Origin of the sequence: Flavobacterium sp. LC2016-13 (assembly GCF_009707955.1) — a bacterium.
Lineage (GTDB): Bacteria > Bacteroidota > Bacteroidia > Flavobacteriales > Flavobacteriaceae > Flavobacterium.
Genome location: NZ_WMDQ01000004.1, coordinates 230687 through 461372, shown reverse-complemented (window position 1 = coordinate 461372; position 230686 = coordinate 230687). Strand labels below are relative to the sequence as shown.

The 230686-nt window shown below is 32.1% G+C and carries 215 protein-coding genes and 1 pseudogene (2 of these 216 cut by a window edge); 81 read left to right on the top strand and 135 right to left on the bottom strand.

Translation table 11 applies throughout. From position 1 onward, the window contains the following. From uvrB to GKZ86_RS11295, 12 genes are all read right to left on the bottom strand, one after another. On the bottom strand, nucleotides 1-397 hold the 5' end (the start) of the coding sequence (gene uvrB / locus GKZ86_RS11350; protein WP_154783225.1) for an excinuclease ABC subunit UvrB. Its footprint begins 1595 nt before the window's first position; only the first 397 of its 1992 coding nucleotides appear in the window; it begins with the start codon at nucleotides 395-397; the stop codon falls past the left edge of the window. A 108-nt stretch (nucleotides 398-505) separates the two neighbouring features. Then, on the bottom strand, nucleotides 506-1444 hold the full coding sequence (locus GKZ86_RS11345; RefSeq protein WP_154783224.1) for an alpha/beta fold hydrolase: 939 nt from the start codon (nucleotides 1442-1444) through the stop codon (nucleotides 506-508). An 80-nt stretch (nucleotides 1445-1524) separates the two neighbouring features. Further along, the gene (locus tag GKZ86_RS11340) at nucleotides 1525-1827 is read right to left on the bottom strand and encodes a type II toxin-antitoxin system RelE/ParE family toxin (RefSeq protein ID WP_154783223.1); all 303 of its coding nucleotides are present in this window, start codon (nucleotides 1825-1827) and stop codon (nucleotides 1525-1527) included. Next, nucleotides 1812-2045, bottom strand: a complete 234-nt coding sequence (locus tag GKZ86_RS11335; protein WP_154783222.1) for a hypothetical protein — start codon at nucleotides 2043-2045, stop codon at nucleotides 1812-1814. Before GKZ86_RS11335 ends, GKZ86_RS11340 begins: the two co-directional genes overlap by 16 nt. 57 nt (nucleotides 2046-2102) lie before the next feature. Next, nucleotides 2103-3053: a 23S rRNA (adenine(1618)-N(6))-methyltransferase RlmF gene (rlmF, locus tag GKZ86_RS11330; RefSeq protein WP_154783221.1), complete on the bottom strand. Its 951-nt coding sequence runs from the start codon at nucleotides 3051-3053 to the stop codon at nucleotides 2103-2105. A gap of 111 nt (nucleotides 3054-3164) precedes the next feature. Then, nucleotides 3165-3527, bottom strand: a complete 363-nt coding sequence (locus GKZ86_RS11325) for a hypothetical protein (RefSeq protein ID WP_154783220.1) — start codon at nucleotides 3525-3527, stop codon at nucleotides 3165-3167. Between the two features lie 80 nt (nucleotides 3528-3607). Next, complete coding sequence (locus tag GKZ86_RS11320; RefSeq protein ID WP_154783219.1) at nucleotides 3608-4270, bottom strand: thiamine diphosphokinase; 663 nt, start codon at nucleotides 4268-4270, stop codon at nucleotides 3608-3610. A gap of 119 nt (nucleotides 4271-4389) precedes the next feature. Continuing rightward, on the bottom strand, nucleotides 4390-4830 hold the full coding sequence (locus GKZ86_RS11315; RefSeq protein ID WP_154783218.1) for a DinB family protein: 441 nt from the start codon (nucleotides 4828-4830) through the stop codon (nucleotides 4390-4392). A gap of 4 nt (nucleotides 4831-4834) precedes the next feature. Further along, nucleotides 4835-5317, bottom strand: coding sequence for a GyrI-like domain-containing protein (locus GKZ86_RS11310; protein WP_154783217.1), 483 nt, complete (start codon nucleotides 5315-5317; stop codon nucleotides 4835-4837). A gap of 3 nt (nucleotides 5318-5320) precedes the next feature. Continuing rightward, the gene (locus tag GKZ86_RS11305; RefSeq protein ID WP_154783216.1) at nucleotides 5321-6148 is read right to left on the bottom strand and encodes a DUF4249 domain-containing protein; all 828 of its coding nucleotides are present in this window, start codon (nucleotides 6146-6148) and stop codon (nucleotides 5321-5323) included. A 36-nt stretch (nucleotides 6149-6184) separates the two neighbouring features. Continuing rightward, entirely contained in the window at nucleotides 6185-8566 is a 2382-nt protein-coding gene (locus tag GKZ86_RS11300; protein ID WP_154783215.1) for a TonB-dependent receptor, read from the bottom strand. Between the two features lie 236 nt (nucleotides 8567-8802). After that, complete coding sequence (locus GKZ86_RS11295) at nucleotides 8803-11025, bottom strand: NADP-dependent isocitrate dehydrogenase (protein ID WP_154783214.1); 2223 nt, start codon at nucleotides 11023-11025, stop codon at nucleotides 8803-8805. A 401-nt stretch (nucleotides 11026-11426) separates the two neighbouring features. On the opposite strand from GKZ86_RS11295, the gene GKZ86_RS11290 reads away from it, so the two are divergent. Next, a complete protein-coding gene (locus tag GKZ86_RS11290) occupies nucleotides 11427-11840 on the top strand; it encodes a helix-turn-helix domain-containing protein (protein ID WP_154783213.1) in 414 nt (137 codons plus the stop codon). 512 nt (nucleotides 11841-12352) lie between these two features. Here GKZ86_RS11290 and rplS read toward each other — a convergent pair. After that, a complete protein-coding gene (gene rplS / locus GKZ86_RS11285) occupies nucleotides 12353-12703 on the bottom strand; it encodes a 50S ribosomal protein L19 (protein ID WP_059116142.1) in 351 nt (116 codons plus the stop codon). A gap of 233 nt (nucleotides 12704-12936) precedes the next feature. Next, complete coding sequence (gene trmD, locus GKZ86_RS11280) at nucleotides 12937-13620, bottom strand: tRNA (guanosine(37)-N1)-methyltransferase TrmD (protein WP_154783212.1); 684 nt, start codon at nucleotides 13618-13620, stop codon at nucleotides 12937-12939. A 284-nt stretch (nucleotides 13621-13904) separates the two neighbouring features. Between trmD and GKZ86_RS11275 the strand changes: the two genes are divergently transcribed. The 7 genes from GKZ86_RS11275 to GKZ86_RS11245 all read left to right on the top strand — a co-directional run bounded on the left by GKZ86_RS11275 (nucleotide 13905) and on the right by GKZ86_RS11245 (nucleotide 19304). Then, nucleotides 13905-14273: a hypothetical protein gene (locus GKZ86_RS11275; RefSeq protein WP_154783211.1), complete on the top strand. Its 369-nt coding sequence runs from the start codon at nucleotides 13905-13907 to the stop codon at nucleotides 14271-14273. A gap of 179 nt (nucleotides 14274-14452) precedes the next feature. After that, the gene (locus tag GKZ86_RS11270) at nucleotides 14453-15295 is read left to right on the top strand and encodes a sugar phosphate isomerase/epimerase (protein ID WP_228526551.1); all 843 of its coding nucleotides are present in this window, start codon (nucleotides 14453-14455) and stop codon (nucleotides 15293-15295) included. A 7-nt stretch (nucleotides 15296-15302) separates the two neighbouring features. After that, nucleotides 15303-16172: an archaemetzincin family Zn-dependent metalloprotease gene (locus GKZ86_RS11265; protein ID WP_154783209.1), complete on the top strand. Its 870-nt coding sequence runs from the start codon at nucleotides 15303-15305 to the stop codon at nucleotides 16170-16172. Between the two features lie 23 nt (nucleotides 16173-16195). Continuing rightward, on the top strand, nucleotides 16196-16552 hold the full coding sequence (locus GKZ86_RS11260) for a cupin domain-containing protein (RefSeq protein ID WP_154783208.1): 357 nt from the start codon (nucleotides 16196-16198) through the stop codon (nucleotides 16550-16552). Between the two features lie 205 nt (nucleotides 16553-16757). Beyond that, nucleotides 16758-17894 carry an MFS transporter gene (locus GKZ86_RS11255; protein WP_228526552.1) on the top strand — a complete coding sequence of 379 codons (1137 nt, stop codon included), beginning with the start codon at nucleotides 16758-16760 and terminating at the stop codon, nucleotides 17892-17894. A 60-nt stretch (nucleotides 17895-17954) separates the two neighbouring features. Beyond that, nucleotides 17955-18887, top strand: coding sequence for a peptidylprolyl isomerase (locus GKZ86_RS11250; protein ID WP_154783206.1), 933 nt, complete (start codon nucleotides 17955-17957; stop codon nucleotides 18885-18887). A gap of 96 nt (nucleotides 18888-18983) precedes the next feature. Further along, a complete protein-coding gene (locus tag GKZ86_RS11245) occupies nucleotides 18984-19304 on the top strand; it encodes a cytochrome c (RefSeq protein ID WP_154783205.1) in 321 nt (106 codons plus the stop codon). A gap of 95 nt (nucleotides 19305-19399) precedes the next feature. On the opposite strand, the gene GKZ86_RS11240 is transcribed toward GKZ86_RS11245, so the two are convergent. The 3 genes from GKZ86_RS11240 to GKZ86_RS11230 form a co-directional block, all read right to left on the bottom strand. Then, the gene (locus GKZ86_RS11240) at nucleotides 19400-19786 is read right to left on the bottom strand and encodes a GreA/GreB family elongation factor (RefSeq protein ID WP_154783204.1); all 387 of its coding nucleotides are present in this window, start codon (nucleotides 19784-19786) and stop codon (nucleotides 19400-19402) included. 394 nt (nucleotides 19787-20180) lie between these two features. Further along, nucleotides 20181-20735, bottom strand: coding sequence for a thioredoxin family protein (locus GKZ86_RS11235; RefSeq protein ID WP_154783203.1), 555 nt, complete (start codon nucleotides 20733-20735; stop codon nucleotides 20181-20183). Between the two features lie 134 nt (nucleotides 20736-20869). Continuing rightward, entirely contained in the window at nucleotides 20870-21763 is an 894-nt protein-coding gene (locus GKZ86_RS11230) for an alpha/beta fold hydrolase (RefSeq protein ID WP_154783202.1), read from the bottom strand. A gap of 122 nt (nucleotides 21764-21885) precedes the next feature. On the opposite strand from GKZ86_RS11230, the gene GKZ86_RS11225 reads away from it, so the two are divergent. Continuing rightward, nucleotides 21886-22221: a tRNA-binding protein gene (locus GKZ86_RS11225; protein WP_154783201.1), complete on the top strand. Its 336-nt coding sequence runs from the start codon at nucleotides 21886-21888 to the stop codon at nucleotides 22219-22221. A gap of 187 nt (nucleotides 22222-22408) precedes the next feature. On the opposite strand, the gene GKZ86_RS11220 is transcribed toward GKZ86_RS11225, so the two are convergent. From GKZ86_RS11220 to GKZ86_RS11205, 4 genes are all read right to left on the bottom strand, one after another. Continuing rightward, the gene (locus GKZ86_RS11220; RefSeq protein ID WP_154783200.1) at nucleotides 22409-22963 is read right to left on the bottom strand and encodes an alpha/beta hydrolase; all 555 of its coding nucleotides are present in this window, start codon (nucleotides 22961-22963) and stop codon (nucleotides 22409-22411) included. Between the two features lie 26 nt (nucleotides 22964-22989). Further along, nucleotides 22990-23814, bottom strand: a complete 825-nt coding sequence (locus GKZ86_RS11215; protein ID WP_154783199.1) for an alpha/beta hydrolase — start codon at nucleotides 23812-23814, stop codon at nucleotides 22990-22992. A gap of 178 nt (nucleotides 23815-23992) precedes the next feature. Next, a complete protein-coding gene (locus GKZ86_RS11210) occupies nucleotides 23993-24361 on the bottom strand; it encodes a PUR family DNA/RNA-binding protein (protein WP_029268690.1) in 369 nt (122 codons plus the stop codon). A gap of 68 nt (nucleotides 24362-24429) precedes the next feature. Next, the gene (locus GKZ86_RS11205) at nucleotides 24430-26208 is read right to left on the bottom strand and encodes an ABC transporter ATP-binding protein (RefSeq protein WP_154783198.1); all 1779 of its coding nucleotides are present in this window, start codon (nucleotides 26206-26208) and stop codon (nucleotides 24430-24432) included. Between the two features lie 204 nt (nucleotides 26209-26412). On the opposite strand from GKZ86_RS11205, the gene GKZ86_RS11200 reads away from it, so the two are divergent. The 3 genes from GKZ86_RS11200 to yajC all read left to right on the top strand — a co-directional run bounded on the left by GKZ86_RS11200 (nucleotide 26413) and on the right by yajC (nucleotide 29043). Continuing rightward, entirely contained in the window at nucleotides 26413-27522 is a 1110-nt protein-coding gene (locus GKZ86_RS11200) for a Glu/Leu/Phe/Val dehydrogenase (RefSeq protein ID WP_154783197.1), read from the top strand. A gap of 253 nt (nucleotides 27523-27775) precedes the next feature. After that, complete coding sequence (gene nusB, locus GKZ86_RS11195; RefSeq protein ID WP_154783196.1) at nucleotides 27776-28687, top strand: transcription antitermination factor NusB; 912 nt, start codon at nucleotides 27776-27778, stop codon at nucleotides 28685-28687. Between the two features lie 80 nt (nucleotides 28688-28767). Beyond that, nucleotides 28768-29043, top strand: a complete 276-nt coding sequence (gene yajC, locus GKZ86_RS11190; RefSeq protein WP_042566415.1) for a preprotein translocase subunit YajC — start codon at nucleotides 28768-28770, stop codon at nucleotides 29041-29043. A 228-nt stretch (nucleotides 29044-29271) separates the two neighbouring features. Here yajC and GKZ86_RS11185 read toward each other — a convergent pair whose 3' ends face one another. From GKZ86_RS11185 to GKZ86_RS11160, 6 genes are all read right to left on the bottom strand, one after another. After that, nucleotides 29272-29859: a YdeI family protein gene (locus tag GKZ86_RS11185; protein WP_154783195.1), complete on the bottom strand. Its 588-nt coding sequence runs from the start codon at nucleotides 29857-29859 to the stop codon at nucleotides 29272-29274. Continuing rightward, nucleotides 29860-31137 carry a peptidase T gene (gene pepT, locus GKZ86_RS11180; RefSeq protein ID WP_154783194.1) on the bottom strand — a complete coding sequence of 426 codons (1278 nt, stop codon included), beginning with the start codon at nucleotides 31135-31137 and terminating at the stop codon, nucleotides 29860-29862. It lies immediately after the preceding gene. Nucleotides 31138-31253: 116 nt separating this feature from the next. After that, nucleotides 31254-32396 (bottom strand): formylglycine-generating enzyme family protein, encoded by a 1143-nt coding sequence (locus GKZ86_RS11175; protein WP_154783193.1) that lies wholly within the window; start codon nucleotides 32394-32396, stop codon nucleotides 31254-31256. A gap of 114 nt (nucleotides 32397-32510) precedes the next feature. Continuing rightward, nucleotides 32511-33452 carry a DUF6515 family protein gene (locus GKZ86_RS11170; protein WP_154783192.1) on the bottom strand — a complete coding sequence of 314 codons (942 nt, stop codon included), beginning with the start codon at nucleotides 33450-33452 and terminating at the stop codon, nucleotides 32511-32513. Between the two features lie 124 nt (nucleotides 33453-33576). Beyond that, nucleotides 33577-34782 (bottom strand): OprO/OprP family phosphate-selective porin, encoded by a 1206-nt coding sequence (locus tag GKZ86_RS11165; RefSeq protein ID WP_154783191.1) that lies wholly within the window; start codon nucleotides 34780-34782, stop codon nucleotides 33577-33579. Nucleotides 34783-34835: 53 nt separating this feature from the next. Next, entirely contained in the window at nucleotides 34836-35408 is a 573-nt protein-coding gene (locus GKZ86_RS11160; RefSeq protein WP_154783190.1) for a hypothetical protein, read from the bottom strand. A 383-nt stretch (nucleotides 35409-35791) separates the two neighbouring features. Between GKZ86_RS11160 and GKZ86_RS11155 the strand changes: the two genes are divergently transcribed. After that, on the top strand, nucleotides 35792-36826 hold the full coding sequence (locus tag GKZ86_RS11155; protein WP_154783189.1) for a quinone-dependent dihydroorotate dehydrogenase: 1035 nt from the start codon (nucleotides 35792-35794) through the stop codon (nucleotides 36824-36826). On the opposite strand, the gene GKZ86_RS11150 is transcribed toward GKZ86_RS11155, so the two are convergent. Together GKZ86_RS11150 and GKZ86_RS11145 are read right to left on the bottom strand one after the other, a co-directional pair. Continuing rightward, on the bottom strand, nucleotides 36812-37525 hold the full coding sequence (locus GKZ86_RS11150; RefSeq protein ID WP_154783188.1) for a DUF3307 domain-containing protein: 714 nt from the start codon (nucleotides 37523-37525) through the stop codon (nucleotides 36812-36814). The genes GKZ86_RS11155 and GKZ86_RS11150 overlap by 15 nt on opposite strands. Further along, a complete protein-coding gene (locus GKZ86_RS11145) occupies nucleotides 37522-38136 on the bottom strand; it encodes a hypothetical protein (protein WP_154783187.1) in 615 nt (204 codons plus the stop codon). Before GKZ86_RS11145 ends, GKZ86_RS11150 begins: the two co-directional genes overlap by 4 nt. 184 nt (nucleotides 38137-38320) lie before the next feature. Here GKZ86_RS11145 and GKZ86_RS11140 point away from each other — a divergent pair, with 184 nt between their 5' ends. The 5 genes from GKZ86_RS11140 to GKZ86_RS11120 all read left to right on the top strand — a co-directional run bounded on the left by GKZ86_RS11140 (nucleotide 38321) and on the right by GKZ86_RS11120 (nucleotide 43313). After that, a complete protein-coding gene (locus GKZ86_RS11140) occupies nucleotides 38321-39187 on the top strand; it encodes a hydroxymethylglutaryl-CoA lyase (RefSeq protein ID WP_154783186.1) in 867 nt (288 codons plus the stop codon). Nucleotides 39188-39269: 82 nt separating this feature from the next. Continuing rightward, nucleotides 39270-39830, top strand: a complete 561-nt coding sequence (locus GKZ86_RS11135; RefSeq protein ID WP_154783185.1) for a hypothetical protein — start codon at nucleotides 39270-39272, stop codon at nucleotides 39828-39830. After that, nucleotides 39827-41224 carry a DUF5723 family protein gene (locus tag GKZ86_RS11130; protein ID WP_154783184.1) on the top strand — a complete coding sequence of 466 codons (1398 nt, stop codon included), beginning with the start codon at nucleotides 39827-39829 and terminating at the stop codon, nucleotides 41222-41224. Before GKZ86_RS11135 ends, GKZ86_RS11130 begins: the two co-directional genes overlap by 4 nt. A gap of 232 nt (nucleotides 41225-41456) precedes the next feature. After that, nucleotides 41457-42929, top strand: a complete 1473-nt coding sequence (gene guaB / locus GKZ86_RS11125; RefSeq protein ID WP_154783183.1) for an IMP dehydrogenase — start codon at nucleotides 41457-41459, stop codon at nucleotides 42927-42929. Nucleotides 42930-42932: 3 nt separating this feature from the next. Next, complete coding sequence (locus tag GKZ86_RS11120; protein WP_154783182.1) at nucleotides 42933-43313, top strand: hypothetical protein; 381 nt, start codon at nucleotides 42933-42935, stop codon at nucleotides 43311-43313. A gap of 61 nt (nucleotides 43314-43374) precedes the next feature. On the opposite strand, the gene GKZ86_RS11115 is transcribed toward GKZ86_RS11120, so the two are convergent. The 19 genes from GKZ86_RS11115 to GKZ86_RS11025 form a co-directional block, all read right to left on the bottom strand. Continuing rightward, nucleotides 43375-43878, bottom strand: a complete 504-nt coding sequence (locus tag GKZ86_RS11115) for a hypothetical protein (RefSeq protein ID WP_154783181.1) — start codon at nucleotides 43876-43878, stop codon at nucleotides 43375-43377. 124 nt (nucleotides 43879-44002) lie between these two features. Continuing rightward, nucleotides 44003-44884 (bottom strand): L,D-transpeptidase, encoded by an 882-nt coding sequence (locus GKZ86_RS11110; RefSeq protein WP_154783180.1) that lies wholly within the window; start codon nucleotides 44882-44884, stop codon nucleotides 44003-44005. An 87-nt stretch (nucleotides 44885-44971) separates the two neighbouring features. Then, nucleotides 44972-45547: a hypothetical protein gene (locus GKZ86_RS11105; protein WP_154783179.1), complete on the bottom strand. Its 576-nt coding sequence runs from the start codon at nucleotides 45545-45547 to the stop codon at nucleotides 44972-44974. 26 nt (nucleotides 45548-45573) lie between these two features. Beyond that, nucleotides 45574-46521 carry an alpha/beta hydrolase gene (locus tag GKZ86_RS11100; RefSeq protein WP_154783178.1) on the bottom strand — a complete coding sequence of 316 codons (948 nt, stop codon included), beginning with the start codon at nucleotides 46519-46521 and terminating at the stop codon, nucleotides 45574-45576. Nucleotides 46522-46579: 58 nt separating this feature from the next. Further along, entirely contained in the window at nucleotides 46580-47164 is a 585-nt protein-coding gene (locus GKZ86_RS11095) for an NUDIX domain-containing protein (protein WP_154783177.1), read from the bottom strand. 54 nt (nucleotides 47165-47218) lie between these two features. Beyond that, on the bottom strand, nucleotides 47219-48490 hold the full coding sequence (locus GKZ86_RS11090; RefSeq protein ID WP_154783176.1) for an adenylosuccinate synthase: 1272 nt from the start codon (nucleotides 48488-48490) through the stop codon (nucleotides 47219-47221). A 96-nt stretch (nucleotides 48491-48586) separates the two neighbouring features. Next, a complete protein-coding gene (locus GKZ86_RS11085) occupies nucleotides 48587-49045 on the bottom strand; it encodes a Fur family transcriptional regulator (RefSeq protein WP_154783175.1) in 459 nt (152 codons plus the stop codon). 184 nt (nucleotides 49046-49229) lie between these two features. Next, the gene (locus GKZ86_RS11080) at nucleotides 49230-49772 is read right to left on the bottom strand and encodes a hypothetical protein (protein WP_154783174.1); all 543 of its coding nucleotides are present in this window, start codon (nucleotides 49770-49772) and stop codon (nucleotides 49230-49232) included. Nucleotides 49773-49848: 76 nt separating this feature from the next. After that, nucleotides 49849-52071: a bifunctional (p)ppGpp synthetase/guanosine-3',5'-bis(diphosphate) 3'-pyrophosphohydrolase gene (locus tag GKZ86_RS11075; protein ID WP_154783173.1), complete on the bottom strand. Its 2223-nt coding sequence runs from the start codon at nucleotides 52069-52071 to the stop codon at nucleotides 49849-49851. Between the two features lie 155 nt (nucleotides 52072-52226). Further along, nucleotides 52227-53762 (bottom strand): serine hydrolase, encoded by a 1536-nt coding sequence (locus GKZ86_RS11070; protein WP_154783172.1) that lies wholly within the window; start codon nucleotides 53760-53762, stop codon nucleotides 52227-52229. Nucleotides 53763-53779: 17 nt separating this feature from the next. After that, nucleotides 53780-54571 (bottom strand): RNA methyltransferase, encoded by a 792-nt coding sequence (locus GKZ86_RS11065; RefSeq protein WP_154783171.1) that lies wholly within the window; start codon nucleotides 54569-54571, stop codon nucleotides 53780-53782. A gap of 200 nt (nucleotides 54572-54771) precedes the next feature. Beyond that, nucleotides 54772-55692, bottom strand: coding sequence for a DUF2167 domain-containing protein (locus tag GKZ86_RS11060; RefSeq protein WP_154783170.1), 921 nt, complete (start codon nucleotides 55690-55692; stop codon nucleotides 54772-54774). A gap of 40 nt (nucleotides 55693-55732) precedes the next feature. After that, nucleotides 55733-56818, bottom strand: a complete 1086-nt coding sequence (locus GKZ86_RS11055; RefSeq protein ID WP_154783169.1) for a phosphoglyceromutase — start codon at nucleotides 56816-56818, stop codon at nucleotides 55733-55735. 204 nt (nucleotides 56819-57022) lie between these two features. Beyond that, complete coding sequence (locus GKZ86_RS11050; protein ID WP_154783292.1) at nucleotides 57023-58303, bottom strand: DUF58 domain-containing protein; 1281 nt, start codon at nucleotides 58301-58303, stop codon at nucleotides 57023-57025. A 77-nt stretch (nucleotides 58304-58380) separates the two neighbouring features. Continuing rightward, nucleotides 58381-58980, bottom strand: a complete 600-nt coding sequence (locus tag GKZ86_RS11045; RefSeq protein WP_154783168.1) for a DUF3828 domain-containing protein — start codon at nucleotides 58978-58980, stop codon at nucleotides 58381-58383. Nucleotides 58981-59094: 114 nt separating this feature from the next. After that, nucleotides 59095-60108 (bottom strand): MoxR family ATPase, encoded by a 1014-nt coding sequence (locus GKZ86_RS11040; RefSeq protein ID WP_154783167.1) that lies wholly within the window; start codon nucleotides 60106-60108, stop codon nucleotides 59095-59097. A gap of 107 nt (nucleotides 60109-60215) precedes the next feature. Next, on the bottom strand, nucleotides 60216-61436 hold the full coding sequence (locus GKZ86_RS11035; protein ID WP_154783166.1) for a DUF4350 domain-containing protein: 1221 nt from the start codon (nucleotides 61434-61436) through the stop codon (nucleotides 60216-60218). Continuing rightward, on the bottom strand, nucleotides 61429-62202 hold the full coding sequence (locus tag GKZ86_RS11030; RefSeq protein WP_154783165.1) for a DUF4129 domain-containing protein: 774 nt from the start codon (nucleotides 62200-62202) through the stop codon (nucleotides 61429-61431). The genes GKZ86_RS11035 and GKZ86_RS11030 overlap by 8 nt, the downstream gene beginning before the upstream one ends. Nucleotides 62203-62208: 6 nt before the next feature. Continuing rightward, complete coding sequence (locus tag GKZ86_RS11025) at nucleotides 62209-63189, bottom strand: stage II sporulation protein M (protein WP_154783164.1); 981 nt, start codon at nucleotides 63187-63189, stop codon at nucleotides 62209-62211. Between the two features lie 20 nt (nucleotides 63190-63209). Here GKZ86_RS11025 and GKZ86_RS11020 point away from each other — a divergent pair, with 20 nt between their 5' ends. The 6 genes from GKZ86_RS11020 (at nucleotide 63210) to GKZ86_RS10995 (ending at nucleotide 69266) form a co-directional block, all read left to right on the top strand. Further along, entirely contained in the window at nucleotides 63210-63953 is a 744-nt protein-coding gene (locus GKZ86_RS11020; RefSeq protein ID WP_154783163.1) for an RDD family protein, read from the top strand. Between the two features lie 106 nt (nucleotides 63954-64059). Continuing rightward, nucleotides 64060-64662: a trimeric intracellular cation channel family protein gene (locus tag GKZ86_RS11015; protein ID WP_154783162.1), complete on the top strand. Its 603-nt coding sequence runs from the start codon at nucleotides 64060-64062 to the stop codon at nucleotides 64660-64662. A 120-nt stretch (nucleotides 64663-64782) separates the two neighbouring features. Then, complete coding sequence (locus GKZ86_RS11010) at nucleotides 64783-65760, top strand: GNAT family N-acetyltransferase (RefSeq protein WP_154783161.1); 978 nt, start codon at nucleotides 64783-64785, stop codon at nucleotides 65758-65760. Between the two features lie 15 nt (nucleotides 65761-65775). Continuing rightward, complete coding sequence (locus GKZ86_RS11005; protein WP_154783160.1) at nucleotides 65776-66876, top strand: DegT/DnrJ/EryC1/StrS aminotransferase family protein; 1101 nt, start codon at nucleotides 65776-65778, stop codon at nucleotides 66874-66876. Between the two features lie 59 nt (nucleotides 66877-66935). After that, on the top strand, nucleotides 66936-68150 hold the full coding sequence (locus GKZ86_RS11000) for an O-antigen translocase (RefSeq protein ID WP_230328245.1): 1215 nt from the start codon (nucleotides 66936-66938) through the stop codon (nucleotides 68148-68150). A gap of 27 nt (nucleotides 68151-68177) precedes the next feature. After that, nucleotides 68178-69266: an acyltransferase gene (locus GKZ86_RS10995; protein WP_154783158.1), complete on the top strand. Its 1089-nt coding sequence runs from the start codon at nucleotides 68178-68180 to the stop codon at nucleotides 69264-69266. Here the strand turns inward: GKZ86_RS10995 and GKZ86_RS10990 are convergent. From GKZ86_RS10990 to GKZ86_RS10975, 4 genes are read right to left on the bottom strand one after another with little or no spacing between them, the layout of a single operon-like run. Further along, on the bottom strand, nucleotides 69231-69806 hold the full coding sequence (locus GKZ86_RS10990) for an HAD family hydrolase (protein WP_154783157.1): 576 nt from the start codon (nucleotides 69804-69806) through the stop codon (nucleotides 69231-69233). The genes GKZ86_RS10995 and GKZ86_RS10990 overlap by 36 nt on opposite strands. Continuing rightward, a complete protein-coding gene (locus GKZ86_RS10985; RefSeq protein ID WP_154783156.1) occupies nucleotides 69803-70672 on the bottom strand; it encodes a decaprenyl-phosphate phosphoribosyltransferase in 870 nt (289 codons plus the stop codon). Before GKZ86_RS10985 ends, GKZ86_RS10990 begins: the two co-directional genes overlap by 4 nt. Continuing rightward, complete coding sequence (locus GKZ86_RS10980; RefSeq protein WP_154783155.1) at nucleotides 70669-72291, bottom strand: hypothetical protein; 1623 nt, start codon at nucleotides 72289-72291, stop codon at nucleotides 70669-70671. The genes GKZ86_RS10985 and GKZ86_RS10980 overlap by 4 nt, the downstream gene beginning before the upstream one ends. 15 nt (nucleotides 72292-72306) lie before the next feature. Continuing rightward, the gene (locus tag GKZ86_RS10975) at nucleotides 72307-73194 is read right to left on the bottom strand and encodes a glycosyltransferase family A protein (protein WP_154783154.1); all 888 of its coding nucleotides are present in this window, start codon (nucleotides 73192-73194) and stop codon (nucleotides 72307-72309) included. 167 nt (nucleotides 73195-73361) lie between these two features. Here GKZ86_RS10975 and GKZ86_RS10970 point away from each other — a divergent pair, with 167 nt between their 5' ends. Both GKZ86_RS10970 and GKZ86_RS10965 read left to right on the top strand, forming a co-directional pair. Further along, the gene (locus GKZ86_RS10970) at nucleotides 73362-74198 is read left to right on the top strand and encodes a glycosyltransferase family A protein (RefSeq protein ID WP_194632478.1); all 837 of its coding nucleotides are present in this window, start codon (nucleotides 73362-73364) and stop codon (nucleotides 74196-74198) included. Continuing rightward, nucleotides 74195-74608 carry an FdtA/QdtA family cupin domain-containing protein gene (locus tag GKZ86_RS10965; protein ID WP_154783152.1) on the top strand — a complete coding sequence of 138 codons (414 nt, stop codon included), beginning with the start codon at nucleotides 74195-74197 and terminating at the stop codon, nucleotides 74606-74608. The genes GKZ86_RS10970 and GKZ86_RS10965 overlap by 4 nt, the downstream gene beginning before the upstream one ends. Here GKZ86_RS10965 and GKZ86_RS10960 read toward each other — a convergent pair. From GKZ86_RS10960 to GKZ86_RS10950, 3 genes are read right to left on the bottom strand one after another with little or no spacing between them, the layout of a single operon-like run. Next, nucleotides 74595-75530 carry a glycosyltransferase family A protein gene (locus GKZ86_RS10960; RefSeq protein ID WP_154783151.1) on the bottom strand — a complete coding sequence of 312 codons (936 nt, stop codon included), beginning with the start codon at nucleotides 75528-75530 and terminating at the stop codon, nucleotides 74595-74597. The genes GKZ86_RS10965 and GKZ86_RS10960 overlap by 14 nt on opposite strands. A gap of 6 nt (nucleotides 75531-75536) precedes the next feature. Further along, the gene (locus GKZ86_RS10955) at nucleotides 75537-76394 is read right to left on the bottom strand and encodes a glycosyltransferase family 2 protein (protein WP_154783150.1); all 858 of its coding nucleotides are present in this window, start codon (nucleotides 76392-76394) and stop codon (nucleotides 75537-75539) included. Beyond that, nucleotides 76394-77077 (bottom strand): cell division ATP-binding protein FtsE, encoded by a 684-nt coding sequence (locus tag GKZ86_RS10950; protein WP_154783149.1) that lies wholly within the window; start codon nucleotides 77075-77077, stop codon nucleotides 76394-76396. Before GKZ86_RS10950 ends, GKZ86_RS10955 begins: the two co-directional genes overlap by 1 nt. A 344-nt stretch (nucleotides 77078-77421) precedes the next feature. Here GKZ86_RS10950 and GKZ86_RS10945 point away from each other — a divergent pair, with 344 nt between their 5' ends. From GKZ86_RS10945 to GKZ86_RS10900, 10 genes are all read left to right on the top strand, one after another. Continuing rightward, the gene (locus tag GKZ86_RS10945; RefSeq protein WP_154783148.1) at nucleotides 77422-80436 is read left to right on the top strand and encodes a tetratricopeptide repeat protein; all 3015 of its coding nucleotides are present in this window, start codon (nucleotides 77422-77424) and stop codon (nucleotides 80434-80436) included. 89 nt (nucleotides 80437-80525) lie between these two features. Beyond that, a complete protein-coding gene (locus GKZ86_RS10940; protein ID WP_154783147.1) occupies nucleotides 80526-81389 on the top strand; it encodes a PhzF family phenazine biosynthesis protein in 864 nt (287 codons plus the stop codon). A gap of 178 nt (nucleotides 81390-81567) precedes the next feature. Further along, a complete protein-coding gene (locus GKZ86_RS10935) occupies nucleotides 81568-83322 on the top strand; it encodes a TonB-dependent receptor (protein WP_154783146.1) in 1755 nt (584 codons plus the stop codon). A gap of 178 nt (nucleotides 83323-83500) precedes the next feature. Then, nucleotides 83501-83950: a hypothetical protein gene (locus GKZ86_RS10930; RefSeq protein WP_154783145.1), complete on the top strand. Its 450-nt coding sequence runs from the start codon at nucleotides 83501-83503 to the stop codon at nucleotides 83948-83950. Between the two features lie 375 nt (nucleotides 83951-84325). After that, a complete protein-coding gene (asnB, locus tag GKZ86_RS10925; protein ID WP_154783144.1) occupies nucleotides 84326-86002 on the top strand; it encodes an asparagine synthase B in 1677 nt (558 codons plus the stop codon). A 261-nt stretch (nucleotides 86003-86263) separates the two neighbouring features. After that, nucleotides 86264-87877: an asparagine synthase B gene (gene asnB, locus GKZ86_RS10920; RefSeq protein WP_154783143.1), complete on the top strand. Its 1614-nt coding sequence runs from the start codon at nucleotides 86264-86266 to the stop codon at nucleotides 87875-87877. A 290-nt stretch (nucleotides 87878-88167) separates the two neighbouring features. Continuing rightward, nucleotides 88168-90108, top strand: coding sequence for a DNA topoisomerase (ATP-hydrolyzing) subunit B (gyrB, locus tag GKZ86_RS10915; protein WP_154783142.1), 1941 nt, complete (start codon nucleotides 88168-88170; stop codon nucleotides 90106-90108). Between the two features lie 110 nt (nucleotides 90109-90218). Beyond that, entirely contained in the window at nucleotides 90219-91154 is a 936-nt protein-coding gene (mdh, locus tag GKZ86_RS10910; RefSeq protein WP_154783141.1) for a malate dehydrogenase, read from the top strand. Nucleotides 91155-91381: 227 nt separating this feature from the next. Then, the gene (gene secDF, locus GKZ86_RS10905; protein WP_154783140.1) at nucleotides 91382-94360 is read left to right on the top strand and encodes a protein translocase subunit SecDF; all 2979 of its coding nucleotides are present in this window, start codon (nucleotides 91382-91384) and stop codon (nucleotides 94358-94360) included. Between the two features lie 85 nt (nucleotides 94361-94445). Next, nucleotides 94446-95060 (top strand): acyloxyacyl hydrolase, encoded by a 615-nt coding sequence (locus GKZ86_RS10900; RefSeq protein WP_154783139.1) that lies wholly within the window; start codon nucleotides 94446-94448, stop codon nucleotides 95058-95060. A gap of 61 nt (nucleotides 95061-95121) precedes the next feature. Here GKZ86_RS10900 and lgt read toward each other — a convergent pair whose 3' ends face one another. The 6 genes from lgt to GKZ86_RS10870 form a co-directional block, all read right to left on the bottom strand. After that, the gene (gene lgt, locus GKZ86_RS10895) at nucleotides 95122-96054 is read right to left on the bottom strand and encodes a prolipoprotein diacylglyceryl transferase (protein WP_154783138.1); all 933 of its coding nucleotides are present in this window, start codon (nucleotides 96052-96054) and stop codon (nucleotides 95122-95124) included. Nucleotides 96055-96114: 60 nt separating this feature from the next. After that, entirely contained in the window at nucleotides 96115-96354 is a 240-nt protein-coding gene (gene yidD, locus GKZ86_RS10890) for a membrane protein insertion efficiency factor YidD (RefSeq protein ID WP_154783137.1), read from the bottom strand. Nucleotides 96355-96376: 22 nt separating this feature from the next. Next, the gene (gene cysS, locus GKZ86_RS10885; RefSeq protein ID WP_154783136.1) at nucleotides 96377-97855 is read right to left on the bottom strand and encodes a cysteine--tRNA ligase; all 1479 of its coding nucleotides are present in this window, start codon (nucleotides 97853-97855) and stop codon (nucleotides 96377-96379) included. A gap of 89 nt (nucleotides 97856-97944) precedes the next feature. Continuing rightward, nucleotides 97945-98310, bottom strand: a complete 366-nt coding sequence (locus GKZ86_RS10880) for a four helix bundle protein (RefSeq protein ID WP_154783135.1) — start codon at nucleotides 98308-98310, stop codon at nucleotides 97945-97947. Between the two features lie 84 nt (nucleotides 98311-98394). Continuing rightward, a complete protein-coding gene (folE, locus tag GKZ86_RS10875; RefSeq protein WP_154783134.1) occupies nucleotides 98395-99066 on the bottom strand; it encodes a GTP cyclohydrolase I FolE in 672 nt (223 codons plus the stop codon). Between the two features lie 203 nt (nucleotides 99067-99269). Next, on the bottom strand, nucleotides 99270-100466 hold the full coding sequence (locus tag GKZ86_RS10870) for a pyridoxal phosphate-dependent aminotransferase (RefSeq protein ID WP_154783133.1): 1197 nt from the start codon (nucleotides 100464-100466) through the stop codon (nucleotides 99270-99272). Nucleotides 100467-100588: 122 nt separating this feature from the next. Here GKZ86_RS10870 and GKZ86_RS10865 point away from each other — a divergent pair, with 122 nt between their 5' ends. The 5 genes from GKZ86_RS10865 (at nucleotide 100589) to GKZ86_RS10845 (ending at nucleotide 108353) form a co-directional block, all read left to right on the top strand. Then, entirely contained in the window at nucleotides 100589-101911 is a 1323-nt protein-coding gene (locus GKZ86_RS10865) for a PDZ domain-containing protein (RefSeq protein ID WP_154783132.1), read from the top strand. Nucleotides 101912-102040: 129 nt separating this feature from the next. Further along, complete coding sequence (locus GKZ86_RS10860) at nucleotides 102041-104668, top strand: gliding motility-associated C-terminal domain-containing protein (RefSeq protein ID WP_154783131.1); 2628 nt, start codon at nucleotides 102041-102043, stop codon at nucleotides 104666-104668. 31 nt (nucleotides 104669-104699) lie between these two features. After that, nucleotides 104700-105635, top strand: a complete 936-nt coding sequence (locus tag GKZ86_RS10855; RefSeq protein WP_154783130.1) for a type IX secretion system membrane protein PorP/SprF — start codon at nucleotides 104700-104702, stop codon at nucleotides 105633-105635. A 10-nt stretch (nucleotides 105636-105645) separates the two neighbouring features. After that, the gene (locus GKZ86_RS10850; RefSeq protein ID WP_154783129.1) at nucleotides 105646-107775 is read left to right on the top strand and encodes an OmpA family protein; all 2130 of its coding nucleotides are present in this window, start codon (nucleotides 105646-105648) and stop codon (nucleotides 107773-107775) included. A 98-nt stretch (nucleotides 107776-107873) separates the two neighbouring features. Next, nucleotides 107874-108353, top strand: a complete 480-nt coding sequence (locus tag GKZ86_RS10845; RefSeq protein ID WP_154783128.1) for a hypothetical protein — start codon at nucleotides 107874-107876, stop codon at nucleotides 108351-108353. Between the two features lie 66 nt (nucleotides 108354-108419). On the opposite strand, the gene GKZ86_RS10840 is transcribed toward GKZ86_RS10845, so the two are convergent. After that, a complete protein-coding gene (locus tag GKZ86_RS10840) occupies nucleotides 108420-108800 on the bottom strand; it encodes a DUF1573 domain-containing protein (RefSeq protein WP_154783127.1) in 381 nt (126 codons plus the stop codon). Between the two features lie 309 nt (nucleotides 108801-109109). Here GKZ86_RS10840 and GKZ86_RS10835 point away from each other — a divergent pair, with 309 nt between their 5' ends. From GKZ86_RS10835 to GKZ86_RS10825, 3 genes are all read left to right on the top strand, one after another. Next, nucleotides 109110-111746, top strand: coding sequence for a valine--tRNA ligase (locus GKZ86_RS10835; protein ID WP_154783126.1), 2637 nt, complete (start codon nucleotides 109110-109112; stop codon nucleotides 111744-111746). 174 nt (nucleotides 111747-111920) lie between these two features. Continuing rightward, a complete protein-coding gene (locus tag GKZ86_RS10830) occupies nucleotides 111921-112946 on the top strand; it encodes a hypothetical protein (RefSeq protein ID WP_154783125.1) in 1026 nt (341 codons plus the stop codon). Next, a complete protein-coding gene (locus GKZ86_RS10825) occupies nucleotides 112906-115236 on the top strand; it encodes a hypothetical protein (RefSeq protein WP_154783124.1) in 2331 nt (776 codons plus the stop codon). Before GKZ86_RS10830 ends, GKZ86_RS10825 begins: the two co-directional genes overlap by 41 nt. Nucleotides 115237-115333: 97 nt before the next feature. Here GKZ86_RS10825 and GKZ86_RS10820 read toward each other — a convergent pair whose 3' ends face one another. The 3 genes from GKZ86_RS10820 to GKZ86_RS10810 all read right to left on the bottom strand — a co-directional run bounded on the left by GKZ86_RS10820 (nucleotide 115334) and on the right by GKZ86_RS10810 (nucleotide 120063). After that, nucleotides 115334-116647, bottom strand: a complete 1314-nt coding sequence (locus tag GKZ86_RS10820; protein ID WP_154783123.1) for an APC family permease — start codon at nucleotides 116645-116647, stop codon at nucleotides 115334-115336. Between the two features lie 147 nt (nucleotides 116648-116794). Further along, nucleotides 116795-119101, bottom strand: a complete 2307-nt coding sequence (locus GKZ86_RS10815; protein ID WP_154783122.1) for a TonB-dependent siderophore receptor — start codon at nucleotides 119099-119101, stop codon at nucleotides 116795-116797. Between the two features lie 236 nt (nucleotides 119102-119337). Beyond that, the gene (locus GKZ86_RS10810) at nucleotides 119338-120063 is read right to left on the bottom strand and encodes a hypothetical protein (protein WP_154783121.1); all 726 of its coding nucleotides are present in this window, start codon (nucleotides 120061-120063) and stop codon (nucleotides 119338-119340) included. Between the two features lie 171 nt (nucleotides 120064-120234). Between GKZ86_RS10810 and GKZ86_RS10805 the strand changes: the two genes are divergently transcribed. Next, entirely contained in the window at nucleotides 120235-121395 is a 1161-nt protein-coding gene (locus GKZ86_RS10805; RefSeq protein ID WP_154783120.1) for an MFS transporter, read from the top strand. Between the two features lie 46 nt (nucleotides 121396-121441). On the opposite strand, the gene GKZ86_RS10800 is transcribed toward GKZ86_RS10805, so the two are convergent. The 8 genes and pseudogenes from GKZ86_RS10800 to GKZ86_RS10770 form a co-directional block, all read right to left on the bottom strand. Beyond that, nucleotides 121442-121951 carry a hypothetical protein gene (locus GKZ86_RS10800; protein WP_154783119.1) on the bottom strand — a complete coding sequence of 170 codons (510 nt, stop codon included), beginning with the start codon at nucleotides 121949-121951 and terminating at the stop codon, nucleotides 121442-121444. 149 nt (nucleotides 121952-122100) lie between these two features. Continuing rightward, nucleotides 122101-122577: a DUF6265 family protein gene (locus tag GKZ86_RS10795; RefSeq protein WP_154783118.1), complete on the bottom strand. Its 477-nt coding sequence runs from the start codon at nucleotides 122575-122577 to the stop codon at nucleotides 122101-122103. A gap of 248 nt (nucleotides 122578-122825) precedes the next feature. Beyond that, on the bottom strand, nucleotides 122826-125129 hold the full coding sequence (locus GKZ86_RS10790) for a type IA DNA topoisomerase (protein ID WP_154783117.1): 2304 nt from the start codon (nucleotides 125127-125129) through the stop codon (nucleotides 122826-122828). Nucleotides 125130-125341: 212 nt separating this feature from the next. Beyond that, on the bottom strand, nucleotides 125342-126421 hold the full coding sequence (locus GKZ86_RS10785; protein WP_154783116.1) for an acyltransferase: 1080 nt from the start codon (nucleotides 126419-126421) through the stop codon (nucleotides 125342-125344). A gap of 61 nt (nucleotides 126422-126482) precedes the next feature. Next, nucleotides 126483-127043: a YdcF family protein gene (locus GKZ86_RS10780; protein WP_154783115.1), complete on the bottom strand. Its 561-nt coding sequence runs from the start codon at nucleotides 127041-127043 to the stop codon at nucleotides 126483-126485. Between the two features lie 74 nt (nucleotides 127044-127117). Further along, nucleotides 127118-127420, bottom strand: a complete 303-nt coding sequence (locus GKZ86_RS25450) for a hypothetical protein (RefSeq protein ID WP_228526554.1) — start codon at nucleotides 127418-127420, stop codon at nucleotides 127118-127120. 78 nt (nucleotides 127421-127498) lie between these two features. Then, nucleotides 127499-127654 (bottom strand): annotated as a pseudogene (locus GKZ86_RS25615) (PLDc N-terminal domain-containing protein); the annotation flags it as partial. A gap of 148 nt (nucleotides 127655-127802) precedes the next feature. Continuing rightward, complete coding sequence (locus tag GKZ86_RS10770) at nucleotides 127803-128231, bottom strand: copper resistance protein NlpE N-terminal domain-containing protein (protein WP_154783113.1); 429 nt, start codon at nucleotides 128229-128231, stop codon at nucleotides 127803-127805. Nucleotides 128232-128507: 276 nt separating this feature from the next. Between GKZ86_RS10770 and GKZ86_RS10765 the strand changes: the two genes are divergently transcribed. Then, nucleotides 128508-129299 carry a DUF5995 family protein gene (locus GKZ86_RS10765; RefSeq protein WP_154783112.1) on the top strand — a complete coding sequence of 264 codons (792 nt, stop codon included), beginning with the start codon at nucleotides 128508-128510 and terminating at the stop codon, nucleotides 129297-129299. Nucleotides 129300-129373: 74 nt separating this feature from the next. On the opposite strand, the gene GKZ86_RS10760 is transcribed toward GKZ86_RS10765, so the two are convergent. Beyond that, nucleotides 129374-130171, bottom strand: coding sequence for a PhzF family phenazine biosynthesis protein (locus tag GKZ86_RS10760; protein ID WP_154783111.1), 798 nt, complete (start codon nucleotides 130169-130171; stop codon nucleotides 129374-129376). Between the two features lie 224 nt (nucleotides 130172-130395). On the opposite strand from GKZ86_RS10760, the gene GKZ86_RS10755 reads away from it, so the two are divergent. Further along, a complete protein-coding gene (locus GKZ86_RS10755) occupies nucleotides 130396-130734 on the top strand; it encodes a hypothetical protein (RefSeq protein ID WP_154783110.1) in 339 nt (112 codons plus the stop codon). A 76-nt stretch (nucleotides 130735-130810) separates the two neighbouring features. On the opposite strand, the gene GKZ86_RS10750 is transcribed toward GKZ86_RS10755, so the two are convergent. The 10 genes from GKZ86_RS10750 to GKZ86_RS10705 all read right to left on the bottom strand — a co-directional run bounded on the left by GKZ86_RS10750 (nucleotide 130811) and on the right by GKZ86_RS10705 (nucleotide 137922). Then, a complete protein-coding gene (locus tag GKZ86_RS10750; protein WP_154783109.1) occupies nucleotides 130811-131257 on the bottom strand; it encodes a hypothetical protein in 447 nt (148 codons plus the stop codon). Between the two features lie 85 nt (nucleotides 131258-131342). Beyond that, nucleotides 131343-131843: a DUF3859 domain-containing protein gene (locus GKZ86_RS10745; RefSeq protein ID WP_154783108.1), complete on the bottom strand. Its 501-nt coding sequence runs from the start codon at nucleotides 131841-131843 to the stop codon at nucleotides 131343-131345. 265 nt (nucleotides 131844-132108) lie between these two features. After that, nucleotides 132109-132477, bottom strand: coding sequence for a hypothetical protein (locus tag GKZ86_RS10740; protein ID WP_154783107.1), 369 nt, complete (start codon nucleotides 132475-132477; stop codon nucleotides 132109-132111). Between the two features lie 93 nt (nucleotides 132478-132570). Beyond that, nucleotides 132571-133011, bottom strand: coding sequence for a hypothetical protein (locus GKZ86_RS10735; RefSeq protein WP_154783106.1), 441 nt, complete (start codon nucleotides 133009-133011; stop codon nucleotides 132571-132573). A gap of 112 nt (nucleotides 133012-133123) precedes the next feature. Then, nucleotides 133124-133630, bottom strand: coding sequence for a hypothetical protein (locus tag GKZ86_RS10730; protein WP_154783105.1), 507 nt, complete (start codon nucleotides 133628-133630; stop codon nucleotides 133124-133126). 31 nt (nucleotides 133631-133661) lie between these two features. After that, the gene (locus GKZ86_RS10725; protein WP_154783104.1) at nucleotides 133662-134717 is read right to left on the bottom strand and encodes a nucleoid-associated protein; all 1056 of its coding nucleotides are present in this window, start codon (nucleotides 134715-134717) and stop codon (nucleotides 133662-133664) included. Further along, nucleotides 134714-135598 (bottom strand): DUF6602 domain-containing protein, encoded by an 885-nt coding sequence (locus tag GKZ86_RS10720; protein WP_154783103.1) that lies wholly within the window; start codon nucleotides 135596-135598, stop codon nucleotides 134714-134716. Before GKZ86_RS10720 ends, GKZ86_RS10725 begins: the two co-directional genes overlap by 4 nt. Nucleotides 135599-135677: 79 nt before the next feature. Continuing rightward, a complete protein-coding gene (locus GKZ86_RS10715; protein ID WP_154783102.1) occupies nucleotides 135678-136679 on the bottom strand; it encodes a DNA-processing protein DprA in 1002 nt (333 codons plus the stop codon). Between the two features lie 29 nt (nucleotides 136680-136708). Next, on the bottom strand, nucleotides 136709-137314 hold the full coding sequence (locus tag GKZ86_RS10710) for an amidophosphoribosyltransferase (protein ID WP_154783101.1): 606 nt from the start codon (nucleotides 137312-137314) through the stop codon (nucleotides 136709-136711). A gap of 14 nt (nucleotides 137315-137328) precedes the next feature. Then, nucleotides 137329-137922, bottom strand: coding sequence for an HAD family hydrolase (locus GKZ86_RS10705; protein WP_154783100.1), 594 nt, complete (start codon nucleotides 137920-137922; stop codon nucleotides 137329-137331). A 274-nt stretch (nucleotides 137923-138196) separates the two neighbouring features. On the opposite strand from GKZ86_RS10705, the gene GKZ86_RS10700 reads away from it, so the two are divergent. Together GKZ86_RS10700 and prfA are read left to right on the top strand one after the other, a co-directional pair. Next, nucleotides 138197-138607 (top strand): type II toxin-antitoxin system HicB family antitoxin, encoded by a 411-nt coding sequence (locus GKZ86_RS10700; RefSeq protein WP_154783099.1) that lies wholly within the window; start codon nucleotides 138197-138199, stop codon nucleotides 138605-138607. A gap of 272 nt (nucleotides 138608-138879) precedes the next feature. Next, nucleotides 138880-139956, top strand: coding sequence for a peptide chain release factor 1 (prfA, locus tag GKZ86_RS10695; protein ID WP_026981929.1), 1077 nt, complete (start codon nucleotides 138880-138882; stop codon nucleotides 139954-139956). 128 nt (nucleotides 139957-140084) lie between these two features. On the opposite strand, the gene GKZ86_RS10690 is transcribed toward prfA, so the two are convergent. The 12 genes from GKZ86_RS10690 to GKZ86_RS10635 all read right to left on the bottom strand — a co-directional run bounded on the left by GKZ86_RS10690 (nucleotide 140085) and on the right by GKZ86_RS10635 (nucleotide 147321). Then, nucleotides 140085-140282, bottom strand: a complete 198-nt coding sequence (locus GKZ86_RS10690; protein ID WP_154783098.1) for a hypothetical protein — start codon at nucleotides 140280-140282, stop codon at nucleotides 140085-140087. 565 nt (nucleotides 140283-140847) lie between these two features. Further along, nucleotides 140848-141231, bottom strand: coding sequence for a hypothetical protein (locus GKZ86_RS10685; RefSeq protein WP_154783097.1), 384 nt, complete (start codon nucleotides 141229-141231; stop codon nucleotides 140848-140850). 6 nt (nucleotides 141232-141237) lie between these two features. Then, nucleotides 141238-141624: a hypothetical protein gene (locus tag GKZ86_RS10680; RefSeq protein WP_154783096.1), complete on the bottom strand. Its 387-nt coding sequence runs from the start codon at nucleotides 141622-141624 to the stop codon at nucleotides 141238-141240. A gap of 34 nt (nucleotides 141625-141658) precedes the next feature. Then, nucleotides 141659-141943 carry a YtxH domain-containing protein gene (locus tag GKZ86_RS10675; protein WP_154783095.1) on the bottom strand — a complete coding sequence of 95 codons (285 nt, stop codon included), beginning with the start codon at nucleotides 141941-141943 and terminating at the stop codon, nucleotides 141659-141661. Between the two features lie 49 nt (nucleotides 141944-141992). Further along, nucleotides 141993-142145 (bottom strand): lmo0937 family membrane protein, encoded by a 153-nt coding sequence (locus GKZ86_RS10670; protein WP_117590293.1) that lies wholly within the window; start codon nucleotides 142143-142145, stop codon nucleotides 141993-141995. A 35-nt stretch (nucleotides 142146-142180) separates the two neighbouring features. Then, nucleotides 142181-142828: a porin family protein gene (locus tag GKZ86_RS10665; RefSeq protein ID WP_154783094.1), complete on the bottom strand. Its 648-nt coding sequence runs from the start codon at nucleotides 142826-142828 to the stop codon at nucleotides 142181-142183. 41 nt (nucleotides 142829-142869) lie between these two features. Then, entirely contained in the window at nucleotides 142870-143313 is a 444-nt protein-coding gene (locus tag GKZ86_RS10660) for a DUF4142 domain-containing protein (RefSeq protein ID WP_370456755.1), read from the bottom strand. 260 nt (nucleotides 143314-143573) lie between these two features. Continuing rightward, a complete protein-coding gene (locus tag GKZ86_RS10655; protein ID WP_154783092.1) occupies nucleotides 143574-145358 on the bottom strand; it encodes a CHASE3 domain-containing protein in 1785 nt (594 codons plus the stop codon). 9 nt (nucleotides 145359-145367) lie between these two features. Further along, entirely contained in the window at nucleotides 145368-145817 is a 450-nt protein-coding gene (locus tag GKZ86_RS10650) for a response regulator (protein ID WP_059118491.1), read from the bottom strand. A 27-nt stretch (nucleotides 145818-145844) separates the two neighbouring features. Then, complete coding sequence (locus GKZ86_RS10645; RefSeq protein WP_154783091.1) at nucleotides 145845-146396, bottom strand: AraC family transcriptional regulator; 552 nt, start codon at nucleotides 146394-146396, stop codon at nucleotides 145845-145847. Between the two features lie 160 nt (nucleotides 146397-146556). Then, nucleotides 146557-146742, bottom strand: coding sequence for a CsbD family protein (locus GKZ86_RS10640; RefSeq protein ID WP_154783090.1), 186 nt, complete (start codon nucleotides 146740-146742; stop codon nucleotides 146557-146559). A 105-nt stretch (nucleotides 146743-146847) separates the two neighbouring features. Continuing rightward, nucleotides 146848-147321, bottom strand: a complete 474-nt coding sequence (locus GKZ86_RS10635) for a Dps family protein (protein ID WP_154783089.1) — start codon at nucleotides 147319-147321, stop codon at nucleotides 146848-146850. 155 nt (nucleotides 147322-147476) lie between these two features. Here GKZ86_RS10635 and pyrF point away from each other — a divergent pair, with 155 nt between their 5' ends. Continuing rightward, on the top strand, nucleotides 147477-148304 hold the full coding sequence (pyrF, locus tag GKZ86_RS10630) for an orotidine-5'-phosphate decarboxylase (RefSeq protein ID WP_154783088.1): 828 nt from the start codon (nucleotides 147477-147479) through the stop codon (nucleotides 148302-148304). A gap of 171 nt (nucleotides 148305-148475) precedes the next feature. Continuing rightward, nucleotides 148476-149276 carry an ABC transporter substrate-binding protein gene (locus GKZ86_RS10625; RefSeq protein ID WP_154783087.1) on the top strand — a complete coding sequence of 267 codons (801 nt, stop codon included), beginning with the start codon at nucleotides 148476-148478 and terminating at the stop codon, nucleotides 149274-149276. Here GKZ86_RS10625 and GKZ86_RS10620 read toward each other — a convergent pair. After that, entirely contained in the window at nucleotides 149273-150193 is a 921-nt protein-coding gene (locus GKZ86_RS10620; protein WP_154783086.1) for an AraC family transcriptional regulator, read from the bottom strand. The genes GKZ86_RS10625 and GKZ86_RS10620 overlap by 4 nt on opposite strands. 139 nt (nucleotides 150194-150332) lie before the next feature. After that, nucleotides 150333-151343, bottom strand: coding sequence for an aldo/keto reductase (locus GKZ86_RS10615; RefSeq protein ID WP_154783085.1), 1011 nt, complete (start codon nucleotides 151341-151343; stop codon nucleotides 150333-150335). A gap of 629 nt (nucleotides 151344-151972) precedes the next feature. Between GKZ86_RS10615 and GKZ86_RS10610 the strand changes: the two genes are divergently transcribed. Beyond that, entirely contained in the window at nucleotides 151973-153466 is a 1494-nt protein-coding gene (locus GKZ86_RS10610) for a catalase (RefSeq protein WP_154783084.1), read from the top strand. Between the two features lie 159 nt (nucleotides 153467-153625). Here GKZ86_RS10610 and purU read toward each other — a convergent pair whose 3' ends face one another. From purU to GKZ86_RS10570, 8 genes are all read right to left on the bottom strand, one after another. Beyond that, nucleotides 153626-154480, bottom strand: coding sequence for a formyltetrahydrofolate deformylase (gene purU, locus GKZ86_RS10605; protein ID WP_154783083.1), 855 nt, complete (start codon nucleotides 154478-154480; stop codon nucleotides 153626-153628). A gap of 111 nt (nucleotides 154481-154591) precedes the next feature. Beyond that, the gene (locus GKZ86_RS10600) at nucleotides 154592-155314 is read right to left on the bottom strand and encodes a DUF4197 domain-containing protein (RefSeq protein ID WP_154783082.1); all 723 of its coding nucleotides are present in this window, start codon (nucleotides 155312-155314) and stop codon (nucleotides 154592-154594) included. 244 nt (nucleotides 155315-155558) lie between these two features. Further along, nucleotides 155559-156128, bottom strand: coding sequence for a hypothetical protein (locus tag GKZ86_RS10595; protein WP_154783081.1), 570 nt, complete (start codon nucleotides 156126-156128; stop codon nucleotides 155559-155561). Nucleotides 156129-156184: 56 nt separating this feature from the next. Beyond that, on the bottom strand, nucleotides 156185-156748 hold the full coding sequence (locus GKZ86_RS10590; RefSeq protein ID WP_154783080.1) for a hypothetical protein: 564 nt from the start codon (nucleotides 156746-156748) through the stop codon (nucleotides 156185-156187). Then, nucleotides 156745-157161 carry a cytochrome c oxidase assembly factor Coa1 family protein gene (locus tag GKZ86_RS10585; RefSeq protein ID WP_154783079.1) on the bottom strand — a complete coding sequence of 139 codons (417 nt, stop codon included), beginning with the start codon at nucleotides 157159-157161 and terminating at the stop codon, nucleotides 156745-156747. The genes GKZ86_RS10590 and GKZ86_RS10585 overlap by 4 nt, the downstream gene beginning before the upstream one ends. A 154-nt stretch (nucleotides 157162-157315) precedes the next feature. Next, complete coding sequence (locus GKZ86_RS10580) at nucleotides 157316-158191, bottom strand: SGNH/GDSL hydrolase family protein (protein ID WP_154783078.1); 876 nt, start codon at nucleotides 158189-158191, stop codon at nucleotides 157316-157318. A 121-nt stretch (nucleotides 158192-158312) separates the two neighbouring features. After that, nucleotides 158313-158654, bottom strand: a complete 342-nt coding sequence (locus GKZ86_RS10575; RefSeq protein WP_154783077.1) for a hypothetical protein — start codon at nucleotides 158652-158654, stop codon at nucleotides 158313-158315. 264 nt (nucleotides 158655-158918) lie between these two features. Continuing rightward, a complete protein-coding gene (locus GKZ86_RS10570; protein ID WP_154783076.1) occupies nucleotides 158919-160484 on the bottom strand; it encodes a murein L,D-transpeptidase in 1566 nt (521 codons plus the stop codon). Between the two features lie 308 nt (nucleotides 160485-160792). Here GKZ86_RS10570 and GKZ86_RS10565 point away from each other — a divergent pair, with 308 nt between their 5' ends. From GKZ86_RS10565 to GKZ86_RS10555, 3 genes are all read left to right on the top strand, one after another. Further along, nucleotides 160793-164233: a methylmalonyl-CoA mutase family protein gene (locus GKZ86_RS10565; protein ID WP_154783075.1), complete on the top strand. Its 3441-nt coding sequence runs from the start codon at nucleotides 160793-160795 to the stop codon at nucleotides 164231-164233. Nucleotides 164234-164455: 222 nt separating this feature from the next. After that, nucleotides 164456-167191, top strand: a complete 2736-nt coding sequence (locus tag GKZ86_RS10560; protein WP_154783074.1) for an N-6 DNA methylase — start codon at nucleotides 164456-164458, stop codon at nucleotides 167189-167191. Beyond that, nucleotides 167184-168116, top strand: a complete 933-nt coding sequence (locus GKZ86_RS10555) for an ATP-binding protein (protein ID WP_154783073.1) — start codon at nucleotides 167184-167186, stop codon at nucleotides 168114-168116. The genes GKZ86_RS10560 and GKZ86_RS10555 overlap by 8 nt, the downstream gene beginning before the upstream one ends. A 180-nt stretch (nucleotides 168117-168296) precedes the next feature. On the opposite strand, the gene GKZ86_RS10550 is transcribed toward GKZ86_RS10555, so the two are convergent. Beyond that, entirely contained in the window at nucleotides 168297-168617 is a 321-nt protein-coding gene (locus GKZ86_RS10550; RefSeq protein WP_154783072.1) for a hypothetical protein, read from the bottom strand. Between the two features lie 207 nt (nucleotides 168618-168824). Here GKZ86_RS10550 and GKZ86_RS10545 point away from each other — a divergent pair, with 207 nt between their 5' ends. Together GKZ86_RS10545 and GKZ86_RS10540 are read left to right on the top strand one after the other, a co-directional pair. After that, nucleotides 168825-169232 (top strand): helix-turn-helix domain-containing protein, encoded by a 408-nt coding sequence (locus GKZ86_RS10545; protein ID WP_154783071.1) that lies wholly within the window; start codon nucleotides 168825-168827, stop codon nucleotides 169230-169232. Nucleotides 169233-169308: 76 nt separating this feature from the next. Then, a complete protein-coding gene (locus GKZ86_RS10540) occupies nucleotides 169309-170514 on the top strand; it encodes a hypothetical protein (protein WP_154783070.1) in 1206 nt (401 codons plus the stop codon). A gap of 61 nt (nucleotides 170515-170575) precedes the next feature. On the opposite strand, the gene GKZ86_RS10535 is transcribed toward GKZ86_RS10540, so the two are convergent. The 4 genes from GKZ86_RS10535 to GKZ86_RS10520 form a co-directional block, all read right to left on the bottom strand. Beyond that, nucleotides 170576-170968, bottom strand: a complete 393-nt coding sequence (locus GKZ86_RS10535) for a secretion protein (protein WP_154783069.1) — start codon at nucleotides 170966-170968, stop codon at nucleotides 170576-170578. A 362-nt stretch (nucleotides 170969-171330) separates the two neighbouring features. Continuing rightward, entirely contained in the window at nucleotides 171331-171735 is a 405-nt protein-coding gene (locus GKZ86_RS10530; RefSeq protein ID WP_154783068.1) for a T9SS type A sorting domain-containing protein, read from the bottom strand. 463 nt (nucleotides 171736-172198) lie between these two features. Next, nucleotides 172199-172600 carry a T9SS type A sorting domain-containing protein gene (locus tag GKZ86_RS10525; RefSeq protein ID WP_154783067.1) on the bottom strand — a complete coding sequence of 134 codons (402 nt, stop codon included), beginning with the start codon at nucleotides 172598-172600 and terminating at the stop codon, nucleotides 172199-172201. Between the two features lie 550 nt (nucleotides 172601-173150). Continuing rightward, a complete protein-coding gene (locus GKZ86_RS10520; RefSeq protein WP_154783066.1) occupies nucleotides 173151-173549 on the bottom strand; it encodes a T9SS type A sorting domain-containing protein in 399 nt (132 codons plus the stop codon). Between the two features lie 450 nt (nucleotides 173550-173999). On the opposite strand from GKZ86_RS10520, the gene GKZ86_RS10515 reads away from it, so the two are divergent. From GKZ86_RS10515 to GKZ86_RS10505, 3 genes are all read left to right on the top strand, one after another. Beyond that, complete coding sequence (locus GKZ86_RS10515; protein ID WP_154783065.1) at nucleotides 174000-174872, top strand: AraC family transcriptional regulator; 873 nt, start codon at nucleotides 174000-174002, stop codon at nucleotides 174870-174872. 221 nt (nucleotides 174873-175093) lie between these two features. After that, on the top strand, nucleotides 175094-175963 hold the full coding sequence (locus GKZ86_RS10510; protein ID WP_154783064.1) for an alpha/beta hydrolase family protein: 870 nt from the start codon (nucleotides 175094-175096) through the stop codon (nucleotides 175961-175963). Between the two features lie 87 nt (nucleotides 175964-176050). After that, entirely contained in the window at nucleotides 176051-176590 is a 540-nt protein-coding gene (locus GKZ86_RS10505) for a hypothetical protein (RefSeq protein WP_154783063.1), read from the top strand. A gap of 71 nt (nucleotides 176591-176661) precedes the next feature. Here GKZ86_RS10505 and GKZ86_RS10500 read toward each other — a convergent pair whose 3' ends face one another. Together GKZ86_RS10500 and GKZ86_RS10495 are read right to left on the bottom strand one after the other, a co-directional pair. After that, entirely contained in the window at nucleotides 176662-177630 is a 969-nt protein-coding gene (locus tag GKZ86_RS10500; RefSeq protein WP_154783062.1) for a TerC/Alx family metal homeostasis membrane protein, read from the bottom strand. A gap of 370 nt (nucleotides 177631-178000) precedes the next feature. Then, nucleotides 178001-179014, bottom strand: coding sequence for a glutamine synthetase beta-grasp domain-containing protein (locus GKZ86_RS10495; RefSeq protein ID WP_154783061.1), 1014 nt, complete (start codon nucleotides 179012-179014; stop codon nucleotides 178001-178003). Between the two features lie 428 nt (nucleotides 179015-179442). Here GKZ86_RS10495 and GKZ86_RS10490 point away from each other — a divergent pair, with 428 nt between their 5' ends. The 4 genes from GKZ86_RS10490 to GKZ86_RS10475 all read left to right on the top strand — a co-directional run bounded on the left by GKZ86_RS10490 (nucleotide 179443) and on the right by GKZ86_RS10475 (nucleotide 184620). Then, on the top strand, nucleotides 179443-181632 hold the full coding sequence (locus GKZ86_RS10490; RefSeq protein WP_154783060.1) for a glutamine synthetase III: 2190 nt from the start codon (nucleotides 179443-179445) through the stop codon (nucleotides 181630-181632). 626 nt (nucleotides 181633-182258) lie between these two features. Next, complete coding sequence (locus GKZ86_RS10485; protein WP_154783059.1) at nucleotides 182259-183437, top strand: AIR synthase related protein; 1179 nt, start codon at nucleotides 182259-182261, stop codon at nucleotides 183435-183437. A gap of 113 nt (nucleotides 183438-183550) precedes the next feature. Beyond that, the gene (locus GKZ86_RS10480) at nucleotides 183551-183907 is read left to right on the top strand and encodes a hypothetical protein (protein WP_154783058.1); all 357 of its coding nucleotides are present in this window, start codon (nucleotides 183551-183553) and stop codon (nucleotides 183905-183907) included. Nucleotides 183908-184017: 110 nt separating this feature from the next. Next, nucleotides 184018-184620 carry a GNAT family N-acetyltransferase gene (locus GKZ86_RS10475; RefSeq protein WP_154783057.1) on the top strand — a complete coding sequence of 201 codons (603 nt, stop codon included), beginning with the start codon at nucleotides 184018-184020 and terminating at the stop codon, nucleotides 184618-184620. Between the two features lie 86 nt (nucleotides 184621-184706). Here the strand turns inward: GKZ86_RS10475 and GKZ86_RS10470 are convergent, their stop codons facing one another. After that, nucleotides 184707-185330, bottom strand: coding sequence for a M949_RS01915 family surface polysaccharide biosynthesis protein (locus GKZ86_RS10470; protein WP_154783056.1), 624 nt, complete (start codon nucleotides 185328-185330; stop codon nucleotides 184707-184709). A gap of 188 nt (nucleotides 185331-185518) precedes the next feature. Between GKZ86_RS10470 and GKZ86_RS10465 the strand changes: the two genes are divergently transcribed. Together GKZ86_RS10465 and GKZ86_RS10460 are read left to right on the top strand one after the other, a co-directional pair. Next, nucleotides 185519-187804: a GH92 family glycosyl hydrolase gene (locus GKZ86_RS10465; protein ID WP_370456756.1), complete on the top strand. Its 2286-nt coding sequence runs from the start codon at nucleotides 185519-185521 to the stop codon at nucleotides 187802-187804. Nucleotides 187805-187965: 161 nt separating this feature from the next. Continuing rightward, nucleotides 187966-188409, top strand: a complete 444-nt coding sequence (locus tag GKZ86_RS10460) for a hypothetical protein (RefSeq protein ID WP_154783054.1) — start codon at nucleotides 187966-187968, stop codon at nucleotides 188407-188409. A 158-nt stretch (nucleotides 188410-188567) separates the two neighbouring features. Here the strand turns inward: GKZ86_RS10460 and GKZ86_RS10455 are convergent, their stop codons facing one another. From GKZ86_RS10455 to GKZ86_RS10385, 15 genes are all read right to left on the bottom strand, one after another. Beyond that, a complete protein-coding gene (locus GKZ86_RS10455) occupies nucleotides 188568-190421 on the bottom strand; it encodes a peptidase M61 (protein WP_154783053.1) in 1854 nt (617 codons plus the stop codon). 100 nt (nucleotides 190422-190521) lie between these two features. Then, on the bottom strand, nucleotides 190522-190800 hold the full coding sequence (locus GKZ86_RS10450) for a DUF2805 domain-containing protein (RefSeq protein ID WP_154783052.1): 279 nt from the start codon (nucleotides 190798-190800) through the stop codon (nucleotides 190522-190524). Between the two features lie 110 nt (nucleotides 190801-190910). Next, a complete protein-coding gene (locus tag GKZ86_RS10445; protein ID WP_154783051.1) occupies nucleotides 190911-191747 on the bottom strand; it encodes a sterol desaturase family protein in 837 nt (278 codons plus the stop codon). 115 nt (nucleotides 191748-191862) lie between these two features. Next, on the bottom strand, nucleotides 191863-192102 hold the full coding sequence (locus GKZ86_RS10440; RefSeq protein ID WP_154783050.1) for a GlsB/YeaQ/YmgE family stress response membrane protein: 240 nt from the start codon (nucleotides 192100-192102) through the stop codon (nucleotides 191863-191865). Nucleotides 192103-192135: 33 nt separating this feature from the next. Further along, a complete protein-coding gene (gene aqpZ / locus GKZ86_RS10435) occupies nucleotides 192136-192843 on the bottom strand; it encodes an aquaporin Z (RefSeq protein ID WP_154783049.1) in 708 nt (235 codons plus the stop codon). A 31-nt stretch (nucleotides 192844-192874) separates the two neighbouring features. After that, complete coding sequence (locus tag GKZ86_RS10430) at nucleotides 192875-193231, bottom strand: MauE/DoxX family redox-associated membrane protein (protein WP_154783048.1); 357 nt, start codon at nucleotides 193229-193231, stop codon at nucleotides 192875-192877. An 86-nt stretch (nucleotides 193232-193317) separates the two neighbouring features. Further along, nucleotides 193318-194214 carry a DMT family transporter gene (locus GKZ86_RS10425; protein ID WP_154783047.1) on the bottom strand — a complete coding sequence of 299 codons (897 nt, stop codon included), beginning with the start codon at nucleotides 194212-194214 and terminating at the stop codon, nucleotides 193318-193320. 208 nt (nucleotides 194215-194422) lie between these two features. Beyond that, on the bottom strand, nucleotides 194423-195562 hold the full coding sequence (locus tag GKZ86_RS10420; protein WP_154783046.1) for a peptidylprolyl isomerase: 1140 nt from the start codon (nucleotides 195560-195562) through the stop codon (nucleotides 194423-194425). 27 nt (nucleotides 195563-195589) lie between these two features. Then, on the bottom strand, nucleotides 195590-196666 hold the full coding sequence (locus GKZ86_RS10415) for a peptidylprolyl isomerase (protein WP_154783045.1): 1077 nt from the start codon (nucleotides 196664-196666) through the stop codon (nucleotides 195590-195592). Between the two features lie 15 nt (nucleotides 196667-196681). Then, nucleotides 196682-197368, bottom strand: coding sequence for a gliding motility-associated peptidyl-prolyl isomerase GldI (gene gldI / locus GKZ86_RS10410; RefSeq protein WP_154783044.1), 687 nt, complete (start codon nucleotides 197366-197368; stop codon nucleotides 196682-196684). A gap of 5 nt (nucleotides 197369-197373) precedes the next feature. Further along, complete coding sequence (locus GKZ86_RS10405; RefSeq protein ID WP_154783043.1) at nucleotides 197374-198378, bottom strand: bifunctional oligoribonuclease/PAP phosphatase NrnA; 1005 nt, start codon at nucleotides 198376-198378, stop codon at nucleotides 197374-197376. Between the two features lie 120 nt (nucleotides 198379-198498). Next, the gene (locus GKZ86_RS10400) at nucleotides 198499-199755 is read right to left on the bottom strand and encodes a voltage-gated chloride channel family protein (RefSeq protein WP_154783042.1); all 1257 of its coding nucleotides are present in this window, start codon (nucleotides 199753-199755) and stop codon (nucleotides 198499-198501) included. 149 nt (nucleotides 199756-199904) lie between these two features. Further along, entirely contained in the window at nucleotides 199905-200288 is a 384-nt protein-coding gene (locus tag GKZ86_RS10395) for a RidA family protein (RefSeq protein ID WP_042563203.1), read from the bottom strand. 165 nt (nucleotides 200289-200453) lie between these two features. Next, a complete protein-coding gene (locus GKZ86_RS10390; RefSeq protein WP_154783041.1) occupies nucleotides 200454-200759 on the bottom strand; it encodes a chaperone modulator CbpM in 306 nt (101 codons plus the stop codon). Then, complete coding sequence (locus GKZ86_RS10385; RefSeq protein WP_154783040.1) at nucleotides 200752-201678, bottom strand: DnaJ C-terminal domain-containing protein; 927 nt, start codon at nucleotides 201676-201678, stop codon at nucleotides 200752-200754. The genes GKZ86_RS10390 and GKZ86_RS10385 overlap by 8 nt, the downstream gene beginning before the upstream one ends. A 328-nt stretch (nucleotides 201679-202006) precedes the next feature. Here GKZ86_RS10385 and GKZ86_RS10380 point away from each other — a divergent pair, with 328 nt between their 5' ends. Further along, a complete protein-coding gene (locus GKZ86_RS10380; protein ID WP_154783039.1) occupies nucleotides 202007-202720 on the top strand; it encodes a hypothetical protein in 714 nt (237 codons plus the stop codon). A gap of 118 nt (nucleotides 202721-202838) precedes the next feature. Here the strand turns inward: GKZ86_RS10380 and GKZ86_RS10375 are convergent, their stop codons facing one another. From GKZ86_RS10375 to GKZ86_RS10365, 3 genes are all read right to left on the bottom strand, one after another. Next, nucleotides 202839-204575 carry a thiamine pyrophosphate-dependent enzyme gene (locus tag GKZ86_RS10375; RefSeq protein ID WP_154783038.1) on the bottom strand — a complete coding sequence of 579 codons (1737 nt, stop codon included), beginning with the start codon at nucleotides 204573-204575 and terminating at the stop codon, nucleotides 202839-202841. Between the two features lie 97 nt (nucleotides 204576-204672). Continuing rightward, a complete protein-coding gene (locus GKZ86_RS10370) occupies nucleotides 204673-205125 on the bottom strand; it encodes a hypothetical protein (protein WP_154783037.1) in 453 nt (150 codons plus the stop codon). A gap of 168 nt (nucleotides 205126-205293) precedes the next feature. After that, on the bottom strand, nucleotides 205294-205821 hold the full coding sequence (locus GKZ86_RS10365) for a hypothetical protein (protein ID WP_154783036.1): 528 nt from the start codon (nucleotides 205819-205821) through the stop codon (nucleotides 205294-205296). Nucleotides 205822-206056: 235 nt separating this feature from the next. Between GKZ86_RS10365 and guaA the strand changes: the two genes are divergently transcribed. From guaA to GKZ86_RS10315, 10 genes are all read left to right on the top strand, one after another. Next, the gene (gene guaA / locus GKZ86_RS10360; RefSeq protein ID WP_154783035.1) at nucleotides 206057-207586 is read left to right on the top strand and encodes a glutamine-hydrolyzing GMP synthase; all 1530 of its coding nucleotides are present in this window, start codon (nucleotides 206057-206059) and stop codon (nucleotides 207584-207586) included. 61 nt (nucleotides 207587-207647) lie between these two features. After that, on the top strand, nucleotides 207648-209564 hold the full coding sequence (locus tag GKZ86_RS10355) for a LysM peptidoglycan-binding domain-containing protein (protein ID WP_154783034.1): 1917 nt from the start codon (nucleotides 207648-207650) through the stop codon (nucleotides 209562-209564). 95 nt (nucleotides 209565-209659) lie between these two features. Beyond that, nucleotides 209660-211762, top strand: a complete 2103-nt coding sequence (locus GKZ86_RS10350; protein WP_154783033.1) for a LysM peptidoglycan-binding domain-containing protein — start codon at nucleotides 209660-209662, stop codon at nucleotides 211760-211762. Beyond that, nucleotides 211762-212163 (top strand): OsmC family protein, encoded by a 402-nt coding sequence (locus tag GKZ86_RS10345; RefSeq protein WP_154783032.1) that lies wholly within the window; start codon nucleotides 211762-211764, stop codon nucleotides 212161-212163. Before GKZ86_RS10350 ends, GKZ86_RS10345 begins: the two co-directional genes overlap by 1 nt. 417 nt (nucleotides 212164-212580) lie before the next feature. Further along, nucleotides 212581-214509, top strand: coding sequence for a glucosamine-6-phosphate deaminase (nagB, locus tag GKZ86_RS10340; RefSeq protein WP_154783031.1), 1929 nt, complete (start codon nucleotides 212581-212583; stop codon nucleotides 214507-214509). A gap of 212 nt (nucleotides 214510-214721) precedes the next feature. Next, entirely contained in the window at nucleotides 214722-214958 is a 237-nt protein-coding gene (locus GKZ86_RS10335) for a DUF3820 family protein (protein ID WP_154783030.1), read from the top strand. 558 nt (nucleotides 214959-215516) lie between these two features. Beyond that, nucleotides 215517-217130: a CTP synthase gene (locus GKZ86_RS10330; RefSeq protein WP_154783029.1), complete on the top strand. Its 1614-nt coding sequence runs from the start codon at nucleotides 215517-215519 to the stop codon at nucleotides 217128-217130. 82 nt (nucleotides 217131-217212) lie between these two features. After that, nucleotides 217213-219126, top strand: coding sequence for a membrane protein insertase YidC (gene yidC / locus GKZ86_RS10325; protein WP_154783028.1), 1914 nt, complete (start codon nucleotides 217213-217215; stop codon nucleotides 219124-219126). A 97-nt stretch (nucleotides 219127-219223) separates the two neighbouring features. Beyond that, the gene (locus tag GKZ86_RS10320; RefSeq protein WP_154783027.1) at nucleotides 219224-219943 is read left to right on the top strand and encodes a toxin-antitoxin system YwqK family antitoxin; all 720 of its coding nucleotides are present in this window, start codon (nucleotides 219224-219226) and stop codon (nucleotides 219941-219943) included. A 183-nt stretch (nucleotides 219944-220126) separates the two neighbouring features. Further along, a complete protein-coding gene (locus GKZ86_RS10315; RefSeq protein WP_154783026.1) occupies nucleotides 220127-220684 on the top strand; it encodes a DUF4956 domain-containing protein in 558 nt (185 codons plus the stop codon). Here GKZ86_RS10315 and GKZ86_RS10310 read toward each other — a convergent pair whose 3' ends face one another. Then, nucleotides 220685-222562 (bottom strand): PEP/pyruvate-binding domain-containing protein, encoded by a 1878-nt coding sequence (locus GKZ86_RS10310; protein WP_154783025.1) that lies wholly within the window; start codon nucleotides 222560-222562, stop codon nucleotides 220685-220687. It abuts the gene before it with no gap. Nucleotides 222563-222706: 144 nt separating this feature from the next. Here GKZ86_RS10310 and mnmA point away from each other — a divergent pair, with 144 nt between their 5' ends. Genes mnmA through GKZ86_RS10290 form a run of 4 tightly spaced genes read left to right on the top strand, consistent with a single transcriptional unit; the run spans nucleotide 222707 to nucleotide 226940 of the window. Continuing rightward, complete coding sequence (gene mnmA, locus GKZ86_RS10305; protein WP_154783024.1) at nucleotides 222707-223894, top strand: tRNA 2-thiouridine(34) synthase MnmA; 1188 nt, start codon at nucleotides 222707-222709, stop codon at nucleotides 223892-223894. Nucleotides 223895-223938: 44 nt separating this feature from the next. Continuing rightward, nucleotides 223939-225549: a S8 family serine peptidase gene (locus GKZ86_RS10300; RefSeq protein ID WP_154783023.1), complete on the top strand. Its 1611-nt coding sequence runs from the start codon at nucleotides 223939-223941 to the stop codon at nucleotides 225547-225549. A gap of 10 nt (nucleotides 225550-225559) precedes the next feature. Next, complete coding sequence (locus GKZ86_RS10295; RefSeq protein WP_194632479.1) at nucleotides 225560-226504, top strand: nitronate monooxygenase family protein; 945 nt, start codon at nucleotides 225560-225562, stop codon at nucleotides 226502-226504. A gap of 19 nt (nucleotides 226505-226523) precedes the next feature. Continuing rightward, the gene (locus GKZ86_RS10290) at nucleotides 226524-226940 is read left to right on the top strand and encodes a hypothetical protein (protein WP_154783021.1); all 417 of its coding nucleotides are present in this window, start codon (nucleotides 226524-226526) and stop codon (nucleotides 226938-226940) included. A gap of 75 nt (nucleotides 226941-227015) precedes the next feature. Here the strand turns inward: GKZ86_RS10290 and GKZ86_RS10285 are convergent, their stop codons facing one another. Beyond that, complete coding sequence (locus GKZ86_RS10285) at nucleotides 227016-228986, bottom strand: DUF3857 domain-containing protein (RefSeq protein ID WP_154783020.1); 1971 nt, start codon at nucleotides 228984-228986, stop codon at nucleotides 227016-227018. Continuing rightward, nucleotides 228986-230686, bottom strand: partial view of a transglutaminase domain-containing protein gene (locus GKZ86_RS10280; RefSeq protein WP_194632480.1) — the 3' portion only. The gene runs 234 nt beyond the window's last position; the window shows 1701 of its 1935 coding nt (coding positions 235-1935); its start codon lies off the right edge, out of view; the stop codon is at nucleotides 228986-228988. The genes GKZ86_RS10285 and GKZ86_RS10280 overlap by 1 nt, the downstream gene beginning before the upstream one ends.

The following is a 230686-nucleotide window of genomic DNA, read 5'->3' as shown; positions in this document are numbered from 1 at the left end:
GACGTCCCGAAAGTAGGGAAGAAGTGGTACTCAAACGCATTTTTTCAAGCTCTTCATTGATAGATAAATCTTTTTCGATGAATACGCCTGTTACGGGCATAAAAGCTTCGGGCTGATAATAATCGTAGTAAGAAACGAAGTATTCAACAGCATTATTTGGGAAAAACTGCTTGAATTCTGAATATAACTGGGCGGCCAAAGTTTTGTTATGTGCTAAAACCAAAGTCGGTCTTTGCACTTCCTGAATAACATTAGCTACTGTAAATGTTTTACCTGAACCTGTAACTCCTAATAATGTTTGAAATTTTTCGCCATCGATAATACCTTGTGCAAGTTTTTGAATGGCTTGTGGCTGATCTCCTTTTGGACTATATTCTGATGATACTTGGAAATTCATTTGTGACTGATGAAAAATTGGTTTTGTAAAGATACAAAGTTTGAATCCTATAAAAAAGATAAAAAATCCGTGGTGAATTTATCAATTCGTTACGGATTTTTTAAATGCTTATTTTAAAAAATCAACAATAGCGTCATTTGTTATTTTAGATTGGTCGATAGTTAAAAAGTGACCGGCATCTTTTACAATTTTAGTTTTGCTGCGGGATAAATATTCTTTTGCCCGCTCTAAACTGTCTTCTGCATTTATAACATCATGATCACCAATTAAAACCAGAACCGGATTCGAAATTGATTTTAATTCATCATCTGAAAAAGGCTGCATTTTAAGCATGCTTGAATTCGATTTGGCGTATTTATTAGCTAAATAAAATTGTCTTTTGTAAACAGGACTAATTTTTTCCGGATGTGTAGAAAATGCCGTCAATGTTTTTGTGAATTTCTTTTCACTCGGAAAAAGTTTTAGCATTAATGCTGATGTTGTTTTTCCGGGTTTATCAATATATTTAAAGGTTTGTGCGGGACTCAATAAAACGATTTTATCAATCGAATTCATTTTTTGAGTAGCCAATAAAGTAGCAATCCAGCCACCACGGGAAGCGGCAACAATATCAAAATTCTTTAGTCTGTAATAGTTGAAAATTTCGTTGTAACAAAGTACTATTTCTTCTTTAGATAATGGACTTGCGGTTAAGGTTGATTTTCCTGGTTCCATTATAAAATCTATAGCATAAACACGATGTTCTTTTGCCAAGGCTTTTATGTTTGGATACCACATGGTAGAACTGGCGTCCATTCCGTGGAGTAAAACTAAATCTTTTCCGTTTTTTGGCCCTGCTAATATAACGTGAACTTTTCCGTAACTGGTTTTAATATTTTCTTCTGTGTAAGGAACATCCCAAAGTTTAAGTGCTTTGTCGTAAGCTTTTATATAAGCATTTTGTTCGCTTTTAGTATGAAAAACATAGTCATCGTATTTTATTTTTTTTGTAGAAGCGCAACTTGTTAATAAAAGTAGTAACGCTATTCTAAAGTATAATTTTGGCATGATAATCAAATTAGGTAACATTAAAGGTACTATTTGAGTAGGTTTTTAATGTATCAGAATTTTAATTTAAAGTATCATAATTATAATGTTTTGGGATTACGACTCGTATGTCTAATCCTTAAAATTTGAATTTCCTTTGGGGTTATTTTATAAGATATTCTATAGCTATAAATTTCAAAAGCACGGTAATTACCATCATTAGATTTTTTCATTTCATCTAATTCATAGATTTCCCAATTCGTTGCTAATATCGTTACTGAATTATAAATAGCATCAACTACTTTGTTTGGAGTCTGATTGTTTTTTGTTTGTTTAAACAAATAAAAGTAAATTTTTTCAAGCTGATTTTGAGCAGTATTAGACCAAATTATTTCTTTTTCCATTGCTCAATTTTATCTTTAACCTCACTATGAGAGTAAAAATTTCCACTTTGAATATCTTCTTCTGCGACTTTAAGCTCCTCATTATACTGTTCCAAATAGTCTTTAGGTGAAGTACTTTTTCTACTGTCTAAAATTGTTTTTAAAGCGGACAAAAATGATTCATCATCAATTTTGGTGATTTCAGATATCAAAAGATTTTTGAGTTCTAGAGTGTTCATAATAGAATAATTTAATCGAAGTTACAAAACAAAATTAGAAAATAAGATTTCGAAATCTTAAATTTTAAATGATTTTTGCTGAGCTTCACTTAAAAAAGTCCAGGCAACAATGCGGCTTGTTTTTTGACCTTGCGCCATATCAATTGTTTTTATCGAAGCAGCATTTACTTTGTTTAAAGTTTTATAAATGCTTGATAAATTTTCTCTTTTAGAAACCAAAGTTGTAAACCATAAACATTGCATGGCGTATTTTGCACTTTCGTAAATCATTTGGGTTACAAAACCAATTTCTCCACCTTCACACCATAATTCTGCATTATGTCCTCCGAAATTTAAAACAGGATTTGTTTTTTTCTTTTCCTTTGGATTTAAATTAGATACTTTTCTTACCGTGCTTTGGTTCGCATCTTCGGCTGAAGAATGAAATGGCGGATTACAAATCGTAAATGTGAAACGATCTTCTGGAGTAATAATATTTTTGAAAATAAAACGCGATTCAGTTTGTTGTTGAAGACTTATCGCATCAATCAATCTTGGATTTGCTTCAATAATTTTACTGCAATTGTGAATCGCATTTAGATCTATATCAGTACCAACAAAACTCCAGTCGTAAATGGCATTTCCTAAAACAGGATAAATACAATTCGCTCCGGTTCCTATGTCTAAACCTAATACAGATGAACCTTGAGGAATAATTCCGTTATTGGTTTCTGCTAATAAATCAGCTAAATAATGAATATAATCTGCTCTTCCGGGAATTGGCGGGCAAAGATAATTTTTAGGAATGCTCCAGTTTTGAATATCGTAATACGTTTGTAATAATGCTTTATTAAGCAATTTTACTGAAACAGGATTACTGAAATCTATAGTTTCAATTCCGTGTATGTTGATGGCAACATGATTTTTTAGTTCAGGACAATTCGCGATAAGAAGCTCGAAATCATAACGGGAACGATGAAGATTTCGAGGATGTAAAATATTTTTTTCAGAATTGTCTGTTGCTTTCATTTTGTGAATTTGGGTGCAAAGATAGTCATTCCTTTTTAAGAAAGGTTCTTATCAAATCTTCGCGTAGCGTATTGCTCAAATTCATTGTATAAGATGTTACCAGAAGTTACGCTAAGGTTTATAATTCCACGAATATAATCCCGTTGGCTCTATACTATCAATTAAAATAAAATTTTTAGTTTCGTCTCTTCGAAAAATATATAAATATTTTTCTTCTGCTCCTTTATGAATTGAATCTCCGACCTTGATAATGCGATTCGGAAAAAAAATATATTGCTGCATATCCATTTTAATATCGTTTTGGAACGGAATAGCGGTACCAGTCGGCGTGTCAGTAACCTTGGTTATCACAAAATCGTATTTCTCAAAATGCACAGTTCTTGATTTAAAATAGGAATTTACAAATGAAAAAATTACTGCGCCTATAAATAGTACAATAGGAATATATCTGATTTTGCTGAATTTTTTGCTCATTTTTGTTTAGGTTTTAGGCAATTTCTCATGACGTTATTATATTAATTAAACTATGCCTATTATTCAGATTATCAAATAATTTAATCCATACATTCCATCAATAATAAATCGCCGTCAGTATACGTAATGCTAACCAATCCGTCCTGAGCGACGGCATTGCTGCTTCCGGTTCTGTAACCAATTGTTAAGGTGTCGTTTTGCAACGGATATTCTAAATTGGTAGCATTAATACCGTTTACAACTCCAATTGGAATCAATGAAATTGGTGTTTTGGCGGTGTACCACTTTTCGAATTTATTAGGCAGTAAAAATATTTTAGAATGATCGTCGAGAATTACAATTTTAAGTAAATCTCTGTAACGAACAATATTGGTAAGATTAGTTATAGTATGATCGGCGCGTTTTCCGGTTGCCCAAACAACGTTTACGGCAGGAATTTTTCTTTCAATTAAATAATCAAAAGCTTTCTCTAAATCAGTTTTGTTTTGATCCGGCGCGTAAACAATTTCAATAGGATATTGTGATGTTTTATAAATTTCAGGGTCAAAACCACGGTCGAAATCGCCTAAAAGTACATCAACTTTAATATCTAATTTAATAACTCTTTCTATCGCAGAATCAAGCACAACAACAAGTGGCGACCATTCTAGCAATTGTCCTAATAACTCAGGATTGCAAGCAGCTCCGTTGGCAATAATTAAAGCAGGTTCCTGATCGTCGCGAACAATATGGTGTGATGACATGTGATTTTTTTTGAATGTGCTGCAAATGTACGAAACGAGAGGATTTTAGATTGTTGATTTTAGATTTTTTGGTATTGCTTAAATTTTGCAATCTAAAATCTAAAATCAACAATCTAAAATTACATTAATCTTCTGTGATAATTAATTTGCCCTAAATGATATCCTAAATGTGTTGAAAGGTGAACCAAAAAGAATCCTGTTGTCATTTCTTTTTCGAAAACGATTTGGGGATAAATTTTCTCCAAATCAGCTTCCGTTAAAGTATCTAGAGCATTATTTACGACTACGATAGTGTTTTCAATTTTGCTTATTAATTCTGATTTTGGAATATCTTTTAGTGAAAATTCTAAAGGACGATCACGAACATAGGCTGTTTTTCCAAGTTCTGCGCCAATATAAGTATTGATGTTTCCAATTAAATGCAAGCAAAGATTCCCGCCTGAATTGGAAATGTTTTTATCGATGGCCCAAATTTTACTTTCGTCCTGATACGATTCGATTTCGATTTTCAGTTTGTTCAAATCTCGGTTATATAGCGATTTTAGCGTTTCTATTAACATGTTTCTAAATTTTATTTTTTATTGGAATCCAGATATCTTCTTCAGATTCAGGATCTTCTTTTTTATATTTTTCTGCCATTACAGCAAAATGAGGTCTTTCATCAACAGTATATGGAGAATTTGGCAGCCATTCTACAAAAATAGAATGATAGGTTTTATGTCCTTCACTTGCCGGGCCTTTGTGTGTAAAAACGGCATATAAACCGTCAGGAATAACCAAAGTTTTCATCTCTGACGGAACTTCATTAAAATCAGAAACTTCTATTGCAGCCCATTTTTGAAAAGAATTACCGGGATCAAAATTATCAAAATGGCCAACAGGAAAAACTTCAAGCGAGTATAAATATGAGTTTACTGAATTCTTGATTTCATTTCTTCTCGGCATAAAACCACTCCAAAGCTGAAAGGTTTTATTTTCGATAAAATTCGTTGTAATATAATCTCCAATTAATTTTTTTTGAACTAAGTTTTCAATTCTGGCTTCCATTCTTTATTGTGCTATTATAGTGTATGTTCGTGAATCTGTTTCGCTAAGCGAAAAATAACCTAAAGGATAATTATTTTTATCGGTTGTATTGATGATATTTCCTTTTACGGTTGCGGGAGGAGACTGAAAAGGACCGCCGGAATTATTGCCAGCAATACTAACCAAAATACTCATATAATTATAATACTGTTTAGAAATACCATAATGAGTCAATGAAATTTTGTCTCCAATTTTTAGTTCATCATCATCTGAAAGACTGAAAAATTCATTGCCTTGAAAAAACTTATCTTCATCAACATAATAAGTAGATGTTACTTTATTAGAATACTCGTATTTGTATAGATAATAGTTGTTTACATCTGCTGGATCGTTATAAAAAGCTCTTATTTCAATATCTTTTCCTGTAAAACCTCCTTCATCGTTTTGTTCTATTCGGGTTATTGGCGCTACAGATTTCATGGTTTCATTTGCGGTATAAGTATTTCCGTTGCTGATAACCGTCAAAGTATATTGCTCATCTATAACGGGCTTAAAATTAGTGCAGACATAACGGCCGGATTTAGGAACTTCAATAAAGTTAAATTGTTGTCCGGCACTATTTTTTATAAAAACGGTAGCTCCTGAAACGGTTGGAATTACATTTTCAAAATAGCCCGTTGTAGTTGTCAGTTTTATGGCTTGTTGTGCACCGTTTGTTCCTTTATGCCAGTTTATTGCGGCTTCGATAACTAATTTTGGTGCAGCGGTATCTAAATCAACATCAACAACTTCTTCACAACTGGTGAAGAAAATCGATATAAATAATACGATTAATAAGGTTGCTTTTTTCATGATTTGTATTTTTATTTCTTTTGAAGAAAATGTTTTTTAAAATTTAAAATTATAACTAACAGCCGGCACAACTCCGAAGATAGATGTTTTTACAGCTTCATTATTACCGGTATCTACATTTTGACGGAAGTTTATAGAAGCTGCATTTTGACGATTGTACAAATTATAAATACTAAAAACCCATTCGCCTTTCCAGTTTCTGTTTTTATTTTTTGAAGGTGTTAAAGTTGCCGAAACATCAAGGTGATGATATGCCGGTAAACGATGTTCGTTTCTTAAGCCATAACTGGGAACTGTAATGCCTAAATATTCATACTGAGCGTTCGGATACGTAACGGGTTGTCCTGATTGCAAGGCGAAATTAGCACCAAACGACCATTTTTCGTTTAATGTATAAGCAGATGTAACAGCTAGATTATGTGTTTTATCGTAAGCAGAATTATACCATTGACCATTGTTTATACCTGTTTCTTCGGGTGTTCTTCCTGGTGTTTGCTGTTCTGATTTTGATAAAGTATAAGAAATCCATCCGTTGAATTTGCCTTCGTTTTTCTTGAACATAATTTCTAAACCGTAAGAGCGCATTTGTCCGTTTAGAATTACTTGTTCGATAGCATTATTGGCAATTAAATCAGCACCATCAATGTAATCCAGTCGGTTTTGAATTTCCTTATAATAACTTTCCACCTCAAGAGAATATGCACCGTTATTGATATTTCTAAAGTATCCTAAAGCTACCTGATCTGCAATTTGCGGTTTGATATAATTGTCGCTCGGCATCCAGACATCGAGTGGAGTAGGAGATGAAGTATTCGAAATTAACTGAAGGTATTGCGCCATTCTGTTATAACTCGCTTTTATGGCCTGATCATCATTTAGCTGATAAGAAATTGAAAATCGAGGTTCTAAATTGTTATAATTTTTAATCGATTTATTTTTGCTGTAATATTCAGTACTAATTGGAGTTCCTTTTTCGTAAATCTGCAAATCTGAGTTAAAAATTACGGGATTATTATTTTCGTATAAATTAATTGTTGATGAACCTAAACGATAAAATAAGCTGTAACGCAATCCGTATGAAACGGTAATTTTTTTCGAAAGCTGATTTTCTGCATCAATATAAACAGAAGGCTCAAAAGCATATTTTTTATCTAATTGATCTGGATTTATACCTGATTTATCATCAGTTGGTTTAATAGTTCCCGGATTGAATTCATAATAAATTCCGTTTAAACCATAATTCAATTTGAATTTATCCGAAATATAGTTTTTGAAATCGTATTTGATGTTGTAATTCTTAATTCCCGAATCCCATTTAAATCCAACAAAATCTAAATCTAGCCCGTAATAATAATCACTGTAAATCAAGGATAAATTCGAAAATAATTTATCAGAATACAAATGATTCCAACGAAGATTTAAAGTTGAATTTCCGTAAATATTAGTAAAACTTTTATTTAAGCTAAATACGTCACGACCAAAATAACCCGATAAATATAAACTGTTATTATCGTTTAATTTATAACTCAATTTGGTATTTAAATCATAAAAGTAAGCAGAGTTATCTTTATTTTCTTCGGATAATTTTAAAAATAAGTGAGCATAAGAAGCTCTTCCGCCAATTAAAAAAGAACCTTTATCTTTTACCAGCGGGCCTTCAGCAAGAATTCGGCTTGAAATTAGTCCGATTCCTCCATTTACATGAAATTCTTTACTGTTTCCGTCTTTCTGATAAATATCCAAAACAGAAGAAGCTCTTCCGCCATAACGCGCCGGAATTCCTCCTTTATATAATTTTAAATCTTTTATAGCATCGGGATTAAAAACAGAGAAAAATCCAAATACATGCGATGAATTAAAAATTGTAGCTTCATCTAATAAAATTAAATTCTGATCAGCGCCACCGCCACGTACGTTAAATCCGGAAGCGCCTTCGCCGGCATTGGTAACTCCGGGAAGTAATAAAATCGATTTTAAAACATCGACTTCTCCCATAACTACAGGCATTTTTTTGATGGTTGCAATAGAGAGTTTATTGGCACTCATTTCTGGCGATTTGATATTGATTTTACCTTTATTATCAGTAATAACAACTTCCTGAAGTTCTTCGCCGCCTTCGCTTAAAGCAAAATTGTTTTTTGTGTTTTGATTTAAACTGACCGTTTTTTGAATGGTTTGAAATCCAACATAACTAACTTCGATCTCATGTTCTCCACTAGGAATTGTAAGTGAGTAAAAGCCATATTCGTTTGTTGTGGTTCCTATTTTTAATTCCGGAACATAAACATTTACGCCAATTAAGGTTTCGTTGCTTTTAGAGTCGGTTATAGTACCGCTTATCGTAAATTTTTCCTGAGAAAAGGATGTTAAAGTAATTAAAAGAAAGGTAAAAAGCAGGCCAATTTTTTTTGTAATCATTGTCTAGATTTTGAGTCACATAGTTAATAATTCTTACTAAATATTAACGCCGAACGTGTGTTAAACATTAGTTAAGAATATTTTTTATTGTTACAGATTTGCAATTGTTTTTTCGACTTTTAACCTTAAAATCAATTTAATACCTTGTTTGTGTTTTAACTTTATTTCAAATTAAAAAAAAAAGACAACCGTTTAAAGTTGTCTTTGATTTTAAGTATATAAAAAGTAATGTTTTACTATTTTATTTCAGCAAGAATTGCATTGAATGTTGCACTTGGGCGCATTGCTTTGCTCACTAACTCAGGAGTTGGCTGGTAATAGCCGCCAAGAGTTTGAGGTTTTCCTTGAGCACCAATTAATTCAGCATCGATTTTAGCTTCGTTAGCTTCAAACTGAGCCGCAATTGGAGTGAATATCGCTTTTAATTCTGCATCTTTATTTTGAGCAGCTAAAGCTTCAGCCCAATAGAATGCAAGGTAAAAATGAGAACCACGGTTATCAATTTGTCCTACTTTACGAGCCGGAGATTTATCGTTTGCAAGGAATTTGTCGTTTGCCTGATCTAAAGTTTCAGATAAAACAATTGCTTTAGAGTTGTCTAAAGTTTGTCCTAAATGTTCTAAAGAAGCACCAAGAGCTAAAAATTCTCCTAATGAATCCCAACGTAAATATCCTTCTTCTGTAAATTGCTCAACGTGTTTAGGAGCAGAACCTCCGGCACCAGTTTCGAACAATCCACCACCATTCATTAACGGAACGATAGATAACATTTTAGCAGAAGTTCCTAATTCTAAAATTGGGAATAAATCAGTTAAATAATCACGTAAAACGTTTCCAGTTACAGAGATAGTGTCTAAACCTTTGATAATTCTGTCTAAAGTAAATTCAGTAGCAGCAATTGGGTTTAAGATACGAATGTCTAAGTTTGTTGTATTGTAATCTTTAAGATATTTTTGAACTTTTACGATCAATTCTCTGTCATGCGCTCTGTTTTCGTCTAACCAGAAAACAGCAGGAGTATCAGATAAACGAGCTCTGTTTACAGCAAGCTTAACCCAGTCCTGAATTGGAGCGTCTTTCGCCTGACACATTCTGAAAATGTCATTTGTTTCAACGTTTTGTTCCATTAAAACTGTCCCTTTATTGTCTACAACGCGAACAACACCGTCAGATTTTATTTGAAAAGTTTTATCGTGAGATCCGTATTCTTCAGCTTTTTGAGCCATCAAACCTACGTTAGGAACGCTTCCCATTGTTTTAGGATCAAAAGCACCGTGTTTTTTACAGAAATCGATAGTTGCAGTATAAATTCCAGCGTAAGAACGGTCTGGAATAACTGCAAGAGTATCTTGTTGTTTTCCTTCTTTATTGTACATCTGTCCAGAAGTACGAATCATTGCAGGCATAGAAGCATCTACAATAACATCAGATGGAACGTGTAAGTTTGTAATTCCTTTATCAGAATTCACCATTGCAAGAGCTGGTCCGTTTTCGATAGCTTTAGTAATGTCAGCTTCAACTTCAGCCTGTTCAGGTCTTCCTGCAATTTTTGCATAGATATCACCTAAACCGTTTCTTGTATCAATATTTAATTCATTAAATAAAGTTTCGTATTTTTTGAAAAGATCAGCAAAATATACTTCAACGATAGCGCCAAAGATAATTGGATCTGAAACTTTCATCATAGTAGCTTTTAAATGCACAGAAAGTAAAACACCTTCTTTTTTTGCTTCAGCAATTGCTTCAGCAGCAAAAGCTTTTAATTTTTTTACACTTAAAACAGAGCTGTCAATGATTTCTCCTGCTTTTAATGGCGTACTTGCTTTTAAAACAGTTGTTGAACCATCTTTACCAACAAATTCGATTTTTACATCATTTGCATCTGCAACAGTAAGCGATTTTTCACTTCCGTAAAAATCACCATTTGGCATTGAAGCTACTTTTGTTTTTGAGTCAGCAGACCATGCACCCATTGAGTGTGGATTTGCTTTTGCAAAGTTTTTAACTGCTCTTGGCGCTCTACGGTCAGAGTTTCCTTCACGTAAAACAGGATTTACAGCAGAACCTAAAACTTTAGCATATTTTGCCTTAATTTCTTTCTCAGCATCATTTTGAGGCTCTTCAGGAAAATCAGGAATTTTGTAACCATGAGATTGTAATTCAGCAATTGCCGCTTTTAATTGCGGTACAGATGCAGAAATGTTTGGTAATTTGATGATGTTAGCTTCAGGTTGTGTTGCTAATTGCCCCAATTCTGCCAATGCATCTCCGGTTTTTTGAGCATCTGTCAGAACTTCAGGAAAATTTGATAAAATTCTACCTGCCAACGAAATGTCTCTTGTTTCAATTGCAATACCTGCAGTAGCAGTAAATGCCTGAACAATTGGTAAAAAAGAATAAGTCGCTAATAATGGCGCCTCATCAGTTAAGGTGTAATAAATTTTTGAATTCTGTGTCATTTTTTTTTTTTTTTATAATCGTATCGCCAAAGGTGAGCGATGTAAATGGTATAGTCGGCTCAAAATGAGCGGAGCAAATATAATAAAATCAGTCCGAAAACGGTTGCGTTTTTGGGAGAAATACTGAAATTGTCAGATTGTTATTTCAGTGCCTTTAAATTGTCAAATCGATGATTTTGATATTAAAAAATTACAGTTTTGATGAATCATAAGTAAAAGCGTAACATTTCGAAAAACGAAAAGAGTTCAGTTGCATAAAATCATTTTGGTTTCGTTTGTTTTTGTATGAAAAGTTGTATTTTTGACTAAAATGCAAAAGACATATAACAAATGTGAGATACATTGTTTAATATGTTTTTTACTTGTTGTTTATTATTACGCTTAATCATTATCTTTGAATTATGAGCACACTTACAAAACCAAATCACATAGGGCGAAAAATTAGCCGTATTCGTGAACTTCGTGATATGAAGCAAGAAGCTTTGGCGCAGGCTTTAGGAACAAACCAACAAGCTATATCGGCTATTGAAAACAGTGAAACTGTAGAGGAAGAAAAATTGGTAGAAATTGCAAAAGCTTTGGGAGTAAGTGTAGAAGCAATTAAAAATTTTTCAGAAGAAAATATGATTAGCTATTTTAATACTTTCCACGATAATAGTATCAATAACGGTCATTTAGGACATAATAATAATTGTACTTTCAATCCATTAGATAAATTAATTGAAACTTTTCAGGAAAAAGAAAAGCTTTACGAACGTTTGCTACAAGCTGAAAAAGACAAAATCGAATATTTGGAAAAACTATTGAAAAAATAGAATGCCAATTTTTAATTTAATACAAACCGATGCTTATGAGTGTCGGTTTTTTTATTTTGGGCGTGTTCGCCGAAAAAGGCGAACCGGGCTATCCGTTTCAAGTCCTCGCACTTCCTTCGTCAGGCTGTGGGCTTTCCACTTCTATCCCTCACGCAAACCGTAAAATAAGAACATTTTGTTTATTAAGCAGATAAAATCCGTTTTAATCTGTGTTTTCGCAAGGCGAATCGGCGTCATCCGTGTTCAATATTGTCGCCAATTTTTGTCGAGTTTCTTGCGAAGATTTCTCCTTCGTCGAAATGACAAACTCAACGAAAATATTGTTATGAAAATGATTTCCCTAGCCCCGATAGAAGTGGAAATCCTTTTGTGTAATGAAATGGAGCAAAAGATTGAAACGTCCCGAGGCTTCGGGAGCGGGATTAGCTCCAGAAAATTTTAAAAATAAGGCATAAAAAAAACTCGTTTCAAATAAATGAAAACGAGCTTTTTTATAACAAAGAGATAAATGATTATCTTCTTTTATCTTTAATCTTAGCTTTTTTACCAGTAAGTTCTCTGAAGTAGAAAATTCTAGCTCTACGGACAGCTCCTTTTTTGTTGATTTCAATTTTTTGTAAAGCTGGTAAGTTTACCGGGAAGATACGCTCAACTCCAATAGCTCCAGACATTTTACGAATAGTGAAAGTTTCTGTGTTACCAGAACCTCTTCTTTGAATAACAACTCCTTTAAAAAACTGAGTTCTTGTTTTTTCACCCTCTTTAATTTCGTAGAAAACTGTGATAGTATCTCCAGCTCCAAAAACAGGGAAATCTTTTTTCTCAACTAATTCGGTTTGAACGAATTTCATTAAATCTGCCATGATATCTTTAATTATGGTTTTTTATATAGAGCAACATTCACGGATCTCGCCAGAGGTTAGTCTAATTCGGGTGCAAATGTAGAAAATAATTATGAATTATAAATTGTAAATTGTAAATTATTTTAAGTTGTTGATAAATTGCTAGTTATAGTTTATTTTGTTTCATGTTTCAAGTTTCAGGTTGTTGTGATCGATAGGTTTAACTTGAAACAAAAATAACATGAAACATGAAACTAATCTTGACCTTCAAGAAGGTCCGGACGTCTGTTTTTCGTGTGTTCATACGCCATATCCTCACGCCATTTATCAATTTTAGCAAAATGACCGCTGGTTAAAACCTCGGGAACTTTCCATCCTTTATAATCTGCAGGTCTTGTATATATAGGTCCGGAAAGTAAATTATCCTGAAAACTATCGGTCAAAGCTGAAGTTTCATCGCTCAAAACGCCAGGAATCAATCGGATTAAAGCATCAGATAAAACTAAAGCTCCTAATTCTCCGCCGGATAAAACGTAATCTCCAATCGAAATTTCTTTAGTAATAAAATGATCACGAACTCGCTGGTCTACCCCTTTATAATGTCCGCATAAAATGATAATATTTTCATACATCGACATTGTATTGGCCATTTTCTGGTTCAGTGTTTCTCCGTCAGGCGACATATAAATAATTTCGTCGTATTCACGTTCGCTTTTCAAATGTGTAATACAAGCGTCAATTGGCTGAACTGTCATGACCATTCCTGCGCCTCCGCCAAAAGGATAATCATCGACACTTTTTTGTTTGTTAGTAGTATAATCACGAAGATTATGAAAATGAACTTCAACCAAACCTTTGTCTATGGCACGTTTCATAATCGAAGCCTCAAAAGGGCTTTTTAATAATTCCGGCAAAATCGTTATAATGTCAATTCGCATTGTTTTCTCAAAAATTTTAAGCCACAAAGATACAAAGTAAATATTTGGGAAATTTAAAAACAAAATCAAATAATAAGGTGTTTTTTATTGATGAAAAATAATTAAATGTAGAAAATTATATGAGATTAAATTTATGTTATAATTAATTGAAATTTAATTGGATACATAATAATTATGTAAATTTTGATTATTTTTATGTAAGTTTTTTATATTGAATACAGGCTATCATTATAGTATTATTTATTGATTAAAAGTTCACCAAAAACAACCAAAAATATAATTCTATGAAAAAAATCATTTTACTAGCTGCTGCCATAATTATATCTGCCTGTTCGAGTACTAAGACTGACGGCGATAAATGGATTGGACAAACAAAAAGAAGTATTATGAAGAGCTTAGGGGCTCCTGTTCGTACTTTGAATAATGATACTAACGGCGAAATACTTATTTATGCTGATCAGGTTTATACAAATTCAGAAAACCAAAATGGCTCTACAATGGTAGGTTCGAATTATTGGAAATATACGTTTGTATATATTAATAATGAAGGAAAAGTTTCTTCATGGAGAAATGAAAAACAAGAATATCCACCACAACAAATTGATGCTAAAAAACTAATTGGTGTTGATGATAATATGGTTAGTGTGAAATGATATTTGAAATTTTACAAAACATAAAAACTTGTCTTTATAAGATGAGTTTTTTTATGTTTATTTTGAACTGAATTAATGGAACTGAAATTTCAGATGATAAGAAATAAATAGTAGTTTTACTTGGCAATTTTCAACAAATAAAGATGATTTCGAGACGAAACTTTCTAATCAACACCGGTATGGCCGCGACAGCAGTTTTGGCTTTTCCTTCATTTGCTTTTAATATGAATAAAAAAGAAATAGGTTTACAGCTGTATACATTACGTGATGAACTTTCTAAAGATGTAAAATCGACTTTAGAAAAAGTAGCTCTGGCAGGATTTACAACTGTTGAAACGTATGGTTTTTCTATAAAAGATCAGTTTTGGGGATTGTCTCCAATTGAACTAAAGGAAATATTAGACGCAAACGGACTAAAAGCGGTTAGCGGACATTATAATTTGGGAAGTTTTTTATATGATGGAAATACAATAGAGATTCCTGCCGCGATTGAAGCTGCTAAAATTTTAAAAAGTGAATATCTTACTATTCCGTGGATTGATGAACCTTTTAGAAGAAATATCGACGATTATAAAAAAATTGCCCAACGTTTAAATGAAGTTGCTAAAATGTGCCAAAAGGCAGGTTTAAAATTAGCATACCATAATCATGATTTTGAATTTCAAAAACATAACGGAATTACAGGTTATGAAATTTTATTAAAAGAAACAGATAAGGATTTGGTTTCTTTTGAGTTAGATTTATATTGGGTTGTTCGTTCCGGTAATGATCCGTTGCAATTGTTTGCAGTAAATCCAGGGCGTTTTACAATGTGGCATGTTAAAGATATGGATAAGATTGATAAGGCACTGAATATAGAAGTAGGTTCAGGATTGATTGATTTTAAACCTATATTTAAAGCATCTAAACAATCAGGAATGAAACATTTTTTTGTAGAACAGGAAAATAATTATAATGGTAATTTTTTTGAATCTATAAAAACTAGCTGTAGCTTTATTTCGAATAATCTTATCAAATATTAATTTGAATATGCGAAAACTTTCTCTTTTATTAATTGTGCTCTTGTTTTATTCCTGTCAAAAAAATAAAGAAGATCAATATTTTGATGCTATAGAAAATAATGATGTAAAGCTTATGCCACCGGCAGAAGGTGAGTGGTTGTATTCACATAAAGAAAAAGGACAGAGTTTTGAAAGTTTTTTAAAATCAAAACATGTCATTCCAAAAAAGGATTCGAATATTATTTACATAAAGCCCATTGGAAATTTTACAGCACTACAAACCAAACAAATTGAATTAACTAAACAATATTTAGAAATATATTTTCAATTAAAGACTGAAGTTTTACCACGTTCTTCTAATGATATTATTCCTGAGGAATTTAGAAGAATTGGTAATGAAAATCAAGAGCAATTTTTAGCAGGTTATATTTTGGATAGTGTAATGAAAAAAGAAAGAACATTAAACAAAATTGCTTTAATGGGATTAACAGAAATCGATTTATATCCAAAACCCGAATGGAATTTCGTTTTCGGATTGGCTTCCTATACCCAAAAAGTAGGTGTAAGTTCTATTTATAGATTGAATGATGAAAAATTAACCGATGCTAATTTTAATTTAGGTCTGTCAAGATTATTAAAAATATGCTCGCACGAAATTGGTCACATGTTTGGTTTACATCATTGTATTGAAGTAAATTGTGTAATGAATGGAACCAATAGTTTGTCAGAAACAGATACAAAACAAATTAGATTATGTTCTGTCTGCCAGAGAAAACTGAATTCAAGTATAAAATACGATAATAAAAAAAGACTAATAGCATTAGAAAAGTATTTTCAGAGTAATAATTTGACTGAGGAATTGAAACTAATGAAAAATGATCTTGAAAGGGTTCAATAAAAAGTTAATTAAATAAATGTAGTATGCAAAGTTTCGGAACAAGTAAGGAATTTATAAAAGGAGATGATTTAGAATGGGAAGTGGTTGGTGAAGGAATTAAACGCAAAATCATGGCTTATGATGATAAGATAATGTTAGTAAATGTTCATTTTGAAAAAGGAGGAATTGGCGTTTTACACGAACATTATCATTCACAAGTTACTTACGTTTCAAGCGGTAAATTTGATGTAACTATTAGTGGAGTTACCCAAACGTTAAAAGAAGGAGACAGTTTTTATATTCCGCCTCATGCGATTCACGGCGTAGTTTGTTTAGAAAGCGGACTTCTGACAGATGTTTTTAGCCCGGTGAGAGAAGACTTTTTGAAAAACATTAAATAAATAAAATCAGTAAGCATCCGTGTTTTCGCAATAGCGAATCTGTATAATCAGCGTCAATTTTTAGAACACTGATGACGCAGATTCGCTATTGCGAAGACGCAGATTTACACAGATATTTAAAAAAAAATAACTTTAATTATAAGGTTAGATTAAATATTGATGGTATTTTTGTGTTATGAATTTATCCAAAACGAATGTCTTATTTATGGCAGCTTGCACTGGACTTATAGTTGCAAATCTGTATTACTGCCAACCTTTAATTGTTTTAATCGCCAACGAATTTAAAATTCCGGAAGCTAATGCGGGAACAATAACCTATCTTACACAAGCAGGATATGCTATAGGGTTATTTTTCATGGTTCCGTTGGGCGACAAAATCGAACGTAAAAAACAAATCATGATGACGACTTTTGCATCTGTAATTGCATTACTTATTGCAGCTACGGCAAAAAGTTTTTTCATATTGCAATGCGCTTCATTGCTTTTGGGAATCACATCAATTGTTCCTCAGCTTATTTTGCCTTTGGCTGCCTCTTTAACAGCACCGGAACAACGAGGTAAAGTTGTTGGTACTATTATGAGTGGTTTATTGGTCGGAATTTTACTTTCAAGAACCTTAAGCGGATTTATTGGTCAGGTTTTAGGCTGGAGATCGATGTTTTATATTGCAGCCGGAATTTGTCTTTTGATCTTTTTTGTGATTCAGAAACAATTCCCCGTTAATAAACCTCAGTTTCAGGGATCTTACGGTCAATTAATCAAATCGCTTTTTACCCTGATAAAAACACAACCTGTTTTACGAGAAGCAACTTTAATCAATATATGTAGTTTTGCTCAATTTGGTGCTTTCTGGACGACAATGGTTTTATTGCTTTCAGGCGAACCTTTTCACTTTAATAGTGCAACAATTGGTTTGTTTGGAATTGTTGGTGCCTCAGGAGCTTTAGCTGCGCCTTTAGTTGGAAAAATGGGCGATAAAAAAGATCCTAGAATTGCGGTAGGTTATGGCTGCTTATTGATGTGTATTAGTTTCTTTATCTTTTATTTCTCTATAGAAAGCGTTATCGGAATTGCGATTGGGATTGTATTTCTTGATATAGGAATTCAGGGTGTTCACATTTCTAACCAAACGCGTGTATATTCATTGCTTCCCGAAGCCAGAAACAGATTAAATACCGTATTTATGTCGTTTAGCTTTTTAGGAACTGCAGCGGGATCAGCTTACGGACTTTTATTATGGAAATTAGAAGGATGGCACGCATTAACTATTGGTTGTACTGTTTTGTCGCTATTCGCATTTATAGTTTACGGACTTACTTATAAATCAAAATCTAAAAAATAGAATGCACAAATTGATACAGAATTAATTTGTAAATTTGCAATTAAATTAAAAATAACAACAATGGAAAACGGAATATACGCTAAATTCAACACTAGCAAAGGTTCGATTTTAGTAAAACTAACACACGACTTAACACCAGGAACCGTAGGGAATTTTGTAGCTCTTGCAGAAGGAAATATGGAAAATAAAGTAAAACCACAAGGACAAAAATTCTATGACGGATTAACATTTCACAGAGTTATTCCTGATTTTATGATTCAGGGTGGTTGCCCAAAAGGAACTGGAACTGGAGATCCTGGATATAAATTTGATGATGAATTTCACCCAAGTTTAAAACACGATCGTCCGGGAGTTTTAGCAATGGCAAATTCAGGACCTGCAAGTAACGGTTCTCAATTTTACATTACACACGTTCCAACTTCTTGGTTAGACGGAAAACATACTGTTTTTGGTCACGTAATCGAAGGTCAGGATGTTGTTGATGCTGTTGCTCAAGGAGATAATCTTGATGCAGTAGAAATTATTAGAGTTGGAGAAGAAGCTGAAAAATGGAATGCTATTGAAGCTTTTGTTGGTTTAAAAGGTGCTCGTCTAAAAAGAGATGCAGCTTTAAAAGCTGAATCTGAAGCAAAAATGGAGCAATTGGCTGCTGGTTTTGATAAAACAGAAAGCGGTTTACGTTACAAAATGATTCAAAAAGGAGACGGTAAAAAAGCTGAAGCAGGTAAAACAGTTGCAGTTCACTACGAAGGATCTTTAGAAAGCGGAAAAGTTTTTGATTCATCTTACCCAAGAAAAAAACCAATCGAATTTAGATTAGGTCAAGGTCAGGTTATTGAAGGTTGGGACGAAGGTATTGCTTTGTTACAAGTTGGAGATAAAGCTCGTTTTGTAATTCCATCTGATTTAGCTTATGGAGCTGCAGGTGCAGGAGGAGTTATTCCACCAAACGCAACTTTGATTTTTGATGTTGAATTAATGGAAGTAAAATAAGTATATTAAGCTTAATTTAATTTTGTTTTAAATAAGAATCCCACTCGCTCGTCGATTGGGATTTTTTTTATATTTACTCAAAAATGTAGAAAAACAATGAAAGTAAAAATCTTAATCCTTGCCGCTGCAGCATTAGTTGTAGTTTCGTGTGGTACTCAAAAATCAGTTTCAGCAACTCCGGCAACTCCAGCAGTAACAGAAACTGTGAAAACTGTAAAAACTGTAGAATTAACACCTGAATTGGCAGAAGGCAAAAACTTATATGATAACAGTTGTGCAAGATGTCATAAATTATACGATCCGAAAAAATTCAGTCAGGAAGACTGGAAACCAATCTTGACAAGGATGCAGAAAAAAGCGAAGTTAGATGATACTCAAATAGCTTCAATATCAAATTATATTACTTCTCAATTATAAAATATTTCAGAAAAAGCATTCTTAACGGGATGCTTTTTTTATTTGAAATCAGATATAAAAAAACACCTTCACAAGAGCGCGAGGTGTTCAAAAAATTATTCATTGCTAACGGCAACTATTTTTAAAGTTTTTATTCCGGCAGGCAATTCCCAATCGACCTGGTCATTTTCTTTAAATCCTATAATAGCAACACTTAAAGGTGCAAGAATTGAAATTTTAGATTGCTTTATGTCTGCAAATGAAGGTAAAACAATTTTAATTTTCATTTGTTTCTTCGCCTTTACATCTTCAATAGTGACATGCGAATTGATTCTTACAATAGAATTGTCTAATTCGTTTTCAGGACTTATAATAGCACGATCCAGTTCTTGTGCAAGTTGTCCGACTTCTTTAGAATTTGTAGAATTTTTACTTTTTGATATCAGGTCTCTTAAAAACTGATAATCTGTTTTACAGAAAGTGGGTGTTGGTTTCTTTTTCATAACGATATATTTATTTGTATTGAATATTACTATTTAGTATTGTTGCTTTATGGGCATATAAGTTTTTAATATCCCGTTTAAAAGATATTTGAATGTAAATGTGTTTTGGAAAATTTTGAATGACAAAAACAGAAATTCATTTGAGAGAGAATAATCTCTTTCAAATAAAATGAATGTTTAAAATGTGGTATAAATCCTCCGCCTGAAAGAAGAAATTGAAGTAGACGGAGGCCTAATTAATAAAGGCCTTACTATGTGAAATAAATGTAGCAGTAAGTGGTTTTCTCGTTAAAGAAAACGACATAAAAGCTGTAAATGTATTTATAGTAGTCAAAATTATAAATGCTTATTGGTTTTGCAAATGTAAGAAAATTATTTTAAAAAAGCTAAAATGCTATTTCCATTTAATACCGCAGCCAATACTTGGTTTTTGGATTTCATTCAAGCTTCTGTTATAAATCAAGGCATCAATAGCACTTCTTAAATCACTTCCGCTTAACGGAATTCCGTTATTAGGTCTTGAATCATCTAACTGTCCATGATAAAATAATTGGTTCTGATTATCAAATAAATAAAAATCAGGAGTAGTAGCTGCATCAAAAGCTTTGGCAACTTCCTGGCTTTCATCGAATAAATAAGGAAAATCTATTTTATTTTGAAAAGCAAATTCAGTCATCAATTCTGGAGAATCCTCAGGAGATTTTTCTATATCATTACTGGAAATAGCAATTACACCAAGTCCTTGTACACGATAATCATTAGCAATCATTACGACTTCTCTTATGGCATGAAGCACAAAAGGACAGTGATTGCACATAAAAATTACAAGAGTTCCTTTCGAGCCTTTTAAATCTTCAAATGAATAATCATAACTAGAATTCGTATCTTTTAATTTAAAAGAAGGAGCAAGGGTACCAAGAGGAAATAGAGTTGAAGAAGTTAGTGTCATTTTCGAAAGTTCTTTAATTCAAATTTAAATTTAAATTCGGAATAAAGATAAGCACATCTAATAAAAAAATATCCAAAGAAACTTTTAAAATTAAGCCTCTCCGGATATTTATATAATTTATTTTAAAGAACGATTTAAGAATTTAGAAAATTCAGTAAATCAGTATTTAATTTATCTTTATGTGTATAGAACAATCCATGCGGTGCACCTTCGTAAACAATAAAAGTATTGTTGCGAATAGCTTCAGCAGCTTTTTTCGAAGTAAGATCAATTGGGACAATTTTATCGTCGTCGCCATGAATAATTAACGTAGGAACTTTTATAAAATCAAGTTCATCCCTAAAATCAGTAAACGAAAAAGATTCTGCACATTTTAGCGTAGCTCTTGGAGATGCAAACGAACACAACATTCTATAGTATTCTAGCAAAGGCGTACTCAACGGTTTGTTGATAATGTTTATTCCGAAGAAAGTTTTGCCAAAATTATCTACAAAACCTATTCTGTCTTCTTGAATAGCATGCGCTGTAGTTTCGCTTTTTTCTTTTGGATGTCCATCAGGATTATCGTTGGTTTTTAATAAAAAAGGAACTACAGAAGAAACCAAAACGGCTTTTGTAACTCCTTTTCCGCCATGACGGCTAAAATAACGAACCACTTCGCCACCGCCCATAGAAAAACCTACAAGAGTTACATCTTCTAAATGAAGTTGCTCAATAATATCTTTTAAATCTTCAGCCAATGTATCATAATCATATCCATCCCAGGGCTGAGATGATTTACCAAATCCGCGACGATCGTACGCAATTACTCGATAGTTATTTTGAACTAAAAAGTCTATTTGATATTCCCACATTTCATTAGAAAGAGGCCAGCCATGAATCAAAATTACAGGCTTTCCTTTTCCATAATCTTTTACATATAATTTTACATTTCGATCTGTTTCTATATATTTATCTGTATTTTGGTGCTGAATATCAAAATAAGAATCTCTTAGAGATTCGCTGGTGTTACTTAAACAATTTTCCATTTGTATGATTTTTAAATGTTAGCTTATTCTTTTGAAATTATAAAATTAGGAACGAAACATCAGAAAAAAATTATAGAATTAGTGCTAATACTTATAATATTAATAGATTAAAAATAGAAAATATGGATTTATCGTGGAGTGAATTTGAAAGAACTGATATGCGTGTTGGAACTATTATTGAAGTAAATGATTTTCCTGAAGCCAGAAAACCTGCCTATCAACTTACGATTGATTTTGGTGCCGAAATTGGCATCAGAAAATCATCGGCGCAAATAACAACACATTACAAAAAAGAAGATTTATTGAACCGACAAATTATATCTGTTGTAAATTTTCCAAAAAAACAAATTGGAAAATTTATGAGTGAATGTCTGGTTCTTGGCGCAATAGGCAAGGAAGGAGACGTTATTTTATTAGCTCCCGATTTTAAAATAGAAAATGGATTGCGAATTGGTTGATTTAGTTTTCAATCGCAGTCGCAGTTCTCAGTTTGCCACGAATTGCACGAATTTACACGAATTATTTTTTAAACTCTAGCTTTGTGATCTTTAATAAATCAAAGATTTCGCAAACTTTTAATATAAACTTTGTGAACTTTGCGTAACTACTTCGCGGCCTTTGCGGTTAAATTCTCTTGCAAAAAAATTAGTTTTTAGTATCTATTTTCGTAATTAATTGCGCTAGTATTTCTTGCCCTTCTTCCCAATATTTTAAATCAGAATCAGAGTTGATATGTCCTTGTTTTCCAACATTTACAAAATCGCTTCCCCATTTTTCTGCAAAGTATTTTTTTCTTTCGAATAAAGCGTAAGGATCATTTTCACTTGCTACAAGAACTGAAGGAAATGGTAATTTTTGAATTGGTATAGGAGAAAAATTGCGAACAATTTCAGGCGTATGTTGAGGTGAATCAACGTCTGCCGGAGCAACCAAAAATGCACCCACAATATTTTTATTAGTATTTGTAGCTGCCCAATGCAATACAAGTGAAACGGCTAAACTGTGTGCCACTAAAATAGTTGGACGATCAAGTTTTGCGATTTCTTCATTTAATCTTTCCAGCCATTCTTCTAGAATTGGTTCATCCCAATTATCCTGAACTAAGCGTATAGAGTTTTCAAATTTTTGATGCCAAAAGGTCTGCCAGTGTTTTTCGCCAGAATCTCCAAGTCCGGGTAATATTAAGATTTGTGTTTCCATTGCCGTGGATTTAATTTTATTAAATATTATTTTTTAGATTCTTTTATAATTCGGTTTACTTCATTGACTAGTAACGGAAAAGCAGGTTCTGTCATTCCGTGACCATAACCGTCTAATTCAAAAAGTTTAGTTTGTTTGTGGCCGGCCAGTTTCATCATTCGTGCCATATAAGCGTTTTCTTCATAACGCCCCAGCATTTCTAATTCACGATCTCCGGTAATTAATAAAAGTGGAGGAGCATCAGCACGAACATAAAAAAGTGGTGCAAAAGCATCAATTGTAGGTTGGATTTCCGGAATTCCGTTTTCACGTCTAATTTCAAAATGAGTAATGCATTGTCCGCTAAACGGAATAAGGCCTGCGATTTTATTAGCATCAATTCCTTCTTTTTGAAGCCATTTTTTGTCTAAGCCAATCATCATTCCTAAATATCCTCCGGCAGAATGTCCTGAAACAAAAATTAAAGAATTGTCTCCTCCATAACCGGCAATATTATTAAAAACCCAGGCTACTGCCGCTGCTGCATCTTCGATAGCCTTTGCTGCTTTTGCCTTTGGAGATAATCTGTAATTTACGCCAATAATGGCAAACCCCTTGTTTTTTAAAGCTTCCGGGATTTCTTTATTTCCACCTGTTAAACCACCGCCATGAAACCAAACTATAGTAGCAAAGCCTTTTGTGTTTTTTGGATAATAAATATCTAAAACACAACGTTCATTAATATAACTGTCTGATTTATTTGTTGAGGTATTGTAGTATTGAATATTGGATTTGGTTTCATAATCTATTTTTTGAGCAAATGATAAATTGCCAATAAAGAGGAAACTAAGTAGAAGAATTAATTTATTCATTTTTACAATTAGATTATTAGACTGTTAGATTTTAAGATTTATAAAGATTAATAAAAACTCACATAATATAAGTTTTAGTATGGTAATCCAATAATCTAAAAATCGAAACTTAAATATATAAAAAAAGTCCAAAATGCTGGACATGTTGGACTCATACTTTTCAAAAAGTTATATAGGACTAAATATCGTCAAAATCGATATCTGTAAAGCTTGATCTTTGCCCTTCAGGTTTGTCAGAGCCATATTCTTTTTTAAAATCTTTTTGATGTCTTTCAGATATTACTTCTTCGCCTTTGTGGTTCAAGACATACGAAGTCATTTCTTCCAGTATTTCGGCAAAAGCACTAAAATCTTCTTTGTATAAATAAATTTTGTGTTTTTTAAAATGAAAAGAACCATCTTCTTCGGTAAATTTTTTGCTTTCTGTAATAGTGATATAATAATCGTCTGCTTTAGTAGCTCTTACATCAAAGAAATACGTTCTTCTTCCTGCTCGTAATACTTTAGAAAAAATCTCTTCTTTTTCTAACATGTCATTTTCTCTCATAATACGTTCTATCATTTTTGGAATTAATAGTACTCAAAAATCATAAAAATTTATCGATTACACAACAATTAAAGTAATTCTTTTTCTGAAAGTTGTTTTAAATATAACGATGCGTAATAACCTTCCTGATTTATTAATTGATTATGAGAGCCTTGTTGAATGATTTTGCCATCTTCTAAAATGATTATTTTGTCGGCGTTTTTAGCCGAAGAAACCCGATGACTGACAATGATTGTAGTTTTATTTTTACAAATTTCGAATAAATTGTTTAAAATTGTTTCTTCAGTTTCAGTATCAACAGCAGACAGACAATCATCAAAAAGCAAAATAGCAGGATTTTTAATAATTGCTCTCGCAATAGATACGCGCTGCTTTTGACCTCCTGATAATGTTATACCTCTTTCACCTAGAATAGTATCGTATTGTTTGTTGAATGCGATTATATTATCGTGAACTACAGCGTTTTTCGCAGCTTCAGTTACTTCTTCATCTGTAGCATTTTGATTTCCAAATTTGATATTATTTTTAATAGTATCCGAAAATAGAAAAGCATCCTGAGGCACAATTCCAATATTATTTCTCAAATCATTTAAATTCAAAGTGCTTATTTCGCTTTGATCAATGTTGATTCTTCCTTCGGTAACATCATATAAACGAGAAATCAATGATAATATTGTTGATTTACCAGAACCTGTTTTTCCTAAGATGGCCAGGGTTTCGCCTTTTTTTACGGTAAAAGATACATTTTTTAAAGCTTCAATATTGGTATCTTCATAAGTATAACTCACATTTTCGAATGCAATACTACCTTGAATATCTGAAGAACCGTGATTTTTATTTTTAATTTCAGGTTCTATTTTCAAAAATTCATTCAAACGTTTTTGAGATGCCTCAGCTTCCTGAACCATTGATGAAACCCAGCCTAATGAAGCAACCGGCCAGGTTAACATGTTTACATATAAAATGAATTCGGCAATTGTACCAATGTTTGCAATCGTTCCGTTGATGTACATAACACCGCCAAAATAAATCACCACCAAATTACTAATTCCGATTAAAGCAATCATTAAAGGACCAAATAGCGATTGTACTTTGGCTAAATCCAGACTTTTCTTTTTGCTTTCATCGGCAAGTGCCACCATATTGTTCTGATGCTGATTCTCTAACGAATAGGCTTTTATAACTCGAATTCCGGAAAAAATTTCCTGAGAAAAACTTGAAACCTTCGATAAATATTGTTGAAATGTAGTACTTCGTTTATTGATTTCAGAACTCAGTTTAAAAATACAATACGAAAGAATAGGCAACGGTAAAATCGTGTATAAAGTCAGTAAAGGCGAAACATGATACATATATATGATTACAATCGCAAAACGTATAAAAGTATTTATGGTGTACATAACCGCCGGGCCCACATACATACGAACTTTAGAAACGTCTTCGCTAATACGGTTCATTAAATCTCCGGTACGATTTTGCTTGTAGAAATTTTGAGAAAGATTTTCATATTGCTTAAAAACCTCGTTTTTTAAATCAAACTCAATATGACGCGACATTACGATTAATGTCTGGCGCATTAAAAAGGTCAAAAAACCAGCGACAATAGTTGTTGCAATGATTAAGAGCACGTTATGAATTAAATCCTGACGATAAGAATTGATAATAACTTGAGAAGCTTGTTGAGCTTCAGGCAGTTTATCAAACTTTTCGATAGCATTTAATGACTTACTGATAAGCTTTGGAGTAAATAAAGAGAATATTTGTGCGATAATGGTTATTAAAATTCCTAACGAAAAACTGTATTTATATTTGATGAAATATTTGTTTAAATAGCTTAATTCTTTCATTTTTTTAAGAGATTCAATGTTGAAATGAAATGGATTTGTAAATTATCTTAAATTAAAAGTAATGAAAGATAAGATTTATTCAAAACAAATCGATTGTAAAATTGTTATTTTAAAGATAAAAAATTAGCACATGTGTATTTTTTGTTTATGTTTGAGATGTCTTTTTGACAAATTCATAATTTATAACTAATAAATACTATCACTATGGATGCAACTTTCGCAACTGGAAAGGAACTTCAAAAAATGGATCCCGTTTTTGGTCAATTATCTTTTGACGATCACGAACAAATTGTTTTTTGCAATGACAAAGATACAGGTTTAAAAGCAATTATTGGTATTCATAATTCAGTTATGGGGCCAGCTTTAGGAGGTACTAGAATGTGGAATTATAATACTGAATGGGAAGCATTAAACGATGTTTTGCGTCTTTCAAGAGGTATGACTTATAAATCTGCTATTACAGGACTTAATATTGGTGGAGGTAAAGCAGTAATTATTGGTGATGCTAAAACGCAAAAAACGCCAGAATTGATGCGTAAGTTTGGTGAGTTTGTTCACTCTTTAAGCGGTAGATATATTACAGCTGAAGATGTTGGAATGGAAACAAAAGACATGGACACTGTTAGAGATGTAACACCTTATGTTACTGGTATTTCTGAAGAAAGAGGTGGTTCTGGAAATCCTTCTCCTATAACGGCTTACGGTGTTTATTTAGGAATGAAAGCGGCTGCAAAAAGCCAGTTTGGTTCTGATGTTTTAGACGGTAAAAAAGTTTTGGTTCAGGGAATTGGTCACGTTGGTGAAGCTTTGGTTGAATATTTAACTAAAGAAGGCGCAATCGTAACTATTGCTGATATTAACGAAGAAAAATTATATGAAGTAGCTCAAAAATACAACGCAACAATTTTTACAGGTGAAGATTTGTACAGTGCTGATGTTGATATTTATGCACCGTGTGCGATGGGAGCCACTATTAATAATGACACAGTAAACAAAATCAAAGCTAAAGTTATTGCTGGTGCTGCCAACAATCAGTTAGCTGATGAAAATGTTCACGGTTTAAGATTACAGGAAAGAGGTATTTTATATGCTCCGGATTTCTTGATCAATGCTGGTGGAATTATCAATGTTTATGCTGAATTAGAGCATTATGGTAAAGCTGAAATCATGAGCAAAACCGAAAATATCTACAATACTACTTTAGAAATTATCGATTATGCCGTGAAAAACGGAATGACAACTCATAAAGCTGCTCTTACAATTGCTCAAAATCGTATTGATGCAAGAAGAATAGAAAACGCTGCTAAGAAGTAATTTTTAATAGTTTATAATCTGAGTCTCAGTTTACAGTTTGATCTGGAAACTGAGACTTTTATTTTTATAATAAATACTCTAGTAACAACTGTAACTGTATACTGCGACTGAATAATGTGACTAAAAAATATCTCTAAAAAGCGTTTTTTTGTTGTTTAAATTTTAAAATACGCCTTAAAAGTTATACTTTTGCAGACTAATTTTTAAATGTTCTTACAAGGTGGTAAATAGAAGACACATACGCGTTAAAGTAATGCAATCCATTTATGCAATGCATCAAAGCGGTTCTGATAATATGGAAAAAGAAGAAAAATTTCTTTTTTACAGCATTGATAATATTCAGGATTTATATCTTATAATGCTTTCTTCATTGATTGAAATTTGCAAAAAAGAATCCGTTTTTTTACATCTTTCAAGCAAAAAACATCTTGCAACTGCTGCAGAACGTAATCCGAATGAAAAATTTATCAAAAACAAAATTTTTCAACTTCTTGCCGAAAGTAATTCACTTAGTATTGCTTTAGAAAATCGTAAAATCAACAACTGGTCATTAAACGACGATTATATCATTTTACTTTTAAATGATATTAAAGCGAGCGATTTGTATGCAAAATACATGAGCAATTCTACCAATACTTTTGATGAAGACAGACAATTTATAATTGATTTATTTGCTGATGTAATTGTTCCTAATGAAAAATTATATGAGTATTTAGAAGATGATAAATTAACGTGGGTTGATGATATTCCGGTTGTAAATACACATATTATCAAACAATTAAAAGCAATTAAAACAGAAGATCCGGACGATTTTAGAGTTCCAAAATTGTATAAAGACGTTGAAGATAAAGATTTTGCAAAAGATTTGTTCAGAAGAACAGTTTTAAACGAATCTATTTTGGCAAAAGAATACGATGATAAAACACCAAATTGGGATAGCGAAAGAATTGCTGAAATTGATACTATTATTTTAAAAATGGCCATTTGCGAATTTTTAAAATTCCCTTCAATTCCAGTAAAAGTAACGCTTAATGAATATTTAGAAATTGCAAAAGAATATTCTACACCAAAAAGTAGTATTTTTATCAACGGAATTTTAGATAATCTTGTAAAAGAACTGGAAGCCAACAAAAAGATGATTAAAGTTGGAAGAGGTTTAATGTAAAAGAGAATAAATTCCAATTTAGAAATTCCAAATTCCAAAAAGGAAATATTAATAATAAATCAAAAAACAGAATTTAAATTATGGGACAATTAACTCAATTTGCGCCATTTCTATTAATGTTCGTGGTAATCTATTTCTTCATGATCAGACCACAACAAAAAAGAGCAAAAAACGAAAAAGAATTTGAAAGTAGCCTAAAAGTAGGTGATAAAATCATTACAAAAAGTGGTTTCCACGGTAAAGTTGTAGAACTTGCTGAAACTACAGTTGTAATCGAAACAATGTCTGGAAAATTAAAACTAGAGCGTTCAGCTATTTCTTTAGAATTAAGCTCAGCTTTGAATAAAAAAGCATAATTTTTTAAGAAATTTCAAGAAAAATATAAATCCCAAATTCTAATTTTAGAGTTTGGGATTTTTTTTTGTTTTTTGCTTCAATTTTGTCATCCTGACGGAGGAAGGATCACGCAAGAATTCCGCAAAGAATGGTAGACAATCGTTATCGATCAACTAGTGTGATCCTTCCTCCGTCAGGATGACAAAAATGCGAGAAATTTGATAAAGATTTGATCGTTTATTTAAATTCTATCGATATTTATCATTCAACCCAACATTCGCTAAAATCATCGGAATCACTTTTTCAATCCTCGTTAATTTTGTTTTCTCTTGTTTTGCACTTTCAATATATTCCAAAAACTCATATTGTTTATAAGCCGTAAATTTTTGAAAAGCTTCTTTTAAAGCTGAGTCTTGAATCATTTCTTTTTCAAAAAGTTCAGAAACAATCGCTTCTTTTTTAGATGGTTTTATAACTTTTCCCTGCTTTTCGTTTTCGATAGCTTCAAGGATATATTCTAAAACTTCTTTTTCGTTTACTTCTTCTTTGGATGTAAACCGCCATTGGCGCAATGATTTTGTTTTGTCTTCCTGAGCATTAACTAATCTCTTTTTGACATCTTTCAGGAAAACCCCGTTAAAAAACCAAATAGTAAAATAATCTTTAAAACCGCCAATTCCGATAACATTTTTCTTGTTGAAAACATAAACCGGACCACCCCATTTTATAGTTTCAACTAATTCGGTTTTATCAATAATTGATTTCAGGAAAAGTAATTCTTCCTGCCAATTGTTGACTTTGTCCCAAACATATTTTTTATCAGAAGCCGGTTCCAATTATTTTCTGGTTTTAGTTTTTTCTGTTACATTAAAAATGCCTTGAATTGCAGTTAATTCAGCAATTTTTACAATAACATCAGTTGCTTTCTGAATACTTTCTGCAGGAACATATTCGTATTTTCCATGAAAGTTATGTCCACCCGCAAATATGTTCGGGCAAGGTAATCCCATGTACGATAATTGCGATCCGTCAGTTCCGCCACGAATCGGTTTAATAATTGGTTTAATCCCTAATTCTCTCATTGCTTTTTCGGCAATATCAACAATATGTTTTACCGGCAACACTTTTTCTTTCATATTATAATACTGATCTTTTACTTCAGCAGTTACAATATCTTCACCAAATTGTTTGGCAAATTTTTTATTGATTTTTTTTGCAATTTTTCCAATCAAATCTTTTCTTTTTTCAAATTTGATCTTATTGTGATCGCGAATAATCAATTCTAAAACCGTTTCTTCAATACTTCCTGTTAAATGATGAACGTGAAAAAAACCTTCGTAACCTTTCGTTTCCTGTGGTATTTCTCCTTTTGGAAGTTCGTTAATGAAATCATTGGCAATCAACATCGAATTAATCATTTTTCCTTTTGCATAACCAGGATGAACGCTTTTTCCTTTAAAAGTAATTTTCGCTCCGGCTGCATTGAAATTTTCATATTCAAGTTCTCCAATCTGGCTTCCGTCCATCGTGTAAGCCCATTGAGCGCCAAATTTCTCAACATCAAAATGATGCGCACCACGACCAATTTCTTCATCAGGAGTAAAACCGATTCTAATTTTTCCGTGTTTAATTTCAGGATGCTGAATTAAATATTCCATTGCCGAAACAATTTCTGTAATTCCGGCTTTATCATCGGCACCCAACAAAGTTGTTCCGTCAGTTGTAATGATCGTTTGACCCTTATATTGTAATAAATCTTTGAAGTAATTTGGAGATAAAACAATATTTTTTTCAGCATTTAAAACAATGTCTTTTCCGTCGTAATTCTCAATAATTTGAGGTTTTACATTAGCTCCGCTAAAATCGGGAGAAGTATCAAAATGCGAAACAAAACCAATAGTTGGCACTTCATGATCTACATTGCTTGGTAAAGTGGCCATAATATAAGCCTTATCATCAATTGTTACATCAGATAAACCAATAGTTTTTAATTCTTCAACTAATTTATTGGCAAGATTCCATTGTTTTTCTGTACTCGGAGTTGTTTTTGAATTTGGATCTGATTCAGTGTCAATAGTTACATAACTGATAAAACGATCTATAATATGTTGCATGTTTTTTTATTTTTAGCAAATATAGGTATTCAGGAGATATATTTTGAGATTTAACGGGAGTGCAAATAAAAAAAGGATTCTGTTTTCAGAATCCTTTTTACATATTATATTTTCGTTTAAATACTTTTTACACATCTAAAACCGAGATGGTTTGCTGCAGATCTAATTTCACCTTTTCCTCGCGTTCCCACCATATATCTTGTACAATACTGATCAGTGCATAAAAATGAACCACCGCGATGTACTCGTTTTATTTGAGACGGGTCATTAGGATCATTATAAGCTTCGGGTCCTTGCGGATTTTTGGCAACTTTACCGCTTTCACTTAATGATTTATAATAATCTACACTATACCAGTCATTTGTCCATTCCCAAACATTTCCTGCTACGTCATACAAGCCATAATGGTTTGGAGCATATTGTTTTACAGGAGCAATACCTTTAAAACCATCTTCTCCGGTGTCGCCGTCTTTAATCGGGAAATGTCCCTGATAAATATTGGCCTGAAATTTTCCTTTTGGTTTTAGCGTATTTCCCCAGGCATAAATTTCTCCTGTTTTTCCTCCTCGTGCAGCAAATTCCCATTCTGCTTCAGTAGGAAGTCTTTTGCCTGCCCATTTTGCGTATGCAGCAGCATCTTCATAAGTGACATGCACCACAGGATAGTTGTCTTTTCCTTTAATAGAACTTTGCGGACCAAGCGGATGTTTCCAGTCAGTACCTCCAACATACGACCACCATTGTAAAAAATTATTCAAATTTACAGATGAAGGAGTAGGGGTAAATATTACAGAACCTGTAATTAAGTCTTCATCGGCAGCAGTAGGAAATTCTTCTTTTGTTGGTTTTTGTTCCGCAACCGTAATGTATCCCGTTGCTTTTACAAATTTTTCAAATTCCTCATTTGTTACCTCAGTTTCGTCCATATAATATCCGTCAACATAAACGCGATGAATAGGAGCAGCATCTTTTGTAACACCGGATAAACTGCATAAACTTTCATCTTCTACATTACTTCCCATTGAGAATTCTCCACCAGGAATCCATACCATTCCTTTTGGAGCTTTTACAGATGGTTTATTTTTATTTTCAATTGTTGGTTTAAATGCAGAAGGTTCTGATAAATTTGGCGTTTCATGACATTCTGCTACTTTTTCGATCGTTTTTTCTTTCGGCTTAATTAATTTTGTAACACCGTAAGTGATTGAAATTATTGAAATTGTCAGGAATGCGAAAATCCAAAAGGTTTTATTTTTCATTATAATAATTTTTAAACTGGTACTGGTTGTCAATAAAAAATGCAGGTTAAAAGTATGAAAATAACTTTTAATGTTATATTACTTTTATAGAATTAATAAAATAACAGTATTTTGTTATTTATCTTCTTCAACAAGAACAACTTCGTATTTGTCTTTACCATCAACCTGAACGGGTTGATAATACGTTTCTCCAAATTTTACATATTTTACATCGCCGATAGTTACTTCTTTTCCGCCTTCAGGTAAATTATCTACTATAGTTCCGGCAGTTGGCGCAACTACTTTATACGAACTTCCGTCTTTTTCATAATAAGTTCCTCCGTAGTAATAATTGTTTACAGTTCCTGTATTGACGGTTTCAGCTCCACTTGGAATATTATTAACTGTTCCTCCAACCGGCGCGGGAACAGCCGTGTAACCTCCATTTGAAGGTGCATACCAAACTCCCTGATCATAATGATATTGATTACTTTCTACGCTAACCACAATTGCTGTAACTGCCAGAGTAGTAACAAAAAATCCCCAAGGATGCCAAACAGGTCCCCAGTAAAAAGGTCTGTACGGATGAAAATAATAAGGATGAAAAGTGTTGTATCTATAACCGCCGTATCTGTATGGTGGACGATTATAAACCACTACATTATTTCTTCTCACCACAGTATTTCTATTGTTGTTAATATTGATATCCCTGCTTCGGTCAATATTGATGTTGTTTCTGTTTCTGTTTACAGTATTACCGCTAACATTGGTATTTCTATTGCCAATATTATTGTTATTACGGTTTCTGTTGTTTGCTTTATTGTTTAAGTTTGAAGTTGAAGGCCTGTTGACTTTGTTTGCCGGTTTTTTGATTCCCGAATTTCCGGAACCTGGCCTTGTCTGAGTTGCAGGTCTTGTTGTTGCAGGTCTTGTATGAGTCGCTCCGCCGGCTTTATGTAAACCGCCGCCACCGCCTCCGCCACGACGTTGTGCAATTCCATCAAAAGAAATCAGGAAAAAAGATCCAGCCAGACATATTATTACTGCTTTTCTAATTTTTACGTATATGCTTTTCATAATCAATGTTTTACGGGTATTAAAATTAATAAAAAAATAAGAATATTAGTAGAAACTAAATGATTTTAACTACAAAATTTTAGACTTGCACCAATCCTGATTATATTTAATTGAAGTGTAAATATTATAAAGAGATATCCCATTGAATTCTAAAACGCCAACCTTGTGCAAGAGGCAATGTTTTATCCTGATAATCAAAATAAGTAACTTCAGAGGTAAGTTTGTTTTTATGCCCTTTAAAAAACCAGTTAAAAGCAATCGTAGATTCGTTTTGTAAATTATCCCTAAAGTCATTATTAGGTCTGTAAGTTGCAAATCGTCCCGCCATTTCTAATTTTTTTGGCCACCAATTAAATGCATTATGAAAAAAATAACCGGCTTGTGCATAGTATCCTTTTAAGGTTGTGGTTTTATCATTATCTAATTTATCAATGATATATTTCGTATGCCATTCGCTTTGCCATGAAAAGCCACGATACATAAAAGCAGTTTCAAAATTCCATTGGTTTACTCTGTATTGACCCGGCGCACCATTTTCATAACCGTCTAATGAACCACCGCCAGATTGTGAAAACCGTGTATATGGACTTCGATTTGTAAGTGCAGAAAATGCAATAATTGGAGTAGGTTTTTCATGAAATTCTAAATCACTTCCTTCAAAATCCAGAAATCTTCCTAAAAAATTCCATTGCGCCCTTCCAAAATACATCAAATTATTATCATCATTTTCTGCATTTCCTCTTCCGGTTCCAGTTAAAGCTGCTGCCCAGTAATTAAAGTCAGCAATACCTTTTCCTTTGAGATGACCATACAATTCAACTCCCATTTGTCTGTCTACCGTAAATGGGCGATTAATTAAAGAGCGATCTACCATTTGTTGTTCGCCGCTGCTAATAAACCTTTCTCTTGTAAATTCAACCTTCCATTGACCAACTTTCAGGCTCAGCCATTTCCATTTTTCTACCATGATTCTAAAATCAAGTAAATTAGATTGGCTTAACTCATATTCCCAATAATAATTCAACCAAGGCTCAAAAGCATGTCCGCCAACTTTTAATCTGGCGCGATTAATTTTAAAAGTAGTTTGTTTATCCTGACTGTAATCATCATAAGTAAGCGGATCCTGGTCATTTGGAGTAGAAAATCGAAATTGTAACCGACTTTGTAATTGAAAAAGAAATTTATTGTCTCTGGTTCGAAGTTCAATGCCTTTATCACCATAACGAACATTAATTAATTTTGTAGTATCTTTTTCCTGTTGCGCATTAGAAGAAAAACAGATTATAAACAATAACAATAAAACCGGGTATTTTTTGATATCGTTATACATATATTTAATTTGGTTATGTATTTACTAAATTGATTTCTAACTGTTTTTCAGCGTTATTTCCCGAAATTTTTCGCAATTCCTAAACCAATTCCCCAGCTGTCATAAGCATTCCATTTTATGTCATAACTAAAGGTTCCAAAAATTTCCCATTCTTTGGGTAATTCATAACCATATTCAACTCCGGCGCGTGTCAGGAGATAATTTTCTTCTTTGGCAAATTCACCGCCCATTCCAAGCAGAAAACTCCAATGTTCTTTTAGTTTATAAATGCCAACCAGAGCAGGAGCGATAGGGTAACTTCTTTCAACGGTTTCTTTATCTTCACCGCCCTCCAGGCTTTTTTCGACCTTGAATTTTTCGATTATAAAATCGGTATGCAAACCAATCGCCCATTTTTGACTCAGATGATAAGTATAATCGATTGCCCAGGCCGGAAGAGCTAAAACTTCTCTGTTTCCTTCATCGTCTCTTCCTTCAAAAACATGTACGTGATTAATAGAAATTCCAATTTGATGATGTGGATTAAAAGCGCCTTTTTCCTCACTTTCCTGAGCGAAAATCATTGTAGAATTATATAGTATGGTCAATAATATTAAAACTGGCTTAATGTATTTTTGATAATTCATGTTTTTTATTTTTAGAATTAAAATAACTTAAGTGTAGAATTCGAATTTTAAATATTTTTGAAATTCAAGAGGTAAAAAAAAATCTTTAAAATATGAAACCCTCTTTAGAAAAGGGTATTTGTTTTATTTTGAATGATATAATATTCTGAATAAGGGTTGTAAGAAAACAAGTTGTATTTGTGTAACTATTTGTATAATAAGGTATTTAAAAGCGAAGTTACAGAAATTTTGCTAATCCTTGTTTGTTTTTGTAGGAATTTTTAATTGCCTTTTATTCGAATTTACCAATCGTTAAATTTCACAAAAAACTGTTTTTTGTAAAAAGAGCCTATTTTAAACTATAATATTTAAATTTGCACCCAAAAACACACAACACAACCTTTATGTATAAATTGATAATTCGTCCGATACTTTTTTGGTTTGATCCAGAAGAAGTGCATTACTTTACTTTTTCATTTGTAAAATTCATTTCAAAAATACCTGGAGTTTCATCAATTATAAGAGCGATTTATGAAGTAAAAGATACACGTTTAGAACGTGAGGTTTTCGGAATTAAATTTAAAAACCCGGTTGGTCTTGCAGCAGGATTTGATAAAGATGCCAAGTTATACAAAGAGCTTTCTGATTTTGGTTTTGGTTTTATTGAAATTGGAACCGTAACGCCGGTTGGTCAGGAAGGAAATCCAAAAAAACGTTTATTCAGATTGAAAGAAGATCAGGCAATTATTAACCGAATGGGTTTTAATAATGGTGGAGTTCTTGAAGCTGTAGAACGTTTAAAAAAGAATTCAGGCGTTTTAATTGGCGGAAATATTGGAAAAAATAAAGTTACGCCAAACGAAAATGCGGTAGATGATTATATTATTTGTTTTGATGCCTTATTTGATCATGTAGATTATTTTGTTGTGAATGTAAGTTCGCCAAATACACCAAATTTAAGAGCATTACAAGATAAAGAACCATTGACAGCTTTGTTGCAAACATTGCAGGACAGAAATGTTGAGAAGCAAAAAACAAGCAACCAGAAGGTAAAACCAATTCTTTTAAAAATTGCTCCGGATCTTACAGACGAACAATTATTGGATATTATTGATATTGTAAAAACAACTCAAATTGCGGGTGTAATTGCTACAAATACAACGATTTCAAGAGACGGATTACAATCTCAAAATCAATCAGAAATGGGCGGATTATCAGGAAAACCATTAACAAAACGTTCTACAGAAGTAATTCGTTTTCTTTCTGAAAAAAGCAATAAAGCATTTCCGATTATTGGAGTAGGAGGAATTCATTCTGCAGATGATGCGATCGAAAAACTAAACGCAGGCGCAAGTCTGGTACAATTATATACAGGCTTTATTTACGAAGGTCCGGCTTTGATAAAAGCAATTAACAAAAAGGTTTTAAAGCAATTGTAAAAGCAGCGTCTGAACAACAAGTCCGATAACGATAGCAACGCCAAAACTGATTAAAGTACCAATTAAAACATATTCGGTAAGTTTTCTGTCTTTGGCTTCTTTTAAATCTCCAAACCTAAAAATAGATTTAGCAGCCAATAAAAAGCCAATCGCTTCAAAGTGTCCTGTTAAAATAAAACAAAACACAAATAAACGTTCTAATATGCCAATGTAGTTTCCTGCACTGGCAAGCGAATTAGTGCGATCATCCTGACTTTCAGGACTCCAGATCGAGATAATTGTTTTAATAAAAATTGAAGTAGGTTTTGTGATGAATAAAAATCCCGTGATCAAAATCCAGAATTGATTATCGAACCAAAGTAAGTCGATCGCTTTGTTTTGATAAAGCAGCACAATGCCAATTAAAATTAAAATATGTGCAATTTGATCCAGAATAAACCAGGTTCGTTTTGTCTTGTCTTTTTGAAAATTTAATTTGATTAAATCGATAATGCCATGCGTAACAGCAATTAAAACGGCATAAGGTATAAACTGAAGTTCTCCAATCAAAATTGCAGCTAGAACACCATGCAAAAGAATATGAAAATATAAATAAATACTTTTATGTTTTTTAGCTTCCTTATCAATAACCCATGAGTTGGGCTGCCAGATAAAATCGCCTAATAAATGTGCTAAAAGTAGTTTTATAAATAAAATCATCGCGTTGTAAGTTGTTTTATTTGTGTTCTAAAATAACGATCTAAATTCATTACTAAATCAAACTGAGCGCGTTTTTGTCGTCGGCTAACCGCAGCTTGATTAATGCCCAATTTTTGCCCAAGCTCTTCTTGTGATAAAGTTGGGTTTTCTATAGCAATGGCAACAGATTCTGCCGATTGTACGAGCCAGCTGTCCATAAAAGTTAAAGCCAGACGAAGCATCAAATTCATTTTTTCATCAAAACTAACATGTCCGGTTCTAAGAGCTAAAGTCACTTTTTGTTTCTTCAAAGTTTCAAAAAGTTCTCCTGAATTTATAAATGCAGAACCATTACTTTCTGATATTCTTTCTGCATTATGCGTTTTATCACCAAAACCAATACTCATTCTGGCGTCTGATTTTATGCTTCTTAAATGCGCTTTTATTAAAATTGCGGCAAGTAAAGCATCTTCCGGATTTTTGATTTCGACCTGAAATTCATCTCCTCTGTAAACTTCCCATTGACCTGGCGTTTTTCCAAACGGCTTTAAGATTTTTTTCAAATCTTCTACCCAGTGTTTAGACTCTTGTTGTCTTGAACCGATAATATCGCCTGTGATTACACTTGTCATAATTCAAATATAATTAAAAATAAATAAACTTTTGTATTACAAATATATAGAATATTTTTTATTATTACGTTTTTAGGTAATTTATGGATATATTACAATATTATGTAATAGTAAATTTAAAGAAAATTATAACTTTTATTTCTTTAAAAAAGAAACTAACTTAGCATTCACAAAAGAATAAACTTTGAATAAAGAAATCAAAATTATCGAATGTCCACGTGATGCTATGCAAGGTATCAAAACTTTTATTCCCACAAAAAACAAGGTTTCATACATACAGGCTTTGCTTAGAGTAGGTTTTGATACGATTGATTTTGGAAGTTTTGTATCTCCAAAAGCGATTCCGCAAATGCAGGATACAGCCGAAGTTTTGGCACAGCTTGATCTATCGCAAACCACAAGTAAATTGCTGGCAATAATTGCGAATACACAAGGTGCACAGTTAGCCTCTGAACATGAAGCTATTCGATATTTAGGATTTCCTTTTTCGATATCAGAGAATTTCCAGATGCGTAATACGCACAAAACCATTGCTGAATCTTTGGTTACCCTTGAAGAAATTCTCGAAATTGCTGATAAAAAAAATAAAGAAGTCGTAACCTATCTTTCAATGGGTTTTGGAAATCCGTACGGAGATCCGTGGGATGTTGAAATTGTTGGTGAATGGACAGAAAAATTGTCTAAAATGGGCGTAAAAATCCTGTCACTTTCTGATACAGTAGGAAGTTCTACACCTGAAGTAATTACATATCTTTTTTCTAATTTAATTCCGAAATATCCTCAAATAGAATTCGGAGCACATTTGCATACAACTCCCAATAGTTGGTTCGAAAAAATTGACGCTGCTCACAAAGCCGGCTGCACAAGATTTGACGGTGCTATTCAGGGTTTTGGAGGCTGCCCGATGGCAACAGATAAATTGACCGGAAACATGCCTACCGAAAAACTTATTTCTTATTTTACTTCTAATAAAAAAGTAACAGGATTAAATTCTTTAAGTTTTGAAAGCGCTTATAATGAAGCTTCAAAATTGTTTGGTAAATTTCATTAAAAAAGTAGTATATTTACTACTCACTTTATAATAAGTAGCAATAAATCAACGTTGTAGCTTATTATTAGTAAGCTACTTTGTTATGAAATTATACTTAATCAACAGAATTTCAAAAGTTATAGGCGCAGCATTTTTATTTTGCTCATGCTCAAGTGATTTAGATTTTGATCAGGTTAATGATCTGGTATTAACCCCAGTTTTTGTAGCTAATCTGGCTTATTTTGATGTTCCTGCAAATCAATTTACTGATAACGGAAGTGCACAACAAATAGCTTCTGATATCCAACCTTTTAAAGCTTTTAAAGAAAAATTTTTCAAAGACAATCTTGTTAAAGCAGAATGTGATTTCGAATTAGAAAATACAATAAACAGATCTTTTAGTCTCGATGTTTTATTTCTGAACCAAAATGATCAAGTTCTTGAAACTTTGACTTTTGACATTCCGGCCTATTCAGGAGGTTCAAATATTATAAAATACCCAACAGAAGTTTTCGAAAATCAAAGATTGGTACTTTTAAAACAAACAGTTAAAATTGGTTTTACGGTAAGAATAGGAGCCGGGCCGCCATTAAATTCTGGTAGTTCAGGTAATTTGAAATTACGTTCGAGTGCAACTGCTTACATGGAAATCGAAGCAGAATGAGAAAGATATACCTGATAATACTAGTCGCTTTTCAGCTTTCTTGTTTTGCTCAAAATAAAGAAATCCTGTATAATTTTACCCCGATTCCGCAATCGTTACTTGTAAATCCGGGTGCCGATGTTTCGTATAAATACTATTTTGGGATTCCGTTATTATCCGGAATTTCAGCCAATCTGGGTTCCAGTAGTTTTACTGCGTATGATTTATTTGCCAATAATGGAGTTGATTTTAATGATAAAGTCAGAAACATTATAAACAAATCATCTGCAAATGATAAAACCCATATTAATCAACAACTCGAATTATTTTCCGGAGGATTTAGAATTGGCGGTGAAAAAAGTCAGTCTTATATTTCATTTGGACTCTATCAGGAATTTGATTTTTTGATGTATGTACCAAAAGATTTAGCCATATTAGCATTAGATGGAAATAGGGATCATATAGGTAAAACCTTTGATTTATCTGATTTTAATCTGAGAGCCGAAGTACTTTCTGTATTTCATGTCGGATTTCATAAAAAATTAAATGAAAAGTTGGTTTTAGGCGGCCGCGTCAAAATTTATTCTAGTGGTGCCAACGCAACATCTACAAAAAATTCAGGATTTATTTATACAGGTCAAAGTGACGGGACACCAAATTTTTACACTCAGGTAATCGCATCAAATTTAGAAATTAAAAGTTCGGGGATTGCCACTTTTACAAAAGATGAATATAAAGGAAGCGAGGCAGAAGATATCGTTCACAACACTTTTTTTAACGGAAGTTTAGGTTTAGGTTTTGATGCCGGAATAACATATAATTTTAAAGAAAATCTTCAATTTACGGCAAGTATCATAGATCTGGGTTTTATCAGGCAATCGAAAGATATTGAAACATTAACGTATAAAGGCACTTATAATTATGAAGGAGTAAATCCGGATTTTGATGATATAAATGCGCCTGGAAATGTTTTGGATGAATTCGAAAAAGCGATTCCAAGAGATACACTTTACAATAAATATACCACCTGGAGACCTGTAAAATTCTATTCGTCAATTCAATATTCATTTGGAGAATCAAGATCAAATGAAGAATGCAATTGCAGAGTAAAAACTACTAGGAAATATGCGAATTCAGTTGGAGGTCAGTTGTTTATAATGAGCATGCCGAAAAAACCTTTTGCAGCAATAACGGCATTTTACCAACGAAGTATTTTTGAAAAATTAGGCTTGAAGGCGACTTATACTTTTGATGCTTTTTCTAATAAAAATATTGGTTTGGGACTTTCGGGAAACATAGGCAAGTTTAATATTTATGCTCTCGTCGATAATGTTTTAGAATATAAAGATGTTTCTAAAGCCAATAGTATAGCGTTTCAATTCGGTTTAAATTATATTTTTCCTGAATCAGATTGATTTTTTTAAACCATATAAGTGATATAAGAGCATTTAAAGTAACTGTCAGTTCTAGCGAAGTCGAGAACAAGCCTTCTAAATAAAATATTTGATGATACAAAAATTGGAATTTAAATATTGGAAGCTATAAAATATAGTCTCTTTCTTACGGTAATAATTTTAAGAAAAAGTTAGTATTCAAGTTTCCAATTTATTCACTATATTTGCACGCAATTCAACTACAAATTGCACCATGATAGCACACAACTCCAAGATTATCGGCGAAGGTTTAACTTACGACGATGTATTATTAGTACCTAACTACTCGAATGTGCTTCCTCGCGAAGTGAGTATCAAATCAAAATTTTCACGAAACATAACACTAAACGTTCCAATAGTATCAGCTGCTATGGATACCGTTACCGAAAGTGCAATGGCAATTGCTATGGCGCAAGAAGGCGGAATTGGTGTTTTGCATAAAAATATGACCATTGAGCAACAAGCGGCGAAGGTTAGAAAAGTAAAACGCGCTGAGGCAGGAATGATTATCGATCCGGTTACATTGCCAATGACTTCAACAATTGCAGATGCAAAAAATGCCATGAAAGAATTCGGAATTGGCGGAATTCCAATTGTTGACGAAAACAAAATCTTAAAAGGAATCGTTACAAATCGTGATTTACGTTTCGAAAAAAATGGAGCCAGACCAATTGTAGAAGTAATGACAAGTCAAAACTTGGTTACTGTTGCAGAAGGAACTTCATTAGAACAAGCAGAAGTAGTTTTACAAGGACATAAAATTGAAAAATTACCGGTTGTAAATGCTCAAAATGAATTAGTTGGTTTAATTACTTTTAGAGATATTACCAAATTAACTCAAAAACCAATTGCAAACAAAGATATTTTTGGACGTTTAAGAGTTGCTGCAGCAATCGGAGTTACCGGTGATGCAGTACAAAGAGCAGAAGCATTAGTTGCTGCCGGTGTAGACGCCATTATTATTGATACAGCCCACGGACATACAGAAGGTGTGGTAAATACATTAAAAGAAGTAAAATCAAAATTCCCGCAAATTGACGTAATTGTTGGAAACATTGCTACTCCGGAAGCTGCTAAATATTTAGTAGAGAATGGCGCTGATGGTGTAAAAGTTGGAATCGGACCTGGTTCTATCTGTACAACCCGTATTGTTGCCGGTGTTGGTTTTCCTCAATTCTCAGCTGTTCTTGAAGTAGCTGCGGCTATTAAAGGAACTGGAGTTCCGGTAATTGCAGATGGTGGAATTCGTTATACAGGTGATATTCCTAAAGCGATCGCTGCAGGTGCTGACTGTGTAATGTTAGGTTCATTATTAGCAGGAACAAAAGAATCTCCGGGAGAAACTATTATTTTTGAAGGAAGAAAATTCAAATCATACCGCGGAATGGGTTCTGTTGAAGCTATGCAAACGGGTTCTAAAGACCGTTATTTCCAAGATGTTGAAGACGACGTTAAAAAATTAGTTCCGGAAGGAATTGTTGGTCGTGTTCCTTACAAAGGAGAATTAAACGAAAGTATGCTTCAGTTTATTGGAGGTCTTCGTGCCGGAATGGGATATTGTGGTTCAAAAGATATTCCAACTTTACAAGAAACTGGACGTTTTGTTAGAATCACGTCAAGCGGAATTACAGAGAGTCATCCACATAACGTAACAATTACAAAAGAAGCTCCAAATTATTCAAGATAATCGATGATTTTACAATTTAAGTTAAAAGAGATTCTTGAAGTTGAAATGTATTATGGCTTTTATGAAATTTTTGTTTTAGGAGGTTTCGATGTTAAAACAAATCCTGACTTTTTTGTTGAAATTCTTGATTTGAAAACAAACGAAGCTATTCTTTTGACAGAAAAACAATTAAAAGCAAGAGATTACAAAAGCGGAAAAAAAGCAGTGAAGTTTTTCAGTTTTCAGATAACTAATTCGTCAAAATATAGAGTTTCAGTACATAATTTTGAAGATATGGTTGTATATAATTCAATGCCGGCAATAAGTTCTTTTTTATTGGATTTGTTTAAAATTCGAGAACAAACACCAATTGAATTAGAAGAAGTAGAGATATTGATTGCTTAAATTGTAATTATAATATATTAAAAAAGGCATAAGATTTTAGTTTCTTATGCCTTTTTTATTTTTAATTAATAACCGAAATTCCGTTATTCAACTCATCAATAAGGTTTTGGTTTTGTTCTATCGCTTCGGCCTGAGCTCCGAATTGCATTTGTATAGAACCGCCTTTTCCGTTATAGAAAAAACCTTGATATTTATATAGATAATCGTTGTAATCTAACTCACATTCAAAGTAATTCACTTCGATATTGCTTACTTTTTTCTTGTAAATTTTTAGATTTTTGATTTTTCCAAACTCTTTATATTCCTCTTCAATAGTGCTTTTAAGTTTTTTATCAGATATATAATAATCGTATTCAATAAAATAAGCACTTACCAAGCTGTATTTATCATGAAATTCAGCATCCCAATTTTCAGATTCCGCATTTTTAATCCAATGCTCCGGATTGTATTTTATATTATAAAGTTCTTTTCGGCTGGTATAAGTTTCTAATTTTGAATTGCTTTTAGTTTGTGCAGTTGCAAAAAAGCTTGATAATAAAAACAGTAAGATTAATTTTTTCGGCATTTTATTTAAGTTCAAGGGTTATATTTATGAAACGAAAGTAGCAAATTAAAATAACTTAAATAAAAAAATCAGCCAAACTTTAAATTGTTTCAGGCTGATTTTTTTAAAATATAAATATCTTATTTTAAGGTGTATCTGTAGTATTACCTTCTCTAACTTTTTGATTTTCCAGTATTTTTTGAATAAAAGGTTCTGTCTGAGTTTCAATTTCCGATTCAGAAATATCTAATGCTTTTGGATCAGAAACTAATGCATACCAAGGTTTTGGTCCGTCAAAATCATAACTTCCAAAAACAATAACCGGAGTTCCTTTTACTTTTACGTTTTCTTTATCTTTCAAAATCCATTCATCTGCCCATTTGTACAGGTATTTAGCATCTTTTTCTAGTAGACGTAAACAAGAATGCGATGCAGGATATCCGGGTAATTCATATTCGTGAAAACCTACTCCAAGTTTATTCTCAATGTTGAAATTCCATTTTAAATCCCATTCATCATTAAAAGTACTGGTTGTTTTTTCAGCTTTCCAATTGGTAAAAAATAATCCTGTTGGAGTCTGATCTTTTTTTCTTCCCATATTTGTTGGACCTGTATAAACTAATTCTCCATATTCATAAGCCGCAAAAGTTTGCGTTTGATAAGAGAAAATCAAAACTTTTGAAACGTCTTTCAAATTCGAAACATGAAAAGGAAATGGAAGGTAAGAAGCTAAATCACCATTAAAATCGGTAGGAATTACAACAGAATCCTTTTTAGCAAAATTCGCTTTATCAGTTCTGTTTATAGCATAAACGATATCTAGTTTGGTCGAATCACTTTTATTGGTTTCGAGCCATTGTTTTGTTTTCTCAAAATGAAAACCAATTGAAGCTGGTTTTTTATATTCTACAGTTTTATGAGGTTTTGCTTCCGGATTTTCTTTTACGGTTTCACTTTTTTTGCAAGAAACTAATAAAACTAAAACAAGCAAAAGAAGGATATTTGATGTATAATATAACTTTTTCATAAATTGGTTTTTTATTACTGTAAAGTTATTTTATACATCACTTACATCACTTACACAATTTTTTGAATTGTTTGTTTGATTTTCATTTTAATTGATCGAATTCATTTGGTACAATTCGTCTAAAATCAATTTAAACATTTCTAATAATGATTTCAAAGTTTGCATATTATGAATTTCCCCATCTATGAAATACGATAATTCATATTCATTGTCAGGAAGTTTTTCTTCCCATATTCCTTTTTGATTTGATATTTGTATGTTGACTTCTTTTTGTGACAAAATCAGGTTTCTTATTTCTTTGTTTCGTAATAATGTTTTGATTTTTAATTCATTATTACTTTTTATTATAAAAGCTTTGTCAAAATCAGGGTAACCAATTTCTACATCTTGTGCTCCAAATAATTTTTCAATGTTTCGAACAAAACCTTCATTAAATATTTCAAACCTAAAATTATCTTTTAAAGTAATTGGTACAATAACTCTTGTCATTTCTTTACTATATTTTCCGGACCAGACAGTATAATTATCAAATATAATTTTCCAGTCTTTATAGTTAATTTCGGTAGAATCAGATATCCAGGAATAGCCTACTTTAAAAGCACTATTAGTTTCTTTTGCAAATTCTTGCCAGATATTAATTTTATTTTGAGAAGGGTCAAACATTAATTTTAATATTTAAATGAATCGGTTTATTTTATAGTAGCGGTAAAATCAGAAATATTTTTAACCCATTCAGTTTTATTTTTTATCAAATAGTTTTCGTGTCCAGTATTTTTATAAACATTCAGTTTTTTAGAACCTTTTAAGTTGTTGTAAATTTCATCAATTTCTTTTCGGCTTACGCTTTTGTCTTTTTCTCCATATAACAATAAAGTAGGGGAGTTTATACTTTTTGCATATACTGTTGGATTATGGCTAAATCCCCAAAATCCGTTTTCGATTCCTCCCCAAAATAGCAACATACTTGCCATTGGAAAAGTTGGTGCATTTACTCTTTTAAATCTTGCTAAAACGGTCTCATACATTGAACCAAACGGACATTCAATTATTATTCCTTTTGGTTTTATATTGTCGTCATTAATACATTTCATGATCGCAACAGCTCCCATAGAAGTGCCAAATAAGTAAATATTTTTTTCTCCTTGTTGCTTCATATAATCAAATGTTGTTTTTACTTCCTCGGCTTCTTTATAACCAATTGTCGTTTGGTTTCCTTCAGAATTTCCGCTTCCCATAAAATCGACAAGCATTGTGCTAAAACCTAATTTTATAAATTCATCTGATTTTTCGATCATTAATGATTTTTCGCCGCCATAACCATGAAATAATATAACGGTTCCTTTAGAATTTGGAGTTTTAATGAACCAACATTCAATTTCTTTATTACTTTTTAGCTTTAAAGTTAGATATTTTTGAGAAGGAAATTTTACGTTTTTTGGTTTGGGATTATTAACTCCAAAAAATACAATTTTGGCTTTGTCAAGCGAAGATAATTTTTCAGGACTTTTGGTTTTTTCCGCTTTACTATCGTTAAAATGCGTGAATTTGTAGGCATGAAAAAAAGCAATACTATTCATTATTATAAAAATAACGAATAGTATTTTAAGAGTTTTTGTTGCGTATTTATGTAATTTCATTAAGAATATTTGTCTGAATTTTTGTTATTTAAAAATAGCATATTCTAAATCAAAAAACTTAAATCAATCCTTTTATTTTAGCATGTTGTAATAACATAATTGTTTTGGCATCTGTAATTTCTCCAGATTCAATTTTTGCGTAGGCTTCATCAAAAGTATATTCGAGAACTTCGATGTTTTCTTGTTCAGCATCTAATCCGCCGCCATCGCTCACTTTCATAGTCTCATCATATTCACCAACAAACAAATACAAAATCTCGGTTACAGATCCCGGAGACATGTAAGTTTCGATAACTTTCTCAACTTTTTTTAAGCGGTAACCTGTTTCTTCTTCTGTTTCACGAATTATAGCTTGTTCAGCATTGTCCTTATCTAATAATCCCGCACAAACCTCGATCATCATTCCGGTTTTATTTCCGTTAAGATAAGTGGGCAAACGAAATTGCCTTGTTAGTATAACTGTTTTTTTAGCAGCATTATATAATAAAATACCGGCACCGTTTCCGCGATCGTAAACCTCACGAATATGCTTTTCGGGCGCTCCGTTTTCTTTTTGATAATTAAATGTAACCTTGTTTAAAATATACCAATTGTCTGATAATAATTTGGTTTCGATAATTTCAATTTCTGGATTTTTTCTCATGGCGAATAGTTTTGTATAAAAAAACGCTCTGGTTATCAGAGCGTTTAGTAACTATTATTTTGTTATTGTTTGTTTTCTGTCTGGTCCAACCGAAACGATTTTGATTGGCACTTCAACTTCTTTCTCAATAAACTCGATATATTCTTTTAGCTCAATTGGCAATTGGTCATAAGTAGTTAAACCTGTTAAGTCAGCTTTCCATCCTTTAAACTCTTTATAAACAGGAGTTACATTTTCTGGTTCGATGTTATAAGGAAAGTGAGAAATGTTTTGTCCTTTATAATTGTATTCTGTACAAACTTTTAAAGTTTCAAATCCAGAAAGTACATCACCTTTCATCATCATTAATTGTGTAACACCATTAACCTGAATAGCATATTTTAAAGCAACAAGGTCTAACCATCCACAACGTCTTTGTCTTCCTGTAACAGATCCAAATTCGTTACCAACTCTTGCCATTGTAGCACCATCTTCGTCAAAAAGTTCTGTAGGGAAAGGTCCGCTACCAACACGTGTAACATACGCCTTGAAAATTCCGTAAACTTCTTTGATTTTGTTTGGAGCAATTCCTAAACCAGTACAAGCACCGGCAGCAGTAGTGTTAGATGAAGTTACAAAAGGATAAGTTCCAAAATCAACATCTAATAAAGAACCCTGAGCTCCTTCACATAAAATAGATTTACCAGCTTTTTGAGCCTGGTACATATATTCTTCACTGTCAATAAAATCTAATTTTTTTAATTCTTCGATAGCTTCAAAAAACTCTTTTTCAAGTTCAGCTAAATTATATTGAATAGCAACATCATAAAAAGCAATCATTGCCTCATGTTTGTCCGCTAAAGCTCTGTAACGTTCTTTAAAGTCTTCTAATTCAACATCTCCAACACGCAATCCGTTTCTACCGGTTTTGTCCATATAAGTTGGACCAATTCCTTTAAGCGTAGAACCAATTTTTGCTTTTCCTTTTGATGCTTCAGATGCTGCATCTAATAAACGGTGCGTTGGTAAAATTAAATGTGCTTTTCTTGAAATGATCAGTTTACTTTTGATGTCAAGGTTAAATTTCTCTAAACCTTCAATTTCTTTTTGAAAAACTACAGGATCTATTACAACTCCATTTCCGATGATATTTATTGAATTTTTATGAAAAATTCCAGAAGGAATGGTTCTTAAAACATGTTTAATTCCGTCAAATTCTAAAGTATGTCCTGCATTTGGTCCTCCCTGAAAACGTGCAATAATATCATAATTTGAGGTAAGAACGTCAACAATTTTTCCTTTACCTTCATCTCCCCATTGTAATCCTAGTAATAAATCTACGGTCATTCTGTTTTAATTTGCGTTAGGGCAATTTAAGTCACCCTACTGATTATGTAGTTAATTTTCTTTTTTTTATTTTCTAAATAATAATTCCTTTCCGGATTATATTTTTTGTTTTTTGTTCCCGTAGAAATAAAGTGAATGATTCGTAATTTCGATATCAAATATTTCTTCGATTGTTTTCTTGATGGTTTGAATTCTCGGGTCGCAAAATTCGATTACTTCACCAGAATCAGTCATGATAATATGATCGTGCTGTTTATCAAAATATGATTTTTCGTAGTAAGCCTGATTTTGTCCAAATTGATGTTTTCTAACCAATGCGCAGTCTAACAATAACTCGATCGTGTTGTATAAAGTTGCTCTACTCACACGATAGTTTTTGTTTTTCATTTTGATATAAAGATTTTCTATGTCAAAATGCTCTTCGCTATCGTAAATTTCCTGAAGTATAGCATAACGCTCAGGAGTTTTGCGATGCCCTTTTTGCTCAAGATACATTGTAAAAACATTTTTTACAATTTCTTGATTCTTAGTGTTGTCAGTTGAAATGAGTGTCATATCCGGCAAAGATAATTTTTTATTTTTAATGAATAAAAGTTTCGGGTTTAAACTTTAACGTTCAAATTTGATTTTGATTAGTAATAATGCACCAAATACAAGGTTTTGCATCTATAATTTTCAATAAGTTCACAAGAACTTAATTAACATAATTATTTTTATTTATGATAAAACTAACAAATTTTTATTTCGTTTTTGTCATGTACATGTACCAGTTCCATTCCCAGGTTTTTCCTTTATCATCAGACATTGCCTGACTCCAGACAGGATTATTTTGATCTCTCGCATCCCAGCGAAAAACCTGAATTACATTTTTTCCTTCGTAAATATCTTTAGAGAAAAAATGGCCAACATTATTTTCAAAAGAACCAATTACGGGTTTGTCTAAAATTCCGGTATTTGAATCAGCCCAATAAATACTCCACAATTTTGTTTTCGGATTAAAAAGGCGAACTGTCATTCCTTCAAAAGGTTCTCCATCAAAAGTAGCCAGGAAATTATCGATATTTCCAATTCCGTTCAAAATCTTATACATTTCCTGAGTCGACGGAAATTCAATCCATTCGTCAGAATTTGCAAATCTTTGTTTTAATTTTTTGTTCCGAATAACAGATTTTCCCTGAAAAAAATCAAAATCATCTTTTGAAGAAGATTCCGAAGCAACAATCAAAAGTTCTCCGTTTTCATCAAAATTAATTTTAGGAATTTCTATAGAATCTGTTTTCATGAAAAATTATTTATATTTTGAATTGATGTAAATCCTTTCGACTTTTAGACTTTGGACTTTCAGACTTTTGACTTACTTAAGTTCGGTATTCACGCGTGACTTTATCAACGCCGTCAATTTTTTTAATGGCATTAATCATCTTTTTCAAAATCGTGTTATTTTTTACAATAACCGCGATCTGACCGTGAAAAATTCCGGCATCCGTACTCAAAGAAATACTCTGAATATTTACGCTCATATTGTTCGAAATTACTTTCGTTAACTGATTTGTAAGTCCTAAAACATCCATTCCGGTAATATTGATAATGGCTTTAAATTCTTCCTGAGAAGAGTCAATCCATTTAGCGCTCATGATGCGGTATGCATAATTAGACTGCATCCCGATCGCGTTTGGACAATCTTTTTTATGAACCTTAATTCCTTCATTTATAGTTACAAAACCAAAAACATCATCTCCGGGAATTGGGTTACAACATTGCGAAAGTTTATAGTCGAGTTTGTCATGTTCAGTCCCAAAAACCAACATATCATAATTGCTGCTGATAACAGGTTTATGAATGTCTTCAGCAGCCGTAGTATCTTTATTTCTTTTGATTTTATTTTTAAAGAAGTTGATAAACGAATTGCTTTTTTGCGCCGCGTAATCTTTTAACTGTTGATTTTCGATCGCACCAATTCCAACTCTGTAAAATAAATCTAAGCTTGTTTTTAGTTTAAAAAAGTTTACCAACTCATTAATAACCTGTTCACTAATGGTTACTTTTAAGTGTTTTAGTTTTCTGGTAAGAAGTTCTTTTCCTTCTTCGGCAATTTTTTTGGTATTCTCGTTAAGAACGTTTTTAATTTTATTTTTGGCTCTCGAAGTCGTTACATATTCAAGCCAGTTGATGGTTGGTTTTTGATTCGCTGATGTAATAACTTCGACCTGATCACCGCTTTTAAGTTCGTGATTTAACGGAACCAAACGCCCGTTTACACGAGTTCCTCTGGTTTTAATTCCAATTTCTGAGTGAATACTAAAAGCAAAATCAAGCGAAGTAGCGCCTTTTGGCAACGATTTTATTTCTCCTTTTGGCGTAAAAACAAAGATTTCTTTAGAATATAAATTCATTTTAAAATCTTCAACAAAATCAACCGCATTAGTTTCCTGATTTTCTAAAGCTTCACGAAGTAAATTCAACCAGACATCCAGACCGCTTTCTTCGGTTGCGCCATTTTTATATTTGTAATGCGCTGCGTAACCTTTTTCGGCAATTTCATCCATACGCTCGCTTCGAACCTGTACTTCAACCCAACGGCCTTTTGGGCCCATAACGGTAATGTGCAAGGCTTCGTAACCGGTTGATTTTGGAGATGAAATCCAGTCGCGCAAACGACTCGGGCTTGGTCTGTAATGATCTGTTACGATAGAATATATTTTCCAGGCCACGAATTTTTCATCGTGCGGATCTGATTTATAAACAATTCGAAGCGCAAATTTGTCATAGACTTCATCAAAACTCACATTTTGAGCGCGCATTTTTCGGCGAATCGAATAAATAGATTTCGGGCGTCCTTTTATGATATAATCGATATTTTCTCCGTCTAAAGATTTCTTTAAAACATCTGAAATATCTTTGATGTAAGCATCTTGTTCTTCTTTTGTTTCTCGAATTTTGCTAACAATATCGTCATAAACTGCAGGTTCAGTATATTTTAAACCTAAATCTTCCAGTTTTGTTTTTATGTTATAAAGTCCCAAACGATGGGCGAGAGGGGCATAAATGTATAAAGTTTCAGAGGCAATTTTGGTTTGTTTGTATTCCGCCATCGAATCCATTGTTTGCATATTGTGCAAACGATCTGCCAATTTGATCAAAATAACACGAACGTCATCGTTCAGCGTCAGGATCATTTTACGGAAATTCTCCGCTTGCATAGAGGCATTCAAGTCTTTTTGAACCATTGATATCTTGGTCAGACCTTCAACCAATTGTGCCACTTTTGGATTGAACAAGCGCTCAATATCTTCAACAGTTACGGGTGTATCTTCAACAACATCGTGCAATAAAGCCGCAGCAATAGAGGTCGCTCCCAAACCAATTTCAGAAGCAACAATTTTCGCAACTGCAATAGGATGAAAGATATACGCTTCTCCAGATTTGCGACGTTGTTCTTTATGAGCATCAACTGCAACGTCAAAAGCCTTACGGATAAGTTTTTTGTCAGCAGGTGATAAAGTTTGGTAGCTAATTCGAAGTAATTCTTTGTATTCCTGCGCAATTGCTTTGTTTTCTTTTTCTATATCTATTTCTATCATAACGGCATATTCAAGTACTAAAAATAGCAATAAGTTTGAACATACGCAAGGGAATGGATTGTTGATTTCTGAATGAAATTCTTTTGTTTCAAGTTTCAGGTTTCAAGTTTCTAACCACAGTTTTCAGTCTCAGTTTTGAAACCTGAAACCTGAAATTATTCTTTAGAAAAATCTAAATCCTGAAAATCATAACTAAAATCAGTTAATTCAGAAATAGGAAGCATTTTTAAGTTGATGACTTTTCCGCTTTCATCATATTTGAAAAGTAAATGCGCATCAGCATGAAAAAAGGCATTATTCCATTTTACGACATAGTTTCCGTTTTTATAGAAAAATACTTCGCCAACTAATTGCGAAGAACGTTTTGAAGCAAAATATAACTTTCCTTTTTTCTCTGTAATAGAAATTTCACCAAACCAATTGTCTTTGTAAGTTCCAATAATTTTAGAAAAATCTGTTTTTAGTTTGTCTTTTTTATTTTTTGCAACAGTTGCCCAAACTTCATCAGTCACTTTATCTGCAGAGTCTTCATTGGTCTTCATTCGGTTGCTGTAAACTGTTACATAATCATCAGATTTAACACCTAGATAACTGTCTTTAATAGTATTTGTAATAGCGCTAAAAGCACCTCCTGATTGTTGGTTTGTTAAAACAATAATTCCCAATCCAATTTCCGGAATCAAAGTAGTCTGCGTAACATTTCCTTCTAAGCCTCCGGTATGCGAAACTTGTTTGTATCCTTTGATATCACTAAGAAACCAGCCTAAACCATATCCTGAAAAATGAGTATTATATGGCGGTTTTGTTTTTGCTGGAATAATGGTTTGCAATTGCCACATTTCATCATGTTCTTTCTCAGAAAATAATTGTTTGTCACCATATTTTCCGTTATTAATTTGAAGAATTGCCCATTTACTCAAATCGTTTACGCTTGAATAAATTCCTGCAGCGCCATCAAAAAGCTGATTTTCGTAACGTTTTATGGTTTTTAGTTTTCCATCAACAGGAACGTGCGGCGTGATAACGTTTGTAGTATCTTTTAAGCGTTTTATCGAAGCCACACTATTGTTCATTTCCAATGGTTTCATAATGCGTTCTTCAACAAAATCAGCCCAGGTTTTTCCGCTTACAACATGCACAATTTCACCGGCAATGATGTACATTAAATTGTCATAATCGTATTTCGTTCTAAAGCTTGAAACAGGTTTTAAATAACGTAAATTATGAATAATATCCTGTGCTTTAAAATCGCTTCCGTCAGGCCAGATCATCAAATCTCCTGCACCAAGACCAAGTCCGCTTCTGTGGGTTAATAAGTCACGAATCGTAAACTCTTTGGTTACGTAATCGTCATACATTTTAAAATCAGGAAGATATTGAATCACTTTATCATCCCATTTTATTTTGCCTTCATCAACCAACATGGCTAATGCAGCAGTTGTAAAAGCTTTACTGTTTGAGGCGATTCCAAAAAGTGTGTTTCCATCTACTTTTTCCTGAGTTATAACAGACTTTACCCCATATCCTTTTGCTAAAACTACTTTTCCGTCTTTTACGATTGCAACGGCAATTCCGGGAACATCAAAAGCTTTGATGGTTCTGTTTACTAAATCATCAACTTCCTGATTCGTGATTTGAGCAGAAACGGTAAAACCGAATAAGAATATTAAAAGGGATAACTTATAACTCATAATTCATAATTTTTAAATTAATTAAATCCTCTTTGACGTTTGGCTTCGAAAATTAAAATGGCGGCGGCAACAGAAACATTCATGCTGTCTATTTCGCCCTGCATCGGAATAATGATATTTTGTGTCGCAGCATCACGCCAATCCTGCGTTAAACCTATAGCTTCTGTACCGACAACCAAAGCGGTTGGAGTTGTGAAATTTTGTGTGTGATATGAGGTCGAATTTTGTAAGGTTGCGCAGTAAAAATCGATCTTTTTTTCTTTCAAAAAAGCAATAATTTCTGCTGTCGTTCCTGTCGCTATTTGATTCGTAAATAAACAGCCAACACTTGAACGGACTATATTTGGATTGTATAAATCACTTTTTGGGTTTGCAATTAAAACCGCATCAAGATTTGCAGCATCGGCAGTACGTAAAAGCGCTCCGATATTTCCTGGTTTTTCAGGTGCTTCAGCAACAATTATTAACGGATTTGCAGATAATTTTAAATCAGATAATAACATCGATTTGGTTTTGGCAACGGCCAAAATACCTTCGGTTGTATCGCGATAAGCTAATTTATGATACACTTCTTTATTGATTTCTATCAGCTGAACTGGTGTATTAACTAATTTTTGAATCTGATTTTCAGTAACTAATTCGGGTAAAAATAAAACCGTTTCTATTTCGTAACCGCCTTTTATGGCTAATGAAATCTCACGTAATCCTTCAATCAAAAATGTTCCGGTTTGTTTGCGGGCTTTTGCCTTTTCTTGTAGTAAAACAAGCGATTTTATAAACGGATTTTGTATTGAAGTAATTTGTTTCATTTTTTTTAAGGCTCAAAGTTGCAAAGGTTCAAAGGTACAGAGTTTTTTTCTTCCTGCAAGGTTTTCAAAACCTTGTAGGTATTTTAAGGAATGATATAAAAAAAGTTTGCCACGAATTGTACAAATTTGCACTAATTTTTTCTTGCGTTAAAGCAAAATATTAATTCGTAAAAATTTGTGCAATTCGTGGCAAAAAAAAATTATTCTTCTGTAGAATTGTTTTCTTCTAAAAGTGCCGTTTCTTCTTGTGGTCTTGTAACAACCTGATCTTTTTTGCCAAAAAGGAATTTCTTTGCAGCTGCAAATGCAGCAATAAGTGCAACGCCAATAATTTTACCAAATTTCGCCAAAATAGCAAAGAAACCTACTTTTGCAAGAACTTTTCCTGCCACTAATCCACCAATTGTCCAGGCTGCAACGGTATCTGTATCTGCGTCAAAATCTAAATATTTGTTTCCGTCATTAAATTCTACACTTTTCAAGATTCCCGGAATACTTGCTTTTACTTCTGCAAGTTCATTCATTCCTGCAACGGCAGAAATATTGTACATTCCTTTTCTTCCTAAAACTCGTAAGTCATAATTTAAAGTATTGGCTTCGTCTTTTCCAAATTTTAATTCTTTTGCCCAATGCAATACTTTTAAATTACTATCATAATAAGGTTTCGATGCCCAGCCTACTAATTGCACTTCTTTATATCCTTCTTTTACACGCTCTTGATTTGCTGTCAGAACATCTTCCTTCATGGTTTTTAGTAAATCGTCATAGTCAATATCTCCGGCATCATCATCTTTTACAAAACCATCTCCCTGATAAGTAATTACAAACATCCAGCTATCGCTGTGTGTAACACCTTTTCCATCAGGAACAAGAGACCCTAATACGCTTTTATCTTCCGGATTACCCCATAAATTTGTCAGGATACCTTGTGTTTGTTCGGCATTTAAAAATTTAAATCCTTGAGGAACATTTAGCGTTCCGTCTCCTTCCGGCAAGGTAATTTTTCCTGATTTGTAATCTAAAGTTTTCTCAAAGAGTTCATCATTATTTTTAGGTTCCTGAGCTACGATTTTTGGTGTAAAAAAGGAAATTAAAAAAAGAAATAGTATTGTTTTTTTCATTTAAATAAATTGGTTTTGGTTATTATTTTAGGTTGGTTAATTATTTTTGAAGTAATTCTGAAATCTCATTCGCCACAGGATGTTCTGCAGTAAAAGTATAACCCATTATTTTAGCAATGGTTTGAGCGAATTGTTTTTGATAGAATTGAGAATCTGTTTTGATTTCGCCTTTTGCGGCAATTTCAGGACCTATTGCGGCAAACCAAATTTGAGATGCTCCGGCAATTTTATCGCCGTGGCTTGTCCATTCAGTTTTTGTTTTGTCTCCGCGGCCGTGATCTACGGTTATTAGCAATGTTGTTTTATTTTTGTATTGAGGATCGTTTTGCACAAAATCCCAAATTTGTTTAATCCATTTATCAACCTGATTTGCAGCGTCAAGATATGATCTGTAATGTCCGGCGTGCGCCCACTCATCCGTTTCTCCGTATGAAATATAAAGTACTTTTGGTTTATTGGTTTTAAGTTCGTTTAAAGCTTCATAATGTGTAAAAACATCTAAACATTCATCTTCGTGAAAAGGCTTAAATGAATCATCACGCATTTCATTTAGCAATTTTTGAACAGCTGTTGGATTTTTTCCTCCAATTTTATCAAAGGCAGAAATTACAGGAAAACCGGATCTTTCTTCATTTAAAATTCTATCAAATGCATCCCACGCTCCAAAAGCGGCAACTTTTCCTTTTATTTTTGGTTGCTTATTTAAAAACTCCAAAACATTAACGTTTGGATTCGGTTTGTAATCATTAGAATTAACCGCAATATCTACATTTCCGGTCATGATTTCGCTGTAACCGGGATAACTAAACCAATACGGATTTGTTACATCGACTTTATTTCCAAGATCACGGTTTCCATAAATTTGACCTTTTGTTGCAATTTCAGTCCATAAAAAAGGCATTAGTTTTTTGCGTGATTCGTTAAAATCAGAACTTCCGTATTTTTTATAAATATAAGTGCTGTCGCCCTGATTAAAATTTTTATCATTAGCAATTGCAGGATCGATTCCTTTGAAGACTTCCTGCCATCTAAAACCATCTGTAGTTATGATGATTATATTTTCTGTTTTTTGTGCATAAGACAAAAAGCTGAATAAAATGAATAGAATTGAAACTGCTTTTTTCATGTTTTTTTGATTTACAAAGGTTAAATGAAACAAAGTCGCAAAGGTTCAAAGGTTCAAAGATTTTTTGACTATTCTTAATTTGAAGTAAGAAATTGATGTTTTAATAATGTTAAGAAAGCCAATCTTTCAGTCATTATTAATTAAAACATCTAATTACTTATTCTAAATTTTGCATTTTACATCTCAGAAAAAAAACTTCACACATTACAGAATTCCTCTCGCCTTAATTTCCAAATACTTATTTATAGCATCTAAAGTCAAATTCTCAGGTTGTGTTAATACCGAATGAATTCCGTATTTTTTGAGTTCGTTTGCGATAAGTCTTTTTTCGAACATAAATTTTTCAGCAATTACTTTATCGTAAACTTCCTGAATAGTATCCGTTTTTTTATTGATGATTTCGTTTAATTCTGTATTGCTAAAGAAAACAACAACCAACAAATGACTTTTTGCAATTCCTTTTAAATATGGCATTTGACGATTTAAACCGTCCATTGTTTCAAAATTAGTATACAAAATGATCAAGCTTCTCTGGTTGATATTTTTTTTAATATCAACATATAAACGACTATAATCGCTCTCGAAAAAATCTGTTTTGATGTTATATAAAGTCTCCAGGATTTTTTGCATTTGCGAACCTCTTTTTTCGGCAAAAACTCTGTTTTCAACCTTTTTAGAGAAAGCAAAAATTCCGGCTTTGTCTTGTTTTTTCAGAATAACATTTGCCAAAACTAACGTCGAATTTATAGCATAATCTAACAAACTCAATCCGTTAAAAGGCATCTGCATCACTCGGCCTTTATCAATTGCCAAGTAAACCGATTGCGATTTTTCGTCCTGAAACTGATTCACCATTAAGGCATTTTTCTTCGCTGTAGCCTTCCAGTTTAAAGTTCTAAGATCATCGCCCTGAACATATTCTTTTATTTGCTCGAATTCCATTGTGTGACCAATTCGGCGAATTTTTTTGATTCCGTATTGAAATAGATTATTCGAAAAAGCCAATAAATCATATTTTCTCAATTGAATATAAGACGGATACGTAGGAACCATTTGATCTTTATCAAAAGTAAATCTTCTGGAAATCAGTTTTAAAGGAGAAGAAACGTAAATGTTTAGATTTCCGAAATAATATTCACCGCGCTCTGTCGGACGTAAATCGTAACCAATTTTATCCTGAGCCGAAGCTTTAATTGTTCTTAAAATTTTGAAATCGCGAACCTGAAACTGAAACGGAATTTCATCAATAATTTTAATTGAAATTGGAAATGTATAATGATTTTTGATAGAAATAGTTACGGGATTCAGATCGCCATTCGAAAGTTTTTCAGGCGTTTCTCTTGTAGCATCGATTCCTGTTCTGGCTAAATATAAAATTAAAATATCAAGTCCTAGAAAAGTGCTTAAAACCAAAACGACAAACCAAACGCCATTGTATAAATTCGGAAAAATAAAAGCACAAACAAACAATCCTACAATGCCCATAAGCACGTAGAAAAAGAAGTTATTGAGATATAGACTTTTTATGAATTTCAATTTAATAAAAATTAAGGTTAATGTTCTTAAAGTCCAAGAAAACTTTTATAATTAAGGCCGTCTAAAGCGGCTATTTTCCAGCTTCCATTTTCTTTTACCACCGTTACTTGATAATTAGGAGTTTGTTCCCATTGGGTCCATGTCCAGTAAAAAGTAGCTTTATTATTTTCGACTTTTAAGTTATTTATTTTCAATGTTTTCCAAAATGCTTCAGGATTGTCCTGACAATCACACCAATAATCTGAATCATTACCATATGGAGGCAAGTCATTAACCAAATATTCCATTTTGTTAGTCTTAAGATTATCGTTAATTTTCAATCCAATTTTATTATAATTATCAATAAATTGTTGTGCGAAAAAACCAGAATTTTTAAGTTTTTCAACTACTTTATTATGTGCTTTTAGATTTATTCCAATATATTTATCGCCTTTTTTGTTTGGAACAACATCAAAGTCAATTTCTGTTTTTTTAGTGTAAATCCATTCATAAGCTTTTCTTATTAATGTCTGGATTTGTTGTTTATCGCTTTCAAAATAAACAGAAGTTTTTGTGTTTTCTATTGGTTTAAAACTAACCAGTGAAAACCCAATAAAGAACAAAAAAAATAGTTTAAATAATCTCATTTTTCAGGTTTTAGGTTCTCCTGCAAGGTTTTCAAAACCTTGTAGGTGTTCATTTTTAGTTATTCTGGACAATTAAATTCCTACAAGGTTTTGAAAACCTTGCAGGAATGAAAACTATCTTGGAATTTCTACTGTTTCAATAATTTGCTTAATAATTTCAGAGCTTGTAATTCCTTCCATTTCACGTTCTGGAGCGACAATAACACGGTGTTGCAATACAGGAACTGCAGCTTCTTTAATATCTTCGGGAGTTACAAAATCACGACCACGAATGGCTGCAAAACCTTTTGATGCATTCAAAATTGCAATTGATGCGCGGGGAGAAGCTCCTAAATATAAAAAGGCATTTTCTCTGGTATTCACCACAATTCTGGCAATGTATTCGAGTAAATTTTGTTCTACTCTAATTTGTTTGATTAAAGCCTGATACGCTTTTATTTCTTCGGCTGAAAGTATGGTTTTTATTGCTTCTAATTTACCATGATCCTGCAATACATGTTCTCTTTGAATGATCTGAATTTCTTCGTCTAATTTTGGATAATCAATAGAAATTTTGAATAAAAAACGGTCTAATTGTGCTTCCGGCAAACGATAAGTTCCTTCCTGTTCGATTGGGTTTTGTGTTGCAATTACCAAAAACGGAGTTTCAAGCTGATATGCTGAACCATCAATTGTAATCTGGCGTTCTTCCATTACTTCAAAAAGTGCGGCTTGTGTTTTTGCAGGAGCACGATTGATCTCATCAATTAAAATTAAATTAGAGAAAATTGGGCCTTGTTTGAATTCAAATTCTGAACTTTTTAGGTTAAAAATTGAAGTTCCAAGAATATCAGAAGGCATTAAATCCGGCGTAAACTGAATTCGGCTAAAGCCAATATTCAACGTTTTAGATAATAATTTTGCCGTAATTGTTTTGGCAACTCCCGGAACACCTTCAAGCAAAACGTGTCCGTTTGATAAAATCGCAACCAAAAGCTGATCGATCATTTTATGTTGACCTACAATTACTGTTTCAAGCTCTTTTTTGATGCTGTTAACGTGGTCTAAAAGTGGCGCTAAATTTATTCTGGTTTCAAAATTCACATTTTCATTTGTGATTTCTGCTTCTGGTGTATTAAAATCGTCCATGTTTGGTCTGTTTTTTTGTTTGTTGTTTTTTGACACAGATTAAAGGATTAAAATGATTTTAAAAATCTGTGAAAATCATGTAATCGGTGGCAAATAATTATTTCATTTTAATGTAAAACTTTCTCGATTGCATTATTAATTCTGATTAAATCTTCTTCGAGACTTCCGTGATAACTCTTTCTGTGTTCGTTGATTAAGAATACAAGTTCACGAATATCAGTTTCTTCTTTTCCTGATTTATGATGTAATTTTTTAATGAAATCATCATCAAGTTTTGTTGTGTCTATTAAATATTCATTTCGGATTCTTTCCAGGAAATAAATAATTTTTTTATCAATAATATTATCGTGATCGCCTTCCTGATAATATAAATTGCCAATTGTTTTTGTAAAATCAAGCGTTAAATTAGGCAATGGTTTTAAAATTGGAACTATTCTTTGTTTTCGCTTGGCATTAAAAATAACAAAAATCAAAATTCCGATTAAAGATAGATATAAAGCCCATCTTAATGCGGGCTGACTTAAAATATATCGCCACGGCGAGTCAGAAATCGATTCGTTGTTTTGTCCTTTTGTGTACCAAAAAACATCGCCTTTTGGAACATACGAAAGTACACTTTGGGTATATTGATAATGATCTTTCTTTAATAAATGATAATTTGTAAAAGCAACAGGTTGTGTGTGCAAATAAAAATAACCGTTGACATAAGGAACCTTTATAAAATTAATTTGCTTTTTGGTTTTGTTTCCCTGATATCCTAAAACGGTGGTTGTTAAGGTATCAATTTTCGAAAAATAATAATTTCCTAATTCTTCAGTAATAGCATATTTTTTAGGATTTACTTTTTTATTCGCCAACCAAACCGAAGTAATGTTTTCGTTTTGAAAGCTTGTATTTGTTTCTATTTTTAAACTATCTAATAAAGATTGAGGAAAAGTTTTCATGCTTAAAAAAGCATTATTTCCATGCGATACAAAATAAAAAAGTTCTGTAATAGATTGGTCGTCTATAGTTCCTGCTTCTGAAGTTCCGTATTCTGAAATATTAAAAAACGTACCTTTTATTTTATATTTTCCTTCTATCGTATCCGGAATGTATTTTGAATCTAAAAATTCATAAGGTGTTATTGCTGAAACTCTTTCGATTTTTTGTTTCTTTAAAAGCCCGTTGATTTCCTTATCAAAAACATACAATCCGTACGGAATTTTGTCATTGACAGAATAGGTTGGTCGCCAATCTATAGGTTTTTGATCATTTCGGCCTGCTATTAAAATTAAGGCGAAAACAAGAACCAAAATAGCAATATAAATTTTGATTGATTTACTCATTGCTAAAGGTTTTAAGAGATTTCTTAAATCGGTTTTCGGTTTTTACAAAAGTCGTTTCATCGATTTCAAATTCGCCGTACCAAATATGATTGTATAAGTATGACAAATAGGTAAATTCTTCTCGATGAACCGGACTTTGAATTTCGTACAAATAATCAGAATTTGTTTTTTCGATATCCCATTCGATATAATGGTTTTGTGCCATGATTTTCAATAACCACAAATAGTAATAACGAATAGCAATTCTTCTTTCTCCACTCTGAATACTTTCTTTAATCAGTTTTTCGAAATCTAAAAGATGAATATTTTTTTCAATTTCAGAATAATAAATGGTCTTTTTGTGCACATTTTTTCCAAAAATCCATTGACCTTCTTTGGCTATTATGGCTTTTACGATTAAGTAAATCACGAAAACAATAATCAAAATTGCAATTACTCTCAATAAAATAACAACGAAGTTGAGTGCTGTTTGTGGGTTGTTAAAAGAGAACATTTTTCTAAAAATACTTGCCAGCCATTCTTTAAAATGATCCCAGGCTGTTTTTTCGGGTACTTTTTGTTCATATACAAAATCCGAATCAGTATATTTTTTTTTGAAGTTTTTAGAAAAGCTTCTGGCTTCAACAGAGTCAGAATCTATTTTGATATCTTTTTCGGTATATTTTACAGATTCAATTTTTGGCGGTTCTGTCGTAGCCAAAGAATCCTGAGCATTCGAAATGCTGCAGCAAAATAGAAAAGATAAAACGAAGAAAATTTTATTCATTATCGGTTAGTTCGATTTGGCAGGCAATTGCTGTGTTTTTTTGTGTACAATAAAAGGATAAACCAGATAATAATAAGAAATTATAGCAAGCGTAACCAAAATGATGAAACTGCTTAGCCAATTGGGCATATCAATAGAATATCGGGTAATAAAACCTTCAAGAAATCCTGCACCAATCGTAAAAGGAAATGTACTCAGAAATATTTTGAAACTGTTTTTAAAACCGATTTTAAAAGAGTTTAATCTCGAAAAAGTTTTAGGAAATAAAATAGAAGCACCTAAAATAAATCCCGCAGCGGTTTCAATTACAATAGCAAAAATTTCCATAGAACCATGAATCCAGATTCCGCGGACACTTTTCCAGAAAACATTCTGGTCATAAAAAAAATATTGAAAAGCGCCTAACATAATACCGTTTTGCGAAGAAATATAAAAAGTTCCGAGTCCTCCAAAAATACCATAGATGTAGCATTTTGCGCCAACATTTAAGTTATTCATGGTGATGCCAATAAAACTTCCCCAATTGCTTCCGGTTCCGTAAACAGCCATCGGATCGCCTTTTTTTATGTTTTCCAAAGTCATATTTACATAACCGTCGCCTAAAATTAAACGGACAAAATTCTGATCAAATCGAGCAGAAATTACGCCAATTGCAACCGTTATAAAAAATAAAACAAAAGCATACATTAAATACCTTCTGTAATCATAAACCAATAACGGAACTTCAGTTTTAAAAAACTCTGCGAACCTATTTTTTTCAGTTCGTTTTGTTTTATAAATTTTCTGATAAATCTGTGAAGCAAGATGATTTAAGTAAACTACCGTTTTACTTTTTGGATAATAAGTTTGCGCGTACGATAAATCATTCATCATTTGAATGTACAAATTAGCTAACTCATCAGGATTTTTTTTAGCTTTACCAAAAATTGCTAGCTCAAATTCTAGCCATTTTTCTTTATTTTGTTTTATAAAAGCAATTTCTCTCATTGTAGGCTAAAATATAAAATATGTCAGAATTATCAATTAATACGACGCAAAATGTTAAAATAAATTTTATAGCAGCATCCGTTGGTCAACGAATAGGATCTTATTATATTGATTTTGCTATAAAAGTAGCTTATGGAATCGTTGTTTCGCTAATCTTTTTTTATTGGCTGCGTTTGGGCAAAGTATTCGATACACTTGATTCATGGTCCAGAATATCAATTATTTTATTTCTGTATTTTCCCATTATCATCTATTCAATAACTTTAGAAAGTCTTTTTGAAGGACAAACCTTCGGAAAAAAAATTGTCAAAATAAAAGTGGTAAAAATTGATGGTTACCAAGCTGGATTTGGTGATTATTTAATGCGTTGGTTTTTCAGGATTATTGATGTTTCATTTTTCTACGGAATTGTAGCTATAATAACAGTGATTTCAAGTAAAAAAGGGCAGCGTTTAGGAGATATGGTTGCGGGAACTGCCGTTATTACTTTAAAAAATAAAATTAATATAAGCCACACCATTCTTGAAGAAATAGGAAACGCGTATGTACCTACTTATCCTTTGGTTATAAAATTATCTGACAACGATATGCGAATCATTAAAGAAACGTTTCAAAGAGCTGAAGCTAAAAATGATTATGAAACGATACAGAAATTAGTTTCTAAAATTGAAAATGTTACGGGAATTAAAAATCAATCCGGAAACGACAAAGATTTTCTTCGAATTGTTCTAAAAGATTACAATTTTTACACACAAAACATGTAGTTGAAATGGCAATTTCAATAAAAAATAAAACAAGCAATTAAATAAAAAGCAAACTACTAAAACCGTAGAACCTTAGTGCCTTTGCAACTTAGAACCTTAAAAAAAAATGTTTCACCTATTAGATATTATTGGTACAATGGCTTTTGCCATGTCCGGAGCTTTAACGGCAATGCATAAAAAACTGGATCCGTTTGGGGTTTTTATTATTGCTTTTGTTACAGCAGTTGGCGGCGGAACATTGCGTGACGTTTTGATAGGCAGAACTCCGGTAGGATGGATGATGAATCTGCAATATGTTTACGTGATTATTCTAGGTTTTGGACTTGCTATTCTTTTCCGAAAAAAGTTTGATAAACTCAGAACTTCGCTATTTTTATTCGATACAATTGGCCTTGGTGTTTTTACTTTAATTGGTTTAGAAAAAGGAATTTCTATTGGTTTGCATCCCATAATTTGTGTTGCTTTAGGAACGATGACAGCTTGTTTTGGAGGCGTTATTCGAGATATTTTGTGTACTGAAATCCCAACTATTTTTAGAAGAGAAATCTATGCAACAATCTGCATTTTTGGCGGAATTGTATTTTTTGTATTGAAAAAACTGAATTTAGAAGATGATATATTGTATTTAGTAACGTCAATTGTTATTATTTCAGTCCGATTAATGGCAGTGAAATTCAAATGGTATTTGCCGGCATTTGATCACAAATAGTTTTTTTGCCACTAATTTCGCGAATGAGCACGAATTAATTAGCTTAATGAAAATATTCTTTTTAAGAATAAGAAAAAAATAAAATTAGCAAAAATTCGTGGCAAAAAGAAAAAGTAAAAAATGACAAAATACACCATAAAGAAATACGATAAAAACGACAATAAAATTTGGAATGATTTTATTGCTCAGGCCAAAAATGCAACGTTTTTGTTTCATCGCGATTTTATGGAATATCATCAGGATCGGTTTGAGGATTTTTCACTTTTAGTTTTCGAAGATCAAAAACTGAAAGCCGTTTTACCGGCCAATAAAAAAGATAATTCTGTATATTCTCATCAGGGATTAACTTATGGAGGTTTGGTTTATAACGAACGAACGAAATTAAAATCAGTAATTGAAATTTTTCAGGCTATTTTGCTTTTTTTGAATGAATACAACTTTCAAAAATTATATCTAAAAACGCTTCCGTCGATTTACCACATTAAACCTGCGGATGAAATTTTATATACTTTGTTTTTGGCAGATGCAAAACTCATACGACGAGATTCGCTTTCGGTTATTGATTTATTACAGGAAAATAAGATTTCAAAAATTAGAAAAAGAAGTTTTCAAAAAGGGATTTCAAATCAATTGATAATTAAAGAAGAAAACAATTTTGAATTATTTTGGAATGAGATTTTAATTCCGAATTTAAAGACAAAACATAATGCAAAACCTGTTCATTCTATAGCAGAAATGAATCAATTGAAAACTCTTTTCCCTGATAACATTCATCAGTTTAATGTTTATTTAGAAGATAAAATTGTTGGAGGGACTACTGTTTTTGAAACAGAAACTGTAGCGCATTCTCAGTACATTTCAAAAAACGAGAATCAGGAAAATCTGGGAAGTTTAGATTTTTTATTTCAATACTTAATTCAGGAAAGATTTACTAAAAAGAGATTCTTTGATTTTGGCATTTCAAATGAAAATCAGGGAAAAAATCTGAACGAAGGATTGTCTTATTGGAAAGAAAGTTTTGGAGCAAGCACAATAGTTCATGATTTCTATGAATTGGATACGGCAAATTATAGCAAGTTAAATGGTATTTTTGTTTAACAATTAAAAAGTAAAATGATATCATTTCTTGATCTTAAAAAAATAAACGAACCTTATGAAGCTGCTTTTCAAGAAAAATTGAAAACAGTTTTGCATAATGGCTGGTATATTTTAGGGAAGGAATTGGAAACATTTGAAAAGGCTTTCGCAGAATATACTCAAACAGAATACTGCGTTGGAGTAGGAAATGGGTTTGATGCTTTGGTTTTGATTTTTAAAGGCTATATAGCGTTAGGAAAACTCAAAAAAGGCGATGAAGTTATTGTTCCGGCAAACACTTATATCGCAAGTATTCTAGCCATTTTACAAGCAGATTTAGTTCCAGTTTTGGTCGAGCCGAAATTAGAAACTTATAACATCAATCCTGATCTGATTGAGAGAAAAATCACTCCAAAAACAAAAGCTATTTTAGCTGTTCATTTATACGGACAATTGGCTGAAATGGAAAAGATAAATGAAATTGCAGATCAAAATAATTTGATTATTGTAGAAGATTCAGCTCAATCACATGGAGCAATCAGCAATGAAGAAGCAAGAAGTAAGAATCAAGAAATAACTGCAGCGTATAGTTTTTATCCGGGAAAAAATTTAGGAGCTTTAGGCGATGGCGGCGCGATAACGACAAACGATTCAGAATTGGCAAAAGTGCTTTTTTCGCTTCGTAATTATGGTTCTGAAAAAAAATATCATAATGAATTTGTTGGCGTAAATTCAAGGTTAGACGAACTTCAGGCTTCATTTTTGAATTTGAAATTGCCAAATTTAAATAGCGATAATAATAAACGTCGCGCAATTGCAAAACGGTATTTATCTGAAATTAAAAATGACAAAATAGTGCTTCCGTTTTGGGATTTTTCAGATAATCATGTATTTCATTTGTTTGTGATTAGAACTGAAAATCGAGAAGCCTTGCAGGAATATTTAGCGCAGAATGATATTCAAACCGTAATTCATTATCCAATTCCGCCACACAAACAAAAAGCATTTTTAGGGTGGAATAATTTATCATTTCCTATTACAGAAAAAATTCATAATGAAGTTTTGAGTTTACCAATAAGCCCTGTTTTAACAGAGGAAGAAGTTAGTTTTGTTATTGAAATTATTAATAAATACTAATGAACTTCCTTAAAAAGTATACTCAAAATAACCTGTTTAAAATCTCTTCTTTAAACAGTTTGAGTGTAATATTAAAAATTGGCATTGGATTAATTACATCAAAACTATTGGCGGTTTTTGTTGGCCCAAGCGGAATGGCTTTGGTTGGGAATCTTCGTAATTTTTTGACTTCACTGGAAAGTATTTCGACATTGGGTTTCCAAAGCGGAATTGTGAAATATGTTGCGGAAAATGAAAAGAATAAAACCGAACTTCAAAAGATAATTGCGACAGTTTTTATAACAGTATTAATAGTTGTAATAGTCTTAAGCGGATTTTTATTTTTTCTGGCTTCTTTCTGGAATAACAGAATCTTTGGTGATAGTTTTGAATTTTCCTTAGTATTTAAAATACTGGCTTTGGCTTTGCCCTGGTATGCTATTTCGATTTTTTTGCTTGCTGTAATTAATGGTTTAGGAAAGTTCAAAAAAGTAATCTGGATTAACTGTATTGGCAATACGATCGGATTATTGGTTTCAGTATTATTGATTTTAAAATTTAAAACTTTAGGAGCATTACTGGCGGTTGTTATTTCGCCAGCTTTATTGTTTTTCGTAACGTTTTATTTCATTAATAAAGAAATTGCTTTTTTTGATACAATCCGATTTCGATTATTCGATTTTAGAATCATAAAAAACTTATCGTCTTATTCTTTTATGGCGTTGGTTTCGGCTGTTTTTGGACCTTTTGTTTTTCTTGCAATCCGGAATAACGTCATACAAACTTTAGGAATTGATCAGGCAGGATATTGGGAAACGATGACAAGAATTTCATCTTATTATTTGTTATTTGTTTCGACTCTTTTAAGTGTTTATTTTTTGCCGAAATTATCAAATGCAAAGACAGATCAAGAAACTAAATCTATATTTTGGAGTTACTATAAAACCATTTTACCCGTTTTTATTATTGGAGTTACGATAATTTATTTTTTACGCTTTTTTATCATAAAACTACTTTTTACAACTGATTTTCTTCCTGTCGAAAGTTTGTTTTTAGGACAATTATCAGGAGATGTTTTTAAAGTATGTTCTTTGATTTTGGGATTTCAGTTTTTGGCTAAAAAGATGACGATTGCCTTTATAATTTCAGAGTTAATATCACTTGCTGTTTTGTATTTTTCAAGCATTTATTTTATTCGTATTTTCGGAATTGAAGGAGTTGTTATGGCGCAAGCTTTTGATAATTTCCTTTATTTGATGGTACTTTGTGTGTATTTTAGAAAGAGTTTGTTTTAGTTAGAACATATAAAACCTAAATATTGGATGATCATTAAAAAAGAATACTTTACTTCATTAACAGGCATAAGGGCAATTGCCGCTTATTTGGTTTATTTGAATCATTTCTTTTTGCATCATCCTGTTTTTAGTACAACTGCTTTCGATATTTTTAATGAATTGCATATTGGAGTTACTATTTTTTTTGTTTTAAGCGGTTTCTTAATTTGCTACCAGTATTTTGATTACGAACGTATTGATTTTAAAGGCTTTATTCAGAAAAGATTCGCCAGAATTTACCCCATGTATTTTATACTTACAACAATTACATTTATTTGTTTTGGGATTTATAAAGCACAATATAGTATAACTTACCTAAAAATATACTTCTTGAATATCACATTTTTAAGAGGATTTTTTCAGGATTATATTTATTCAGGAATTGGTCAGGGATGGTCGCTTACAGTCGAAGAAATGTTCTATATTTTGGCACCTCTGTTTTTTATTCTGATAAAAAAGAAGAGAATATTTCTCTTTATTATTCCAGTAGTTTTTATTGGTTTAGGATTGTTCTTAGTTTATTTTTTTAATGAAATAAATCAGTATGGTTTTAAAACTTTTGGATTAATGAAAACAAATTTGTTCATGCTCAATCTTACTTTTTTTGGCAGAATAACCGAGTTTTTTATTGGTATTGGATTAGCATTATTGGTGAGAAAATATAAGGATAGTTTTAAAACACAATATTTTACTGCGATAGGAACGACTGTTATAATTGGTTGTGTTTATTTATTAATGCTTTTAAAAATAGGAAACGGTGATGGAAAAGACTGTTATCCGGGCGTATTAATTAATAATTTAATATTGCCTTTGCTTGGGATTGCTCCTTTATTTTGGGGATTGATTAGCGAGAAAACTTTTTTGTCAAAGATTTTGAGTAGTCGCCTATTTGTATTGTTAGGGAAGAGTTCATATAGTTTTTATCTTATTCACTTTGGAGTTTTTATTACCCTATTAAATAAAATATCAGCCAATTTTTTATTTGAATTTGTGGTTTTAAACCTGGTTTCGATTCTTTTATATTTGTATGTAGAGACACCTTTAAACAAAAAGTTTAGAAAGAGCCAGCATTTCTAAATCTCCTTTTCCGTTACCATAAACATGAATTTCGTCGAATTCATCAAGATTTATAATCTCTTTTATTCGGTTTACCTTTTCGATTCCGAAGCAATTTTTGGTCGAAAAATTACCAGTTAATAAGTTGTTTTGAACTTCGATTTTTGTTCCAATTACAGATACATCAAATTGATTACTCCATGGTTCGATCCATTCTGGCATTGATGCCGTTACAATATACACCAAATGATTGTTTTCAAGATGTTTCAGGAATCTTGCATAGGTTTCTTTATCAAGATTTTGTTCGATTTTTGTTCGAGAAAAGTTTCTGCATAAAGCATTAAAATCATCATATTTATGATCTTTAAAAAAATAACGAATAAATTTAATCTTCGCTTTTTCATTTGAATATAATCTCAGTTTTAATCCAATAAGATAAGGAGAAAGCCAAAATAAACCTTTGTAAAAAGAGATATTCCCACGGGAGAATTTAGTAAATTCCAGCAGGCTGTCTTTTTTATAAAGCGTTCCGTCAAAATCAAAAAAAACTATGGTTTTCATCTGTTAAAGTATAACAGATAACTCATTAGAAGAATCCAGCACAGAATCATTATTTGAATGAATTTGTCTTTTAAAACAATTACAGTTGGCGAATAAGTGGATTGATCTACCAATGCTAATTTTAAATAACGAAAAATACCATTTATAACAAAAATTATAGAAACATATAATAAATGTGAGTTGTAATGTTTCTGAACTTCGGGAGAAATACAGTAAAAAATATAACAAACAATAATCATTGAGCTTAAAATTCCCAAAATAGTATCTATAAAAACAATATTATAGCCTTCGATATTTTTTCTAATTTTCAGACCATCTTGTGCCAAAACGACATCGGTTCGTCTTTTTGCAATTCCCAAAAATAATGCTAAAAGATAAGTCATTAATAAGATCCAGATAGAGAGTATTATTTCTGTAACAGCAGTTCCGGCGAGAAGCCTTAGTACAAATCCAATTGAGATGATGTTGATGTCAAGAATAGCAATATGTTTGAGCCATTTTGAATATAAAAAGTTAAGTAAAATATAAGAAGTAATTATAAAGAATAATTCTATAGATAATAAAAAAGAAAATGATAATGATGTTATAATCAGCAGAACCATTATATAAATAGCACGTTGTGGTTTGATTTTTCCGGATGCTATTGGTCTTTTCGATTTTTCGGGATGAGCTTTATCTTCCTTGATATCAAATAAATCATTAAGTATATATATTCCGCTTGACGCAATACAAAAACATAAAAAAGTAAGGAAAACTTTAAGCAGTAAATCGAAATATATAAATTCTCTTCCGAAAAAAAGAGGCGCAAAGACAAATAAGTTTTTTAAATATTGATCAAATCGAATTAAATTCAGATAGTTTTTCATTTATTTTTTAATGAATTATAAATAACAAAGTGTTTGGTTTGATCAATGCGGTTAAAATTATTAACGATAAAAAGAGTCACTTTACTATAAGTAAAAACTTCTCCCATTAAATTTTCGCCATCAATATAAGCGCGCTCTACAAAAATATAATTTTTCTTATCTGATGCAAGTTTTATAAATGCATCTTCTTTGTTTAAAACCTCGGTAGATATTATCCAATCTGCGGGTAATTTACTTTGTGTATTAAATATATAATGGGCCATTGGAGTATTTGGCGCAACAATAAAATTGGACCCATATTTTTGAATCAATTGTTTTAATTCTAAATTTTGCTCGTATGTATCCTTATCGGTTTTAATATATTTTAATTTAGGTGAAATCGAATCTAAGCGATACGTTAATTCAGATATAGAACTGTCTCTATAAGGTTTTTTATTAGAAGTAAAAGAAACCAGACAAACTGATATTGCAATCAACAAAAAATAATATTTTGAATTTAGAATTGTCCTCAAGTCTTTATAATATAAAACGACAAAACTCATGATCATTCCCGTCGAAAAAAGAATCGTAAAATGATATCCAAGACTTATAGAAGTTGACCACGCAATGACCAAAGAAACTATTATTGGAGCAAAAAAAACTAATGTTTCTTTTTTATCAAAATAGTGGAAAAACAAAGCAACTATACAACAATTAAAAAATATTACAGATGCATATCGCTGATCGTCAAAAAAGTGAAACAAAAGACTTGCTATAAAAAATGAAAATGTCAGCCATTTTAGATAATAACTAATCTTAAGAAGTTGTAATTTTCTTGTAACGGTAAAATTATTTAATAACGGGAATAGAAAAACAGCCAGTAATATCCATTTATTTCTAAAACATTTGATGTAATAAATGAAACCAGTTTTAATTAAATCAGAAAATTTGGTTTGATTCGTTATCTGTTCCAGAAAATTATTTATTGTAGTTATGCTTGTGATCCAATATATAAAAGCAGCAAAGAAAAGAGCTAAAATGAATGTAAAAAGTGCGGCTTTTTTTAAGTTATAATTGATGAAAACCCAAACTGTAAATAGTATTGGAACTAAATAAAAAGATTGTTTCGTGAGTGCAGATAATAAAGAAAAGAGAGCAATAAAAAATAGCCTTATATTGATGTTTCCTGTGTTTTTTGACATTAACCAAAAAGCAATTGAAGCAAATAATAAGCCATCTGTAGTAGGCCACGGGAAAGGTCCAAAATTATGAATTGATACGATGAAACAAATTATTATTAAAGCCCATTTATCAAGCCCTATTTTCTTTAAATTGTAAATAGCGTCAAAACCTGAAATGGTAAAATAAACCTGCAGAGAAAATAATGAATAAGAAATAATCCTGATAAAGAAAAATTGACCTTCCTGAGGAAGTATTTTCATAAAGAAAGCATGAAAATAAAGGGTGACAGGCGGACCTTTATAAATGAAATCCTGATAAACATCCTGACCATTTATAATTCTCCAGGAAAAACTTGGAATATAACCAGTGTCCCAGTTTTCAAGTCCAAACTGACTTAAAATCAAGCAATAAAAAGCAAGTATTATAAAAAATAAATTTCGGTAAGAAAGTAACTTCATGTTGAAATGCTTGTTTTAAAACAATCGTAATTTAATTTCTAATGGGATATATTTTAGTAACAACAAAAGGTCAAAGGTTTTATAAGCTTTTGTCATTTCATAATGCAATCGTTTTAAGAGTGCTTTATTTTCATTTTTAGTTTTATTTAGTGCAATTGCTTTTTTAATAACAAGATAACTGGAATGGTTTATTTTTCTGGTTCGCGAATTGAATTTTTTATAAAACTGATTTCCTAACGAGTTTTCCAATTCTCTTTTTTGAACTAAAACAGCATCAATAAACTCAAAATTATAATTTCTGGATGTTCTAATCCAAAGATCTAAGTCTTCATAAGCCAGATTTTCGTCGTAGCCATTTAATTGTTCCAGAACATCTTTTTTTACCATCGAAGAAACAGAACAAATCATACTGCTTTGATTTAGCATTGCCAGATAAATATCTCCCGATGCCGGTTTTATTAATGCTTTTTTATCAGTATCGGCCTTATAATAATACCTAATATGTGTGTTGTTTTCTGAAATTATTTCTGCATTTCCATAAACGATTCCTAATTTTTTTTGTTCAGATTTTAAAAAAGTATTTATCTGTTTTTCAACACAATCTGGTAATAAAATATCATCAGCAGCCAGATCAATTATATAATCTCCTTTTGCGAATTGCAAAGCAGTATTAAAAGTTTTGGTGTTTCCTAAATTACTTTCGTTTGCAATAAATATAATATTGGGGTAATTTTCAATCCAGTTTTCAATAACTTTTTCAGAAGCATCGTTGCTAAAATCATCGGCAATAATAAGTTCAATATTTTTATAACTTTGGTTTATTACTGAATTCAGTGCTTCAATAACAAACTTTTCATGATTGTAACACAAACAAATAATACTGACTAATGGTGATTTTTGCATAAAAAATAATCGAAAAAGTTGTGCTTTAAAAACAACCAAAAATAGCAAATATTATATCGGTTTAAAGCAAGATTTTATTTAATGCCATATTAAGTTTTCATGAAATTTAAAAGGCAAATTTTTAAATGCATTCTTTTCTGTTTAGTATTTTTATATTTGTTTCTAATATGAAAGATAAATTAGAGAACTTTTTTAAAGAAACTGATGTTGAAATTTTAATTTCAACAATGAATCGGGATTCATTAGATTTTTTAGTTCCAATGTTTCCGTTTTCGCATTTTTCTAATTTTTCAATCTTAATTGTAAACCAAACGCTAAATGATAAAATTTTAACTTCGGATTTTTCGAATGTCAGAGTTATAAATTCATTTGGAAAAGGTTTATCTAAAAGCAGAAATTTAGCTCTTGAAAATGCGATCGGAAAAATTCTTGTAATTGCTGATGATGATATTGTTTATCAGGAAGGATTTATAACCAAAATAATCCATGCCTACCACAAATTTCCAGAAGCGGCCGTAATAAATTTTTCAGTTGTAAATTCAGAAGGAAATTTGATTAAAAAATATCCTCTAAATCCTAAAAGCAGCCTGAATATTTTTGACATCCTTAACACAAGTTCAATAGAAATAACATTAAATAAATCGATTATTCATGCAGAGAAGATTCAATTTGATGAAAAATTTGGTTTAGGAGGAATTTTCGAAATAGGAGAGGAAGCTGTTTTTTTATTCGATTTGAAAGAAAAAAAGAGACAACTTGCATTTGAATCTGAGATAATTGCAAAACATGAGAATCAAACTTCCTCAAATAAAAAAAATATAGCAGAAAGATATTATATTCATGGAGCCTTATTTTCGAGGGTTTTTAAAAAGAAATATGTTTATTGGATATTGATTAAATTATTTTTTGATTTAAAACAGCATAAAATAAGTTTTAGCGATATCAAAAATCTTTTTAAAAGTGCAAAACAGGGACACAAAGAATTTGAAAGAACGCAATTATGAAAATAAAAGATAACGGAGTGCAAATTATAAATATCCCAAAAATTGAGGAACGAAGAGGAAATCTTTCTGTGATAGAAAATGACACGGTTCCTTTCGATATAAAAAGAGTTTATTATTTATATGATGTACCAACAGGGTCAGAACGTGGCGGACATGCGCACAAAGATCTTCAGCAGTTTTTGGTTGCTTTAAGCGGCAGTTTCGATGTTGTTTTAAATGATGGAACAGAAGAACAAATTATAACTTTAAACAAACCTTTTGAAGGATTATTAATCAATTCAGGGATTTGGAGAGAGCTTAGAAATTTTTCTTCGGGCTCAATTTGTTTGGTAGTTGCTTCAGAAGTTTATATTGAAGATGATTATATTAGAGATTTTGATGAGTTTATTAAATACTCTATTGATAAATAGAAAAGTTAAAACCATTTTTTCTCAAAAGTTTTTTTAGTTTCAACAAAAAGATTAGTATATATCTAGGTAATAAATAGATGATTTTAGTTTTGAAAGGAATATTTTCTTTCAAAATGTTTTTGAATAATTCTTTCGACTTTTTATTCTCTCCTGCAATTTTATATTGCAACGCATATTCTATTCTATAAATGTCAAGATATTTTTTTAGGCTTGGATTACTTTCTTCTTGTTGTTTATAGTCATTAAAATCTTTTAAATTTTTATCTAATATCGGCGTTTTCGAAAGACTGTTTTCAATGTAATGCAAGTAAGAAGCTGTAACTTTATTGCTTATTGCAACAGGATATTTTAATGCAATTCGAATCCACATATCAACATCTTGTCCGCTTGATATAGTAGGTTTAAAATAACCTACTTGTTTAAATACATCTTTAGGAATTGCAATTGAAGATGATGTAGCTACAGGATTATTTAAACTGGTTTCAAAATAATCTGTAATAATACCTTCAAAATCTGCAGAAATTCCGTTAAATCTCGGAATGTAATTTTTTCCATTCTTAAATACTAATTCATAACGCGAGGCGAAAATTCCAACATTTGGAAAATTTTGAATTAAAGCATTCAATGTTTCTAAATGATTAGGCATCCACAAATCATCTGCGTCCAAAAAAGCAATATAATCATATTGTGCTTTTTCAATTCCAAGATTTCTTGCTATAGATGCGCCTTGATTTTTTTGATTGTAAAGCTGTATACGATTGTCATTAAACTGTAGCACTTTTGTCGCGCTATCGTCTGTAGATCCATCGTTGATTACAATAATTTCATAATCTGTAAAAGTTTGATTTAAGATACTTTTTAAAGTGTCTTCAATATAATCAGCTTTGTTGTATAATGGAATAACAATAGAGAAAAATGCCATAACTGATTATTTTTTTATACTACAAAAATAGCCCAATTTATAAAGGTCGAATAAAAACAAAGAAGGATTTTGAGACAGCAAATTTTTCTCGATTTCTGTTTTATTTTTTTTGAAAACAGAAACTGAGAATTCGACTAATCTTAGTTTTTTCAAAAATTCAAAAACTTTAATGATTTTGCTATCTTCTTTAGAAATTTTATTGGAACGATATAATGAAACAAGATTTTCTAAAGCAGTTTTGGTTTTGTTTAAAAAAACAATAGAAGTTTCTAAATTTATATGAAAAGTTGGGTTTTCAATTGTGGAAATTTTAAAATGATTTTTTCTTAAAACAGAGAAAAAAAGCAAATCTTCATAACCGTATTTTGTTATAGAATCATCAAAAGGGTATTGTAGAAAAATATCTTTTTTAATTAATAAATTAGAAGTCAAAATTGAAACCGTTTCTCTTTTATTGCCATAAATCCAGCGTAAAAGCTTCTCATTTTCGGGCTTTACATCTTCATAAATAATTTTTCCAAAAATGATATTATCTTTCAAATTTGAAATTATATCAATATACTTTTGTATAAAATCATTTTGGGAAGGAAATGTATCGCAATCTAAAATTAATAACCAATCGTGTTTTGCTTTTTGAGCTAACGAATTAATATTTTTCCCTCTTCCCAAATTGCTTTCATTTACAAAAAAAGAACAATTTGGAAGAAGATTAATTTCTTGGTTTAAAATATTCTCCTGAGAGTTTGAAGCGTCGTCCTGACATAGAATTTCAAAATCAATTCCAACAGAATTACACTGTTTTACTAACTCATTTACAAGCGGTAAAACATTATAATTATAAACAGGAATTAAAATAGAAAGCATTACACGCTGCGTTGCACCACCTCAAAGATTCTTTCATCTTCGCACTTTAATGTTTTAGATGGAAATTTCATCAATAAAGCATAATCGTGAGTCGCCATAATAACCGTTTTTCCATTTGCATTGATTTTTTTCAATACTTCCAGAACCTCAGAACTCGTTTGCGGGTCAAGGTTTCCGGTTGGTTCATCGGCAAGAATAAATTCAGGATCATTTAATAAAGCCCTTGCAATAGCAACACGTTGTTGTTCTCCACCAGAAAGTTGGTGCGGCATTTTATTGATATAATCTTTCATACCAACTTTATCAAGAACTTCATCAATTTTGCGTTCCATTCCTTCTTTGTCAACCCATCCTGTAGCTTTTAAAACAAAAAGCATATTATCTTTTACAGAACGGTCCGGAAGCAATTTGAAATCCTGAAATACGATTCCGATTTTACGTCTTAAGTACGGAATATCACTTTCTTTTAAATTGGCTAAATCAAATTCTACAATATGGCCTTCACCTTCTGTTAAAGGTAAGTCTCCGTACAAAGTTTTCATGAAACTACTTTTCCCGGAACCTGTTTTTCCAATTATATAAATGAATTCACCATGCTGAACATCTAAATTGATATGAGATAAAATTTTTCTTCCTTCTTGATATATAGTGACTTCCTTAAGAGATAGTACGGTTTGTGACATAATAAAAGTGATTTTAATGGTAAAAGTAATAAGATAACGGTTGGATTCAAAATAAAATTGAATCATTTCTGAAGAAAATTTATAAAATGCAGAAATGAAATTTTAAACGACTTAAGTGATTTTAGTTGAGCTGAGTAAATATTCCCCAACTAAAAAAAATATATGACTTGTATTGTTAAACTACATTTTGCGAATAAAGTGTTTTAGAAAGTTTGAGAACCAATATTTTGAAGCTGAAGATGCGAGAAATAACAACTATTAAAAAATTTGTTCATAATAAATGCCTGAAACGTTTCGTTATAAACGGTATAAAATGATACATTTGAATACTAAATAAAATTAAAATGCGTAAACTTTCCTGGTTCTTTTTATTACCAATTTTCTTTATTTCGACCATAGTTTCGGCACAAAAATCAGCTATATATACTTACGATTTAAAAGATTTTGACAAAGCACTGGCTTTATATAATGATAAACAATATGCTTCGGCACAACATATTTTTGAGTATGTAAAAAACAACGCAACGACCGAAGAGGTTAAGTCAGATTGTGCGTATTATATCGCCAATTGCGCCATTAGAACTAATCAGGCAAATGCTGATGAGTTGATGGAAAAATTCGTAAGCGATTATCCCACAAGTACTAAACAAAATCAGGCCTATATAGAAGTTGCCCATTTTTTCTTCGAACAAGGTAATTACCCAAAAGCATTGCAATGGTTTGACAGAGTTGATGAAAGTTATATGAGCAAATCTGATTTGGATAAATTCAATTTCCAAAAAGGATACAGTTATTTCAATGCAAAAAAGAAAAAAGAAGCAACAACCTATTTTAATAAAGTGGTGAATTCTCCTGAATTTGGTTCTCAGGCCAAATATTATTTAGGATTTATGGCTTATGAAGGCGATGATTATAAAGAAGCAACTAAGTATTTTGATGAAGTTTCAGGTGAAGAAAAATACAAAGAAAAGCTTTCCTATTATCAGGCTGATATGAATTTTAAATTAGGGAATTTTCAAAAAGCAATTGATTTGGGACAAGCTGCAATGGCTAAATCAAATGAAATTGAAAAATCAGAACTAAATAAAATTATCGGGGAAAGTTATTTCAACTTAAAACAATATGGCAAAGCGATTCCGTTTTTAGAGCAATATGCAGGTAAAAAAGGAAAATGGAATAATACCGATTTTTACCAGTTAGGATATGCTTATTATGAACAAAAAGAATATGAAAAAGCGATTTCTCAATTTAATAAAATTATTGAAGGAAAAGATTTCGTAGCACAAAATGCGTATTACCATTTAGGTTTAAGTTATTTAAATACAGGAAAAAAACAAGAAGCTTTGAATGCATTTAAAAATGCTTCGGAAATGGATTTTAATGCTCAAATTCAGGAAGATGCAGCTTTGAATTATGCGAAACTGAGTTACGAAATAGGAAATGCATATCAAACCGTTCCCGGAATTTTACTTGATTTCTTAAAAAGATACCCAAACAATTCAAGTCGGGCAGAAGTTGAAAAACTATTGGTAGATTCTTATATTTCTTCTAAAAATTACAAAGAAGCGTTGGTTTTATTAGAGAAAAATAAAAGTCCTGAAAATAAATTAGCCTATCAAAAAGTACTTTTCTACAGAGGTTTAGAATTATATACAGAATCGAATTATTCAGAAGCGTTAAAAATGTTTAATGGCGCTGTTAAAGAACAAAAAAATCCGGAATATACAGCTCGTGCGACTTTCTGGAAAGCAGAATCTGAATATGTTACAGATGATTTTCAATCAGCATTATTGAGCTACAAACAATTTGCAGGTTTGGCCGGAGCGAAAACAACTGACGAATATAAAAACATCAATTATAATATTGGATACACGTATTTTAAACTAAAAGAATACGATCAGGCGGCGAATTCATTTCAGACGCAAATTGATAATGTAAAAGATGATAAAGTTCGTTTAAACGACTCATATTTACGTTTAGGAGATTCAAGATTCGTAAGTTCGAAATACGGTCCGGCGATGGAAGCGTACGCAAAAGCAATCGAAGCAAAAGGTGTTGATGCAGATTATGCGCAATTTCAAAAAGCGATTTCTTATGGTTTTATGTCTAAAAACGATAAGAAAATTGACGAGTTGAATAATTTCCTCCAGATGTATAAAAAATCGGAATATCGTGATGATGTTTTATTCGAATTAGCCAATACTTATGTAACAGATAAAAAGAACGATCAGGCGATTAAAACTTACGATCAGTTAATTTCAGAATATAAAAACGGTTCATTTACTTCAAAATCTATTTTAAGACAAGGTTTAATTTATTACAACTCAGATCGTGACGAACAAGCTTTGGTGAAATTCAAAAAAGTAGCGGCTGAATTCCCAAAAACGCCGGAAGCTTTAGAAGCAGTTTCTACAGCCAGATTAATTTATGTAGATTCAGGAAAAGTAGACGAATACGCAACTTGGGTTCGTACTTTAAATTTTGTTGCCGTTACTGATGTTGATTTGGATAACGATACTTACGAAGGCGCATTTAAACAATACAGTCAAAATAATAGTAAAGCGGCGATTACAGGTTTTACAAGTTATGTGAGCAAATTTCCATCAGGAATTCATGCACTTGAAGCTAACTTTTATTTGGCACAATTGCTTTATGCAGAAGGTTCAGAAAGTAAATCGGTATCGAATTATCAATATGTAATCGATCAGCCAAGAAATGAATTTACAGAACAATCGTTAACAAGACTATCTCAAATATTCTTAAAAATAAAAGATTGCGATAAATCTGTTCCGGTTTTAGTTCGTTTAGAAAACGAAGCTGATTTTCCTCAAAACAAAAACTTTGCACAAGCCAATTTGATGAAATGTTACTATGATAAAAAAGATTATAGCAACTCTGTAATTTATGCTGACAAAGTATTGCAAAATCCTAAAGCAGATGCAAACGTTAAAGCAGATGCGCAAATTATTGTAGCGCGTGCAGCAATGCAAACTGGTGAAGAGGATAAAGCAAAAGCAGCTTACGCTAAATTATCAGCAACATCAAAAGGTGAATTAGCAGCAGAAGCATTGTATTACGACGCTTATTTTAAAACCAAAGAAGGCAAATTTGACGCATCGAATGTTGCCGTTCAAAAATTAGCTAAAAACTATTCAGGTTATAAATATTACGGAGCGAAGAGTTTGGTTTTAATGGCAAAAAACTTCTACGGATTAAAAGACAGCTATCAGGCAACTTACATTTTAGATAACGTAATAAACAATTTTACAGATTATCCGGATGTTGTTGAAGAAGCCAAAAGAGAATTGAGTGCGATTAAGCTGGAAGAGTCTAAAACGAATTCATCAATTACGAAATAAGAAAATAGAAGAAAGATGCAAGAAGAAAGATTGCTAAAAAGTCTTTTCTCTTTGTTCTTGCATCTATTCTCTAGAAAAAAAGAAAAAAAATGAGTTTACCTTTTTACATAGTTGATGTTTTTACAGATAAAAAATATGCCGGAAATCAGTTGGCAGTTTTTTTAGATGCCGGAAATTTAAGTTCAGATGAGATGCAGCAAATTGCACGCGAAATTAATTTTGCAGAAAGTACTTTTGTTACCAAACTTGATAAAGAAAATAATAAGGCAGAAATTAAAATATTTACGCCATCTCAGGAAATGCAGTTTGCGGGTCATCCAATAATTGGAACTTCATGGGTTTTGATGAATAAAGTATTTGATAATTCGCCTGAAAGTATAAAGTTGAACGTTCCAATTGGACCAATTTCAATTCAACAATCAAATGATTTAATTTGGCTAAAAGCAGCACAGCCAAAATTTTGGGATACTTTTTCGAAAATAGATTTTACATTCTTTAGTAATCTGAAAGTAGAAGATTTTGAAAATCAATTCCCAATTCAGGAAGTTTCAACAGGAAGCGCATTTGTGATGGTGGGATTGAGTAATAAAAAAGCGTTGGAAAATTTAGTTTTAGACAAGGATAAAACTGATAAATGGTTGAAAAACAATTGCAAAACAGCCCACAGAGGCTTGTATTTCTACTATTTAGAAGGTTCAAAACTTTTTAGCAGAATGTTGTGTATCGAACATAATCAATTGGTTGAAGATGCAGCGACAGGAAGCGCAAGTACTTGTTTGCAGGCTTATCTTCTAAAAAATAATACTCCGGAAATTGATCTGATAAATTATCAGGGAGATTATATAAATCGTCCATCTCAAATTCATTTTAAAGGAAAATTAACCGAAAACGAATTTGATATTCAAATTGGCGGAAAAGCTCAATTTGTTGCAAAAGGCGAGTGGGAAGCTTAGACTAAGAGAATGGAGAATAGAATCAAGAATAAAGAATCAAGATTTTAGAAAATAGAGTAAAGAATAAAGAGAATAGAATATAGATTTTAGAATAAAAAACAAAGAGTTTGAAAAGAATCAGGATAGGCAAAAGTCTATTTTCTATATTCTTTTCTCTATACTCTCAAATAAAATAAATATGAAAATTAATTTCCAGAATAAGACTATCATTTTGATGTTACTGTTTGTTTTTCAGCTTTCATTTTCACAAAAGAAAGAAGAAAGCATTGGTACTGAAACCGTAAATGTTGTTAAGCCATATTCACCAACTATATCAGATGCTTATAAAGTAAAAGAAACTCCTTCGCTTGACGATAAAGGAAACCAGGCTAAAGAAACCATAAAATATAGTATTTTATCAGTTCCTGTGGCTTCGACTTTTACACCTTCAAAAGGAAAAGCAGCCAGCGTTGATAAATCAAAACAAGAACGTTTGTTTAGTAACTACGCTACTGTAGGTGTTGGAAATTATGCTACATTAAATGCTGAATTATTTGTTACGCAGGATCTGGGAAACAACGATTATGTTGCCGGAATGTTTCGCCATCATTCATCACAAGGAGGAATTAAAGATGTGCCTCTAAACGATGAATTTTATGATACGGCTTTGAATATTGGTTATGGACAAAACAATCGTGATATGTCATGGAATATTGATTTAGGATATCAAAATCAAATCTATAATTGGTATGGTTTACCGGTTGATTTTGGTTTGACTTTACTTCCTGAACAACGTTTTGGTTTGATAGACGGAATTAATCCGAATCATTCTTATAACACGATTTCTTTGGGAGGAAACATAGAACTTAATGAAGGAATTTTTAGTAAAGTAGCAGCAAGATTTACACATTTTTCAGATAGTTTTTCTTCATCAGAAAATCGTTTTTATGTGAAACCAACTTTTAAAGTTGAAGTTATGGATCAATCTATAAACACCAATGTAATTGTAGATCATGTAAGCGGAAGTTTTAAAAATAATTATTTTGAAAATATCGGACAACCTATTGATTATAGTCTTACTAATTTTGGAGTTGAACCAAGTTTTGTGGTAAATGAAAACGATTGGACTCTTGAATTAGGAGCGGGATTATACTATGGTTTAGATTCAGAAAACAGCGGAAACAAATTTTATTTATATCCAAAAGTAAATGCGTCGTATAAATTAGTAGGCGATTTGATGATTTTCTACACGGGAGTCAATGGTAGTTTAAATCAAAATTCATACGCTGATTTTGTGACAGAAAATCCGTTTTTATCTCCAACTTTAAACATGAGACCCAGCAGTACACAATACAATGTGTTTGCGGGTTTAAAAGGTAAACTAGCGAATAATATAAATTATAATCTGACAGGTTCTTATTTGAATGAGAAAGATAAAGCGCTATTTAAAAGTAATAATTATACAGAAGATAGTACCAATGAAAATTATGCGTTTGGAAACTCTTTTGGAGTTGTATATGAAGACATAAGAACATTTCGTTTTTATGGAGAATTAAAAGCTGATTTTTCTGAAAACGTGAGTTTTGGAATCAACGGAACTTTTAATAGTTATAAAACAGATGGCGGAGTAGAAGCTTGGAATTTACCAACCGTAAAATTGAGTTCAAATCTTGATGTTAATATTACCAAACAATGGTACGCTGGTTTAAACGTGTTTTATGTTGGAGATCGTAAAGACATGCAAACGAATTTAAATCTTAATCCGATTGGAACGCCGGTTACTTTAAAAAGTTATTTTGATGCAAATGCACATTTAGGGTATAAATTCAGCGAACGCTTGACTTTCTTCTTAAAATTAAATAATATCGGAAATCAGGCTTACGAAAAATGGTTAAACTATCCTGTACAAGGATTTCAGGTTTTAGGCGGAGCCAATTATAAATTCGATTTTTAAGTTCTTTAAACGCAAAGAATACAATTCCGAAACTTCGGGATACACAAGGTTCGCTAAGTCTTTTTAGGATTCAGCGAACTTTGTCTTTTTATAATTTGTAAAAATTTGTGTAATTCGTGGTCAAAAAGGAAGAACCTTTGCATCTTTGTAACTTAGAACCTCAGTACCTTTAAAAAAAATGGAATTCAAACAAAAAATACATACTTATTATTTGCAAATGGTTCAGGACCGAATAGATGTTTTTAGGGACATGATTTCGGCTTTGACCGAAGATTCAAAAAATGATGCTAAAGGTTCGGCTGGCGATAAACACGAAACAGCTTTATCGATGATGCACATCGAACAGGAAAAACTCACCAATAAGCTAAAAGAAGCTATAACTCAAAAAGCTATTTTAGATAAAATTGATGCCTCAAAAACAACAGAGAATATTATTTCGGGAAGTTTAGTAAAGGCAAACGGAATTCATTTGTATTTGAGTGTTGCATTGCCTAAAATTACTATTGAGGGTATAAATGTTATAGCACTTTCTCCACAATCTCCTTTAGGATCTCATTTAATGGGAAATAAAGTTGGGTTTCAATTTGAGATTAATAAAACACATTATACGATAGAGAGTGTTTTGTAATGTATTACGATCTTCACTTAATCTTGTTCCTTCGTTAGGATGACAAAATAAGTCCAAAAACAAATTAAAAAGCTAAAACAATAATTTTTGTATTGTATTCATTCTTTCGTTTAATAATCTTTCATTGATTTTGAATTATTTCAGAATTTAATTCAATCATGTGTTGAAAACATTACATTTTAGACTTTATTTAAGCTCAAAATTAAAATTTTCAAGTTCAAAGCTTTTTTTAGTGTTAAAATTTTACATTTTATATGTAAAAACAAATTTATGGTTTTAAATTGTAACCGAAATAAGGATTTGTGTTTTTCAATTATAACCATTACTGCATCTTTGCCTTATCAAAATAAAATTTAAAAATAAAAATATATAGTTATGTGTGGAATCGTATGTGCCTTTGATCTAAAACAAAAAGCTGAAACATTAAGACCTCAAGTATTAGAAATGTCTAAAATCATTCGTCACCGCGGACCAGACTGGAGCGGAATTTACAGCAATGAAAAAGCAATTCTGTCACACGAGCGTTTAGCAATTGTAGATCCGGCTTCAGGAAAGCAACCTTTATTTACAGAAGATAAAAAATTGGTTTTGGCTGCAAACGGTGAAATTTATAACCACAGAGAATTGCGTAAACAATTTGAAGGAAGATATAACTTTCAAACAGAAAGTGACTGCGAAGTTATCTTAGCGCTTTATAAAGAAAAAGGACCTCATTTTGTTGATGAAATGAACGGAATCTTCGGATTTGCGATTTATGATGTAGAAAAAGATGAGTATTTTATTGCTCGTGATCACATGGGAATTATTCCATTATACATTGGTTGGGATCAACATGGAACTTTTTACGTTGCTTCTGAATTAAAAGCTTTAGAAGGATATTGTACAAAAATCCAATTGTTTCCTCCGGGACATTATATGACTAGTCAGGACGGTGAATTTGTACAATGGTACAAAAGAGACTGGACAGAGTTTGATGCTGTAAAAGACAACGAAACAAGTATTCCTGCAATTAAAGAAGCTTTAGAAGCAGCGGTTCACAGACAATTAATGAGTGATGTTCCTTATGGAGTTTTACTTTCAGGAGGTTTAGATTCGTCTATTACTTCGGCTGTAGCCAAAAAATTTGCACAAAAGCGTATTGAATCTGATGATACTACAGATGCATGGTATCCGCAATTGCACTCTTTTTCAGTAGGATTAGATGGTTCTCCTGATTTAGCAGCGGCTCAAATTGTAGCAAAACATATCGGAACAATTCACCACGAAATTAAATTTACAATTCAGGAAGGCTTAGATGCTGTTCGTGACGTAATTTATAACCTTGAAACGTATGATGTAACTACGGTTAGAGCATCAACACCGATGTGGTTAATGGCGAGAGTTATTAAATCAATGGGAATTAAAATGGTGCTGTCAGGAGAAGGTGCAGATGAATTATTTGGAGGATATTTATATTTTCACAAAGCACCAAACGCAAGAGAATTTCACGAAGAAAACGTTCGTAAATTAGGTAAACTACACATGTACGATTGTTTACGTGCCAACAAAAGTTTAGCGGCATGGGGAATTGAAGGTCGTGTTCCGTTTTTAGATAAAGAATTTATGGATGTTGCCATGCGCATCAATCCACAAGATAAAATGATCAACAAAGAACACCCGATGGAAAAATGGGTAGTTCGTAAAGCTTTTGAAGATATGTTGCCGGAAAGTGTAGCATGGAGACAAAAAGAACAATTTTCTGACGGAGTTGGATACAGCTGGATTGATACTTTGAAAGAAGTTGTGGCTAAAGAAGTTTCAGATGAACAATTGGCAAATGCGAAATATAAATTTCCATTACAAACACCAACTTCTAAAGAAGAATATTACTACCGTTCTATCTTTGCAGAGCATTTCCCAAGTGATGCTGCGGCTTTATGTGTGCCTCAGGAAGCAAGTGTTGCATGTAGTACAAAAATTGCTTTGGAGTGGGATGAAGCTTTCAAAAACATGAATGATCCTTCAGGAAGAGCAGTTGCAAGCGTACATGATGACGCTTACGTTAAAGCATAAACTTAGTTACTTAAATATTTTAGTTATTAGAAAAACGTTCTCAGTACTGGGAGCGTTTTTCTTGTCTTAAAATGTTAATTTGTAATATTTCAATTACTTGAAGATAATTATTAGCAATTATTTAACTTTCTTTTTTATATTTGACATTCCCCAATCAAATGTTATAAAATTAGTTCAGCTAGAAATAAATATCAATCAAAAGTTGTAATTACTGCTTTGGAAATATTTAGAAATAAAATTAAGAAATAAAAATAGAATACTATGTCTGGTATATTGGCAGTTATTGGTAAAGGAAAAGACCCGCAGCTCGTAAAAGAACTTTCTAAAAGAATGGCGCACAGAGGTCCTGATGAAAGTGATTTTCATATTATGAAAAATGGCAGTATAATCTGCCATGAAAGCTTGTCGATTATTGATTTGAAATCGGGGAAACAGCCAATTCAGGGAACTAAAGATGCCTGGATGGTGCATGATGGTGAAATTTATAACTATCAGGAACTAAAAGACGGAATTTTAAAAGATCATACTTTCAGAACCAAATCTGACTCAGAAGTCATTGTACACTTGTATGAAGAATTCGGACGTGATTTTTGCAATAAATTAGATGGTGACTGGGCTTTTGTAATTGTAGACGGAGACGATTATATTGCAGGAAGAGACCCAATGGGAGTAAAACCTTTGTATTATGGTTTGGATGAAAGAGGAAGGATTTATTTTTCTTCAGAAATGAAACCTATTGCAGATCAATGTAAAACCTTTTCGACTTTTCCTCCGGGACATTATTATACACCAAAAACAGGTTTTGTAAAATATTACCAACCTGAATATGAAGATTATGAAAAAGCAGTTGAAGATCTTGATTTGTCTTTGATAAGAGAAAGTTTAACAGAAGCTGTTAGTAAACGTTTGATGAGCGAAGTGCCAATAGGAGTTTTACTTTCTGGAGGTTTAGACTCGTCCTTGATTGCTGCAATAGCCTGTAGAGCTATAGGAAGTGGTAAAAAACTTCAGTCATTTTCAATTGGTTTAGATGCTGATGCGCCAGATGCAAAAGCGGCCAGAAAAGCAGCTGAATTTTTAGGAACAGAACATCATGAAATTCATTTTTCTGTTGAAGATGGAATCAAACTTCTTGAAAAAATAATTTGGCATATCGAAACTTATGACATAATCTCTGTAAGAGCGAGCGTGCCGATGTACCTATTATCTAAAGCAATAGCAGATAAAGGCGTAAAAGCTATTCTTTCAGGAGAAGGCGCCGATGAAATTTTTGGAGGTCATTTATATTTTAGAAATGCACCATCAACAGAAGAATTTCAAAAAGAAAGTATCGAAAGAGTTCAAAAATTATTTACAGCAGATTTATTACGTGCAGATAAATCAACAATGGCAAATGGTTTAGAAACAAGAATTCCGTTTTTAGATAAACATTTTCTGGATGTTACCATGTTAATAAGACCAGAAGAAAGACAGCCAAAAACATACGACGGAGTAGAAAAATATATTTTAAGAAAAGCATTTGATACACCTGAAGATCCCTATTTACCACATGAAATTTTATGGCGTCAGAAAGAACAATTTTCTGATGGAGTAGGATATAGCTGGATTGATGAATTAATCGAATACTGCGCCTCTCAGGTATCAGATAGCCAATTGGCAGGTGCAACGGCAGAATTTCCATATAATTCGCCAACAACCAAAGAAGCTTATTTGTACAGATCTATTTTTCATAAATATTATCCACAAATTAGTGCAGCGCAAACCGTTCGAAAATGGATTCCGAAATGGCAGGAAAATCAGGATCCAAGCGGACGAGCAAATGCGGCTCACTTAAAAGGAAATTTTGAAAAAGCAAAATCAGGAATTACTGTTTAATAAAAAATTCAATCCCGAAGCTTCGGGATAAATTCCAGGTTCCAATTTTAAACGTTTAAAAAACCGAAATAAGATTTTAAATTATTTCGGTTTTTTTATGTTATTCCTATTTTTGGAATTTGGAATTTAAGAATTTGGAATTTAAAATTGAGTATTAGATTTATTTTTAGGTTTTTCAGACAATTGTGTTAATAACTTACGAGCTTTAAATGGGATTTTAACGGATATATAATTTGCGTTTTTATATATTTGCGTGTTAGACACTAATTACATTTTTTAGAATAAATTATATGAGCGAAGAAATCAAGAAGAACAATTATTCAGCAGATAGTATTCAGGCATTAGAAGGAATGGAGCACGTAAGAATGCGTCCATCGATGTATATTGGAGATGTGGGGGTTCGAGGTCTACATCATTTGGTTTATGAGGTTGTTGATAACTCTATTGATGAGGCAATGGGAGGGCATTGTGATACTATTGGTGTTGCAATTAATGAAGACGGTTCGGTAACAGTTGAAGATAACGGTCGTGGTATTCCAGTTGATTTACATAAAAAAGAAGGCGTTTCAGCACTTGAGGTTGTAATGACTAAAATTGGTGCCGGAGGTAAATTTGATAAAGATTCTTATAAAGTTTCAGGAGGTTTGCACGGTGTTGGGGTTTCTGTAGTAAATGCGCTTTCTGTTCATATGAAATCTACGGTTTTCAGAGACGGTAAAATCTACGAACAAGAATACGAAAGGGGAAAATCATTATATCCAGTTAAACAAATTGGAGAAACAGATAAAAGAGGTACACGCCAGACTTTTTATCCGGATGATACCATCTTTACTCAGACTACTGAGTTCTCTTATGATACATTATCAGCGCGTATGCGTGAGCTTTCTTTCTTAAACAAAGGAATCACAATTACCTTTACAGACAAGAGAGAAGTCGATGACAAAGGTGAATTTAAAGTAGAAGTTTTTCATTCTGACGAAGGTTTAAAAGAATACATCCGTTATTTGGATGGTAACCGTGAACCAATCATTTCTCATGTAATCAGCATGGATAATGAAAAAGGTGAAATTCCGGTTGAAGTTGCCTTGATTTACAATACAAGTTATACAGAGAATATTTTTTCTTATGTAAATAATATTAATACACACGAAGGAGGAACGCATTTACAAGGTTTTAGAAGTGGTTTGACAAGAACCCTTAAAAAATACGCAGATGCCTCTGGAATGCTGGATAAATTAAAATTCGAAATTGCGGGAGATGACTTCCGTGAGGGATTAACAGCGATTATTTCGGTAAAAGTTGCAGAACCACAATTCGAAGGTCAGACAAAAACTAAACTAGGGAACAGAGAAGTAGTTTCTCCGGTTTCTCAGGCAGTTGGAGAAATGTTAGAGAATTATTTGGAAGAAAATCCAAATGATGCCCGTATCATTATTCAGAAAGTAATTTTGGCTGCTCAGGCCCGTCACGCTGCTAAAAAAGCGCGTGAAATGGTACAACGTAAAACCGTTATGGGTGGCGGTGGATTGCCGGGAAAACTTTCAGATTGTTCTGAGCAGGATCCTGCAAGATGTGAAGTTTACCTTGTCGAGGGAGATTCGGCTGGTGGAACAGCAAAACAAGGTCGTGATCGTAACTTTCAGGCGATTTTACCATTGCGTGGTAAAATCTTGAATGTTGAAAAAGCGATGCACCATAAAGTATTCGAAAACGAAGAGATCCGTAACATTTTTACCGCTTTGGGAGTTACTGTAGGAACTGCAGAAGACAGTAAAGCATTAAATCTTGAAAAACTAAGATATCATAAAGTAATCATCATGTGTGATGCCGATGTCGATGGTAGTCACATTTCTACCTTAATATTAACGTTCTTCTTCCGTTTCATGAAAGAATTAATCGAAGAAGGTCACGTATATATTGCAGCACCACCTTTATACTTAGTTAAAAAAGGAAATAAAAAAGAATACGCATGGAATGACGTTCAACGTGATCAGGCAAATGAGAGAATGGGAGGAAGCGCAGCTATTCAACGTTATAAAGGTCTTGGAGAGATGAACGCGGAGCAATTATGGGAAACTACAATGGATCCAAGCTTCAGAACTTTACGTCAGGTAACTATTGATAGTCTTGCAGAAGCCGACAGAGTTTTCTCAATGTTGATGGGAGACGAAGTACCACCTCGTAGAGAATTTATCGAGAAAAATGCAGTGTATGCAAATATCGATGCATAATAAAATCTAATTCATCAATTCGTTTAATTGTTTAAATTTACTTAGACAATTAAACGAATTGTCGATTTATAAAATAAACAAATTAATTAATAACCGATAAAGTATAAAATATGAAAGTTACCATTGTAGGAGCAGGAAATGTTGGAGCTACATGTGCAGATGTTATTTCTTATAGAGGAATTGCTAGCGAAGTAGTGTTGTTGGATATTAAAGAAGGTTTTGCCGAAGGGAAAGCATTAGATATTATGCAATGTGCCACAAATACAGGATTTAATACCAAAGTATCTGGCGTAACCAACGATTATTCAAAAACTGCCGGAAGTGATGTAGTAGTTATTACATCAGGAATTCCGAGAAAGCCGGGAATGACTCGTGAAGAACTTATAGGTATAAACGCAGGAATTGTAAAAACAGTTGCTGAAAACGTATTAAAATATTCACCAGACACCATAATAGTTGTAGTTTCTAATCCTATGGATACTATGACATATTTAGCTTTAAAAGCAACCGGAGTACCAAAAAACAGAATTATAGGCATGGGCGGAGCGTTAGACAGCTCACGTTTCAGAACTTATTTGTCTTTGGCTTTAGATAAACCGGCAAATGATATTTCAGCAATGGTTATTGGAGGTCACGGTGATACAACCATGATTCCGTTAACGCGTTTAGCATCGTATAACGGAATTCCGGTAACAGAATTTCTTTCAGATGAAGCATTGCAAAAAGTAGCTGCTGATACAATGGTAGGAGGAGCAACACTTACAGGCCTTTTAGGAACTTCTGCATGGTATGCGCCAGGAGCTTCTGTAGCGTATTTGGTTGATAGTATTTTAAATGACCAAAAGAAAATGATTGCTTGTTCTGTTTTTGTAGAAGGAGAATATGGTCAAAATGATATATGCATTGGAGTACCTTGTATAATTGGTAAAAACGGAGTAGAAGAAATTTTAGATATCCAGTTAAACGACCATGAGAAGGCATTGTTCGCTAAAAGTGCAGATGCAGTTAGAGGCATGAATGATGCTCTAAAATCGATTTTAGTATAATAAAAATGATAAAAAAAGGAGAAGGCTGCACTTTTGCAGTCTTTTTTTTGAGATTAATTAATAAATAAATTGGTTAATCTTTTCGTTAATTATATATTTGCTCGATTTAAAAAAAATGTGGTAATTCGTGATTTAGTTTTTTAGTTTTAAAAAAATGATGTCAGGGCTTATTTTATGGGACTTTAAAACAAAAACAAACAATAAAACATAATTAATTTTTAGTAATAATGCAGAATAAAGGACTTATTAAATTTTTCGCAATTCTATTTGCATTGGTAAGTATTTACCAACTTTCGTTCACTTATGTGGCAAGTAATGTCAAAAGTGAAGCTAAAGCTTTTGCAGGAGATAATCCTGATAAAGAGCTAAAATATTTAGATTCTATTGGTAAAGAAAAAGTGGTGAATCTTGGATTTACGGATTTTACTTATAACGAAGTAAAAAACAAACAAATCAATAAAGGTCTTGACTTAGAAGGAGGAATCAACGTTATTCTTCAAATTTCTATTAAAGACGTTTTAAAAGGATTAGCAAACAATTCTAAAGACCCAATTTTTAATAAATCTTTAGCTGATGCGACTGCAAATTTAGAAGGAAATAAAACTTATTTAGATAAGTTTTTTGAAGCTTTTGACGCAAATTCAAACGGAACTAAAAAATTAGCATCTCCTGAAATTTTTGCTAACAGAAACTTGCAAGGAGATGGTGGTATAGCTTTTGAAATGACTGATGCACAAGCGCAAAAAGTAATTAGAAAAAAAGTAGATGAGTCTATCGAAAGTGCTTACAAAGTATTAAGAGAGCGTATAGATAAATTTGGTGTTACACAACCAAACATTCAAAAATTAGGTGCTTCTTCTGGAAGAATCTTAGTTGAATTACCTGGAGCTAAAGATGTTGATAGAATTAAGAAATTATTAGGTGGAAAAGCTCAGTTAGAGTTTTGGGAAACTTATAAAATGGAAGAAATCGGAAACTTTTTAGTAGCTGCAAACGAAGCTTTAAAAAAGACCGAAGTTAAAGTAAAAGAAACTAAAACAGTTGCTCAAGATTCATTGAATGCTTTATTAACTGATAATTCTAAAGATTCTACTGAAGCTAAAAAAGGAAATAATCCGTTATTTGACAAAATTTTAGGTCAGGGTGGCGGACCAGTTTTAGGTTACTTTGCACCAAAAGATACTGCTAGTGTAAATGCATATTTTAAAAGATCAGATATCAGAGTTTTATTAGCTGCTGATCAACATTATGCGAAATTTGTTTGGAGTAAACCAACTACTATAAAAGACGCTAAACAAAAAGATATTGAAGTTGTTGAATTATACGCTTTAAAAGGAAACAGAGACAATATCCCGGCAATGAACGGTGGTCTTGTAACTGATGCAAAAGATACATTTGACCAAATGGGTAAACCAGCTGTTTCCATGCAAATGAACAGTCAGGGAGCTAAAGTTTGGGAAGAATTAACAGGAAGAGCTTTTTCTCAAAAAAGTTATATCGCTATTGTTTTAGATGATATCGTATATTCTGCTCCTGGAGTTACTAGTGGTCCAATCGCAGGAGGAAGATCTGAAATTACAGGTTCATTTGATGTAGCTGAAACTAAAGATTTAGCTAACGTATTAAACGCAGGTAAATTACCAGCTTCTGCAGATATTATTCAATCAACAGTTGTAGGACCATCTTTAGGACAGGCAGCAATTGATGCGGGAACAATCTCATCTGTATTAGGATTTTTATTAGTTTGTTTATGGATGGTATTCTATTATGGTAAAGCTGGTTTATATGCTAATCTTGCATTATTATTAAACTTACTTTTCTTATTTGGAATTATGGCAAGTTTTGGTTTTGTATTAACATTGCCAGGTATTGCAGGTATCGTATTAACATTAGGTACGGCGGTAGATGCTAACATTATTATATTTGAAAGAGCAAAAGAGGAATTGCGTGAAGGTAAATCTTTATCTGAAGCAGTTGCTACATCTTACGGATGGCATGGAGCTATGCGTTCTATCATTGATGCGAACGTAACACACGTTTTAACTGGAGCAATCTTGTTTATTTTTGGAACAGGACCAATCAAAGGTTTTGCTTTAACTTTATTAATTGGTATCGTAACTTCAATGTTTACATCAATTTTTATCGCTAGAATTTTCATTGACAGAAATATTGCTGGAAAAGGTGATTTAACTTTCTCTACAAACATTACTAAAAACTGGTTTACTAATTTCCACTTTGACTTTATTAAAATCAAAAAATTCACTTATATCTTCTCTTCTATTGTAGTTGTAGTAAGTTTAGTTTCTATCTTCTTCGTTAATGGATTAGATCAGGGTGTTGATTTTGTTGGAGGAAGAACTTTCCAGGTTAAATTTGAAAAACCAGTTGATGCAACTGTAGTTTCAGATGAATTATCTGCTGCTTTCGGAACTCCTGTTGAAGCTAAAATTTTAGGAGATGATGATCAGTTAAAAATCACAACAAAATACAAAATCCAAGAAGATGGAGTAGCAGTTGATTCAGAAGTAAATCAAAAATTATACGATGCATTAAAGAAATACTACCCTAATACTTCTTACGATAAATTTACCAACACGTATGATGGTAAAACAGTTGGAGTATTACAAGCTTCTAAAGTTGGAGCTTCTATCTCTGAAGATATCAAAACAAACTCATACTGGGCAGTTCTTGGAGCTATGGCAGCAATTTTCTTATACTTAATGGTATCTTTCCGTAAATGGCAATATTCATTAGGAGCGATTGCAGCTGTTGCGCATGACGTAATCTTTGTATTAGGAATTTACTCTTTATGTTATAAATTCATGCCTTTCCACATGGAAATGGACCAACACTTTATCGCTGCAATTCTTACCGTAATTGGTTACTCAATGAACGATACTGTAATTGTATTTGATAGAATTAGAGAGTTCATCATCGGAAACCGTAAAGGAAGTTTCGAAGATATCGTAAATGCTTCTATTAATACTACATTATCTAGAACATTGAATACTTCATTAATGATGATCATTGTATTATTGACAATGTTTATCTTCGGTGGAGAATCAATTAGAGGATTTATCTTCGCTATGTTAGTTGGTATTGTTGTAGGTACTTATTCTTCATTATTTATCGCTACACCAGTATTGGTTGACACGATTTCTAAAGATGATAAACACACTATTGAAGACAAGCATAATAAAGCATAATTAATTGCTTAAATATATTTAAAAAGATCCAGTGAAAACTGGATCTTTTTTTTTGTATTATATTTAAACCAATTAAAAGCGATTTATGATTAGAAAATTATTCTTTGGTCTACTATTTCTTACGTGCTTCTTTAAGATGTATGCGCAAACACAGCAAAGCAATTTTGCTATTGGTTTTAATTACGGATTTGGAAGTGAATTCAATAATAAAAATTATACGTTTACAAATCATTTTTATAAACTCGAATTATATTATAATCTAAAGGAAACGAAGCATTTTCAATATGAAATTTTACTTCAGCCCGAAGTTAATTTTGGCACACATCAATTATTGAATTTCTATTTTGTAAAGCCTGAGGAACCTGATTATATTGAAAAAAGAATTAAATATACACAGTTAAAACATATTCATGAATATGTTTTAAATATCGGTTTTTTGGTTAGGAAACCTGTTGGTAAAAGTTGTTCTTTTTATGTTTTAGGAAGTATTGGACCGATGATTAATGATACCGAAACAGAAAGAATGTCTGAAGGTTTTGCTTTTGCTGATGTTTTGGCCGTTGGTTTTTCTGTAAAAATGGAAAGAATTCAATTTGATATAAGGCCAAGTGTCAGACATGTTTCAAACGCTGGTTTAGGAAACAGTAATGCAGGTTACAACACTAAAAATATTGAAATGGGAATTTCATATTCTCTATAAAAAAAATCCCGACATTGTAAAATGTCGGGATTTATATTTTATATAGTTTTGAACTTCAAATTTAAGAAGCTGCTAAAGGGTTTCTTTTGGCTCTGATGATAAAGAAAAGTCCAATAATGATGAAAGGTATACTTAGCCATTGTCCTGTTGAAAACATACCTAATTCCTCTTCAATTCCGCCTTGACTTTCTTTTACAAACTCTACAATAAAACGTACTACAAATAAAAGTACTAAAAACAATCCGAATAAATAACCTGATCTAAGTCTTGCATTAGTTTTCCAGTATAAGAAATACAAAATTGCGAATACAAAGATGTAGCAAAATCCTTCATATAATTGCGTTGGATGTTTTGCAGGAACCTGTGCTAATAAATCTGCAAATTTAGGATCGTGTACAATTGCATTATATGCTTCCTTAGGATTTGCGATCTGTGTTTTTTGTACCGCTTCAGATTTACTAAATTTATCATGTAAAAAACGAATTCCAAATGCAGAAGTTGTTTCGTGACCTATAATTTCTGAATTGAAAAAATTTCCTAAACGAACAAAAATAGCACCACTGGCAACCGGAATTACAACTCGGTCTAAAATCCATAATAACGGACGTTTTAAGATCATTTTGCTGTAGTAATACATGGCAATAATAATCGAAATTGCAGCTCCGTGACTTGCTAATCCTTGAAAACCTGTGAATTCGAATTTTGGTTCGAATCTAAAAGGTAAAAAGATTTCAAGCAAATGATTTCTGAAATATTCCCAGTCATAAAATATAACATGGCCTAAACGTGCGCCAATTAAAGTAGCTAAAACAGTCCATACAAATAATGAATCTAATTTGTCAAGAGATTCGTTCTCACGTTCGAAAATCTTTTTCATTAGGAACCAACCTAATCCAAAGGCGATTACGAACATTAAACTATAGTAGCGAATCATAAAAAATCCTAAATCGATTCCTTCAGAAGGATTCCAGATGATATTTAAGGCGTGTGTCATATTATATTGTTTAGTATTGTAAAAATAAATATTTAAAAAACAGTAAGTCTTTATTTAAGGTTAATCTTTATGTGAACATTTCTTTTCAGGAACAGGATCGTAACCGGTTCTTCCCCAGGGATGACAGCTCAAAATGCGTTTTATTCCTAAATAACCGCCATAAAATAATCCATGAGTTTGTAATGCCTGAATCATATATGTCGAACAGGTTGGTTCGAACCTGCAGCTCGCGGGTGTAAATGGCGAAATTGCAGTTTGATAAAAACGTACTAATAAAACAAATGGAGTAATTACTTTCATGATTTATTAGAAATTGAATTTATTATATTGAAAAGCTTGTGCCTTCTTTACCATCTTTCAACTGAATGCCTAAAGCAATCAACTGATCACGAATTTGATCAGAAAGCGCAAAGTTTTTATCGGCTCTAGCCTGATTTCTCATTCCGATAAGCATATTTACAACACCTTCTAATTTATCATTATTGCTGTCAGCTGCTTTGTCGTCACTCAATCCTAAAACATCAAAAACAAAAGCGTTAATTGCTGCTGTAAATGTTTTTAAGTCATCTGACGAAATAGTTTCTTTTCCTTCTTTTAATAAATTGATAAAACGAACAGCTTCAAATAACTGCGCAATTAAAATTGGCGTATTAAAATCGTCGTTCATTGCATCGTAAGACAACTGTTTCCAGGATGCGATATCTATAGAACTTGTTGCACTTGCTGAAATACCCGATAAAGCATCAACAGCCTCCATCAATCTTTTATAACCTTTTTCAGCAGCCACAATCGCATCATCAGAAAAATCTAAAATACTTCTGTAGTGCGCTTGTAACATAAAGAAACGTGTTACCGAAGCCGAAAAAGCTTTGCTTAAAATATTGTTATCTCCGCTTAAAATTTCGCCCGGTAAAATATTATTTCCGGTAGACTTTGCCATTTTTTTACCATTTAAAGTAAGCATATTGGCGTGCATCCAGTAATTTACCGGAGATTGACCTGTACAAGCTTCGTTTTGAGCGATTTCACATTCATGATGAGGGAATTTTAAATCCATTCCACCTCCGTGAATGTCAAAATGATTCCCAAGATATTTGGTGCTCATTGCAGTACATTCTAAATGCCAACCCGGAAAACCATCACTCCAAGGAGAAGGCCATCTCATAATATGTTCTGGTTCTGCTTTTTTCCAAAGCGCAAAATCTTGTGGGTTTCTTTTGTCTGACTGACCATCAAGATCACGGGTATTAGCTAACATATCTTCGATATTTCGGCCGCTTAAAACTCCGTAATTATTGGTTTCATTGTATTTTACGACATCAAAATAAACCGATCCGTTGGCTTCATAACCAATTCCGGTATCGATAATTTTTTTGATGATTTCGATTTGCTCAATAATATGCCCTGTTGCCGTTGGTTCGATGCTTGGCGGTAAAAAGTTGAATGACTTTAAAATGTCATGAAAATCAACTGTATAACGTTGAACAACTTCCATTGGTTCTAATTGTTCTAAACGTGCTTTTTTGGCAATTTTATCTTCACCTTCATCAACGTCGTCTACAATATGCCCAACATCAGTAATGTTACGAACATAACGCACTTTATAATCAAGATGCAAAAAGTATCTGAATATCACATCAAAAGACATAAATGTTCTCACATTTCCTAAGTGTACATTGCTATAAACTGTAGGTCCACAAACATACATTCCAACATTTCCTTCATGGATTGGTTTGAAATTTTCTTTTTCACCCGAAAGCGAATTGTATATTTTTAGATGTTGACTTGTATATAAAGGCATATTCGTTTTTGCTGTTTAATCGTTTATTTGTTTAACCGTTATTTGTTTAATCGTGTAAACGTTTTTTTGTTTTTTAATTATCTGCGTTTTTATTCTTTTGAAAGATAGTATTTTTTTAAACTATTTATCTGATTGCAGATTTTTTCAATTTTTTCACGCGATGCTAAATATTCTGTTTCAGATACATAATTTAAATCTTTAGAAATTATTAAATGATTTAAAGTTTCCATTGCAGATGAATAGGAGATCGTTAAAAAATGAGCTTTATCTTTATTTGTATTTCTCGAAGTTCCTTCTGCAATATTAGTAGCAATCGATGATGAGCTTCTTTTTATTTGAGAAGTTATTCCGAATAATTCATTTGATGGAAATTTACTAGTTAATTTATAAATATCCAAAATAAACATTCTTGCATTTTGCCAAACCTCTAGTTTTTCAAATGAAAAAACATACATATATTCTGGTTTAATTGTTTTATCGTTTATTTGTTTAACTGCTTTCGAATAAACGGTTTAACAAATAAACGATTAACCAAATATTTAAAATTGCGTTTCCAATTTAATGTAATCTAAAAACTCTCTTTTAGTTTGAGGATCTTTGAATTTTCCACCAAATTCAGACGTTACAGTGCTGCTTTCGATATCTTTAATTCCTCTTGAGTTTACGCAAAGGTGTTTTGCATCAATAACGCAGGCAACATCTTCTGTTCCTAGTGCTTTTTGCAATTCCTGAACAATTTGCATTGTTAAACGCTCCTGAACTTGAGGTCTTTTAGCATAATATTCTACAATACGGTTCATTTTGGATAAACCAATAACTCTTCCGCTTGAAATATAAGCTACGTGTGCGCGTCCTATAATGGGTAATAAGTGGTGTTCGCAGGTAGAATAAACGGTAATGTTTTTCTCGACTAACATTTCACCGTATTTGTAATTATTCTCAAAAGTTGAAGCTTTTGGCTGTTTTGCAGGGTTAAGACCACCAAAAATCTCCTTAACAAACATTTTTGCTACTCGGTTTGGAGTACCTTTTATGCTGTCATCCGTCAAATCCATTCCAAGAGTTTGGAGAATGTTTTCGACATCTTTTTTAATTTTTTCTATTTTTTCTTCATCAGTTAAATCAAAAGCATCCTCTCTTAGAGGGTTTTTTGCATTACTGCTGAAATGACTGTCACCTATTTCGTCTAAAAAATCTTCGTTATTTATCATTAAAAACTACTATTATAATGGGTATATCTTTTTAAGGCGGTAAAGATAATTAATAAAAAGGAAACCTTTTCTATCGTTTTTACTATTTAATCGATAGTTTTTGGATATAATTTAAATTAAAACCCAATCTGTAATTTTTATAAAATAGAAAAGGCAATAACGGGAAGTTATTGCCTTTTTATGAATGTGCTTTTTATTTAAAATTATCTTTTGTTATAAACCAAAAGAGCTTCTTTTAAAATATTTACAGCAGTAACTAAATCTTTCTTATTCAATACATAAGCAATTCGAACCTGATTTAAACCCATTCCCGGAGTTGAATAAAATCCGGCAGCAGGAGCAACCATAACAGTTTCTCCGTTTAAATCGTAGCTTTCTAAAAGCCATTGTGCAAAATCATCAGCATTTTCTATTGGCAATTGTGCAATGCAATAAAAAGCCCCTTTTGGTTTGGTTACAATAACGCCATCAATTTTGTTTAATTCTGTAATTAAAGTGTCACGACGGCTTTTGTATTCTGAAATTACTTCATCAAAATAACTTTGCGGAGTATCTATAGCAGCTTCACACGCAATTTGTTCAATAGTTGGCGGACTCAATCTTGCCTGGGCAAATTTCATAACGGTTGCCAAAACAACCTTGTTTTTAGTAACCAAACATCCAATTCTGGCGCCACACATACTGTAACGTTTTGAAACTGAATCGACCATAATTACATTTTGTTCAACACCTTCTAAATTCATTACCGAAAAATGAACATCGTCTCCATCGTATAAAAATTCACGATACACTTCATCAGCGATTAAATATAAATCATGCTTTTTAATCAAACTTGCTAATTGTTTGATTTCTGATTCAGAATACAAATAACCTGTTGGATTACCTGGATTGCAAATTAAAATAGCTTTGGTTTTTGGCGTAATTAATTTCTCAACAATATCAATACTTGGCAAAGCAAAACCTGTTTCAATATCTGAAATTACAGGAATTACCGTTGCACTGGTTGATGATGCAAATGCGTGATAATTAGCATAAAAAGGCTCAGGAATAATAATTTCGTCTCCCGGGTCTGTAATTGTGGCCAATGCAAACAATAAGGCTTCTGAGCCACCAGTGGTTACAATGATGTCTTCTGAGTTAACATTTACGTTTTGGCGTTGGTAAAATTTAGCTAATTTTTTTCTATAACTTTCATATCCGGCTGACGGACTGTATTCTATAATACTTAAATCAATATTTTTTACCGCCTCGATGGCCACTTCGGGTGTCTTAATATCCGGTTGACCAATGTTTAAATGATACACTTTTTTTCCTTGTTGTTTTGCACTATCTGCATAAGGAGCAAGTTTGCGTATCGGTGATTCGGGCATGTTTTTGCCTTTGTTGGAAATTGTTGGCATGTGTTTTATTATTGAAGTGCAAATTTGCATTTTTTTTTCGAATTTAACGTAAACATTAAGGGGACTTGTAAAAATCTAACAATTATAAATATATTTACTAATTTTATAATAAAATATTGTCAATGAAAAAATATATTGTGTTGTTTTTTGGGCTTTTCGTACCTTTTTCACTTTTGGCGCAAAATGATTTTTTGATAGAAAACCATCGTAATAAGGTAATTATTCCATTTCAATTGATAAATAATCTCATCTTTATTCCTATAAAAGTGAATGGGGTAGAACTAAATTTTTTGCTTGATTCCGGAGTTGAGGAAACAATCTTGTTTAGTATGGAAGAAAAGCAGGAAGTTAGTTTTAATAACATAGAAAAAATAAAACTCAGAGGTCTTGGAAGTGAACAGGAAATAGAAGGGTTAAAATCGACCAACAATGTTTTAGAAACTCATGGCATAAAATCCAGCAATCATATGGTTTATATTATTCTGGATCAAAGTTTTAATTTATCCTCGCACATTGGTATTCCGGTAAACGGTATTATTGGACATAAATTTTTTAAAAATAATTTAGTTGAAATCAATTATCAGAGAAAGAAAATTATAATTCATTCTAATGATGAAGAAAGCAGAAAGAAACTGGATAGAAAATTCAGGTCTGTGCCAATAACAATCGAAAGATCAAAACCATACATTTATACAACTGCAGTAACAGATGGTACAGAAATACCGGCTAAATTGCTTATTGATATTGGAAATAGTGATGCATTTTGGGTTTTTGAAAATAATAGAATAAAATTGCCTAAAAAGAATTTTCCTGATTTTTTAGGAAAAGGCTTTAGTGGAGATATTGAAGGCCATCGGGCAAAAATTGAAAAATTTTCTATTGCAGGTTTTGATTTTAAAAATCCGATTGTCTCTTTTCCTGATTCAACATCAATTCGAAATGTAAAAATGGTTCCCGATCGTATTGGTTCTGTTGGAGGAGAAGTTTTAAAGCGATTTACTTTGGTTTTAGATTATGCAGACCGAAAGTTATATCTTAAAAAGAATAGTAAATTTTCAGAACCCTTTACTTATAACAAAAGCGGAATCACAATTCAGCATAATGGTTTGCAATGGGTGCAGGAAACTGTTCGTTTAGAAATGGTGCAAGTGGCAACATCAATTAATGAAGCCGATTCAAATTCTAAAAACGATAATTTTAGATATAAGTTTTTATTAAAACCTGTTTATGAAATTGTAAATATCCGGAAAAATTCTGCTGCAGAAAAATGCGGTTTGCAAAAAGGAGACATTATTGTAAGCATCAATAAAGTATTACCGTACCGATATTCATTGCAGCAAATAAACAATTTATTGAAATCTGAAAATGATACCTGGATTAATTTAGAAGTCGAACGAAATAGCTTGATTTTAAAATTTAGGTTTAAATTAGAAGATGAATTATAATTCTATATAATCTCAGTTAGAAAGTATTTTTTTGATTAAGTTAAGCTTATTTTAAAATATTAATAAGAAAATTAAGTTTTTTGATAAAGAAACACGATATTTTTATTATGTTTAACTAAAATAAAACCCATGATCAAAAAATACTATAATTTCTTACAATTTGTACTGTTTTTTGTTTTATTAACTTGTTTACCTACAACAATTTACAGTCAATGTGCCGGAAATGATGCAAGTATAACAATTTGTGATATTCCAAATCCGGCAAATAAAACTGTCGATCTGTTTGCATTATTAGGACCAGCAATTCCGGGCGGTACGTGGTCTGATGATGATAATTCATACGGATTAGATGGTGCAACCGGAATTTTGAATGTGCACCTTATTCAGAATAGTGGAATTTATCAATATACATATACCTTACCCGATAATACCGGTTGTGCAGATACTTCATCAACAGTTACGGTTACAGTTGGAGGATATACGGGAAAACCTTCTTTTGCAATTACCTGTACATCTGCAGGAAATTTTAATCTTTTTCAGGCTTTTGATGGTACAGTATTAGGTCCGCATTCTAATGGAAAATGGCATAATGACACTACAAACCAAGATGTTTCAGATTCTTTTGTAAACGTCACAAATTTACTCGGACAGTATCAGTTTACCTATACAATGACTTCTGTGGGTTCATGCGCCGCGCCGCCTCCGGCAACAATAAATTTAACAGTTTACAGAGCGCCAAAATCAGGAACCGCAAATAATTTGAAGATATGTAGCGATGATGTATCAAATTATACAAATCAGGATTTAAACTTGATGCTTACAGGAGCCGATCCCAATGGTACCTGGACAGATGCCAACATCAGATCAACAGGAGAATTGACTTTTTCCGGAGATCATTTCATAGATATCCAAAAAATATACAATAGGTTTGGAGAAGGCAATTATTACTTTACCTATAGCGTTCCTTCTCCCAATACAGTCTGTAATCCGGCTTCGACAAGAGTGATTATCAGAATAGAAAAGAAACTTGATTTTACCGGAGCGACAGTTACTGTTGATTCTGATATATGCGAAACTGAAATTCCAACAGCAACATATTCTATTCGAATTACAAAAGGGCCGGCAGTAATTCCAAACGGTAATTATAAAATTACATTTAATGTTTCAGGACCCAACGGTGGTACAGAAACAGTTATTGCAACTCTTAGTAACGGAGTTTTTCTTTTTCCAATCAAATCAGACTATTTTAAACAAGTTGGAGATTTTACGGTAACTATTCTTGATATTTATGCAGAAAGCAGCGAGCAGGCATGTATTAATATTGTTAATAATTTGTCAGATATTTTGCATGTATATCCGTTACCGGATTTAACAGGAGCTAAAATTGCAGAAGCAAAAACCTGCCAGAATAGTACAGCGACAATAGTAATTTCTGATGCAATAAAAATTAAAGACGGAGTTTATGACCTGCGATATAACATTTCAGGAGCAAATAATGCAACCGCTCAAAATGTGAGAGTGACATTTACCGGAGGAAATGCAACTTTTACAATTCCATCATTTTTAAATGCACAAAGTGGCAACTCAGTAATAACAATTACAAATATTACACAGGTAGTTTCACAATGTGCAAACACTGCAAACTTAAAAGGAGATATCATAGTCATTCCTGCACCAGGCATAGCAACTTTAAGAATACAGGTTGCCGATTTTTGTTTTGGAGATGTAGTAACGGCTTCAGTTTCAGGATTAGGAAGTTTGACCGATGTAACTTTATCTTATATTCTTTCAGGAAGAAATACCTCAATAGTACAAACTGTTAATTTAATTCCGGTAAACGGAAGTGCTACATTTGTAATTCCTTCAGGATTACTTGTAAATACTGGTTCTACAACTGCAACAATTACCAATTTGAGAGATAATACTACTACTTGTAGCATTAATGTATCCGGTATTGCAGATCCCTTTTTATTGAATCCAATTCCGGCTGCACCAGCGGCTAATGATTTATCTTTTTGTAAATCAGAAGGAACAACGATTGCTAATTTAGTACCCAAAGGACCAGAATATAAATGGTATGATTCTCCTACGGCGACTGTACCACTTGATAATGGTGCTGTTTTAATCTCTCAGAATTACTATGTTCGAATAACGACTGCCAACTGTACTTCAAATCCTACCATGATTTTGGTTACGATAAATGATACTCCGGCGCCGGAATTAAACGAACCGGCAGATTTTTGCGGTTTAAATAATCCTACTCTTTTAGATTTATCTAATAAAACAGATATGGCTTCATCAGTAGTTTGGTATGATGCTCCTAAAAATGGAAATCTATTGCCTTCATCTACTGTTTTGACTGAACAAGGCAAATATTATGGTTTTGGCTATTCGGGTACAACAAATTGTTATTCCTACGAGCGTCTTGATGTAACAGTTTCGTTGACACATTGTGACGATGTGCCAAATGACTTTTTTATTCCTGACGGATTTTCTCCAAATGGCGATGGTGTAAATGACACTTTTGTGATTCCGAATATCGAATTTTTATATCCAAATTATACACTTGAAATTTTTAATAGATACGGAAACGGAATGTATAAAGGGTTTATAAATAAACCAGGCTGGGACGGGACGAATTACGAAACTAACGGAGTTGCCAGCGGTCTGGCACCAAGCGGTGTTTATTTTTACATTTTGAATTTTAATAAAGACAATAAAAAGCCTAAACAAGGTCGTCTTTACTTAAACAGATAATTGTTTTTCACATTATTCAACATAATTTCAAATGAAAAAAATATTATTTTTTATACCTTTTTTCTTTTATATAGCGTCCGTTTCCGCACAGCAAGATCCGGAATACACACATTATATGTATAATATGAGTGTGGTAAATCCGGCGTATGCAAGCGGAACACCATCAATGTTAAATCTTGGAGGTTTATACAGAACACAATGGGTTGGTGCCGTTGGAGCTCCAAAAACATTTACTTTTTTCGGACATACTGCTTTGAGCGATAAGATAGAAATAGGGCTTTCATTAGTATCTGATGATATTGGAGACGGAGCAAAAAAAGAAAATAACCTATACGCAGATTTTGCTTATGTTTTAAATTTAGGAGGACAAAATAAACTTTCACTAGGTGTAAAAGCAGGATTTTCAGCATTACAAACTAATTTTAATGGATTTGTTCTGCAAAGTGGAGACACTTCTACAGATGCTGCTTTCGCCGAAAATGTTAATGTAACTAAACCTAATATTGGAATAGGGGCTTATTATTTTAGAAACAATTTTTATGTCGGATTATCAGCTCCAAATTTGTTGAAAGCAAAACAAATTGAAGAAAAATCAGGAATAAACGCTTACGGTTCTGAAGAGATTCATACTTTTTTTACCGCCGGATATGTTTTTCAAATTAATGACGCATTAAAATTGAAACCGGCATTTATGTCAAAAATTGTTAAAGGCGCTCCCGTTTCTGTAGATATAACAGCCAATGTTTTATACAATGAAAAGTTCGAATTTGGTGCCGCTTACAGAATCAGTGATGCAGTAAGCGCGTTGGTAAATATCAACATTACACCAACATTTAGAGTTGGTTATGCATACGATTATACATTATCAAATTTAGGTCAGTTTAATTCAGGAACACACGAAATTATGCTGCTTTTCGATTTAGATTTATTAGGCAAAGGATTTGATAAATCACCAAGATTCTTTTAAAATGAAAAATATGAAAAAACTACTCGTTATTATATTCGTATTTTCAATACAGTTTGTAAATGCACAAGATCAGGAACTTATTAGAGCCAAGCGATTTTTTGATAAAACATACTATACTCAAGCCATTATTTTATATGAAAAACTTGCCGAAAATAAACCTTCGCAGGAAGTAATTAAAAACCTGGCCGATTCCTATTATTATACAAACGATTTAATAAAAGCGCAACGCTATTATCGCCTTCTGATTAAAAATTATAACCAGGATTTAGATCGAAATTATTATTTCAGATATGCACAAACCTTAAAAGCCAGCAATAGTTATGATGACGCCAATTCTGTTTTAAAAGAATATTATGCAAAATCAACAAACAGTCAGGATTCTGTTTATTTTCAAAGAAAACTAAAAGAATTAGAAAATGTTTCGGCAATTGGAAACCGTTTTGAAATAAAAAATCTGGCCATAAACACCCCAAATTCTGAGTTTGGAGCTGTAAAATACAAAGACAATTTAGTATTTGCCGCTGTAAAACTAAAACCGGGATTATTTGATAAAAAGTACAAATGGGATAATGAAACCTATTTAAATTTAGTTTCAATACCAATTCAAAATCTTAATGCGAACGAGGCCGTTGTCAGTTATTTTGCCGATGAACTAAAAACAGGAATGCATGAAGCTAATCCTGTTTTTACAAAAGATGGTAAAACGATGTACTTTACAAGAAACAATTCTAAAAACGGGAAGAAAAAGAAAGACGACAAAAAGATCTCTAACCTTCAGATTTTTAAAGCTGAATTGGTTGAAGGAAAATGGACAAATATTACTTCACTTCCGTTTAATAGTGCCAATTATTCCTTAGAACATCCGGCTTTGAGTGCAGATGAAAAAGTATTGTATTTTGCTTCGGATATGCCGGGAAGTTTAGGTTCGTTTGATATTTATTCTGTAAACATAAACAAAGGCGCTTTTGATACTCCAAAAAATTTAGGACCAATTATTAATACCGATAAAAGAGAACAATTTCCTTTTGTTTCAGCAGATAATAAGCTTTATTTTTCTTCTGACGGACATTTGGGTTACGGTTCTTTGGATGTTTTTGTGTCTGAAATTGACGGAAATAAATATTCAGAACCAGTAAACATCGGTTTGCCATTAAATTCCAATTCAGATGATTTTTCATTTAATATCGAATCAGACACAAAAGAAGGATATTTTGCATCAAACAGAGAAGGAGGAAAGGGAAGCGACGATATTTATCAGTTTAAAGAAATTAAAGATCTAATTGTAGAAGATTGTAAACAGTTTATTGCCGGAACAATAACCGATATTGATACAAAATTAGCATTAGAAAATGCAACAGTAATTTTGCAGGATTCCAATAATAAAACGCTAAATACGATTACAACTCCTGCTGATGGAAAATTTAGTTTTACCGTTCCTTGCGAAGCTTCGTATAAAATTTCTGCTTTTAAGGAAAAATACACGAATGAATCGAGAACATTGACTTTAAACAAAACAAGAGATGTTATAAATGATGGTTCTTTAGCCTTAAAATCTTTGGAAGCCATTAAATTGGAAGAAAAAGAAACTGCCGAAAATAAAAGAAAGCAGGAAATTATTATAGAAGAAGAAAACAAGAAAAAAGAAGCGCTGGCCGTAATCGAATTAAAACAAAAAGAGAAAAAAGCCAAAGAAGCTGAAATTGCCGCAACAGAAATCAAGAAAAAAGAAAAAGTTGATCAAATTTTAAAACAGGAAAAAGATGTTGTCAGAGACAAAGACAGACTGATTATCAAAACAGACCCTATTTATTTTGACTATAATATGTGGTATATCCGTAAAGAATCTAAAGTTGTTTTAGGGAGAGTAATTGAATTAATGAAGAAATATCCGGGAATGGTTATTGAAATTGGTTCACACACAGATTCAAGAGGAAATGCTAAATTTAATGAAGACCTTTCTCAAAAAAGAGCAAACTCAACGATGGAATTTATAATACAATCTGGAATTGATTCTAAAAGGCTTACAGCAAAAGGTTACGGAGAATCAGTTCCAATTATAAAATGCAAAACAGATGACGCCTGCAATGAAGAAGAACATGAATTAAACCGAAGAAGCGAATTTGTAATTAAGAATTTATAGATTTAATATAAAATGATAAATTTAATTGAGAAGCCTTTTTTTTGGCTTCTTTTTTATTTAATTTTATAAGATAACAATAAACTTAAAAGTCTTAATTTATGAAAAAACTTGTCTTAGCATGTATACTTTTGGCTGGTGTTGGATTTCAAAGCTGTAAAAAGAATGAAACCCAAACTGATGCTGTCAAAGCCGTTGAAGAAAAAATTGTAAGCACGCAATGTTACAGAGCCGTATACGAAAAAGATACACTTGATTTAAAATTGAATACTTTACAAAGCGGTAAAATAACCGGAAGCATGATAATGAATGTTGCTTCTTCAACAATAAAAACGGGAGAGATCAAAGGAGAATTTCATGGTGATACTTTATTTGCAGATTATACTTTTGTTGAAGTAACAAATAAAAATAAAACGTTCAAAAACCCAATGGCGTTCCTGAAAAAAGACAAACGGCTTATTTTAGGAAACGGAACAATGCAGACAACAATGGGAGTAACCTATTTAGTTAAAGACAAACCTATTGATTTTGATCGTGTAAAATATAAGTTTGAAACAGCAGAGTGTGCTGGTAAAAAATAAATCATAATCAAAAAAAAGCCGTTCCTTATTCAGAAACGGCTTTACTATTTTTAGATTTTAAACTTCTTATAAAACTTCCCCTTTAATTTTAAGGGCAACTCTACCGTCAGGATAATTTACGGCATTGGTTTCAACAGTAATTGTTTTACGAATTGGACCTGCAGCCATATTATATTTTACGTCAATTTTTCCTTTTTTACCAGGCATAATTGCCGCAGCAGGTTTTGTAACAACAATCGTACTTACTGTAGATTCTGCAGATGTTATTAACAAAGGTGCATCTCCGGTATTTGTAAATTCAAAAGATCGGACTGCATTATCACTTTTCGATATTTTTCCATAATCAATAGTGTTGTCTGACGCTGCAAATTCAATTTTAGGGCCGTTTTGGGAATAACCCATTGCACTAAATAATAGTATTACAATAAAAGTGGCAACATTTTTCATTTTGAAATTGATTTTAAGTTGTAAGTAAATATACTTTCTTTTAATTAATACACAAATTATTATTTCTCTTTTTATAGTGTACTTAATTATTTACTTTTGCTGTCAGTTATAATTACAAAAATTGAACCAATTTTGTTTTGGTTTAATTGTTTAACTGTTTAATCGTTTAATTGATTTGTCATATTTTGTTTTAAAAGAATAAAAAAACAAATCAACTATTAAACAAATCAACAACTTAACGATTAAACAATTACACAAATTACCGATTAAACAAATCAACGAATTAACGATTAAACATATCCACAGTAAATGAGTATTCCAGCACAATTTGACGCTAAAACGATCGAGAATAAATGGTATGATTACTGGATGAAAAACAACTATTTTCATTCAGAACCAGATCATAGAACACCTTATACAATTGTAATTCCGCCACCAAACGTCACAGGAGTTTTGCACATGGGACATATGTTGAATAATACAATTCAGGATGTTTTAATTCGTAGAGCGCGTCTAAAAGGCTTTAATGCTTGTTGGGTTCCGGGAACGGATCACGCATCTATTGCGACTGAAGCAAAAGTAGTAGCAAAATTAAAAGCAGAAGGAATCAATAAAAATGATTTAACACGCGAAGAATTTTTAGCGCACGCTTGGGAATGGACAGATAAATACGGTGGAGTAATTTTAGACCAACTTAAAAAACTGGGAGCTTCATGCGACTGGGAAAGAACTAAGTTTACAATGGATCCTGATATGTCAGCATCTGTAATTAAATCGTTTGTAGATTTATATAACAAAGGTTTAATCTACAGAGGATACCGAATGGTAAACTGGGATCCTGAAGCAAAAACAACTTTGTCTGACGAAGAAGTTATTTATGAAGAACAACAAGGAAAATTATTTTTCTTAAACTATAAAATTGAGGGAACTGAGGAATTTTTAACCATTGCAACAACGCGTCCAGAAACTATTTTTGGAGACACTGCTATTTGTATCAATCCAAATGATGAGCGTTTTGCCCATTTAAAAGGAAAAAAAGCCATCGTTCCTATTTGCGGAAGAGTGATTCCAATTATTGAAGATGAATATGTAGATGTAGAATTTGGAACAGGATGTCTAAAAGTAACTCCGGCGCACGATGTAAATGACAAGGCATTAGGAGAAAAACACAATCTTGAAATCGTTGATATTTTTAATGAAGATGCTACATTAAATAGTTTCGGATTACATTATCAGGGAAAAGATCGTTTCGTAGTTCGTACTGAAATTGCAAAAGAACTGGAAGAAATTGGAGCTTTGGCAAAAACCGAAATCCATTTGAATAAAGTAGGAACATCTGAAAGAACCAAAGCTGTAATCGAACCAAGATTATCAGATCAATGGTTTTTAAAAATGGAAGATTTAGTAAAACCGGCAATCAAATCTGTTTTGGTTGATGGTGATATTAAATTACATCCAAAACGTTTTGAAAATACATACGCGCATTGGTTAAACAATATTCGTGATTGGAATATTTCTCGTCAATTATGGTGGGGACAACAAATCCCGGCATATTATTACGGAGATGGAAAAGAAGATTTCGTAGTTGCTGAAAATATCGAAGACGCTTTAGCTTTAGCTAAGGAAAGAACTAATAATCAACAATTAACAATCAACAATCTAACTCAGGATGTTGATGCTTTAGATACATGGTTTTCTTCTTGGTTATGGCCAATGTCTGTTTTTGGCGGAATTATGGATCCGGAAAGTGCAGATTATAAATATTACTATCCAACAAACGACTTGGTAACTGGTCCGGATATTCTATTTTTCTGGGTTGCCAGAATGATTATTGCAGGTTACGAATATGCGGGCGAAAAACCATTTACAAATGTATATTTAACTGGTTTAGTACGTGATAAACAACGTCAAAAAATGTCTAAATCATTAGGGAATTCCCCAGATCCTTTAGGCTTGATTGAGAAATTTGGTGCTGATGGTGTTCGTGTAGGATTACTTTTAAGCGCTTCTGCAGGAAACGATATTATGTTTGATGAAGAATTATGCCTTCAGGGAAAATCATTCACAAACAAAATATGGAATGCTGTTAAATTGATTAAAGGTTGGGAAGTTTCAGAAACTATTCCGCAACCGGAATCATCAAAAGTAGCGATCGAATGGTTTGAAGCAAAATTGCAGCAAGCTTTAGTTGAAATTGAAGATAATTTTGAGAAATACAGAATTTCAGATTCATTAATGGCAATTTATAAATTGGTTTGGGATGATTTCTGTTCTTGGTTTTTAGAAATGATCAAACCAGCGTATCAACAACCAATCGATAAAGCAACGTTTGATAAAGCAATCGAAATGTTAGAAAGTAACTTGAAACTGCTTCATCCGTTTATGCCTTTCTTAACAGAAGAAATTTGGCATTTAATTGCTGACAGAACTGCTGAAGAAGCTTTAATTGTTTCAACATGGCCAGAATTAAAACCGTTTAACGCGACTTTAATTGCTGATTTTGAAAATACAATCGAAGTAATTTCGGGAATCAGAACTATCAGAAAAGATAAAAATATTCCGTTTAAAGATGCTATCGAATTAAAAGCAATAAACAGCGAGAATATCTCGACTTATTTTGATTCAATCGTAACGAAATTAGGAAATATTTCTGCTTTCGAATATGTTTCAGCAAAAGTTGACGGAGCACTATCTTTCCGTGTAAAATCAAATGAATATTTCATTCCAATTTCTGGAGGAAACATCAATGTTGAAGAAGAAATTGCAAAATTAACTGCAGAGTTAGTTTACACGCAAGGTTTCTTAAAATCAGTTCAGGCAAAATTATCAAACGAAAAATTTGTTGCCGGAGCACCGGAAAAAGTTTTGGCTAACGAAAAACAAAAAGAAGCAGATGCTTTGGCAAAAATTGCTACAATCGAGCAAAGTATTGCTGGTTTGAAATAAGGAATCAGATTTTTTTTATTATAAAAACCCGACAGATTTAGAAAAATCTGTCGGGTTTCTTATTTCTAAAATATTCAGTTTTTAGCTAAAAAATATTTTCATTTTTTAAATTTTATATCTTAAAAATGATATAATTTTAATACGATTTCTATTAAAATAAAATCTCTCTTCTGAATGAAAAAAATCGTATTGTTTGTGTTTATTTCTTCTCTTTTTTTTGGCTGTTCCAATAAAGTAGAAAACGTCGAAAAATCTTTTTATTATTGGAAAAGCGATCCGTGGAGTTTCTCTGAAAAAGAAAAAAACACATTGACAGCTTTGAATGTTAAGAAGTTGTATATTAAGTATTTTGAGATTGATCATGACGATGTTTTTGGAGATTTTCCAATATCAAAAACATCGCTGCATATCTATGAACAGAATAATCTAACGATCGTTCCAACGGTTTATATAAAAAATGGAATTTTTAAAAATACTAATGCAAAGAGATTAGATAGTCTGGCAGACAATATCAATTTCCTGATAAATAAATATACCAAAGATAAATTTGAGAGAGCAAATCCTGTTACTGAATTTCAAATGGACTGCGACTGGACTTTAACAACAAAGGATAATTATTTTTATTTTTTGAAAAAGCTAAAATCAATTTCAAAAAAAGAAATCAGCTGCACATTAAGATTATATCCTTATAAATATCCAGAAAAAATGGGAATTCCGCCTGTTGACAAGGCAACGTTAATGTGTTATAACTTAATAAATCCACTGGAAAATCATTCTAAGAATTCGATTTTAGATGAGAGCGAATTAGAATCTTATCTCAACAAAAAAAGAAAATACCCCATACATCTTGATATTGCATTGCCTGTTTATTCCTGGATGCAGGTTTACCAGAATAATAAGTTTTCTAAAGTTATTTACAGCGATCAAAAAGAGATTTTTGAATCACTTAAACCAATAAAGCCTTTGTGGTATGAAGTGACAGAAGACAAAGTTGTAGATAATTTTTACCTGAGAGTTGGAGATAAAATCAAATACGAAAAAACGACAGAAGAAAATATCAATAGAGCGATTGAAATTATAAAGAAAAATGTGGTTTTTGATGCCAATACAACTGTAACATTATTTCACTTAGACGAAGAACAATTAAGTAATTACAACGATGAAACATTATCTGGTTTTTTTACTAATTTTAGTAAGTAACGCAATTTTCGCCTGCGGATTTTATCCTTATGGCGAAGACCTTCGTTTCTCCTTTTTTGATCCTTTAAATTTCAGATATTATGCCTATTCTGATTTTAATTATTCTTCAAATTCATTTAGTATTTCTGAAAAACCGGTTTCTGAAACAAACCGAATTGATGCAAATGAAAAACTTTGGATAGAATATTGTAAAAACAAAGTTTCTTTTGAAGATATCAGAACTGTTTTGCTTCAGTTTAAATCAGAAGATATTACAGAAAAAAACAGCAATAAAATGCTTCAGTATCTTTATAAAACAAAAGATATGGAAGCAATTAATTATTTGAAATTTGCTAAAAACTGCGAATTTTTTAATGGTTTTTATGATGATCCGTGGGAGCGTCAAGAAGTTAGTTCATTGCCCAAAAGAGCAAATCTAATAAATCAGGCTGTTTCACTTTCAAATAAAGTAAAGAATGAAGTGCTAAAACAACGATATACTTTTTTAGCCATTCGATTGTCGTATTACAATGCTGATAAAGAAAAGATTGTAAGTTTATATGATCGTGTTTTTGGCTCTCAGAAAAAGGATAATATTTTAAAATACTGGAGTTTATATTTTAAAGTAACTGCAGAAAAGAATAATGCATTATCTAATTTTTATGCAGCTCAGGTTTTTGTAAATGCACCAGAGAAAAGCTTTATGACCGCAGGAATGTTTAATAGAAAAGTGCCTTTGGATTCGGTTTTAATGTATGCCAAAACAAAGCAGGAAAAAGCGAATGTTTATTTCCTTGCAGGAATCAAAAAATCAGATCGATCGCTGGATTGTATAAAAGAGCTTTACAAATACAATCCAAAATTTGACGGATTATCATTTTTGTTATTAAGAGAGATTAATAAAATAGAAGATTGGGTTTTAACTCCGTACTATTCTCTATTTAATCCTTCTATCGAATCCAATTTCGATAATGAAAGCATGTCTACAAAAGAAGTTTTAAAACGTGTCGAGAAAGATCGCGTTTATGCAGGGCAATTATTAGATTTTGTTAACAATGTAGATTTAAAAAAAGCTCATGATCCGCTTTTGTGGAAAATGAGTAAAGCTTATCTATTATTTCTTACTAAGAATAATAAAGGTTGTTTGAATCAAATTTCGGAATTGGAGAAGAATTTTTCTAAAAATGACTCACTTTACAATCAAATTGAAATTATAAAAGCATTGGCATTAACAGCAAATCAGAGTAGTGGAAAAGCGATTATTTTAGATCAGGTAAAACCAATACTTGTTAAAAATGAAAGTTATAAAAAATTTGTTTTTGCGATTGGAAGAGAATTAGAATATAATGGAAATACAACAGATGCGGCTTTTTTATATTCAAAATTAAATGAAAATGCAGCAGATAATAATTATAATGACCAGGCATTCTGGAAAGGTTCCAAAAATAAAAGAAGCTATTATTCAGACTATTATTCTAATTATTTTGATTACATCAATATATTTTATTCTCCAGCTCAGGTTGAAAAAATAGTTGAAGATATTAAAAATGATAAAAACGATTTGGATAAGTTTTCTGTTTGGAAACATAGCTTCATGAAAAATGAAATGCCAGCGCTTTATGATTTAATAGGTACAAAATATATCCGTCAGAATAAATTGGAGAAAGCCTTGTTTTATTTTGGTAACGATGGAGACCAAACCGAACATGCAATCTCAGATTCTGAATGTATATGGGAAAGAGGAAATTGTTATTATGCGTATAAAAATCCGTTTTTTGTTTTAAAATACACACCAGATTTTATTAAGCAAAAAGGTTACTATAACCTGAATAAGTATGCTGTGACCTACAATTTAATTTCATATTTAAAGAAAGCGGCAAATCCGGCAGAAAAGAACAAAGATTATTATAATTTTTTAGTGGCTAATTGTTACTATAATATGACATATTATGGAAGTATACAGGAAATGCGACGCTACGGCTTGATCGGTTATATACAAGATTATGCCGTAGAAGATAACGATGAATATTATGAATGCAATCTGGCAAAAAAATATTACGCATTGGCTTTTAAAAATGCAAAAACAGATATGTTTAAAGCTTTATGTTTAAGGATGATGGGGAAATGTGAGAAGAATAAATTACTACATCAATATCCTAATGATTATAATCATGAAATTGAAAGTTATGATGATTTCCTTTGGAGTAAAAATAAATATTATCAGGATTTAAAATCAAATTATGCTGACAATTACGAAGAATTGATCTCAGATTGTAATGCCTTTGAAGACTATTTTAAAGCAAGGAGATAAAATAATTCTTTTGTGAATTAAACCCAACAGTCCCGATCCCGAAACTTCGGGACGGGATAAAACCTGTCGGGTTTGTTTTTTAGCTACGCTACGAATTCTATTTCTTCTTCTTCAAAACCAAAAACAATGGATAAGAAATCAAAGTAATTCCAAGAATAATAATAAAACTTTTAGGATCGCTGTAAATAAAACCAGCCAATAAAGCGATAGAAGCAATGATAGCAATTATAGTTGTCCACGGATACCAAAACGAACGATAAGGTCTTGGTAAATCCGGTTCTGAAGTTCTTAATTTTAAAAGTGAAAAATAGGCGAGTCCCCAAACAATGATGGAGATAAAAGCAGCGAAAGAAAACAATACTTCAAAAGATCCAATACAAATCAAAAATAAGCTGACAAATGAAGAAACTAAAAGCGCTACAATTGGGGTTCCGCCTTTATTAACAGTTGTTCCTTTTTCGATAAAAAAACCGTCACGGCTTAATCCGTAAAGAATTCTTGGCGGAATCATCATAAAAGCATTCAAAATACTGATTAAAGAAAATATCGAAATTACAGTAACGATAATAGCCCCGTTCTCTCCAAAGATAATTTTTGCAACATCGGCAGCAGCCAGATTTGATTTCGCTAAAGTTGCAATGGGTAAAACATGAAAAAAAGCAGCATTTACCAAAACGTAAATTGCAACAACGAGAATAACGCCGCTGTATAATGATTTGGGAATATTTTTACTTGGATCATCATTTTCTTCGGCAAAAAAGCAAGCGCTGTTCCAACCATTATAAGTTCCGATGATAAGTTGTAAAGATTTAAAGAATCCGAATAAAAGTCCGATTTGAAAAAACGAATTATCTGTTTTAATTGGTGCAATTTCAACTCCCGAATACATAAAACAAGCGACAACCAAAGCAACAAAACAAATCACTTTTAAAAGACTTGTAATCTGCTGAATTACGCTTCCGTTTTTTACACCGCTTAAATGAATCAATACAAAAGCGACCAATAATGAAATTGCCATTACGGTTGAATAATTCGCAAGTGACGGAAACAAAATAATCATATATTCGCTGATTACAATGCAGTAAAATGCTGGCGGAATTACATTTGTAATATAATCAAACCAACCGGAGAGAAATCCGGCATATTCGCCAAAAGCCCTTTTGATATAATTATAAGATCCTCCTGCCTTTGGTAACATCGTAGCAAGTTCTGCATACGAATTCGCGCCTAATAAAACATATAAACCGCCAAAAAGCCAGGACGCAAGAATGAGCCAATAATTATTAAGCATTTCTGCAATAGTTCCCGGCGTTCGCAAAATTCCTACCCCAATTGTTCCTCCAATTAAAACGGCAATATTAAAACTTAGACCTAAACTTTTCTTTAATTGGTTTTTTGTAGAATCAGACATATTTGGGTTTTATGTTTTGTAATGGTTTATAGCAACAAAAGTACTTATAAAATGAAACAAATTTTAACAAAATAAAAAACCTCACCTTTTTCAAGATGAGGTTTAAAATTTCCACAAATGCTAAATGGAAAAATCTAATTCAAAATTTTAGAATTTATAACGCAGACTTGTCATTACTTGTCTTGGTGCAATTGGGTTTACACTATAATTTTCGTGAACCGTATAATTTAGCTCATTTGTAATATTTGATAATTTGCATAAGATTGAGAATTTTTTCCAAACATAACCTAAAGAAGCATCGATAGTTGTATATCCTTTTAATGGAATGTCACGATCTCTAATGGTTACAATATATGCAGGATCCGGGTTTGGATTAGCAGGAGTAGGTTTAACAGCAGTCCATAAATAATCATCATTCCAGCCACCTGTACGGTCTCCAACATAATTTGCAACAGCTCCAAAAGTTAATCCTTTTAATAAACCACTAGGCAATTCGTAGAAAAAACTCAAATTGGCAGTATTTTTTGGAGTTCTTGCTAAAATATCGCCAACAACAAGACTACCGTTTGTTCCTGATGATTTAGATACTTTTGTTTCATTAAAGCTATAACCAGCCATAATATTTAACCCTTGCACAGGTGTGGCAGTAATATCAATTTCAATTCCTTTTCCTTTTGTAGCACCTACCAATTCTTTTAAAGTAGTTGTGGCATTTTGCGTAACACCATCTGCTAAGAACGGAGCCGTTTGTGCTAAATTATTATTAGTTATTTGATATACTGTTACGTTTGTACTCAAAAGACCTTTCCAAAAATCTTTTTTAATACCAACTTCATATTGATCTATAATAGATGGATCTAAAGGTTTTAAATCTACTGTTGTTCCTGTATTTGGAGTAAAAGAGTTGGAGTAACTCGCAAATAAAGACAAATCTTTAGTAGGCTGTATTACCAGTCCTGCCTTAGGAGAAAAAGCTCTGTTTAGGGTTTTAGATCCAGTAACAGGTGTTGAATTTTCCAGAGTAGTTGTAATAGCATCTGTTCCATTCACTTTTTCTATTACTTCTTTAGAAGTTGTAACATCACTTTCTTGCCATGACCAACGTAATCCTGCCAGAACTTTTACATAATCTGTAATCGAAATTAAATCCTGAGCATAAGCACCAAAACGTTGTGTATTTGTTGTAGCTAACTGAGTTGCTCTCGTTGGATAAGGTATATCAAGACTTTGTGTACTATAATCGTAATTATAAAGATTTATTGCGGTAGCTTCTGTAGTAATTGCTACAGTAGAAGTTGGCGTTGCATAGAAACCATAAGTGTAACTTGGCGCAATAGAATTTTCATAATCAACTCCCGTAAATATCTGGTGTTTAATGCTACCAGTATTAAAAGTTCCTTGCAAACTTAACTGATCACCAAATATTTGTTCTGCACCATCAGATTTTGTTAAACCACGTTTCCAATTTCCATTAGCTTCAACCGTACTTAACTGTGCAGTAGAAGTCTGAGTTCTGCGATAAGACTGAAAAGAAGAATTAAAGTTTAATTTCCAATTGGCATTAAAATCATGATTAAGCAATAATGAAGCACTAGAAGATTTCGTATTTGCTGTTGACCAAAGTGCACCAAAATATTCATTACGAGGTAAATCTAAAATTGTTTTACCAACAATTCCGGTACCAAAATCAGGAGTCCAGTCAGCACTTAAATAATCTCCTTGTAGTGTAATTTGAGTTTTATCGGTTAGCTTAAATAAAAACGAAGGATTGATATAGATACGTTCATTTTTTACAAAATCCCTAAAGCTTTCTGAGTTTTCATAAGAAGCTGTAAATCTATATGCTATATATTTATAGAATGGTCCATAAATATCTAAAGATGGTTTATAAAAAGAATAACTTCCCGCTTGCATAGATACTTCACCACCTTGCGTAAATTTTGGTGTTTTGGTAACCAAATTCATGATTCCGCCGGGCGCAACATTACCGAACAATAAAGCTGAACCTCCTTTTAAGAATTCTACTTTTTCTAAAGATGAAACTTCAGGAATTGAACCTGCATTATAACGAAAACCGTTTTTAAACATATTATTTGTACTCATATCGTATCCTCTTGAGAAAAAAGATTCCTGAGCACCACCACGAGCAGATCCTACATAAACACCATTTAGGTTTTTTACCACTTCACTTAATCTAATAGCTTGTTGTTGTTCGATTACATCATTTCCAATAATTTGAACACTTTGCGGCAAGTCCATAACCTTAATTCCGGAACGTGCGGCTTCAATAGGTTTTTTAGGTTTATTGGTTGTAATTAAAACTTCATTTAGTGTTTCTCCTTTTTTGTTTTTTACAGTATCGTTTTTTGTACTATTATCTGTATTTGTGTGATTCTGACTGTAAGCAGCAGCAAAGCTTATTAAGGCTAAGAATAGTATTAAATTATGTTTCATGATGTTTATTTAGATTCAATAAAGATTAAAGTGTGCAAATATAGAGATGCTATTACCTTAACAAAAAATTATGAGATGATTATCTTGCTTAAAGTTTGCTTATTTTTTAATTAAGATTAGCTTAAGATTTTGCTTTTATAATTTTTATTGTTTAATAATTGATTCCATTTGAATAAAAAAACCTTGCTCTACAGAACAAGGTTTGATTGAAAATTGAAACCTAAAAATTTTTTAAATTATTTAACTGTAATTAAGTAAGTAGCCATTTTCCAGATTTCATCGTATTTTTTGCCGTTATGTTCTCCGGCTGATTTTTCAGTATAAGCAAATTCTACCATATAATTTCCTGGCCAGATTGGTGTAAAAGAAAATTGACCTTTATCATTTGTCCATAATTCTTTTTCCCAACCATTTGGAGCTATAACTTTTATTTTTTGCTCTTTTGCAGCTGTACCTTCATACAAAGCAAATCCGTCAATTTTTGTATTCTTTTTTGCGATGTCAGCATTTTCGCTAAACAAACCAATAATATTATTGTTAGCAGTAGCAAAGTTTCCTGCTGTTTTATTACCAACAACAACTGTAGCACTAGAATTATAATCTAATTTCATTGTTCCGTAAACATCTTTTACCGTATGATGCATTACAATAGTATAAACGCCATCTTCATCCGGAGTAAAAAATGCCTGATATTTATTATCTAAAGCTTTTGAAGTTAATTTTGTTTCCTTTTTTGAAGGAGAAACCAATACCAAAGTAAAATCTTTTAAATCAGAAAACCATTTGTCAGCTTTCGTAATGTCGTTATCTGAAAACTCTCCAAAATAAATTGAAATTTCCTGAGCTTTTCCTTTTGTCCCAGTTGCTTTAGTTTCGATCCAAAGTGCGTGTGCAAGTAATTTTGGAGAAGCAACTAACATTAAAAATAAGAATGCTAAAGTTTTAAATGTATTTGATTTCATAAGACCAAGTTTTAATAGTGATAGATAATTTTTCCACAAACTTAACTTTTATTTAGAATAATTAAAAATAAAATTAACCTTAAAAAGTAATTTTTAACTATTATTGAAAAACCGAAAAGGGTAGAAGTTCGTTTTAAAAGGCTTAATTTTGCAGTCTGAAAAAGTGATTACATGATTTTACCTTTCTTTAAAAAAATTCAAAATACACCTAGAGGATTTCGTATAGCAAATACTGTATTTTTTTTCCTTTCCGGATTTGGATATTCTTCCTGGGTATCAAGAATTCCGCATATACAAGCACAATTACATTTAAGTGAAGCCCAATTTGGAGCTGTTTTATTTGCGTTTCCTATTGGTTTAATGCTGACGATGCCTTTTACAGGAAAGTTATTAAATAAATACAGCAGCCGTTATATTATGTTGTTAGGCGCAATCATGTTCAATATTGTATTGTCTTTACCGGGTTTAGCCGCTTTTGTATGGCAGTTGGTTATTATACTTTTAATTTTTGGAGCTTCTCGAAATATTTTTAATTTATCAATTAATGCACAATCTCTTGAGGTTCAAAAATTATATCCAAAATCAATCATAACCCGTTTTCATGCAGTTTGGAGTATTGCTGTTTTTTCAGGAGCAGGTTTAGGTTATGTAATGGTAACACAGCATATTGCACCATCACATCATTTATTGGGAGTAAGTATCTTTATGCTCGCTCTTACGGCTTGTTTTTATCCGTTAAGTATTCACAATGAACCTGTACCGGTAAAAAAGAAGTTCTTTTCAATGCCTGAAAAAAACCTGGTAAAGTTTGCCCTGATTTGTTTTGTCTCTATGGCTTGCGAAAATACCATGTATGATTGGAGCGGTATCTATTTTGAGAATATATTGCATGCGTCTCCAAAGTTAACCAGCGCCGCATTTGTGTTTTTTGCGACAGCCGTAACTTTAGGACGTTTGTTTGGAGATTTTGGAGTGATGAAATTTGGTACGAAACAAATTCTGCTTTACAGCGGTATTCTGATCACTTTAGGATTTTCCATTTGTTTTCTCTTGCCGTATGTTTATCCTACTATTTTTGGTTATGTATTAATAGGGTTTGGAGTTTCCTGCGTCGTTCCGTTGGTGTTTAGCATTGCCGGAAGATCATCAAAACTTAGCAGCGGTTCTGCACTAACATCTATATCTACTATTGGTTATCTCGGGTTTTTGCTTGTTCCGCCAATGGTTGGTTTTATTTCTGAATATTTAAGTATGAAATGGGCCTTTTTGGTAATGGCGCTTTTGGGTATACTAATGATTTTTATGGTAAATAAAATTGGCGCGGAAGAATAAAATTCTTCCTTAACATATCAAGAAATAAAGCAATTTGAAAATGTTTTTATCTTCCTAATATTCTGGCTCTTAGTTTATTATTATGCAGGCGATATTTTATTTTACTGCCGAATATCCAATAAATACCAAATCCAAAAACAAGAGCAAAAGGTATAGAAACAACATTTATTCCCCAAAAAAAGTAAAGCGCTAAAAGTAAAATTAGCAATACAATTTCTATATAGTACGTTTCTTTTTCTTCAAGGCGTTGTTTGACGATGATTAAATTTCCATGTCGTTGTGCTATTCTTTCGATTACTTTTTTTGTTAAGCTATCAACACTATAATAAGTATCGAGTTCAGATGGTCTAAAACAAATTGCAAACTCGAGTTCAAGTTTGTACATAAATCGATAATATTTTCTAACTCCTGTAAAAGAATTTTTGATTGTATCTTTTTGATATGCAGGATACGTTAGAAAATCCATAAAATGAGATTCTTCAAAATCCCGATTAGGTCTTTGTCTCTGTTTAGTAAAAATTTCCAAAATTTTTACCTTTATTTCGATGTCAGTCATTTCAGCCTTTTTTAAAACTAACAGGTTATTAATTACGAATGTAGATCTTAAACTTAAATTAAGATCAAATAGAAAATGATACTAAAGCAGATGAAATAGAGAAATTCTATTATCACTTAACTTTTTACACCTAACAGTTAAAATAGATGTTATTTCTTCGTCATAATAAACCGCTCTGTAGTTTTCTTTCCTCTTAAATCTCCGGAAATTTCAGCAGTTAAAGTATTATTTGCACCTTTTGTATACGTGATTTTTTGAGGATAATCATGTGACGGATTTTCAAAAATCAATTTGTTTTCCGTTTCTGTAGTTGACGGAAAATCAATCGCTTTATCATTATTTTGCCCGTTTACGGTGGCGCTGTACATTAGCATTTCTCCTTGTTGAGATAAAGTGATTTTTTCAGAATGCAAGGTATCATTTCCTCTGATAAAAAAAGAAGTCGCACTAAAAGTACTGTCGTTTACTTTTTTCCAGTTTTCAGTCAATAAGCCGTCCGGTGATTTATTTTCCCAACTTCCAATAAGCCAGTCGGCAACTTTGATTTTGTCTTTTTCTACAGTTACCTTTTTTTCGCAGGAAATAATGGAAAAGAAGATAATGATAAATGTAATTTTTTGAAACATAGGTGGTATAATTTTGGGGTTAATTAGCAGCACTAATGTATGAAAAAATTGTATAAAAAAATACATGTACAAATAACACTAATTTTACAATCAATTAATAAAAGTTCAAACTAAAACATTTGAAGCAGGTTAAAGGATTAAAATGATTTCAAAAACGCTTTATTTATAAAGAATCACAAAGAATTAATTCGTGAAATTCGTGGCAAAAAAATCCAAGAAAAATTATTGTAATCTGTGGCAAAAAAAAATTAAATACTGGCGTTTAAAATCGAATAAACCAACTCTTTTGTCGGTTTTTGATCTTTCAATTGCGCTCTGACTTCATCAAAACTCACTTTAAAATCGCATCCTAATTTATAATCGCCACAGCCATAAGCAGTTTTTCCTTTTAAAACAATTCCTTTTTTGCATTTCGGGCATGTTATTGAATCCGATGTTGCTGCTTTTGAAGCTTTAGGAGTTGTTTTTTTAGGTTCAAGTTTAAGTTTGAAATTTTCTTCAAAACGAATTAAACCTTCGACAGTTCCTGAATCTGTTTTAAAGCCTTTTATATTTACTGTTGATCCTTTTTCAAGCAATCTTAAATATTGAATTTCTGAGATTTTCTTTTCCGAAAAAATATACGGCAATACAAAATCACATCCCAATTTATAATCAGAACATCCGTAGGCCGATTTTCCTTTTAGAATGTTCCCTTTTTTACATTTTGGACAAACTTCTGCCAGAATTCCTGCAGCTTTCTTTTTTTCTGTTTTTACAACTTCTTTCTGAATATTTCCTGCATGCGAAATATTGGCATGTCTTGTTTCGCTTCGAACTTCAGTAACCAAAGCTTCAACCATGCGTTTCATGTTTTTAATAAAAGCGCCGGCTGTAAAAGTACCTTTTTCAATATCTTTCAATTGTTTTTCCCAGGAACCGGTAAGTTCAGCTGATTTTATTAATTCATTCTGAATTGTATCAATAAGCTGAATTCCTGTAGGTGTTGGCAAAACCTGTTTTTTGTTTCGAACAATGTATTGACGTTTAAAAAGCGTTTCGATAATATTCGCACGCGTAGACGGACGACCAATGCCATTTTCCTTCATCAATTCGCGTAAATCTTCGTCGTCAACCTGTTTTCCTGCGGTTTCCATAGCACGCAATAAAGTAGCTTCTGTAAACTGATTGGGCGGTTTGGTTTCTTTTTCTAAAAACGAAGGTTCGTGCGGGCCCTTTTCTCCCACAACAAAACTGGGCAAAATATCGGCTTCTTTTTCTTTGGCATTCGGATCTTCAAAAACAACACGAAATCCTTTTTTTAAGATTTCTTTTCCGGTAGTTTTAAAAGTTACTTCGGCAGCTTTTCCAATTACTGTGGTGTTGGCTACCAAACAATCGTCATAAAATACGGCAATAAAACGTTTTACAATAATATCATAAACTTGTTGCTGATTGAATGGCAAATTGGCTTCTATTCCGGTTGGAATAATCGCATGGTGATCTGTAACTTTTTTATCATTGAAAACCTTTGGTGATTTCTTGATCTTTTTTTCTAAAAGCGGTTGCGTTAAAGCCGAATAATGGGTTAATTTTTGTAGAATTCCCGGTACTTTCGGATAAATATCGTTTGGTAAAAAAGTCGTATCAACTCTGGGATACGTAACTACTTTTTGTTCGTATAAAGATTGCGCAATTTTAAGCGTTTCATCTGCCGAAAATCCAAATTTAGTATTACAATACACTTGTAAACCAGTTAAATCAAACAGTTTTGGAGCAAATTCGTTTCCGTTCTTTTTTTCAACCGAAACAATTTCGAATTCACTTTCTTTGACTTTATCTGCTAGAGTCTGTCCATCTTCTTTATTTAGAAAACGACCTTCTTCATAACTAAAAAGGGTTTCTCTGTATAAAGTTTGCAATTCCCAATAAGGTTGTGGTTTAAAGTTTTCGATTTCTTTAAAACGGTCTACAACCATTGCCAAAGTTGGCGTTTGCACGCGACCAATAGACAATACTTGTTTGTAACCGCCATGTTTTACGGTATATAAACGTGTAGCATTCATGCCGAGTAACCAGTCGCCAATAGCTCTTGAAAATCCGGCGTAGAATAAATTATCGTAATTGGCAGATGGTTTTAAGTTTTCAAAACCTTCTTTTATGGCTTCAGTTGTTAAGGACGATATCCAGAGGCGTTGCACTTCGCCTTTATAATGCGCTTCGTTCATGACCCAACGCTGAATCAATTCTCCTTCCTGTCCGGCATCCCCGCAGTTTATAACGACTTCGGCTTTGTCGAATAAGCTTTTTACAATTTTAAATTGTTTTTGAATTCCTGAATTCTGAACGACTTTCGTTTCGAACTTTTCAGGAAGCATTGGTAAGTTGTTCAAATCCCAACTTTTCCAATGCGGTTTGTAATCGTTTGGTTCTTTTAAGGTGCATAAATGTCCAAAAGTATAAGTTACGGCATATCCGTTGCCTTCGTAATATCCGTCATGTTTGGTATTGGCGCCCAAAACGGATGCGATTTCACGTGCTACACTTGGTTTCTCAGCAATACAGACCTTCATTTTCTCCTTCTTATTTTGAAAGCGAAATTAGGGATTTTTTATAAGAAAGGGGCAAAGGTTATTTATCCCATTTTTGTCATCCTGAGGAACGAAGGATCACACTCGAAACTCGACAAAGATTGACGACCTTGTTTGCGGAGCTGCTAGTGTGATCCTTCGTTCCTCAGGATGACAAAAAAATGCTATTGATTTTTGCGAACAATTCTCTACGCTTAACCCTTCCTTCTTCTATCCGTTAAATACTTTCGAACCGGAATATCATAAAAAACCATTGTTAAATAAGCAAAGCCAAGTAAAACCATTGTTCCGGTAATTATAATAAAAACCAATTGACTTGTTTCTGGTTTGTACTTTGTATAATAGTTCGCAAACATCCACATTACGGCATAATGCGTCATATATAGCGGATAAGATATTTTTCCGAAGAAGATACATAGTTTTCTAAATCCCGGCGCAAGAGTAGCTCCGGCTCCTAAAACAATCAAAAAGGGGAAATAAAGTAAAACTACCAGAGGTTCTGTCAGCCAATTCCAACTGGAAAAAGGCATTACAAAAACTAAAAGTAATAAGACAGATAAACCAATAAAACCTAGTTTAGATTTAATAATCCAGTTAGAGCGGTAAATGAGCATTCCTGCTAAAAATGAATATGAAATACGGGCACAACCATCCCAAAAGTTTTCTCCGCTCCATCCGCCCATTAAGGAACCGCCTGCGCGCTGACTGACAAAACAAATTCCGGCTGCAGCAAAAACGGTTAATAAAAAAAGCGAACGACGGCTTAATTTGTAAAGAAAAAGCGCATACAGAATATTCGCAACATATTCCCAAAACAAAGACCAGCCGGGCGCATTTAAACCAAACAAGTTAAAATAACGATCTGCCATTACCGGAAACGGAATCAGAAGTAGGGAAGTTACAAATATCAGAATCAATTTGCCTGTTTCATAACTTTCAGGATGACCGCCAAACGGATCAAAAAGAAAAGCCAGTAAACCTAAAATTGAACCAAAAATAACCAAAGGATGCAATCTGATAAGTCTTAATTTAAAAAAGTCGGTAAGTTTCATTTTACCAATTCGGTCATGATAGGCATAAGCGATAACAAATCCCGAAAGACAAAAGAAAAAATCGACTGCTAAAAAACCATGTGCAATAAAATTTTCGCTGGGCGGATAAACGATTTCCATAAAATGAAAAACTACAATCGCCAAAGCGGCTATTCCTCTTAAACCATCAAGAATTTCAAAATGTTGTTTTGGTTTTAAGGTTTCGGTATTTGTTTGTGTCATGTTTTATTTTAATGCTGTGGCTTATAAATTTGGTTGTGTTTAAGAGTGTGATTGATGTTTTTTATTGTGTATAGTAACCAACAAATTCTCTTAAAATGGAATATAGATCTTTAATTTCAAAATAATTCGGACTTACGCTACTAACATTCTGAAAACCTTGTTTTTTAAATAGCATTTTGGTTCTTGTTACATGATAATATTGTGACACGACAATTATGCTTTTAAAGTGCAAACTATCCTTTAATTTCATTGTATTAAGTACCGTTGCGCGCGTATTATTTCCCAAATTGTCTACGATTATTGCTGTATCAGGAACTTTGTTTGCAATTAAAAAATCCCTCATTTTATCTCCTTCATAAAAACCTTCTTTGCCTAAACCGCCGCTCACAATTATTTTTTTTACGCGATAATTTCGGTATAAATTTAAACCACATTCTAAGCGTTTTTCAAGACGCTCAGAAAGTGTTCCGTCTTCGTTTACTTTATTGCCAAGAATAACCGCAACATCTGCATTTTTTCCATTATCAGCTAAGCCGTCAATTGTTATAAATATTACATGCCCAATAAACCATATTAGAAATAGTGTTAGAAGTAATTTAAATACCTGTTTCCAGTTTTTCATAGAATGGTTTATAATGTTTTAGTGTATTATGAATCTCTATTTTTAGGATTTACACTTTGGAAGATTAATTTTAATTAGAATTTATTAGTATTACTCCACAGAGCGATAATTGAAAAAGCACTTAAAATGAAACCTATAATAATAAGGATTATTAAGGCAAAATATTTCGAATTGCCTTTTAAAACAAGCATTTTATAACCTTCTTCATCTTCTTCAAAAGATATAATTCCCTCATCATATTCGATTTCGCTTTTGTTAATCTGAGACAAAGATGAAATACTATAAATGCCGTAAAATAATAATAAAGTTCCCATCATGAGGTAACAAATTATGGATTTGTAAATCATAAAGACAGCAAAACTAAAGATGAAAATCATTTCGTAAACTTTTAAGGGCGTTTTAGGACTGGTTTTATTTTTATTGGATAGTTTTTCGATAGGAGCAAGAAACAAATAAAAAATCCAGCCCAACCAAGAGGTAAAAAACACGACTAATAACCACAAAAGCTTTTCACTTCGATTCGTTTTTCTCGAGAAAAGAACATTTAATGTAGGTAAGAACCATATAAATGCAAATATTCCAAAAAGTATCAATATACCTAAAATGTCCATTTTGTGCTTTTAGAATTAAGATTGTTAAATCATTTTTTTGATTATCCTGTGTTTCACAAAGATTGTTTTTTTCTCTTTATAAATGCAAAAAGCTACAAAATATTTTCTTGTAGCTTTTTTATATTTCTATTAATTGTTTTTTAAGTTTCTAAACCTTAAAAATATCAATTTTTCGCATCCAGAAAATACCTGACTCTAAAAACGAAAGTCTGGTTTTAACGATTTTGTCTGTTTTATCCCTCGGGTTTTTAGTAACAAATCTGGCTTTAGAATTATTAAAATCTAAAGTATATTTTTCATCAAAATCTTCTTTTTTATCTGAAGAAAAAGTAATCATATTGTCTTTTGCACTCCATTTTCCTTTTCCGTATTGATTGACTTCCGGTGGCGTTCCGCCCTGCATTTTCGAATACGAATGAAATACAAATGTTCCATCTTGATTTAATGTCAATTTATATTCGATTATATGTTTTCCTTCTTCAGAAAGAGAACGTGTATAATCGCCAACAAAATTGCTTGATTGTGCCGATAAAGTAAGGTTAAAAATTAAAAGCAAAGTGGTTATTAGTAATTTCATTGGTGTGGTTTTTATATCGTTTTAGAGTTAATTGTACACATGTTTGTCAATAGAAAAACGAAGTTATGAAAAATTATTGTTTCTTCAGAAAGGCATTTATGTCGAAATAAATTCATGTTATTAATTCACGAACAGAAATAAAAAGGCACCAATTTTTATAATGATTAGTTTTTGGTATTAAATAAAAAATAACAAGATAATTACTTCATAAAAAAAATGATTGAATGGTTAAAATAATTATATTCGTTCTTCTTAATTAATCATAACCAACTATAAATGAATATAAAACAAGCAAATACTATAAATGAAGTAATTCAGCTATTAGATGAAATAATAGAAAAATCAAAAGTAGAGCAAAGCGCTATAGGTTTGTTTGCTACCTTATATCGTGAAGTTACTGTAAGAGTAAAGGAAGGTATTCATGATGGTTCTTTTCAAAATGGTGAGAGAATGGAAAAACTAGATGTCATTTTTGCGAATAGATATTTAAAAGCCTATTATCAATATCAGGCAAAAGAAAAACCATCTGAATGTTGGGGATTTGCCTTTGAGCAAGCCGAAGACTTTTGGCCAATCGTTCTTCAACACTTATTACTGGGAATTAATGCACATGTAAACCTTGATTTAGGAATAGCTTCAGCCCAAGTTAGTACAATAGAAGATATTGGAGACTTAAAATCTGATTTTGACCAGATAAACGCTATTCTTAGCAATTTGGTAGGAGGCGTAGAAAAATGCTTAATCAAAATTTGGCCAACGCTCACGTGGGTACTAAAAGTTACCGGTAAAATAGACAACTTTTTTATTGATTTTAGCATGGAAACCGCAAGAAACGGTGCCTGGAAATTTGCCAACGAATTTGTAGCTGTTCCAGAAAATGAAAGAGAAGCCTGTACGCAGTTAAGAGATCAAAGAATAACAGAAATTGCCCGATTAGTTTCGAATCCGGGGTATTTTGTTAGTGCCGTTTTCAAATTTATTCGCTTATTCGAAAGAGGAACTGTCGCTCAAAAAATAATTGATATGCAGATAATCGAAGAAAAAAATATTGAATGTGCTGTTAGTTAACTTTACTCGTGGCGCTATGTGAAGTCTCCTGACTTCGCATAGCGATTGCAGATTTTAAGAAGAAATCGAGGAAATTATAAAACAAATTGCCCTTCTAATACTTTTACAGCTTCTCCCAAAATGAAAACTTTGTCATCTAAAAGTTCTGTACTCATCGTTCCTGTTCTTAACGAAGACTGATAAGCATTCAATTTTGTTTTGTTCAATTTTTCTACCCAATATTTAGTCAAAAAAGTTTGAACACCGCCCGTTACAGGATCTTCATTTGTACCTGACCAAGGCCAAAAATAGCGGTAATGAAAATCGAAAGTTTCGGTGTCTGAAACAGCAGTTACTAAAACACCATTTATTCCGGTATATGAATTTACCAAAGCTGTAAAATCAGGTTTTAAATTTGCCAGTTCGGTTGCGCTTTTAATCTCAATTAAAATGATATTATTTTTTGGACTGAATCTTTTATTTGAAATTTCAGAAATTCCAAGAGCGTTTATCATTTCCTGAGGCACTTCTGTTTCCAGGGTGTCGTAAACAGGAAATTGCATTTTGATTTTATTTCCTATTTTCTCAATAAGCAGCTCAACATTGTCACGGTTAATAAATTTTATATTTTGAAATGAAGTCGTATCAAAAACAATTTTTGATGAAGCCAATGTTGCATGTCCGCATAATGGAATTTCAGTTTTTGGCGAAAAAAAACGGATGCTGTAAACGTTGTCTGAAATTTGCTTTATAAAAGCAGTTTCAGAAAAGCCAATTTCTGTTGCAATACTTTGCATCGTTTTGCTGTCTAGTTCTGTGTTGGGTAAGCAAACTGCAGCCGGATTTCCTTTAAATTTTTCATTCGTAAACGAGTCTACAAAGTATGTTTTCATTTTTAATTTTTATATAAGTTTAAAACTGTATTATTTTAATCAAATTTAGAGAATTTACTTGTTTAAACTTATAATTATTTGTGTCATTTGGTTTGTTATTTATGTTTTAGGTATTACAGTTGCATACAACCGATTGTATACAATCACTTAAAAGTTATTTATTACTTCTAATTTCGTTTCCGTAAAAATCAGAATATAAAATCAGACTTAATTAAAATTCAATCATGGAAACACAGCATAAAGAACAAGCGATAAAGCTTTTAGAATTAATGAATAAGGCAAATTATTTCGAAAAACTAAAACCGGAGCATAATGTTGATCATTCGTTTAACGTAACACTAAAGGTTTCCGGTTATAACGAATTAAATTTAATGGTTTCAGATCTCTTAAAAGCAAGTATCGTTTTGCTGAATAAAGATGCACGAAGTCTGTCAAGCTTTACAGCCGATTCTGATATTAATATTATGACTTTTCTTGAAATTGCATTGCAACTTTTGCCAGCCGCAGAGATGGAGTTATTTGATGATATACATCAACTTTATTTGAAGTCTAATATAATGTAGAAATTATATAAAATTAAAAACCCCGCTAAATATTGCGGGGTTTCTTGTTATTTAAGTATAAACAGGTAAAATTATTTCAGAACGAGACAGGAATTTGAATATCATAACTTGCTGCATATAAAAGATTTTCGTTTTCTTTTTTGAACTCTTCAAATGCTTTTCTGTACCATTTTGAATCTGTAGAAATTCCTCCGTAATCTTCGACAACTTTAATATCATAAAATTCGCCATTCAACCAAGGTTCAATTCCTAAAATTCCAATACCAAGTTCTTCAATTCTGTTGATAATAATTTCAAAATCAGATTGAGAAAAATAATGTATTGATTCAGTATCAAAACCATTATTCATATTTTTGAGATTATAAAAAACATTTGTGTTCAAATAATCGTTTTTTGTTTTTACTGTCTCGTTAGTCTTCTTTTGATTGTAATTTTCAATGTCGCTTTTTGCTTTTATGCCATATTTTCTAGCATAAAATGCTCCAATCATAATAGCAATTAGAAATAATATTTGGTTAGTCATTTTTTGCTTTTTCAACTATCGACAGAGATTGCGTTCACGAGCGAGACGCTCGCGTTAGCGAGGGGATTAACGAACTAAATCTATTTTAATACAGAATAAATGTCTTGCTGTAAACACGTTTATTTTCGATATAAAGGTTCATTTCCCATTTTCCTTTAATTAATTCATATGGTTCATCTAGGCTATATGAAGAAGCAGACGGAATGTTTGTTGGTCTTTGGGTAGTATATTTTATACTTTTAAATTTTTCTCCTTTACTGTTTGTTACTTTTTCCGGATAAATCCATTCGATGTCGATTGCCAGATTAACAGTGTCTTTGGCTTTTACAATATATACGACTCCAAAATTTGCTTTTTTTACAGCTTTAATCGAATCGGTATTTTTAATTATAACAAAGTCTTTTAGCCAGCCATGAGTGCCTGTTGGAGTGTTGTTAACTTGTTCTGTCGTGCCATCTTCGACTTTTGCCAGCCCGTATTCAAGTTCTTTAAGTTCTAAAGTCCCGTAACTTTTAGATTTAATAGTAGCTTGCGAAAAAATAGTTTGTAAAACAAAGAACGAAAGCAAAGTGTAGATAATTTTCATTGGTATTGGGTTGGTTTTTGGTTAACAGATTTAATTTTTATAACTGCGAATTTAGAATATTAATTGGAATATTATGCTGTGCGAAGTCTCCGACTTCGTACCCGTTGCGATATTCCGTCTGGAAGAGTTTTATTTTCTTTATGGATTGTTGGAGTGGTTACGCGAAGTCGGAGACTTCGCACAGCGATTGCGGATTTTGAAGATTTAGACTTTGCAGAGCCGGGGTTCGGGACGTCAAATTTGGATGATAGAACCTAAACTGGGTTTATTTGCATAAAAGAGTATCAAAATCTACATGAAGTTGTGTTGTACCATCTTTGTCAACTGTAACCCATTTATAATTTTTTAAGACATAAGCATTTCCTCCATCAAGTTGAACCCATTCATCAATTCCTTTTGCAGCATTTTTTAAATCATCTTTTGGAAACATTCCAATAGGAGCAGCATAATTTCTATTTTGAACCAAAAATTTGCATTCATTTGAGTTTATACTTTCTTGTGCTTGTGCCTGAGAAATGAATTTTGATTTTGTAAGGGCAGGGAGTGTATTATTGACTTCAAGTGGAGACATTGAAGAGCAAGAAACAAGAAATAGAATCACTCCAATAAGATTTAGTTTGGTTAACTTATTCATTTTTAGATAGATTTATTATTACAAATATAAAACTTCCTGTAGATTTTTTTGTGAATTTTGTCTCATACTGAAAAAAGTTTACAAAAATGGTTTTCATTTAAGTTTAGAATATGTCTTTTTATAATATGGAAAAACCCAGAAGTCGTATCCATCAGGAGCGTATGTTGCGCAATCTTCTATTTTGCAAATCTGAAAAGAACGAATAACATTTTCATACGTAGTTTTTTTTCCAAATTTTAAATGAATGCCTTTGTTTGGATTTTCTTCTTTTTTTATTTTTTGAATTTCCAATTGAAAACGATTCAGAATACTGATATCATATTTTTCATTTCCATTAAGTTGTAAAGTAATGATCGATTTGGTTTTTACATATTCTTCTAAAGTGTATCCTAATTCTTTCTCAATGTCTTTATCTCTATAACTAATGTAAGTGGCTTTTTCTGCGAAAGTATCATTTCGTATCATCCATAAAAAACAGGCAGCAACAAAAATGATAAAGAATACTCCATAAATATAAAAGATTTTTGTTTTCATTTTGATTACTTTATGTGGGGCAGTTTTAGCTTATTACTTTATTTTTATCATTTCTCCGGCTAGGTATGAAGTCAGAGACTTCACATAGCGATCGAAGATTTTGTAGAAGGCATTAAAACTTTAAATCGGTATTTTTAGTAATAAAATCAATTGCTAATTTTACCTTTTCGGGTTTAGCTAATCTAAGAATCTTTTTTTTATTGCTCTTTCTTTCATCAACCATAAATATAGTAAAACTAGATATGGAATGATTTAATTCGGGTTCCCAATTATGAAATTCTTTAATATCGTATGAATAACCATAATTGGTTGAAAGCTTTCCTTGCATTATCGAAATCTGTTGAAATTCTGATGTTTCATTTAGCTTTTTTCGCAAGCAGAATCCAAACAAAAAAATAGCATTATAAAGTTTTTGATTTTCAATTAACAAACCTTTCTTGAAAAATAAAATTGCGATGAAAATAATATTCAAAATCAATAAAATTGTTTCAATTATATAGTAAGATTTAAAATCAACCGAATTTAGCATTCCAAGAAACACCATTCCAGTAATAAAAGTCAAAATAATTAAATTTTGAAACTGTCTAAAATCTAAACTTCTTTCTAAAATAATTTTCATATTTATTTATTACTCTTAGCGAACGCTCGCATTAACGGTGGTTAACCTTTTCTATTGGAATTAAGGCAAAATTATATTTATTACCAGAATCAATACTTGCGTTGAGTTTTTTTATATCTTCTAAGTTGTCTGTACTTCCAGTAATAACACCTTCTGGGGCGTTTTTTAGCAACAAAGTAGTTTCTTCCGTAAGTTCAATACGTTTAGTACTAATTGTTGTTGTGATAGCAGTATCCTTTACGAATGCGGTAGGAAAATGTTCTTCAATTTCTTTTATGAAAAGTCCCTGTATTTCTTCTGGAAAATAAGTTAAAAAATCTTTAGCATTAAGGGTGTTATTTTTAGTATCTAAAAATGCACGATCGATATTTTTTAAAACCGTATATCTGTCTCCATAAGCTATGTGTTTTAAAGTAAATTTTGACAATTGCTTATGTAATTTATTTGTTTGGAGTTGACTATTTCTTTCGGTTGAAAAACCTAGAAATGTGTGATAAAAATAGTATGCTAAATCTTCTTTAGATGGCGAAAAGGAATCGTCATAAACAAAAAATCTATAGTTAGTTACAGCTTTGCTTTTCTCATTATAATGAACTGTAAAGCCAATTTTATAAAGTGCCTTGTCTGAAGAAAGGAAAATATCTTTAATTAACTGTACATTCGTTCCTGCCATAGAAAAAGCATCTGATTTTTCAGCTTTGATTACAATTACACATTTTAAATTGGATACCATACATTCAATAACAACTAATAGACCATCAGGAATATTTGCATTTTTATGTGCAGTTGCAGCTTTATCAGCAATATCTTGTGAAGTTTTTAAAAAATCATCTTCATTAGAATTCCAAAGTGGCTTTTGAATTGTGAAAAAATTTGATGTATCAGCAACATCTGCAAGATGCAGTTCAAAAAATTTAGACTTGTGATTTAAGCAAGATCCGATTCTATCGTGTAGAGTTTTTAAACCTTCACTGCCCAATTTTGCAAACTCTGTGCAATCGTCAGCATACGGTTCAGTTACAGTTTTAGATTTTGCAAATATTTTGTGTATTGTTACTCGTTTGATTTCTAGATTTTCAAATTTCATTTTAGAGGATGTATTGATGTTTGGTCGATTTGAATTAGCGATTTTCCGTATTCCATTGATGACACTTTTTCTAAAATAGTGTCATTGATATGTTGTGTAATCATAAATATTAAATAAGCTAAATTTTGTTCAGGCTCAAGAGTTAACAAAATCCAGCTATATTTATCAAAATCAGTTATAAATTCCGGATAAAGAATAATTGATAGTTCATTATGTTTTTCCAGTTTTAATTTATCTATACAAACCACAATTCCGCGATTTAATATAACTGAAATGTTTGGTAATAATTTCCAATTGTTTGTATCTTCATAGATTTTCATAATTTCTGCCTCGTCGTATGTTTTATCAAAATCTATTGAGAATGTAAAACAAAAGAGAGGGTTTCTAAATGAATTGTTAGTCAGCGATTCGGAAACTTTTATGAAATTCGATCCAGTTGACATTACATCAGATGGAATCGAGTAACGTTTCAAGACTTCTCTGTTTCTTGTAATAGATTTTATTGCAGCATTTAACTTAGATTGTGACCAGGTTTTTTTTACCTCGCCACTTCCAAATATTGCTTCGAAAGGAAAGAATTCGGTTCCATCTAGTGATTTAATCAAACTTTTAGTATAGAAACTTTCTGCGAGCAAAATATCTTGCTGGTAACTAATATTTGTCGTTTTGTCTACTATGTAACCATGTGTGACCGAAACTCTTTCTGGAAGAAGCTCTTTTAAAAGTATACGTACAGAGCCTTCTACCTGTTCACCAGCCGAATCGATATTAGTATTGTCCAATAAGATATTGGAAATATCGCCTGCTAGTTGAAGTTGGCTGACATAAGTTTTATAAACCTTGTTGAGTTCAAAACGTACGTTAGGAATGCTTTTTCCCATATACAAGAAAGTTTATTATTCATTAATTTTGGTTCCATATCCTCGCAACTTGTCAGCGCAGATTTGCTATTACTTGTTACTAACTAAACAAGCTTGTTTGAGAAGATATTATATTTTTAATTGTTGCTGTTTTTGTAATAATTTCTTTTACAGTTTCGTGGATATTTTTGTTTGAGATAATTGTAATATCTTTTTGTTCGTTAATAAGCTCTCTATTTAAATCAAACATTGGATTATTTTCATCGAAATTTTGGTCATACATTACAGCACGAGGAATGTTATATTCTTTTGCATAACCCATTGCTAAACGCGCTCCACTATCAAGTTTTCGTCCAAGGATTTTCCATTTTTCAGCCGAATTCTGTGCATAACTCGCAGCCAAAACGATTGTATCGCAAAACAAAGCTTGTAACCGATCACGTTCCTTATAGCGACTGCTTAATTCCATTGGACTTTTAAAATCATTACCATACTCTGTTACAAGCAGCCCTCCTTCTTCTACAATTTGAAATGCCAAAGATTTATTTTTTGCGGGTAAAATATTATTTAGGGGACTTGGTAAGATTGCAACTGTATTTCCATTGGAATCTAATGCTTGTTGATGTGAAATACTATCGCAACCAAAAGCCAAACCACTTACTATTGTTGCACCATTTTTAACAAAATCAGCGACAATTTTTCTTTCTCTTTCTTCTATATCACCTTCCGGATTTAAAAGCCCAATTACAGATATATTTTTGTTTTCAATACTTAGTAAATCTATATTGCCTTTATAATAAAGAAAGACAGGCTTTTCACTATCTTTTACATTTCCTCTATATTGTGGAAAATTTGGATCTCCCACAGCCACAAAACCATCGCAACAATCTTTAAATTTTTCTATAAGTTTTGTTTTTAAATTTTTTCTTAGGCTTTCAAATTCTCCTGTATTAGTTGGTTCTCCTTTGATTGTTTTATTTAGTAAAGAAATGATTGTATCAATATTTTCATTTCCTTTAATGTTTTTTACAATCCAAGCATTGCCTATACCTTTGTAACTTTTTGCAGTTATAATATTTAGTGAGTTCTCTGTATAGTTCATTTCTATCTTTTTTAAATTTACAATTTGTTTCAGATTGTCTTTCCTAGAACGTATAAAGTTACAGAATTTGCACCATTATCAAATAGTGCCTGAATCGCATCTTCATCAATGTTAACAGATTTAGTATAAATATCATCAATTAACAAAATATCTTTTCCTCTTACATTATTCGAAATATTACAAGTTCTCTTAGTAATTCCTATATCAATTGAATTATAATTTTTGGTTAAATGAGTAGTAGGTGTGTCTATAAGTCTAGTAATATAATTTGTTCCATCGTGAAATTTATTAAAATTATTTAATGCAAATTTTTTTATTGTATTAATAAATAATAGTTGTGTTTGATTATAGTTATTATTACATTTTGATCTTGGTACTACACAAATTGTATATTTAACTGTTGATTTTTCAGCAATAATAGGTAGATCTTCCTCTAAAGCTTCGTATAATTTTTTTTGAGCGCCTGTTAATGTATATCCAAACTCTTTTCTTAGATCAGTAAAAGTACCACTATCATTTTTTAATGTGTTTATATATCCAACTTTAGTGTCATTCCAATTTCGATGATAACCGTGGTAGAAGGCATTTATATCATTTTTTAAATATTCATTTTGTTGTATTTCAAGTACTTCCATATTCAATAAATAATTTAAATTTTGATTATATTTAATTCATTAATTCCTGCTTTTAATGCGTCATCAATTTCTAATTGTTCATTCTCAAAAACAATAATTGATTCTGTTGAAATTTTTAAATGATTAATAGCGTTTGTGTATTTATTTATTCTATTCTCATAGTCAATTTTTTCTCGATAAAAGATATAACTGAATGTTTTATTTAGAGCGTGATAATTTAAAGTTATTAATGCTCGATCTTCACGACAATTTGTAACTAAAACAGTTTTATTTGTCTTTGCGTATCTGTAAAGAATGTTTACAGTTTTTGGAATTAGTTTAGTTTGAGGTAAAAAATCTAAATAATAATTTTCCTTCTCTTGAATTATTTTTTGATATTCAGTTTCGCTTAAATTAGGAACCGAATTTTTAAGATCACTGCGGTTGAAGCGTTTATCAGTATTGTAAATTAAGGTAGAATCTATTTTTGTTACGGATTCTATCGCTTTCTTGTAAGAAAGAAAGTTGGCAAAATTTGTATCAATTAATGTCCCGTCCATATCAAAGAATAAAACTTTGTTAGCTGTAATTATTGGTATGTTTTGATTTGTTTCAATTATTTGCTCCATTTTCCGTTTATTCTTTTTGATTTGAGTAATTGCAAATAATTGTTTTTTTTATAAAAACAAACATCGTCTTTAATTCAAACTAATCACCAAGTAAAAACCCCTGATTTTATTTAAAATGATTTTTTATAAAAGTAGATTCTTTTGCTTCACTGATTTTACGGAAAACCATAAATAACTAATAAATTCAGGTTATAACAATTTTGTTATATAACAAAATTGTTATAAATTTATATATTCTCCTAACATTTATTTTAATGTAAAAATTCAGACGAATATGAATACAAAAAAAAGGGTAATTTCGGTTATTATTGAAAAAACTGGTACAGGTTTTTCAGCTTATGCAAAAGAAATTGATGGATTAGCTACAGTAGGAAATAGCATATCTGAAATAAAAACAAATTTTAATGAAGTCCTTCAATATCACGTAGAATATCTACAAGAACAAGGAGAAAAGGTGAAAATTGCCGATTTTGATATTAGTTATCAAATAGATCTGGAGCAGGTTTTTGATTATTTTAGTGTAATCAATAAGTCGGCTTTTGCTGAACATTATGCAGAAATGAATCAAAGTTTATTCCGCCAATACACAAAAGGATTAGCTACTTTATCGAGTGACAAAATGTTACAGATTTCTAAGGGATTACACAAATTGGCAGATGAATTAAGTGATCTGACTTTGGTTTAAATCATTTAATAATTTATAACAGGAAACCTTAATCTTTCTTGTGAAACCAAAACCCCTAGCCCTGATAGAAGCGGCATCCTTTTTAGGTAAACGAAAATTTCTTAATTCAAACGAAAATTTTCTGCCTAAAAAGATATAGCTGATAGCAGGAAACAGCTCCTAAAAACCATCATAATTTCACTAAAAATTCTAGCTAAAAAACTCAAAACTTTAATGATAGAATTTTCAACAAAAATTTTGTAATTTTGCAGTCCAATAAAAGGAATTAGAAAATGTTAGATAGACTTCAAATAGTAAAACAACGTTTTGACGAGATTTCGGACTTAATTATCCAGCCGGATGTTATTTCTGATCAGAAACGTTATGTGCAATTGAATCAAGAGTACAAAAACCTAAAAGCATTGGCTGAAAAGCGTGATGAATATGTGCTTTTGATGGCTAATATAGATGAGGCAAACGAAATTATTGCTGACGGAAGTGATGCAGATATGACCGAAATGGCCAAAATGCAACTAGACGAAGCAAAAGAAAGATTGCCGGAACTTGAGGAAGAAATCAAATTTATGTTGATTCCTAAAGATCCTGAAGATGCTAAAAACGTAATGGTTGAGATTCGCGCCGGAACGGGTGGGGATGAAGCTAGTATTTTTGCCGGAGATTTATTTAGAATGTATACTAAATATTGTGAAAATCAAGGTTGGAGAACTTCGGTTGTTGATATGAACGAAGGAACTTCAGGTGGTTTCAAAGAGGTTATTTTTGAAGTTTCGGGAGAAGATGTTTATGGAACCTTGAAGTTTGAAGCTGGTGTTCACCGTGTACAACGTGTTCCTCAAACTGAAACGCAAGGTCGTGTGCATACATCTGCAGCTACTGTTATGGTTTTACCGGAAGCAGAAGAATTTGATGTTCAAATTGATATGAACGATGTTCGTGTTGATTTCTTCTGTTCGTCCGGACCTGGAGGACAATCGGTAAATACAACGAAATCTGCGGTACGTTTAACGCACATTCCAACCGGATTGGTGGCGCAATGTCAGGATCAGAAATCACAACATAAAAATAAAGATAAAGCATTGAACGTTTTACGTTCTCGTTTATACGAACAAGAATTGGCGAAGAAAGAGGCTGAAGATGCTACAAAACGTACTTCTCAGGTTAGTTCTGGTGACCGTTCGGCTAAAATTCGTACGTATAACTACGCTCAAGGTCGTGTAACAGATCACAGAGTTGGTTTAACGCTTTACGATTTAGGAAATATCATGAATGGTGATATTCAGAAAATTGTTGCCGAGCTTCAATTGGTAAACAATATGGAGAAATTGAAAGAAGCTTCGGAGGTATTTTAATCTAAGATACTAAGGTTCTGAGGTGCTGAGATTCTAAGGTTTTATTTAGGTTCAGAGGCGCATAGGTTCAAAGGTACAGAGGTTTTTTGTAGAGGCGTAAAATACTGCGTTTTAATCTGGAGATTTAATTATATAAAAATATCCTGTTTCACAATTAGTGAAACAGGATATTTTTTTGCATAAAGATCATCACACAATCTAAATAAAACATAGCCAGCGGTTTCAACCGCTGGAACGCAACGCATTGTCGCAATTTTTGCATAAGATTCATTACACAATCTAAATAAAACATAGCCAACGGTTTCAACCGATGGAACGCAATGCATTATCACGACTTTTTTGCATAAGATTCATTACAACAATCTAAATAAAACATAGCCAGCCGTTTCAACCGTTGGAGCGCAACGCAATGTCGCAATGCATTATCACAATACATTTTCATGATTCGTATCCCACGGTTTAAACCGTGGGCTATGTTTAAATATGATGTACCTAAATAGGTTTTAATGTTTTGTGCGGATTGTTTTTTTTAGCATCTTAGTTTCGATTCCGAAAATTCGGGACCGGATAATTACCCAAAGTCTTAAAAATGAAAAAGAGAGTATTTCACATTCGTGAAACACTCTCTTTTTTGGTTTGAGATTAAGCTTTGTTTTTAGACTGCAAGAAATAAACCTTAGCATCTTAGTAACTTAGCACCTCAGAACCTTATTTATAGTGAAGGATATTAACTGTTTAACCGTTTGTTTATAAAACGTATAAAGCAAGTTAGATACCTAAAAATACTCTCGAAAATTCGAAACATTTATATAGATTCGAGTAAACGTATACACCGTTTTTTAATACTATTTCGCTTAACTTTTCCATAATACATATATTTTAGTTTGACATTTACTCTCTTGATGGTTCTTGTTGTGATGATTCCTCATGTGAGGCACCATGTGGTTTCGAAACTAATGTAGTTACGGCAAGTTGTAATATAGATCCCAGAATGTTTTTAAAAACCGAATCTGTGTTTCCTACTACTAACTTTTTTGCCAGATAACCAATTCCGATACTAATTGCTGATTGTGCGAGATCACTTTTAAATCCGACAGTTTCGTTGATTTCTTCAACAGTGTTTCGAATTAAATTAAGAGGTTTTAAATTCTCTTTAATCTCAGTAATTTCATCTTTAATCGCAATCCATTCCAGGTCTTGTTGTGCCTTTGTCTCTCGAATTAGCTGATTTAATCTATCTACATCAAAAACATTTTCTTTAACAGTCGTTCCCATACCAGTTTAGTTTAGAGTTTTATCAGATTCGTTTAAATCAGTTTTAGTTTCCTTTAAAATGCTGGAAATAATCATATTTCCGATAGGAGTTTTAATAAGTGAATGTTGAAATGTATTGAGAACAATGGCAACAATCAGATAAAATAACGCCAGTATAAAAAAACCGTAATAATATTCACCAAGTTCTTTTCCAATCCATAAACTGATTCCAATATTAAGAAACAAGGTAAAAAATGCAACAACAGCGCCAATGGCTATTTTAGATGTTAATGTAGAAAGAACATCTGCTGAGGCAGAAACCGTTCTGAGTTTGACTAATTCAAGGCTCGTTCTGGTATAATTTTCAGCTTTTTCAAAAATGTTTTCATTGTTTGTTGTTGCATTTGTTTCCATGATAAAGGTATTTATGGTTTAAAAATATCACTTTTTAATAGTTCGTTTTTACAGTTTTTGCTTCATCTTTAATAGTATTGAAGTCTTCTTTAGCCTGGTTGAATTTAGCTTTTCCTTCTTCGATAATTTCTTTACCGTTTGAAGTAATAGTGCTTAAAATTCCGTCAACTTTGCTTTTCAAGTTATCTCCGTAATCTTTTGATTTATCTGAGATTTTTTTTCTTGTATTTGAACCTTTATCCGGTGCGAATAAAACTCCTAAAAATGCTCCCGCAGCTGCGGCTCCTAAAATTCCTAAAATTGTGCTACTAGTTTTCATAATATTTGATTTAAATGATTAATATAAAATTGTTTTAATTTTTAATTTTTTAAATTTCTCGACCTTTAATAAGTCTGAATAGGATTGCTATAACAGCAATAACTAATAAAATATGTATAATGCTTCCGGCGCTGTAAACAAAGAACCCAAGGGCCCAAAGAATAACCAGAATAACTGCGATTGTGTATAATAAATTTGACATGGTTTTTATTATTAGGGTTAATAATTAATTATTTTTTAGTTCAGTTTATATGATAAGTATAAAGTAAGGTTGCTGTTTTTTGCATCACCCAATGTGTTATAAGTGTTTCCTAGTGGATCAGTTCTGTCTTTACCAACTTTTGTAAGACCGTAGTTGTAACGTAATCCTATGCTTATTGGGCTAAAATCTACACCAACACCAGCAGCAATACCGGCATCGAATTTGTTAAGATCGTCTGTATCTACATCTTCATCAAATTCAAAGTCTCCGCTTCCTGTAACTTTAGAACTTACCAGGTAAGATGCATAACCACCGGCCTGAAGATTAAAGTTTTTCGTAAGATTTACTCTTACCAATAATGGAACTTCGATATAGTTTAATTTAAATTTTGCATTTCCTGTTGCAAAGGCATTGTTATATTCTAATTCAGAACCTTTTGTAGTAAACAAAATCTCTGGTTGAATAGCGACAAAATCAGATATTGGTAATGTGGCATATAAACCTGCATTAAAACCGTATAAAATATTTTCGTCGTCAGCTTCGTCATCGTATAAGTTAGACATGTTGAAACCTCCTTTTACACCGAATTCGGTAGTAACATTGTCATTCTGAGCATGTAAAGCTCCAAAAGTTGCTGTCATAAAAAAGGCTAAGGCGCATAAAAATTTTGATTGAATTTTCATAATTTTGATAATTTTAGTGTTAATAATGGCTCTAAGGGCATTTAATTAATTTGTTGTTTAATTTGTTCAGTTTCTCTCAAAAACTGATACAGTTTTGGCAAATAGCGCAATACTAATTTTAAAATCACCTCGTCGTTTGTTCTCTTATAAACAGATTCAAATGTTTCAATTTGTTTGTTTAGTGAGTCTTTCAGCAAACTCAAATAAACGTTATTAAAACTGGCATCATTTGAATCAATCAATTTGTATAAATCCAGTTTGTTGGCATTATTATTTATATCAGTAACAATTATCAGCTTTTTGTTTGCGATTGCTGTTACTTCGTGTAACAATTCAGTTTGATGATTTTCAATTTTCTTACTTATTTGCTTTATAATACTGTCTGAAGTTTTTTGCTGAGCAATAAGACTTTTCGAAATAATGGAGTTAGTTAATGTTGCCGTCGCAATAAAAAAATAAGCTTCCATTTGTTCTTTGTCATCCACATTAAAAGTTTGGTTTTTTAAGTTGTTTTCTATCGGATTATTTTTTTTGCAGGATGAAGTGCAAAGGATGATCAATAAAAAAAAAACTCTTAAAATTGGTGCTCTTAATAGCGGCATTGTTCTCATTAATTACTTGTTAAAGTATTACATTACAAAGATGCTAACGATTGGAAGAAATTTCTTTACAGCATAAAAAAGAAACGTTATATAATTCCCATAATGGATTTATATAACGTTTAATAGGTAGTTTTTTTGAGATTTTATTCAGGAAGAAAAACAGTAAAAACTGAGCCTTCATTAGGCTTGCTGTCGGCTATAATGTTGCCTTTGTGGTTTTCTACAATTTTTTTGCAAATGGCAAGACCAATTCCCGTGCCCGGATAATCTGTTTTAGAATGCAGGCGTTGAAATAATACAAATATGTTTTCTTTAAACTGAGGATCAAAACCCATTCCGTTATCAGTAAATGACATCTTGTAGAATTTTTTAATATTCTGATCTAATAAATCCGGATATTCTGTCGAATGAATTTTTTCACATTCAATCGAAATTTCGGGAACAATATTTTGTCGATTGTATTTTAAAGAATTTCCAATGAGATTTATAAAAAGCTGTTCTATTTGATATGGAATAACTTCAAGCTTTGGCAGTTTTGAAGTTATAATAATTGCTTTTTTTTCATCAATGATTTCTGTTAATTCAGATTTTGCATTTTCAAACAACTCATTCAAATTCGATTTTATGAATTCTTTTTTAGTTGTATTTGTTCTTGAAAATAAAAGTAAATCATCAATTAAAACACGCATTCTTTTTGCCGAAACTTCAATTTTGGTAATATAATCTTTGGCGCTGTCAGATAAAACAGCTTTATCAGCATCAGAAACCCTTGAAATAAATGTTTGAATTTTTCGAAGCGGTTCCTGCAAATCGTGACTTGCAACATGATTGAAAGAAGCCAGCTCTTTATTGCTTTTTTCAAGTTCTCTATTACGTTCCTGAAGTTCTATATTTAATAAATGTTCGTCAGTAATATCAAAATTGATTCCCAGCAGAATTTTACTTCCTTGTTGGTCTGTTAATAATTTACCAGTCGATTTAAAATATCTGATTTCTTGACTTGGAAGTGCAATCTTATAATAAATAAAAGGTAAATGTTTTTTTTCGATGATGTTTTCCATCGATTTAGAAATGGCTTCTTTATCATCTGGATGAACAAAATCTAAAAAAGATTCTTTATCAGGAACAAAAGCACGTGGTTTATAACCCAGCAAACGATATTGGTTGTCTGAATAATCAATTTTATTGGTATCCAAATCCCATTGCCAGGTACTGAATTTACCAATAACTTCAGATTCTGCCATTAATCGGGAAGAAATTAAAAGTCTTTTGTTGAATATTTTAAGACGCTGAATGTCTTTGCTAATTTGTCTGTAAGCAAGAAGAATAAAAAATAAAGCGGCTAAAAATAAAGAAATAGAGAAAAGTGGGCTTAAAGAGATTTCCTGATCGTAGATTTTTAATCTCTTTTGAAGGTATTTTTTTTCAATGTCATTCATTTCATCGACCTGAAAACGAATATTTTCCATTAAAATTCGCCCCCCAAACATATGATTGTCAAGTTTCCTTTTATCATATGTTTTAGGGTTGCTGTATTTAAAGCAGTTTTCGAAAGAAGTAAAACGCTGCGTAATTAATTTGAATAATTTCTGAAGGTTTTGTTGTTGCTTCGGATTATCTGCGGTAAGCTTTTTTAAAGTAATAAATGAAGTATTTACCTTGTCGCGAGAATAAATATAAGGAGTTAAAAAACGGCTGTTGTGTGTAATTATATAACCACGCTGACCTGTCTCTGCATCCTTTATTGCCGACATTAGTCGTTCTAATTGAATGTTTATTTCATAAGTATGCATTACCAATTTACTGGATTCGTTTAAATCCTGATTGTGTTTGTATGCAATAGAAGAAAGAAATAACAGAATGAAAACTGCGATTACAAAAATAACTCTCAGCGAGTTTGAAGAATTAAACCTTGGTATCCATTTCATTATAAATCATTATTTTAAGCGCAGCAAGAAATTATCACGGTTTAGACCTGATGTATGATAGTGCCAATTTAAAGTAACGACTTCATTAATAATTTTCTTCAAGGTATTAAAATCACTTGGTTTTTTGATATAGATATTTGCACCTTCAATAAAAGTGTCCTCAATATCTTCTTCAGATGATGAAGTAGAATAGATCGCGATAATGATATTTTTAAGATGCTCTGTTTTTTTGATTTCAATCAAACATTCTTTACCCGTTTTTTTCGGCATGTTCAAATCCAGGAATAAAATATCCGGTAATTTGACATCAGGAGTCAGTAAATGTTCCATGAGTTGAAGACCGTCATGAACAAATGTAACTTTAGTTTGAACTCTCACTTCTTCAAAGGCATCTTTAAAAAATAAGCGGTCATCTTCATCGTCATCGGCGAGTAAAATGTGTAATGCGTTTTTTTGCATTGAATTTTAAGGTATTTGGTTTTTATCTTATTTTAAATTTTCTCTTCTTTTTTTAATAATTCTCTGAAAAGCCGATGGCGTAATTCCCGTTGTGTTTTTAAACTGTGTACTCAAATGCGCAACACTCGAATAATTAAGTAAAAACGCAATTTCGGTCAAACTCATTTCATTGACAAGCATCAATTGTTTGGCTCTTTCTATTTTTTGCAAGATGATGAAATTTTCAATAGAAGAGTAGGTTACTTCCGAAAAAACATTGGATAAATAACCGTAACTATGATTTAATTTCTCAGCTAAAAATACGGAACTTTTAAAATTATTATTGTCATCCATATAAACCAGTTCGATAATAGCATCTTTGATTTTTTGTACCAAAACGCTTTTTTGGTTTTCTACAACCTCAAAACCAAACGGGTTCAGATTATTTTTTAAAGTTTCCAGCGCTTCAACACTCAGATTTTCATCTAGTTCAATTTCGCCAAAACCCAATGTGGAAAAATTCAAGTTCTGTTCTTCTAATTTTTCTTTCAAAAAAAGAGAACAAATTGTGTTGATGTCAAACTTTATAAATAGTTTCATAGGATTAAAAATAGGGTTAAAGATAATTAATTTTTTTTTGGTTATGGTGGTGATTCTATTAAATTAAAATTTTATTGATAAGAAAACATTGCATGACTAAATCAAAAAATACCGTCTAAGTTTAAAATTTTAGACGGTATCTTGATTGGGTCAAAAAGGATTACAAATCCGATAACAATTGATGAAATTCTTCTTTAGTCTTACCTAATTTTTGTTGAAGTTTTCCGTACATTTCGTCTTCTCTTCCTTCAGCATACATTAGATCATCATCTGTTAGATCAGCGTATTTTTGTTTTAATTTCCCTTTTAACTCATTCCAATTTCCTTTTATCTCTGTAGTATTCATGATCGATTTATTTAGTAATTAATAGTATTGTAAAGTTGCGAATTAATCCTTTCTGGTCTGTTATATCAATTTTTCGGATTGTTGTATAATTCACATTTTAAACTTTTATACCTGATAACGGCGTAAAATCCAGGCCATTTTTTCGTGCTGTTGCAATAAGCCCGTAACAAAATCAGCAGAACCAATATCGTTGGCTTCCGTTTCAAAAACCGGAATATATTCTCTAAACTCCGTTACCAATTGTTCGTGATTTTCTAAAAGTTCCTCCAGCATATGTTTTTGCGATGCATATTCTTTTGGAGATTCTTTTAGCGTAGAGTTGTCAATAAACTCCTTCATGGTACCAATTGTTTTTTCGCCCAATTGGCTAATGCGTTCTGCAACCTCATCAATATTGTTTTCTAAAACCCTGTATTGATCTTCAAATAATTTATGTAATTCCATAAAACTGTTTCCTGAAATATTCCAGTGAAACTTTCTCGTTTTTACATATAAGGTCATTTCGTTAGATAAAATCGTGGCTAATATAGTGGCGCTTTTCTTTAAGTTTTTTGGTGTAATTCCAATATTTGGGCTCATAATTCTTGTTATTTTAGGGTTTATTACAAATTTAAAGAAGCAATAAACTTTAAATCTTACATAATTTATTGATGATGTTACATCAATTCAATGTTTGATCAAATTCGTAAACCAATAATATTATTTGTAATTTTGCCGCACTAGCAAAATACAATATGACAACACAACAACTACACGAACAAATTCTTCAAAAAAAATCATTTTTATGCGTAGGCCTGGATCCTGATTTAACTAAAATTCCATCCCATTTATTAGAAACCGAAGATCCTATTTTTGAATTCAATAAAGCTATTATTGATGCGACTCAGGATCTTACAGTTGCTTATAAACCCAATACGGCTTTTTATGAAGCGTATGGTTTAAAAGGTTGGATTTCGTTGCAAAAAACAATCAATTATATCAATGAAAAGTTTCCTCAAATTTTTACTATTGCCGATGCAAAACGTGGCGATATCGGAAATACTTCAACGATGTATGCAAAAGCTTTTTTAGAAGATTTAAATTTTGATAGTGTAACCGTTGCACCTTATATGGGAAAAGATTCTGTAGAACCTTTTCTAGCCTTCGAGAATAAACACACCATTTTATTAGGTTTAACATCGAATGAAGGCGCTTTTGATTTTCAAACCTTAACAACAAACGGAACAGAATTATACAAACAAGTTTTGGAAACTTCTAAAAGCTGGAAAAACAGCCATAATTTAATGTACGTTGTAGGCGCAACCAAAGCGGAGTATTTCGCAGATATCAGAAAAATTGTTCCCGATAGTTTTTTATTAGTTCCAGGAATTGGCGCTCAAGGCGGAAGTTTATCTGAAGTTTGCCAATACGGATTAAATGATAAAGTTGGATTATTGGTAAATTCAGCAAGAGCGATTATCTACGCTTCAAAAGGAACTGACTTTGCAGAAAAAGCCAGGGAAGAGGCTTTATCAGTTCAAAAAGAAATGGAAAGTATTTTAAGTTTAAAGTTTCAGGTTTAAGATTTCAGGTTGCTTTACTTTGAACTTAGTTTTACCACAGAGTTGCACAAAGTTTTTTTTAAATATTAGATCTGTTTATCTCTGTGAAAAAACTTTGTGCAACTCTGTGGTAGAAAAACACAATCCAATAATCTGAAACCTAAAACAAAGAAAACCTGAAACAAAAATTTAATGAAACAAATCAAAGACCAATTAGGCACTTTACATTCTTTTGAGACGGCTCCAAAACGTATTATTTCATTAGTTCCTTCTCAAACGGAATTGTTATGTGATTTAGGTTTAGAAGATAAAATAATTGGTATCACCAAGTTTTGTGTACATCCGTATTATTTAAAATCTACCAGGAAGATTGTTGGCGGAACGAAGAAAATTCATTTTGAAAAAATAAAATTATTACAACCCGATATTATCATTTGTAATAAAGAAGAAAACACCGAAGAAATTGTAAATCAATTAAGTGAAATTTGCCCGGTTTGGGTTACCAATATCGTTTCTATTGAAGATAATTTTCAGATGATTTCAGATTTTGGACAATTATTCAATTGCAGGACCGAAGCTCAAAAATGGAATGACAAATTAACTTTTGCCCTGAGCGATTTCAAAAAATATATTCAGGATATATCCATAAAAAAAGCAGCTTATTTTATTTGGAAGAATCCTTATATGGTTGCCGGAAATGACACTTATATTAATGAGTTATTAAAGCTAAACCACTTTGAGAATATCTATTCAGAAAAAGGCCGTTATCCTGAAATCGAGCTTAAAAAAATGCGTTTAGAAGGCGATCCTGATTTGGTTTTTCTTTCTTCAGAACCGTATCCTTTTAAAGAAGAAGATGCTTTTGAAATTGGACGTTTTACGCATCACGCCAAAACAATTTTCGTCGATGGCGAAATGTTCTCTTGGCACGGCAGCCGATTATTAAAAGCTTTCACTTATTTTAAATTGCTTCACGAAAGATTAAAAAATTAATTAAACGAACTTCTGAATTCTAAAGGCGAAACATTGGTTTTGCTTTTAAATAGCTTATTAAAAGACTGCGGATATTCAAATCCTAATTGAAAAGCAGTTTCGCTCACACTTAACGATGTTGTTGTAAGCAGTTCTTTTGCTTTTTCTATAATTTTATTGTGAATATGATGCTGTGTACTTTGTCCTGTCAGTGAACGCAGCATATCACTCAAATAATTAGGTGAAACATTCAATTCATCAGAAAGATAAGCTACCGTTGGTAAACCAAATTTTTGCACTTTGTCTCCTTCAAAATAATCAGATAAAAGATTTTCCAGATTAGTTAAAAGCGTATTATTAGCACTTTTTCTGGTAATGAATTGACGGTTGTAAAAACGGTTGCAATAATTAAGAAGCAATTCGATATGCGAAATCATTACATCCTGACTAAAAGCATCAATTGAAGAACAATATTCCTGCTCAATATTTTTCATAATTCCTGTAATCATCGTTTGTTCCTTTTCAGAAAGATGCAAAGCCTCATTTACAGAATAAGAGAAATAACCGTATTCTTTAATTTTTTTAGCCAAAGTATAATTTTGAATAAAGTCAGGATGAACAACAAGCATAGCGCCATAAACGGCAGTATCAACACTAACTTCAGTTGAAATTACCTGACCAGGCGACATAAAAGTCATTACGCCTTCATCAAAATCATAAAAATTTTGTCCGTATTTCATTTTTCCGGTAAACCCTTTTTTGATGCAAACGGTATAGAAAGAGTAGATTACGCTTTTTAAATTATCATCAAAATGACAACTTATTTTACTTAAATCCACAAAACTGACCAACGGATGCTCCGGTTTTGGAATTTTAAGCAAAGAATGTAATTCTGAAATAGATTGAATTGTATATGGAATATGAACTTCTTTTTTCATAACAAATATTTAAAGAAATAGATAAAAAGGAAAAGCTATCGTAAAGATAACTTTTCCTGAGTATTAATCATTTGTATTCTCATTACTTTCAACACACTCTGGATGATAATTGCTGTCAGGCTGAGCGAAGTCGAAGTCTTTATTGATCGATGCCAGCCATATTAGCTTCGTCGTATCGTGCACCTGTTTGTGTACCAAGCGGAATAATTTTTTCCAGTCGGTTCATTTCATTCTGAGTTAAAACCATTTGTGCAGCGGCAATGTTTTGTTCTACATATTTTACACGTTTTGTTCCCGGAATTGCTAAAATGTTTTTTGAAGCAATCCATGCAAGTGCCAACTGAGATGCGGTAATTTGTTTTTCTTCTGCGAGTTTTTTGATTTCGTTTACTAATTCGATATTCTTTTGGAATTGTTCTCCTTGAAAACGAGGAATCGATCTTCTAAAATCATTTTCAGCAAAGTCATCAGCAGTTTTAATATCTCCGGAAATAAAACCTCTGCCAAGTGGTGAATAGGCTACAAAACCAATTTCTAATTCGTTTAAAGTATCTAAAATGCCGGATTCTTCAACAGTTCTTTCGAATAAAGAATATTCTGTTTGAACGGCAGTTAGAGGATGAATTTTATGTGCCTTGCGAATCGTTTCAGATGAAACTTCAGATAATCCTATATAGCCAACTTTTCCTTCTTTAACTAAATCTGCCATAGCTTGTACCGTTTCTTCAATTGGCGTATTAGGATCTAAGCGATGTAAATAATATAAGTCGATAAAATCAGTTCCTAAGTTTTTTAAAGAACGTTCTACAGCTTTTTTTACATATTCTTTTTTACCATTAAATTGCCATGTAAGCTGTTCGCTGTCATCAATTTCGTAACCAAATTTAGTTGCAATAGTATACGCATTACGATTGCCTTTTATAGCTTTGGCAATTAATCTCTCGTTATGTAATGGTCCGTATAAATCTGCTGTGTCAAGAAAATTCCCTCCTAATTCAAGAGAACGATGAATAGTAGCGATTGCTTCTTTTTCATCGGCTTTGCCATAAATATCCATTCCGGCAATCTGTGTCATTCCCATGCATCCTAAACCAATATTAGGAACAATAAGTCCTTGATTTCCTAATTTAAATTTTTGTATCGTACTCATAAGTGCTATGTGATTTTTTAGATTAAAATTGATATAGCAAAGATCTGCCGTTTTTACTTTTATAAAGTATCTAAATCTCGTGTAGTTGTATCCAAAATGAGGATGATTTTGTTTCAGGTTTTCTTTGTTTCAGGTTTTAAGTTGTAGGAATGTTATTTATCCGCAAAGAGCGCGAAGGTTTTTTGTATGTGAAGTTTTATAAAAACAAAGTTCGTAAAGCTTTGTGTATAAACTTTGCGAACCTTTGCGAAAAATCTTCACGCTCTTTGCGGTAAAACTAAACTCAAAGTAAGCAACCTGAAACAAAGAAAACCTCAAACATGAAACCAAAATAGTATAAAAAAAGAATGCCGGCATCTCGAAGACGCCGGCATCATTTAACTAACCAAAACCAAAATAATAAATAACCAGTTTATTACACTACAAAGATCCGTCATATATGAACGCTTTGCTGTTAAGGTTTTGTTATTACTTTGTTGGAAGTAAGTTAAGATTTTTTAAGACTGCATTCTGAGCTTTCAGCAACGTTAAATAACTTTTGATTATTAAAACATAATAACAATCAATTTTGTTTATGAATATGATAAAGATATCTTCGTATATTTGATAAAACATTAAAAATCAGCAATATGGATTCAAACAAAAAATTAACAACTGCAACAGGAACTCCCGTTCCAGACAATCAAAACATTCAAACTGCAGGTCCAAGAGGACCCGTTTTATTACAAGATTTTTGGTTCTTAGAAAAAATGGCACATTTTGATCGTGAAGTAATTCCGGAACGAAGAATGCATGCAAAAGGTTCTGGAGCTTACGGTACTTTTACTGTAACTCATGATATTACAAAATATACCAGAGCTGACATATTTTCTGAAATTGGAAAAAAAACAGAAATGTTCGCTCGTTTTTCAACTGTTGCAGGTGAAAGAGGTGCTGCTGATGCCGAAAGAGATATTCGTGGTTTTGCTTTAAAATTTTATACTAACGAAGGAAATTGGGATTTGGTAGGAAATAATACTCCGGTATTCTTTTTCCGTGATCCAATGAAATTTCCGGACTTAAATCATGCCGTAAAACGTGATCCAAAAACCAATTTGCGAAGTGCTGATAACAACTGGGATTTTTGGACTTTATTACCCGAAGCTTTACACCAAATTACTATTGTAATGAGTGATCGCGGAATCCCGAAATCGTACAGACAAATGCACGGATTTGGAAGCCATACTTTTAGTTTTATAAATCATCAAAATGAAAGACATTATGTGAAGTTTCATTTTGTAACACAACAAGGAATCGACAATCTTTCTGACGAAGAAGCTGCAAAATTAGTGGGAGGCGACAGAGAAAGCCATCAAAGAGATTTATTTGATGCTATTGAGGAAGGAAACTTTCCAAAATGGAAAATGTTCGTTCAAATCATGACAGAAGAACAAGCTGAGAATTACCGTTTTCATCCTTTTGATTTAACTAAAGTTTGGTTAAAAAGCGATTTCCCGTTAATCCCGGTTGGAGAATTCGAATTAAACAAAAATCCAGAGAACTATTTTGCAGAGGTAGAGCAGGCAGCTTTTAATCCGGCGCATGTTCCTCCCGGAGTTAGTTTCTCACCAGATAAAATGCTGCAAGCGCGTTTGTTTTCTTATGGAGATGCCCATAGATATCGTTTGGGAGTTAACAATTTTCAAATTCCGGTAAACTCATCAAGATGTCCTTATAATACATTCCATAGAGACGGAGCAATGCGTGTTGATGGAAATAACGGATCTAAAAAACATTACGAACCAAATAGTTTTGGAGAATTGCAGGAACAACTTGAATTTAAAGAACCGCCATTGAAACTTCATGGCGATGCGTATGCACATAATTTCAGAGATGATGATAATGATTATTTCACTCAGCCTGGATTATTATTCCGTTTATTGACAGAAGAGAAAAAACAACTTTTGTTTAAAAATACAGCCGGACAAGTAGGAGGCGCACAGAAATTTATTCAGATTCGCCATATCAGAAATTGTTTCAAAGCTGATCCTGCATACGGCGAAGGCGTAGCAAACGCTTTAGGATTAACAATGGACGAAGTAAATAATTTTTCTGACCCAAGATTATTAATCGAAGTGAGATAAGTTTTTTTATAGGTTCAAAGTAGCAGAGGCGCATAAGTTCAAAGCTTCTGAATTTTGAATTTAAAAGTAAACCCGACAGATTTTAAAAATCTGTCGGGTTTTTTATTTTAAGAAAACCTTTGTTCCTCTGAACCTTTGCTACTTTGAACCTTAAAAAAACTAAGAAAAAACAACCGTTTTATTACTGTAAACCATTGTTTTACGTTCTGCATGCAATTTTATAGCTCTTGCTAAAACAATACGCTCTAAATCTCTTCCTTTCATGATAAAATCATCAACAGAATGAATGTGCGAAACTCTGGCAATATCCTGTTCGATAATCGGGCCTTCGTCTAATTCTGCCGTAACATAATGACTTGTTGCGCCAATAATTTTCACACCGCGTTTAAAAGCTGAATGATAAGGTTTTGCACCCGGAAATGCCGGTAAAAACGAATGATGGATATTGATAATTTTATTCTCGTAAAGTGATATTAATTTTGGTGTAATGATTTGCATATAACGCGCCAAAACAATAAAATTGATCTGATATTTTTTCAGTAATTCAATTTGTTTGGCTTCACCTTCTTCTTTATTGTCTTTTGTAAAAGGAACACAATGAAACGGAATATCAAAACGTTCGGCAATAGATCTTAAATCGTTATGATTGCTAATAATTACCGGAATTTCAACATTTAATTCCCCTGCGCTGTAACGTCCTAAAATATCAAACAAACAATGATCGTATTTCGATACAAACAATGCCATTTTTGGTTTTTGTTCCTGATTGTACAAATCCCATGACATATCAAAATCAGCTGCAATGGTTTGGTCAAAATCATTTTTTAAGCTTTCGATCGTAATATTGTGATTGGTTAGCTCACATTCTAATCGCATAAAAAATACATTTTGCTCAACATCAACATGTTGATCAATGTAAGTAATATTTCCTTCAACTTTAGCAATAAAAGTAGTCACTGCGGCAATAATTCCTTTTTGGTCTTTGCAATGAATGAGGATCGTTATTTTTTGCATTTTGGTTGTATTGGTTAATCGGTTAATAGTTTATCTGTTTAATCGCTTAAATGTTTTAACCGCAATTTCCGATTACACAACTAAACGATTAAACAGTTAAACGAAAAAATACTATTTTCCGTCCTGCATAGCAAAAACACTTTTTAATAACGGAGTTGTTCTTGCACTAATGTTATTACGGATATCTTTTTCTTCAACAGCAATCATTTTAAAAACTCCTGCCAAAGCTTGTGTTGTTGTATAATCCGTTAAATCAGGATTTACCTTTTTTACTAACGGAATTGTATTGTATTTATTAATGATTTTTGTCCAAATAACATCGGCACCAACTTTTTCGAATGATGTTTTTATCACCGGATTAAATTTTCCGTACAAAGACGTAGTTGTATTTCCTTGCAGATAAGTAGTTGCAGCACTGTCATTTCCTAACAAGATATTTTTAGCATCTGTAAAAGACATATTTTTTACAGCCGTAACAAATATCGGAGTTGCTTCTTTTACCGCATCTTCTGCAGCACGATTTAAAGCTTTTATTCCTTCATCAGCAAGAGAGCTAAGTCCAACTTTTCTTAAAGTAGCATCTACTTTTTGTAATTCTTCCGGCATTAGAATTTTTACCGCTTCATTTTTATAAAAACCATCAACTGCGGTTAATTTACTCACTTGCTCGGTAATTCCTTTGTTTAATGCTTCTTTAAGTCCTGAGGCAATATCAACGCCACCAACTCCTGAAAGTTTAGTAGATAATTTTGATAGTTTTTGAGCTAAAGTTTCTCTTACCTGAGCATGAGAACTTAGGCACAACAATAGAGACAGAATTAAAATCTTTTTCATGAGATGGGGGTTTATATAAGTTTCAAAAATACTACTTATTCAAAAACAAAGCCACAATTTTATTTGAGGAGCAGAAATATTTTGTTATAATTAACAATAGTCCTGCTATTCGTTCCAATCTTTTATGCCGAACCCCGGCACAAAAGGATTTCCACTGCTATCAGGGCTAGGTTCAGACGTCTTCGTTTTTTTAAGAAAAGAGCGTATTCTGAAAAGAAATAATGATTTAAAAAACCTTATTATTTTAATCCAGATTAGTGGTTGCCATTTGCCATTTTTTTTGATCCATAAGTTCTTCTGTCCACCCAAAATGATTTAAAAATGGTAATAAGTACGGCAGTTCTTCATAAATAGTTGGTTGCCCAATTTCTGTATTTGCATAAGATGCATACATAGGTTTTAATATTTCGGATGCACTATTATATAATTTTTTACCAATATTAATGCTTTTACGTACCAATTTTCCATTTTTGTATATTTCGATATCATAAAGGTCAAAACAATCCGAATGTCCTTTTAAAACTATAACTTCACCATCAGATTGTTTAGAATAAGCTATGCAAAACTTCTCCAATCCAATCGATACGTTATCCATTAAAATAGTTCCAAAAGATTCGGTTTGATAAAATATATGGTGTGCACGAGCGGATATTAGTTTAAAAATGCACGCATCAAATCTGTCAATAAAATTTTTATTTTGTTTTATTTTAATTGTAACAGTTTCGGTATTATAACTATCAGCCAGTATTTGTTGCCAGTTGCCATTAGGTAAAATAATATAGCGAATATATCCCATTCCGTTATTCCAATTCATAATATCGTAGCTTTGAATGTAATTTTGTATTAATCTTTGCGCATGAAAATTTCAGATCACGGCCAATACATTCTATTTGAATTATCATAATAGGTTTTGCTTGAAATATAAGCAGGTTCTTTTTGTATAATTTGAAGATTATTGACATCGAATAATTTTATTCTGATGATTTTTTCCTTACTGTCATCTTTCATATCAATGTTTCCTTCAGCATCATCGATTAGTTTCTTTTTTTTCAGGTATAAACCTGGTTTTTCGATGATAAATTCTGTAATAGCTTCTCCGTATTGTTTTAAATTACACCCAATTAGATTTCCATTTATATCAAGCGATTCAATTTTTTTCAAATAATTTTTTTCATAATAAAATATTTCAAAAGCGATTTTACAAAGTGCTTCCTTGACTTTGTGATTGTATAATCGAAAACGAAGTATTTGTTTCTTTGCGTTTGTAAATTCGACAGTGCCATTTCCGACTGCATCAACGTTTTGAGATAAGATTCTAAACGGTTTTGAAAATGATGTTATTTTACTGGCATAAAAAGCATATTTTGAATCAGATTGAGCGAATCCAAAAGTGCAATGAAGAAAAATTAAGGATAAAAATAGCAATATTTTCATTTCTCTAACAAATCAATTTCATCATCGGTTGCATCAATATAAACCGATAATTCGTTGTATTTCCATTTTCCTTTTTTCACGGCAACAACAAATAAAGTTGCTTTTCCTTTTGGCCCTTTTATCGGAATCTGTAAATCACAATTGCCAGTATCATTGCTCATATTAATACTTCCTGAAACCATTCCGTCTCCTTCAATCGGACTTCCTAGTTTTTCTTTTACTTCTTTATTGTTTTTAACTTCAGTTAAAGCGCCTTTATAAGCATCAGATTCTGTCATCATTGAAGTAACTCCAAAGAAAATGCCGGCAATAAATAAACCAAAAAGCACCAATAAACTCAAACAACCAGTTGGTACAAACCATTTCCAGTTTCTGTCCCACCAGCTTTTTTTAGGTTGATAATCATCATTCATAAAGAAATTAGTTTTTGATTAAAGTTAATTTTCTGAAAGATATTAATTTTCAAATCAAACGGAAACTATTTTATGCAAAGAAATACGTACTTATCTTATAAAAAAAATCACCTTATAATTTATAAGATGATTTTTAATTTTTGTGTGTTAAGATTTATCGATTGCTAAAAGCAATTTCTTCTAAAGCCTTAGGGTTACTTATTGCTTTGTTAACGTCTTGTTTTTTCATGTCGTCATTGTCTCCGGTTCCTGTACTCAAAGTAAGTTCTGTTGGAATGCTTGGTTTTTTATCAAAAATAGTAGCATAAAGTAAAACAGCCTGCATAAAACCTCCATCGTTTAAAAGGTGTAATGTATTTTGTCCATAACGTAGGTTATCCTTATTTCCAACTAAATATTTATAACCATTTTTTCCGTTATAGGCATCATTAACAGCATCGCCAACTCTTAATAAGCCGGCATTTTTAGTATTTTTCATTACTGAAATCGCGTTGTTGCGCATTTCATCATAATATTCTTTGTAATCAGGATCAGTAAATGCAATTGGAGACATTCCTTCGTATATGTAAAGTGCCGCATCCGGACTATTTTTATGTATTTCTTTAACAATCATTTTTACATTTTCCTGATATCTGTCCGGTTCTGCAATTGCAACCGGAGTTGATTCCTGAATGATTACGTAATCATAATAATTTCCATCTTTGTCTGTTTCAGCAAAATTTTGTTCAGCTTCAGCTTCATGATCAGCATAAATTTCATCAATAGAAACACCCATTGTAATTAATTGATCAATATCCATAAGTTGATTATTGGCTTTACAAAGTTCACTAAATAATATAGGCGTGCTTACAAAATATTCTGTGTGGCTATTTCCTATAAATAATATGCGTGGAGTACCTTGTGCTTTTGGTGCTTTAGGATGTGTAAAGGTTTCTTGAGAAGTAGTTGAATTATCTGCAGGAACAGATTTCTTGTTACAGGAAGATAAGAGGATTAAAGCAAAACTTAAAAAAAGAATGTTTTTTTTCATATGTAAATGAGTTAAAAATTGATTGCGACTTTCATAGAAAAATCCCGCAAATTTCTTTTTAACTCATTTGAATGATTACCTAAAAAAGGTATAATAATTATAGGTTAGGGCAAAAAGGGTGTTAAATGTATTGTAGGCAATATAAGTTAGGATTGTAAACCGGATTTATTTGTTTTAAATCTGCCAGTATATTGTGGGTGTAATCTCTACCGCCAATGGCTAAATAAAATAAAGACTTTGAGGCATAAAAGGGTCTTAAAGGAAAAGTACGCCAACCGTTTGCAAAATTCTTTAAAAAATGCTTTAGTGCATATTTGCGTATTTTTTCTTCGGGGCGAACAAAATAGATAGTTGAACTTTTTAACTTGGTCATTAAATTGGGAAACATTACAAATCTTCCGCCTTGTTGAATCAATAAGTTTATTTCAAAAAGTGTTAATCCTTCGATATTTTCTGTTTTCATGATAATCAATTTTTAATTAAAAAAATAGTGGTATTATTATGATGCAAATGTCCGATGATTTTAGTTTTATTTTTACCTCTAAAAGGTTTTAGATTAATAAGTTAAGGTGTTTTTGAAATCGCGTAATTTATTTGTATTAAATAGATTAAGGTTGATTTACAGTTGCATAAAAAAAGGTAATTTTAGATCAAATCTAAAATTACCCTATAAAAATTTAATTTATTTAAAAGTCATTTACCAAACACGTTATTGAATGTTTTGGGATTAATTTGAAGAAATAGCTTTTGTAGATAAAGTATTTAATTCATTATCTCTTTCATAAACATCCTGAAAGAACCCAATTTCGCCATTTTCATTTACCAAAGAAGTAAAATACGAAATAAAGATTGGAACTTTTTTAGCTAATTTAAAGCTGTTTTCTTTTTCACCAGCCATCGCTTTATCAATTTTATCCTGAGTCCATTCCGGATAATCTTTAAGCATTGCAACAGCTAATTCTTTTGCTTTTTGTACGTTTATACAACCATGGCTAAAAGTTCTTTTTTCAAAATCAAATAAAGTTTTAGATGGGGTATCGTGTAAATAAATATCATCCGGGTTTGGAAACATGAATTTCACCAATCCTAAAGAGTTGTCCGGCCCTGGTTTTTGTCTTACCTGACCATTTACAATTTCCATATTTTTTTCAGCCAAATAATTTTTATCTGCAGCTATTTTACTTTTTAATTCATTGTTTACAATACTTTGTGGAACTGTCCAATATGGGCTGAAAACGATTCTGTCAATTTCACCGTTAAAAATTGTTGTTTTAGTTAATGGTGCACCAACAAATACATTCGAAACTAATTCTACTTTTCCATTTTTAACATAAAACAATTCATACGAAGGAATATTTACCAACACATACTCATCGCTGCCGGCAATTTGAGCAGAAATAGCACGACATCTTTCCATGTTCAGTTTTAATGTTTCGATTTTATCAGAAAGCGGCACATTCATTTCTTTAATATGATCTTCAGATAAAATATAATTAGGTTTAAACCCGTTGCGAACTTTGTATTTCATTACAGCATCCATCAATTCACGATCGTAAACATTACTTTGAGAGTCATTTTTTAAATCGCCTAATAAATATAAACGAGTTCTGACTTGTGATATCGTACTGGAAACAGCATCCGGACGTAAATCTTTATATGGTACTTCTTCAGGAACAATAGTTTTCCATTTATTTGAGTGGTCTAATTTTTTATATTTTTTAAGAACGTCTTGTAATTTGTAATATTGATCGTATTCTACTTTAACATTTTCGGTTGTTGAAGCAGTTGCTTTTTCGATAGTGCTGTAGTTCAGGAAATCTTTTAATGAATCATCATAAGATATTTTTTTCTTAGAATCTGAATTACTTTTTTGAGCATAAATAATATACAAAGAACTTAAAAGCATATCAGCATCTGTTTTGGATAGCTTTGTTTCTGATGAAGAAAAAAGCGCGTCAATTTCTTTTTGATAAGGAATAGTAAGATCATTTGTTTTTTTTGCTTTTTCGTATAAAACAGAACCAAATTCATTGATCTCATCTTCATCAAACCAAATAGTTCCCAAAGTTCTGTTTTTGTATAAAGACATGACATCAGATTTATATTTTTTTAAATCCGAATATCTTTTAAAGAATTGATTCGAAGCTTCCTCCAAATTATCAGAATCTGAGTTATAAACGGCTCCAATAGTTGAAGTTTTTTCAAAAGAACGTATGTCGTTTTCTGTTCTGTTGAAAGATGATAAAAAGAAGCTTGAAGCTATAATTATGGCGAATGGATATAATGTTTTCATTTTTTTAAATTTTTACGTGATACTTTTTTAGGTAGGAAAGTTTTGGGTAAAAATTTGGGGCATTTCTACATTGCTAAATTACTTTAGAGTGCTGGAAAACAAGTTGTTGTATTTAATTTAAATATTTCAAAATTGCCATGTTGCTAACATTTCTATAAGACTTATATAAGATAAATCAGATAAGGAACTAAAATGTTACCCCTTGAGATAAAAAAAAGATTATTTTTTTTATGAACAAAAAGAAAGATCGAGAACCAAATATTATAATATTTTGTAAATTGCTCCCTTAAAATTATCATATTCATAAAATGGAACAACAAAAACCATATATTCCTAAAAATAAAGTAAGAATCGTTACTGCGGCATCACTGTTTGACGGGCATGACGCGGCAATTAATATCATGCGACGCATTATTCAGTCAACCGGAGTAGAGGTAATTCACCTGGGGCACGATCGTAGTGTCGAAGAAGTGGTAAATACTGCTATTCAGGAAGATGCAAATGCAATTGCAATGACATCGTACCAAGGCGGACATAATGAGTACTTTAAATATATGTATGACTTGCTTCATGAAAAAGGAGCGGGGCATATCAAAATTTTTGGCGGCGGCGGCGGCGTGATTCTGCCAAGCGAAATTTCAGAATTGCATGAATATGGTATTACCAGAATTTATTCTCCGGATGATGGCCGTTCTTTAGGTTTACAGGGAATGATTAATGATTTGGTAGAACGTTCGGATTATCCAATTGGAGATCAGTTAAACGGAGAAATCGATCATATCGAAAATAAAATTCCAACAGCAATTGCACGTTTGATTTCGGCGGCAGAAAATTTCCCCGAAATTGCAAAACCTGTTTTTGATAAAATTCACGAAAACAACACCAATTCTAAAATTCCGGTTCTGGGAATTACAGGAACTGGTGGAGCAGGAAAATCATCTTTGGTTGATGAATTGGTACGTCGCTTTTTAATTGATTTTCCAGAAAAAACAATCGGATTAATTTCTGTCGATCCTTCGAAGAGAAAAACCGGAGGAGCACTTTTAGGAGACAGAATTAGAATGAATGCCATAAATAATCCACGTGTTTATATGCGTTCGTTGGCGACACGTCAGTCTAATTTGGCTTTGTCTAAATATGTGGCCGAAGCGATTCAGGTTTTAAAAGCCGCAAAATACGATTTGATTATTCTGGAAACTTCAGGAATCGGACAATCGGATACGGAGATTATGGACCATTCTGATGTATCCTTATATGTAATGACACCGGAGTTTGGAGCGGCAACACAATTGGAGAAAATCGACATGCTTGATTTTGCTGATTTAGTAGCTTTAAATAAGTTTGATAAAAGAGGCGCATTAGACGCGATTCGTGACGTTAAAAAACAATATCAGCGCAATCATAATTTATGGGATAAAAATCCTGATGAAATGCCGGTTTTCGGAACCATTGCTTCGCAGTTTAATGATCCGGGAATGAACACGCTTTATAAAGCGATTATGGATAAAGTAGTCGAAAAAACAAGTTCTGAGTTAAAATCGACTTTTCAGATTACGAAAGAAATGAGCGAGAAAATCTTCGTGATTCCGCCACACAGAACACGTTATTTATCTGAAATTGCAGAGAACAACAGAAGTTATGACGAAAGCGCACTTTCGCAACAAAAAGTAGCGCAAAAATTATACGGAATCTTTAAAACGATTGAATCGGTTTCTGGGAAAATTCCGCAAATTAATAAAGCAGGAATCGACGATTCAACTGTTTTGCCAACTGCAACTGAAGCACATGATGAAAACAGAATCTTTTTAAATCTTTTACTGAATCAGTTTGATAAAGTAAAAATGGATTTAGATCCGTACAATTGGGAAATTATCCTGAATTGGGATGAAAAGGTTGCCAAATACAAAAATCCGGTTTACTCGTTTAAAGTTCGTGATAAAGAAATTAAGATTGCGACACATTCTGAAAGTTTATCGCATTTACAAATCCCGAAAATTGCTTTGCCTAAATATGAAGCTTGGGGCGATATTTTACGTTGGAATTTACAGGAAAATGTTCCAGGAGAATTTCCGTTTGCTTCAGGATTGTATCCGTTTAAACGTGAAGGCGAAGATCCGTCGAGAATGTTTGCGGGCGAGGGAGGACCGGAAAGAACCAACAAACGTTTTCATTATGTAAGCGCAGGATTACCTGCAAAACGACTTTCAACCGCTTTTGATAGTGTAACTTTATACGGAAACGATCCGGATATTCGTCCTGATATTTACGGAAAAATTGGAAATGCAGGAGTTTCAATCTGTTGTTTGGATGATGCTAAAAAACTGTATTCAGGTTTCGATTTGGTTCATGCTTTAACATCGGTAAGTATGACGATAAACGGGCCAGCGCCAATGTTGTTAGGTTTCTTTATGAATGCAGCAATCGATCAGCAATGTGAGTATTATATTAAGGAGAATGATTTAGAAAAAGAAGTTGAAGCTAAAATCAACAAAATATATAAGGAAAAAGGAACAGAACGCCCAAAATACCAAGGCGATTTGCCGGAAGGAAACAACGGTTTAGGATTAATGCTTTTGGGTGTTACCGGAGATCAGGTTTTGCCTTTGGATGTTTATAATGACATAAAAGTAAAAACATTATCGCAAGTTCGTGGAACGGTTCAGGCCGATATTTTGAAAGAAGATCAGGCGCAGAATACGTGTATTTTCTCAACCGAATTTGCTTTGCGATTAATGGGCGACGTTCAGGAATATTTTATTACTAAAAACGTTCGTAATTTCTATTCGGTTTCGATTTCAGGATATCATATTGCAGAGGCGGGCGCGAACCCAATTACGCAATTGGCATTTACGCTTTCAAATGGTTTCACTTACGTGGAATATTATTTGAGCCGCGGAATGAGCATCAATGATTTTGGGCCAAATTTATCGTTCTTCTTCTCAAATGGAGTTGATCCTGAATATTCGGTTATTGGTCGTGTGGCGCGTAAAATTTGGGCAAAAGCCATGAAAAACAAATACGGAGCCAACGAAAGAGCGCAAATGCTAAAATATCATATTCAAACTTCGGGACGTTCGTTGCACGCGCAGGAAATTGATTTTAATGATATTAGAACGACTTTACAGGCTTTATACGCTATTTACGATAACTGTAATTCATTGCACACCAATGCTTACGACGAAGCGATTACAACACCAACAGAAGAATCTGTTCGTAGAGCAATGGCGATTCAGTTGATTATCAATAAAGAATTAGGTTTAGCGAAAAACGAAAACCCAATTCAAGGTTCGTTTATCATCGAAGAATTAACTGATTTGGTTGAAGCTGCGGTTCTTCAGGAATTCGACAGAATTACAGAACGTGGCGGAGTTCTTGGCGCAATGGAAACCATGTACCAAAGATCTAAAATTCAGGAAGAAAGTTTGTATTATGAAACCTTAAAACACAACGGAGATTTCCCAATTGTGGGTGTAAATACATTCCTGAGTTCAAAAGGTTCGCCAACGGTAATTCCGGCAGAAGTAATTCGCGCCACCGAAGAAGAAAAACAATACCAAATTACGATGCTGGATAATTTGCACCAATTTCACGAAGCAAAAGTAAACGAGCATTTAAACAAATTACAAGAAGCTGCGATTAAAAACGAAAACTTATTCGACCATTTAATGGAAGCTACAAAGGTTTGTTCTTTAGGGCAAATTACTTCGGCATTGTTTGAAGTTGGCGGGCAGTATAGAAGGAATATGTAATTTTTTTATTTTTTAATGATATGGAAAACCTCTCAGAAATGGGAGGTTTTTTTGTTTTTATAAAATTGATTATACTAAATTATCTCGTTTACGGTTTTCCTCAAGTTTATAGAAAAATCTTTGTCTATATTAGCTGTAGGAAATAATATTAATCAAAAAAAACTCTCTTTCGTAATTATTTTTACTTACGTTTATGAATATTTATTTAAGAGAATATAAATTATGAAGTTACATGAGTCAATAAAATATCTATTAGATAAGAAGAACGTACCTTTAACATTTGATGAAATTGCAAAAGAAATTAATGAGGAAAATCTATACATAAGAGAAGATTTTAAGAAGCTTACTGGATCACAGATAAGATTAAGAGTTTTAAGATATTCTGAACTTTTTCATAATATTAATGGATATGTAATTTTAACAAGTAACCTTAAGTGGAGTAATCTACTTTTTTCTTATTGGGATTTAAGCAATAATTTAAAAGGATTATATAATATCTCAGATCTTGAATTTATTATTGCGGCATTATTTTATTATAAAAGGCTTAGCGATCTAAAAAATATAGACAAGATAAGTGGTAATGAATTTTTATATCGTTTTAATAATGATGTCCATTATAACTTTAATTATTATCAATCAAATGAATCTAGACATCTTGATTCAAAAATATTTGAAGATCTTCGAGGGTTATTAGAAATAAATTCATTAAGTAAAATTGATAAATTACTTAAACCGTTAAGTGAATTTAATACTCGTGATTTTAAAGATGAAGAATTTGGTAAAGCATTTGAATATATTTTAGAGATTAATAATGGAGAAAGCTTAAAAACCAGATTAATTAGAACTCCTAGACCTATAATTGAATTAATGTCAAAAATACTTGATCCTAAAAAGGGGAGATTATATGACCCTGTCTGTGGAACAGGAGGTTTCTTGACAGAAGCTTTTAGAATTTCAAAAGAAATAGAAATTTATGGTTCTGAAATAAATTATAGAATTGCTCAAATATCATTCATGAATCAAATTATGAATGGCGACCTTTCATCATCTATAAATGCGGAAAACTGTTTTGAACAATTACATAATGATAGAAAATATGATTATATAATTGGAGATCTTCCTATGGAAGGAATTAGTGTGAATGATTTTATTGAATTCTTACATCTAATAGACTATAATTTTCCAAAAAGAGCAAAGAGCTTTGGAGCTTTTATTTTATTTAGTATTTCAAAACTTTCTGAAAAAGGAAAAGCTGTATTTACAGTATCTGAAAGTTTTTTATTTAAAACAGGTGTTGATGAGCAAATTAGAAATATCCTGATAAAAAACGATTTTATTGAAGCTGTTATATCTTTGCCAAATGGTGCTTTAAAACCTTATACCAATGGAAAAGCCTCTATTTTAGTTTTAAATAAATCAAAAACGTTAAATCAAAAAGGAAAAATAAAATTCATTAATTTACCTGAAAACACAAATTATGTTGGCATTGATGTTAATGAAATACTTGAATTTTATTTTGAAGAATTTATAAATAATCCATTTGTTCAAGTAGTTCAAATAGATCATTTATTAGAGCTAAACAATCTCAGTCCTGCAAAATATACAAATGAGTTAATTGAGGTAAGAAAACTATTGCTTTCAGGAAATGCAATGTATTTACATGATTTGATGATTCTAATTTCTGGGACTGCTCCAATAGATAAAGAAGATGTGAATAAAAGCGATGGAATTCCTTTTGTTAAAATAGAAAATTTAGAAAGAAATATATTGGATGTGTATCTCTCTAAAGTGAATATAAAAGATTACATAGAATCAGATAATCCTAAATATGAAAAATATATAATAGAAAAAGAGTGTTTAATAATAGCTAAAATTGGCGATAATATTAAGCCAACTTACTTTAAACCAACGAAAGGTTTTGAAAGAATAATTTTGCACAGTAATGTTATTGCGTTGTTCCCAAGATCTAATAATAAAATATCATTAGAATTTTTATACTATCAATTTTATAGTGATTTTTTAATTAACCAAATAGAAAAGAAATTAAGTAAATCAATTATGCCTTTTCTAACTATTCCTTCAATAAAAGAATTAATAATTCCTATCCTAGATTTAGTAAGTCAAAATAATTTTATTGAATTTCACAAAGCAAATAGTATAGCAGCAGAAAGAGCAAGAGTAGATGAACGTTTTAAAAAAATTGGTTACATTGAAGATGCTCAAGAAAGAGAATTAAATATTGTTAGAACACTAACACATCAATTGAGACACAACTTAACAAGTATTGCAACTATAGTAGATAAAGCAAATAGAATAGTTAGTAAAAATAATCTTAGCGAGTTTACTCAATATCATAAAAATGATCCAATATTGATCCCTAAAAAAGGTTTTGAAGTTCCTGAAAATATGTATTTAGGAGAAATTTTAGAAATATCATTAAAAAAGGCACAAACATTAAATTCTATTTTATTGGATGTTGAAAAAGCGATCAATTTAGATCTTCAATATTCTAGAATAGATTTTAAAAATCTATTAAATGAAATTAAGAATGATTACAGAAATGAAAATTTCTCGATTGAAATTGTTGGAGATGAAATAATGATTGAATTATCTAAAACACATATTGAGGATTTAATTAATACTTTGATTTTGAATGCAAAAGAACATAGTTTTAAAAAGCCGTCTAATAATAAGATATCATTTAATGTTACAACTGATATAAATCGAGCAATTGTAACATTTGATTATAAATGTAATGGACTTCCATTGACGATTACTGAAAAAGAATATAAATCTATTTTGACCAAATCAAGAGATAGTAATGGTACAGGTATCGGAGGATACTATATAAATAAAATAGTTGAAGCTCATAAAGGCTCTTTAAAAGTTGATGAAAATTTTAAAAAAGGTGTACATATAATAATTGAATTGCCTCTAAAACATACAGAAAATGAGTAAAAGTATATTATTGATTGACGATAAAGAAGAGTTTAAAGATACTTTTAAAATTATAGCACAAAACAAAGGATTTAGAATTGCTTGGGGCAAAAGTTTCGAAGATTTAAAAGAAATTCTTCCCGAATTACATTTAGAAATTGTGGCTGTAATTTTAGATATTAAGTGTTTAATGACCAATGATCAAAAAATTGAGAAAGAAGATTTTATTGGTTCCGCTTTAACACTTTTAAACCAAGAGTATCCAGATCTTCCAAAAGTTATTTTAACTGGAGATGAAAAAGCTTTAGATGGTATTAAAATGTTTTTTAATACAAAAACGGTGGAAGTTTATAAAAAGGAATCTAAAGAAATTGATAGATTGTTTTTGAAATTGGAGCACTACTCTAATAATCACTCTCAAAGAATTCTGAGTTATGAAGAAAAAGAAATTTTAAAAATTATTAAGAATGGTGAAGGAAAACATCTAGAATATAAATCATCTATTCAGTTTTGTATGAATGCACAAACTGAAAATAGAGATCTTCGTTTTGATGTTTTAAAAAATTTAGCAGCATTTGCAAATTCTGAAGGAGGTCAGCTTTTAATTGGGGTAGATGATAGTCAGAATATAATTGGTCTTGAAAATGGAGATTTTAATACTTTAAAAGAAGGAAATAAAATAGATCATTTTAGATTATTAATTGATAATTTAGTAGAAAGCAAATTTGGAAATGCTTTTCAGAAAAATCTGCCAGATATAAAATTTTATATTGTTGAAGGTAAAACTGTCTGCAGTATAATTGTTAAAGGAAAACACCACACCCCAGTTTATTTACGAAAAAGACCTAAAAATGGAGCTGAATATAATGCGTTTTATATCAGAAGTCAAGCTAGTGCTAGAGAATTAAAGGATGAAGAATTATCTAAATATATTATTTCTCATTGAGAAAATAAATAATTGGATTAGTTTAGGAAAAAAATAGTTTCTCCGCTCGCCCCTGCTAGCGCGAGCGTCCCGCTCGTGAACCCAAAGTTTATATAACAAAATTAAAATTCAGTTGATGTGCACGAGCGGGACGCTCGCGCCAGCAGAATCTAAAAATATAAATGCATTCAAGAATCGAATTTAATCCCCATCAACAACCTCCCCAACACAACTCAAAAACTCCATTTCACTTAAAGGAAACAATTGCAAAACAGTTTCTAAAACCAAACTCACATTTATAGATTGATTTTTCTTCTCTTCAACTTTATGCATATCGTGATCGAGTGCCAAAATACATAATTTTATCATATCAGTTATAACACAACCCAATTCAAAATAATTTAAAATCTCAATTTGAGCGATGTAGTTTTTAGAATTGTCATTGGCGGGTTTTAGTGTGCGGAAATGTAGTGCAGTTAATTTTTTAAGTCTTGCTAAAGTTTCTGTTTCATTTGTTTGCATAAGGCGTATATTTTTAATTTGTATCTTGTTAAGCGTTTTACAATTTGGCTTTTATAAAATTATAGAAAGAAAAATCGTACTTTTGTTTTGTCCGGCGAAGAAAGAAATTGATTGTTCTGTACCAAATCATTTTTGTCCGTTTTGTACAGCGTTAAATATGTTTTTTACATTTTGCCACTTATTCCACTTAATTATTATCTTTGAATTATGAGCACACTTACAAAACCAAATCATATAGGGCGAAAAATAAGCCGTATTCGTGAACTTCGTGATATGAAACAGGAAGCTTTGGCGCAAGCTTTAGGAACAAATCAACAAGCGATTTCTGCTTTAGAAAACAGCGAAACAATAGATGAAGCAAAATTAATTGAAGTTGCAAAAGCGCTTGGTGTAACAGTTGAAGCAATTAAAAGTTTTTCAGAAGAAGGTATGATTAATTACTTTAATACATTTAATGATTCGGATAATAATTTTAATAGTTATAATACTTGCACTTTTAATCCATTAGATAAATTAATGGAAACCGTAGAAGAAAATAAAAAGCTTTACGAACGTTTGCTTAAATCGGAACAAGACAAAATCGAATATTTAGAGAAATTACTCAAAGAGAAATAAAGATATTAATTTCAAAACCTTTCAGAAATGAAAGGTTTTTTTTATGCTTTAAACTTATTTTTTATATTTTAGTTTAATGAAAAATATTATCTATTGTTTTCTTTTTCTTCTAGTTACGTTTTGTAATTATGCTCAGGATGCGCCATTACTTCGAACAGGAATTATTAATGATTCGGTAAAAGTTGTCAATGCACCAAATGAATCTTATGCCATATATTTTCCTAAAGAATATGATGCTCAAATTCCATCGGCAGTAGTTTTTATTTTTGATCCCGATGCTAGAGCAAAAATAGCAATAGAACCGTTTATATTGGCTGCAGAAACCTATAATTATATTTTAGTATGTTCTAATAATGTAAAAAATGGTTTAGTACAAAATAATGTTGCTACCGCAAACAGGTTGTTCGATCATGTATTGGGAATGTATAATATTAATATGTCGCAACTTTATATTTCGGGTTTTTCGGGTGGTGCACGATTGGCTAGTTTTTACGGAATATCGTCTGGATTTTTTCAGGGCGTTATAGCTTGCGGAGCTTCTTTTAATGATTTGGATAAGTTTATTCCGCCTTCTAATAAGTTTTCGTATGTGGGTATGGTAGGAGATAAGGATATGAATTACCAGGAAATGGTGGCTAATAAAACCTGGCTGGATAATGCAAAGATTACCAATACGCTTTTTATTTCTCACGAAGATCATATATGGCCCAAACAAAACGAAATGCTTCGTGCATTTGATTGGTTAGAAATTCAGGCCTATAAAAAGAATATCAGACCAAAAAACGATACTATTATTAAAAGAATTTATGACAATAATTTAAAAATAGCCGATAGTTTAAGGCTTAATAAAGAAATGATTTCTTCGGTACGTAATTATGAAAATTGCATTACTTCTTTTAATATAAATGACGACAGTTTTATAAGAACAAAAATTGCCGAAATCAAAAAATCCCGTGAATATAAGGAAGAAGTAGCACGAATGGATGAAATAACGGTATTAGAAGGAGAAATATTAGACAAATTATCGCTTAAATTTTATAAAGAATTAGAACTGGCCAAGAGTTCTAACAATTTTAAATTTTGGAAAACAGAATTTAAAAATTTGGATACTATGAAATTAAGTAAAGAAGTTTCGACTCAAAATATGGCGAACAGAATATTGGTTTGGTTTCATATTCTTGTTTACGAAGCTGCCGAAGAAAACAAAAGAACCCAACAAAAAGATAAAGTTACCTATTGCGATGAATTGCTTAAGATGATTTCCGAAACAAATCCAAAATAGAATATCAAAAAAAAAAGCATCAGCTTGGGGCTGATGCTTTTAATTTGGAGGCATAAAACGATTAACGACGAAATGCAGGACTTTCGTTTACTGATTCATCTAACACAACTGTTTTTACTTTTTTAGTTGAAACTGTAATTTTATGTTTTACTACTTTACCATTAGAATTCAATGCTAAGAAATAAGTTCCGGCTGGATAGGCCTCTAAACTTAAAGTTTTAGAAATCTCTAAATTGTCTTCATCAGCAGATGGTACTCCTGTGTACAACAAAGTATTGTTTTCGTCTAGGATTGAAAAATTTGCTTTTTCAACGGTATTTAGAGTAAAGCTTACCACTTTTCCATTTCCGGTTTTTATATACAAGATATAATCACCTTTTCCGTCAATTGCATAAGTAAAGATAGTTGTTAAAAATACGGCAACAACTAAGCCCATTTTGGTAAATTTTGTCATGTTTTTTTAAATTTTATTATTAATCGTGGATGCGTAAAACTAACAAATACAAATTGAATTTTGTGCAAAAAAATCGTTTTTTTATTGACTTAAGTTGCTGAATTGAAACTCTTTCTGTGCTTTGTTTGATCTATCTACGTAATTGTTGGGGTTCTGGATGTTTTTAAATTAATTATTTTTTTCAACATAAAAAACAAGCTTCTTCATTTATTAAGAATAGTTTTTCATTTTACAAAAACGTTTTAGGTTTTAGAGAAAATAAGGCATAAAAAAACAGCCCAATAACCGTAGTGAGCTGTCTTTATAACAATCATTTTACTAACTTCTAACTTATTTTTATTTTGCTTGGGGCAAATAAATTTTTAACGTACTGCAACGCTAGAATCTTTGGCAGAAAAACCTGCTTTGTAAGTTGATGAAAACGCTTTTGTAGAAAGAACTGAAATTCCGTTATTTATAGTAATTTCATGTCTCACTTTTTTTACATTATCTTCAACTTCTAAGAAGTAAGTTCCTTCTGGAAATTCTTCTAAACTAAAAGTTCTTAAAATTCCATCTTTACCCGAAGCACTTTCAGAATAAATTAGAGTACCATCTTGGTCATAGATCGACAAATTTGCTTTTGTTACTTTGTTAAGTGCAAACGTAATTAGCGATCCGTTAGACTTTAATACATGAAGATTAAAATCTTCATTTCCATCAATTGCATAAGTACTCATTCCTGATAAAAGTACTGCACATACTAAACTCAATTTTAAATTTTTCATAGCATTAGTTTTTTTAATTAATAGTTCTAATTCTCTGATGCTAAATTACTTATATAGTTAATGTATTCTCACAACTCTATTTGCCAATTTCTATGCTATATTCTCATTTACGAAACCGTTATAGGTTAAAATTTAAATTATATTTATCGTTTTTGTTAATTCAGGTTTTATTTTTCAATGTTTTGTTTGAATTAAGGCAATGTAAATTTATTTCTATTTCTTACAAAAATCCTGGGTTATAAAATTTAACCACAAAGCACGCAAAGAAATAAAAACGCAAAGTTCGCAAAGCTTTTAATTATAAAACTTTGCGAACTTTGCGTAAACTTTGCGCCTTTGCGGTTAAAAAAAGGCATAAAAAAAACAGCCCAATAACCACAAAGAGCTGTTTCAAAACAATGATGTTTTTTACTTTACTAACTATCTAACCTCATTTTTATACTGTATGCGAGTATAAACTTTTCTAGCGTGTTGCCACGCTTGTGCTTTTAGCAGGAACTGCTTTATTTACAGATGAAATTGCTTTTGATGATAAAACCGTAGCGGCATCATTTATAGTAATTTCGTGTATTACTTTTTTTGTATTGTCTTCAACTTCTAAGAAGTAAGTTCCTTCCGGAAATTCTTCTAAGCTAAAAGTTCTTAAAATTCCGTTTTCGCCATAAGCGTTCTCTGTATATATAAGAGAACCATTTTTGTCATAAATTGCCAGGTTGGCTTTTTGTACTCTATTTATAGCGAACGTAATTAGTTTACCATCTGTTTTTAATACATGAAGATTTAAATCTCCATTTCCGTCAATTGCATAACTGCTTAATCCTGAAAGAAGCACTGCACATACTAAACTTAATTTTAAATTTTTCATGGTATTATTTTTTTAGATTAATAGCTCTAATTCTATACTGCTAAATTACTTTAGATGTATATGTTTCTTCACAACTCTATTTGCCAATTTCTATGCTGTATTCTCATTTACGAAACCGTTATAGGTTAAAATTTGAATTATTTTTATCGTTTTAGTTAATTCAGTTATTATTTTTCAACGTTTTGTTTGAATTAAGAAAATGTAAATTTACTTCGATTTGTTACAAATACAGAATATATTGTCGTTTTGGAATTTACTTTCTAACACCATTAAATAAACTCATTTTTGTGTGATTTCGATCCCGAGGCTTCGGGAGAGAAATCACATAAAGTAATTCCGCAAACTAAATCGCCAATCTTTGTCGATCTTCTAGTGTGATTTCTCCTTCGTCGAAATGACACAAAATGAGAATCACCTTCATAGATGAGAAAAATAAGGCACAAAAAAAACAGCTCAATAACCACAAAGAGCTGTTTCAAAACAATAAGTTGTTTTTTACTTTACTAACTATCTAACCTCATTTTTATACTGTATTCTAGTATAAACTCTTTTAGCGTACTGCTACGCTTGTATTTTTATCAGCAACTTTATAAACTGAAGAAATTGCTTTTGGAGACAAAGTTGTAACTTCGTTATCAACGTTAATTTGGTATCTCACTTTTTTTGCGTTGTCTTCAACTTCTAAGAAATAAGTTCCATCAGGAAAATCTTGTAAACTAAAAGTTCTTAAAATTCCATCTTTTCCAGAAGCATTCTCAGAATAAAATAAAGTACCATCCTGATCGTATATTGCTAAGTTTGCTTTTTGCAATTGGTTAAGACCAAAAGTTATTACTTTTCCGTTTTTTAATACATGAAGGTTAAAATCCTCATTTCCATCAATTGCATACGTATTCATTCCTGAAAAAAGTATCGCACATACTACACTAAATTTTAAAATCTTTTTCATGACTATATTCTTTAAATTATTAGTTCGATTTCTATGATGCTAAATTACTTCAGATATCCATTTTTTTTCACAACTCTATTTTCCAATTTATGTGCTATATTCTCATTTACGAAACCGTTATAGGTTAAAATTTGAATTATTTGAGGTGTTTTAGTTAATTAGGCTATTATTTTTCAATTATTTGTAAAAATTAACATTTTTTAAAAACCTTTAAAATTCTTACATAAATGTTATATATTTATAAAAACACGAGATTAAATGTGATATATAAAAAAAATCAAACATAAAAATATGGGTCGTTTAAAAAATGCGTAAATGATGCTAATTTGGCATTTGAAATTTTGCAGAATATCATGCAATATTCTCAGTAACGAAACCGTTATAGGTTAAAATATGAATTATTTTAGGCTTTTTTGTTAAATTTGCTATTATTATTTAAAGATTATTATCATGAAGAACATCGCCCCCGCTCTTGAAGTGATAACTAACTCATACGGAAGTTCTTTTACCTACACTAAGCATGCCGAAAAGACCAATAGTAAAGCGCATTTATGGCATTATCATCCGGAAATTGAATTGGTTTATATAAATGGTGGCGCAGGAAAAAGACAAATAGGAAGCCATGTTTCTTATTACACGAATGGTAGTTTGATTTTGATAGGTTCTAATTTGCCACATTGTGGTTTTACGAACGAGCAGACAGGAAATATAAATGAAACGGTAATTCATATCAAACCTGAATTTTTAGGGAATGAATTTTTTCGAGCACCCGAAATGAGAAAGGTTCAAAACATTTTGAGCCAGTCTAAAGGCGGAATTGCTTTTGGCGGAGAAACAAAAAGCCGCGTAGGGAAGAAGATCGAAATGATGGAAAATCAACTTCCGTTTGAACGCTTGCTGACACTTTTGAGTGTTTTGGATGAACTGGAATCATCTGAAGAATACACTGTTCTAAATGCCGACGGTTTTTCATTAGAATTAAATACACAGGATAACGACAGAATAAATGTAGTTTTTAATTACGTTAAAGATAATTTCCAGGAATCTATTGCAATCGATGAAGTTTCGAGTCTGGTAAGTATGACGACGCCTTCGTTTTGCCGATACTTCAAAAAAATATCCAATAAAACCTTTACAGAGTTTGTTAATGAATATCGTTTGGTGCACGCTTCAAAACTATTAGCCGAAAAACCTATATCTATAAATGAAGTTTGTTACGAAAGTGGTTTTAATAACTTTAGCCACTTTAGTAAATCGTTTAAACAATATACAGGTAAAAGCGCTTCGCAATATCGAAACGAGCATAAGATTATTATTAAGTAATTTTTTTTATGCCACAGATTGCACAAATTAAAAATCGACAAAGATTCGTGTAAATTAGTGTAATTCGTGGCAAACGATTTTCTTAATCATTAAAGTCATTTTTAAGCTTTAGAAAAAAATAAAACCCACAATCCGACTCCTTGAAAAACGAGTCGGATTTTTCATATATATTATTCGGAAAAAGGTATATTTACAATCCCTAATCAGAAAAAAATATCAATATGAAAAACTTAAAAACCCTGGTATTTGCAGTCTTATTGTGTGTTTCATCAATGAGTTACGCCGCAAAAGTAGATACTTTGCAAGTTGCCAGTACAGCGATGAGTAAAACCTATAAAGCTGCTGTTGTATTGCCAAATTCTTATGCTAAAAGCAAATCGGCATTTCCGGTAATGTATTTATTGCATGGTGCTTACGGACATTTTAGTGATTGGTTAAAAAATACACCCAATAAAAAATTGGTACAAAGTTTATCAGATCAATACAATATTATTATTGTAATGCCCGAAGGAGAAACCTTTAGTTTTTATTTGGATAGTCCGGTAAATAAAGAAAGTCAGTTTGAGACTTTTATAACACAAGAAGTAATTCAGAAAGTAGATAAAACATACAGAACGATTAGCAATAGAAACGGACGTGTAATCACGGGACTTTCTATGGGCGGACACGGAGCATTATATTTATCGGCCAAACATCCTGATTTGTTTTGCGCCGCCGGAAGTATGAGTGGGGCAGTAGATATGAGTTCGATGCTAAATCGTGAAGCTTCAGCACAAGTCATAAAATTAATGCAGCCCGTTTTTGGCGACAAAAGTGATAACTCAGAAATGTATGCGCAATATGCCGTTATGAATATGCTGGATAAACTAAAAGCCAACAAACTTCCTTTAATAATAGATTGTGGTGTTGATGATTTTTTAATAGAATCCAACAAAGAACTTCACAGAAGATTAGTATATAATAAGGTAGAACACGATTACACCGAACGCCCTGGATCTCACACGTGGGAATATTGGGAAAATTCATTGCCGTATCATGTGTTATTTTTCAACAAAATCCTACTTAAAAACCAACAGGTTACAAAAAAATAGGGAATTTTTTAACAAAGAATAGTCTAAATGCTTTTTTTGGTTTGATTTTTGGAATACCTTTATGTATAAACCTTAAAAAAAATTATTATGAAAAAGATATTGACCCTTTTCGCTGTTGTTGGATTATTTGCATTTGCTGGTTGTGAAGGACCAGAAGGGCCAGAAGGACCTCCGGGATATGATGGAGCTGATGGATTAATTGCTCAAGTTATTGATGTCAATAACGTTAATTTTGATTTGAATGGAGATGGAGAGCTTATAGATTTTGGTTTCACCCTTTATCCTGGCGATGTAGTTTTGGCTTATAGAGCGACTGGAGTAGCAGCAAATGGAAGTACCGTTTGGACTCAAATTCCAGATTTACAATATTATAATAACGCGACCTTATTTTTTACTTATAAATTTAATTTTAGCCGAGTAGATTTTGAACTTTATCTAGATGGATCCAACTTAAATACTGTACCAGCTAATTTTAGAACTAATCAAAAATTTCGTATTGTAATTGTTCCGGGTGAAGATCCAAAAATTAGTAACAAATCAGTAAATAAGGAGGATTACTCTGATTACAATGCTGTAATTAAAAAGTATAACATTGATGATAGTAAAATAAAAACAGTCAATCTATAATTTTAAAAGTAATGTATAAAAAAAGGAGATCGTAAGATCTCCTTTTTTATACATATATGTTTCGAAAAAACTTATTCCTGATCTGAATCTGTAAGTTCTTTTTCTTCTCCAAATTTTAAAGAAACCAGAATTCCCACTAAAAGCGAAAGCGCAATAAATCCTAAAGAAGCCCATTCCGGAACAACAATCCATTCATGCAATAACATTTTTAAACCAACGAAACTTAAAATAGCAATTAGACTATATTCTAAATAACTAAATTTAGCCAGCATATTCGCCAGGAAGAAATACATAGAACGTAATCCAAGAATCGCAAAAATGTTAGAACTGAAAACTAAAAACGGGTCAGAGGTAATAGCAAGAATCGCTGGAACGCTGTCTACCGCAAAAAGAACATCCATAACTTCAATAACAATCAAAGCAACGAATAATGGAGTAGCGGCTTTTTTTGCCGTTTTTGTAGTAATGAAAAATTTCTCGCCTTCCATTTCAGAAGTAATCGGAATAACTTTTCCTAATGTTTTATATACAAATGAATCTTTAGGCTGAAAATCTTCATCTTCACCAGAAAATAACATTTTTATAGCTGTAAATAATAAGAAAGCACCAAACAAATAAGTCGTCCATGCAAATTTATTAATTAGCATAACGCCAAAGAAAATCATTAATCCACGGAAAATAACAGCACCTAAAATTCCCCAGAACAAAACACGATGTTGGTATTTTTGAGGTATTTTGAAAGAAGCAAAAATAATAGCGATTACAAATATATTGTCTACACTTAAAGATAATTCAATTAAATAACCCGTAATAAACTTCATAGAAGCTACAGCAGGTTTTAGTTTATCAGGATTTGCAATATAATCTGTAGTATAAAGCCAGTAAATAACTCCCGAAAACAAAAAGGATAATGATACCCAGATCAGAGTCCATTTGCTTGCTTCTTTAGTACTGATAATATGAGGGTTTTTATTAAAAACTCCTAAATCTAAAGCAAGGATAAGTACTACGGCTAATAAAAAGAGAATCCAGACAAACATATAATATTTTTTAAATGATTTACAAAGATAGGTTTTGAAGTTTAACTTAAAAATTAATTTATTAGAAAATAACTTTCAAAATAGATAAGATTTAAATTGGGTATTTTACATTGAGCAAAGTCGAAATGCTAAGAGTTAAAAAAAACATCATAATTTTTGTCATTCCGAGGAACGAGGAATCTCCTCAAGTAGCTCTACAAAGATTGGTGCTTTTAGGAGCGGAGTTTATTGTGGAGATTCTTCGTTCCTCGGAATGACATACTTCGAGATAAACCAATAAGTTGGCTGCACTTCGACTTCGCTCAGTGTGACAAATAAAAAAAGTGCCATCAATTAAGATGGCACTTTCCAGTATAATTTGAGCTTAGAATTATAGCGCTGATTTTACAGTTTTGATAATTCTTGCAGCAATTTTGTATGGATCACCGTTAGATGCTGGTCTTCTGTCTTCTAACCAACCTTTCCATCCTTTTTGAACAGTCATTAAAGGAATTCTGATAGAACATCCTCTGTCTGAAACTCCATAAGAGAAATCGTGAATAGAAGCAGTTTCATGTTTACCAGTTAAACGTTGCTCGTTGTAAGCTCCGTAAACCGCAATATGCTCAGCAGTAACAGGACGGAAAGCCTCACAAATTCTTTCGTAAGTAGCTTGGTCTCCACATGTTCTTAACACCTCGTTAGAGAAGTTAGCGTGCATACCAGAACCATTCCAGTCTGTATCTCCTAATGGTTTAGGGTGATATTCGATATAGTAACCATATTTTTCAGTCAAACGATCTAATAAATAACGGGCAACCCAAATTTCGTCTCCGGCTTTTTTAGCACCTTTAGCGAATAATTGAAATTCCCATTGTCCGCAAGCAACCTCTTGGTTAATACCTTCAAAGTTAATTCCGGCAGCGATACATAAATCAGCATGTTCTTCTACTAATTTTCTTCCGTGAGTGTTTTTTCCACCTACAGAGCAGTAGTACATACCTTGTGGAGCAGGATAACCTCCAACAGGGAAACCTAATGGCAATAAAGTTTTTGTATCCATGATAAAATATTCCTGTTCGAAACCAAACCAGAAATCACCATCATCATCAATAGTAGCTCTACCGTTAGAAGAGTGTGGCGTACCGTCAGCATACATAACTTCTGTCATTACTAACCATCCGTTGATGCGAGTTGGATCAGGGTAAATTGCAACAGGAACTAACAAACAGTCAGATGAACCACCTTCGGCTTGTTTTGTTGATGAACCATCAAAAGACCAGTTTCCTAGTTCTTCTAATGTACCTTTGAAATTCTCGTGTTCTTCAACTTTAGTTTTACTTCTAAGATTTTGAGTTGGTTCATATCCATCTAACCAAATGTACTCTAACTTAATTTTAGCCATAATAATATAAATTTATTTTTTTTTGTTTTTTCGCTGGGTCAAATATAGATTTATTTTTTTAGTCCTAAAAATTAGGGGGCTATTTTGTTTAGGCGATCATTATTTTTTAGATAAGTGCAATTTCGAAAGGGGTATATTTTTAAAATAGCATTTTTTTATAGTGTAAAGAATGAAATTCGTAAAAATTGGCTTTGATTTTTGAATTTCATTGCTAATCAATTGCGAAAAATTGTTTATTTAATGAAGAATAGTATTATAATTTGTTATATTTCTTCAAAACGAATTCATTATTCTTTGTAAAAAGCGTCTTATGTTGCAAAATCATCGTATAAAATTCTCTAATTTATCTTTAAAACAGGCTGTTTAATTGTTTATATTTGTTACTCTTTTTTTATAGAAAATTAGTACGAATTTTTAAAATTATATACATGTCAACATTACGTTTCCAAGCTTTAAAAGAAGCTTCTACCAGAAAGCCGGTACATTTTGAAGAAATTGATAGAAAATCTAACATTTTTGGTTCAAATGTGTTCAATGAGAAAGCCATGAAGCAATATTTAACTTCTGATGCTTTAAAAGGAGTTAGAGACGCTATTCAGCATGGAACTAAAATAGAAAGAAAACTGGCAGATTATATTGCCATGGGCATGAAAGAATGGGCTTTGGCAAAAGGTGTTACGCATTATACACACTGGTTTCAGCCACTTACAGGAACAACTGCAGAAAAACACGATGCTTTTTTTGAGACATCTTATGACGGAAGCGATCCTGTAGAAAAATTTGGCGGAGCGCAATTAGTACAACAAGAACCGGATGCATCAAGTTTTCCGAATGGCGGAATCAGAAATACGTTCGAAGCCAGAGGTTATACCGCTTGGGATCCAACTTCTCCAGCCTTTATATATGGAACAACCTTATGTATTCCAACCGTATTTATCGCATACACAGGTGAAGCTTTAGATAATAAAATTCCGTTATTAAGAGCCTTATCTGCAATGGATGAAGCTGCAACAGAAGTTTGTAAATATTTCGATAAAAACGTAAAAAAAGTAACCGCAACTTTAGGTTGGGAACAGGAATATTTTCTAATTGATAAAGCGTTGGCAAATTCTCGTCCGGATTTAATGATGACGGGAAGAACTTTGTTAGGACACACGTCTGCAAAAGGACAACAGCTTGATGACCATTATTTTGGATCAATCCCAACGCGTGCATTAACGTACATGAGAGATTTGGAACAAGAATGTATGTTGCTTGGAATTCCGGTAAAAACTCGTCATAACGAAGTAGCGCCAAACCAATTTGAATTAGCGCCAATTTTTGAAGAAACAAATCTTGCCGTAGATCATAACTCATTATTAATGGATGTGATGCAGAGAGTGGCAGAACGTCATGATTTTAAAGTTTTATTTCACGAAAAACCATTTAAAGGTGTAAACGGATCCGGAAAACATAATAACTGGTCATTGGCAACAGATACGGGAGTTAACTTATTGAGTCCGAGTAAGACACCAATGAGCAATTTACAGTTTTTAACTTTCTTCATTAATACGATAAAAGCCGTAAACGATTACGAAACTTTATTGAGAGCTTCTATTGCAACAGCAAGTAATGATCATAGATTAGGTGCGAATGAAGCACCGCCGGCTATTATTTCGGTTTTTATTGGAGCGCAATTGACAAAAGTATTATCAGAACTAGAAAGCGTTACAACAGGAAAATTATCTCCTGAAGAAAAAACTGATTTAAAACTGAATGTAGTAGGAAAAATTCCGGACGTTCTTTTAGATAACACAGACAGAAACAGAACTTCGCCTTTTGCCTTTACAGGAAATAAATTTGAGTTTAGAGCTGTTGGTTCAAATGCAAACTGTTCGAACGCAATGACAACTCTAAATGCGATTGTAGCAAAACAATTAAAAGATTTTAAAACAGAAGTTGATATTTTAATCGACTCTAAAGACATGAAAAAAGATGACGCGATCTTTAATGTTTTAAGAGAATACATCAAACAATCTAAAAAAATACTTTTTGAGGGTGACGGTTACAGTGATGCCTGGGAAAAAGAAGCAGCAAAAAGAGGTTTAAGCAATTTTAAAACAACTCCGGAAGCGATTAAAGCGAAAGTTTCGAAACAAGCTTTGGATTTATTTGATGAATTGGGAATTTTAAATCATGTTGAAGCTGAAGCGCGTTACGAAATTGAATTGGAAGAATACACCAAAAAAATTCAGATTGAAGGAAGAGTTTTAGGAGATATTGCAAGAAACCATGTAATTCCGACAGCAATTCGTTATCAAAATACATTAATTGAAAATGTAAAAGGATTGAAAGAAATCTTCGGAAAAGAATTCGAAACCATTGCAAAAGAACAAATCGTTTTGATTAAGGAAATTTCAGGTCATATTGAAGGAATCAATTCTAAAGTATTGGCCATGACCGAAGAAAGAAAAAAAGCAAATCAATTAACTGATGCACAAAAAATGGCCGAAGTTTATTGCAATAAAGTAAAACCTTATTTTGAAGACATTCGTAATCACTGTGATAAATTAGAATTATTAGTAGATGACGAAAGCTGGACATTAACTAAATACAGAGAATTGTTGTTTACAAAATAATATTCTACAACATTCGATTTAAAGCCCGTCTTTTTGAGCGGGCTTTTTTATTATATTAAAATGAATTGTATGAAGTTGTAATCATAATAAAAATTGCAATAAGTAATTTCTTATAGCATGAAAAATAAAAATAGCAGTTCATCGGGATAGTGTAACATTTCATCGGAAAGTAGCTAAAATGTTAAAAATAGACGTTCATAATCGATTTTTATTTGAGGAACTTTTATAATTTTAAAGTAGAAATTAATCAATTTTTCTGTTACCGGATTCTATATCTTATCAAATTGTAACCGAAAAAATAGCAGGAACAAACGATCTAGATGTTCGGTACTCTTCAAATAAATCCTAATTAATTTTTATGAATACATCAAACGATGGAATTTCTTTAAAAAATATAATAAAAACCAGTATTGGAGTTGCTAATTCCAGAGCAATATTGTTCTTCGGAACTTCTATGCCTGATTGGGAATAATTGTATAAGCCAAAATTCAAATAGCAAATTCAATGCGAAAATTCAGCAGGGGGTCGTAAACCTGCTGATTTTTTTTTGTGAATCAATAATCGATTCAACGATAGAATTAAAAAAAGGGATTATCTTTGCACCACATCAACACAAACAAATTTTCATGAGTTCAGATTCTAGCAAAAGGTACGCACAAAGAGGTGTTTCGGCATCGAAAGAAGACGTACACAACGCCATAAAAAATATTGATAAAGGTTTATTTCCGCAGGCATTCTGCAAAATCGTTCCGGATTATCTTACACAAGATTCAGAACATTGCTTAATTATGCATGCTGACGGAGCTGGTACAAAATCGTCTTTGGCGTATATGTACTGGAAAGAAACCGGAGATATTTCTGTTTGGAAAGGAATCGCGCAAGATGCGTTAATCATGAATATTGACGATTTATTATGTGTTGGCGCAACCGATAATATTTTGCTTTCATCAACTATTGGAAGAAATAAAAACTTAATTCCTGCTGAAGTTATTTCGGCAATTATCAACGGAACCGAAGAATTAATCAACGAATTAAAAACTTTCGGAGTAACGATTCATTCAACCGGAGGAGAAACTGCAGATGTTGGCGATGTTGTTCGTACAATCATTGTAGATTCAACTGTAACCGCTCGTATGAAACGCAGCGATGTTGTTGATAATGCTAATATCAAAGCGGGAGACGTTATTGTTGGTTTGGCATCTTTTGGTCAGGCAACTTACGAAAAAGGGTATAACGGCGGAATGGGCAGTAATGGCTTAACATCTGCACGTCATGATGTTTTCGGAAAATATCTGGCTAAAAAATATCCTGAAAGTTATGATGCACTTGTTCCGGAAGAATTAATTTATTCAGGTCAGGTAAATTTAACTGATGAAGTTGAAAATAGCCCAATAAACGCAGGTCAGTTGGTACTTTCTCCAACAAGAACTTATGCGCCAATTATCAAGAAAATTTTAGATACTTACTCACCAAACGATATTCACGGAATGGTGCACTGTAGTGGAGGAGCTCAAACTAAAATTTTGCATTTCGTTCAGAATTTACACATTATAAAAGATAATTTATTTCCGGTTCCACCATTATTTAAACTAATTCAGGAACAATCAAAAACCGATTGGAAAGAAATGTATCAGGTTTTTAATTGCGGTCACCGTATGGAAATTTATGTTCCGGAAAATATTGCACAAGATATAATTGCGATTTCAAAATCATTCAATGTCGATGCACAAATCGTGGGTAGAGTAGAAGCAGCAGATGCTAAGAAATTGACAATTACCAGCGAATACGGAACGTTTAAGTATTAAAATTTATTCACCATATAATTTGTAGAGGCGCACGGCAGTGCGTCTCCCGCGATGTTAGACGCACTGCTGTGCGCCTCTACGGAAAAATATAGGGTTAAAAAACACACAAGGCTATGTACGAACTACTTTTTTGGAGATATTTAGAAGAAACTTACTTAAACCATCATGAGGTTTACGAAGCTCTTGTTGAAAAAGAAGAAGTGGAAGGCCTTGAAATACTTCCTGTTCAGGTTATTTTAAACAGGATTGCTTCTGTTTTTTCTCAATGGGAAAAAGTGGATGAAAACAGCTGGCAAAACACTTCAGGAAAAGGAGCTTTTCAGGTTATTACAACACCGCAAAGTATCAAAATCGATTGTTACGGAACCGAAGGAAAAACAATGGATTTATTGGTTGATGTTCTGGAAGAATTCAAATGTCCGCTATACGATCCGCAAGTTCCGGAACGCTATGATGAAATGAGTGAATAGATTTTTTAATCTAAAAAACTTTGCGAAACTTCGCGATAGTTTTGTGAACCTCTGCGAAATAAACTATTAAACAAAGTCACACAAAGATTCTCTAAAACTAACTTATAGTTATGGCATCAAATTTCAATTTCTCAGACAATATTATTTTAGAAGACGATTTGGTTTTATTGCGTCCTTTGCAAGAATCAGATGTTGAAAATCTTTTAGAGATTTCCATTAATGAACCTGAAACCTGGAAATTTTCTTTAGTTGGTGCCGACGGAAAAGAAAACCTAATCAACTACATTAAATCTGCAATAAAAGAACGAGAAAATAAAAAGGAATTTCCGTTTATAGTTTTCGATAAAAAATCTCAAAAATACACAGGATCAACCCGTTTTTACGATATTCAACTTCAATATAAAACATTACAATTAGGATATACATGGTACGGATCTGCCTTTAGAGGAACCGGATTAAACAAACATTGTAAATTCTTACTGCTACAATTTGCTTTTGAAACTCTGGGAATGGAACGTGTAGAATTTCGTGCCGATAACAATAACGAACGAAGCATTGCTGCCATGAAAAGCATAGGCTGCAAAGTAGAAGGTGTTTTAAGAAGCCACATGCCAACAAGAGATGGTGATGTTCGCAGAGATTCTATAGTTTTAAGTATTCTTAAAGACGAATGGTTTGATGTCGTAAAAGAAAATTTAAAGGGGAAATTATAGTTTTGTTATTGATTAAAAATTAAAAATTAAAAATTAAAAATTAAAATTGGCGACTATTCACGATTCACAATTCACGATTTTTAATTCTATCCATCTTTCAATAATAAACCTTGTTCCTTTCTTATTTTTGCAACCAATTGATCAACATAAATCTGTATTTTTTTAGGTAATAAAGACCAATTTTTATCCTTTTTAAAACTTCTGCAATCATCTAAATTGCATTCTACAGCGCGAATCACATATTTTTGTTTTTTATAAACCGTAATAATCTTCACGCGCCGTATTTCGTTATTTTCATCTCTGGTTCCATATACAATTATAGGTTCGATATAACCGTCACCGTCAAGATCTTTAGTACTGCAATATTTTGTCCAGAACCAAATATTAGTTTCTACAGATTCATTAATTTCTACTACATCATTAATAGTCCATTTTTCAAGAAAACCACCGTGATCGTTAACTTCACAAAGTGCTTTAATTTTTGTATTTAAAGTATCTTTTTTAGAAATGGTTTTTCGGTTTTCCGTTAAAACCAATTCAAAAACGCCGCCTTTATCCTGATATTCGTAAGCTTTGTAAATCGGAAAATCCGAAAGACTTTTTAATTCTCGTTCTGCTATTTGTTCTTTATCTAAAATATAACTTTCTACCTTTTGTGAAAAGCTTAAAGAAGGAATCGAAAGTATTAGGCATATAATATAATTTTTCATGTAACAGATGTTGTTTTTGGGTAAATCAAAGATATTCAAAAGGTTTTCAGACTAAAAGTTTTTATATTTTTTAAAAAGCGTTTTTTATCGTATTTTTCTAACGAAAATCAGATAACACAAAATATCAAACAAAATAACTGATGAATATTATTAAAACAAAATGCTTTCTTTTTGGATTATCAATTCTAATGCTCGGTTTTTCAACTAAAACAGAAGCTCAGGAAAAAACAAAAAGCCTCAAAAATTTAATTCAGTATGTTGATCCAATGATTGGTACGGCCAAAATGGGACATACCTATCCGGGCGCAACAGTTCCGTTTGGAAGCGTGCAATTAAGCCCTGAAACTGATACAATCGCCTACGGTTTAAACGGAAAATATAACGGAGAAGTCTATAAATATTGTGCAGGATATCAATATGAAGATAAAACAATTGTAGGTTTTAGTCACACTCATTTTAGCGGAACGGGACATTCTGATTTAGGAGATTTCTTGATTATGCCTACAACCGGAAAATTACAATTGAATCCCGGAGTAGCTTCAAAACCATTATCAGGTTATCGATCTGCGTTTTCGCATACAACAGAAAAAGCAGAACCGGCCTATTATAGCGTTTTTCTGGAAGACCATAAAATCAAAGCAGAACTTACCGCAACAACGCGTGTAGGAATGCATCAATATACATTTCCAAAATCAGACGAAGCACATATAATTCTTGATTTAACTTCGGGAATTTACAATTATGACAAGAAAAATGTATGGACATTTGTTCGCGTTGAAAACGATACTTTGATTACTGGATATCGCCAAACCAATGGCTGGGCAAGAACGAGAACCGTTTATTTTGCGATGTCTTTTAGTAAACCAATAAAAAGCTACGGACAAGCTGTACAGGAAAAAAGTGTTTACAGAGGTTTTTGGGGAAGATTTGATCAAACCAAAAATTTCCCTGAAATGGCAGGTCAAAACCTAAAATTGTTTTTTGATTTTAATACCGAAGAAGGAGAAAAAATCAAAATAAAAATGGCGCTGTCGCCAGTAAGTTCTGCCGGAGCGCTTGAGAATATGAAAAAAGAAGTTCCGGGCTGGGATTTCGAAAAAGTAAAAAAACAAAGTCAGGAAGTTTGGAATAAAGAATTGAATAAAATTCAGATAGAAACCATTCAGAAAGAAGATTTCGTGAATTTTTATACTGCAATGTATCACGCATTTTTAGGTCCAACAGAATATATGGATCTTGACGGAAATTATAAAGGTTTGGATATGAACGTTCATAAAGCCGAAAACTTTAAAAACTATACCAGTTATTCTTTATGGGATACGTACCGTGCTTTGCATCCTTTATTTAATATAGTACAGCCAGCACGAAATTCAGATATGATTAGTTCGATGTTGGCGCATTCAGATCAAAGTGTACATAAAATGCTGCCAATCTGGTCGCATTATGCCAATGAAAACTGGTGTATGATTGGGTATCATTCTGTTTCTGTAGTGGCAGATGCTATTGTAAAAGGCAATACAAATTTTGATCCTGAAAAAGCGCTTCAGGCTTGTGTGAATACAGCTAAAGTTCGTTATTATGACGGATTAGAATATTACATGAAAATGGGCTATGTTCCTGAAGATAAAAACGGTGCTTCGGTTTCTAAAACTTTAGAATATGCTTATGATGACTGGGCAATTGCTCAGGCGGCGAAGAAATTAGGTAAAACAGATATTTACAATGAATTCATAGAAAGATCTAAAAATTATAAAAACGTTTACGATGCCAAAACGGGTTTTATGCGTCCGAAATTAAATGACGGAACTTTCAAAAAAGAATTCGATCCATTAGATACACACGGACAAGGTTTTATTGAAGGAAATTCATGGAATTATAGTTTATACGTTCCGCAAGATCCAGCCGAAATGATTAAAATGATGGGTGGAAATGACAAATTTAATGTTCGTTTAGATTCATTATTCAACATGCATTTACCGGACAAATATTTCGAAAATACAGAAGATATTACAAGAGACGGAATCATAGGAAATTATGTTCACGGAAACGAACCTTCACATCATGTAGTTTATTTATACAACTGGACAAATTCTCCTTGGAAAGCTCAGGATAAAATCAGAATGATCCTGAAAAAAATGTACCGAAATGGTGCCGATGGTTTAGGTGGAAATGACGATTTCGGACAAATGAGCGCGTGGTATATCTTTAGCAGTTTAGGGTTTTATCCTGTTGCGCCTGCTTCTGACGAATATGCTTTGGGAAGTCCATTAGTAAAAAATGCGATTTTCAATTTAGAAAATGGTAAAACATTTGAAGTAGAAACGGTAAATCAATCCGATAAAAATGTGTTTGTGAGCAAAGTACTTTTAAACGGAAAACAACTTTTTACACCTTTCTTAAAACACTCGGATGTTATAAATGGAGGAAAAATTACTTTTTATATGAGTAATAAACCAAATAAAAAAGGTTATTAGATTTAAAAGAGGTTTAGTTTGCCACGAATTACACGAATTTGCACTAATTTAATTCGTGGTAATTTGTGTGATTCGTGGCAAAAAAAATAATAAAAACACAATCGTGATAGAGTTTGCAAAAAACTTCCCGAAATTTGCCTTTCAAATAAAGAAAATTAAATATGAAAATAAATCTAAAATCAGGAATCGATAAATTGCTTTTCGGAATGAAGCAAAACGATGTTACGGCTGCTTTAGGAAAACCGGATAAAAATTATAAAGATGAAGATGACAATGTAATTTTTGTGTACAATGCACAAAAAATCAGATTGACGTTTTATGAAGAAGAAGAATTGAAATTAGGTTATTTAGTAGCTTCAAGCAATGATTTAGAAGTTTTTGGATTCAAGTTAATCGGAAGAAAAATTGCTGATGTAAAGAAAGATTTTGCAGCAAAAGGAATTACAAAATACACTCAGGAAACTTTTGATACTTTCGAGAATTATTTCAATGAAGACAACTGGTTTATTCTTCAAACAGAATTTGATGAGGTTGTGAAGTTTGAAGTAGGAGCGATCATCAATGACAAAGACGAATTTGACTGGAAGTTTCCGGTGAAAAAGTAATCACAATATTGTCAGACTGAGCGAAGTCGAAGTCCCACAAAGTATTCGGCTTGCGGAACTTCGACTTCGCTCAGTCTGACAAATTTTCGACTTCGATCAGTCTGATAAATAAAAAAAACCGACAAGTGATTGTCGGTTTTTTTTATGTTAAAGAAATATTATCCTTTCAACCATGCATTTTTAAGTTTTTCTTTTGAAGCATCTGTAGCTTTAAAAGTTTCTTTTTCTTCGTATGGTAATTTTACAGTTCCTTTTATAATTTCTTCTTTTCCGCCACGTTTTACTTTTACAGTGATAGCGTCATTTTCTTTCCAGTTTTCACTTTCCCCAATCAAATCATAGATGTTGTCTAGTGAATATGGTTTATCATTTACAGCAACGATGATATCACCGGCTTTAAGATTTAAACTAGTAAAGAATACATTTAAATCACCAGGACGAACGCTTATTTCTTTGGTTGCTTTGTCAACAGCAATGTAAGGAGTTTGTCCTTTGATAAAAATAGCTCCTTTAGTTTTTTCAGAAGCTTTTGTTACACCAACTTTCGCTAAATAAAAATCATAAGGAATTGGAGTTGTTCCGGCTACATATTTATTTAAAAACTCTCCAACTTCAGGATAAGTCAATTCAGTAATTTTAGCAAAAAGCTCACTGTCATTAAATGGTTTTTCAACTCCGTATTCAGTTGCTAATTTGTGCATTAAATCAAGAATTCCTCTTTCTCCGTTGCTTTTTTCTCTGATGATTATATCAATACACATTCCGATAAGTGCACCTTTTTGATATACATTTAAGTATTGATCTTTGTATGGCTGCTCTAAAACATTTTTACTCATTGTTGTAAATGACATAGTATCATTTAAACCTTTTGCCTGTTCTATTTTATCAGCAATACGAGTATAAAATTCAGTTTCGTTAATCAAACCTTGATTAATTTGAAAAAGATTGGCAAAATATTCTGTTACACCTTCGTACATCCATAAATGCTCTGACATTTTTGGTGCGTTATAATCAAAATACTGAATTTCTTTTGAGTGAATAGTCAATGGCGTTACAATATGGAAAAACTCATGAGAAACGACATCTTTCATTGATTCTACCAATTTTTCTTTTGGCATAGATTCCGGTAAAACAACTGTAGTTGCAGTTGGGTGTTCTAAAGCACCAAAACCGTGAGCATCGTCTTTAGCCAAACTTGATAAATACAATAAAACAGTATATTTTTTAGTAGCATTTACTTTTCCTAAAAAGTTTTTCTGAGCCGTCATCATTGTTTTCATTTCCGGAGTAATACTTTCAGCAGTAAATTTTCCTGTTGGAGAATAAACAGCAATTAAAATATCCATTCCGTTTACGTTAAATGTAGTGTAATCCGGTTTAGAATACATAATCGGATTTTCAACTAAAACAGCATAACGCGGTGTTGAGAAAACGTCGCTTGTTTTGCTTGCATCTTCATCATTCATTGAAGTTGCTCCCCAAAGCGTTTCAGGATGTGTAATCGTAACTTTATAAGGAACATCTAACTTATCCTGAAAATAACCCACAAAACCGTGTGTATTTACTAAGAAATTGATTCCTGCGTTGATGTTTGTTCCAGCTGGCGAAAACACATCATCATTACCAAATCCGGTTCCTTTTTCAGTATCAAAAGTATCCCCAACTAAATAAGTAACTTTTGCTAATGTTTTTGCATTAGAAATTGACCAGGAATTATCGTCAATTCTTTTTACGGTTAAAGCATTTCCTTTTGCATCAAAAGCTTTAAAACCGTCTGAATATTTACCGTAATTATCTGTAGAATAAGTTCCCGGAACTGTTTTGGGAATGCTATAAATAACTTCGTCTGTTTTTATAGCCGGAGGTGTAACTGTTACCAAAACCTTATCGTCTTTTACATCTACAAGATTAATGTTTACCGATACGGTATTATTTGCAGCTCCCGAAGTACTACCAGTTTTACAGCTCCAAAATGTCGCTGCAAGCGCTAGTGTGTAAAGTATTTTTTTCATTTGTTTATGTTTAGTTATTTGTATTTGACTTACAAAATGTCAAAAAGTTACATTAAAGTAAAAATATAAAAAAAAACTCCTGATTTGCAGGAGTTTTATGTTAGTCTAGTTTGTTTTTTATATAATATTTTCCGTCCAGGTCTTCATCAAAATCGTCAATTTTAACAGGTTTTGGCTTTGGTTTGTTTGCAATTGCCTTCTTTTTCCACATTTCAAATTTTTCAAGTGGCATTTTCTTTTTCATGATTTCCAGAACTTCTTTTTCTGCCAATCCAAATTCTTTTTTTATAATTTCAAATGGATTTTTTTCTTCCAAGGCTAACGAAACAAGTTTTTCGGTTTGTTCCCAGCTCAACTCTTTGCGGTTACTCTTTTTCATCACGTGAAAATTAATTCAAATAGTGGTTAATGATTAATAGATTGATCTTCAATTTATGTATCAATATTAATAAAAAAAATAATTAGTTGGTTCGATCAGGTATGTTTTTTTTAGTGATTTTGAATGTTTTTTATCGATCTTGATTTTTGAAACGGAATTTGTAATAAATTTTTCAATTTGTTGTTTTCTTCCAATGCCATATGAGTATCAACTCCGTAAATTAATTCTTCTTTTGGCAGCGTCGTAAAAGTGCCAAAAAGCCTGTCCCAAACAGAGAATATATTCCCGTAATTACTATCTGTATAAGGCACAACATAATGATGATGAACTTTATGCATATTGGGAGAAACGATAAAGTAGCTTAGAAAAAGATCTAATTTATTGGGTAAAGAAATATTGGCGTGATTAAACTGTGAAGCTACGACTGATAAGGACTGATATAGAAAAACCATCCACATTGGAGTTCCTACGATTAAAACGCCAAGAGTCGTAAATAAAAACCGAATAACACTTTCACCAGGATGATGCCTGTTGGCCGTTGTAGTATCGATCCAGGTATCAGTATGATGTACGATATGAAATCTCCAGAGGAATTTTATCTTATGTTGTATAAAATGCACTAAATACGCTCCAATTAAGTCTAATAATAGTAATCCGATAATAGTATAGAGCCAAATTGGTATTGTTGGCAGCCATTGTAAAATTCCAAAGTGATTTTGAGTTGTCCAATCGGCAGTTCGGATTAAAATAAAAGCCAATACAAAATTGACTATAATCGTAGTAAACGTCAGAAAGAAGTTTATTCCTGCATGATGCCATTTTCGATATTGCATCTGAAACAATGGAAAGGTGTTTTCAATTAACCAAAACAGCGTAATTCCTCCAACCAAAATTAAACTTCGGTGTGAAGACGGAATCGTACTAAAATAAGCAATAATATCGTTCATGACATTCAATTTTAATAGTGTCTTTTCGGCTTTATAGTAACGAAAAAAGAGAAAATCAAATATAAATATATCAGATTTTCTCTTTAAAAAAATAACTTTAGCGTTAAAATATTTACTATTTTTTGATCAGGCTAATGATAAATAGGAGTACCCAGGCACCTCCAACGGCTATTATAATTTGCCAAAGCAGACCGCCGCCGCCAATACCAAGTTTACCGGCAATCCACCCGCCAATGAATCCACCAATAATTCCAACGATGATGTTGCCAATGATTCCAAAGCCAGCGCCTTTCCAAATTTGACCTGCTAACCATCCTGAAATTGCTCCAATAAGTAAGAAATATAAAAATGCCATAGTGTAAATTTTAATGTGATTAGTTTGATTTAATTATTCTTGTTCGTTTTTCTGTAATAATGTTTTGTAAATAAATCCGGCTACAACAGCTCCAAGAATTGGTGCGACCCAAAATAGCCAAACTTGCGATAAAGGCTCTCCCAGAGTAAAAAGAGCTTGTGATAAAGATCTTGCAGGATTTACAGAAGTATTGGTAATTGGAATACTGATTAAGTGAATTAAAGTTAAAGCCAGACCAATTACAATACCACAGAATGGCGTGTTTGCAAATTTATCGGTAGCTCCTAAAATTATCAATAAGAAAAATAATGTTAGTACAAACTCAGCAATAAAAGCAGATGGCAATGAATATCCATCAGGTGAAAATGCTCCAAAACCATTTGAGGCAAAAGCTCCGGCTTTTGTATTATCAATTACAAAGCCTGCTTTTCCTGAGGCAATTGTGTATAAAGTACCTGCAGCTGCAATAGCTCCAATACATTGTGCAATGATATAAGGAATAAGATCTTTTGCCGGAAATCTTCCGCCCGCCCATAAACCAAATGAAACGGCAGGATTAAAATGCCCACCGGAAATATGCCCAACAGCATACGCCATTGTTAATACCGTCAAACCGAAAGCTAATGCAACACCTGCAAACCCGATTCCTAATTCAGGATATCCGGCAGCAAAAATAGCGCTCCCACAACCTCCAAAAACTAGCCAATAAGTCCCGAAGAACTCAGCAAATAATTTTTTCATAATAAAATAATTTTAATTAATAGTTTGATTGTTAAAGGGTATATAAGTAAGCCCATAAAATCAATACAATTTGTAAGGGCAAACGTATTAATAAAATAAATTTCAACAAAGAAAAATTACCTTTTTTCTTACAAAACATATAAACATTCGCAGGAAAGACAGCAATTAGTAATGCTATAATTCCCCAGGCAGCAATATGGGTTGTAAAAGGAACTATTAAGAGTATGCCTAAAATAATTTCGGCAGCTCCGCTTAAAATATTTAATAATTTGGGGTTCGGAAAGAATGGGGGAATGATCCTGATGTACATTCCCGGATTTTTAAAATGATTAATTCCGGCAAGTATATATAAAACAGCCATTACGTACAAATGCCAGGGTAAATTCATGATATTTAATATTTATCACGAATTTATAAAATAAATTAACAATTATTGTATTACAAGTACGTTTTTTTACGAGTAACCAAATTTTGTTAAATTTTACGCTTGAAATTTACATTCATAATAATGATGGCCAGAATGATTAAAAGAATTCCAGCCCATTGTAAAAAGATCACTTTTTCATTCAATAAAATAAACGCCATTGTAACAGAAACAGGAAGTTCAAGCGCAGAAACGATACTTCCTAAACCAATTCCGGTTAACGGAAATCCTGCATTCATAAGCATAGGAGGAATAATTGTACCAAATAAAGACAAAACGATTCCCCATTTCATGAAAATGGCAAGATTAAAAGTGGTGGTTTGAGTAGCAAATGCAAATGAGAACACGATTACCGCTCCGCCCAAAAGCATGTATAAACTACGCTGTGCAGATGAAATTTCAGTAGCCACACGATTTGCAGTAAACATGGTTGTAGTAAATGATGCTGCAGCCAAAACGCCCCACGCAATACCACGCCAATCTAGTTTTATATCGTTATTGATAAGGTTTGTTGCCAAAGCAGTACCGATTAACACAATAAAAACAGCTACTACTTTTTGTTTTGAAGGTAATTTTTTCTCTAAAATCATTTCAAGTAAAACCCCCATCCAAACGGTTTGCATTAACAAAACGATACCAATTGAAACGGGAATATATTTTACAGCCAGATAATAAAACAAACTAGTCATTCCTAAAGAAGTACCGGCAAGCATTAAATTGAATATATTTTTAGGTGTAGCTTTTACAACATTTTCTTTATGTTTTATTTTTTGAAAAGCATTAATCAATAAAATGCCCAGAATTCCTAAAACAAATTGAGAGGTTGTTACTTCGGCTGTTGTATATCCTTCTGTGTAAGCCATTTTTACAAAAGTGGCTAACATTCCGTAACTTGTAGCTCCAAGCGCAACTAAAAATACTCCCTTTAATACATTGTTTTGTGACATCTTAACTTATTTAGATTAAAAAATAAAAGCCGGCAAAGGTAAGCTATTTTGTTTAGGATTTAATAGAAAATGGTTTCAAACATTACTATTGTAATGATTTTTGAATTAATTTATATCGCAAAATTGTGTATTTGATATAATTATAGAAAAAAGAAACCCATCAAAATCTAGATTTTGACGGGTTAAAATTTAACTGCTGAATTAAATATTATTTAGCAGGTTGATTTTGATATGTTTCAATTTCAAAAATCAAAGTTGAGTTTGGCGGAATTACGCCTCCGGCACCTCTTTCTCCGTATGCCAGATTTGAAGGAAGAAAAAAGATTGCTTTTTCTCCGTCAGTCATCATTCCTAAAGCTTCAAGGAAACCAGGAATCATTCCATCTTTTTTACCAGCTACAAAAGGAAATGCCTGATATCCTTTTTGAGCATCTCTGGTGGCATCATATTTTCCGTAATCTCTTGCGACCTGAGCTATACTACTGTCAAAAAGTTCTCCATTTTCAAAATAACCTGCATAATGAAAATAGAAAGTAGTTCCGTCTGCTGGTTTTACTCCACTTCCTTTTTTGGTAATAACGTATTTTAAACCTGTTTCTGTCGTTGTTGCAGTAGCTTTAGTACTCGCAAAATAAGCTGCTTTTGCTGCAATTACTTTTTGGCTTTCGCCTTTTTTTGCTTCTTCTTTTTTAGCATCATCTGTTAAAACTTTTACAGCATCAAACTTTTTAGCTGCAGCACCTTTACGAGTAATGGTAATTTTTGTCATGATATCATCCTGAACAATTTTATTCACAACGTCCATTCCTGAAACAACATGACCAAAAATAGTATGTTTTCCATTTAACCAAGGCGTATCTTTATGTGTAATAAAAAATTGGCTTCCGTTTGTAGCAGGGCCTGAATTTGCCATTGCTAAAATACCGCCTTTATCAAATTTTAGATTATCAACAAATTCATCTTTAAATGAAAATCCAGGACCTCCCGAACCATTCCCGTCCGGATCTCCACCCTGAATCATAAAATCATTAATAACTCTGTGAAATTTTAATCCGTCATAAAATGGTTTTCCTTTTAATTTCTCCACTTTTACATTAGGATTTTTACCTTCTGCCAAAGAAATGAAGTTAGCAACAGTTACCGGTGCTTTTACATATTCTAAAGTCAAAACGATATCGCCTTTAGTTGTAGAAATAGTAGCAAAAATACCTTCATTAGGATTTGTTGCAGCTACTGCTTTCGTTGCAGTTTTTGTTGCAGCTGGTTTTTTTGCAACCGTTTTTTTTGTCGTTTGCGCTTGCATATTAACCATTGCAAGGCAAAATAAAAATAAAAATTTAAACTTCATTTTAATACTAATTTAAGTCTATTATAATTATTGAGGTTTTTCTAATAATTGAATTTCAAAAATGATATTTGAATTTGGTGGAATTACTCCTCCGGCTCCAGCTGCTCCGTAAGCTAAATGTGATGGAATAAAAATAACTGCTTTATCTCCAAAAGAAAGTTTTTCGATACCTTCAATAAATCCGGGAATCATACCGTCTTTACGTCCTGCCTGAAAAGGAATTGGCTGATAAGCTTTAGCTTCTGCTCTTGCCGGATCAAATTTTCCAAAAGTTTTTGCTACATCTTCTATACTTGTATCAAACAAAGTTCCGTCTTCTAAAAACCCTGCATAGTGAATATATAACTGAGTTCCGTTAGCAGGTTTTTTACCGGCTCCTTTTTCAGTAATAACATATTCTAAACCAGTAGAAGTTTTAGTAGCTTTTGCTTTTAATGAAGCATAATAATCTACTTTTTCTTTTTGAACTCCTGCAAATTTGCTTTTCTCTTTTGCTATTCCGGAAAAATAATCATGAAATACTTTTACAGCATCAAACTTTTTAGCAGCTTCACCATTTCTGATAATCGTAACAGAAACCATATTGTCACCTTGTTTTACCTGGTTTACAACTTCTTGTCCTTTTTCTACAACATGACCAAAAATAGTGTGTTTTCCGTCTAACCAAGGAGTTTCAACGTGTGTAATAAAAAATTGACTGCTGTTTGTTCCTGGACCGTTATTTGCCATTGCCAAAACACCGGCTTTATCAAATTTTAAATCGGTAAATTCATCTTTAAATTTGTATCCTGTATCTCCAGAACCTGTTCCTAAAGGATCTCCTGTCTGAATCATGAAATCTTCGATAACTCTGTGAAATTTTAATCCGTCAAAAAACGGTTTACCTTTAAGGTCTTCATTCGTTATAAATTCATTTTTTCCTTCGGCTAAGGTTACAAAATTAGCAACCGTAATTGGAGCTTTTTTATAATCAAGTTCAACAATAATATGTCCTTTATTCGTTTCAATATCGGCATATAATCCATCAGGTAAATTGCTGTGCTCGTCTTTACAAGAATATAATGAAGAAACGGCCAATAGTAATAATAGAATACTTTTTTTCATTTTTAAAATGTTGTTTTATGGGTTTAAAGTGTCTTTTTTTGTTTGGGTCACAGCTTTTGGAGCTGCCGGTTTAGGATTTTGTCCTGTTGTAGTTTTTGCTACAGTTGTTGTGCTTGTACTTGCCGGAGTCGTTGCTGCAGTTTTTACAGCGGCCGGATCAGGTACAAAATTACGAAGTGTAACCGTACAAATCAACGATTCGTTAGGACCTATTTTTTTATTATCTCCGTGATATCCGTATGCAATATGCGATGGAAATAAGAAATTAACGGTTTCATTTTTATGCATCAATTTGATACCGTCACGCAATCCCATCATGATATCTTGTTTGTCTACATAATAGGTTTGAGGTCCAAGTTCAGATTCTGAATAAATAATTTGACCTTTAATATTTTTTATTTCTAAATTAAAATAAGCAATATCTCCTTTTCTGGGAGTTTGGGTATCAGCAGTATTTTGTTCATCATAAGAAAACCAATAGCCTTTTCTTGTGGCGTAATATTTTACTTTAGGATTGCTTTTGATGATTTTTTTAATAACATCTTCTTCACTGGCTACTAATTTTTTATTTCGATCAGCAGATTTTTTCATGAAACTTCCCGAAGATCTGGAAATAGGTCTTCTAACATCTTCATGTTGTTTGCAGCCAACCAATAAAAAAGCAAAAAGTAGGGTGTAAATGCTTAGTTTTAAGTAGTTCATTTGGGTTATATTTTTAGTTTTGTTACTAAGTCTTCAAACTTTTTCAATGTTTCTTCCATTGAAACGTCAGATCTTCCTCCGGCGGCATTACTATGGCCTCCACCGTTAAAATGATCTCTTGCAAATTGGTTTACATCAAAACCTCCTTGTGAACGGAAAGATATCTTGATGATTTTCTCGTCTTTATTTTCTATAAAAATAGCAGTAAAAACGATTCCTTTTATACTTAATCCATAATTAACAATTCCTTCTGTATCGCCTTTTACATAATCAAACGCATCTAATTCATCTTGCGTAAGCGAAGTATATGAGGTTTTATAAGCTTCAAAAACCTTCATGTTTTGCAAAGCGCGACCTAATAATTGTAAACGGCTGTAAGAGCTATTATCAAATAATAAAACAGGAATTTGAGTATTTTCAACTCCTAAATCGATCAATTCAGCAATGATACGATGTGTGTTTCCTGTTGTTCCCGGAAAACGAAATGAACCTGAATCAGTCAAAATTCCGGTATAAATGCAAGTGGCAATCGTTTTGTCTAAATCTGCTTTTTTATCTAAAAATGAAATAAAATTATAAATCATTTCGCAAGTCGATCCAAACGAAGTATCAGAGTACATAAAAGTCGCGTAATCATCAGGTTTTTGATGATGATCGATCATGATAAACGGAACTGTTAGTTTTGCTAAAGTATGTTCCATTTCGCCTGTACGATGAAAGGCATTAAAGTCAAGCGTAAAAATTAATTCAGCCTCTTCTAATATTTTAGTACAATTTTCGGTGTCTTTTTCGAATATTTTTACTGTTTCAGAACCTGGAAGCCAAGCTAAAAAATCAGGAAAATCATTGGGTGCAATCACGGTTGGCTGGTGATTGTTTTTTAGTAAAAAGTGATATAAACCTAGCGTAGAACCCATGGCATCGCCATCTGGACCTCTATGTGGAATTATTGCAATTTTCTTTGGAGTCGCAAGCAACAATTGTATTGCCTGAATATCTTGTATTTTCATAGTGTGCGAATTTACATTTTTTTAATGTAATGTTGAAATCATTTTGCAGATTAACACACTTTTAAGTTAGATGGGAATTGTAAGATGTGAAATGTAGGTTTTTGAGTTTTGGAATTTGAATTAAAGATGTTCTAACTCTGTCTTTTTAAATTTTTGATATAATTTAAATTTAGCGCCTTTTACAATTTGAGATTTATAAATTCCTACTGAACCAGAAGAGAAGTAAGCTATTGTACAGGCAATGGCAATAAAAATCCCGGGTTGAAGTCTAAATAATTCCATTCCCATAATAGTGCAGGCAATAGGAGTGTGGGTTGCGCCCGAGAATACGGCAACAAATCCTAAACCTGCTAAAAGTGCAATTGGCATCGGAATTATTACTGATAATGCACTTCCTAAAGTAGCGCCAACAAAAAACAACGGTGTTACCTCTCCGCCTTTAAAACCGGCACCTAAAGTAAAACCGGTAAATAAAATTTTAAGTAAAAAATCATACCACGGATTTGCATTCGAAAAAGAATCGACAATAACCGGAACTCCTAATCCTGAAAATTTTGTGAAACCAAAACCAGCAATTGCAATCGCTAAAATGATTCCGCCAACAAAAGGTCGCAAAGGCGGATATTTAATGTTTTTAGAGAAAAGTGATCCCCAAAAATGTGTGCTTCTGGAAAATAATAAAGCTGCAAAACCAGATAAAATACCAATTATAAGTGTATAAAATAAAGTGTTTGCATTGATTTCAGGAACATTCGGAATGCTGTAATGCGTATGTTTTATGTGCCAAAATTCTACCGTAAAATAAGCAACATAAGCCACCAGAAATGATAAAATGATACTTTTTAAATTGATTTTATTAAAATACAAAACCTCCAAAGCAAAAATAGCGCCTGCCAATGGAGTTCCAAAAACAGATGCAAAACCTGCGCTGATTCCGAGTATGATTAGAATTTTTCTTTCTGAATTATCTAAATTGAAAAATTTGGTGAATTGATCTGCAATTGCACCTCCCATTTGTACCGCTGTGCCTTCGCGACCTGCAGAACCTCCGAATAAATGTGTAATTAAAGTTCCGAAAAGTACTAAAGGAGCCATTTTTAACGGAATAACTTTCTTAGGATTTTCGTATTCTTCCAGCAATAAATTATTTCCTTTTACAACAGATTCTCCCCAATAATAATAACTGAAGCCAACGAGTAATCCGCCAATAGGCAATAACCAGATTATCCAATCGTGTTGAATTCTAAATTGAGTTACAAATTCTAGAGAAACCAGGAAAAATGCCGATGCAGATCCTGAAAAAATGCCTATTAAAGCACAAATAATAATCCATTTTGGAATGGTAACCAAGAATTGTTTTATAGTTTGGGAAGTCATTTAATTGTCTGGGATGTTTTTCTAGCCACGAATTACACGAATTTACACGAATTTACAGCATTTTAATTATAGAAATTAAAAAGAAATCTTTTTAATCCTTCTAATCTGTGGCAAAAAAATAATTAGTAAAAATTCGTGGCAAAATAAAATTACTGAATAACAGCAGTAAATTCAATTTCAACTAAATATTCAGGAGCAACCAATTTGCTGATTTCATAAAAACCTGTTGTAGGTTTTACATCTTTAAAAAACGCTGAATGCGCTCTGGCAACATCTTCAAAAGTTGAAATATTGGTGGTAAAAATTCGTGTTCTGATTACATCTTTCATTCCAACATTCAAATCTTCTAATACTTTTTCAACACGTTCAAGAATATTATACGTTTGAGCATAAGCATCATCAGCTTTTACTTTTTCGCCATCAACAATAGCCACAGTTCCGGAAACTTCAATAATATTGCCAATTCTTACGGCACGGCAATATCCCATTTTGTCTTCCCAAGGTGATCCTGTTAAGATGTTTTCTCTTTTCATTTTTTATGTTTTTTTGAATCGCTTCCATTCCATTTTTGAAACAATTCTGGTTCGTTAATACCGCTGCAATTTATAAAATATGAAACTGAAAGAAGATTAATTTATTTGAAATCATTTCGTAAATCTTTCTTTTTTGTGATATTTTGAAAAACCAACTTCCAAGTTTTATTCAATTTGATGTTGCTCAAAAAGGCGAAGTTTGTTTTGAGTTGCCGTTAGATTTTGTTGCAAAACCTCAATTTTATTCAATAAATGGGCAATTGCATCAATTCCTTCCAGATTTATTTTGAGATCATAATGCAGCCGAATCATTTTTTCTATCGTTGGTAATTGTTTCGTGTGCACATATTCATCTTCTTCCTGTATGATAATTTCAACTAAACCATAATTATTCAGTTCTGTTATAAAAGTATTTTCAATTTCGTGGTAAAGGCAAAATTGTTTTATCTGAATTAAATTTTTACTATTCATGATTTCTTATTTTAGATAATTCCTGAAATAATTCTTTTTCTTTTTGAGACAGTTTTGTTGGCGTTTTTATATTATAAGTAATGTATAAATCACCAAATTGATTTTCTTTTTTGTAAACAGGAAACCCTTTTCCTTTCAATTTTACTTTGGTTCCGGTTTGTGTTTCTTCAGGAACTTTAATTTTTACTTTTCCGTCAAAAGTATTCACATAAATTTCGCCTCCTAAAATTGCGGTATATAAATCAAGATCAACATCAGCATATAAATTGTTGCCTTCTCGCTTAAAATCAGAATTGTTAGAGATTAAAAATGTTAGATATAAATCACCATTAGGTCCTCCGTTTGCACCTGGTCCTCCGTGTCCGGAAATTTTTATAACCTGTCCGTTTTCAACACCTGCCGGAATTGTAATGCGAATGTTTTTTCCATTAACGGCCAGATTTTGTTTGTGGATTGTATATGCCGAAGCCAAATCCAGTTCTAATTCGGCATTAAAATCCTGACCTCTGTATTTCGATTGTGTTCTGCCGCTTCTTGCTCCTCCATACATGGAATTAAAGAAATCTGAAAAATCATTTCCTCCAAAATCGCTACCTGAAAAACCTGAAAAATCTCCACCAGAAAAATCCTGACTGCTTTGTTGTCTTGATCGTCGCTGATTTGGGTCGTAACCGGCTTTTTCAAACTCATCGGCATGTTTCCAGTCTTTTCCGTATTTATCGTATTTTTTTCGATTTTCCGGATTGCTTAAAACCTCATTTGCTTCATTTATTTCCTTGAATTTTTTTTCAGCTTCTTTATCATTCGGATTAAGATCAGGATGGTATTTTCGAGCTGCTTTTCGATATGCTTTTTTAATTTCAGCTTCGGTTGCTGATTTTGTAATATCCAATGTTTTATAATAGTCGATATAATCCATTTTTATAAGTTTTTAATAAAAGTAAATTAAAAGACTCAAGTTATGAATAAGTTGTTAATTATCAAAGTGGTGTATTTGTTTTAAATGAAAAAAACAGCAAATTATTTTTATAGTACCTGGCTTAGTTTGAAATTTGGAATTTTTAAATTGAAATTTAATTTTGAAGAAATAATATATTTTGGCAGGTTTTTTGTTTTCCAAAAATTAGCCTAATATATTGTTATAAAAGTCTTAAAGTTGTAGAGCCTAATTAAATTATGCTATTTTTGCTTTGCTATACCGTTGATTTTATAAAATTTTAAAAGCCGATTCTGTAATACTTTTTTTAATGAAGCACCTTTTATTTTTCATATTATTTTTTACTGCTGTAACTGTATCAGCCCAAACTGAATTTAGTACGAAATACAAGAGTATTCCGGCACCTAAATTTAGTGCAAAACCTAAAAAACTTCCGGCTACTGATGTAAAAGATCCTACGGCTGATAATTTAGATATGCCCGCTATCAAAACGCCAAACGTTTTTGATAATACTAGTATAACGCCAAAATCTAAATTTCAGATAGGAGAAGAAAAAAGCAAATTTACGATGTCTACAGAAACCGATTTTGCCAATCCGGGCGATCGTTATGTTCCTAAAATGGAAAAAGAGTTGGATAAAGCTTTAAAAGCTGAGGGATTAAAAGAAGGAAGAGGACCGTTGGTAAAGAAAAATATTTCTCTTGGAGATTTCAAAACAAAGTCAGATTATTTTATAATAAAATTACGTGATTTTGGTGCTATAGATGGTGATTTGGTAAGTGTCTCATCAAACGATAAAATCATTGCAAATCAAATATTTCTGGATGTTAATTTCAAGCAGGTAAAAGTTGATCTTGCAAACGGATTTAATAAATTAGATTTTACTGCTTTAAATATAGGAACTCTTGGCGGAAATACAGCTGAAATTCAGGTTTATGACGATAGAGGCAATCTTGTAACTAATGATTATTGGAATAATCTTGCAGCTGGTTTTAAAGCCTCGATTATTGTTACGAAAGAGTGATCTATAAAGATGCTAAGTTACTAAGGTTCTGAGTTGCTAAGTTTTTTTCTTTTTTTTTGTAATTCAAAATCTTTGAACCTTAGCAACTCAGAACCTCAGAACCTCAGAACCTTTAAAATTACAATCCTTCTTTCAAGTGTTTATAATTCGATTTAATCGTATCTAAAACTTCTTCCATTTTTCCACCGAGCATTAATTTTGTCATCGATTTTGCCATACCAACCACTTGTTCCCATTCTACTTTTGGCGGCATTGCCAAGGCATTAGGATTTGTAAAGACATTTAGTAAAACGGGACCATTATGGCGAAATGCATTTTCAATTGCTCCTTCTACATCTTCTGGTTTGTGAACATTTACACCCTGAAATCCCATTGCCTGTGCAATTAAGGCAAAGTCAGGATTAACCATATCGGTTTCATTATCCGGCAATCCGCTAACTTCCATTTCGAGTTTTACCATTCCCAAAGCACGATTATTAAAAACAATAATTTTAATGGGAATATTATTTTGATGAATGGTTGCCAGATCTCCCAAAAGCATCGATAAACCGCCATCGCCACACATCGCGATAACTTGTTTTTCAGGATGTGCGAGAGCTGCTCCAATAGCCATTGGCATTGCATTTGCCATTGATCCGTGATTAAAAGAACCCAGCATTTTTCGTTCGCCTGTTCCTTTAATAAAACGCGCCCCCCAAACACAAGTCATTCCAGTATCTACGGTGAAAATAGCATCTTTATTAGCTAATTTATCAATAATATGAGCAAGATATTCCGGTTGAATAGTGTCTTCTCCGCCATTATCATCAATATAAGTGTTCATATTTTCTTTTACAGCACTATAAAGTTTAAGTTGAGCTTGTAAAAAACTATCATCTGTTTTGGTTTCCAATAATGGGAGTAAAGCATCTATAGTATCGGCTACATCACCACATAATCCCATATAAAGATTGGCTCGTCTTCCTAAACGTTCAGAACTTGTATCGATTTGAATAATTTTATTATCAGTAGGCATGAATTTATCATACGGAAAATCAGTTCCTAGCAATAAAACCAAATGCGATTCATGCATACTATGATAAGCAGAAGGCTGACCAAGTAAACCCGTCATTCCTATTTCATTAGGATTATTGGGCTGAATGCTCATTTTTCCACGGAAAGAATATCCTACAGGAGCTTTTATATGCTGAGATAATTGTACGACCTGATCGTGTGCTTTTTCAGCTCCAATTCCGCAGAACAAAGTTATTTTTGTGCTTTCATTTATAGCTTTTGCTAATTGCTGTAATTCAGTATCTGAAGGACGAATAACAGGATTACAATGAAAATACTGCGTCGAAATATTGCTTTCAACCGCTTTTAATTCAGAAACATCACCCGGTAAACCAATAACGGCAACACCTTTTTTGCCTAAAGCATGTTGAATGGCGGTTTGTATAATTCGAGGCGCTTGTTCAGCCGTCATAATCATTTGATTATAGTGGCTGCAGTCATCAAAAAGTTTAATCGTATTGGTTTCCTGAAAATAATCCATTCCCATTTCACTTGTATTAATAGTAGATGCAATAGCTAATAAAGGCACGTGCGAGCGATGTGCATCATACAAACCATTAATTAAATGTACATGTCCGGGACCACAACTTCCGGCACAAACCGCAAAACCGTCTAATTCGGCTTCAGCAGCAGCAGCGTATGCACCAACTTCTTCATGGCGAACATGAATCCATTTTATTTTTCCGTTCCTGCGTATTGCATCATTAAAATGATTTAAACTATCACCGGTAACAGCATATACGCGTTTTACTCCAGCCTCTACCAACATGTCAACTAATTGTTCTGCAACTATTTTACTCATGATTGTGTTTTTTAGAATTTAATCTTAAAGGTAACAATCATTGAACTGAGTTTGTTTTATTTTTTAATGATTATATTTTATAATCTACATCACATTGTTAATAATAATTGGAAGGCATTCCGCTTGCAGCCATAGCAAGAAACCATAAAAAAGCAAAGAAAAATGACAGAATCATAGTAATGACAAAACTAATTAAATAGGATTTCCATACGGCTCTGTCTTTAGATTTGGGATGCTTTATTAATAAAAAAGCCTGAAGTATTAAGTTGACTGTTGTGAAGAAAAGAATTGAAAATTCATTGATTTCAGTAAATAACATTCCAACGCAGAGCGCTAATAAAGAATATAATATTCCTAAAACGATAACTTTTACCCGATGACTTTTAATTTTAAGTGCCAGATAAAAAGCATAAATAAAATAAGATATTCCGCCAATAAATGCAAAATCATTATAGTTATGATTTGACATAAATTCATATACAACAACAGGAAAGATAACAACAATAAAAATGATTATAAGGTGTAGCAATATCGTTTTAATTATTTTCATTATTTATAGGTTCAAAGTAGCAAAGGTTCAAAGGTACAAAGTTTTTACACCTTGAAACCTCTGAACCCTTTTTAGAGAAACTAAGTGGCTAAGATTCTGAGTTGCTGAGTTTTTTTAAACTTCTAAAAAACTTAGAACCTTAGCTACTCAGAATCTTAGCACCTTTGATTAAAACGGATCCGCAGTAACTCTAAACTTCATATCTGCTTTTACAGTTACATCTTGAGTAAGTGATTCTTTTAATGTAACCTGCGTTCTTATTTTGTATTTATCTGCTTTAATGTATTGATCTAACCTAGCATCAGTACTAATCAAATCAATCATATTGGTTGTTTCATTAATATTATCCTGATAAGCCAATTCTATTTCATCAGAATCAGTTGTTGAAATATATAAATGAATTGATTTTAGAAACGTAAAAGTCTTTCCGTCAGGATTTGTAATCGAAAGCCTAAGCGATTTCAATTTTACATCTTTCACCAAACTTGCTTTTGTTTTGTTATTATCAAATTCAGCCGATGAATTTGTAGTAACATCCGGTGTAATAATTTCTGTTGGTAAATTAATAGGTGAAGTACTTTTTATCTTGATCGATGCTTCATTTGAAATTGTAAATGTCAATAAATCATCAACGGCATCACAAGACGTTAAAAATAGAGATAATAAAAGGGTAAAGGCAATTAATTTTGATTTCATATAAATGGGTTTTTTCTTAAATACGTTTTTTTTTGAAGGTTGGATTTTTTTTGGAAGGTACTAAGTTGCTAAGGTTCTGAGTTACTAAGTTTTCTTTGTTTTTTTAGCCCAATAACCTTAGAATCTTAGCAACTTAGTACCTCAGAACCTTTGCTAAAATCGGAACAATAAAAAAAAATATTATTTTTTCATTGTTCCGATTTTTAAGATTGAAATATAAAAAGTATTTTTGCGCATGCAACACAACGTACTTATTTTAGATTTCGGATCGCAATATACACAGCTTATTGCGCGTAGAGTTCGCGAATTAAATATATTCTGCGAAATTTTCCCTTACAATCACTTTCCTAGTGATTTATCACCTTATAAAGCCGTAATTTTGGGAGGAAGCCCATTTTCTGTTCGTGCAGAAGATGCTCCACATCCTGATTTATCTCAAATTCGAGGCAAACTTCCAATGTTGGCAGTTTGTTACGGAGCACAATATTTAGCGCATTTCAGCGGAGGCGAAGTCGCAGCTTCAAACACCAGAGAATACGGTAGAGCTAATTTATCTTATATAAAAGATAATGAAGTTTTCTTTGAAGGAGTTTCAGAGAACAGCCAGGTTTGGATGAGTCACAGCGATAGTGTAAAAGCACTTCCAACAAATGCTGTAAAATTAGCGAGCACGCATGACGTAGAATTTGCTGCTTATAAAATTGAAGGTGAAACAACTTACGGAATTCAATACCATCCAGAAGTTTTCCATTCTACAGATGGATCAAAAATGCTGGAAAACTTTTTAGTAAAAATTGCCGAGGTTCCTCAAAACTTTACACCAAATGCTTTCGTTGAAGAAATGGTGGGAGAATTAAAAGAGAAATTAGGAAATGATAAAGTTGTTTTAGGATTGTCAGGTGGAGTAGATTCTACTGTAGCCGCAGTTTTATTACACCAGGCAATTGGAAAAAACTTATACTGTATTTTCGTAAATAACGGTTTACTTCGTAAAAACGAATTCCAAAATGTATTAGATCAATACAAAGGAATGGGATTAAACGTAAAAGGAGTAGACGCCGGAGATCGTTTTCTAGGTGAATTAGCCGGAATCAGTGATCCTGAAACCAAACGTAAAACCATTGGTCGTGTATTTATCGAAGTTTTTGATGATGAATCTCACTTAATCGAAGACGTAAAATGGTTGGCGCAAGGAACTATTTATCCTGACGTAATCGAATCAGTTTCGGTAAAAGGACCATCGGCAACGATTAAATCACACCATAATGTAGGTGGATTGCCTGATTATATGAAATTAAAAATTGTAGAACCGCTTAGAATGTTGTTTAAAGACGAAGTTCGAAGAGTTGGTGCTACTTTAGGAATAGATCCTGAATTATTAGGAAGACACCCTTTTCCAGGTCCGGGATTATCAATTAGAATTTTAGGAGATATTACTCCGGAAAAAGTTCAGATTTTGCAAGATGTTGATGCTGTTTTTATCGACGGATTAAAATCTTGGGGATTATACGACAAAGTTTGGCAGGCCGGAGCAATTTTGCTTCCTGTAAATAGTGTTGGTGTGATGGGCGATGAGCGTACGTACGAAAAAGTAGTAGCGCTTAGAGCTGTTGAATCTACTGACGGTATGACGGCTGACTGGGTTCATTTACCGTATGATTTCTTGATGAAAGTATCGAATGATATTATCAATAAGGTAAAAGGCGTGAATCGTGTTGTTTACGATATAAGTTCAAAACCACCTGCAACAATTGAGTGGGAATAGTACCATATTTAAAATTAAGGTCTTACATTTGTAAGGCCTTAATTTTTATAACCTACTATTTATGAGAGAACTTTTAACGATTTCTCTTGTGTTTGTTTTGTCTTTTAACAAAATAACTGCGCAAGATTCAATTATTGAACACAAAATTCAAAAAGGAGAAACTGCTTATTTTATTGCCCAAAAATATCAGGTTTCTGTAGATGAAATTTACAAACTCAATCCAGAATCGCAAAGCGGAATCAAGGATAATCAGGTTCTTAAAATTCCTGTTCACAATGCAGGAAAACAAAATTCAAACCAACAAGTAACACATATTGTTCAACCAAAAGAAACGCTTTTTGGTTTATCAAAACAATACAATGTTTCTGTTGAAGCTCTTCAGAATGCAAATGCTACAATTCTTGCCAACGGACTTCAGATTGGTCAGGAATTAGTTATTCCGCAAAATGCTTCAAATCTTCCAAAAACGGAAACTACAACTTCTTCAAAAGCAACGCATCAGGTACTTGCCAAAGAATCATTATTTAGTATTGCCAGACAATATAATGTTTCGGTACAGGATTTAGAAAATTTAAATAAAGATTTACTTCAGGGCGGTTTGCAAATTGGACAAACGATTGCTATTCCAAATAAAAGAAAAACCTTAGATGGAAGAGTTCGTGTTATAAACGGAGAAACTATTTTTCACGTTGTTGAGCCAAAAGAGACTAAATTTTCTATTGCTAAAAAATACTCTATTTCTATAGATCAGTTAGAATCTCAAAATCCTGAAATTGTAAACGGATTGGTTATTGGTAATAAATTAGCCATCAATACAACAGCAATAAAACCAACAAACGAAGGCGAAGAATTGATGTTGGCTTTGGCCGAAAAACAAGTTATTGTTGAAAAAACGAAAGCAAAAACAGTAGAATTAGAAGATTTAAAAGACAGATTGGTTGTTCAGAAAGAAATGAATCAGAAAATTATAAAAATTAATGATTTAAAATTGAACCTGAATGATATGAGCGGTTCTAAAGACAATTCTGTAGAAAAACTGCGTTTGGTTTTAGAGGCAAATAAAAATGTGCAGGATATTCTAATGGCTAAATTGGATTCATTGGTAAATACCATGAATAATGATTTGATTGATTTAAAACGAATGGATGTTTTGAATGTTGATGAATCAAAACGTTTAGAGAAACAATCGTATGAAAGTATAGGCAAAACAAGTGAATTGTCTTCTCAACTGAAAAAAGAATTGGCTGAAAACAGAAAAGCTTACGCCGGATTAATGAATAAAGTAGAGCGAATTGCGCTCGAAGAAAATCAGGAATACAAGAAGAAAATCCGCGAAAGCGAAAAGAAAAACAGCGTAACTTCATTACAGCAGCGTCTTTCATTAGAAGAAATAAAACGATATAAAATAGAGCAGGAACAAGGCGATGCACAAAATCAATTGTTGATTTCGAAAATTGATTCGCTTGATACCCAAAAAACAATTGAGATAAAACGTCACATTAGCAAAGCTTCTTATTATAATATGGAAGCCAGAAAATTTGATGATAAAGTAGCCTTGATAAAACTTAAAAAGTATCAGGATGAAGCTATTAAAAATCAAAATAAAGGAAATTCAGAAGTAGTTTCTAAATCGGTTTCTTTAGAAGAAATGAAGCGTGAACTCAAAGAAAATCCGTTTAAAAATGAAAAAAATATTAAGATAGAAGTTTATGATAATCTTAAAGAAGTTTCAAACGGCTATTACTTAGTTTTAGGTATATTTACAGATGCAGCGCCCAGAGATAAGTTTATTATGGAACTTATTGATTCAGGCGATTTTAATGCTAGTTTTTTCTTTAATATAAACAGTCTTTCGTACTATGTTTACTCAGATAAGTATCCAAATATGGAAGAACTTTTATATCAATGCAAGAAAAAGGAAGAAGTTGAGTTATATAAAAACATCATTATTGCTAAAGCAGAAATTGATCTTAGATAATAATGAAGTAAAAAATAACAAGTGGCCTGAATCTTGCTTAGACAAAAATTAGTATCTTGTTTTTGAATTAAAAATTAATTGTTTTAAGCCCTATTATGAAATATTATTTAGCATTATTATCTCTTGTTTTTTTTATTACTTGTTCTGCTTTTGCCCAGGAAAAAGTAGTAAAGTATAAAGTTTCAAGTGGAGAAACTATCAATCAGATTGCAGAGAAATTTAAGGTTACGCCTTATGATATTTACTCTTTAAATCCTGATGCGCGAACTGGATTAGTGCCTAATACGGTTTTATTGATTCCAACTTCAGGCAAAGCTACTGCCGTAAAAAAAGAAGTTACAGCATCTAAAAATACTGCAACAGGAAAAGAAACAACGCATGAAGTACAGCCAAAAGAAACATTATTTGGAATAGAGAAAAAATACGGTGTTTCTGATGAAGCCTTAAAAGCTGCGAATCCGTTTTTAGTAGCAAATGGGTTACAAATAGGACAAACGCTTACTATTCCCGCTAAAGGATCAGTGCCAAAAAGCGTAGCAACGACTGCAAAATCAACAACTTCAGAAAAATATGTATATCATGATGTTGTAGCAAAAGAAACTAAATATTCGATTGCAAAAGAATATAAAACTACTATTGAGGATTTAGAAAAACGTAATCCTGATATTGTTGCAAGTTTACCTGTTGGATATAGATTGACCATAAAAGGAACCGCTCCAAAAACAGAAGTTTCAGCTTCGACAGCAAATGTTGAAAAACAAGCTGAAGCTAAAAAATCAAACGAAGCTTCGAAAAAAGGAACAACTTATATGGATTATCAAGTGAAACCTAAAGAAACACTTTATAGTTTATCAAGAACATTTCAGTTAACTCAGGATGAATTGACAGCATTAAATCCGTCACTTTCTGAAGGATTGAAAGAAGGAATGGTTTTAAAAGTACCGTCGGGATTTGTTGCGCCGGTTCCGATCATCGCACAACAACAGCCACAACAAACAGTTGAAAAACCGATCGAAAAAACAGTTGAGAAACCAGTAGAAAACACAGGCGGATCTATCAGAATTCTTGAAAAAGTGAAATCTGAAACCGTTTCTGCTGATCCGGAAGTGGTAGAATTAACGAAAAAGAGAGGTCAAAATGAGCGTAAAAAAGTCGTTTTGCTATTGCCTTTTAACATCGCTAAAATGCAAAACGACACTACAAGTGTTGCAACCAGATTAAAAAAGGATAAATTCCTGAACATGACACTTGATTTTTATTCAGGTGCTTTGATGGCGATAGATTCGGCGAAAGCCTTAAAATTACCAATTGATGTGGCAATTTATGATTCGCAGGAAACTAAAAACACTTCGAACATTTCAGCTTTAATTTCTCAAAATAAATTGCAAGATGCTAATGCCGTTATCGGACCATTTTATCAAAGCAATGCTGAGTCAACTGCCAATTCATTAAGACTATATAATGTTCCGGTAATTTCGCCATTATCAAAAGATACCGCTAATCCAATTGATAATTTGTACCAATCAGTACCTACAAATGATGTAGTTAGAAATGCTGTTTTTGATTATATGCGTGCTAAAAACGGAAATATTGTTGCTGTTGTAGACAAGAAAAAAGAATCAGTAATAAGTTATATCAAACAAAATCAAAAAGGAGTTGTTTTTGCCGGATTGTCAGAAACAGGAGGTTTAGATGTAGCAAGTTTAAAAAGTTTATTGTTGCCAAACCGAATGAATTATGTTGTGATGGAAACGGCTAATACTGCTATGGTTAAAACAACGATAAAAGCTTTATTGGATGCGCAAAAAACATGTCAGGTGCAATTGGTAATTTTAGAGCCAAACAGTACGCTTGATACTGACGAAATTAGTTTTGATAATTTGGTAAAACTAAAATTAATGTACCCTTCTGTAACACGTGAAAGTGATGAGCAGCCTGTTATGATTTTTGAAAAAGAATACAGATTAAAAAACAAGGTTAATCCAAACACTTATGCAACTCGTGGTTTTGATGTAACTTTTGATACGATGATGCGTTTGGTTCAGGAAAAAACATATCAGGAAACGACAGATTCAATAACAACAGAACAAGTTGATAATAAATTTCAGTATTATAAAAAAGAAGATGGAGGACACGCTAACAGAGGTGTTTACATTTTGTATTATGATACAGACTTAACTTTAAAAGTAGCAAATTAATGACATCGAAAGTAACCTATTTAGGCGATTTAAGAACAAAATCTATTCATGTGCAATCAGGAAGTGAAATTATTTCTGACGCACCATTAGATAATAACGGAAAAGGTGAAGCGTTTTCTCCAACTGATACAGTTGCAAATGCTTTGGCAAGTTGTATGATGACAATTATGGGAATTAAAGCTCGTGATTTGAATGTTAATATTAACGACTCAACAGCTGAAGTAACTAAAATAATGAATGCAGAGCCAAGACGAATTGGCGCAATCGAAATTATTTTTGAAATGAAAGGTGATGTTGACGAAAAAACAAGAACTATTTTAGAACGTGCAGGAATGACTTGCCCAGTGTTTTTGAGTTTAAGTAATGAAATCGAAAAACGAATTACTTTTAACTGGAAGTAATTAAATAATTTAAGAATATTTAAAAAGCCATCAGGAAACTGATGGCTTTTTCATTTAATGCAAAAATAGATTGCAAAAAATATGCATAGTGGAATTAAATGGAAATTACGTTGAAAATCTTAGTATTTCTTATATATAACAAGTAGTTAAGAAAAAGTTATTAAGTTATATTTTCTTTGTATTGCAAAAAAAATGCATACATTTACAAAATAATTGCAATTCGGTATAATAATTTGCAAAAAAGCCTGAAGTCTAGGTTTAATTGAGTTTGCTAAGTTTTATTGTATTGTAATTTGAAAGGGTTTATCTTTATATAATATTGATTTTGAGTGATTTAATTTCTTTGTAACGAGATTTAGGCTTCTTGAAATGATTTTGATAAAGACAGAAATTTAAAATAAAAGAAAATATATAGTTATGTTAAAAAGTAAAGTAGACAAAGCAACAGGATTCGAGAAACGTTTCGAGAACATCAATACGGTTGTTTTTGAGAATTCATCTGATGCCTCAAAAGCGGTTGCCAAAGAAATTGCAGCTTTAATTCAATCAAAACAAAAAGAAAACCAGCCTTGTATTTTGGGATTGGCCACAGGATCTTCCCCAAAAGGATTATATGCTGAACTGGTAAGACTTCATAAAGAAGAAGGTTTGAGTTTTAAAAACGTAATCAGTTTCAATCTGGATGAATATTATCCGATGCAGCCTAATTCGATCAACAGTTATGTCCGATTCATGAAAGAACTTTTGTTTGACCATGTTGATATCCTGCCTGAAAACGCGCATGTTCCTGACGGGCTTTTAACCAAGGAACAAATCGCGGATTACTGCCATGAATACGAAGCCAAAATCGAAGCTTTGGGCGGAATCGATCTGCAGATTCTTGGCATTGGAGGAAACGGACATATTGGTTTTAATGAATCGGGTTCGCTTCAAAACTCAAAAACACGTTTGGTGGCGCTGGACCATATTACAAGGGTTGCGGCAAGCAAGGATTTTTCGGGATTGAGCAACACGCCAAGAACCGCTATTACCCTTGGTGTAAAAAAAATCATGGAAGCCAAACAAGTAATATTGATGGCGTGGGGAGAAGGAAAAGCGAGCATTATTAAAAAATCAGTTGAAGATGAAGTAACGAATCAAATTCCGGCTTCGTTTTTACAGGAACATAATAATGCGGTTTTTGTTTTGGACAAAGAAGCTTCTTCAAAACTAACGAGAATCAACAGGCCGTGGCTGGTTGAAAAAGTAATCTGGACCGATAAGTTAATCAGAAAAGCGGTTTTGGGACTGGCATTGGATCTTAAAAAACCAATTTTAATGCTTACCGATGCCGATTATATCGAAAACGGAATGAGTGATTTACTGGCAGATTCAGGTCCTGCTTACGACATCAATATCAAAATATTCAACAAACTGCAAAATACCATTACGGGCTGGCCGGGTGGAAAACCAAATGCAGATGATTCCAACCGTCCTGAAAGGGCAGAACCAACCAAAAAACGTGTGTTGATTTTCAGTCCGCATCCCGATGATGATATCATCAGTATGGGAGGAACTTTCATGCGCCTGCAGGAACAGGGACATGAAGTGCATGTGGCGTACCAAACTTCTGGAAATATCGCGGTTGCGGATGACGAAGCTTTAAGATTTGCCAGATTCGTAATTGATTACAACGAAAAATTCAACATCAAAAGCGCGGAAGCAGATAACATATATCAAAAAGCACAAACATTTTTAGAGAATAAAAAGAACAGCGAAATTGATATTCCCGAAGTAAGATATATTAAAGGGTTGATCAGAAAAGGCGAGGCGAGAGCCACAAGTCATTTTGTGGGGCTGAACGATGACCAGATTCATTTTATGGAATTACCATTTTATGAAACCGGAACCATCGAAAAGAAACCAATCGGACCGGAAGATATTCAATTGACAGTTGATTTAATTGAAAAAATAAAACCGCATCAAATTTATGCAGCAGGAGATCTGGCAGATCCACACGGAACCCATAAAGTTTGTCTGGATGCTATTTTTGAAGCTGTAAAAGTATTAAAACCAAAAGAATTCATGAATGATTGCTGGTTATGGTTGTACCGAGGCGCATGGCAGGAATGGGGAATCGATGAAGTTGAAATGGCAGTACCGATGAGTCCGGATCAGGTTTTGGCAAAACGTCACGGAATCTTCAAACACCAATCCCAAAAAGACGGTGTTGTTTTTCAGGGAACTGATGCCAGGGAGTTTTGGCAAAGAGCCGAAGACAGAAACCACGAAACAGCAGCTTTATACCAACAATTAGGTTTAGCAAGTTATGCCGCGATGGAAGCGTTTGTGAGATGGCATTACTAAGCTGCTAAGGTTGTAAGGAACTAAGATTCTAAGATTTTATATTCGCCACGAATTCACGAATTGATTTAAACCAATTCGTGAATTCGTGGCGAAAATCTTTTAAATCCTTTTAACCTGTGGTAAAAGAAAAAATAAATGATAGTTTTGCACACAACTAAAGTAAGCTGAACAATCTATTTTCTTTCTTCTGGCTTCTTTCTTCTCTAAAAAAAATGGAACAAGACAAAAAACTTCTCATAAAATTAGCTCATACCAAAATGCCTTTCGGGAAATACGAAGGACGTTTTTTAATTGATTTACCTGAATATTATGTAGTTTGGTATCATAGTAAAGGATTTCCTAATGGTGAATTAGGTCAGCAATTGGCGCTTATCTATGAATTAAAATTAAATGGATTAGAAGAATTGATCAGAAACATTAAAAAACAGTACCCTAAACCTTTAAAATAAAATAGTAAGAAAAATCTTTTGCTATTTCATTTTTTTTATTTAAGTTTGATATATAAAATATTACAATTTTTAAAAACTAATTGATACCACAGAATTCAAGACTGAATTTTTTAATGTGTACAAGTCAATATTTTGAAATTATAATATTTACTACATAAAAAATATTATAATTTTTAAAAGTATATTGACACCACAGAATTCAAGACTGAATTTTTAAATGTGTACAAGTCGATGTTTTAAAATTATAATATTTTTTTTGTTCAATATTTACCTCTTTTTATAAGTATTGCTTGTTACTGCTGAAATATATCTATGACTTTGCTTTTTTTAAGTTTTATATTCTTTTTCTAGTAATTTGAAAGATTATTTTATTCTCTTGAATTAAGAACATTCTTCAAAAAAAACTCTAATTAAAAGTTAAAATTATCGATTATAAAACCAAGTAATCATTCTGTTTAAAAATTTGCAAATTATCTCATTCTCTTATTGATAAATTGTCTAATTAAATTTGTACTTTTGCCAAGTTTTTTACACAACTACAATACAAACAACAACAGAATGAATCAAACAAAATATATTTTTGTTACAGGTGGTGTGACTTCTTCTTTGGGAAAAGGAATTATCGCAGCATCTTTAGCAAAATTGTTACAAGGAAGAGGTTACCGTACAACTATTCAAAAATTCGATCCGTATATTAATGTAGATCCGGGGACACTAAACCCGTACGAGCATGGAGAGTGTTATGTAACAGATGATGGTGCCGAAACTGATTTAGATTTAGGACACTACGAACGTTTTCTTAACGTTCCTACTTCTCAGGCTAATAACGTTACTACAGGAAGAGTTTATCTTTCTGTTATTGAGAAAGAAAGAAGAGGAGAATTTTTAGGAAAAACGGTTCAGGTTGTACCTCATATTACAAACGAAATTAAAGACAGAATGCAATTGCTTGGTAAATCAGGCGATTATGATATTGTAATTACTGAAATTGGTGGAACTGTAGGTGATATTGAATCTTTACCTTATATAGAGTCTGTTCGTCAGTTGGTTTGGGAGTTGGGAGAAAATAACGGAATTGTTATTCATTTAACATTAGTTCCATTTTTAGCTGCTGCGGGTGAGTTAAAAACAAAACCTACGCAACACTCTGTAAAAACATTGATGGAAAGCGGTATAAAAGCTGATATTTTGGTTTGTAGAACTGAGCATGAATTGTCTCAGGAATTACGTCAAAAACTGGCTTTGTTTTGTAATGTTAAAAAAGAAGCAGTTATTCAATCGATCGATGCTTCAACAATATATGAAGTTCCAAATTTAATGCTTGAAGAAGGATTAGATGTTGTGGCTTTGAAAAAATTAGATTTACCTAAAAAAGCAGCTCCGGATTTAAAAAACTGGAATACTTTTTTACGCAGATTAAAAAATCCAAAACATACCGTAAATATCGGTTTAATTGGAAAATACGTAGAAATGCAGGATTGTTACAAATCTATTTTAGAGGCGTTTATTCATGCAGGTGCTGCAAATGAAACAAAAGTTAATGTGATTTCGATTCACTCAGAACACATTAATATTGATAATGTAGAAGAAAAATTAGGAACTCTTGACGGAGTTTTAGTTGCGCCTGGTTTTGGAGAAAGAGGTATTGAAGGAAAAATTGAAGCAGTTCGTTTTGCACGTGAAAATAATATTCCGTTTTTCGGAATTTGTTTAGGAATGCAAATGTCTGTAATTGAATATTCAAGAAATATTTTAGGTTATGCTGAAGCGAATTCAACTGAGATGAATGAAAAAACAAAACATCCGGTTGTAGATTTGATGGAAGAGCAAAAAACAATTACCGATAAAGGAGGAACAATGCGTCTTGGTGCTTGGAAATGTGATATTAAACCAAACACTTTAGCGTATAAAATCTACGGTCAAAAAACAATTTCGGAGCGTCACCGTCACCGTTATGAGTATAATAATAAATACGCAGATGAATTACATAAAGCAGGATTAAAAGCTTCTGGAGTAAATCCTGATACAGGATTGGTTGAAATCGTAGAGCTTGAAAATCACCCGTTTTTCATTGGTGTACAATATCACCCTGAATACAAAAGTACCGTTGCAAACCCACATCCAATTTTCGTGAATTTTGTGGCTGCTGCTGTAGATGCACATAAAAAATAATAATTAATATTCTGAAAAGTTGTAACGTTTGAGTTAAACTCATAACTAATAGCCTTTAACGAATAACCTTTTTTAAATTATAATGGAAGAAAAAAAATTTGATCTTAATTCAATCATTGGTTTTGTATTGATATTTGGAATTTTGATTTGGATTATGTACCAAAATCAGCCTTCTGACAAAGAGATCGCTGCTGAAAAAGCAAAGAAAGAATTAGTAGCGAAACAAGAAGCTCAGGCAAAAGCTGATAAAACTAAAACAGCTGTTTTACCGGTTGCTGCTGCAACTCCGGGGGATACTGTTCAGTTGGCTCAATTGCAAAAAACTTTAGGTGGATTTGCATATTCTGCTACGCTTCCTTCTGCAAAAGAAACTTTTACAACTATTGAAAACGAAAAGCTAAAACTTAAAATCGCTAATAAAGGTGGTTATATCGTTGAAGCTACGCTTAAAGAATTTGAAAGGTTTAAAAAAGGTTCAGGTCAATTAGTAGAGTTGATTAAAGACAATAATGCTAATTTAAATATTCAGTTACAAACAACAGATAACAGAACTTTAAACTCTAAAGATTTGTTTTTTGAACCAACATTAACAAAAGTTGGTGCTGATCAGGTTTTGACAATGCGTTTGAAAGCCGGAGCTAACGAATTTTTAGAATACAAATACATATTAAAACCAAATGATTATTTAGTTGGTTTTGACATTCGTTCACAAGGTTTAAACAAAGTTTTAAATTCATCTAAACCATTAGATTTAGTTTGGGATTTAAAAACGTACAGAAACGAGAAAAGTATTTCTTATGAAAATCGCTATGCTCAAATTGAGTATGAATACGGAGATGAAAAATTCAGCTCAGTAAACAATCGTGGTCAGGGAAAAGAAGAAGCTCCTGAAAAACTAAAATTTATTGCGTTTAAACAACATTTTTTCACGGCTATTTTATCAACAGATAAAGCATTTGCAACCTCTAAATTGCAATCTGATGATTTAGTTAAAGATGAAAAAATCGATACTGTATTTACAAAACAATTTAAAGCAACTGTTCCTTTGGCTTTTTCTAATGGAGAAGTTGATTATAAAATGAGCTGGTATTTTGGACCGGCTGATTATAAAACTTTAAAAGCATACGATAAAAACTTTGAAAAAATTATTCCATTAGGTTGGGGAATTTTCGGATGGATTAACAAATGGGTTTTCATTCCGTTATTCGGATTTTTAAGTTCAACAATTGGATTGTCTTTAGGAATTGCAATTATCATTTTTACAATTTTGATCAAATTGGCCATGTCGCCAATTACTTATAAGTCATTCTTGTCTCAGGCTAAAATGAAAGTTTTACGTCCTGAAATTACAGAATTGGGAGAAAAATTCAAAAAAGACCCAATGAAGAAACAACAAGAAACGATGAAATTATACAACAAAGCAGGAGTAAACCCAATGGCAGGATGTATTCCGGCATTGATTCAGCTTCCGTTTATGTATGCTTCGTTCCAGTTTTTCCCTTCAGCTTTTGAGTTAAGACAAAAAGGTTTCCTTTGGGCAGACGATTTATCTTCATTTGACTCGGTTGTAAAATTGCCATTTAATATTCCATTATATGGAGATCATATTAGTTTGTTTCCAATTTTGGCAGCAATTGCAATTTTCTTCTACATGAAAATGACTTCTGGAGATCAGCAAATGGCAGCGCCTCAGCAAGAAGGTATGCCGGATATGGCAAAAATGATGAAAATCATGATTTATGTTTCGCCATTAATGATGTTAATCTTCTTCAATAGTTATGGTGCAGGTTTGAGTTTGTATAACTTTATCTCTAACTTAATTACAATCGGAATTATGTTTGTAATTAAAAACTATATTGTTGATACGGATAAAATTCATGCTCAGATTCAGGAAAATAAATTAAAAGAGCCTAAAAAACAAAGTAAGTTTCAAAAGCGTCTTCAGGAAGTTATGGAGCAACAAGAAGCTGCAAAAGCTCAGAATAAAAAGAAATAATACAATAAAAAAAATCTCGATTTATCGGGATTTTTTTTATACTTGTCGATATACTTTATAAAGCACAATTTCGTTTAAGTTTAAAATTGAATATAAGATGATTTTAAAAAGAATAATTTTTGGATTGGCATTATTGAATGCTTTTGTAATAACTGCTCAAACTGACTTAAATAAACTTGATGAAAGCGGAAAAAAAGATGGTTTGTGGAAAGGAATTTATGAAGTTTCTAAACGTCCTCGTTATGAAGGTACTTTTAGTCATGGAAAAGAAACAGGAGTATTTAAATTTTTTGATGATACTAAAAAAGGCGATGTAATTGCAACCAGAGATTTTACTGCTAACGATGGAAGTGCATACAACATTTTTTATGATCAGAGTAAAAATATAGTAAGCGAAGGCAAAGTTATTGGAAAAAACTATGAAGGCGAATGGAAGTATTATCACAAAGCTTCTAAAATAATAATGGCAGTCGAAAACTACAAAAACGGAAAGCTTGAAGGACCAAGAACGGTTTATTATCCGAACTCGAAAGTGGCTGAAGAAATGACGTATAAAAATGGCAAGAAAGAAGGAATCTATAAAAAGTTTGGACAAAACGGAATTATTTTAGAACAAACTACTTATGGCAACGATCAATATAATGGAGATGCTGTTTTTTATGATTCTGATGGAGTAGTAGCTTCTAAAGGAAAATTTATTAACGGAAAAAAAGCTGGAATGTGGCAGTTTTACTTAAAAGGAAAACTAACGAAAGAAGTTAATATGAGTGATCCGAAAAGCAGTTACAAAGCTGATTCTAAACCTAAAATGGAATAAGAATTCTTAAATATATTGGGCGGCTTTGCTGCCCATTTTTTTTGCCACAAATTATACAAATTAGCACTGATTTTTTTAGCAATGTAAGTTAAATCAATTCGTTATAATTTGTGTGATTTGTGGCAAACTTTATTTATAATCAAAACATAATTTGATTAAATTTGGATTCAATACTATTATAAAATGGATTTAAACGAACTGGCCGGCCGATTTTTATTGTTGTTTTTCTCAATTCTTATTTTATATTTTTTCTCGAACCGAAAAGATAATGAAATCATAAATCCGTTGATGGTTATTGTTGGACTTTGTACTTTTTCGCTTTGTTATTTATTTACAAAAATCGAAATTGGAGTAGGAATTGGGTTCGGGTTATTTGCGATTTTTTCTATTTTAAGATTTCGAACACAATCGTTTACTGTAAATGCTATTATTTTTCTTTTTGCGACGATTACACTTTCCATTTTAGATATTATGTATCCGTATGAAAAAATAGAAATCCTATTGTTTTTTCAGGTAATTATAATCGGATTTTATATCATTGGCTCCGTTTTGGTGAACAGAAAAGTTTCTAAATATCTAAATACGGTTACTATTAAAATTGCATTAGACAGCAATTTTTCTTTAGACAACGGAACGATTAGAAAATCTATTCAGAGTAAAATTAATATTGAAGATTTTGATTTTAAAATCATCAATATCAATACTGTCGGAAACGAAATTGATATTTTAGTTTTATACTAATTATTCATTAAAAGGTCTCACTTGTTTAATGTATAAATCCCTGTTTTCTCCAACAATTTTAAATTCGATATCTACGGGATGAAAACCGTTTTTTCTCCAATAACGGTACATTTTAGTTTCGATTTTTGTACTTGCCAGGAAAAGTGTACTGATTTCTTTTCTGCTTAATATGGGCTCATTATTATTAAGATTTGAATTAGAAGTATAATCTACATCAAAATCATTATCATCGCTTCCGGTATTAAAATGATAAATAATAAATTGTTCGCAAACTTCTCCTTTTTCAGGTTTAACAACAGAATTTTCTCCTTTTTGAACGTTTACGGTAATTCCTGTAAAATTTGTTCTGAATATATTTTTTGTAATGACAACGCCATTAGCCAATTCGTCCGGAAAAGAACGATGAACCAAAACTCCCATTGCAATGCTTTCCTGATCAATGCCAAAAAGTTCTCTTTCTAAAAACGAACTTTCATTCCAAGTACTTGCCCAAACTAGTTTAATGGCTTTTTCAAAAGTTTTTATGCTATCTCCTAAAATTCCTGTTTTAGAATCATAAAGTCCTGCACCATTAAAATCATCCATATCTTCGGCGTTGGTAGAAGATCTGAATCTGAAATTTTTAAAATTGGTATTTTTAAAAGCAACATTCAATTTAGAGATCAAAGAAGGATCAATTGGTTCTTTTTTAATAGCATCGCGTATTTTTTTCAGTTGATTTTTAACCCATATTGTTGAATCTTTATGAGGATAAATCAAAAGTTCATTGATTAAAGGATAGATTGATTTTTTTTGAATGTGCTTTGTGTAAAAATAAAACGGAATAGCGTGTGCATCTTCGGGTGTTTTAAATTTTACATCTTTTGAAATAGCAATTAGATACGCCATATTTTGCGCCTTCGAACCAATATAATTGACACCTTTTTTAGGTATTGTAGCCAAATCGACTAATTCGGTAACGCTGTTATCTACAGTTAGTTTTTTCTTTTTCTTAATGACTTTTTGTGCTATTTTTTTATCAGTTTCTTTGATATAAAAAGTATCAATAGCAATTTTTAATTCGACCTTTTTAGAGATCAATTTTTTGATATTTGGATCTTTAAAAACAGTTGTGTAAGCCATAATAGGAATCTTCCGGTTTTTGCCTAATAATACCAAATGGCTTAACGGAGTTTGTAATTCATTTACAATAATTCCTCTCACATTAGGCAAAATTTCAGGAGTTCCGTCCAGAATAATAATCTCGTCTGAATTTGGCTTTATCGTTTCTAGCTCTTTGACTTTGTACTGTTTTAAAATACCAACATTTTTGCCTGAAACGACTTCCTGATAAGTAAGTTCATTAAAAATATAGTCTGATTTAACGCATGGAATTTTAAATTTATGCTGTTGAAACCATTCTATTTGTTCCGGATTGTTTAGATAAAATTTCAAATCCTTGCCAATAAAGGTTGACTGTAATATTAAATTATAAAATCGTTCTATTAATGAAATCGACATGTGATCTGAAGCTGCTAATTCAAAAATCCATTTGTCAGTTCCTTTGATGTGGTTCAGGTTTCCTAATAATAATTCCCTGTCTTTTTCATTATCGCCATAATTATTGTTGTTAAAAACATCAAGATCTTTACTGTAACCTAAATAATTGACCACAAAATCGAAATGTAAACGAATCAGACTGCTGTTGAAATAGTACATTTTTTGTCTTTTCAAATCATAAATAACTTTTACCGATTCGATATTTGAAAATTTATCAGATAATGGTTTTCCCTTAAATGCTTTATATGCCTGATAATTTGATAAAGAAGCACTATAATTTTGCGCACTTACGGTCGTTAAAAGAATAAAGAAAATAAAAGCATAAAACGGTTTCGACATGACATTTTAATTAGTTGATTAAAAGTAATTAAAAAAAGCAATAAGTTTTATCTACCGCTTCATTATATAAACCAATCAAAACCATTCTAATTATCTAAAATATGACTTACCTTTGCACCCTTATAAAAATATAAAGGAGTTAAAATGAAACGTGTAGTTGTTGGACTTTCCGGTGGTGTAGATTCTAGTGTTGCTGCTTATTTATTGCAACAGCAAGGTTACGAAGTTATTGGGCTTTTTATGAAAAACTGGCACGATGATTCGGTTACTATTTCTAACGAATGTCCGTGGTTAGAAGACAGTAATGATGCTTTATTGGTAGCTGAAAAACTTGGAATACCGTTTCAAACTGTTGATTTGAGTGAAGAATACAAAGAAAAAATCGTTGACTATATGTTTAACGAATATGAAAAAGGAAGAACTCCAAATCCTGATGTGCTTTGTAATCGCGAAATCAAATTTGATGTTTTTATGAAAATTGCCTTAAGTCTTGGGGCAGATTATGTGGCAACAGGTCATTATTGTCAAAAAAATGAAATTGAAGTTGACGGAAAACCAGTTTATCAATTAATTGCCGGAGCAGATAATAACAAAGATCAATCTTATTTTTTATGTCAATTATCGCAAGAGCAATTGGCAAAATCTTTATTTCCAATTGGGGCTTTAACCAAACCCGAAGTGCGTGAAATCGCTGCTGAAATGGATTTGGTAACTGCAGAAAAGAAAGATTCTCAAGGATTATGTTTTATAGGTAAAGTTCGTTTACCGGAATTTTTGCAACAAAAATTACAGCCAAAAGACGGTAAAATTGTTCAGGTTGATAAAAATGATCCAATTTATACGATCGAAAAACCAGCTGGTTTATCATTGCATGAAGAATTAAAATTAGAATCTCAAAAACTAAATTATATTCCAACCATAGGAAAAGTGGTGGGAAAACATCAGGGAGCTCATTATTTTACGATTGGACAACGAAAAGGACTAAATGTAGGCGGAACAACAGATCCGTTATTTATTATCGCTACAGATGTCGAAACGAATACTATTTATACCGGTTTAACGAGCCAACATCCGGGTTTATTTAAAAAAGCTTTGTTTATCGAAAAATCCGAAGTGCATTGGATTCGTACAGATTTAACGTTGAAAGTTGGAGAAACGATGGAAGTAATGGCCAGAATTCGTTACCGTCAGCCTTTGCAAAAAGCAATGTTACACCAATTTGAAGACGGAATGTATGTTTCTTTTGATGAACCTCAATCTGCTATTACAGAAGGGCAATTCGCGGCTTGGTATTTCGATAATGAATTAGTTGGTTCGGGAGTAATTTCTTAGCTTTATACTTTTTTACCAAGGTTTGACCTTTAAAAAAGTAAAGTATGAAGCACTATTTGAGTTTTTTTATGTTGTTGTTTTCGTTTGCCATGTTTTCGCAAACAGAAGATGCCTGGGTATATTTTAATGCAAAACCTAATGCACAAAGTTTTCTAGATACTCCATCTCAAATGCTTTCGCAACGGGCTCTAGATCGCAGAACCAATCAAAATATTGCTTTAAGTTTTACGGATGTACCTTTAGAAAAAACTTTTGTTAGTCAGATCAAATCGAGCACAGGAATTACTATAAAAGCACAATCTAAATGGTTGAATGCACTTCATATTCAGGGAACTCAGGCTAATCTTTTGGCATTAAAATCATTATCATTTGTTGATAAAGTAGTTTTTGCAGATAGAAACTTGAATGTAACTTCTAAAAAAGTTTCAGAAAATCAGGTTTCAATAACAAATGATAAACTCAACACTACAGTTGATTATGCTTACGGAACATCTGCAAATCAAATTCAGATGCTTAACGGACAAGTTTTACATCAGCAAAACTATACGGGAGCAGGTAAAATAATAGCTGTTTTAGATGCAGGATTTCCCGGAGTAAATACGGCGCAGCCGTTTCAAAACCTGATTGCAAATAATAGAATTTTAGGAGGTTATGACTTTGTTTCCCGAAATGCAAATTTTTATGCAGGAGATGATCACGGCACAATGGTACTTTCTACAATGGGAGGTTATAAAGAAAACGCTTTAATTGGTACTGCTCCAGACGCTTCATATTATTTGTTTATAACGGAAGATGATGATTCTGAAGGACCGGTTGAAGAATCGCTTTGGGTAGAAGCTGCAGAAAAAGCCGATAGTTTAGGAGTTGATATTATTACAACTTCATTAGGATATTTTGGGGAATTTACAAATTCTCGCTACAATCATATTTATAGTGATATGAACGGAACTACTAATTTCATTTCTCGTGGTGCCGAAATTGCTTTTAGCAAAGGTATAATTGTTGTGGCATCAGCAGGAAATGAAGGAACTCAAACGGAGAAACATATTGGCGGGCCGGCAGATGCCGTTTCTGTTATTGCCGTAGGATCTGTTACAGCTTCGAAGGTAAGATCTAGTTTTAGCTCAATTGGGCCAAGTTTTGACGGAAGAATAAAACCGGATGTTATGGCCAGAGGATCTTCTGCAACTGTCTCAAATGCATCAGGAACTATTATTGGTGCTGATGGAACTTCTTTTTCATGCCCAATTATGGCAGGAATGATTGCTTGTTTATGGCAGGCTTTTCCATCTAAAACCAACCAGCAAATTAGGCAAATGATCCTTGAATCATCAGATAACTATACGACTCCAAATAATACTTATGGATATGGAATTCCGAATTTTGGATCGACTTTAGGAGTAGAAAGTTTCGAGAATACAACATCATTTTCTGTTTATCCAAATCCGGCTCAAACAAATGTTTCTTTTTCATTTTCTGATCAAAACGAAGTAGCTTCGGTAATTATTTATTCTGTTTTAGGACAAAAACTTATCGAAAAACAAATTACAAATCAAAATCCAATTCTTTCCTTGCAATCCTTAAAAAGCGGGCTGTATTTTTATACTTTTGATGTCGAAGGTTTGCATAAAACCGGAAAGATTGTTAAGCAATAATATTTTTTTAATGAATAAAATTACCCAGCTTTTTAATATAAAATATCCGATTATTCAGGGTGGAATGATTTGGAACAGTGGTTATAAATTAGCTTCTGCTGTAAGTAACGCTGGCGGTTTAGGACTTATAGGCGCAGGATCGATGTATCCTGAAGTTTTGCGTGAACATATTCAGAAATGTAAAAAAGCAACCGATAAACCTTTTGGTGTCAATATTCCGATGCTATATCCTAACATCGAAGAAATTATGAATATTGTGGTCGAAGAAGGCGTGAAAATCGTTTTTACTTCTGCCGGAAATCCTAAAACGTGGACTCCTTTCTTGAAGTCACATGGGATTATTGTAGTTCATGTAGTAAGCAGCAGTGTATTTGCGCTCAAATCGCAAGAAGCGGGAGTTGATGCTGTTGTTGCTGAAGGTTTTGAAGCTGGCGGACACAATGGTCGCGAAGAAACAACTACGTTGACATTGATCCCGATGGTAAAAGAGAAAATTCAAATTCCACTTATTGCAGCAGGTGGAATTGCAACGGGAAGAGGAATGTTAGCAGCGATGATTTTAGGCGCCGATGGCGTTCAGGTTGGAAGCCGTTTTGCAGCATCTGTAGAATCATCAGCACATGATAATTTCAAAGAAACAATAGTTAAAATAAAAGAGGGAGATACTCATTTGACTTTGAAAGAATTAGCGCCCGTACGATTGATTAAGAATAAATTTTATCAGGACGTTCAGTCTTTATATGAAAAATCTCCTTCAAAAGAAGATCTGGTTCAGCTTTTAGGAAGGGCAAGGGCTAAAAAAGGAATGTTTGAAGGTGATCTCGAAGAAGGAGAACTGGAAATAGGTCAAATTTCAGGGTTAATTCATGAAATTTTACCGGTAGAACAAATTATTCAAGAAATGATTTCAGATTTTGAAATTGCGTGCTTGGAAAAGGCTAAATTTGAGTTTTAATGACGGCAAGAATTACAATATGAAAATCATACGCACTTCTATATATATAATACTATTTTTTTTAGCACTGGGTTTGCAACAAACTTATGGGCAATCATATCAGTTTAAGACTTCGGGATTTAGTGTTTTAGAAAAAAATGAAAAAGGAAAATGGGGCGAATGGTCAAATCTTGATCTCGTTAATCTTTCGGTAATTCTGGATACAAACAAACATCGAATTGTTGTTTATTCCCAGGAAATTCAGCTTTTTAGAATCATGGATTATATTGAACGTGAAGAAAATGATACTGATATTACATATTCTTTTTTATGTAAAGACAATGACGGAAACGAATGTAAACTTTCAATCATAACCCGTAAAAAACAAGATTATCGCAAACAGCTTTATATTAATTACGATGATCATATTATAGTTTATAATATTTTTAGTGTTTAAACTAAAAAATAAAACCCGACAAATTTTTAAATCTGTCGGGTTTTATTTTTAAAATTCGATCTTGTATTTTTTGTTTTATTGCGTTACAACAACTACGATTTTATTAAAATCAGCCGCCGCATTAATTACGGCTTTATATTCGTCAAAACTGGCCAAAGGATAATTAATGATATTATAAAACTCTGTATTTTCAATAGTTACTTCATTTTTATTTTGAGAATAATTACTAATAAAAGCAGCTTCAGTTTTACCGTTAAGTTGCGTTTTATAATCCATTACAAACTTATCCAGGTTTTTAATCGTAGCTCCTTGCGGCAATATAATTTTAATTTTTCTGGTGTAATAATGAGGATAATCAATTTCGATAGGCAGCATTCTTTTATTTTCCTGATAAAATTCCATTTGACTTCCTATAGTTTGTCCAACAGAAAACAGGTAATTTCCTCCCGCTTTTTGAATCATATCTTTTCCATCAAAAGTTAAATTCATTATATATGGCTTTTTACCAATAAAATCGATTCCGTCATTTTCTGTCGTAAGTGTTTTACATTCCGCTTTTAGCGTATAATTTTCAGAAACATTTTTTAGCATTGTTTTATATTGATCTGCCGATATAAAATCTTTCAAAGGCTGAAAATTCAATCCTGAATAACCTCCATAAGTCATACGGCTTGTTATAGAAGGATTTTCTAGATCTTTTGTAAAGTCTACAGTAATATCCATAAAATCATGTGTGATTTCAGTTCCCGGAATCTCAATAAAATTGATTTCTCCAATTCCCATCGGAATACCTGCGAATACTTTTTCTTTGATAAACAAACCGTTGTTATTTCCTAAATAATTAGGAAAAAGTGGAATACGATATTCAATTTCAGTTGGGCTAAGGTATTTTTTAATTGCCGGAAAATAGAATATGAAATCATTTAGATTTTCATAGCTTTCAAAATCTTTATCAAACGGAATTTTATAGCGATTTGATGTAAAGACAAGGTTTTGCTCAATTTTAAAATACTTAAAAACAGCGGTATATAATTTTAATATATCTAAACTATTTGCTTGTTTTGTTTTTATAACATCACTTAATGTTTCTTTGGCATCAATATATTTATCATAAATTATCGTTTTTTTAATCTTGTTTTCGATATTCCAAATTTGTTCCTGAGCATCTTTAGATTCTGGGATTGAACTACAAAAAGTTGCAATTGCTTTTTCTTGTTTTTTATCTAAAACCGGATTAAGCAACTCATAAGTATTGGTTGCGTACTCTTTAAAGCTATTAATATTTCTGGCTCCGGTATATGCATTGGCATCCATTTTATAACGGAAAAGCTTTAGTTTAACATCCCAATTCGAATACTGTTCGTCATCTTTTAAAGCGATTATATCTTTTTCGGTAATCGTTAAAACTTTTTTCTTTTCGAACTTTTTTTCATCAAGAACTGGTTCACTTAAACCATTATATGATTTGGTTTTAAAGAAAAGATGAGCAGGAGTAATCAATTCAAAATTATATACGGCAATTGGATATTCATCCTGCATTTTTATAGTATTTCCTTTTAAATCCGGAGCTTCTTCAATAATATAAAGTTTTTCGATAACGGCACCTTTTTCAAGACCATTTACAGCAAAATAGTTGTATTTCATGCCTTTTTCCTCATCAACCTCTTCTTTTATATCCTTTTTATCCAAAGTAATAACTTTTCCGCTTTTTAGAATTACACGTGCTTTCGTAACAAGAATATTTTCGTTGCCTCCAAAAGGAATATAAATTTTGTTATTACGCTCAATTGCATCATCAGAATTGATGTATCTTTTTTCGTGTATTAAACGATATTGAATAGCGGTGTTTTTATCAACAACGACTTCTATTTTTGAGGTACGATTTAGAATAACTTCTTTTTCATCCTTATAATTTGCAGGAACTTCAATCGTATTTTCTTTCTCATTCCAGTTATAATCTTTGAAACTATAATCTTGCGCAAAAAAAACGGACGTAGCCATTAATGCGATGAAAGTAAAAACTGTTTTTAAGTATTGTTTTTTCATTATTTTTCTAATAAAATTATGGTCTCGTTATAATTAGTCTTTAGTTTTTTAATGGTTTCATTCCAAGGTTCAAAATCGGTTTTATCCAACATCATTTTTTTTTGTGTTAAACTAACATTTAGACATAGAATATTTTTCTTCAACTCATAAGCAAAATGTGCTTTTACGTAATCATTGTCTAAATCAAAATTTTTCGGAAGATATTTTATAGTGTAATTTTGTGGAATCTCTACTGTATATTGTGATGTAAATTGTGTTAGATAGTCAAATTCATATTTAGAAACACGATCTTTTGCTAAAATTATATTGTCTAAAAATTTGTCTAAAAATAAATTCAGATAGATTTCCTTATCTACTTTTAAAATATAACTATCAAGATCAAAATTGTAATCAATTGTATAAGGCAAATCTTTATCGGTTAGATTTTCTTCTTTAAAATCTTTTAGGTTGAATTTATTGTTTCCTTTCAAGACTAACGATTTAATCATTTCAAGACGCCTTTTGTTAGCGGCATCGCCAATTTGCATTAAAATATGGCTTCGATTATAACCAAATCGTTCGATTTTTGCAGTTCCAATCAATTTGTTATTATCAATCTTTAACTGTACAGTTTCTTTAACTTCATTTTGATTTGGAGGAACAACTGGAACGGGATAAATTTTATAATGATCGTTTTCGCTAAATAAAACTTCTTTTCCTTGTATAAAAGCAGTTGGAATTCCGTAACGGGTTTCTTTATCAGTTCCATCTAAAAAAATATAATCATCGCCCTTTTTAAAAATTGCAATCATGTGATTATCGACAGAAGGTGTTGCTAAATCTTTATAAGAATAAGGAATACTTCTTGTGCCAATCCAGGCAATTGTTACATCTTTTATTCCGGCATATTGCGCCATACATGATATTATGCTTGCCATGTCTTTGCAATCACCAAATTTTCTATGAAAAACTAAACTGGCCTCACGCGGAATAAAACCTTCATAACCATTCTCGAAAGCGATATATTTAATGTTCTCTTTTACCCAATAAAAAATGCTTTTTACTTTCTCTTCATCAGTCGTTTTATTTTGGATGATTTCTAAAGTAAGCGACTTAAGATCAGGATCTTCTGTTTTATTCAAATCTTTTACAAATGCTTTGTAGTAATTGAATAATTCAGGGATATCTCCTAAAATCGGAGTGGTTTTATTATTTATGGTATATTCTTTTATATAAAAATCAATATGTGGTACCTGATATAAATAACCTGGCGAACCTTCTTCAAATTTCGCCGGTTTTATATCAGATAATGTCCATTTGTATATCCATTTTCCTTTTTTTTCAGTTTTAGAAAAAGAAATCGTATTATCAGGGTCATTGAAAATTTTGTAATCAATAACAATGTTTTTCTCTGCTCTTACTTCTAAAGTCGAATTTTGAATTGGCAAAACGTCTCCAAAAATATGTTTGTGCAACAAATGCGGATCTATAAATTGTGTCTGATAATTGTATACTTTTTTAGCTCCGGTTTCTATATTTGGAAAAATAAGCTGACGCTCTTTTACATCATTATAAAAAATTGAACTTTGCTGCGATTGTTTTTCATTGCTTTGGGTAACTTTTATTTTTTTTTCTTTCCCATTATCATTGATAACCGTGTATGCTTCATAACCTTTTAATTGTATAAGATCAGAATAAGAAAATGATTCCTTATTATTGAA

What these genes read in the sequence shown, in the direction of transcription:
- yajC (WP_042566415.1), top strand. Translation starts at nt 28,768, where the DNA reads ATGGGACAATTAACTCAATTTGCGCCATTTCTATTAATGTTCGTGGTA.
- GKZ86_RS10370 (WP_154783037.1), bottom strand. Translation starts at nt 205,125, where the DNA reads ATGAAAATAATTAAAACGATATTGCTACACCTTATAATCATTTTTATT.
- GKZ86_RS10730 (WP_154783105.1), bottom strand. Translation starts at nt 133,630, where the DNA reads ATGAAAATTATTTTAGAAAGAAGTTTAGATTTTAGACAGTTTCAAAAT.
- GKZ86_RS10975 (WP_154783154.1), bottom strand. Translation starts at nt 73,194, where the DNA reads ATGCAAAAATCACCATTAGTCAGTATTATTTGTTTGTGTTACAATCAT.
- GKZ86_RS11270 (WP_228526551.1), top strand. Translation starts at nt 14,453, where the DNA reads ATGGCCGCGACAGCAGTTTTGGCTTTTCCTTCATTTGCTTTTAATATG.
- GKZ86_RS11075 (WP_154783173.1), bottom strand. Translation starts at nt 52,071, where the DNA reads ATGATAGAAATAGATATAGAAAAAGAAAACAAAGCAATTGCGCAGGAA.
- GKZ86_RS10395 (WP_042563203.1), bottom strand. Translation starts at nt 200,288, where the DNA reads ATGAAAAGAGAAAACATCTTAACAGGATCACCTTGGGAAGACAAAATG.
- GKZ86_RS10310 (WP_154783025.1), bottom strand. Translation starts at nt 222,562, where the DNA reads ATGTCGAAACCGTTTTATGCTTTTATTTTCTTTATTCTTTTAACGACC.
- GKZ86_RS10490 (WP_154783060.1), top strand. Translation starts at nt 179,443, where the DNA reads ATGTCAACATTACGTTTCCAAGCTTTAAAAGAAGCTTCTACCAGAAAG.
- GKZ86_RS11240 (WP_154783204.1), bottom strand. Translation starts at nt 19,786, where the DNA reads ATGAAAAAGAAACCAACACCCACTTTCTGTAAAACAGATTATCAGTTT.
- GKZ86_RS11155 (WP_154783189.1), top strand. Translation starts at nt 35,792, where the DNA reads ATGTATAAATTGATAATTCGTCCGATACTTTTTTGGTTTGATCCAGAA.
- GKZ86_RS10720 (WP_154783103.1), bottom strand. Translation starts at nt 135,598, where the DNA reads ATGGGAAAAAGCATTCCTAACGTACGTTTTGAACTCAACAAGGTTTAT.
- GKZ86_RS11300 (WP_154783215.1), bottom strand. Translation starts at nt 8,566, where the DNA reads ATGATTACAAAAAAAATTGGCCTGCTTTTTACCTTTCTTTTAATTACT.
- GKZ86_RS10450 (WP_154783052.1), bottom strand. Translation starts at nt 190,800, where the DNA reads ATGAAAAAGAGTAACCGCAAAGAGTTGAGCTGGGAACAAACCGAAAAA.
- GKZ86_RS11095 (WP_154783177.1), bottom strand. Translation starts at nt 47,164, where the DNA reads ATGAGAAAAAATCCAGAAATTGAAATTATCGAAACCAAATTATTATCA.
- GKZ86_RS10345 (WP_154783032.1), top strand. Translation starts at nt 211,762, where the DNA reads ATGACATCGAAAGTAACCTATTTAGGCGATTTAAGAACAAAATCTATT.
- GKZ86_RS11265 (WP_154783209.1), top strand. Translation starts at nt 15,303, where the DNA reads ATGCGAAAACTTTCTCTTTTATTAATTGTGCTCTTGTTTTATTCCTGT.
- GKZ86_RS10980 (WP_154783155.1), bottom strand. Translation starts at nt 72,291, where the DNA reads ATGAAGTTACTTTCTTACCGAAATTTATTTTTTATAATACTTGCTTTT.
- GKZ86_RS10945 (WP_154783148.1), top strand. Translation starts at nt 77,422, where the DNA reads ATGCGTAAACTTTCCTGGTTCTTTTTATTACCAATTTTCTTTATTTCG.
- GKZ86_RS10430 (WP_154783048.1), bottom strand. Translation starts at nt 193,231, where the DNA reads ATGAATTTACCCTGGCATTTGTACGTAATGGCTGTTTTATATATACTT.
- GKZ86_RS11105 (WP_154783179.1), bottom strand. Translation starts at nt 45,547, where the DNA reads ATGTTTGACCCTTCTCAAAATAAAATTAATATCTGGCAAGAATTTGCA.
- secDF (WP_154783140.1), top strand. Translation starts at nt 91,382, where the DNA reads ATGCAGAATAAAGGACTTATTAAATTTTTCGCAATTCTATTTGCATTG.
- GKZ86_RS11325 (WP_154783220.1), bottom strand. Translation starts at nt 3,527, where the DNA reads ATGAGCAAAAAATTCAGCAAAATCAGATATATTCCTATTGTACTATTT.
- GKZ86_RS10465 (WP_370456756.1), top strand. Translation starts at nt 185,519, where the DNA reads ATGCTCGGTTTTTCAACTAAAACAGAAGCTCAGGAAAAAACAAAAAGC.
- GKZ86_RS10620 (WP_154783086.1), bottom strand. Translation starts at nt 150,193, where the DNA reads ATGAAAAAAGAAGTTCATATTCCATATACAATTCAATCTATTTCAGAA.
- GKZ86_RS10635 (WP_154783089.1), bottom strand. Translation starts at nt 147,321, where the DNA reads ATGAGCCCAAATATTGGAATTACACCAAAAAACTTAAAGAAAAGCGCC.
- GKZ86_RS11010 (WP_154783161.1), top strand. Translation starts at nt 64,783, where the DNA reads ATGACAAAATACACCATAAAGAAATACGATAAAAACGACAATAAAATT.
- GKZ86_RS11135 (WP_154783185.1), top strand. Translation starts at nt 39,270, where the DNA reads ATGAAATTATACTTAATCAACAGAATTTCAAAAGTTATAGGCGCAGCA.
- GKZ86_RS11215 (WP_154783199.1), bottom strand. Translation starts at nt 23,814, where the DNA reads ATGAATAAATTAATTCTTCTACTTAGTTTCCTCTTTATTGGCAATTTA.
- trmD (WP_154783212.1), bottom strand. Translation starts at nt 13,620, where the DNA reads ATGCGAATTGACATTATAACGATTTTGCCGGAATTATTAAAAAGCCCT.
- GKZ86_RS11165 (WP_154783191.1), bottom strand. Translation starts at nt 34,782, where the DNA reads ATGTATAACGATATCAAAAAATACCCGGTTTTATTGTTATTGTTTATA.
- guaA (WP_154783035.1), top strand. Translation starts at nt 206,057, where the DNA reads ATGCAACACAACGTACTTATTTTAGATTTCGGATCGCAATATACACAG.
- GKZ86_RS10355 (WP_154783034.1), top strand. Translation starts at nt 207,648, where the DNA reads ATGAGAGAACTTTTAACGATTTCTCTTGTGTTTGTTTTGTCTTTTAAC.
- GKZ86_RS10405 (WP_154783043.1), bottom strand. Translation starts at nt 198,378, where the DNA reads ATGAAAATACAAGATATTCAGGCAATACAATTGTTGCTTGCGACTCCA.
- GKZ86_RS10440 (WP_154783050.1), bottom strand. Translation starts at nt 192,102, where the DNA reads ATGGCATTTTTATATTTCTTACTTATTGGAGCAATTTCAGGATGGTTA.
- mnmA (WP_154783024.1), top strand. Translation starts at nt 222,707, where the DNA reads ATGAAACGTGTAGTTGTTGGACTTTCCGGTGGTGTAGATTCTAGTGTT.
- yidD (WP_154783137.1), bottom strand. Translation starts at nt 96,354, where the DNA reads ATGAAAGTAATTACTCCATTTGTTTTATTAGTACGTTTTTATCAAACT.
- GKZ86_RS10300 (WP_154783023.1), top strand. Translation starts at nt 223,939, where the DNA reads ATGAAGCACTATTTGAGTTTTTTTATGTTGTTGTTTTCGTTTGCCATG.
- GKZ86_RS10285 (WP_154783020.1), bottom strand. Translation starts at nt 228,986, where the DNA reads ATGAAAAAACAATACTTAAAAACAGTTTTTACTTTCATCGCATTAATG.
- aqpZ (WP_154783049.1), bottom strand. Translation starts at nt 192,843, where the DNA reads ATGAAAAAATTATTTGCTGAGTTCTTCGGGACTTATTGGCTAGTTTTT.
- GKZ86_RS10710 (WP_154783101.1), bottom strand. Translation starts at nt 137,314, where the DNA reads ATGGAAGTACTTGAAATACAACAAAATGAATATTTAAAAAATGATATA.
- GKZ86_RS10990 (WP_154783157.1), bottom strand. Translation starts at nt 69,806, where the DNA reads ATGAAAACCATAGTTTTTTTTGATTTTGACGGAACGCTTTATAAAAAA.
- GKZ86_RS10840 (WP_154783127.1), bottom strand. Translation starts at nt 108,800, where the DNA reads ATGAAAAATGTTGCCACTTTTATTGTAATACTATTATTTAGTGCAATG.
- GKZ86_RS10570 (WP_154783076.1), bottom strand. Translation starts at nt 160,484, where the DNA reads ATGAAAACATTATATCCATTCGCCATAATTATAGCTTCAAGCTTCTTT.
- GKZ86_RS11275 (WP_154783211.1), top strand. Translation starts at nt 13,905, where the DNA reads ATGAAAAAAATCATTTTACTAGCTGCTGCCATAATTATATCTGCCTGT.
- GKZ86_RS10515 (WP_154783065.1), top strand. Translation starts at nt 174,000, where the DNA reads ATGAAGAACATCGCCCCCGCTCTTGAAGTGATAACTAACTCATACGGA.
- GKZ86_RS10675 (WP_154783095.1), bottom strand. Translation starts at nt 141,943, where the DNA reads ATGAAAACTAGTAGCACAATTTTAGGAATTTTAGGAGCCGCAGCTGCG.
- GKZ86_RS11290 (WP_154783213.1), top strand. Translation starts at nt 11,427, where the DNA reads ATGAGCACACTTACAAAACCAAATCACATAGGGCGAAAAATTAGCCGT.
- GKZ86_RS10670 (WP_117590293.1), bottom strand. Translation starts at nt 142,145, where the DNA reads ATGTCAAATTTATTATACACAATCGCAGTTATTCTGGTTATTCTTTGG.
- GKZ86_RS10680 (WP_154783096.1), bottom strand. Translation starts at nt 141,624, where the DNA reads ATGGAAACAAATGCAACAACAAACAATGAAAACATTTTTGAAAAAGCT.
- GKZ86_RS10475 (WP_154783057.1), top strand. Translation starts at nt 184,018, where the DNA reads ATGGCATCAAATTTCAATTTCTCAGACAATATTATTTTAGAAGACGAT.
- GKZ86_RS10640 (WP_154783090.1), bottom strand. Translation starts at nt 146,742, where the DNA reads ATGAATACTACAGAGATAAAAGGAAATTGGAATGAGTTAAAAGGGAAA.
- GKZ86_RS10940 (WP_154783147.1), top strand. Translation starts at nt 80,526, where the DNA reads ATGAGTTTACCTTTTTACATAGTTGATGTTTTTACAGATAAAAAATAT.
- GKZ86_RS10375 (WP_154783038.1), bottom strand. Translation starts at nt 204,575, where the DNA reads ATGAGTAAAATAGTTGCAGAACAATTAGTTGACATGTTGGTAGAGGCT.
- GKZ86_RS10865 (WP_154783132.1), top strand. Translation starts at nt 100,589, where the DNA reads ATGAAAAAATATATTGTGTTGTTTTTTGGGCTTTTCGTACCTTTTTCA.
- GKZ86_RS11170 (WP_154783192.1), bottom strand. Translation starts at nt 33,452, where the DNA reads ATGAAAAGCATATACGTAAAAATTAGAAAAGCAGTAATAATATGTCTG.
- GKZ86_RS11150 (WP_154783188.1), bottom strand. Translation starts at nt 37,525, where the DNA reads ATGATTTTATTTATAAAACTACTTTTAGCACATTTATTAGGCGATTTT.
- GKZ86_RS11175 (WP_154783193.1), bottom strand. Translation starts at nt 32,396, where the DNA reads ATGAAAAATAAAACCTTTTGGATTTTCGCATTCCTGACAATTTCAATA.
- GKZ86_RS10835 (WP_154783126.1), top strand. Translation starts at nt 109,110, where the DNA reads ATGAGTATTCCAGCACAATTTGACGCTAAAACGATCGAGAATAAATGG.
- GKZ86_RS10725 (WP_154783104.1), bottom strand. Translation starts at nt 134,717, where the DNA reads ATGAAATTTGAAAATCTAGAAATCAAACGAGTAACAATACACAAAATA.
- gldI (WP_154783044.1), bottom strand. Translation starts at nt 197,368, where the DNA reads ATGAACTACTTAAAACTAAGCATTTACACCCTACTTTTTGCTTTTTTA.
- GKZ86_RS10320 (WP_154783027.1), top strand. Translation starts at nt 219,224, where the DNA reads ATGATTTTAAAAAGAATAATTTTTGGATTGGCATTATTGAATGCTTTT.
- GKZ86_RS10500 (WP_154783062.1), bottom strand. Translation starts at nt 177,630, where the DNA reads ATGTTTGTCTGGATTCTCTTTTTATTAGCCGTAGTACTTATCCTTGCT.
- GKZ86_RS11025 (WP_154783164.1), bottom strand. Translation starts at nt 63,189, where the DNA reads ATGAGAGAAATTGCTTTTATAAAACAAAATAAAGAAAAATGGCTAGAA.
- GKZ86_RS10460 (WP_154783054.1), top strand. Translation starts at nt 187,966, where the DNA reads ATGAAAATAAATCTAAAATCAGGAATCGATAAATTGCTTTTCGGAATG.
- yidC (WP_154783028.1), top strand. Translation starts at nt 217,213, where the DNA reads ATGGAAGAAAAAAAATTTGATCTTAATTCAATCATTGGTTTTGTATTG.
- GKZ86_RS10965 (WP_154783152.1), top strand. Translation starts at nt 74,195, where the DNA reads ATGAAAATAAAAGATAACGGAGTGCAAATTATAAATATCCCAAAAATT.
- GKZ86_RS10510 (WP_154783064.1), top strand. Translation starts at nt 175,094, where the DNA reads ATGAAAAACTTAAAAACCCTGGTATTTGCAGTCTTATTGTGTGTTTCA.
- GKZ86_RS11070 (WP_154783172.1), bottom strand. Translation starts at nt 53,762, where the DNA reads ATGAGTTATAAGTTATCCCTTTTAATATTCTTATTCGGTTTTACCGTT.
- GKZ86_RS10295 (WP_194632479.1), top strand. Translation starts at nt 225,560, where the DNA reads ATGAATAAAATTACCCAGCTTTTTAATATAAAATATCCGATTATTCAG.
- GKZ86_RS11015 (WP_154783162.1), top strand. Translation starts at nt 64,060, where the DNA reads ATGTTTCACCTATTAGATATTATTGGTACAATGGCTTTTGCCATGTCC.
- GKZ86_RS10995 (WP_154783158.1), top strand. Translation starts at nt 68,178, where the DNA reads ATGATCATTAAAAAAGAATACTTTACTTCATTAACAGGCATAAGGGCA.
- GKZ86_RS10455 (WP_154783053.1), bottom strand. Translation starts at nt 190,421, where the DNA reads ATGAAAAAAATACTTTACACACTAGCGCTTGCAGCGACATTTTGGAGC.
- nagB (WP_154783031.1), top strand. Translation starts at nt 212,581, where the DNA reads ATGTTAAAAAGTAAAGTAGACAAAGCAACAGGATTCGAGAAACGTTTC.
- GKZ86_RS10645 (WP_154783091.1), bottom strand. Translation starts at nt 146,396, where the DNA reads ATGAAACTATTTATAAAGTTTGACATCAACACAATTTGTTCTCTTTTT.
- GKZ86_RS11220 (WP_154783200.1), bottom strand. Translation starts at nt 22,963, where the DNA reads ATGGAAACACAAATCTTAATATTACCCGGACTTGGAGATTCTGGCGAA.
- GKZ86_RS10830 (WP_154783125.1), top strand. Translation starts at nt 111,921, where the DNA reads ATGAAAAAAATCGTATTGTTTGTGTTTATTTCTTCTCTTTTTTTTGGC.
- GKZ86_RS10795 (WP_154783118.1), bottom strand. Translation starts at nt 122,577, where the DNA reads ATGTTTCAAAAAATTACATTTATCATTATCTTCTTTTCCATTATTTCC.
- pyrF (WP_154783088.1), top strand. Translation starts at nt 147,477, where the DNA reads ATGACAACACAACAACTACACGAACAAATTCTTCAAAAAAAATCATTT.
- GKZ86_RS10745 (WP_154783108.1), bottom strand. Translation starts at nt 131,843, where the DNA reads ATGAAAATTATCTACACTTTGCTTTCGTTCTTTGTTTTACAAACTATT.
- GKZ86_RS10805 (WP_154783120.1), top strand. Translation starts at nt 120,235, where the DNA reads ATGATTTTACCTTTCTTTAAAAAAATTCAAAATACACCTAGAGGATTT.
- GKZ86_RS10655 (WP_154783092.1), bottom strand. Translation starts at nt 145,358, where the DNA reads ATGAAATGGATACCAAGGTTTAATTCTTCAAACTCGCTGAGAGTTATT.
- GKZ86_RS11080 (WP_154783174.1), bottom strand. Translation starts at nt 49,772, where the DNA reads ATGAAAACAGATTCTATAGAAATTCCTAAAATTAATTTTGATGAAAAC.
- GKZ86_RS11130 (WP_154783184.1), top strand. Translation starts at nt 39,827, where the DNA reads ATGAGAAAGATATACCTGATAATACTAGTCGCTTTTCAGCTTTCTTGT.
- GKZ86_RS10850 (WP_154783129.1), top strand. Translation starts at nt 105,646, where the DNA reads ATGAAAAAACTACTCGTTATTATATTCGTATTTTCAATACAGTTTGTA.
- GKZ86_RS10545 (WP_154783071.1), top strand. Translation starts at nt 168,825, where the DNA reads ATGAGCACACTTACAAAACCAAATCATATAGGGCGAAAAATAAGCCGT.
- GKZ86_RS10470 (WP_154783056.1), bottom strand. Translation starts at nt 185,330, where the DNA reads ATGAAAAATTATATTATATGCCTAATACTTTCGATTCCTTCTTTAAGC.
- GKZ86_RS10715 (WP_154783102.1), bottom strand. Translation starts at nt 136,679, where the DNA reads ATGAACTATACAGAGAACTCACTAAATATTATAACTGCAAAAAGTTAC.
- GKZ86_RS11210 (WP_029268690.1), bottom strand. Translation starts at nt 24,361, where the DNA reads ATGAGAGAAAATGACATGTTAGAAAAAGAAGAGATTTTTTCTAAAGTA.
- GKZ86_RS10580 (WP_154783078.1), bottom strand. Translation starts at nt 158,191, where the DNA reads ATGAAAAAAAACATTCTTTTTTTAAGTTTTGCTTTAATCCTCTTATCT.
- GKZ86_RS10585 (WP_154783079.1), bottom strand. Translation starts at nt 157,161, where the DNA reads ATGAATGATGATTATCAACCTAAAAAAAGCTGGTGGGACAGAAACTGG.
- GKZ86_RS10625 (WP_154783087.1), top strand. Translation starts at nt 148,476, where the DNA reads ATGAAACAAATCAAAGACCAATTAGGCACTTTACATTCTTTTGAGACG.
- GKZ86_RS11200 (WP_154783197.1), top strand. Translation starts at nt 26,413, where the DNA reads ATGGATGCAACTTTCGCAACTGGAAAGGAACTTCAAAAAATGGATCCC.
- GKZ86_RS11115 (WP_154783181.1), bottom strand. Translation starts at nt 43,878, where the DNA reads ATGCCGAAAAAATTAATCTTACTGTTTTTATTATCAAGCTTTTTTGCA.
- GKZ86_RS11065 (WP_154783171.1), bottom strand. Translation starts at nt 54,571, where the DNA reads ATGAAACAAATTACTTCAATACAAAATCCGTTTATAAAATCGCTTGTT.
- GKZ86_RS10735 (WP_154783106.1), bottom strand. Translation starts at nt 133,011, where the DNA reads ATGAAAACAAAAATCTTTTATATTTATGGAGTATTCTTTATCATTTTT.
- GKZ86_RS10880 (WP_154783135.1), bottom strand. Translation starts at nt 98,310, where the DNA reads ATGTATGTTTTTTCATTTGAAAAACTAGAGGTTTGGCAAAATGCAAGA.
- GKZ86_RS11005 (WP_154783160.1), top strand. Translation starts at nt 65,776, where the DNA reads ATGATATCATTTCTTGATCTTAAAAAAATAAACGAACCTTATGAAGCT.
- GKZ86_RS10415 (WP_154783045.1), bottom strand. Translation starts at nt 196,666, where the DNA reads ATGAAAAAAAGTATTCTATTATTACTATTGGCCGTTTCTTCATTATAT.
- mdh (WP_154783141.1), top strand. Translation starts at nt 90,219, where the DNA reads ATGAAAGTTACCATTGTAGGAGCAGGAAATGTTGGAGCTACATGTGCA.
- GKZ86_RS10800 (WP_154783119.1), bottom strand. Translation starts at nt 121,951, where the DNA reads ATGACTGACATCGAAATAAAGGTAAAAATTTTGGAAATTTTTACTAAA.
- asnB (WP_154783143.1), top strand. Translation starts at nt 86,264, where the DNA reads ATGTCTGGTATATTGGCAGTTATTGGTAAAGGAAAAGACCCGCAGCTC.
- GKZ86_RS10985 (WP_154783156.1), bottom strand. Translation starts at nt 70,672, where the DNA reads ATGAAAAACTATCTGAATTTAATTCGATTTGATCAATATTTAAAAAAC.
- GKZ86_RS10690 (WP_154783098.1), bottom strand. Translation starts at nt 140,282, where the DNA reads ATGCATTGCGTTCCATCGGTTGAAACCGTTGGCTATGTTTTATTTAGA.
- GKZ86_RS10930 (WP_154783145.1), top strand. Translation starts at nt 83,501, where the DNA reads ATGGAATTCAAACAAAAAATACATACTTATTATTTGCAAATGGTTCAG.
- GKZ86_RS10550 (WP_154783072.1), bottom strand. Translation starts at nt 168,617, where the DNA reads ATGCAAACAAATGAAACAGAAACTTTAGCAAGACTTAAAAAATTAACT.
- GKZ86_RS10765 (WP_154783112.1), top strand. Translation starts at nt 128,508, where the DNA reads ATGAATATAAAACAAGCAAATACTATAAATGAAGTAATTCAGCTATTA.
- GKZ86_RS10860 (WP_154783131.1), top strand. Translation starts at nt 102,041, where the DNA reads ATGATCAAAAAATACTATAATTTCTTACAATTTGTACTGTTTTTTGTT.
- GKZ86_RS10610 (WP_154783084.1), top strand. Translation starts at nt 151,973, where the DNA reads ATGGATTCAAACAAAAAATTAACAACTGCAACAGGAACTCCCGTTCCA.
- GKZ86_RS11235 (WP_154783203.1), bottom strand. Translation starts at nt 20,735, where the DNA reads ATGACACTAACTTCTTCAACTCTATTTCCTCTTGGTACCCTTGCTCCT.
- GKZ86_RS10535 (WP_154783069.1), bottom strand. Translation starts at nt 170,968, where the DNA reads ATGACAAAATTTACCAAAATGGGCTTAGTTGTTGCCGTATTTTTAACA.
- GKZ86_RS10380 (WP_154783039.1), top strand. Translation starts at nt 202,007, where the DNA reads ATGAAGCACCTTTTATTTTTCATATTATTTTTTACTGCTGTAACTGTA.
- GKZ86_RS10445 (WP_154783051.1), bottom strand. Translation starts at nt 191,747, where the DNA reads ATGAACGATATTATTGCTTATTTTAGTACGATTCCGTCTTCACACCGA.
- GKZ86_RS10480 (WP_154783058.1), top strand. Translation starts at nt 183,551, where the DNA reads ATGTACGAACTACTTTTTTGGAGATATTTAGAAGAAACTTACTTAAAC.
- GKZ86_RS11310 (WP_154783217.1), bottom strand. Translation starts at nt 5,317, where the DNA reads ATGGAAGCCAGAATTGAAAACTTAGTTCAAAAAAAATTAATTGGAGAT.
- GKZ86_RS10900 (WP_154783139.1), top strand. Translation starts at nt 94,446, where the DNA reads ATGATTAGAAAATTATTCTTTGGTCTACTATTTCTTACGTGCTTCTTT.
- GKZ86_RS10780 (WP_154783115.1), bottom strand. Translation starts at nt 127,043, where the DNA reads ATGAAAAACTGGAAACAGGTATTTAAATTACTTCTAACACTATTTCTA.
- gyrB (WP_154783142.1), top strand. Translation starts at nt 88,168, where the DNA reads ATGAGCGAAGAAATCAAGAAGAACAATTATTCAGCAGATAGTATTCAG.
- GKZ86_RS10615 (WP_154783085.1), bottom strand. Translation starts at nt 151,343, where the DNA reads ATGAGTACGATACAAAAATTTAAATTAGGAAATCAAGGACTTATTGTT.
- GKZ86_RS10505 (WP_154783063.1), top strand. Translation starts at nt 176,051, where the DNA reads ATGAAAAAGATATTGACCCTTTTCGCTGTTGTTGGATTATTTGCATTT.
- GKZ86_RS11110 (WP_154783180.1), bottom strand. Translation starts at nt 44,884, where the DNA reads ATGAAAAAGTTATATTATACATCAAATATCCTTCTTTTGCTTGTTTTA.
- GKZ86_RS10495 (WP_154783061.1), bottom strand. Translation starts at nt 179,014, where the DNA reads ATGGCTAAAATTAAGTTAGAGTACATTTGGTTAGATGGATATGAACCA.
- GKZ86_RS10565 (WP_154783075.1), top strand. Translation starts at nt 160,793, where the DNA reads ATGGAACAACAAAAACCATATATTCCTAAAAATAAAGTAAGAATCGTT.
- GKZ86_RS10520 (WP_154783066.1), bottom strand. Translation starts at nt 173,549, where the DNA reads ATGAAAAAGATTTTAAAATTTAGTGTAGTATGTGCGATACTTTTTTCA.
- GKZ86_RS11250 (WP_154783206.1), top strand. Translation starts at nt 17,955, where the DNA reads ATGGAAAACGGAATATACGCTAAATTCAACACTAGCAAAGGTTCGATT.
- GKZ86_RS11145 (WP_154783187.1), bottom strand. Translation starts at nt 38,136, where the DNA reads ATGACAAGTGTAATCACAGGCGATATTATCGGTTCAAGACAACAAGAG.
- cysS (WP_154783136.1), bottom strand. Translation starts at nt 97,855, where the DNA reads ATGCCTTTATATACAAGTCAACATCTAAAAATATACAATTCGCTTTCG.
- GKZ86_RS10960 (WP_154783151.1), bottom strand. Translation starts at nt 75,530, where the DNA reads ATGGCATTTTTCTCTATTGTTATTCCATTATACAACAAAGCTGATTAT.
- GKZ86_RS10790 (WP_154783117.1), bottom strand. Translation starts at nt 125,129, where the DNA reads ATGAAGGTCTGTATTGCTGAGAAACCAAGTGTAGCACGTGAAATCGCA.
- GKZ86_RS11085 (WP_154783175.1), bottom strand. Translation starts at nt 49,045, where the DNA reads ATGACACTCATTTCAACTGACAACACTAAGAATCAAGAAATTGTAAAA.
- GKZ86_RS11320 (WP_154783219.1), bottom strand. Translation starts at nt 4,270, where the DNA reads ATGTCATCACACCATATTGTTCGCGACGATCAGGAACCTGCTTTAATT.
- GKZ86_RS10820 (WP_154783123.1), bottom strand. Translation starts at nt 116,647, where the DNA reads ATGTCTGATTCTACAAAAAACCAATTAAAGAAAAGTTTAGGTCTAAGT.
- GKZ86_RS10935 (WP_154783146.1), top strand. Translation starts at nt 81,568, where the DNA reads ATGAAAATTAATTTCCAGAATAAGACTATCATTTTGATGTTACTGTTT.
- GKZ86_RS11260 (WP_154783208.1), top strand. Translation starts at nt 16,196, where the DNA reads ATGCAAAGTTTCGGAACAAGTAAGGAATTTATAAAAGGAGATGATTTA.
- GKZ86_RS10970 (WP_194632478.1), top strand. Translation starts at nt 73,362, where the DNA reads ATGAAAGATAAATTAGAGAACTTTTTTAAAGAAACTGATGTTGAAATT.
- GKZ86_RS11090 (WP_154783176.1), bottom strand. Translation starts at nt 48,490, where the DNA reads ATGACCGTAGATTTATTACTAGGATTACAATGGGGAGATGAAGGTAAA.
- GKZ86_RS10685 (WP_154783097.1), bottom strand. Translation starts at nt 141,231, where the DNA reads ATGGGAACGACTGTTAAAGAAAATGTTTTTGATGTAGATAGATTAAAT.
- GKZ86_RS10390 (WP_154783041.1), bottom strand. Translation starts at nt 200,759, where the DNA reads ATGAATAGTAAAAATTTAATTCAGATAAAACAATTTTGCCTTTACCAC.
- GKZ86_RS11225 (WP_154783201.1), top strand. Translation starts at nt 21,886, where the DNA reads ATGGATTTATCGTGGAGTGAATTTGAAAGAACTGATATGCGTGTTGGA.
- guaB (WP_154783183.1), top strand. Translation starts at nt 41,457, where the DNA reads ATGATAGCACACAACTCCAAGATTATCGGCGAAGGTTTAACTTACGAC.
- GKZ86_RS10385 (WP_154783040.1), bottom strand. Translation starts at nt 201,678, where the DNA reads ATGGATTATATCGACTATTATAAAACATTGGATATTACAAAATCAGCA.
- GKZ86_RS11020 (WP_154783163.1), top strand. Translation starts at nt 63,210, where the DNA reads ATGTCAGAATTATCAATTAATACGACGCAAAATGTTAAAATAAATTTT.
- GKZ86_RS11205 (WP_154783198.1), bottom strand. Translation starts at nt 26,208, where the DNA reads ATGAAAGAATTAAGCTATTTAAACAAATATTTCATCAAATATAAATAC.
- GKZ86_RS10420 (WP_154783046.1), bottom strand. Translation starts at nt 195,562, where the DNA reads ATGAAGTTTAAATTTTTATTTTTATTTTGCCTTGCAATGGTTAATATG.
- GKZ86_RS10560 (WP_154783074.1), top strand. Translation starts at nt 164,456, where the DNA reads ATGAAGTTACATGAGTCAATAAAATATCTATTAGATAAGAAGAACGTA.
- GKZ86_RS11315 (WP_154783218.1), bottom strand. Translation starts at nt 4,830, where the DNA reads ATGTTAATAGAAACGCTAAAATCGCTATATAACCGAGATTTGAACAAA.
- GKZ86_RS11255 (WP_228526552.1), top strand. Translation starts at nt 16,758, where the DNA reads ATGGCAGCTTGCACTGGACTTATAGTTGCAAATCTGTATTACTGCCAA.
- GKZ86_RS10705 (WP_154783100.1), bottom strand. Translation starts at nt 137,922, where the DNA reads ATGGAGCAAATAATTGAAACAAATCAAAACATACCAATAATTACAGCT.
- GKZ86_RS10950 (WP_154783149.1), bottom strand. Translation starts at nt 77,077, where the DNA reads ATGTCACAAACCGTACTATCTCTTAAGGAAGTCACTATATATCAAGAA.
- rlmF (WP_154783221.1), bottom strand. Translation starts at nt 3,053, where the DNA reads ATGAAAGCAACAGACAATTCTGAAAAAAATATTTTACATCCTCGAAAT.
- GKZ86_RS10350 (WP_154783033.1), top strand. Translation starts at nt 209,660, where the DNA reads ATGAAATATTATTTAGCATTATTATCTCTTGTTTTTTTTATTACTTGT.
- GKZ86_RS11305 (WP_154783216.1), bottom strand. Translation starts at nt 6,148, where the DNA reads ATGAAAAAAGCAACCTTATTAATCGTATTATTTATATCGATTTTCTTC.
- rplS (WP_059116142.1), bottom strand. Translation starts at nt 12,703, where the DNA reads ATGGCAGATTTAATGAAATTCGTTCAAACCGAATTAGTTGAGAAAAAA.
- GKZ86_RS10575 (WP_154783077.1), bottom strand. Translation starts at nt 158,654, where the DNA reads ATGAAAACAGAAAATATCGAAGGATTAACACTTTTTGAAATAAACTTA.
- asnB (WP_154783144.1), top strand. Translation starts at nt 84,326, where the DNA reads ATGTGTGGAATCGTATGTGCCTTTGATCTAAAACAAAAAGCTGAAACA.
- GKZ86_RS11340 (WP_154783223.1), bottom strand. Translation starts at nt 1,827, where the DNA reads ATGGAAAAAGAAATAATTTGGTCTAATACTGCTCAAAATCAGCTTGAA.
- GKZ86_RS10870 (WP_154783133.1), bottom strand. Translation starts at nt 100,466, where the DNA reads ATGCCAACAATTTCCAACAAAGGCAAAAACATGCCCGAATCACCGATA.
- GKZ86_RS10530 (WP_154783068.1), bottom strand. Translation starts at nt 171,735, where the DNA reads ATGAAAAATTTAAAATTGAGTTTAGTATGTGCAGTACTTTTATCAGGA.
- GKZ86_RS10365 (WP_154783036.1), bottom strand. Translation starts at nt 205,821, where the DNA reads ATGAAATCAAAATTAATTGCCTTTACCCTTTTATTATCTCTATTTTTA.
- pepT (WP_154783194.1), bottom strand. Translation starts at nt 31,137, where the DNA reads ATGCAACATATTATAGATCGTTTTATCAGTTATGTAACTATTGACACT.
- lgt (WP_154783138.1), bottom strand. Translation starts at nt 96,054, where the DNA reads ATGACACACGCCTTAAATATCATCTGGAATCCTTCTGAAGGAATCGAT.
- GKZ86_RS10400 (WP_154783042.1), bottom strand. Translation starts at nt 199,755, where the DNA reads ATGACTTCCCAAACTATAAAACAATTCTTGGTTACCATTCCAAAATGG.
- GKZ86_RS10595 (WP_154783081.1), bottom strand. Translation starts at nt 156,128, where the DNA reads ATGAATTGGAATAACGGAATGGGATATATTCGCTATATTATTTTACCT.
- GKZ86_RS11230 (WP_154783202.1), bottom strand. Translation starts at nt 21,763, where the DNA reads ATGGAAAATTGTTTAAGTAACACCAGCGAATCTCTAAGAGATTCTTAT.
- GKZ86_RS10335 (WP_154783030.1), top strand. Translation starts at nt 214,722, where the DNA reads ATGGAACAAGACAAAAAACTTCTCATAAAATTAGCTCATACCAAAATG.
- GKZ86_RS10600 (WP_154783082.1), bottom strand. Translation starts at nt 155,314, where the DNA reads ATGAAAAAGATTTTAATTCTGTCTCTATTGTTGTGCCTAAGTTCTCAT.
- GKZ86_RS10590 (WP_154783080.1), bottom strand. Translation starts at nt 156,748, where the DNA reads ATGAAAATATTGCTATTTTTATCCTTAATTTTTCTTCATTGCACTTTT.
- GKZ86_RS11060 (WP_154783170.1), bottom strand. Translation starts at nt 55,692, where the DNA reads ATGAAAAAAACAATACTATTTCTTTTTTTAATTTCCTTTTTTACACCA.
- purU (WP_154783083.1), bottom strand. Translation starts at nt 154,480, where the DNA reads ATGCAAAAAATAACGATCCTCATTCATTGCAAAGACCAAAAAGGAATT.
- GKZ86_RS10845 (WP_154783128.1), top strand. Translation starts at nt 107,874, where the DNA reads ATGAAAAAACTTGTCTTAGCATGTATACTTTTGGCTGGTGTTGGATTT.
- GKZ86_RS11120 (WP_154783182.1), top strand. Translation starts at nt 42,933, where the DNA reads ATGATTTTACAATTTAAGTTAAAAGAGATTCTTGAAGTTGAAATGTAT.
- GKZ86_RS11040 (WP_154783167.1), bottom strand. Translation starts at nt 60,108, where the DNA reads ATGGACGATTTTAATACACCAGAAGCAGAAATCACAAATGAAAATGTG.
- GKZ86_RS10555 (WP_154783073.1), top strand. Translation starts at nt 167,184, where the DNA reads ATGAGTAAAAGTATATTATTGATTGACGATAAAGAAGAGTTTAAAGAT.
- GKZ86_RS10810 (WP_154783121.1), bottom strand. Translation starts at nt 120,063, where the DNA reads ATGAAATCAAATACATTTAAAACTTTAGCATTCTTATTTTTAATGTTA.
- GKZ86_RS10650 (WP_059118491.1), bottom strand. Translation starts at nt 145,817, where the DNA reads ATGCAAAAAAACGCATTACACATTTTACTCGCCGATGACGATGAAGAT.
- GKZ86_RS11100 (WP_154783178.1), bottom strand. Translation starts at nt 46,521, where the DNA reads ATGAAATTACATAAATACGCAACAAAAACTCTTAAAATACTATTCGTT.
- GKZ86_RS10665 (WP_154783094.1), bottom strand. Translation starts at nt 142,828, where the DNA reads ATGAAAATTCAATCAAAATTTTTATGCGCCTTAGCCTTTTTTATGACA.
- GKZ86_RS25450 (WP_228526554.1), bottom strand. Translation starts at nt 127,420, where the DNA reads ATGATTTTCATCTTTAGTTTTGCTGTCTTTATGATTTACAAATCCATA.
- GKZ86_RS11045 (WP_154783168.1), bottom strand. Translation starts at nt 58,980, where the DNA reads ATGAGATTATTTAAACTATTTTTTTTGTTCTTTATTGGGTTTTCACTG.
- GKZ86_RS11245 (WP_154783205.1), top strand. Translation starts at nt 18,984, where the DNA reads ATGAAAGTAAAAATCTTAATCCTTGCCGCTGCAGCATTAGTTGTAGTT.
- GKZ86_RS10755 (WP_154783110.1), top strand. Translation starts at nt 130,396, where the DNA reads ATGGAAACACAGCATAAAGAACAAGCGATAAAGCTTTTAGAATTAATG.
- GKZ86_RS10770 (WP_154783113.1), bottom strand. Translation starts at nt 128,231, where the DNA reads ATGAAATTACTAATAACCACTTTGCTTTTAATTTTTAACCTTACTTTA.
- GKZ86_RS10855 (WP_154783130.1), top strand. Translation starts at nt 104,700, where the DNA reads ATGAAAAAAATATTATTTTTTATACCTTTTTTCTTTTATATAGCGTCC.
- nusB (WP_154783196.1), top strand. Translation starts at nt 27,776, where the DNA reads ATGCAATCCATTTATGCAATGCATCAAAGCGGTTCTGATAATATGGAA.
- folE (WP_154783134.1), bottom strand. Translation starts at nt 99,066, where the DNA reads ATGATAAATAACGAAGATTTTTTAGACGAAATAGGTGACAGTCATTTC.
- GKZ86_RS11035 (WP_154783166.1), bottom strand. Translation starts at nt 61,436, where the DNA reads ATGAGTAAATCAATCAAAATTTATATTGCTATTTTGGTTCTTGTTTTC.
- GKZ86_RS10290 (WP_154783021.1), top strand. Translation starts at nt 226,524, where the DNA reads ATGAAAATCATACGCACTTCTATATATATAATACTATTTTTTTTAGCA.
- GKZ86_RS10700 (WP_154783099.1), top strand. Translation starts at nt 138,197, where the DNA reads ATGAATACAAAAAAAAGGGTAATTTCGGTTATTATTGAAAAAACTGGT.
- GKZ86_RS10330 (WP_154783029.1), top strand. Translation starts at nt 215,517, where the DNA reads ATGAATCAAACAAAATATATTTTTGTTACAGGTGGTGTGACTTCTTCT.
- prfA (WP_026981929.1), top strand. Translation starts at nt 138,880, where the DNA reads ATGTTAGATAGACTTCAAATAGTAAAACAACGTTTTGACGAGATTTCG.
- GKZ86_RS10955 (WP_154783150.1), bottom strand. Translation starts at nt 76,394, where the DNA reads ATGCTTTCTATTTTAATTCCTGTTTATAATTATAATGTTTTACCGCTT.
- GKZ86_RS10825 (WP_154783124.1), top strand. Translation starts at nt 112,906, where the DNA reads ATGAAACATTATCTGGTTTTTTTACTAATTTTAGTAAGTAACGCAATT.
- GKZ86_RS11160 (WP_154783190.1), bottom strand. Translation starts at nt 35,408, where the DNA reads ATGAATTATCAAAAATACATTAAGCCAGTTTTAATATTATTGACCATA.
- GKZ86_RS11295 (WP_154783214.1), bottom strand. Translation starts at nt 11,025, where the DNA reads ATGACACAGAATTCAAAAATTTATTACACCTTAACTGATGAGGCGCCA.
- GKZ86_RS11055 (WP_154783169.1), bottom strand. Translation starts at nt 56,818, where the DNA reads ATGAAAAAAGCAGTTTCAATTCTATTCATTTTATTCAGCTTTTTGTCT.
- GKZ86_RS10485 (WP_154783059.1), top strand. Translation starts at nt 182,259, where the DNA reads ATGAGTTCAGATTCTAGCAAAAGGTACGCACAAAGAGGTGTTTCGGCA.
- GKZ86_RS10760 (WP_154783111.1), bottom strand. Translation starts at nt 130,171, where the DNA reads ATGAAAACATACTTTGTAGACTCGTTTACGAATGAAAAATTTAAAGGA.
- GKZ86_RS11050 (WP_154783292.1), bottom strand. Translation starts at nt 58,303, where the DNA reads ATGGGCATTGTAGGATTGTTTGTTTGTGCTTTTATTTTTCCGAATTTA.
- GKZ86_RS10540 (WP_154783070.1), top strand. Translation starts at nt 169,309, where the DNA reads ATGAAAAATATTATCTATTGTTTTCTTTTTCTTCTAGTTACGTTTTGT.
- GKZ86_RS10815 (WP_154783122.1), bottom strand. Translation starts at nt 119,101, where the DNA reads ATGAAACATAATTTAATACTATTCTTAGCCTTAATAAGCTTTGCTGCT.
- GKZ86_RS10750 (WP_154783109.1), bottom strand. Translation starts at nt 131,257, where the DNA reads ATGACTAACCAAATATTATTTCTAATTGCTATTATGATTGGAGCATTT.
- GKZ86_RS10315 (WP_154783026.1), top strand. Translation starts at nt 220,127, where the DNA reads ATGGATTTAAACGAACTGGCCGGCCGATTTTTATTGTTGTTTTTCTCA.
- GKZ86_RS11335 (WP_154783222.1), bottom strand. Translation starts at nt 2,045, where the DNA reads ATGAACACTCTAGAACTCAAAAATCTTTTGATATCTGAAATCACCAAA.
- GKZ86_RS11030 (WP_154783165.1), bottom strand. Translation starts at nt 62,202, where the DNA reads ATGAATAAAATTTTCTTCGTTTTATCTTTTCTATTTTGCTGCAGCATT.
- GKZ86_RS10785 (WP_154783116.1), bottom strand. Translation starts at nt 126,421, where the DNA reads ATGACACAAACAAATACCGAAACCTTAAAACCAAAACAACATTTTGAA.
- GKZ86_RS10740 (WP_154783107.1), bottom strand. Translation starts at nt 132,477, where the DNA reads ATGAATAAGTTAACCAAACTAAATCTTATTGGAGTGATTCTATTTCTT.
- GKZ86_RS11345 (WP_154783224.1), bottom strand. Translation starts at nt 1,444, where the DNA reads ATGCCAAAATTATACTTTAGAATAGCGTTACTACTTTTATTAACAAGT.
- GKZ86_RS10525 (WP_154783067.1), bottom strand. Translation starts at nt 172,600, where the DNA reads ATGAAAAATTTAAAATTAAGTTTAGTATGTGCAGTGCTTCTTTCAGGA.
- GKZ86_RS10425 (WP_154783047.1), bottom strand. Translation starts at nt 194,214, where the DNA reads ATGTCACAAAACAATGTATTAAAGGGAGTATTTTTAGTTGCGCTTGGA.